This is a genomic window from Chryseobacterium sp. 22543, assembly GCF_052044565.1.
Lineage (GTDB): Bacteria > Bacteroidota > Bacteroidia > Flavobacteriales > Weeksellaceae > Chryseobacterium.
On sequence record NZ_JBQENH010000002.1, the window covers coordinates 57,672 to 288,357 of the forward strand.

General features: G+C 36.1%; 203 protein-coding genes and 2 tRNA genes (2 of these 205 only partly in view). 102 read left to right on the plus strand and 103 right to left on the minus strand.

The features are described from left to right. The 3 genes from ACTJIP_RS06130 to ACTJIP_RS06140 all read left to right on the plus strand — a co-directional run. Positions 1-3,062: the 3' portion of a polysaccharide deacetylase family protein gene (locus tag ACTJIP_RS06130; protein WP_440704248.1), read on the plus strand. 337 nt of this gene lie to the left of the window's left edge; only the last 3,062 of its 3,399 coding nucleotides appear in the window; its start codon lies beyond the left edge, outside the window; its stop codon occupies positions 3,060-3,062. Positions 3,063-3,249: 187 nt separating this feature from the next. Then, entirely contained in the window at positions 3,250-5,307 is a 2,058-nt protein-coding gene (locus ACTJIP_RS06135; protein WP_077415602.1) for a M13 family metallopeptidase, read from the plus strand. A 339-nt stretch (positions 5,308-5,646) separates the two neighbouring features. Further along, on the plus strand, positions 5,647-7,743 hold the full coding sequence (locus tag ACTJIP_RS06140; protein WP_077415601.1) for a M13 family metallopeptidase: 2,097 nt from the start codon (positions 5,647-5,649) through the stop codon (positions 7,741-7,743). Positions 7,744-7,806: 63 nt separating this feature from the next. Here the strand turns inward: ACTJIP_RS06140 and ACTJIP_RS06145 are convergent, their stop codons facing one another. Continuing rightward, entirely contained in the window at positions 7,807-8,853 is a 1,047-nt protein-coding gene (locus tag ACTJIP_RS06145) for a hypothetical protein (RefSeq protein ID WP_219072341.1), read from the minus strand. A 353-nt stretch (positions 8,854-9,206) separates the two neighbouring features. On the opposite strand from ACTJIP_RS06145, the gene ACTJIP_RS06150 reads away from it, so the two are divergent. The 17 genes from ACTJIP_RS06150 (at position 9,207) to ACTJIP_RS06230 (ending at position 26,370) form a co-directional block, all read left to right on the plus strand. Next, positions 9,207-9,653: a type VI secretion system contractile sheath small subunit gene (locus ACTJIP_RS06150; RefSeq protein ID WP_047381441.1), complete on the plus strand. Its 447-nt coding sequence runs from the start codon at positions 9,207-9,209 to the stop codon at positions 9,651-9,653. A 20-nt stretch (positions 9,654-9,673) separates the two neighbouring features. Next, the gene (locus ACTJIP_RS06155; RefSeq protein WP_077415595.1) at positions 9,674-11,035 is read left to right on the plus strand and encodes a DUF5458 family protein; all 1,362 of its coding nucleotides are present in this window, start codon (positions 9,674-9,676) and stop codon (positions 11,033-11,035) included. A 78-nt stretch (positions 11,036-11,113) separates the two neighbouring features. Next, positions 11,114-11,572 carry a hypothetical protein gene (locus ACTJIP_RS06160; RefSeq protein WP_228408734.1) on the plus strand — a complete coding sequence of 153 codons (459 nt, stop codon included), beginning with the start codon at positions 11,114-11,116 and terminating at the stop codon, positions 11,570-11,572. A 199-nt stretch (positions 11,573-11,771) separates the two neighbouring features. Next, positions 11,772-14,561: a hypothetical protein gene (locus ACTJIP_RS06165; protein WP_440704249.1), complete on the plus strand. Its 2,790-nt coding sequence runs from the start codon at positions 11,772-11,774 to the stop codon at positions 14,559-14,561. Continuing rightward, positions 14,558-15,232, plus strand: a complete 675-nt coding sequence (locus ACTJIP_RS06170) for a hypothetical protein (protein ID WP_219072345.1) — start codon at positions 14,558-14,560, stop codon at positions 15,230-15,232. Before ACTJIP_RS06165 ends, ACTJIP_RS06170 begins: the two co-directional genes overlap by 4 nt. Further along, entirely contained in the window at positions 15,229-15,840 is a 612-nt protein-coding gene (locus ACTJIP_RS06175; protein WP_139348496.1) for a hypothetical protein, read from the plus strand. The genes ACTJIP_RS06170 and ACTJIP_RS06175 overlap by 4 nt, the downstream gene beginning before the upstream one ends. A gap of 212 nt (positions 15,841-16,052) precedes the next feature. Continuing rightward, the gene (locus ACTJIP_RS06180; RefSeq protein ID WP_077415585.1) at positions 16,053-17,180 is read left to right on the plus strand and encodes an SH3 domain-containing protein; all 1,128 of its coding nucleotides are present in this window, start codon (positions 16,053-16,055) and stop codon (positions 17,178-17,180) included. Positions 17,181-17,196: 16 nt separating this feature from the next. After that, entirely contained in the window at positions 17,197-18,048 is an 852-nt protein-coding gene (locus ACTJIP_RS06185) for a hypothetical protein (protein ID WP_077415583.1), read from the plus strand. Between the two features lie 384 nt (positions 18,049-18,432). Beyond that, positions 18,433-18,672 (plus strand): hypothetical protein, encoded by a 240-nt coding sequence (locus ACTJIP_RS06190; RefSeq protein ID WP_440704250.1) that lies wholly within the window; start codon positions 18,433-18,435, stop codon positions 18,670-18,672. Positions 18,673-18,693: 21 nt separating this feature from the next. Further along, positions 18,694-19,353 carry a hypothetical protein gene (locus ACTJIP_RS06195; RefSeq protein ID WP_077415581.1) on the plus strand — a complete coding sequence of 220 codons (660 nt, stop codon included), beginning with the start codon at positions 18,694-18,696 and terminating at the stop codon, positions 19,351-19,353. 569 nt (positions 19,354-19,922) lie between these two features. Further along, positions 19,923-20,957 (plus strand): A/G-specific adenine glycosylase, encoded by a 1,035-nt coding sequence (gene mutY / locus ACTJIP_RS06200; RefSeq protein WP_219072347.1) that lies wholly within the window; start codon positions 19,923-19,925, stop codon positions 20,955-20,957. Between the two features lie 44 nt (positions 20,958-21,001). Further along, entirely contained in the window at positions 21,002-21,559 is a 558-nt protein-coding gene (gldD, locus tag ACTJIP_RS06205; RefSeq protein WP_047381079.1) for a gliding motility lipoprotein GldD, read from the plus strand. A 27-nt stretch (positions 21,560-21,586) separates the two neighbouring features. Then, the gene (locus ACTJIP_RS06210; RefSeq protein ID WP_077415577.1) at positions 21,587-22,510 is read left to right on the plus strand and encodes a PfkB family carbohydrate kinase; all 924 of its coding nucleotides are present in this window, start codon (positions 21,587-21,589) and stop codon (positions 22,508-22,510) included. Between the two features lie 86 nt (positions 22,511-22,596). Next, complete coding sequence (locus ACTJIP_RS06215) at positions 22,597-23,964, plus strand: peptidylprolyl isomerase (protein ID WP_077415575.1); 1,368 nt, start codon at positions 22,597-22,599, stop codon at positions 23,962-23,964. 61 nt (positions 23,965-24,025) lie between these two features. Continuing rightward, on the plus strand, positions 24,026-24,523 hold the full coding sequence (locus ACTJIP_RS06220; protein WP_440704251.1) for a hypothetical protein: 498 nt from the start codon (positions 24,026-24,028) through the stop codon (positions 24,521-24,523). 71 nt (positions 24,524-24,594) lie between these two features. Beyond that, a complete protein-coding gene (locus ACTJIP_RS06225; RefSeq protein ID WP_228408733.1) occupies positions 24,595-25,584 on the plus strand; it encodes an NAD(P)H-dependent flavin oxidoreductase in 990 nt (329 codons plus the stop codon). Positions 25,585-25,599: 15 nt separating this feature from the next. Beyond that, positions 25,600-26,370, plus strand: a complete 771-nt coding sequence (locus tag ACTJIP_RS06230) for an alpha/beta fold hydrolase (RefSeq protein ID WP_440704252.1) — start codon at positions 25,600-25,602, stop codon at positions 26,368-26,370. 73 nt (positions 26,371-26,443) lie between these two features. Here the strand turns inward: ACTJIP_RS06230 and ACTJIP_RS06235 are convergent, their stop codons facing one another. Together ACTJIP_RS06235 and ACTJIP_RS06240 are read right to left on the minus strand one after the other, a co-directional pair. Further along, positions 26,444-27,061: an HD domain-containing protein gene (locus ACTJIP_RS06235; protein WP_440704253.1), complete on the minus strand. Its 618-nt coding sequence runs from the start codon at positions 27,059-27,061 to the stop codon at positions 26,444-26,446. Between the two features lie 27 nt (positions 27,062-27,088). After that, positions 27,089-27,388, minus strand: coding sequence for a rhodanese-like domain-containing protein (locus tag ACTJIP_RS06240; RefSeq protein WP_077415567.1), 300 nt, complete (start codon positions 27,386-27,388; stop codon positions 27,089-27,091). Between the two features lie 175 nt (positions 27,389-27,563). On the opposite strand from ACTJIP_RS06240, the gene queG reads away from it, so the two are divergent. The 8 genes from queG to ACTJIP_RS06280 all read left to right on the plus strand — a co-directional run bounded on the left by queG (position 27,564) and on the right by ACTJIP_RS06280 (position 37,061). Beyond that, positions 27,564-28,502, plus strand: coding sequence for a tRNA epoxyqueuosine(34) reductase QueG (gene queG / locus ACTJIP_RS06245; protein WP_077415900.1), 939 nt, complete (start codon positions 27,564-27,566; stop codon positions 28,500-28,502). A gap of 358 nt (positions 28,503-28,860) precedes the next feature. Beyond that, entirely contained in the window at positions 28,861-29,544 is a 684-nt protein-coding gene (locus tag ACTJIP_RS06250; RefSeq protein WP_077415565.1) for a TIGR02117 family protein, read from the plus strand. A gap of 3 nt (positions 29,545-29,547) precedes the next feature. Further along, complete coding sequence (locus tag ACTJIP_RS06255) at positions 29,548-30,195, plus strand: murein L,D-transpeptidase catalytic domain-containing protein (RefSeq protein WP_077415563.1); 648 nt, start codon at positions 29,548-29,550, stop codon at positions 30,193-30,195. 51 nt (positions 30,196-30,246) lie between these two features. Then, entirely contained in the window at positions 30,247-30,699 is a 453-nt protein-coding gene (locus ACTJIP_RS06260; protein ID WP_440704254.1) for an SRPBCC family protein, read from the plus strand. A gap of 297 nt (positions 30,700-30,996) precedes the next feature. After that, positions 30,997-31,329, plus strand: a complete 333-nt coding sequence (locus tag ACTJIP_RS06265; protein WP_440704255.1) for a hypothetical protein — start codon at positions 30,997-30,999, stop codon at positions 31,327-31,329. Between the two features lie 60 nt (positions 31,330-31,389). After that, the gene (locus ACTJIP_RS06270; protein ID WP_440704256.1) at positions 31,390-32,478 is read left to right on the plus strand and encodes an efflux RND transporter periplasmic adaptor subunit; all 1,089 of its coding nucleotides are present in this window, start codon (positions 31,390-31,392) and stop codon (positions 32,476-32,478) included. Between the two features lie 28 nt (positions 32,479-32,506). Then, positions 32,507-35,626 (plus strand): efflux RND transporter permease subunit, encoded by a 3,120-nt coding sequence (locus ACTJIP_RS06275; protein ID WP_440704257.1) that lies wholly within the window; start codon positions 32,507-32,509, stop codon positions 35,624-35,626. Further along, positions 35,610-37,061 carry a TolC family protein gene (locus ACTJIP_RS06280; RefSeq protein WP_440704258.1) on the plus strand — a complete coding sequence of 484 codons (1,452 nt, stop codon included), beginning with the start codon at positions 35,610-35,612 and terminating at the stop codon, positions 37,059-37,061. The genes ACTJIP_RS06275 and ACTJIP_RS06280 overlap by 17 nt, the downstream gene beginning before the upstream one ends. A gap of 261 nt (positions 37,062-37,322) precedes the next feature. Here the strand turns inward: ACTJIP_RS06280 and ACTJIP_RS06285 are convergent, their stop codons facing one another. Beyond that, on the minus strand, positions 37,323-37,745 hold the full coding sequence (locus ACTJIP_RS06285) for a cold shock domain-containing protein (protein WP_077415551.1): 423 nt from the start codon (positions 37,743-37,745) through the stop codon (positions 37,323-37,325). A 733-nt stretch (positions 37,746-38,478) separates the two neighbouring features. Here ACTJIP_RS06285 and ACTJIP_RS06290 point away from each other — a divergent pair. Then, positions 38,479-39,234 (plus strand): SDR family oxidoreductase, encoded by a 756-nt coding sequence (locus ACTJIP_RS06290; protein WP_077415549.1) that lies wholly within the window; start codon positions 38,479-38,481, stop codon positions 39,232-39,234. A gap of 78 nt (positions 39,235-39,312) precedes the next feature. On the opposite strand, the gene lgt is transcribed toward ACTJIP_RS06290, so the two are convergent. Beyond that, positions 39,313-40,149, minus strand: a complete 837-nt coding sequence (lgt, locus tag ACTJIP_RS06295) for a prolipoprotein diacylglyceryl transferase (protein ID WP_077415547.1) — start codon at positions 40,147-40,149, stop codon at positions 39,313-39,315. 217 nt (positions 40,150-40,366) lie between these two features. On the opposite strand from lgt, the gene ACTJIP_RS06300 reads away from it, so the two are divergent. Together ACTJIP_RS06300 and ACTJIP_RS06305 are read left to right on the plus strand one after the other, a co-directional pair. Then, positions 40,367-41,062 carry a VIT1/CCC1 transporter family protein gene (locus ACTJIP_RS06300; RefSeq protein WP_077415545.1) on the plus strand — a complete coding sequence of 232 codons (696 nt, stop codon included), beginning with the start codon at positions 40,367-40,369 and terminating at the stop codon, positions 41,060-41,062. Positions 41,063-41,129: 67 nt separating this feature from the next. Beyond that, positions 41,130-42,848, plus strand: coding sequence for a S41 family peptidase (locus tag ACTJIP_RS06305; protein WP_440704259.1), 1,719 nt, complete (start codon positions 41,130-41,132; stop codon positions 42,846-42,848). A 105-nt stretch (positions 42,849-42,953) separates the two neighbouring features. Here the strand turns inward: ACTJIP_RS06305 and ACTJIP_RS06310 are convergent, their stop codons facing one another. The 6 genes from ACTJIP_RS06310 to ACTJIP_RS06335 form a co-directional block, all read right to left on the minus strand. Beyond that, positions 42,954-44,024: an acyltransferase family protein gene (locus ACTJIP_RS06310; protein ID WP_440704260.1), complete on the minus strand. Its 1,071-nt coding sequence runs from the start codon at positions 44,022-44,024 to the stop codon at positions 42,954-42,956. A 383-nt stretch (positions 44,025-44,407) separates the two neighbouring features. Continuing rightward, positions 44,408-44,671 carry a heme oxygenase gene (locus tag ACTJIP_RS06315; RefSeq protein ID WP_077415539.1) on the minus strand — a complete coding sequence of 88 codons (264 nt, stop codon included), beginning with the start codon at positions 44,669-44,671 and terminating at the stop codon, positions 44,408-44,410. A gap of 43 nt (positions 44,672-44,714) precedes the next feature. Beyond that, the gene (locus tag ACTJIP_RS06320) at positions 44,715-45,512 is read right to left on the minus strand and encodes a hypothetical protein (protein WP_077415537.1); all 798 of its coding nucleotides are present in this window, start codon (positions 45,510-45,512) and stop codon (positions 44,715-44,717) included. Further along, a complete protein-coding gene (locus ACTJIP_RS06325) occupies positions 45,509-45,748 on the minus strand; it encodes a hypothetical protein (RefSeq protein WP_077415535.1) in 240 nt (79 codons plus the stop codon). The genes ACTJIP_RS06320 and ACTJIP_RS06325 overlap by 4 nt, the downstream gene beginning before the upstream one ends. Continuing rightward, positions 45,741-46,079, minus strand: coding sequence for a cupin domain-containing protein (locus tag ACTJIP_RS06330; RefSeq protein ID WP_175627219.1), 339 nt, complete (start codon positions 46,077-46,079; stop codon positions 45,741-45,743). Before ACTJIP_RS06330 ends, ACTJIP_RS06325 begins: the two co-directional genes overlap by 8 nt. Positions 46,080-46,217: 138 nt before the next feature. Further along, complete coding sequence (locus ACTJIP_RS06335) at positions 46,218-46,436, minus strand: hypothetical protein (RefSeq protein ID WP_077415531.1); 219 nt, start codon at positions 46,434-46,436, stop codon at positions 46,218-46,220. Positions 46,437-46,901: 465 nt separating this feature from the next. Between ACTJIP_RS06335 and ACTJIP_RS06340 the strand changes: the two genes are divergently transcribed. Then, complete coding sequence (locus ACTJIP_RS06340; RefSeq protein ID WP_077415529.1) at positions 46,902-47,999, plus strand: calcium:proton antiporter; 1,098 nt, start codon at positions 46,902-46,904, stop codon at positions 47,997-47,999. Positions 48,000-48,021: 22 nt separating this feature from the next. Here ACTJIP_RS06340 and ACTJIP_RS06345 read toward each other — a convergent pair whose 3' ends face one another. Genes ACTJIP_RS06345 through ACTJIP_RS06355 form a run of 3 tightly spaced genes read right to left on the minus strand, consistent with a single transcriptional unit; the run spans position 48,022 to position 51,495 of the window. Then, positions 48,022-50,289, minus strand: coding sequence for a glycosyltransferase (locus ACTJIP_RS06345; RefSeq protein ID WP_410493596.1), 2,268 nt, complete (start codon positions 50,287-50,289; stop codon positions 48,022-48,024). A 45-nt stretch (positions 50,290-50,334) separates the two neighbouring features. Next, positions 50,335-51,363, minus strand: a complete 1,029-nt coding sequence (locus tag ACTJIP_RS06350; RefSeq protein ID WP_440704261.1) for a pesticidal protein Cry7Aa — start codon at positions 51,361-51,363, stop codon at positions 50,335-50,337. Next, positions 51,364-51,495, minus strand: a complete 132-nt coding sequence (locus tag ACTJIP_RS06355) for a hypothetical protein (RefSeq protein WP_440704262.1) — start codon at positions 51,493-51,495, stop codon at positions 51,364-51,366. Positions 51,496-51,660: 165 nt separating this feature from the next. On the opposite strand from ACTJIP_RS06355, the gene ACTJIP_RS06360 reads away from it, so the two are divergent. The 3 genes from ACTJIP_RS06360 (at position 51,661) to ACTJIP_RS06370 (ending at position 53,326) form a co-directional block, all read left to right on the plus strand. Further along, positions 51,661-52,221, plus strand: coding sequence for a helix-turn-helix domain-containing protein (locus ACTJIP_RS06360; protein WP_198424141.1), 561 nt, complete (start codon positions 51,661-51,663; stop codon positions 52,219-52,221). A 507-nt stretch (positions 52,222-52,728) separates the two neighbouring features. Beyond that, complete coding sequence (locus ACTJIP_RS06365; protein WP_077415898.1) at positions 52,729-52,998, plus strand: heme oxygenase; 270 nt, start codon at positions 52,729-52,731, stop codon at positions 52,996-52,998. Between the two features lie 172 nt (positions 52,999-53,170). Continuing rightward, the gene (locus ACTJIP_RS06370) at positions 53,171-53,326 is read left to right on the plus strand and encodes a hypothetical protein (protein ID WP_175627218.1); all 156 of its coding nucleotides are present in this window, start codon (positions 53,171-53,173) and stop codon (positions 53,324-53,326) included. Positions 53,327-53,418: 92 nt separating this feature from the next. On the opposite strand, the gene ACTJIP_RS06375 is transcribed toward ACTJIP_RS06370, so the two are convergent. Next, a tRNA-Leu gene (locus ACTJIP_RS06375) sits at positions 53,419-53,498 on the minus strand. 93 nt (positions 53,499-53,591) lie between these two features. Then, positions 53,592-54,359 carry an MBL fold metallo-hydrolase gene (locus ACTJIP_RS06380; RefSeq protein ID WP_440704263.1) on the minus strand — a complete coding sequence of 256 codons (768 nt, stop codon included), beginning with the start codon at positions 54,357-54,359 and terminating at the stop codon, positions 53,592-53,594. Between the two features lie 54 nt (positions 54,360-54,413). Here ACTJIP_RS06380 and ACTJIP_RS06385 point away from each other — a divergent pair, with 54 nt between their 5' ends. Further along, positions 54,414-55,841, plus strand: coding sequence for a nicotinate-nucleotide adenylyltransferase (locus tag ACTJIP_RS06385; RefSeq protein WP_077415524.1), 1,428 nt, complete (start codon positions 54,414-54,416; stop codon positions 55,839-55,841). Between the two features lie 13 nt (positions 55,842-55,854). Beyond that, positions 55,855-56,304, plus strand: coding sequence for a GAF domain-containing protein (locus tag ACTJIP_RS06390; protein WP_047381126.1), 450 nt, complete (start codon positions 55,855-55,857; stop codon positions 56,302-56,304). 94 nt (positions 56,305-56,398) lie between these two features. Here the strand turns inward: ACTJIP_RS06390 and ACTJIP_RS06395 are convergent, their stop codons facing one another. The 8 genes from ACTJIP_RS06395 to ACTJIP_RS06430 form a co-directional block, all read right to left on the minus strand. Then, positions 56,399-56,866: a cupin domain-containing protein gene (locus ACTJIP_RS06395; RefSeq protein WP_077415522.1), complete on the minus strand. Its 468-nt coding sequence runs from the start codon at positions 56,864-56,866 to the stop codon at positions 56,399-56,401. 50 nt (positions 56,867-56,916) lie between these two features. Then, a complete protein-coding gene (locus tag ACTJIP_RS06400) occupies positions 56,917-57,657 on the minus strand; it encodes an ABC transporter substrate-binding protein (protein ID WP_077415521.1) in 741 nt (246 codons plus the stop codon). Positions 57,658-57,683: 26 nt separating this feature from the next. Next, complete coding sequence (gene mgtE, locus ACTJIP_RS06405) at positions 57,684-59,006, minus strand: magnesium transporter (RefSeq protein ID WP_077415519.1); 1,323 nt, start codon at positions 59,004-59,006, stop codon at positions 57,684-57,686. Between the two features lie 346 nt (positions 59,007-59,352). Next, positions 59,353-59,502, minus strand: a complete 150-nt coding sequence (locus ACTJIP_RS06410; protein ID WP_156121080.1) for a bacteriocin-like protein — start codon at positions 59,500-59,502, stop codon at positions 59,353-59,355. 146 nt (positions 59,503-59,648) lie between these two features. Continuing rightward, the gene (locus tag ACTJIP_RS06415) at positions 59,649-59,795 is read right to left on the minus strand and encodes a bacteriocin-like protein (RefSeq protein WP_172625734.1); all 147 of its coding nucleotides are present in this window, start codon (positions 59,793-59,795) and stop codon (positions 59,649-59,651) included. A gap of 40 nt (positions 59,796-59,835) precedes the next feature. Beyond that, on the minus strand, positions 59,836-59,976 hold the full coding sequence (locus tag ACTJIP_RS06420; protein WP_175627217.1) for a bacteriocin-like protein: 141 nt from the start codon (positions 59,974-59,976) through the stop codon (positions 59,836-59,838). 161 nt (positions 59,977-60,137) lie between these two features. Further along, the gene (locus ACTJIP_RS06425; RefSeq protein WP_180565413.1) at positions 60,138-60,293 is read right to left on the minus strand and encodes a hypothetical protein; all 156 of its coding nucleotides are present in this window, start codon (positions 60,291-60,293) and stop codon (positions 60,138-60,140) included. Positions 60,294-60,519: 226 nt separating this feature from the next. After that, complete coding sequence (locus tag ACTJIP_RS06430) at positions 60,520-61,068, minus strand: pyruvate decarboxylase (protein WP_077415517.1); 549 nt, start codon at positions 61,066-61,068, stop codon at positions 60,520-60,522. Between the two features lie 173 nt (positions 61,069-61,241). Here ACTJIP_RS06430 and rpsO point away from each other — a divergent pair, with 173 nt between their 5' ends. Further along, positions 61,242-61,511, plus strand: a complete 270-nt coding sequence (gene rpsO, locus ACTJIP_RS06435) for a 30S ribosomal protein S15 (RefSeq protein WP_034692246.1) — start codon at positions 61,242-61,244, stop codon at positions 61,509-61,511. 359 nt (positions 61,512-61,870) lie between these two features. Here rpsO and ACTJIP_RS06440 read toward each other — a convergent pair whose 3' ends face one another. Both ACTJIP_RS06440 and ACTJIP_RS06445 read right to left on the minus strand, forming a co-directional pair. After that, positions 61,871-62,230 carry a DUF4260 domain-containing protein gene (locus tag ACTJIP_RS06440; RefSeq protein ID WP_077415515.1) on the minus strand — a complete coding sequence of 120 codons (360 nt, stop codon included), beginning with the start codon at positions 62,228-62,230 and terminating at the stop codon, positions 61,871-61,873. A 121-nt stretch (positions 62,231-62,351) separates the two neighbouring features. After that, the gene (locus ACTJIP_RS06445) at positions 62,352-63,773 is read right to left on the minus strand and encodes a sugar MFS transporter (RefSeq protein WP_077415513.1); all 1,422 of its coding nucleotides are present in this window, start codon (positions 63,771-63,773) and stop codon (positions 62,352-62,354) included. A gap of 431 nt (positions 63,774-64,204) precedes the next feature. Between ACTJIP_RS06445 and ACTJIP_RS06450 the strand changes: the two genes are divergently transcribed. Next, positions 64,205-66,463, plus strand: coding sequence for a polyribonucleotide nucleotidyltransferase (locus ACTJIP_RS06450; protein ID WP_077415511.1), 2,259 nt, complete (start codon positions 64,205-64,207; stop codon positions 66,461-66,463). 138 nt (positions 66,464-66,601) lie between these two features. Here ACTJIP_RS06450 and ACTJIP_RS06455 read toward each other — a convergent pair whose 3' ends face one another. The 6 genes from ACTJIP_RS06455 to ACTJIP_RS06480 form a co-directional block, all read right to left on the minus strand. Beyond that, positions 66,602-69,019 (minus strand): TonB-dependent receptor domain-containing protein, encoded by a 2,418-nt coding sequence (locus ACTJIP_RS06455; RefSeq protein WP_440704264.1) that lies wholly within the window; start codon positions 69,017-69,019, stop codon positions 66,602-66,604. Between the two features lie 6 nt (positions 69,020-69,025). Continuing rightward, entirely contained in the window at positions 69,026-69,466 is a 441-nt protein-coding gene (locus tag ACTJIP_RS06460) for a MarR family winged helix-turn-helix transcriptional regulator (RefSeq protein WP_047381143.1), read from the minus strand. A gap of 119 nt (positions 69,467-69,585) precedes the next feature. Next, positions 69,586-72,810, minus strand: coding sequence for a M1 family aminopeptidase (locus tag ACTJIP_RS06465; RefSeq protein ID WP_440704265.1), 3,225 nt, complete (start codon positions 72,808-72,810; stop codon positions 69,586-69,588). A 2-nt stretch (positions 72,811-72,812) separates the two neighbouring features. Continuing rightward, complete coding sequence (locus tag ACTJIP_RS06470; RefSeq protein ID WP_077415505.1) at positions 72,813-73,685, minus strand: ABC transporter ATP-binding protein; 873 nt, start codon at positions 73,683-73,685, stop codon at positions 72,813-72,815. Between the two features lie 171 nt (positions 73,686-73,856). Further along, positions 73,857-74,060, minus strand: coding sequence for a helix-turn-helix domain-containing protein (locus tag ACTJIP_RS06475; protein ID WP_002980904.1), 204 nt, complete (start codon positions 74,058-74,060; stop codon positions 73,857-73,859). A gap of 1 nt (position 74,061) precedes the next feature. Beyond that, the gene (locus ACTJIP_RS06480; protein WP_219072356.1) at positions 74,062-74,577 is read right to left on the minus strand and encodes a DUF2975 domain-containing protein; all 516 of its coding nucleotides are present in this window, start codon (positions 74,575-74,577) and stop codon (positions 74,062-74,064) included. Between the two features lie 168 nt (positions 74,578-74,745). Between ACTJIP_RS06480 and ACTJIP_RS06485 the strand changes: the two genes are divergently transcribed. Continuing rightward, positions 74,746-75,087: a TfoX/Sxy family protein gene (locus ACTJIP_RS06485; protein WP_219072357.1), complete on the plus strand. Its 342-nt coding sequence runs from the start codon at positions 74,746-74,748 to the stop codon at positions 75,085-75,087. Between the two features lie 79 nt (positions 75,088-75,166). Here the strand turns inward: ACTJIP_RS06485 and ACTJIP_RS06490 are convergent, their stop codons facing one another. The 3 genes from ACTJIP_RS06490 to ACTJIP_RS06500 form a co-directional block, all read right to left on the minus strand. Further along, positions 75,167-76,273, minus strand: coding sequence for a nucleotidyltransferase domain-containing protein (locus ACTJIP_RS06490; RefSeq protein WP_440704266.1), 1,107 nt, complete (start codon positions 76,271-76,273; stop codon positions 75,167-75,169). Positions 76,274-76,278: 5 nt separating this feature from the next. Continuing rightward, positions 76,279-76,806, minus strand: a complete 528-nt coding sequence (locus ACTJIP_RS06495; protein ID WP_077415497.1) for a hypothetical protein — start codon at positions 76,804-76,806, stop codon at positions 76,279-76,281. A gap of 61 nt (positions 76,807-76,867) precedes the next feature. Then, positions 76,868-77,617, minus strand: coding sequence for a nucleotidyltransferase domain-containing protein (locus ACTJIP_RS06500; RefSeq protein ID WP_440704267.1), 750 nt, complete (start codon positions 77,615-77,617; stop codon positions 76,868-76,870). A 211-nt stretch (positions 77,618-77,828) separates the two neighbouring features. Between ACTJIP_RS06500 and cobT the strand changes: the two genes are divergently transcribed. After that, positions 77,829-78,836 carry a nicotinate-nucleotide--dimethylbenzimidazole phosphoribosyltransferase gene (cobT, locus tag ACTJIP_RS06505; protein ID WP_428167926.1) on the plus strand — a complete coding sequence of 336 codons (1,008 nt, stop codon included), beginning with the start codon at positions 77,829-77,831 and terminating at the stop codon, positions 78,834-78,836. Between the two features lie 56 nt (positions 78,837-78,892). Here cobT and ACTJIP_RS06510 read toward each other — a convergent pair whose 3' ends face one another. Beyond that, positions 78,893-79,909, minus strand: coding sequence for a hypothetical protein (locus tag ACTJIP_RS06510; RefSeq protein ID WP_219072361.1), 1,017 nt, complete (start codon positions 79,907-79,909; stop codon positions 78,893-78,895). Between the two features lie 178 nt (positions 79,910-80,087). Here ACTJIP_RS06510 and ACTJIP_RS06515 point away from each other — a divergent pair, with 178 nt between their 5' ends. Next, a complete protein-coding gene (locus ACTJIP_RS06515) occupies positions 80,088-80,870 on the plus strand; it encodes an adenosylcobinamide-GDP ribazoletransferase (protein ID WP_180565422.1) in 783 nt (260 codons plus the stop codon). Then, positions 80,855-81,409: a histidine phosphatase family protein gene (locus tag ACTJIP_RS06520; protein WP_180565423.1), complete on the plus strand. Its 555-nt coding sequence runs from the start codon at positions 80,855-80,857 to the stop codon at positions 81,407-81,409. Before ACTJIP_RS06515 ends, ACTJIP_RS06520 begins: the two co-directional genes overlap by 16 nt. Before the next feature lie 163 nt (positions 81,410-81,572). Here the strand turns inward: ACTJIP_RS06520 and ACTJIP_RS06525 are convergent, their stop codons facing one another. The 3 genes from ACTJIP_RS06525 to ACTJIP_RS06535 form a co-directional block, all read right to left on the minus strand. Then, a complete protein-coding gene (locus ACTJIP_RS06525; RefSeq protein ID WP_077415485.1) occupies positions 81,573-83,327 on the minus strand; it encodes a hypothetical protein in 1,755 nt (584 codons plus the stop codon). Between the two features lie 245 nt (positions 83,328-83,572). After that, a tRNA-OTHER gene (locus ACTJIP_RS06530) sits at positions 83,573-83,685 on the minus strand. Between the two features lie 102 nt (positions 83,686-83,787). After that, complete coding sequence (locus tag ACTJIP_RS06535; protein WP_411267053.1) at positions 83,788-84,588, minus strand: RtcB family protein; 801 nt, start codon at positions 84,586-84,588, stop codon at positions 83,788-83,790. A 750-nt stretch (positions 84,589-85,338) separates the two neighbouring features. Here ACTJIP_RS06535 and ACTJIP_RS06540 point away from each other — a divergent pair. The 3 genes from ACTJIP_RS06540 (at position 85,339) to ACTJIP_RS06550 (ending at position 86,967) form a co-directional block, all read left to right on the plus strand. Further along, positions 85,339-85,674 (plus strand): HopJ type III effector protein, encoded by a 336-nt coding sequence (locus ACTJIP_RS06540; RefSeq protein ID WP_077415481.1) that lies wholly within the window; start codon positions 85,339-85,341, stop codon positions 85,672-85,674. 70 nt (positions 85,675-85,744) lie between these two features. Then, entirely contained in the window at positions 85,745-86,764 is a 1,020-nt protein-coding gene (locus ACTJIP_RS06545) for a helix-turn-helix transcriptional regulator (RefSeq protein WP_180565425.1), read from the plus strand. Positions 86,765-86,829: 65 nt separating this feature from the next. Continuing rightward, complete coding sequence (locus tag ACTJIP_RS06550) at positions 86,830-86,967, plus strand: hypothetical protein (protein WP_164723343.1); 138 nt, start codon at positions 86,830-86,832, stop codon at positions 86,965-86,967. Between the two features lie 306 nt (positions 86,968-87,273). Here ACTJIP_RS06550 and ACTJIP_RS06555 read toward each other — a convergent pair whose 3' ends face one another. Both ACTJIP_RS06555 and ACTJIP_RS06560 read right to left on the minus strand, forming a co-directional pair. Further along, positions 87,274-88,458 carry a DUF1501 domain-containing protein gene (locus ACTJIP_RS06555; protein ID WP_440704268.1) on the minus strand — a complete coding sequence of 395 codons (1,185 nt, stop codon included), beginning with the start codon at positions 88,456-88,458 and terminating at the stop codon, positions 87,274-87,276. A 193-nt stretch (positions 88,459-88,651) separates the two neighbouring features. Beyond that, positions 88,652-90,034 (minus strand): DUF1800 domain-containing protein, encoded by a 1,383-nt coding sequence (locus ACTJIP_RS06560; protein WP_180565427.1) that lies wholly within the window; start codon positions 90,032-90,034, stop codon positions 88,652-88,654. Between the two features lie 331 nt (positions 90,035-90,365). Here ACTJIP_RS06560 and ACTJIP_RS06565 point away from each other — a divergent pair, with 331 nt between their 5' ends. The 6 genes from ACTJIP_RS06565 (at position 90,366) to ACTJIP_RS06590 (ending at position 95,727) form a co-directional block, all read left to right on the plus strand. Beyond that, positions 90,366-90,929, plus strand: coding sequence for a membrane protein (locus ACTJIP_RS06565; RefSeq protein WP_047377098.1), 564 nt, complete (start codon positions 90,366-90,368; stop codon positions 90,927-90,929). A gap of 116 nt (positions 90,930-91,045) precedes the next feature. Continuing rightward, on the plus strand, positions 91,046-92,095 hold the full coding sequence (locus ACTJIP_RS06570) for a glucokinase (RefSeq protein WP_077415471.1): 1,050 nt from the start codon (positions 91,046-91,048) through the stop codon (positions 92,093-92,095). Between the two features lie 144 nt (positions 92,096-92,239). Further along, a complete protein-coding gene (locus tag ACTJIP_RS06575) occupies positions 92,240-92,806 on the plus strand; it encodes a YceI family protein (protein WP_077415469.1) in 567 nt (188 codons plus the stop codon). Positions 92,807-92,884: 78 nt separating this feature from the next. Beyond that, on the plus strand, positions 92,885-93,511 hold the full coding sequence (locus ACTJIP_RS06580) for a YceI family protein (RefSeq protein ID WP_047381173.1): 627 nt from the start codon (positions 92,885-92,887) through the stop codon (positions 93,509-93,511). A 123-nt stretch (positions 93,512-93,634) separates the two neighbouring features. After that, entirely contained in the window at positions 93,635-94,282 is a 648-nt protein-coding gene (locus ACTJIP_RS06585) for an alpha/beta hydrolase (protein WP_180565428.1), read from the plus strand. Positions 94,283-94,383: 101 nt separating this feature from the next. Beyond that, the gene (locus tag ACTJIP_RS06590) at positions 94,384-95,727 is read left to right on the plus strand and encodes an ammonium transporter (protein WP_077415466.1); all 1,344 of its coding nucleotides are present in this window, start codon (positions 94,384-94,386) and stop codon (positions 95,725-95,727) included. A 69-nt stretch (positions 95,728-95,796) separates the two neighbouring features. Here ACTJIP_RS06590 and ACTJIP_RS06595 read toward each other — a convergent pair whose 3' ends face one another. Both ACTJIP_RS06595 and ACTJIP_RS06600 read right to left on the minus strand, forming a co-directional pair. Then, positions 95,797-96,420 (minus strand): FMN-dependent NADH-azoreductase, encoded by a 624-nt coding sequence (locus ACTJIP_RS06595; protein WP_440704269.1) that lies wholly within the window; start codon positions 96,418-96,420, stop codon positions 95,797-95,799. A gap of 59 nt (positions 96,421-96,479) precedes the next feature. Then, positions 96,480-97,058 (minus strand): Crp/Fnr family transcriptional regulator, encoded by a 579-nt coding sequence (locus ACTJIP_RS06600; protein WP_426480436.1) that lies wholly within the window; start codon positions 97,056-97,058, stop codon positions 96,480-96,482. Positions 97,059-97,234: 176 nt separating this feature from the next. Here ACTJIP_RS06600 and ACTJIP_RS06605 point away from each other — a divergent pair, with 176 nt between their 5' ends. Further along, positions 97,235-98,653 (plus strand): L-serine ammonia-lyase, encoded by a 1,419-nt coding sequence (locus tag ACTJIP_RS06605; RefSeq protein WP_077415460.1) that lies wholly within the window; start codon positions 97,235-97,237, stop codon positions 98,651-98,653. Between the two features lie 111 nt (positions 98,654-98,764). Here the strand turns inward: ACTJIP_RS06605 and ACTJIP_RS06610 are convergent, their stop codons facing one another. The 12 genes from ACTJIP_RS06610 to ACTJIP_RS06665 form a co-directional block, all read right to left on the minus strand. Next, positions 98,765-99,607 (minus strand): prephenate dehydrogenase, encoded by an 843-nt coding sequence (locus ACTJIP_RS06610; RefSeq protein ID WP_077415458.1) that lies wholly within the window; start codon positions 99,605-99,607, stop codon positions 98,765-98,767. Between the two features lie 194 nt (positions 99,608-99,801). Then, a complete protein-coding gene (locus ACTJIP_RS06615; protein WP_180565431.1) occupies positions 99,802-100,272 on the minus strand; it encodes a hypothetical protein in 471 nt (156 codons plus the stop codon). 10 nt (positions 100,273-100,282) lie between these two features. Beyond that, entirely contained in the window at positions 100,283-100,693 is a 411-nt protein-coding gene (locus ACTJIP_RS06620; protein WP_180565432.1) for a hypothetical protein, read from the minus strand. Positions 100,694-101,094: 401 nt separating this feature from the next. Then, positions 101,095-101,430: a hypothetical protein gene (locus tag ACTJIP_RS06625; RefSeq protein WP_180565433.1), complete on the minus strand. Its 336-nt coding sequence runs from the start codon at positions 101,428-101,430 to the stop codon at positions 101,095-101,097. A 2-nt stretch (positions 101,431-101,432) separates the two neighbouring features. Next, entirely contained in the window at positions 101,433-102,128 is a 696-nt protein-coding gene (locus ACTJIP_RS06630) for a hypothetical protein (RefSeq protein ID WP_440704270.1), read from the minus strand. Positions 102,129-102,348: 220 nt separating this feature from the next. Further along, positions 102,349-102,786 carry a hypothetical protein gene (locus ACTJIP_RS06635; protein WP_440704271.1) on the minus strand — a complete coding sequence of 146 codons (438 nt, stop codon included), beginning with the start codon at positions 102,784-102,786 and terminating at the stop codon, positions 102,349-102,351. 13 nt (positions 102,787-102,799) lie between these two features. Beyond that, a complete protein-coding gene (locus tag ACTJIP_RS06640) occupies positions 102,800-103,903 on the minus strand; it encodes an SH3 domain-containing protein (protein ID WP_180565437.1) in 1,104 nt (367 codons plus the stop codon). A 47-nt stretch (positions 103,904-103,950) separates the two neighbouring features. After that, positions 103,951-104,442, minus strand: a complete 492-nt coding sequence (locus ACTJIP_RS06645) for a hypothetical protein (protein WP_180565438.1) — start codon at positions 104,440-104,442, stop codon at positions 103,951-103,953. Between the two features lie 31 nt (positions 104,443-104,473). Next, positions 104,474-105,406 (minus strand): hypothetical protein, encoded by a 933-nt coding sequence (locus ACTJIP_RS06650; RefSeq protein WP_077415454.1) that lies wholly within the window; start codon positions 105,404-105,406, stop codon positions 104,474-104,476. 5 nt (positions 105,407-105,411) lie between these two features. After that, positions 105,412-107,943, minus strand: coding sequence for a M23 family metallopeptidase (locus tag ACTJIP_RS06655; protein ID WP_440704272.1), 2,532 nt, complete (start codon positions 107,941-107,943; stop codon positions 105,412-105,414). A 3-nt stretch (positions 107,944-107,946) separates the two neighbouring features. Continuing rightward, a complete protein-coding gene (locus ACTJIP_RS06660; RefSeq protein WP_180565440.1) occupies positions 107,947-108,798 on the minus strand; it encodes a DUF4280 and LysM peptidoglycan-binding domain-containing protein in 852 nt (283 codons plus the stop codon). Between the two features lies 1 nt (position 108,799). After that, positions 108,800-109,822 (minus strand): LysM peptidoglycan-binding domain-containing protein, encoded by a 1,023-nt coding sequence (locus tag ACTJIP_RS06665; protein WP_440704273.1) that lies wholly within the window; start codon positions 109,820-109,822, stop codon positions 108,800-108,802. 457 nt (positions 109,823-110,279) lie between these two features. On the opposite strand from ACTJIP_RS06665, the gene ACTJIP_RS06670 reads away from it, so the two are divergent. Then, a complete protein-coding gene (locus tag ACTJIP_RS06670) occupies positions 110,280-110,909 on the plus strand; it encodes a hypothetical protein (protein ID WP_428169113.1) in 630 nt (209 codons plus the stop codon). A 7-nt stretch (positions 110,910-110,916) separates the two neighbouring features. On the opposite strand, the gene ACTJIP_RS06675 is transcribed toward ACTJIP_RS06670, so the two are convergent. The 9 genes from ACTJIP_RS06675 to tsaE form a co-directional block, all read right to left on the minus strand. Then, positions 110,917-111,441, minus strand: coding sequence for a hypothetical protein (locus ACTJIP_RS06675; protein WP_317043601.1), 525 nt, complete (start codon positions 111,439-111,441; stop codon positions 110,917-110,919). Positions 111,442-111,527: 86 nt separating this feature from the next. Beyond that, entirely contained in the window at positions 111,528-111,974 is a 447-nt protein-coding gene (locus ACTJIP_RS06680) for a hypothetical protein (protein ID WP_440704274.1), read from the minus strand. A 104-nt stretch (positions 111,975-112,078) separates the two neighbouring features. Next, on the minus strand, positions 112,079-114,367 hold the full coding sequence (locus ACTJIP_RS06685) for a cation:proton antiporter (RefSeq protein ID WP_228408727.1): 2,289 nt from the start codon (positions 114,365-114,367) through the stop codon (positions 112,079-112,081). Positions 114,368-114,464: 97 nt separating this feature from the next. Next, positions 114,465-114,854, minus strand: a complete 390-nt coding sequence (locus tag ACTJIP_RS06690) for a hypothetical protein (RefSeq protein WP_180565444.1) — start codon at positions 114,852-114,854, stop codon at positions 114,465-114,467. Between the two features lie 110 nt (positions 114,855-114,964). Further along, on the minus strand, positions 114,965-115,675 hold the full coding sequence (locus ACTJIP_RS06695) for a LytR/AlgR family response regulator transcription factor (RefSeq protein ID WP_077415440.1): 711 nt from the start codon (positions 115,673-115,675) through the stop codon (positions 114,965-114,967). After that, positions 115,650-116,423: a histidine kinase gene (locus ACTJIP_RS06700; RefSeq protein ID WP_077415438.1), complete on the minus strand. Its 774-nt coding sequence runs from the start codon at positions 116,421-116,423 to the stop codon at positions 115,650-115,652. The genes ACTJIP_RS06695 and ACTJIP_RS06700 overlap by 26 nt, the downstream gene beginning before the upstream one ends. 15 nt (positions 116,424-116,438) lie before the next feature. Beyond that, on the minus strand, positions 116,439-116,810 hold the full coding sequence (locus tag ACTJIP_RS06705; protein WP_077415436.1) for a DUF4258 domain-containing protein: 372 nt from the start codon (positions 116,808-116,810) through the stop codon (positions 116,439-116,441). After that, on the minus strand, positions 116,810-118,000 hold the full coding sequence (locus ACTJIP_RS06710; protein WP_180565445.1) for an alanine dehydrogenase: 1,191 nt from the start codon (positions 117,998-118,000) through the stop codon (positions 116,810-116,812). Before ACTJIP_RS06710 ends, ACTJIP_RS06705 begins: the two co-directional genes overlap by 1 nt. 67 nt (positions 118,001-118,067) lie before the next feature. Next, a complete protein-coding gene (gene tsaE, locus ACTJIP_RS06715) occupies positions 118,068-118,475 on the minus strand; it encodes a tRNA (adenosine(37)-N6)-threonylcarbamoyltransferase complex ATPase subunit type 1 TsaE (RefSeq protein WP_077415432.1) in 408 nt (135 codons plus the stop codon). 99 nt (positions 118,476-118,574) lie between these two features. Here tsaE and dnaG point away from each other — a divergent pair, with 99 nt between their 5' ends. From dnaG to ACTJIP_RS06730, 3 genes are all read left to right on the plus strand, one after another. Further along, complete coding sequence (gene dnaG, locus ACTJIP_RS06720; protein ID WP_077415431.1) at positions 118,575-120,560, plus strand: DNA primase; 1,986 nt, start codon at positions 118,575-118,577, stop codon at positions 120,558-120,560. Positions 120,561-120,672: 112 nt separating this feature from the next. Beyond that, a complete protein-coding gene (gene clpP / locus ACTJIP_RS06725) occupies positions 120,673-121,359 on the plus strand; it encodes an ATP-dependent Clp endopeptidase proteolytic subunit ClpP (RefSeq protein WP_034726592.1) in 687 nt (228 codons plus the stop codon). A gap of 435 nt (positions 121,360-121,794) precedes the next feature. Continuing rightward, positions 121,795-123,063 carry an esterase-like activity of phytase family protein gene (locus tag ACTJIP_RS06730; protein ID WP_440704275.1) on the plus strand — a complete coding sequence of 423 codons (1,269 nt, stop codon included), beginning with the start codon at positions 121,795-121,797 and terminating at the stop codon, positions 123,061-123,063. Positions 123,064-123,159: 96 nt separating this feature from the next. Here the strand turns inward: ACTJIP_RS06730 and tpiA are convergent, their stop codons facing one another. From tpiA to ACTJIP_RS06750, 4 genes are all read right to left on the minus strand, one after another. After that, complete coding sequence (tpiA, locus tag ACTJIP_RS06735) at positions 123,160-123,918, minus strand: triose-phosphate isomerase (protein WP_077415427.1); 759 nt, start codon at positions 123,916-123,918, stop codon at positions 123,160-123,162. A 46-nt stretch (positions 123,919-123,964) separates the two neighbouring features. After that, the gene (locus ACTJIP_RS06740; protein ID WP_077415425.1) at positions 123,965-124,312 is read right to left on the minus strand and encodes a TerB family tellurite resistance protein; all 348 of its coding nucleotides are present in this window, start codon (positions 124,310-124,312) and stop codon (positions 123,965-123,967) included. A gap of 95 nt (positions 124,313-124,407) precedes the next feature. Further along, positions 124,408-125,517, minus strand: a complete 1,110-nt coding sequence (locus ACTJIP_RS06745; RefSeq protein ID WP_219072376.1) for a BT_3928 family protein — start codon at positions 125,515-125,517, stop codon at positions 124,408-124,410. 1 nt (position 125,518) lies between these two features. Beyond that, on the minus strand, positions 125,519-126,085 hold the full coding sequence (locus tag ACTJIP_RS06750; RefSeq protein ID WP_219072377.1) for a DUF1599 domain-containing protein: 567 nt from the start codon (positions 126,083-126,085) through the stop codon (positions 125,519-125,521). A gap of 206 nt (positions 126,086-126,291) precedes the next feature. Here ACTJIP_RS06750 and folP point away from each other — a divergent pair, with 206 nt between their 5' ends. From folP to ilvA, 7 genes are all read left to right on the plus strand, one after another. Further along, positions 126,292-127,158, plus strand: coding sequence for a dihydropteroate synthase (gene folP, locus ACTJIP_RS06755; protein WP_077415419.1), 867 nt, complete (start codon positions 126,292-126,294; stop codon positions 127,156-127,158). A gap of 368 nt (positions 127,159-127,526) precedes the next feature. Beyond that, positions 127,527-128,399 (plus strand): branched-chain-amino-acid transaminase, encoded by an 873-nt coding sequence (gene ilvE, locus ACTJIP_RS06760; RefSeq protein ID WP_077415417.1) that lies wholly within the window; start codon positions 127,527-127,529, stop codon positions 128,397-128,399. A gap of 180 nt (positions 128,400-128,579) precedes the next feature. Then, the gene (gene ilvD / locus ACTJIP_RS06765; protein WP_428169110.1) at positions 128,580-130,262 is read left to right on the plus strand and encodes a dihydroxy-acid dehydratase; all 1,683 of its coding nucleotides are present in this window, start codon (positions 128,580-128,582) and stop codon (positions 130,260-130,262) included. Positions 130,263-130,268: 6 nt separating this feature from the next. After that, positions 130,269-131,993, plus strand: a complete 1,725-nt coding sequence (ilvB, locus tag ACTJIP_RS06770; protein WP_440704276.1) for a biosynthetic-type acetolactate synthase large subunit — start codon at positions 130,269-130,271, stop codon at positions 131,991-131,993. 11 nt (positions 131,994-132,004) lie between these two features. Then, on the plus strand, positions 132,005-132,286 hold the full coding sequence (locus ACTJIP_RS06775) for a hypothetical protein (protein ID WP_052184688.1): 282 nt from the start codon (positions 132,005-132,007) through the stop codon (positions 132,284-132,286). Positions 132,287-132,331: 45 nt separating this feature from the next. Then, positions 132,332-133,378, plus strand: a complete 1,047-nt coding sequence (gene ilvC, locus ACTJIP_RS06780; RefSeq protein WP_180565450.1) for a ketol-acid reductoisomerase — start codon at positions 132,332-132,334, stop codon at positions 133,376-133,378. Positions 133,379-133,389: 11 nt separating this feature from the next. Continuing rightward, entirely contained in the window at positions 133,390-134,652 is a 1,263-nt protein-coding gene (gene ilvA, locus ACTJIP_RS06785; protein WP_180565812.1) for a threonine ammonia-lyase, read from the plus strand. Positions 134,653-134,883: 231 nt separating this feature from the next. Here ilvA and ACTJIP_RS06790 read toward each other — a convergent pair whose 3' ends face one another. The 6 genes from ACTJIP_RS06790 to alaS all read right to left on the minus strand — a co-directional run bounded on the left by ACTJIP_RS06790 (position 134,884) and on the right by alaS (position 145,680). Further along, positions 134,884-136,353, minus strand: coding sequence for a M20/M25/M40 family metallo-hydrolase (locus ACTJIP_RS06790; RefSeq protein WP_077415409.1), 1,470 nt, complete (start codon positions 136,351-136,353; stop codon positions 134,884-134,886). Between the two features lie 8 nt (positions 136,354-136,361). Then, a complete protein-coding gene (locus tag ACTJIP_RS06795; RefSeq protein ID WP_077415407.1) occupies positions 136,362-136,598 on the minus strand; it encodes a hypothetical protein in 237 nt (78 codons plus the stop codon). 75 nt (positions 136,599-136,673) lie between these two features. Next, on the minus strand, positions 136,674-139,001 hold the full coding sequence (locus ACTJIP_RS06800) for a DUF5686 family protein (protein WP_228408724.1): 2,328 nt from the start codon (positions 138,999-139,001) through the stop codon (positions 136,674-136,676). 297 nt (positions 139,002-139,298) lie between these two features. Next, a complete protein-coding gene (locus ACTJIP_RS06805; protein WP_440704277.1) occupies positions 139,299-141,113 on the minus strand; it encodes a cytochrome-c peroxidase in 1,815 nt (604 codons plus the stop codon). Positions 141,114-141,178: 65 nt separating this feature from the next. After that, on the minus strand, positions 141,179-142,657 hold the full coding sequence (locus tag ACTJIP_RS06810; protein ID WP_077415401.1) for an alkaline phosphatase PhoX: 1,479 nt from the start codon (positions 142,655-142,657) through the stop codon (positions 141,179-141,181). A gap of 419 nt (positions 142,658-143,076) precedes the next feature. Continuing rightward, positions 143,077-145,680, minus strand: a complete 2,604-nt coding sequence (alaS, locus tag ACTJIP_RS06815) for an alanine--tRNA ligase (protein WP_440704278.1) — start codon at positions 145,678-145,680, stop codon at positions 143,077-143,079. A 244-nt stretch (positions 145,681-145,924) separates the two neighbouring features. On the opposite strand from alaS, the gene ACTJIP_RS06820 reads away from it, so the two are divergent. The 5 genes from ACTJIP_RS06820 to msrB all read left to right on the plus strand — a co-directional run bounded on the left by ACTJIP_RS06820 (position 145,925) and on the right by msrB (position 149,412). Beyond that, positions 145,925-146,839 carry a DUF2268 domain-containing putative Zn-dependent protease gene (locus tag ACTJIP_RS06820; RefSeq protein ID WP_440704279.1) on the plus strand — a complete coding sequence of 305 codons (915 nt, stop codon included), beginning with the start codon at positions 145,925-145,927 and terminating at the stop codon, positions 146,837-146,839. A 104-nt stretch (positions 146,840-146,943) separates the two neighbouring features. Next, positions 146,944-147,498 carry a sigma-70 family RNA polymerase sigma factor gene (locus ACTJIP_RS06825; RefSeq protein WP_219072382.1) on the plus strand — a complete coding sequence of 185 codons (555 nt, stop codon included), beginning with the start codon at positions 146,944-146,946 and terminating at the stop codon, positions 147,496-147,498. Positions 147,499-147,504: 6 nt separating this feature from the next. After that, positions 147,505-147,774: a hypothetical protein gene (locus ACTJIP_RS06830; protein WP_426480406.1), complete on the plus strand. Its 270-nt coding sequence runs from the start codon at positions 147,505-147,507 to the stop codon at positions 147,772-147,774. A gap of 79 nt (positions 147,775-147,853) precedes the next feature. After that, complete coding sequence (locus tag ACTJIP_RS06835) at positions 147,854-148,297, plus strand: DUF417 family protein (RefSeq protein ID WP_180565454.1); 444 nt, start codon at positions 147,854-147,856, stop codon at positions 148,295-148,297. 17 nt (positions 148,298-148,314) lie between these two features. Further along, positions 148,315-149,412, plus strand: a complete 1,098-nt coding sequence (gene msrB, locus ACTJIP_RS06840; protein ID WP_440704280.1) for a peptide-methionine (R)-S-oxide reductase MsrB — start codon at positions 148,315-148,317, stop codon at positions 149,410-149,412. A 43-nt stretch (positions 149,413-149,455) separates the two neighbouring features. Here the strand turns inward: msrB and ACTJIP_RS06845 are convergent, their stop codons facing one another. The 3 genes from ACTJIP_RS06845 to ACTJIP_RS06855 all read right to left on the minus strand — a co-directional run bounded on the left by ACTJIP_RS06845 (position 149,456) and on the right by ACTJIP_RS06855 (position 151,957). After that, a complete protein-coding gene (locus ACTJIP_RS06845; RefSeq protein ID WP_440704281.1) occupies positions 149,456-150,082 on the minus strand; it encodes a hypothetical protein in 627 nt (208 codons plus the stop codon). A gap of 124 nt (positions 150,083-150,206) precedes the next feature. Then, entirely contained in the window at positions 150,207-151,052 is an 846-nt protein-coding gene (locus ACTJIP_RS06850) for an ABC transporter permease (protein WP_440704282.1), read from the minus strand. Positions 151,053-151,054: 2 nt separating this feature from the next. Further along, positions 151,055-151,957: an ABC transporter ATP-binding protein gene (locus tag ACTJIP_RS06855; RefSeq protein WP_077415385.1), complete on the minus strand. Its 903-nt coding sequence runs from the start codon at positions 151,955-151,957 to the stop codon at positions 151,055-151,057. Positions 151,958-152,073: 116 nt separating this feature from the next. Here ACTJIP_RS06855 and ACTJIP_RS06860 point away from each other — a divergent pair, with 116 nt between their 5' ends. The 4 genes from ACTJIP_RS06860 to ACTJIP_RS06875 all read left to right on the plus strand — a co-directional run bounded on the left by ACTJIP_RS06860 (position 152,074) and on the right by ACTJIP_RS06875 (position 156,637). Next, entirely contained in the window at positions 152,074-153,429 is a 1,356-nt protein-coding gene (locus tag ACTJIP_RS06860) for an ATP-binding protein (protein ID WP_077415383.1), read from the plus strand. Between the two features lie 91 nt (positions 153,430-153,520). Then, positions 153,521-154,627, plus strand: a complete 1,107-nt coding sequence (locus ACTJIP_RS06865; RefSeq protein WP_180565457.1) for an NAD(P)/FAD-dependent oxidoreductase — start codon at positions 153,521-153,523, stop codon at positions 154,625-154,627. Between the two features lie 112 nt (positions 154,628-154,739). Further along, positions 154,740-155,852, plus strand: a complete 1,113-nt coding sequence (gene prfB / locus ACTJIP_RS06870; RefSeq protein WP_047381300.1) for a peptide chain release factor 2 — start codon at positions 154,740-154,742, stop codon at positions 155,850-155,852. Between the two features lie 86 nt (positions 155,853-155,938). Further along, complete coding sequence (locus ACTJIP_RS06875; protein WP_077415379.1) at positions 155,939-156,637, plus strand: DedA family protein; 699 nt, start codon at positions 155,939-155,941, stop codon at positions 156,635-156,637. 299 nt (positions 156,638-156,936) lie between these two features. Here ACTJIP_RS06875 and ACTJIP_RS06880 read toward each other — a convergent pair whose 3' ends face one another. The 3 genes from ACTJIP_RS06880 to ACTJIP_RS06890 form a co-directional block, all read right to left on the minus strand. Next, positions 156,937-157,806 (minus strand): alpha/beta hydrolase, encoded by an 870-nt coding sequence (locus tag ACTJIP_RS06880; RefSeq protein WP_077415377.1) that lies wholly within the window; start codon positions 157,804-157,806, stop codon positions 156,937-156,939. Positions 157,807-157,856: 50 nt separating this feature from the next. Then, positions 157,857-159,248: a serine hydrolase gene (locus ACTJIP_RS06885; protein ID WP_440704283.1), complete on the minus strand. Its 1,392-nt coding sequence runs from the start codon at positions 159,246-159,248 to the stop codon at positions 157,857-157,859. 125 nt (positions 159,249-159,373) lie between these two features. Next, positions 159,374-159,850: a tetratricopeptide repeat protein gene (locus ACTJIP_RS06890; protein WP_440704284.1), complete on the minus strand. Its 477-nt coding sequence runs from the start codon at positions 159,848-159,850 to the stop codon at positions 159,374-159,376. Positions 159,851-160,005: 155 nt separating this feature from the next. Here ACTJIP_RS06890 and ACTJIP_RS06895 point away from each other — a divergent pair, with 155 nt between their 5' ends. Beyond that, complete coding sequence (locus ACTJIP_RS06895; protein WP_428169106.1) at positions 160,006-160,890, plus strand: DUF808 family protein; 885 nt, start codon at positions 160,006-160,008, stop codon at positions 160,888-160,890. Positions 160,891-161,064: 174 nt separating this feature from the next. Here ACTJIP_RS06895 and ACTJIP_RS06900 read toward each other — a convergent pair whose 3' ends face one another. From ACTJIP_RS06900 to proS, 6 genes are all read right to left on the minus strand, one after another. After that, a complete protein-coding gene (locus tag ACTJIP_RS06900; protein ID WP_440704285.1) occupies positions 161,065-161,745 on the minus strand; it encodes a DUF4304 domain-containing protein in 681 nt (226 codons plus the stop codon). A 98-nt stretch (positions 161,746-161,843) separates the two neighbouring features. Beyond that, on the minus strand, positions 161,844-162,962 hold the full coding sequence (gene dnaJ / locus ACTJIP_RS06905) for a molecular chaperone DnaJ (protein ID WP_077415369.1): 1,119 nt from the start codon (positions 162,960-162,962) through the stop codon (positions 161,844-161,846). Positions 162,963-163,063: 101 nt separating this feature from the next. Beyond that, positions 163,064-163,603 (minus strand): nucleotide exchange factor GrpE, encoded by a 540-nt coding sequence (locus ACTJIP_RS06910; protein WP_374200551.1) that lies wholly within the window; start codon positions 163,601-163,603, stop codon positions 163,064-163,066. Between the two features lie 218 nt (positions 163,604-163,821). Further along, positions 163,822-165,156, minus strand: a complete 1,335-nt coding sequence (locus ACTJIP_RS06915) for an Nramp family divalent metal transporter (protein WP_077415368.1) — start codon at positions 165,154-165,156, stop codon at positions 163,822-163,824. A gap of 113 nt (positions 165,157-165,269) precedes the next feature. After that, a complete protein-coding gene (locus ACTJIP_RS06920; protein ID WP_077415367.1) occupies positions 165,270-166,598 on the minus strand; it encodes an OmpA family protein in 1,329 nt (442 codons plus the stop codon). Positions 166,599-166,716: 118 nt separating this feature from the next. Next, on the minus strand, positions 166,717-168,192 hold the full coding sequence (proS, locus tag ACTJIP_RS06925) for a proline--tRNA ligase (RefSeq protein WP_077415886.1): 1,476 nt from the start codon (positions 168,190-168,192) through the stop codon (positions 166,717-166,719). Positions 168,193-168,336: 144 nt separating this feature from the next. Here proS and ACTJIP_RS06930 point away from each other — a divergent pair, with 144 nt between their 5' ends. Beyond that, positions 168,337-169,437 carry a prolyl-tRNA synthetase gene (locus tag ACTJIP_RS06930; RefSeq protein ID WP_428169103.1) on the plus strand — a complete coding sequence of 367 codons (1,101 nt, stop codon included), beginning with the start codon at positions 168,337-168,339 and terminating at the stop codon, positions 169,435-169,437. A gap of 29 nt (positions 169,438-169,466) precedes the next feature. Continuing rightward, on the plus strand, positions 169,467-170,876 hold the full coding sequence (locus ACTJIP_RS06935) for an OmpP1/FadL family transporter (RefSeq protein ID WP_180565464.1): 1,410 nt from the start codon (positions 169,467-169,469) through the stop codon (positions 170,874-170,876). 57 nt (positions 170,877-170,933) lie between these two features. Here ACTJIP_RS06935 and ACTJIP_RS06940 read toward each other — a convergent pair whose 3' ends face one another. Continuing rightward, on the minus strand, positions 170,934-171,662 hold the full coding sequence (locus tag ACTJIP_RS06940; RefSeq protein WP_077415361.1) for a ZIP family metal transporter: 729 nt from the start codon (positions 171,660-171,662) through the stop codon (positions 170,934-170,936). After that, positions 171,662-172,387, minus strand: a complete 726-nt coding sequence (locus ACTJIP_RS06945) for a class I SAM-dependent DNA methyltransferase (RefSeq protein ID WP_077415359.1) — start codon at positions 172,385-172,387, stop codon at positions 171,662-171,664. The genes ACTJIP_RS06940 and ACTJIP_RS06945 overlap by 1 nt, the downstream gene beginning before the upstream one ends. A 137-nt stretch (positions 172,388-172,524) precedes the next feature. On the opposite strand from ACTJIP_RS06945, the gene ACTJIP_RS06950 reads away from it, so the two are divergent. Further along, positions 172,525-173,691, plus strand: coding sequence for a THUMP domain-containing class I SAM-dependent RNA methyltransferase (locus ACTJIP_RS06950; RefSeq protein WP_180565465.1), 1,167 nt, complete (start codon positions 172,525-172,527; stop codon positions 173,689-173,691). A 29-nt stretch (positions 173,692-173,720) separates the two neighbouring features. Continuing rightward, entirely contained in the window at positions 173,721-174,149 is a 429-nt protein-coding gene (locus ACTJIP_RS06955) for a branched-chain amino acid ABC transporter substrate-binding protein (RefSeq protein ID WP_440704286.1), read from the plus strand. Between the two features lie 281 nt (positions 174,150-174,430). Here the strand turns inward: ACTJIP_RS06955 and ACTJIP_RS06960 are convergent, their stop codons facing one another. Continuing rightward, positions 174,431-175,237 (minus strand): helix-turn-helix domain-containing protein, encoded by an 807-nt coding sequence (locus tag ACTJIP_RS06960; RefSeq protein ID WP_077415354.1) that lies wholly within the window; start codon positions 175,235-175,237, stop codon positions 174,431-174,433. Between the two features lie 39 nt (positions 175,238-175,276). Beyond that, the gene (locus tag ACTJIP_RS06965; RefSeq protein ID WP_440704287.1) at positions 175,277-176,290 is read right to left on the minus strand and encodes an SDR family NAD(P)-dependent oxidoreductase; all 1,014 of its coding nucleotides are present in this window, start codon (positions 176,288-176,290) and stop codon (positions 175,277-175,279) included. A gap of 207 nt (positions 176,291-176,497) precedes the next feature. Between ACTJIP_RS06965 and ACTJIP_RS06970 the strand changes: the two genes are divergently transcribed. Further along, positions 176,498-177,502 carry a glycosyltransferase gene (locus tag ACTJIP_RS06970; RefSeq protein ID WP_077415350.1) on the plus strand — a complete coding sequence of 335 codons (1,005 nt, stop codon included), beginning with the start codon at positions 176,498-176,500 and terminating at the stop codon, positions 177,500-177,502. 238 nt (positions 177,503-177,740) lie between these two features. On the opposite strand, the gene ACTJIP_RS06975 is transcribed toward ACTJIP_RS06970, so the two are convergent. Together ACTJIP_RS06975 and ACTJIP_RS06980 are read right to left on the minus strand one after the other, a co-directional pair. Continuing rightward, positions 177,741-177,902 carry a hypothetical protein gene (locus ACTJIP_RS06975; RefSeq protein ID WP_440704288.1) on the minus strand — a complete coding sequence of 54 codons (162 nt, stop codon included), beginning with the start codon at positions 177,900-177,902 and terminating at the stop codon, positions 177,741-177,743. 349 nt (positions 177,903-178,251) lie between these two features. Continuing rightward, the gene (locus ACTJIP_RS06980) at positions 178,252-179,481 is read right to left on the minus strand and encodes an aminotransferase class I/II-fold pyridoxal phosphate-dependent enzyme (protein WP_077415348.1); all 1,230 of its coding nucleotides are present in this window, start codon (positions 179,479-179,481) and stop codon (positions 178,252-178,254) included. 157 nt (positions 179,482-179,638) lie between these two features. Here ACTJIP_RS06980 and ACTJIP_RS06985 point away from each other — a divergent pair, with 157 nt between their 5' ends. Further along, the gene (locus tag ACTJIP_RS06985) at positions 179,639-180,097 is read left to right on the plus strand and encodes an Lrp/AsnC family transcriptional regulator (protein ID WP_105684683.1); all 459 of its coding nucleotides are present in this window, start codon (positions 179,639-179,641) and stop codon (positions 180,095-180,097) included. A gap of 14 nt (positions 180,098-180,111) precedes the next feature. Here ACTJIP_RS06985 and ACTJIP_RS06990 read toward each other — a convergent pair whose 3' ends face one another. From ACTJIP_RS06990 to ACTJIP_RS07010, 5 genes are all read right to left on the minus strand, one after another. Then, entirely contained in the window at positions 180,112-180,843 is a 732-nt protein-coding gene (locus ACTJIP_RS06990; RefSeq protein ID WP_219072393.1) for a hypothetical protein, read from the minus strand. Between the two features lie 18 nt (positions 180,844-180,861). After that, positions 180,862-181,965: a serine hydrolase domain-containing protein gene (locus ACTJIP_RS06995; protein ID WP_077415342.1), complete on the minus strand. Its 1,104-nt coding sequence runs from the start codon at positions 181,963-181,965 to the stop codon at positions 180,862-180,864. Positions 181,966-182,183: 218 nt separating this feature from the next. After that, positions 182,184-183,212, minus strand: a complete 1,029-nt coding sequence (locus tag ACTJIP_RS07000) for a bestrophin family protein (RefSeq protein ID WP_077415340.1) — start codon at positions 183,210-183,212, stop codon at positions 182,184-182,186. A gap of 207 nt (positions 183,213-183,419) precedes the next feature. After that, positions 183,420-185,492, minus strand: a complete 2,073-nt coding sequence (locus tag ACTJIP_RS07005) for an alpha-ketoacid dehydrogenase subunit alpha/beta (protein WP_077415338.1) — start codon at positions 185,490-185,492, stop codon at positions 183,420-183,422. Between the two features lie 75 nt (positions 185,493-185,567). Continuing rightward, positions 185,568-187,709, minus strand: a complete 2,142-nt coding sequence (locus ACTJIP_RS07010; protein WP_440704289.1) for a S8 family peptidase — start codon at positions 187,707-187,709, stop codon at positions 185,568-185,570. 262 nt (positions 187,710-187,971) lie between these two features. Between ACTJIP_RS07010 and dnaE the strand changes: the two genes are divergently transcribed. The 4 genes from dnaE (at position 187,972) to ACTJIP_RS07030 (ending at position 201,718) form a co-directional block, all read left to right on the plus strand. Then, complete coding sequence (gene dnaE / locus ACTJIP_RS07015; RefSeq protein WP_077415334.1) at positions 187,972-192,639, plus strand: DNA polymerase III subunit alpha; 4,668 nt, start codon at positions 187,972-187,974, stop codon at positions 192,637-192,639. 346 nt (positions 192,640-192,985) lie between these two features. Continuing rightward, positions 192,986-196,264: a fibronectin type III domain-containing protein gene (locus ACTJIP_RS07020; protein WP_077415332.1), complete on the plus strand. Its 3,279-nt coding sequence runs from the start codon at positions 192,986-192,988 to the stop codon at positions 196,262-196,264. A 127-nt stretch (positions 196,265-196,391) separates the two neighbouring features. After that, entirely contained in the window at positions 196,392-199,220 is a 2,829-nt protein-coding gene (locus tag ACTJIP_RS07025) for a T9SS type A sorting domain-containing protein (RefSeq protein WP_440704290.1), read from the plus strand. Between the two features lie 173 nt (positions 199,221-199,393). Then, positions 199,394-201,718, plus strand: coding sequence for a GEVED domain-containing protein (locus ACTJIP_RS07030; RefSeq protein WP_440704291.1), 2,325 nt, complete (start codon positions 199,394-199,396; stop codon positions 201,716-201,718). 166 nt (positions 201,719-201,884) lie between these two features. On the opposite strand, the gene ACTJIP_RS07035 is transcribed toward ACTJIP_RS07030, so the two are convergent. Together ACTJIP_RS07035 and ACTJIP_RS07040 are read right to left on the minus strand one after the other, a co-directional pair. Next, positions 201,885-202,043: a hypothetical protein gene (locus tag ACTJIP_RS07035; protein ID WP_175627214.1), complete on the minus strand. Its 159-nt coding sequence runs from the start codon at positions 202,041-202,043 to the stop codon at positions 201,885-201,887. A 43-nt stretch (positions 202,044-202,086) separates the two neighbouring features. Beyond that, on the minus strand, positions 202,087-202,914 hold the full coding sequence (locus tag ACTJIP_RS07040) for an ion transporter (RefSeq protein WP_077415326.1): 828 nt from the start codon (positions 202,912-202,914) through the stop codon (positions 202,087-202,089). A gap of 249 nt (positions 202,915-203,163) precedes the next feature. Between ACTJIP_RS07040 and ACTJIP_RS07045 the strand changes: the two genes are divergently transcribed. The 3 genes from ACTJIP_RS07045 (at position 203,164) to ACTJIP_RS07055 (ending at position 206,018) form a co-directional block, all read left to right on the plus strand. Further along, the gene (locus ACTJIP_RS07045; protein WP_257468862.1) at positions 203,164-204,012 is read left to right on the plus strand and encodes a hypothetical protein; all 849 of its coding nucleotides are present in this window, start codon (positions 203,164-203,166) and stop codon (positions 204,010-204,012) included. A 129-nt stretch (positions 204,013-204,141) separates the two neighbouring features. Continuing rightward, positions 204,142-205,239 carry a Nif3-like dinuclear metal center hexameric protein gene (locus tag ACTJIP_RS07050; protein ID WP_077415322.1) on the plus strand — a complete coding sequence of 366 codons (1,098 nt, stop codon included), beginning with the start codon at positions 204,142-204,144 and terminating at the stop codon, positions 205,237-205,239. 2 nt (positions 205,240-205,241) lie between these two features. Then, the gene (locus tag ACTJIP_RS07055) at positions 205,242-206,018 is read left to right on the plus strand and encodes a zinc ribbon domain-containing protein (protein ID WP_077415320.1); all 777 of its coding nucleotides are present in this window, start codon (positions 205,242-205,244) and stop codon (positions 206,016-206,018) included. Between the two features lie 323 nt (positions 206,019-206,341). Here ACTJIP_RS07055 and ACTJIP_RS07060 read toward each other — a convergent pair whose 3' ends face one another. After that, positions 206,342-208,120: an AMP-dependent synthetase/ligase gene (locus ACTJIP_RS07060; RefSeq protein ID WP_077415318.1), complete on the minus strand. Its 1,779-nt coding sequence runs from the start codon at positions 208,118-208,120 to the stop codon at positions 206,342-206,344. 357 nt (positions 208,121-208,477) lie between these two features. Here ACTJIP_RS07060 and ACTJIP_RS07065 point away from each other — a divergent pair, with 357 nt between their 5' ends. Continuing rightward, the gene (locus ACTJIP_RS07065; RefSeq protein ID WP_440704292.1) at positions 208,478-209,617 is read left to right on the plus strand and encodes an acyl-CoA dehydrogenase; all 1,140 of its coding nucleotides are present in this window, start codon (positions 208,478-208,480) and stop codon (positions 209,615-209,617) included. 22 nt (positions 209,618-209,639) lie between these two features. Further along, entirely contained in the window at positions 209,640-210,005 is a 366-nt protein-coding gene (locus ACTJIP_RS07070; RefSeq protein ID WP_077415314.1) for a hypothetical protein, read from the plus strand. A 263-nt stretch (positions 210,006-210,268) separates the two neighbouring features. Here ACTJIP_RS07070 and ACTJIP_RS07075 read toward each other — a convergent pair whose 3' ends face one another. Then, positions 210,269-211,213 (minus strand): DUF4349 domain-containing protein, encoded by a 945-nt coding sequence (locus ACTJIP_RS07075; protein ID WP_440704293.1) that lies wholly within the window; start codon positions 211,211-211,213, stop codon positions 210,269-210,271. Between the two features lie 392 nt (positions 211,214-211,605). Continuing rightward, positions 211,606-213,201, minus strand: a complete 1,596-nt coding sequence (locus ACTJIP_RS07080) for a peptide chain release factor 3 (RefSeq protein WP_077415310.1) — start codon at positions 213,199-213,201, stop codon at positions 211,606-211,608. 290 nt (positions 213,202-213,491) lie between these two features. Between ACTJIP_RS07080 and ACTJIP_RS07085 the strand changes: the two genes are divergently transcribed. The 8 genes from ACTJIP_RS07085 (at position 213,492) to ACTJIP_RS07120 (ending at position 226,218) form a co-directional block, all read left to right on the plus strand. Next, positions 213,492-214,322: a CPBP family intramembrane glutamic endopeptidase gene (locus ACTJIP_RS07085; protein ID WP_077415304.1), complete on the plus strand. Its 831-nt coding sequence runs from the start codon at positions 213,492-213,494 to the stop codon at positions 214,320-214,322. Between the two features lie 41 nt (positions 214,323-214,363). After that, positions 214,364-214,939 (plus strand): RdgB/HAM1 family non-canonical purine NTP pyrophosphatase, encoded by a 576-nt coding sequence (gene rdgB, locus ACTJIP_RS07090; RefSeq protein WP_440704294.1) that lies wholly within the window; start codon positions 214,364-214,366, stop codon positions 214,937-214,939. Positions 214,940-215,007: 68 nt separating this feature from the next. Beyond that, on the plus strand, positions 215,008-215,922 hold the full coding sequence (locus tag ACTJIP_RS07095) for a ribonuclease Z (RefSeq protein ID WP_077415302.1): 915 nt from the start codon (positions 215,008-215,010) through the stop codon (positions 215,920-215,922). Between the two features lie 7 nt (positions 215,923-215,929). Then, a complete protein-coding gene (locus ACTJIP_RS07100; RefSeq protein WP_410500282.1) occupies positions 215,930-216,700 on the plus strand; it encodes a TIGR02757 family protein in 771 nt (256 codons plus the stop codon). Positions 216,701-216,711: 11 nt separating this feature from the next. After that, a complete protein-coding gene (locus tag ACTJIP_RS07105; RefSeq protein WP_077415300.1) occupies positions 216,712-217,266 on the plus strand; it encodes a DUF1003 domain-containing protein in 555 nt (184 codons plus the stop codon). A gap of 204 nt (positions 217,267-217,470) precedes the next feature. Further along, the gene (locus ACTJIP_RS07110; protein WP_180565478.1) at positions 217,471-219,831 is read left to right on the plus strand and encodes a choice-of-anchor L domain-containing protein; all 2,361 of its coding nucleotides are present in this window, start codon (positions 217,471-217,473) and stop codon (positions 219,829-219,831) included. Between the two features lie 168 nt (positions 219,832-219,999). Beyond that, positions 220,000-223,584: a choice-of-anchor L domain-containing protein gene (locus ACTJIP_RS07115; RefSeq protein ID WP_428169096.1), complete on the plus strand. Its 3,585-nt coding sequence runs from the start codon at positions 220,000-220,002 to the stop codon at positions 223,582-223,584. A gap of 276 nt (positions 223,585-223,860) precedes the next feature. Further along, the gene (locus tag ACTJIP_RS07120; protein ID WP_077415294.1) at positions 223,861-226,218 is read left to right on the plus strand and encodes a choice-of-anchor L domain-containing protein; all 2,358 of its coding nucleotides are present in this window, start codon (positions 223,861-223,863) and stop codon (positions 226,216-226,218) included. 132 nt (positions 226,219-226,350) lie between these two features. On the opposite strand, the gene rsmA is transcribed toward ACTJIP_RS07120, so the two are convergent. After that, positions 226,351-227,121 carry a 16S rRNA (adenine(1518)-N(6)/adenine(1519)-N(6))-dimethyltransferase RsmA gene (gene rsmA / locus ACTJIP_RS07125; protein WP_180565480.1) on the minus strand — a complete coding sequence of 257 codons (771 nt, stop codon included), beginning with the start codon at positions 227,119-227,121 and terminating at the stop codon, positions 226,351-226,353. A 91-nt stretch (positions 227,122-227,212) separates the two neighbouring features. On the opposite strand from rsmA, the gene ACTJIP_RS07130 reads away from it, so the two are divergent. From ACTJIP_RS07130 to rluF, 5 genes are all read left to right on the plus strand, one after another. Beyond that, positions 227,213-228,112 carry a cell division protein FtsX gene (locus tag ACTJIP_RS07130; RefSeq protein WP_077415290.1) on the plus strand — a complete coding sequence of 300 codons (900 nt, stop codon included), beginning with the start codon at positions 227,213-227,215 and terminating at the stop codon, positions 228,110-228,112. 2 nt (positions 228,113-228,114) lie between these two features. Next, positions 228,115-228,411, plus strand: a complete 297-nt coding sequence (locus ACTJIP_RS07135) for a DUF3098 domain-containing protein (protein ID WP_180565481.1) — start codon at positions 228,115-228,117, stop codon at positions 228,409-228,411. Between the two features lie 109 nt (positions 228,412-228,520). Further along, positions 228,521-229,339, plus strand: a complete 819-nt coding sequence (locus tag ACTJIP_RS07140) for an undecaprenyl-diphosphate phosphatase (protein ID WP_077415286.1) — start codon at positions 228,521-228,523, stop codon at positions 229,337-229,339. A gap of 24 nt (positions 229,340-229,363) precedes the next feature. Further along, the gene (gene truB / locus ACTJIP_RS07145) at positions 229,364-230,062 is read left to right on the plus strand and encodes a tRNA pseudouridine(55) synthase TruB (RefSeq protein WP_077415284.1); all 699 of its coding nucleotides are present in this window, start codon (positions 229,364-229,366) and stop codon (positions 230,060-230,062) included. 387 nt (positions 230,063-230,449) lie between these two features. Beyond that, positions 230,450-230,686, plus strand: partial view of a 23S rRNA pseudouridine(2604) synthase RluF gene (rluF, locus tag ACTJIP_RS07150; RefSeq protein WP_077415282.1) — the 5' portion only. 486 nt of this gene lie beyond the right edge of the window; the window shows 237 of its 723 coding nt (coding positions 1-237); it begins with the start codon at positions 230,450-230,452; its stop codon lies beyond the right edge, outside the window.

Consider the following 230,686-nt stretch of genomic DNA (forward strand, 5'->3'; position numbering starts at 1 on the left):
CAGGCGGAATCCGGTCTGCATTCTATGTAGCATGGGATCCTCAGTCTCTGATGTCTCTGAAACGAAATATCAGACACGTTAATCTGGTTTTTCCGGAATGGTTTTTCCTTGATCCTAAAACAGGTGATCTGAAAACCAATGTGGATCCGGAAGGGTACAAAGTGATTAAAAGAACGGGAGTTGCTGCAATGCCAATGTTGAGCAACAACTCTGATCAGGAATTTCATTCAGAAGGAATTGTAAAAGTTCTTAATGATCCTCAGAAAAGATCACATTTGATTCAAAAACTTACCCAGCAATGTAAAAAATACCATTTCAAAGGCATTAATATTGACTTTGAGGATATGAATCTGGATTCTGATGAAAATCTGATTGCTTTTATGAAAGAGCTTTCAGAAACTTTCAAAAAGAACCAGCTGCTGGTGACTATGGATATCATGACAGACAATGATGATTACAACATCCCGAGATTGAATCCCTATGTAGATTACTTTGTATTGATGGCTTACGATGAATATTCTGCAGGAAGTGATGCAGGGCCGGTTTCCTCTCAAAAATGGATCGAAGAACAGACAGGAAAAATCGTAAAACAAACCTCTCCACAAAAAATCATTCTGGGCTTGGGAGCTTATGGCTATGATTGGAGTTCCAATAAAGATGATAATACCTCTGTAACCTATATGCAGGCAATTACCAAAGCCAGCGCCAGTAAAGCAGTAATTGATTTTAATGACAATACTTTTAATTTAAATTATTCCTATACTGATTCTAAAAACCTCACCCACACGGTGTTTTTCAATGATGCGGCTTCTATTTTCAATACGATGCGTTTCTCCTCAGAATATCCATTGGCAGGAACAGCACTCTGGAGACTGGGAAGTGAGGACAGCAGAGTCTGGAATTTCTATGATAAAGATCTTACGTTTGCCGGCCTTTCCAAGCTGAATTTAAAAAACCTTGAAAATGTAAAAGGGCAGACCATGGTGGATTATATTGGTGATGGAGAAGTATTGGATGTTCTGAATACGCCTCATGACGGAAAAATTGCACTTGAAATTGACCCGAAAGAAAAAATAATCACGGATGAAAATTATATTACCTATCCAAGCTCTTATGAGGTGAAAAAATATGGAAGTGCCCCACAAAAAGAATTGGTGCTTACTTTTGATGACGGTCCGGACGAAACATATACTCCGCAGATATTAGATGTACTGTCCAAATATCATGTTCCGGCAGCATTCTTTTTAGTAGGATTAAATGCAGAAAAGAACCTTCCACTCGTTAAAAGAATTTACAGAGAAGGACACGAGATAGGAAATCACACATTTACCCACGAGAATGTAGCGAAAGTAAGTCCGGAAAGAGCTTTGCTGGAACTGAAACTAACAAGATTGTTGATAGAATGCGTGACAGGACACAGTACAATTCTGTTCAGAGCTCCGTATAATGCAGACTCTGAGCCTACTACTTCGGAAGAAATTATTCCGGTAGCACTGGCAAGACAGCAAAACTATCTGGATATCGGGGAAAATATAGATCCTGAAGACTGGCAGCCGGGAATAAAAGCAGATGAGATTGTAAAACGTGTGATGGCCGGGCTCAAACTACAGAGAGGAAATATCATCCTTCTTCATGATGCAGGCGGAGACACCAGAGAAGAAACAGTGAAAGCTTTAAAAATCCTGATCCCTACACTTCAGAAACAGGGCTATCATTTTACCAACCTTACCAGTATTCTGCATAAAACCAGAAGTGAACTGATGCCTGAAGTTCCGAAAACGAAATCATATTATATCATGCAGCTCAACCTTGTTTTGGCCACTGTAATTTATGGAATAAGCCATTTTCTGGTTGCATTATTTACCATTTTCATTGTATTGGGTTTGATCAGACTATTGCTGATGGCATATTGGGCTTTTAAAGAACGAAAAAAAGAAAAAAAACTTGGTGGGTTTCCGGTTTTGGAATCTTATCCGAAAGTTTCTATTATTGTGCCTGCTTATAATGAAGAAGTGAATATTGTTTCTTCTCTGCAGAATCTGCTGAAGCAAACCTATCCAAATTTTAACATTATTATGGTAGATGACGGAAGTAAGGATTCTACTTATGAAAAGGTATTAGAAGCATTCCCTGGGCATCCGAAAATGAAAATTTTCACCAAAACAAATGGCGGAAAAGCAACGGCCCTGAACTTCGGAATATCACAGACAGATGCAGAATACGTAGTCTGCATTGATGCAGACACCAAACTGCAGCAGGATGCCGTAAAATATCTGGTTGCAAGATTTTTGAACTCAAATCCGGAAGAGAAAATTGCAGCCGTAGCAGGAAATGTGAAAGTTGGAAACAGAGTCAATTGGCTTACCAGATGGCAGGCTATAGAATATACAACAAGTCAGAATTTTGACAGGCTTGCATATGCGAATATCAATGCGATTACCGTAATTCCGGGTGCTATCGGGGCATTCAGAAGAGCTGTGATCCTTGAGGCCGGAGGTTATTCATCCGACACTTTAGCAGAAGATTGTGATATTACCGTGAAAATTTTAAAAGCAGGGTATACCGTCGCCAATGAAAACAGAGCGGTTGCTGTTACGGAAGCTCCGGAGACTGCGAGCCAGTTTTTGAAACAGCGTTTCCGCTGGACTTACGGAATCATGCAGATGTTCTGGAAACAGAGACAGACTTTCCTTAACCCCAAATATAAAGGATTAGGACTTTGGGCAATGCCGAATATTTTATTATTCCAATATATTATTCCATTTTTCTCACCGCTGGCAGATGTGATTATGTTCTTTGGAATTTTGTCCGGTAACGGAGATAAAATATTTACCTATTATCTGATCTTCCTTTTGGTGGATGCTTCCTTAGCTTTAGTGGCATTCATTATGCAGCGTGAAAAACTGATCAATCTGCTGTATATTATTCCGCAGAGATTCGGATATAGATGGCTGATGTATATTGTTTTGTTTAAAAGTTTAAGAAAGGCATTGAAAGGCGAAATGCAGTCCTGGGGATTCCTGAAAAGAACCGGAAATGTAAAAGAGATAGCAACTTCTTAAGAAGCCGGGAAGCCGGAAGAATGAGGCTGGAAGTTATTGTATGATTTTCATAACTTCCAGCTTCCTTCTCCCAGCTTCCATCTTTTATAAATTTTTATAATGCTGTAATGTTATTTGTTTAAATTTGTTTTCATAAAAAGTAACAAATACGAAATAAATCATACCTATTCTAAAAATTGTTATCATAATGAAAAAAATAACGCTTTCTTTGTTTTTAATAGCAGGGATTTGTACTCAGACTACCATGAGCGCACAAGCTAAAGCTGCTAAAGTAGCAGTGAACAATACAGACAAAGGTTTAGACCTTAGCTTGATGGACACTTCGGTGCGTCCTCAAGATGATTTTTACAACTATGTGAGTGGAACCTGGATGAAAACTGCCAAAATTCCATCTGATAAACCAACTTGGGGAAGCTTCAACAAACTGGCTGAGGACACGGATAACAATTCCATGACAATCCTGAACTCTCTTCTGAAAGATAAATTTGCTGACGGAAGTGAAGGTAAAAAAATCCAGGATCTCTATGCTACTTACATGAACATGGAGAAGAGAAATGCAGACGGAATCAAACCTATCCAGGAAAATCTGAATAAGATTGATGCTATTAAAAACATGGCTGATCTTCAGAACTACCTTACTTCTGTAACGAAAGAAGGAGAAAATGTTTTTTACGGATGGGGAGTAGATGCAGACCTTAAAGATTCTAAAATGAACGCGGTTTATTTAGGAAATGCTTCTTTAGGTTTAGGAAGAGATTACTATCAGAAGGTAAACGAAAAAAATACAGAAGCAATTGCTGAATATCAGAAATATGTAGCTTCAATGCTAAAAGAATTAGGGTACAAAAATGCTGATGAAGCAGCAAAAGGTATCGTAAATTATGAAAAAAGCATCGCACAGACTTATCTGACAAACGAGCAGAGCCGTGATAACACACTTCAGTACAATCCTAAGACGATGGCTGAACTTTCTGCTCTGGTAAAAAATGTAGATCTTCCAGGATATCTTAAAAAAGTTGGAGTAAATTCTGACAAAGTAATTATCAGTGAATTAGGATTCTATAAAAACTTCGATAAATTAGTGAATGCTCAGAATCTTTCTGTAATCAAAGATTATCTGAAATTCCACATGATCCACGGAAGTGCTTCTTACTTAAGTGAAAACTTAGGGAACATGAAATTTGCTTTCTATGGTAAATATCTTAGAGGACAGCAGGAACAAAGAGCTCTTAACAAAAGAGGTTTTGAATTGATCAACGGTTCTTTAGGAGAAGCTTTCGGAAAATTATATGTTGAGAAATATTTCCCTGCTGAAGCTAAAGCTCAGATGGTAGAATTGATCGATTATTTAAAGAAAAGTTTCGCAGTTCATATCAACAACTTAGCTTGGATGTCTTCTACAACTAAGGAAAAAGCAATGCAGAAACTGAATAAGTTTACGGTAAAAGTTGCTTATCCGGACAAATGGAAAGACTATTCAAAATTAAATATCCTTTCTGAAGCAAATGGTGGAAACCTGTATAAAAATCTTCAGAACATCGGTGAATGGCAGTACAATAAAGACTTAGCTAAAATCGGTAAGCCAGTGGATAAAACAGAATGGGGAATGACTCCACAGACTGTAAATGCATATTACAACCCGGTAAACAACGAGATTGTATTCCCTGCTGCTATCCTTCAGCCGCCATTCTTTAACCCTAAAGCTGATGCTGCTGTAAACTTCGGAGGTATTGGTGCCGTTATTGGTCACGAAATGAGCCACGGATTTGATGATTCAGGAGCACAGTTCGATGCTGATGGTAACTTAGTAGACTGGTGGACTCCGGAAGATAAAGCGAACTTTGAAAAGGCAACAAAAGCTCTTGCTTCTCAGTATGACAAATACGAGCCTGTAAAAGGAACTTTTGTAAATGGTACTTTCACAAACGGTGAAAATATCGCTGACTTAGGAGGAGTGAATATCGCTTATGATGCTCTTCAGATGTATTTAAAAGACAAAGGAAACCCAGGAAAAATCAGTGGATTCTCTCAGGATCAGAGATTCTTCCTAAGCTGGGCAACGGTTTGGAGAACATTATCTAGTGAGAAATATATGGTAAATCAGGTGAAAACTGATCCGCACTCTCCGGGATACTTCAGAAGTTTTGGTCCGCTTATCAACGTTGATGCCTTCTATAAAGCATTCGACGTGAAAAAAGGAGACAAATTATACAAAACTCCGGAAGAAAGAATCAAAATCTGGTAAAAATAACAACCGCTCAGCAATGGGCGGTTTTGTTTTTTAGGTAGCAGGTGAATAGGGTTTAGGGATTAGGGAATCGGATGAGTTATATTTGTCGTAGTATCTTCCATCATTCCCATCCTTTGGAGGGGTGTCAAAAATCCCTTGAATTTTTGACGGGGTGGTCTACAACAATGTCATTTTCCACCCACATTTCAAAAGAACACCCAAAAACTTCAAACCTTAAACTCAAAACTTTAAATTTTTAACCTTAAATCTCCATTCAGATATAAATATCACTCATCACATATCATTAAAGTTTGTATATTTGATAAGTTTGTGTAAAATCAAAAATAATCTTTAATGAAAAAGCTAAATATTGGAATACTTGCCCTTTCAGGTATTGTATTTCTTAATTCGTGTGGTGCAGCAAAGACTGCAGGGACAGAGAATAAAACAGAAGCTGCAGCAAAAGTGGCTGAACCGGTAAAAGAAGAAGCAAAAGAAGAGGGAATCAATTTATCGTATATGGATACCAGTGTCCGTCCACAGGATGACTTTTTTAGCTATGTAAACGGAAATTGGGTGAAAACTACTCAGATTCCTTCTGATAAAGCAAACTGGGGTTCTTTCAATGCTTTGAGAGAAAACGTAGATGATGCTTCATTAGATATATTAAACAAAATCCTTACAGAATCATATCCGGCCGGATCAGAAGGACAGAAAATCCAGAATTTGTATGCCTCTTTTATGGATACCAATAAGAGAAATGCAGAAGGACTCGCTCCTATCAAAGCTGATCTTGCCAAAGTAGATGCCATTAAAAGCCTTAATGATCTTCAGAAATACCTGTTGGATGCTACAAAATTGGGAGACAACTCTTTCTATGGATGGAGAGTAGGTGCTGATATGAAGAACTCCAATATGAATGCAGTATATCTTGGCGGTCCGGATTTAGGTTTGGGAAGAGATTATTATCAGAAAGTAAACGAGGCCAATACCAAAACACTGGCAGAATATCAGGCATACGTTGGAAAGCTATTCGGAGTTTTAGGATATAAAAATTCTCCACAGGCTGCACAGAATGTGGTAGATTTTGAAAAACAGCTTGCTAATTATCTATTGACTCTTGAGCAAAACAGAGATGCCAATTTAAGATACAACCCTAAAAATGTATCAGAATTGTCTGGTCTGGTTAAAAATGTTGACCTTGCAAAATATCTTAAGGATGCCGGAGTAAATACAGACAGAGTAATCATTGGTGAACTGAAGTACTACCAGAATATGGATCAGTTTGTAACGCAGAAAAACCTTCCTTTACTGAAAGACTATCTGAAATATCATATCATCAATGGAAATGCAAGCAACCTGAATGACAGCCTGGAGCAGATCAGATTTGACTTCTATGCTAAATATTTGCAGGGTCAGAAAGAACAGCGTCCAATGAACAAAAGAGGTCTTACGCTTGTAAACGGAGTTCTTGGAGAAGCTTTCGGAAAATTATATGTTGACAAATATTTCACTCCTGAAGCTAAAAAGCAGATGGAAACGTATATTGATTACCTTTTAAAATCATTCAAAACACATATCGCCAATATAGACTGGATGTCTCCTGAAACCAAAGTGAAAGCTCAGGAAAAACTATCCAAGTTTACCGTGAAAATTGCTTACCCTGATAAATGGAAAGATTATACACAGTTAAAAGTAGAATCTCCAAAAGAGGGAGCAACATTATATTCTAACCTTCAGAATGTAGCAGCATGGCAGTATCAGAGAAGTTTAGATAAAGTAGGAAAACCTGTGGACAAAACAGAATGGGGAATGTCTCCACAAACGGTAAATGCATACTACAGTGGATCAAACAACGAAATTGTATTCCCTGCAGCTATTCTTCAACCGCCTTTCTACAATCCTAAAGCTGATGCAGCAGTGAATTTCGGAGGTATTGGTGCCGTTATCGGTCACGAAATTTCTCACGGATTTGACGACAGCGGTTCCCGTTTCGATGGAGATGGTAACCTTAATAACTGGTGGAGTGATGCAGATCGTAAAAACTTTGATGCAAAAGTAGGTCAGCTGGCAGCTCAGTACAGCGCTTATGAGCCTGTAAAAGGAAGTTTCGTAAACGGTAAATTTACAAGCGGTGAAAACATCGGTGACTTAGGTGGAGTAGCGGTGGCTTATGACGCGCTGCAGATGTATTTAAAAGATAAAGGAAATCCAGGTAAGATCAGCGGGTTCACTCAGGATCAGAGATTCTTTATGAGCTGGGCAACCGTCTGGAGAACAAAAGCTACTGATCAGTATATGATCAATCAGGTGAAAACAGACCCGCACTCTCCGGGAATGTTCAGAGCTTTCGGGCCACTGGTAAACCAGGATTCATTCATCAAAGCATTTGATATCAAACCGGGAGACAAATTATATAAAGCTCCTCAGGACAGAATAAAAATCTGGTAATTTTACCTTAAATTGTTAGAAAAGAAAGAATCCGTCTCACATTGGTTGGGGCGGATTCTCTTTTTAATATTCTTTCTTATAATTCCGGAGAACAAATTTTATTCCTGTTTCTATAATATCTCCCATTGTTTTACAATACTTGAAATTGATATCATAAGTGAGTTTTTGTAAAGCAGTCTTTAGTTCTTTAACATTGGCTTCCGGTGCAATATTATCTTTTTTCATAATAGAAATGAGCTCATCGAATCTGTTTTGGCTGCTCGTCACTCTTTTTACGATTTGTGAACGGACCTCCTTACGGTATTGCTCTATAGAACTGGGCTTCAGTTTTTCCAGTACCATATTCACCATTTGACTGTTTTCTTTGAAATACTGTGGAAGATAAACTTTCAGATTTCCCTCATAAGACTGCTGGTCAAAATCAATGGGGCGGATTCTGTAAATGACCTGGTCAAAATCATGTATGGGAATCACAACATAATTATAAGACCTCATATCACCAAGAAGCCCAATAAGACAGCGCTCATTGAATTTCACAAATTCCTTGGAAATCTGTGCCTTTTCCAATTCCGTACAGTTGAACATATGCTTCTGAATAAAAACATCCCCTGGAATTCCCAAAATATGCTCTTCAATCAAAGTGTTTTTATACACCAGAAAATTAATTCGGTTGGGAGAAAGCAGGTCTTCAAGTTCCAGTCCGAATATTCGGGAAGCATCCGCCTGTTTAATATAAAAATAAGTATAATTATCATTAAGGATATTTCTCACCCGAACCCGGAAAGGCTTAGAATTTCCGAAAGTACAAAAGTCAATGGTATCCACTTTCAGATAAGGTAAAGTAGCGATGTCTCCATCAGAATGAAGAAGGGTATAAATCTTATTTAAATTAGCCTCTATTTCTTTAAACTCAAATTCAGGATATAATACCCCAAGCCACAAAGTATCTTTTCCGTCTTTATCCAGAATACTCACGCTGTCACTGAACCTTAGAAGATCTTCATACAAAAACTTAATCTTAGTAGTTCTGTTATATTTTTCCAGGTATTGCTGTAATGCTTCTGAAACTGGAAATATCGGTTTTCTAAACGCTATTTTTACATCTTTCATACACTGTTCACTTTGATTAAATATAAAGAATATTTTTTGTGTAATAACTGGGAATCCTTATTTTAACATTCATTGGATGCTTTTGTATAAGAATAAAGTGAACAAAAATTTTATTTATTTTTTCTTGAATTTTTTTATTTATTTTTTCATAGCTTAGTGATATCGTAATATGGTGATTTTATGTTGAATAAATGTAGATAAAATTAGATGATTCAAGAAAAATCTTAGTAAAGTTTTTTATGTTACAGTTTTTTTTTAAATTTAAACACTGGATTGGTAATTTATTTGATTCATCTGTAAATTACTCAAAGACAGATCCAAACCAAAATAAGAAATCTCAAAATAACAATAATATGGCAATGTTTAATTATGGTGTTGGCGGAAACGAAGTAAAAGTAGACGCTAATGAAGCTATTCAGGAAATACAGGAAAATAAATCACTGATAGTAAGCCAACTTACAACAGAAGAGTCTTATACACCTGAAATCGTAACAGGATTAAAAACAGTGGAAGACGTTTTCAAACATTTTCAGCCTTCAATATCGGTACAACACGAAACAGAAGACGGAGGAGTGGTAGAAGAAGAATTCCGTTTTCAAAACCTTGGAGACTTTACCCCTAAAAGCCTTACTCAGAAGTCAGATTATCTGCAGCAGCTGAGCATGGAGCAGGAGCAGTACAATAAAATCGTACGTCAGCTGAAAACAAACAAAATTCTACGCAATATGCTGGAGAACGATCAGACAAGAGCAGCGTTCATAGAAGTATTGAAAGAAGTGGCACAAGAACTTGAAAAATAATTAAAGACTTACATTAAATCATGGATAGCAAATTACAGGCACAAGAAAGCCAGCAGCAGGGTCAGCAGCAGCACTCGGGACAACCGAAAGGCAACCCGCTTGCAGAGCTCAATAAAATGGGAGGATTTGGCTTTGTTGAATCCGTTGTAGACGGTATTGCCAATATGAACCCAACAAGAAAGGCAAGAAAAGAAATCTTCCTGAATGACAGCAATAAAGCAGATGAAAGAAAAGAACTTCTTCAGAAGATCAATCTTTGGGTAAACCTCTTAGAAGGTAGCGAATCTGCAGATAAAATGGCTGATACGTGCAAAACTAAAGCGCAACAGGCCGACCAAAACTTAAAGACAAACTTAAAAAATACACTGGATACTGTTCGTCTGTTGGAAACCAATTACAGAACAGTAGCTCAATTCTACAAAAACACAGAATTGGATAAAGTGGACAACGTAAGTATTGTAAACGCAAGCATCGAACAGGTTTCAGATTTGGATAATCCTTTGTTCATTGATGCAATCTCAGAAGAATTTAAAAATTACTATGACCGTCTTGACCTTAGAGATAACTACTCAATCCTTGCAATACCAGGATATTTAGGATCCAACAAGGTAATCGAGAAATGGGCAAAAATCTGTAACGAAAACAAAGTAATGATGGTTACAGACTTTGCTAACCTTGATAAGCCGGATGACGTGGTAGACTTATTCCACTCAGCCAATCTTACAGGAGGAGAACTTCACAGAAGTAACGTTATTATGACGTGTAACTGGCTGGTAGGACGTGGTAAAGCTGAAGAAGTAGGGGAAGAAGAAAATGTAGAACTTCCACCTTCCACTTCATTAGCAGGAAAAATCCATAAAACCCTGATGTCTCAGGTTGCAGCAGGTAAAAAACATGGTAATATCAATGAAGTAGACGCTGTAAAATTTGAATTGAAGAAAAGTGAAATTTCTCAGTTGGAAAAAATGGGTCTTGTACCAATGGTAAACGAATACGGAAAAATTATGGCCTTCTCTGCGAAGACATTATTTACAGGAGACAATATCGGTCTTCAGACGTATTCCGTAGTTCGTGTATTCGACTACGTAACCAAAGTACTTCTGGACTTCCTGAACAGAAGAGCTTTTGAAAACTGGAATGCTAAAAACGAGGACGATTTGAGAAGACAGATCGTAACCTTCCTTGATAACATTAAAGGGCCGGACAAATTGATCGAAAAATTCAAAATTGTTCGTTTCGAGCAGGATAGAGTAAACAAAGACAGAGTGTGGCTGGATATCCGTATGACCCCTTATTTCCCTACGAAGAGTTTCGTTATTAAACTTGACGGACACAAAGGAGATGATGGCAACGAATGGGATGCAGAATATACTCAGGAGTAACATCAACGTACTTTATATAACAAAAACCGATGCAATTTTACATCGGTTTTTTTTCAACCAACACCTATGAAATTTAATATGAATAAGAAACTTATTATTAGCTTACCCGCTATATTGATGGTGCTTTTGATAAGCTGTGAGAAAAAATACCAAAGTCCCGGACAATACGAGAATGATCTTTTTGCAGATGAACATCAGGAAGGGAAGGCATATATCATGAGTAAGGATGAATGTTTTGATGGCAGTGAGCTGGTAATTGCAAGTTCAGAAGTAAAACTGGCAGACAGTTCAAAAGGCCGTGGAAAATCATTCTTCCTTTACAAAGTAAGATCTGGAAAAGTATTAAAAACAGTAAGAGATTCTACTGTAGAAATGCCGATGCTGTTTTTATCCCAGTATAAATTAAAGATAAAAAATACGGATTCTATGTATGTTTATCTGAAAAAACTGGAAGGATACCGTTTTTTAAAGAAAGACAGAAACCTTAATTATCAGTGGTTAAAAGCGGCTCCTGTTTACAATGTAGATAAGAAATAACTTTGAATCCGATAATTTTTTATATCACGATATAATGATTTTTTGTATTTTTGTTTTTGAACAAACACAAAAACAAAATGAAAAAAAATGTTATCCTAATTGATGATATTATCCATCATCGTTTCTTACAATTTGATCCGAAAATCAATACTTGTCTAAATAACTGTCAGCTAAAAGTTAGTAATACATTATATTACCCATGACAGGAACTATTATCGGGAATCAAAATCCAATGGTGGGAAAAGCCTATCCTTACGAAATACAACCTTCCGGCCTCTCGTTCGGGTTGAAAGGCGAATATGAATGGCATCTTTATAAGAAACAGAAAAACGGAATCTGGAAAGATATTACCTCCCAACCTAAAAAAGGTGAAAAGGTAACGTACAGATTTGGAGAAATAGGCTTGGGAATAGAATTTCAAATGAAAGTCTACGAAACTAAAAAAGGTATTTTCCCGGGGCTTCCTGCTACCAAAGAATTGGCTGCCACTTTCATACTGATTCCTACCAGTAACAAGGTTCCAAAAATAGATAAAGTAATCCTTTTCAACAGAGGAGCAAAGGATGTTAATAAAGCCAGCTATCACGGTACTCTTATTGCGCAGGCTCACTGCATCGCCATGTTCAATAAGGAAATAGAATTTCACCTTTGGGAAGATGATGCTCCGGGCAAAGGCCATGATCCCAACATTAATAAAAACAACCGTCATACAAGAAGTTACAAGGCTCTTGTTAATGAAAAAGGGATTGCGGAAGTACCAATCCCCCTGATGTCTGATGAAAAAATTCTTCGTCAGGTAGCCAATCAGTTTATGATGAGAGGTGATAAAAATGAAGGAGCCAATCATGAATATTATGTTACGGCAACTTACTCCGGGAAGATTCAGGGAGCCAGCCAGATGAATGTAGATGTAGCCAATCCGGATTATAAAGGACAGCCTCAAAATCAGCCCAAGCCACAACCTAAGCCTCAAAATCAAAATCAACCTCAGCAACACACACCAAAATTCACGCCTGGACAAGGAGGTGGTCCCAAACAGCCCGATCCTAAGGGTAATATTATAGAAGCTCTTTTCATTGATGATACAGGAAATGAACTTTCCAAAGTAGCTGTAGGAGATAAAGTAAGAATAAGAATCCACTCCAAAAATATGGTGGGGAAACACATTCAATATGTAGTTTGGGAATATGACACAACTTCCAATGATGAAGTTTACAGAAGCGGAAATATTAAAATTCCTGCCGATGTATGTGACACTTCAGGATTTGTCATTAGTAAAGAGATTTTTGGAAAAGGAATAGACTCTCGTATTGGTGATCCTGACTCCGATACACAAAATTATTTTATAGAAATTATCTCCAAAGAACTATCCGCAGAATCTCAGAAATTTGGGGTAAATTCGGAGGGCTTGATGGAAGTGGAGAAGGTGAAGAGTGCGGCGGGGGTGCAGAAACAAAACAAAAACCAGACTGGAGAAAAATGTTTTTGTAATAGAGATTTTGAAGAAAAAGATGTAAAGCAACTTGTTAAGTTACTAAAAGGAACTGAAACAATTTGGGAAGGACAAGCATTAAAAGGAGGTAAAAGAGCTCCTTGCAATATCAGTGACAAGTCTTTTGCCACCCTTACAAAAGGATTAAACTCTGCATTCAAAAAGTATAATATTAATACCTGTATTCAAAAGATCCATTTCCTCGCCCAAGCTTGTGAAGAGACTGGTACCTTTGCCCTATCAGAAGAAACTAAAAGTGATTACTTATCAAGTCAAAGTATTTATAAAGGTCGCGGATTACTACAACTAACTGGTGTTAGAACAGATGAGAAAGATTTAACAACTTTATTTAATAAACCTGGGCCTTATAAGGATTATGCTGATTATAAAAATGATCAAAATATTGTAAAAAATCCGAGTATTCTTGCTAACAATGCAGATTATTGTATTGATAGTGGGGCTTGGATTTGGAGCGTTAATAAAAAAATGACCAGTAATCCTAAATCTGATGCAATAACCAAATGGGGTAAAGAAACTTTAGGAAAATCTCTGAATGAGTTAGCATTATATGGTGATAAATATTTAGAATTAATTTCTGTTTTATTAAATGGACGTAATTCAGAAACAGAAATGCCAAATGGATGGCAAATAAGAAAAAATAATTACGATCTATTAAAAACAGGTTTTTTCATATGTAACAAATTTCATGGAAATACTTCTCCTTCTACACCTGTTAATGCTAAAGATATTGTCACATATCATATATTTGCTAATGGAGATATCGAAAAACATATTCCTAAAAATATAAAATTAGAAAACCAATACCTATACCAATATATTTATCATGACAAGAATAATAAGGAGCATGTTATATGTAAAGCAGAATGGCATATAACGCAGGAAAAATTAAATGGACAAAAACCAGGAATAAAACCAACACACAGCAAAATACTTTCAGATATTCCAGTATCGGATGGACAAACTAAAAGAAGAGTAAAATATCAAAATGGTGATATTGCCGAATATGGGACAAATGAAGGAAAATCATTTTGGGTTCTTTATAAAGTAACTGGAAGAAAAATAGAACTAGTTAAAATGCCTGATTCTTTAAATTATAATAATTCAGGAATTTCAATTAAATACTCTTTTACCAATACTAAAAGGAGATACACAGAGCCTGGGCACCTTGCTGTATTTATAGGTGTCTTAGCAGAATGTGGATATTCTGATGTTCAAACAACAGGAAGCTGTTTTAGTGAAGCATCTTGTTTTCCAAGTGTTGAACATGTAAATGGGAAAAGCATTGACACATTATATTTAGATGACATTAGGGAACAGAAATTAATTAATGCTTTTCATAAATTTGGTATCACTAAGCAATTAAGAGGTAGCAAAAAGAAAGCTTTCACTCATACTACTGACGGTAAAAAATTACATAACAGTCACTTACATTCAGGAATTATCGCTCCTGGTAAAATAAAAATTATAAAAGAATGAAAAATAATATAATTTTCTTATTATCTCTAATTATTATAAGCTGCAAAAAAAGCAACACTATTCAGGATAATAATTCTCAACTAACATTAGGTAAAACTGATACAACTTTTCAATTTAAACCGATAGGTTTAGAGTCTATAAAAGTTTATTCCTTTCCAAAAGAATGGAAAGTTAATACATATATGGAAGAAAATGTATCACTTAACAAAGATGATATCACTTCTCAGACTAAACTTGAAAAAATTGATTATTTTAATACAATCAAGGGAACAAAAAATGAATACACGAATCCAAATTATTTCAATTTCATTAAGCAAGACAGCATATTAAAGATCTCAAAAATAGATTCTTTATTTATTACTGATTCTACAAATTTACATGATGGTAGAAAATTATTAGCATTTAAAACTGTAGCAACTTTAGATAGTGATGAATACGAATTCCCTGTAAAGATTTTTAAAGTAGATGTTGCTATTTTTAAAGGTAAGAATGTCCTTAAGAGTGAAAATATCTTTTCTGAAATTGATTATCCATACGCAACAAAACAAAATATATGTTATTTAGATAAAAATGGAAATTTAGAGTGTAAAAAATTTAGTATTGAAGAAGACAAAGTTTATTTTGAAGGATCCCATAAAAAAAATTTAAAAAAAATATTTAATATCAAATGACAACCATAAAAAAAGTATATAGTTACTTCGCTTTGTTATTGACAATATTGATAAGTATTTGTTGTAAACAAGCAGTGGATACTTCATCAAAAAACATCGCACACAATGAAAATTATTTTATTGGAGATTCTATTCTTGCAAGTGCAAACTATTTCAATTCTCTAAAGAACGGAAAAGGGTATTTAGTATTAAAAAAACAAAATGAAGAATATTTGAAAAAATACTCTTTAACTGAAAACAATGAGCTTTATTTGCCGCTAGAGAATAATATTTCAATTAAACTTATAAAAGAAAAGCTAGAAGGTAAAAATACAATAAAAGTAAACCTCTTTACTTTTATCAACAATAAAAAAACTGACTCAATACAATTTTACAGAAATATTCCTCAGTCGGAATTAGGTATGTATAATTGTTTATCATATTTTAACTCTAAAACAGGGAAAATATGGCAAATCAAATATTTTCACTCAGACAATAATAAAGGTCTTAATATAATTTCCTATACAGAGAGAAATATATCTTCTGATGGTTCTATTAAATCGGATTCGATACAATATTTAGATGAATCTTTGGATCTGAAATTAGATGAGCTTAATTTATATTATTAAATATTTTTAATAGTATAAAACATAAAAAGAAACTTTGATAAAACAAATATAAAATCATAGTTTTTTGTACACTGCACAGTACGATCAAATGTGAAATAAACTCTCAAGCTATTTTAATTATAATTTACCTTATTTAGAATATATGATTTGGCACAGAGACGATTTTGATAAGATTGGGACCCTATAATAGGGGTGTAAAATAACCACAAATAATGAAAAACATTTCTTTAGCTCTTATATATTCACTGCTACTATCTTGCACCGGACAACTTCACTTGCAGAATATCAAAGAAATAATTTCATTAAAAGACGCACCTTATAATATTACAGATGAAGGAGACGGCACAAAATCAAACTGTGGTGACCTGTCTCCTGAATTTATCAATAAAGCGAAAAAAGTATTAGAGCAAAGAAAATTTCAATTTCCTGACGAAAATACATTTAGTCAAAAAATTTTGGATATATTTTCTTTCAATTTAAAAGATTATAAAAATTCCATAATTGCTTTACGTCCAGCAATGTTTCCAGAGGTAGTTATTAAAGAAAATAAATTTATTTTCATTCAGGATGCCGATGCTGAAGAACCAGAGTTTATAAATCCTGACTTATTATATCATTTTAATTCTTACGTATTTTATAATACTCCCGTATCTTATGTTTGGCTGCAAACAAACAATTCAAATCTTTTATACGATTTAGTTGTTTACTATGGATACAATAAGGATAAAAAGCTTGTAGAATCAGTATTTAAAAAATTCGATTTTAATAGCCTTTCCGATATGGAACAGTTAATTTTTATAGATTCTGGTGGCTATAAAAAATTGAAAAAACAAATATTTGACGACATAGAAACCATTATTTACAAAGGTAAAGTTGAAGACTTTTCTTATGCTAAAGAGGGTAATAGTTATTTAAGAATAGGTGATATTATAAGTAAAATATCATCATCTCCAAAAGAATATTTTGAACCTGAAAAAACAATATCTTATTTATTTGAGAGAGAATTAAGAGTTGGAATACAAGGTGATATTGAAAGCTATTTAAATAAAAATCCAAAATATAAATCAAATCTGGAAAAAAACAATTTTTATGATTTAGCTACTTTAAAAAGTTATGTAAAATATATCTACCAAAAAGAAAACAATACCAATTTTATCATTCAAGATTCTGACGGCTATACTAATTTAAGAAAGGATAAAAATTCGTCTTCTCAAATTCTCCAAAAGATAAATACAGGTGAAAAAATTGAAGTTTTAGATCAAAATGGTGATTGGTGGTTAGTAGTTTCTAAAGAAGGTAAAAAGGGATATGTTCACAAAAGCAGAATAAAAGCAGAATAAATAACTTAACCAAATAATGAAAAACTTTACTACTTTACTACTTCTTATATTCTTATTCTACAATTGCAAAGGCCAGGATAAGGATGAAAAAAAGAAAATAGATACAAAAGTTTACATTGCCAACTGTAAAGGTGAATATTCTACAAAAGAAAAATTAACTAAAAAAGATAAAGGATGGTCTCTCAATAATAGTGATATTGAAAAAATCATGAATTTATCAGTTCCTCTTACCGAAGAAGAATGGCATTTTTCATATCCAATTACACCATGTAATATTAATATAAAAGGTTATTCATATAAAGGAAAAAAATATGACTTACAGATTAATGGAGGTTCATACATTTCTTTTTTTGATGGAAAAAAAACACAAATCTTAGGATGTGAACTACCGGAATGTAAAAAGTATTTTCTCAAATCTAAAGAAAATATGGAAGAAGAAGATCTATCCTCTTCTTCTAATTCAGAATCTACACAAACTAAAAATTATAGAGTTAACTTTAATAAAAGTGATAAAAATGATATCGTTTTTATAGAAAAAAATATAAATGACTATACTTTAAAAGCACAAACTGATAATAAAGTATTTTTTACCAAAAATATTAGCTGTGATTTTATAGAAATAGATACTAATACAAAAAACAAACAAGCTTTCAATTTAATTTTAGGTTACACTGATCAATATCAAAACACATCTCGGAAAATTGTTATACCAGTATTTTTCAAAAATAATGATTTACTTATTGAAAAATTATTTATTGCAACTTTGGGAACGAGTGCGAAAACAGGTAAGGAAGAATGGATGCAAAAAGAGATTTCTGAAAAAACATCCCTTAAACAACTTGATTTGGATAAAATCCTATTAGAATAAATGAAAAAAATAATTCTATTATCCTTACTTTTCTTTATTAACTGCAAAGAGGATAATACAAAAGCTATTGATAGTATAGAATAACAATATGAAACATTATACTTTGATGATGATAATGTTGGGGACAAAGCGGAAGTTAGGGCGAAACAAAATGCAGAACTCTCAAGTTTTATTTTATCCATCTATTTATCTTCTTTGAACAAAACGGTTGAAATCCCCATTATAAATAATAGTATTCTATATAACAATGCTGAATCAGATTATTATTTAAGTGATCCTATTATTAAAAATAAAATCATTATCATTCGAGTAGATTATGCCGATCAAATTACAAAACCAAATATTTCCGGAGAAAGAATCTGATTGAAAAAATAAAATTTAGGTTTGATCCTAAAAACAAAAAAAATACAAGTTATTGGGTATGATCTAAGTTATACAAAAGCTCAAAAGAATTATTCAAAATCATTTAATTTTATTACAGGTAAGTTTTATTCTTCATCATACTTTGATGGTAAAAAAGAAGAGACATCTGGTTGGGCTTCAGAACTTCAAAACATATATATAGAAAATTGGAATAGTGATTTTATCGGTAAACTTTTACTATATGGAAATGAAATTGAATAAAATTTTATAAAAAAAAGGACAATGATGAAACCCTTTTTAATTTTATTACTTCTTATTTTTTTCTTTTACGACTGTAAAGGTCAAAAAGAGAAAAATGATAACATAAATTTTCTAGATACAAAATACCAAACAACTGGTTTTTTTATTCCAGATATCTCCAATCCTTATCCAAAATACACTTATTCGGATAAAAAAATGGGTGTTTTCAGTGTTGACTTTATTGGAAAAAAAGACATAGAACAATATTTCTGGAACCCCAACAATTCAAAAGGTTTTTTTTCAAAGTCCATCAATAAAGAAAATGATTCTCAAGATTCAAAATTGATAAAAAACTATATTAAAGAAAACGATTATTATATAGTTGCTTCTTATCTACCAAATAAATTCATCTCTTATACAGGAGGGAAAGATGGAGAATTTGAACCAAAGCAAAATGCAAAAACAACTTTCTATTTATATGAAAACAATAAATGGAAAAAAATAGGAGAAATAGAGCCTTCAAAGATTCCAGAAGATATTTTAGCATTTGAAACAAACCTTATTCAGAAAGAGCTTTTTAAAAATCTTAAAAGCAACTCATCAACTTATGATGGTACTCATTCTACTTCAGTAAAAACAGAGCCTACAACAACAGGTATGGCTTCTATTTCATATAAATTTGATATAAAAAAAATAATGTAATCTTATCATTAAATACATATAAAGAGTCAAATCTTTGTGAAGGCAAATAGGTATCGAAAAAGGCAATCAATTAGAAATATATTATAATGGTGATCAATTAAATTGTGTAGGTATTGATCCGAAATTTATAATTAAAAAAGATAAAACTCAATTTTATATAAAAGGAGTTGGAGGAGAATCTACTAATAATGAATGGATATTGATGCAATAAGTCAATTTTTACCCTATTTATAAACCAAATGATGAAAAAAAAATTGATTTTAGTTATTCGCACTTCTCCCATACTCTTGTAAACAGTCTAAAGAAGAAAAACAAACGAATGATGAAATTCATTCGGAAAATATTGCCAGTAATTTATTTAAAGGTAAATGGCATCTCATTAATAAAGAAAACAATAAATATTATTATTGCTTTCATATTTCAAAAAATTCTGGAGCATCTGTTTAAACTCTTTCTAAAAATTTTAAACAGGTCTAAAAAATAAAATAAACCTATCTTTGCAGCATTGAAAATAATGTTAAAGAGAAAGAGAAAATCATCTCTTCAATGATTTAAAACAAGATTGGTTTTTGGAAAAAAATAAAACAGCCTCAGAATTTCTATACGTTGGCAACAAAATCCTGGAATGGTATAGAAATAATGCAAGAGATTTACCTTTCAGACAGACAAAGGATCCGTATAAAATCTGGATCTGTGAAATCGTATTTCAGCAGACAAGGATCAATCAGGGATTGAATCATTATAATAATTTCATTAAAAGATTTCCCGATGTAAAAACGTTGGCGCAAGCTGAGGAAAATGAAGTTTTATTATATTGGAAAGGATTGGGCTATTATTCAAGGGCCATCAATATTCATAAAGCTGCCCAACAGATCATGGATGATTACCAGGGTGTCTTTCCTCATCAATATGAAGAAATTCTAAAATTAAAAGGAGTAGGGAAATATACCGCTGCAGCTGTGTCAAGTATCTGTTTCTGTGGAAAAATGCCTGCTGTTGACGGGAATTTCTACCGTGTTCTGAGCCGCCTTTTTGCTGATGATTTTGATATTTCGAATTCCAGAGCTTTTACCTATTTCTCTGAGCTGGCTGCTTTGGTGATGCCGGAAAATGTTGGGGACTTTAATCAGGCGATGATGGATATAGGTTCAGAGATCTGTAAACCCAAAAATCCACTTTGTGGAGAATGTCCCATCAATGAAGACTGTCTGGCATTTTCTATGCAAAAGACTTCAGATTATCCTGTAAAAACAAAAAAAATAAAAGCCGAAGATCTTGCTTTGACTTATTATTTTGTCCACAGAAACGGCCAATTTCTGATCCGTCAGAGAACAGACGATTTCATATGGAAAAAGTTATTTGAGTTTCCAGCAGGTATTTCATTGGATATGGAACCATTTATTACAGGTTCAAAAACGGTTGCTCATAAACTTACTCATAAGAATTTAAGTATTGAAATATTGAATGTTGAGGTCACTTCACAAAAGATATGGAATGATTTTATAGCTGAAAATCAATACCTGATTACAGATGTTGAAGGCTCTCACGAAAAATCGTTTCCGAAGCCTTTGGAAAATTACATTCAAAACTCTCTGAAAGACTGAAATTTGTCTTCCGAAATCTGAAATCTAATTTGTACTTTTGCAAAATGATTAAAAAAGTCATTTTTATTTTTGTATCACTGCTTTTAATTTCATGTGGAAAAGACCCTTCACCCAAACCTTATGGAGAACTGCGTCTTGAATATCCAACACCGAAATACCAAAAGTTTGAAAACGATTGTGCCTATACCTTTGAGTACTCGGACTTTGCTACTATTGCTCCTGCTAAAAAACCTTGCTGGTTCTATGTGAACTATCCTAAAATGAAGGCAAAGCTTTTCGTTACCTATTACCCGATACAAAATGACTTTGCAGACCATATCAAAGAAGCTGAAAAAATGGTATATGAGCATACCATCAAAGCCAGTTCTATAGATACGAAATCCTTTGAATACCCTGAAAAAAAAGTATACGGGAACTTCTATGAGCTGAAAGGGCAGAGTGCTTCCAACCTTCAGTTTTACATTACAGACAGTACGAAACACTTCGTTACTGCTTACTTATACTTTAATACGAGACCGAAACCGGATTCTCTTGCACCTGCAGTGAACTATATCAAAAACGATATGAAACACATGCTGGACTCTTTTGAATGGAAAAAATAATTACTTTTAATATACATTGAAAAATATATGAAACTTTTAGTTGTAGGAAGTGTTGCATTTGATGCAATTGAAACACCATTTGGTAAAACGGATAAAATTTTAGGAGGTGCAGCCACTTATATCGGAATCACTTCATCAATTTTAGGCGTTAAATCCGGAATTGTTTCTGTAGTAGGAGGAGACTTTCCACAAGAACATCTTGATATGTTCACAGACAGAGATATAAATATCGAAGGAATTGAAATCGTAAAAGAAGGAAAAACATTCTTCTGGTCTGGAAAATACCACAATGATCTGAACACAAGAGATACTTTGGCTACAGAAGTAAATGTGCTGGAGAATTTTGATCCGAAAATCCCGGATTCAATGCAGGATGCCGAAATTTTGTTACTTGGAAACCTACACCCTGGAGTTCAGTTATCAGTACTTGAAAAAATGAACAACCGTCCGAAATTGGTTATCCTTGATACCATGAACTTCTGGATGGATTCTGCATGGGATATCTTAATGGATATGATTGCGAAAACAGACGTAATTACTATTAATGATGAAGAAGCAAGACAGCTTTCTGGAGAATATTCTTTAGTAAAAGCAGCTAAAAAGATTCATACAATGGGACCTGAGTATGTGATCATCAAAAAAGGAGAGCACGGAGCTTTACTTTTCCATGACAATAAAGTATTTGCTATCCCGGCACTTCCGTTAGAAGATGTTTTCGATCCAACAGGAGCTGGAGATACTTTCGCAGGAGGTTTTGCAGCTTATCTTGCTAAAAAAGAGAAAATAGATTTCGAAACAATGAAATCAGCTCTTATCGTAGGATCTGCTATGGCTTCATTCACTGTAGAGAAGTTCGGAACAGAAAGAATAGAGGAAGTAAGCGAGGCAGATATGTTCAGCAGATTGAGACAATTCAAAGAATTAACGACTTTTGATGTTGAACTGCAGTAAATAAGTCTTTTTAAGAAATATTTATAATAAAAAATTGAGTGAAATTCGTTAAGAATTCTAAATTTGCAACTTGTTAAAATAGTAAAATGACAAATAAACTAAAAATCACTTTTCTTCTTGGGATTTTCATCATGATATTCTCTTCAAATATGATGAATGCCCAGCTAAAACAAGGAGATTTGGTGGATGGTATTGCAGCTGTTATCGGAGATGAGATTGTTTTGGAATCTGATGTTCTTGAGCAAATGAATTATGGGAAACAGCAGGGAGCTGCCAACACAGACAAATGTGAGTTCCTGGAAAACCTTATCAGCAACAAGCTTCTTGTATATGAAGCAAAAAAAGATACCTTAATTGAAAACCGTTCTGCAGCAATCAAAGAACAGGCTAATGCAAAATACCGTCAGTTGCTTTCTCAATTTCCGGATGAAAAAACTTTGCTTACCGCTTATAAGTTCAGAAATGCTTATGAAATGAAAAATGCTATCGAAAAGATAGATACTGACCAGTATTACGGACAGGCAAAATACCAGAGAGTTACTGAGAAGGCTGACGTAACTCCAAATGAGGTAACTGACTTTTATAATATGTATAAAACACAGCTGCCACAGATAAAAGATGAAGTTACTTTAGCTCAGATTATGATCTATCCTACATTAACGGAAGCACACAAACAAGACCTTATCAACAGATTGAAAAAAATCAAGCAGGATATTCTTGGGGGAGAAACTTTTGAGAGCCAGGCCAGAATTTATTCTGAAGATGAAGGATCAGCTGCTAACGGAGGATTATATAAAAATATCAATAAAGGGCAGATGGTGAAGCCATTCGAGGCTGCTGCACTGAACCTTCAGGAAAATGATATCTCAGATCCTATTGAATCAGAATTCGGATTCCACATTATCCAGTTGCTGAAAAGATCAGGTAAAGTGTATGATGCAAGACATATCTTGCTAAAAGGAGTACCTACTGATGATGAACTTAAAACTGCAAAAGCAAAACTAGACAGTATCAGAGGTCTTATCGTGAGTGGTAAAATGACATTTAAAGATGCTGCTTTTAAATTCTCAGATGATAAAAGAACAAAATTCAACGCAGGGATAATTCCTGGAGCAGATGGTTCTGATAAAATTGAGAGAGAAAGTATTCCGGGAACAATCAGCTACGAATTAGCAGGATTGAACAAAGGAGATATCACTACAGCTTTTGAAGATGAAGAAAACAAGAGAAAGGAAATCAAAATCATCAAAGTGGAAGATGTGATTCCTTCTCACCAGATTACACTGGAAACAGATTTCAGCAGAATCAAGCAGATGGCGCTGAATAAAAAGAAAAGTGAAATGGTTGAAAAGTTTGTCAACTCTAAGTTACCTACAACTTTTATCTCTATTGACGGACGTTACGACAGTTGTAGCTTTAAGTCAAACTGGAAGAAACAATCCATGACAAAATAAAATCAAAACCTTCAGAACTTCTGAAGGTTTTTTTTATTAATATATTTATAAAAATAAGAGTATGGATTATACTTTTTATCTTAGAAAATTTCAATTTGCAACATCCGGAATTCCTGAAGAAATACTCTGTAATAATGGGTTGAAATTGTCTGTTGATATAGTTTTGGAATCTGTTGCACTTAAAGTCTACAATCCGGAATGGAGTGGGGACCCTCAGTCACCTTTGGATGCCGAGGGGCGGATTTTCTTTTCTGTTTGGTTAAATGATGAAACGATTCGTGAAAAAAAGATCTATTATAACATCCATGCCCTAAAACTAAGAACATTGAAAGCCTACAAAATATCCAGCAGAGATTTTGCTCAGAATTTCAGGAAAGAGTTTTTAGAATACCAGAAAGAATGGCCTAATGTGAGTGTAAATTATGGCCCTCTGACATTAATGCAAGGTTGGGTAGAGCTACAAGAAGATAGTATAGAGAAAGATATATGTGAGCTTGCTCAGCTTTTTTTGAAAATAACTCCAGTTATTGACCGTATTTTGGAACTTTATAAAAGATGATAATATGAGTTTTCTGTATATTTTTAGCGAACAGAAGACCCTTGGAATCGTTGTTTTTAGTATTTTTACGCATGAGCAATTTTATAGATTTTAACGCTGCAAAAAAACTTCATGATATGGAGGCTTCCCAAAATAGAATTTCACACCTTTTTAATATTAAATATCCCATTATCCAGGCAGGTATGATCTGGCATTCCGGATGGAGACTCGCTTCTGCGGTTTCCAATTGTGGAGGATTGGGCTTAATTGGAGCAGGAAGTATGTATCCTGACATCCTGAGAGAAAATATCCAGAAATGCAAACAGGCTACAGATAAACCTTTCGGGGTAAATGTACCGATGTTATATCCTAATATTGAAGAGATCATTCAGATCATTCTTGAAGAAGGAGTCAAAATTGTATTCACATCAGCAGGTAACCCGAAGACTTATACAGAAACCCTGCAGAAAGAAGGAATAAAAGTAGCTCACGTAGTTTCCTCCACCAAATTTGCTGTAAAGTGTGAAGACGCAGGAGTAGATGCTATCGTTGCAGAAGGTTTCGAAGCAGGAGGTCACAATGGAAGAGATGAAACAACAACGTTCTGCCTTATTCCAAACGTTAAAAAACATATTTCTAAGCCGTTAATTGCTGCAGGAGGAATTGCTTTAGGGTCACAGATCAAAGCGGCAATGATTCTGGGGGCAGATGGTGTACAGATCGGATCCCGTTTTGCCGCTACTACAGAAGCCAGCGCTCATGAAAACTGGAAAAAGAAAATCACAGAACTGCAGGAAGGAGATACCCATCTTACTTTGAAGGAACTGGCACCTGTAAGAATGGTTAAAAATAAATTTTTCAGTGAACTGGAAGGCATCTATCAGATCGGAAGAGATAAAGATGCATTAATTGCTTCATTAGGAAGAGCCAGAGCAAAACGCGGAATGTTTGAAGGAGATATGGAAGATGGAGAGTTGGAAATAGGCCAGGTTTCTGCCCTGATTGATGAAGTTCTCCCGGTGGAAACTGTTTTCAGTCACTTATTAAAAGAATTTGAAGAAACGAAAATGCCTGTATTTTAAAATATAATTGATTTAATGGAAGGAAGAATAATTGATGTAAAGGGTAAAAAATTATATATAGAACACTATAATCCGTTTGAAGGCAGACCTACCATTATTTTTCTGCATGATTCACTCGGTTCAGTACAGCTTTGGAGAGACTTTCCAACTAAATTATCTGAAGCTGCACAGTGCAATACTCTTGCTTACGACCGTTTAGGGTATGGAAAATCACATCCGATGCCTACTCATGAAAGACCGGTAAATTATATGGAGCTGGAAGCAGATCTCTTGAATGATTTATTGGTTGAAATGAATATTGATATCGCTATTCTTTTCGGGCACAGTGATGGAGGAACCATTGCTTTGATCACCGCTGCAAAATATCCGGAAAGAGTAAATGCCGTTGTTTGTGAAGCAGGACATATATTTGTGGAAGATGTAACGTTGAAAGGAGTTTATGATGCCTGGGAAGCCTACAAAACAAACAATCTTGCAGAACGTTTGCAGAAATACCACGGTGATAAAGTCGAAATGCTTTTCAGAGCATGGACGGAAACATGGACACGGGACGATTACAGAACTTGGAATATTGAACATCTCTTGAAGCATATCATTTGCCCATTGTTATTTATCCAGGGAGAAGCTGATGAATATGGCACATTGGATCAGGTAGAGAAAACTGTTACCCAGGTAAGCGGAAGTGCTGAGAAATATATTATTCCAGCTACAGGGCATACGCCACACAAAGAAGTTCCTGAACTAGTATTGGAAAGAGCAACAGAATTTATAAGTAAGTATTCTTAATCTGGAATTACGATAAACAATATGAATTAAGACACCTTTTAACGGGTGTCTTTTTATATTAAATGAATTCCGGTTACAGTAACTCCAGTTCAGCGGCAATGTTTTCCTTTGCCTGCATCTCATATTTTTCCTTAAAATACTCTGTTTTAAAGATACTTTCAAGTTCCAGAAAATGTCTGAGTACTTTTTTTCGTCCTGGCTTATAAAGAAAATCAGGGTAAATGGAATATTCTTTTCTGATATTTTGAGTATATTCCAAATAAGTTGTAAAATCTTTTCCCAACACGGAAAGATCAGCATCTAAAAGATAATTGGTATCCTCATGATCAGACTTCTGATGCGATTTTGTGGCAAGAATCTGCTCCGAAATGATAGTGATTTTGTCGTTATTTATATGAAGTTCAGCAAGTCTTTTCTCAACTTTAGCAGCACTTTTTTCCTCATTAGACTTGGAAGTGGCATCATAAATAATATCATGGTAGAATACTGAGAAAGCAATAGCTTTAAAATCTGAAATATTAACTTTCACCGCTTCAAGTTCATGAAACATATTTTCCAGATGAAAAAGATTGTGGTAATATCTGCCTTTTTCAGAATATCTGGTCTCAAGTTCGTTCCACAGGCTGTTGATCAGCTGTTTGTTTTCGGTGAAAGGAGAACAAAGCGTTTCAAAATAATTTTTCAGATCCATAGAAATAAGATATAAAAAAAGGAACTTTTAAAAAGTTCCCTGATTTGATTCCAGAACAGCCTTCAGCTCGGCCCAGCCTCCGCCGTTATAACCGTCCTTTAATCCTTGATTGTTAAGATAATCCAATGCCTTTCCGCTTCTGTTTCCGCTTCTGCAGAATAAGATCACCGGCTTTTCAATAGATAGAATCTCATCCTGTCTATCTTCTACTTCACCTAAAGGAATATTCTTAGCACCATCTATATTGCCGTCCATTTCAAGCTCCATTGGCTCACGAACGTCAATTAATTCATAGTTTCCGGATTGTATTACTTCTATTAAAGACATAGTTGTTGGGTTTAAACATTAAATTAGAAACGAAATTACGTAATTTTTTTTTGAAAAAAATCCTAATTAAAACATAATTTTTCAGAAAAGAAGCAGGATAGGAACAGGAGTTCAGATGAACCTCCACAGAAATCAGAAGATTGATAAAATAATCTTAATTTTGCAGTGTGAAATTATGAATGCAGGCGCTGAAAAATATTCCCAACTGATAAAGTCCAAGGCAAAAAGTTTTGGATTCCAGAGTTGTGGCATTTCTAAAGCTGATTTTTTGGAAGAAGATGCTCCCCATCTTGAAAAATGGCTGAAGAACAATTATAACGGCGAAATGAAGTACATGGAAAATCATTTCGACAAAAGACTTGATCCCCGGCTTTTGGTAGAGGGTTCCAAATCTGTTATTTCACTTTCATACAATTACTTTCCCGAGGAAAAAATTTCAATATTAGAAAATTACAAGATCTCAAAATATGCTTATGCAGAAGATTATCATGAAGTAATCAAAGAAATCCTTCGTGAGATGGTTGCAGAGCTGCAGGAGGAAATAGGAGAGTTCGGATTTCGGGTTTTTGTAGATTCTGCACCCATTATGGAAAGAAGCTGGGCCCGAAAATCTGGAATCGGCTGGGTAGGAAAAAATGCAAACCTCATTACCAAACAGAACGGATCTTTTTACTTTCTGGCTGAAATTATCTGCGATTTGGAACTGATTGCCGATCATGCCACTACAGACCATTGCGGAAGCTGCAGAAAATGTATTGATGCTTGTCCCACGGATGCTATTGTTTCGGAGAAAATTATTGACGGAAGCCGTTGTATTTCTTATGCAACCATAGAACTCAAAAATGAAATTCCGGATTATTTTAAAGATAAAATGGAAGACTGGATGTTTGGCTGTGACATCTGCCAGGATGTTTGCCCATGGAACCGTTTTTCAGCCCCCAACAAACAAAGCCGTTTCAAACCCAATGAAGCCCTGAAAAATTTTAAAAAAGGAGAATGGAAAGAAATTACCCAGGAAATTTTCTCTGAAATCTTCAGGAAATCCCCCGTGAAAAGAACCAAATTTGTAGGTTTGAAGCGAAATATTGAGTTTTTACAGAAGTCTTCTGATTGATTTTTCCCTGAACTTTCGGTGACAATCCCTCCTTCGGAATTTTTTATAGTTCCAAACCAGAGCTGATAATCGACCATTCCTTAAATTTTTGGCTTTAAGGAGGTAAAGATTTGTATCAATAAGTTAATTGAAAACCGTTTCCTATAAAGAAAAAATGACTTTCAGGAGATCAGAATCTCACCGAAAATCAACGTTTTTTTTGTATTCTTTTAGGAGCAGTTTTTACTCTTACTTTAAACCTTTTTTGGGATTTGATAGTTTTACGCATATTTGTGAATATTTCGTAACTAAATATAGCTAATTTTTCGATTAAAACAAATACTTTTACTAAAAATTAAAGATTAAATTTTATTAAAACATGACTGTGAAAACTATATTAATGTATCTCCTGAAAGTGGTAGGAATTATTTTAGGAATTGTGGTGATTTATGTAATCCTGGGGTTACTGATTCCCTATATTCCGGTTTCGGCTAAAAATGATGGACAGAAAAAAGAAATTCCGATTTATATTTATACCAACGGAGTACATACTGATATAGTAATGCCTGTAAAAAATGATCTGCAGGACTGGAGCATGAAAATTCCTTTCGCCAATACAAAATCAAAAAAAACAGATTATCAGTATATCGGAATAGGCTGGGGAGACAAAGGATTCTATCTTGATACGCCTACATGGGCAGACCTGAAGTTTTCAACAGCTGTAAAAGCAGCATTCTGGCTTAGTGATTCCGCTATGCACTGTACTTATTATAATACAATGAAAGAAGGAGACGACTGTAAAATGATTATGATCAGCAGAAACCAGTATGAGAATCTGGTAAAATTTGTAGAAGATAAATTTGACAGAGATCAGAACGGTAATTTCATGTTAATTCCTACAAATGCAGTGTATAGTGATAATGATGCCTTTTATGATGCCAAAGGAACCTACAGTTTTCTTTACACCTGCAATACATGGTCAAATAATGCTTTAAAGGCTGCAGGACAGAAAGCAGCACTTTGGACTCCATCAGATTTCGGAATTTTTCAGCACTATAAATAATTCATGAAGGGAATTTATCTGTTTTTCATCGCATTTTGGTTGTGTTCATGTTCTCAGGAGAAAAAAAGCAGTACCATACATACTGCTGAAATACCTGCTACTATTGAAAAGAAGCCTGCAGCAGACTTATCCGGGATAAAAATGAAAGCCGAAGAAGCGTTGAAGTTCTGTAATTCAAAGAACCTTAATAATGATTTCTGTATTCTTATTGATATGAGTCTCCATTCCGGAGTGAACCGGTTTTTTGTCTGGGATTTTAAAAATAATAAGATCTCCAAAAAATACCTGGTAGGCCATGGTTGTGGTTCCAATTCATGGAGTAAAGACGATTCTAAAGCAAATCCGGGATTCAGTAATGAAGATGGAAGCCACCTTTCCTCTTTAGGAAAATATAAGCTTGAAGGAAGAGGGTACAGCGACTGGGGAATTAATATCAAATACCTGATGCACGGACTTGAGGAAACAAACGGCAATGCTTTAAAAAGATTTATTGTCTTTCATTCCTGGGACATGATGAGTGATGATGAAGTCTTTCCCAAAGGATCTCCCGAAGGATGGGGTTGTCCTACTGTTTCCAACAATGCTATGAAGGAAATTGATCCGATGATTCAGTACTCGAAGAAACCCGTTCTGATGTGGATATATAATTAAATCTTTGTTATACATTTGTTTCATAACAATCATGTAAATTGATTCCGTCTTATGAAACATACGCTTTTCCGCGAACAACAGCTCAATTGTGATATAGAAACCGCCTGGAAATTCTTTTCTTCAGCCAATAACCTTTCAGAAATTACCCCGAAAGATATGGGCTTTATTGTATTGACGGAAATGGATGACGATGAAATCTATGAAGGAATGCTCATCGACTATTATGTTTCTCCATTGTTTGGTATTAAAATGAAATGGCAGACAGAAATCACCCACGTCGATTTTCAAAAAAGCTTTATTGATTTCCAGAAAAAAGGCCCATACAAACTATGGAACCACCATCATGAATTTATTCCCAATGAAGAAGGCGTACTGATGAGAGATGCCATAGATTATGAACTTCCTATGGGATTTCTAGGCGAAATTGCTCACCGTCTTTTCGTTAAAAAGAAACTGGAACATATTTTTGATTACCGTTTCAGAGTGCTCAGGAAATTGTTCTAGCTATTAATTTTAATTATTCAATAGGAATGGGCTTTAGCCCGTTAAAAATAAAAGCAAAATCAATTGGCTTTAGCCAAAACCTTTAATGATTTTATGTAAATTCCTATGGAATAACAGAGGCTATGAATAAATATAACGTTCTGTTTGTCATTCCGCAAGAATCTAAATTTCAATAATTGGAATTTATTCATCCATTGTTTAAGTTTTTTTAACAGTTCAATGATCGGATTTCCCAGTAGAAATCACTACTTTTGCACCATATCGTTTTTACTAAAAAACTAATGTGTTCTGGTTGACATGGCAGGTCTGAGGTCATTTATCTTATTTTATATCATGCTGGTTTTTACCCTTTTCAATTCGAATTGGGCAGAAAAATCATTGCAGAATATTCCTCATGTTCCCCATGTAACCAATATTCATCTTCTGGATGTGTACGAAGAGGCAGATATGAACACGCATGCATTGCCTGCAGCTGCCAAAATTGTAAAACATTCCGTCAAAAAAAGTGATCCCGCAATTGCGGATTTTTCAGGAATTTTAAAAGTTATTTCGAAAATCATCCTTCCGGAGATTGCTGTATCTACTATTTGTGGAGTTAAATCCTTTCTCCATCTTCTCCAGTTGTACTAGGTTTAAGTTATTGAATATCAAATTGCTTTAACGAAAATTTTATAACTTAAACATTTAAAAATGTATTTTAAAACTGTGATAATTTGCTTTATGGCAACATTATTCGCTGTGTCATGCAGTAAAGACAAGGAGAAAAATAATAAAAAAGACAAAGAAGTTCCCGTACTGGAAATCAAAGAAAAAGATACACTGGTAAGCAACCAGTTTGTCACCGATATCCAGGCTAAAAAAAATGTTGAAATGCGGTCCAGAATCGGAGGTATTATACAGCATATTTATGTAAACGAGGGACAATTTGTACATCAGGGGCAGGCTTTATTTAAAATCAATGATGCTGAGCTGCAGATGGAACTTCTGAAAGCTAATGCGACATTAAAGCAGACTGAAGCTGATGTTCGTATAGCAGAAGTAGAACTGAAGCAGATTCAGAGTCTTCATGCTAAAAAATTTGTAGCCAATAACGAATTGGAAATGGTGAAAGCAAAACTGTCCTCTGCCAAAGCAAAACATGCTTTTGCCGATGCAGAAAAGAGAACGGTTCTTCAGAAAATAAGCTTTACAAAGATCACGGCACCTTTTGATGGGGTAATTGACGTGATTCCTCATAAAGACGGAAGTCTGGTAGAAAATGGGACGTTATTGACTACGCTGTCTCAATTGAATGAAGTATATGCGTATTTTTCCATTCCTGAAAATCTGTATTTTGAGCTTTTGGCCAACGATAAGATCGGAAGTCATCAAAAGATAGAGCTGACGCTGCCCAATGGAGTCAATTATCAGTTCAACGGCGCTTTAAAAACCGCTGAAGGGGAAATCGACAGAGCCACGGGTTCCATTCGTTATAAAGTACTTTTCCCGAATCCGGACCGTCTGATTAAACACGGGACTTCCGGGAAACTTATTATTTCTGAACAACAGAATAATGCGATTCTTATTCCACAAAAATCTACCTTCTCCATCCAGGATAAGACCTATGTTTTTGTTGTGGATAAACAGAATAAAGTGAAAATGACCAGTATTAAGATCGGAAATACCTTAAGGGATTCTTATATGGTAGAAAGCGGCCTTAAAAAAGGAGATTTAATCATTTATGAAGGGACTCAGTCTTTGAAAGATGGTGATATCATCAAAATCAAAAAGAAATATTAACCTTTCATAATCTTTAAATCTATTGACTATGGTAGAAATGTTTATAAGACGAAAGGTTCTTTCGTTGGTTATTTCCATATTATTTGTATTACTGGGAATTATGGCATTGCTGAAGATGCCGATCACCCAGTTTCCGGACATCGTACCGCCCTCAGTAACCGTTACGGCAAAATATACAGGAGCTAATGCGGAAGTATCTGCCAATGCTGTAGCTCTTCCACTGGAACGTGCTATCAATGGAGTGCCGGGAATGACATATATGTCTACGGTTACTTCCAATGACGGACTTACCCTTATTCAGGTGTTCTTTGAAGTGGGAATAGATCCTGATGTAGCAGCGGTAAACGTCCAGAACAGGGTGACAACCATTCTTGACGAACTTCCTGAAGAGGTAATCAGAGCCGGAGTTACCACTGAAAAAGAGGTAAACAGTATGCTGATGTACCTCAATATCACAAGTACAGATCCGAGCCAGGATGAACAGTTCATCTATAATTTTACGGATATTAATGTCCTTCAGGAATTGAAACGTATTGATGGAGTTGGCCGTGCCGAGATTATGGGGCAGAAAGAATATTCGATGAGAGTATGGCTGGATCCACAGAAAATGGCGGCTTACAATATTTCTGCGGATGAAGTGATCACTTCATTACAAAAACAGAATATTTCTGCAGCGCCCGGAAAAGTTGGAGAAACGTCAGGGAAGACTTCCAGTCAGCTTCAATATGTGATCAAATATAAAGGGAAGTTTTTTGAGCCTAAACAATATGAAGAAGTTCCCATCAGATCTGATGTTGACGGAACAATTTTAAAGCTTAAAGACATTGCTAAAGTTGAATTCGGAGCGATGAACTACGGAATGGTTTCCAAAACAGACGGAAGACCATCCGCATCCATCATGATGAAACAACGTCCCGGTTCCAATGCTTCCGAGGTTATTGAAAGTGTAAAAGCAAAAATGGAAGAATTAAAAGTCACATCTTTCCCACCCGGAATGGAGTACAATATGGCGTATGATGTTTCCAGATTCCTGGATGCTTCCATCAGTGCGGTACTGACAACTCTTATTGAAGCCTTTATTCTGGTAGGAATTGTGGTGTTTATCTTCCTTCAGGACTGGCGTTCCACTTTGATTCCTGTGTTGGCTGTTCCGGTAGCATTGGTAGGAACTTTTGCCTTCATGAATATGCTTGATTTCTCTGTTAACCTTTTAACATTGTTTGCATTGGTTCTTGCCATCGGAATTGTGGTTGATAATGCCATTGTCGTCGTTGAAGCCGTCCATGTGAAAATGGAAGAAGGAATGAATGCAATGGATGCAACCATCAGTGCAACCAAAGAAATTGCAGGAGCGGTAGTGGCTATTACCATCGTAATGTCAGCAGTATTTATTCCTGTAGCATTTCTTGATGGTCCGGTAGGAGTATTCTATCGTCAGTTCTCACTGACATTGGCAATCAGTATTGTGATTTCCGGAGTGAATGCATTGACTCTTACGCCAGCGCTTTGTGCGATTATTTTAAAACCTCACAATCATGATAAAAAGAAAACAATCATTGACAGAGCTTTCCAGAGTTTCAATACAGGTTTTGAAAGGCTGACCAATGGATATGTAAGTATTCTATCAAAATTTGCGACGAGAACTATGGTTACTTTTGGACTGTTATTTTTATTCGTTGGATTGACTTTTGTGACCAGCAAATTCCTGCCAACCGGATTTATTCCAATGGAAGATCAGGGAATGGTGTATGTAAGTGTCACTACTCCGCAGGGAGCAACGGTAGAAAGAACTGAAAAAGTGCTGGATGAAGTGACTGTTATTGCCAAGAAAATTAATGGAGTAGAAAACGTGACCACTCTTGCAGGGTACAGTATTGTAACGGAAATCGCAGGTTCATCCTACGGAATGGCGATGATCAATCTTAAAGACTGGAAAGAAAGAAATATTTCAGTGAACAATCTGATCACGGAGCTTTCTGATAAAACTAAAAGCATTGCAGATGCCCAGATTGAGATCTTTGCCCCGCCCACAGTTCCGGGATTCGGTAATACCAGTGGTTTTGAACTGCGTTTGCTGGACAGAACCGGAGGAACCATTGAGAACACAGATAAAATCACCAAGGACTTTGTTAAAAAACTAAATGAAGCTCCGGAGCTGCAGAACAGTTTTACCAGTTTTGATGCCACTTTCCCGCAATATATGATCAATGTGGATTATGATATGGCAGCGAAGAAAGGAGTTTCGGTAGACAATGCGATGTCCACATTACAGACCATGCTGGGATCCTATTATGCCACGAATTTTATCCGTTTCAGTCAGATGTATAAAGTGATGGTACAGGCAAGTCCGGAGCATCGGGATACCCCTGAAAGTATTCTGAATTTATATTTAAAGAATGATAAAGGTGAAATGATTCCCTTCTCTACCTTCATCACCATTGAAAAAGTATACGGACCTGAAGTACTGACGAGATACAATATGTATATGTCTGCGATGATCAATGGAGAACCTGCGGACGGATACAGCTCCGGGGATGCTATTGCTGCTGTAGAACGTGTTGCCAAAGAAACTCTGCCAAGAGGATTTGATGTTGAGTGGTCCGGGATGACAAGAGAAGAAATCTTATCAGGAAACCAGACTGTTTATATTTTCGCGATCTGCCTTTTATTCGTCTATCTTTTACTGGCGGCACAATATGAAAGCTTCCTTCTTCCTATGCCGGTATTATTAAGCCTTCCAACGGGAATCTTTGGTTCCTATATCGCATTGGTACTTATGGGATTGGATAATAATATTTATGCACAGGTAGCATTGGTGATGCTGATTGGACTTTTGGCTAAAAATGCTATCCTGATCGTAGAATTTGCGGTGGCAAGAAATAAACAGGGATACGATATCATTCCTGCAGCAATTGAAGGAGCCAGACAGCGTCTGAGACCTATTCTGATGACCTCTTTTGCATTCGTAGCAGGGCTTATTCCATTATGTATTGCATCAGGAGCAGGAGCAATAGGTAACCGTTCCATTGGTACAGCAGCAGCAGGAGGAATGCTGATAGGAACCATCTTCGGATTGGTAGTGATTCCGGGACTGTATATATTCTTTGCAAAACTTGAAAATAAGAAGAAAGATGAAAAGATTAAATAATAGAAATATAATATACGGAATTGCTTCACTAAGCCTGGTTTCATGTGCTGTTCCAAAAGTAACCGAATTGAAAAAAGCTCAGGAATTGCCAGAGGAAATTATCAAAGCTGATAACAATAAATCTCCGGATGAATTCCAGCAGATCAACTTAAAGGCTTATTTTACAGATCCGCAGCTGCTCGAACTTTTTGATAAAGTGGTTCAGGCCAATCCGGATTTCCAGATTGCGCAGCAAAGAGTGGAGATTGCCAACAGTTTCCTTCAAAGATCAAAAATGGATTTACTGCCTTCCCTTGAAGTAGGAGTAGAGGCTTCCGGCAACCGGTATGGAAAATATACCATGGAAGGAGTCGGGAACTATGATACCAATCTTTCTCCCAATATTACGGAAGATCAGAAGATCAATAGAAATTTTACGCCTAATTACGGGCTTGGAGCAAGGAGCAGCTGGGAAATTGATGCGTGGGGCAAACTGAAAAACAAAAAGATTGCTGCCCAGAAGAAATATCTGGCTTCCACAGAAGGGCTGAGACTGCTGCAGGTAGAACTTTTTACAGATATTGCCAATTTATATTATCAGCTGGTGGCTTTAGACAATCGTCTTGCTATTTACCAGAAGAATTACAACCTCCAGCAGAGAGCATTTGAAATTGTTCTGGCGCAGCGTGAAGTGGGAAAAGCTACAGAATTAGCTGTACAGCAGTTCAAAGCGCAGAATAACAACTGGCTGGCAGAGATTGAACACATAAGGGTAGAAATTGTTACTGTAGAACAGGCTATTACTACACTCACGGGAAGTTATGGCGGAGATGTAAAACGCGGAAAAATATTGATGCCTACCAATATGGAAGTCTTAAATAAAACAATTAATGTAGAAGGAGTTATTCATTCCCGACCGGATGTAGCCGCAAACTATTATGTTTTAGAGGCTTCTCAGGCTGATGCAAAAGCTGCAAGGGCTGCATTTTATCCTAAAATTGATCTTGGAGCCGGCTTCGGACTGAATTCTTTCTCTATAGAGACATTTTTTAAACCAAGTTCACTGGCAGGGCAATTGTTGGGTGGATTGATGGTGCCTGTTTTTAATAAAGGACAACTGAAATATGAATTCAAGGTAGCGAGTAAGGAGCAGGAAATTGCTTTTTTAAACTACCAGAAAAGTATTACGACTGCTTTTAATGAGCTTCAGTCGATCCTGAAACAGACTAAGATCTATGAACGTGTTCTGAAACTGAAATCAGAGGAAGTAGGTTTTCTTGATCGTGGGGTGGAGGTTTCCAACGATCTCTATCTGACAGGATATGCCAATTATTTTGAACTGATCAACTCTCAGAAGAGCAAACTGACTGCTGAACTGGATTTATTACAGTTCCAGCACCAGAATACCAGAAATAACGTCCTGCTGTTTAAAGCGCTGGGTGGGAAACTGGATTAATTTTTACTTTTTTTTATGATGAAATAAGCTGTCCAAAAAGACAGCTTATTTTATATTTTTAAACTTTAACTATGTTCTGCGGGTTCCCGTAATGGTAATTAAAATAATTCAAGGATATTGCGTTAGAATCTAACTTTTTTATAAGTTGAGTTAACTTTTTTTTATATGTCCAAAAAAAGAGACTGTCTCATTGAGACAGTCCCTTTCTATATTTCTTAAAACAAACCTGCTTTACAGGCAGAATCATTTTATGTGTAAGTATTATTTAACAATCTGGATTTCAACAGCTGAAAATCCTTTAGGAGACTTCTCTTTTTCGAAAGATACTTTGTTTCCTTTTTTTACCGGCTCCACACAGTTGTTGTTGTGGAAGAAGATATTTTCTTTGTTATTATCTTCGGTGATGAAGCCATACCCTTTTTCACTAAGGAAAGTAACAATTCCAGTTTTTCTTGGATCTTCCTCAATAATAGGAGCTGCTCCCAATTGAATATCATCAAGGTTTACTTCCTGTCTTTGTTCAGGTGGAGTAGATGTTAATCTTCCGAATTCATCTACATACATGTAGACGTCCTCCGCTCCTTTGTTGTTGTTCGTCTTACGATCTTCGCGTCTTAGCGCCTTTTCTTTTTGCTTTTGAATTTTTTTCTTGAAATTTTCCTTTTTAGAAAAAGAATCTGCCATAAATTATTTTTAGTATTTAGTTTCTATAAATTAATTGGTTCAATCTGGTCCGTTTTAGACCTTATAAAGCCTGGCTATGTTTTCTGTTTTGGATAATCCCAATCATACAGAGCTTTAAAATTCCGACAAGTATTGTTCTTAGTAGAAGAATAAAAGTTTAAAATATGGCTGCTCAAAAAGCAAAGACTGAATAAAAAATATTCGGGTCGTTACAGAAAACAAAGTATAGACTTGGTTATTTAATGTACAAATATACAACAATAAAATGAATTATCAGGTTTTAAATGATTGATTATCAGAAATGGTTTTACGGCAGATCTGCCGGGATACCTTTATAGTCTGAATGTAAGACGATAATGAGAGCCAGAACAAGGGCATAAAAAAATCCTCAGAAGACTGAGGATTATAAAAAAATATATTATAAAAATGAAGTGGTGTATAATACGGCTGGAAAAGCATCAAATGTTATGCCTAAAATTGATGCGTAATAGTGAATTATATAACTTTGTTTAATATGAAAGGGGTGTTTTGGGTCATATCTGGCTGGTAAATAGCATTCTATTAAAAAATGTTGTTTATAAAAAAAATAAATGTTTCTGTCTTAGTTTACATTGAGAATCATAATATCAGCTGATAATCACTTTGCAGTTTTCTAAAATTCCCGAAAACTTCACCATGTTGAGACCATTTTTATTATTCATCTTTGTCTCATTAACATTTAAAAATAAAATCGATGTCAACACAAAATGTAAAAGGAAAAGTTGTTTTAATTGCCGGAGGAGGTAAAAACCTTGGAGGACTTTTAAGTAGAGATTTTGCTGCGAAAGGAGCAAAACTGGCAATACATTATAACAGTGAAAGTTCAAAAGCAGATAGCGAAAAAACACTTGCTGAGGTACAGGCATTAGGAGCAGAAGCATTTTTGTTCCAAGGAGATCTTACCAAAGTAGACAATATTACAAAATTCTTTGATGAAACAATTTCCCGTTTCGGAGGGATTGATATTGCAATCAATACCGTAGGAATGGTACTGAAAAAACCATTTTCAGAGACTACAGAAGCGGAATATGATACCATGTTCAATGTCAATTCAAAATCAGCTTACTTCTTTTTGCAGGAAGCAGGTAAAAAACTGAACGATCACGGGAAGATCTGTACCATTGTTACTTCACTGCTGGCTGCTTACACAGGACTGTATTCTACTTATGCCGGAGCAAAGGCACCTGTAGAGCATTTTACAAGAGCTGCTTCTAAAGAATTCGGAGCAAGAGGAATTTCTGTAACGGCTGTAGCCCCTGGACCAATGGATACTCCTTTCTTCTATGGACAGGAAACAGATGATGCCGTTGCTTATCATAAATCAGCATCAGCATTGGGAGGACTTACAAATATAAAAGATATCGCTCCGCTGGTAGAATTTCTGGTAACAGAAGGCTGGTGGATTACCGGGCAGACCATTTTTGCTAACGGAGGATATACCACAAGATAATCTATCAGATAATCATAAAAAAGAAACTCACTGAAAACTGTTTTCAGTGAGTTTTTATTTTAGAAGAAAATCAGAAAATTAAGTGGTTTTTACCTTTCCTTTTTCCAATATACTTTTGATGATAAAGAATAAACCGAGAAGAATAAAAGGAATACTTAGCAGCTGTCCCATATTCAGAATCATTCCGTGCTCAAATTCTACCTGGTCTACCTTGATGAACTCAATCAGAATTCTCATAATGAAGATCAGCAGAATACTGATTCCGAAATAAAACCCTTTTCCGATTTTAAATATGTTTTTCTTATAAATAAAATACACAGAAAGGAAAATAATAAAATAAGAGATCGCTTCATAAAGTTGGGCAGGGTGTCTCGGAAGATTATCTACCTGATGGAAAATAAAAGCCCATGGAACGTCCGTAGGAACTCCTATGATCTCAGAATTCATAAGATTGGCAAGCCTTATAAAAGTACCACCCAACGGAAGTACAATCGCTATAGCATCTAAAACCGTCATGAACGGGATAGAAAATTTTCTCGCATAGATGAGAAGCATGATCACCAATCCGATACCACCACCATGGCTGGCAAGTCCTGCAAATCCTGTAAAGTGATAGGTTCCGTCTACTCCTTTCTGAATTGGCAGCAATATTTCAAGCGGATGCTGGGAATAATAATCAAAATCATAAAAAAGACAGTGCCCCAATCTGGCACCCACCAAAATTCCTATAAGTGCATAAGAGAATAAAGCTTCATGAGCCTGCGAACTAAGGCCTTCTTTTTTATAAATACGTTTTAAAATATTTAAACATAAAACCAGTCCTGCAAGAAATAGCAGCCCGTAATATTTTAAAGGAAATCCTAAGATATTGACGATTTCGGGATTCACATCCCAGTTGATATATAATAAATTCATTCCTGCAAAGATAAGAAAATAGGAATTTCTGAACTGAATGGAAGTATTTTACTGTTTTTCAATTTGATTTTCAGAATGCTAAGGGTTCGTTTGTACATCAGATAGAATTCTGTTTCTGAGCATACGAGATCTTTATCCGGGGTAAGAATGAACATAATTTAAAATGATTCTTGATGAAACATTTGGTAACTTTAGGGGACCGCCAAAATAAAAAGCTATGCATCATCAGTTGGAGAAACATTATGTAAACAGGGTAGGCTGGCTTCGTGCAGCTGTATTGGGAGCGAATGACGGTTTGTTGTCCACCACAAGTATTGTCATTGGGGTTGCAGCCGCAGAACCAGACCGGCATATTATTATTCTTGCGGCACTGGCAGGTATGATTGCCGGAGCGATGTCTATGGCAGCGGGGGAATATGTTTCCGTGAGTTCGCAGGAAGATACCGAGAAAGCAGATTTACTTCGTGAAAAACGTGAGCTTGAAGAAATGCCTGAAATAGAACTTAGAGAGCTTGCCAAAGTGTATGAGAAACGAGGATGTACCAAAGAGACAGCAATGCAGGTAGCAGTTGAACTTACGGAACACGATGCATTGGGAGCACATGCCCGTGATGAATTAGGTATTAATGAAATAACGCAGGCGAAACCATTGCAGGCAGCGATGGCTTCATTCAGTTCATTTGCTGTGGGGGCTTTATTGCCGTTTAGCGTTTCTCTTTTAGCACCACTTAAACAAATGGTGTATTTCCAATATGGATTTTCAATTATATTTTTAATGCTTTTGGGAGCAATCTCTGCCAAAGCGGGAGGTTCCAGTATTAAAGTAGCCGTATTGAGGATCTGTTTCTGGGGAACTGTTGCAATGGGAATTACAGCATTTGTAGGGCACATTTTTGGAGTTAATGTAGCGTAAAGTCTGTAAAAATTATTTACATTTTATATGCCTTAAAAAGTGTATTTTACATCACAAATTCAGATAAATGAAGAATATTTTTATTTTGTTTTTTGTGGTTGTTATTAATGCAACTGTTTGCGCTCAAAAAAATAGCTACGCCTATTTTATGAAGACCTGGAATTTCATAAAATATTATCATCCTGATGTTGCCAGCGGAAAAAAAGATGCCGACAGCCTGTTTTTGGAGACTATTGGGAGAGTGAATGAAAAATCAGATGAAAATGCAGTTATTACCTTTTTATCAGCAAATCTGAATCATAAATTTTCCGGTGCTCCGGTTATTGATACTCCGAAAGATGTACTCTCTGTCAATCAAGACTTCAGATGGTATCAGAACAATAAAAAAGTCAGTTCAGAAAACAAAATAGTACTGAATGATATCTACAGCCATAGATTCATTGCTGATGCTGATCAGAAAGAAAAAATACTTGCTTCTGAGACAAACGAATTTAAAAAAGATGAGAATCTGCCGCTTGCCTACCGTTTGCTGACATTGGCCAAATTGCAGGGTGCGATTGATTATCTTTATCCACATAAATATCTGATGGATAAAAATACTGAAGCCTATTTCTCGGATTTAACAGACCAAACTGTTCACTGTACTTCAAGAAAAGAGTTTGAGATTATTCTGGCAAAAGTAGTTTCCTCAATGGAAGATACCCATTCTTTCAGGTTTTATGATCAGCTTAATTATAAAAATGAAATTTTCTACAGATCATATTTTCCTCCCTTTAATTATGTGATATTGAAAGATCATATATTGGTGACCCAGCTTCTTGTACCTGAAATCTGTTCCAAAGCTAATATTCATATTGGAGATAGAATAACGGAGGTTGGAGGTAAAAGTATCCGTCAGATTATTAAAGAAAAGAAAGAATTACTTTCCACCTCTAATCCTGAAACGTTGTTGTATCTGATGTCAGATTACCAGAGAAATCTGATCTGGCCTGATGATCAGCCTCGTAAAGACTTAAAAGTAGTGTCAAAGGATAATAAAGCCTATCACGCAGATACAGAGTTTATTAATTTCACAGACAAACAACAACGAGCAATAGTAACAGAGTACATCCAAAATAAAACCCGCCTTAAGCAGCAGTACAAAATTGATCATAAAGATATTGCCTATTTTAAAATCAATGATGCTTTTGCTTTTACAAACAATATAGCTGATGATAAGCTGGATGATCATATGGATTCTATTTTCCAAGAAGCATCATCAAAAAAGGCTATTGTCTTTGATATGAGAGGATATCCGGATTGGGGTGGATTTGTATTCTATTATGTCTACAAATACTTCTCGCCCGTAGAGAACCATTTTGGAAAATACTATAAACCCAACGTGAAAAATATCGGGACCTATATTCCAATCAGTTATAAAGATTTTGGGACTTATTATTCTGATATTAAAAATAAAACCATCCATCCATACACGGGAAAGGTATTTATGATTGTCAATCCGGAGACCTTAAGTATGAGTGAATGGAATACAATGAATCTTCAGAATATTTTTCCTCAGTCCAAAACCATCGGCCAAAGAACAGCAGGTGCAGATGGTGACATCAGAACATTGAAACTGCCTGCCGGATATAACTTGGAATTTACCGGAAATGGTATTTTTTATTATGACAATTCCCAGACTCAAAAAGTAGGTGTGAGGATCAATGAATTCATTGAGTATTCTGATGATGATATTATTCAGAAACGGGATCTGGAGCTTGAAGCAGTTTTAAAAGGATTGAATTAGTTAAAAAAAGATGAGTTAGATAAAAGAAAAAGACCACCTGCAAAACGCAGGTGGTCTTTTGTATTAATAAACTATTCTCATATTTTATTTCATGAGAGGTAATTATTACTTATTTAGAAATCTCTTTTCAACCAGGTGATAAAAAATAGTGGTTATAGGGATAATAAAAATAAAAATAAATGCAAAGATCACCCATTGCCGGATATCATCTGTGAGTTCAAAGTTTTTTAATAAATAAAGATTTATTAATGCAAGGAACGGACCGTGTATAAGATATAAACTGTATGATATTTTTCCTAAAAATTCTAATGGTTTGCTTTCAAGAATAATGATTGATTTTCCTGTTGCTTTTTTGTATGTGACTAATGAATACAATAAAAAAGAGAAAGTTACCCCTGTAATTAATATCATTAAAAAACTGTTAATATCTAATAATGCGAATAGTGATAAACTTCCTATGAAAAGAATTACAGCTAAAGGAATTAAAAATTTATTGATTGTTGTCTTTTTAAATGATAAATAACAACAGATAACTCCCATGAAAAATAGAATTATAAATTCAGGTTTTGCCATTGGAATCAGCTTTTTTAATAATAATGCCAATAAAGCGAATGTAATAAATGAGACATATTTATTAGTTTTTTTCCAAAGTATAAGCATGAGAGGAAAAAGCCAATAAATCTGCCATTCTGTAGCTATGGACCAATGTGCTCCATTGATCTTATAAACCCATGAAGAATTTAAATTATGAAATAATCCAATATGACTGATAACAGACCAAAAAGTGACAGGTATTTTGCTATCCCAAGCTGTATTTTGTGCTGTTTGTAATAAGGGGAAACATAAAATCATTAATACTGATAACAATAATGCAATATAATAGGGCGGAATTAACCTTTTGGCTCTTCTGCTAATATATCTTTTAAACCCTCCCTTTATTTCCATATTATTGTTAACCACTGGAATCGCAAGGCAAAAACCGGAAAGAACTATAAATATAGATACTGCCAAATGACCAATTGACGTAGCTTTTTGTATAAAATAGAGAACAAGGTCATTAGACCATTTAATATCATGAGCTGCAGAATAGCCATTAAATAATAAAGAATGATACAAAACTACCCATAACGCAGAAATTCCTCTTATTCCATCAAGAAACTCAAATCTTATCTTCATAAAAAAATTTTCCGCAAAAGTAAAGAAAATTAAAATCTGAATGTGTTAAAAAATAATATTACTAATACTTTATTAATGAATCTGTTTAGGCTTAGATTATTATATTAATATTTGAAAAATAAGAGTTATAACAACAAGAGTAAAAGTGAAATTATTTATTGTATGAACTTTAATTGGCTTTATTTGTCTGGTTTGTTCTACAAATTATTTTAATAAGATATTTAGTAAAGACTTCAATTTTATAGCAACTTAACAATTTTTATTGACACTACAGTAACATGAAAACGAGAGCGTTTTTTTTATTTATCAGAGAAACTGTAAGGTATAATTATCATCAACAGTTTTATTGAGTATGAAGCTCTTGAGGACAATAAATAATAATTTCATATAAAATCATATTGATCTAATTTTATCACAAAGTAATGTTCAATTGTTTTTTGAGCTTTTTTGCACATTGATAGAAGATCATTTCTTGATGTGTTGTCGAAGCTAAAATCATCATCTGTTTTTACGATATATTCGGTTACTATTTCAATATCCATTAAATCAAGTTCTGTTACATCGGTTTTCAGTCTGTGTTCTTCCTTAAAAAAAGGAATTTTACGGAAAATATAATCGTTAAATCGAAAGAAATGTATTGTTTTCATTGCAAAAATATTTAATAAGATGAAAAATGTAGGGTGAGGTTCATTAAGAAAGTTTATCTTTCATTTTTCTATTGATCCATTTTTTGGATAGAGTATGCTCTGACGGCAATGCGTACATGCCTCCTGAAAGTATATATAGTAAGCTGTTCCAAAAATTATTTTTTCTATAGAATTCATGACTGTAGTTAGTTAATACTTTTAAGTATTCGTGTTCATATTTCTTTGCTTCCTGTAATGTGTAATTTTTTGGAATATCTTTAATAATATCCATAGTGGTTTGGTTAAAGATTTTAGGCGAATATTTTTCTATAAAGTCAGATTCAAGCCTGCACATACCAATAAGTGGAATGAATAAAGAAAAAATTTCATCATAAAAGTTACAAATACCTGTTTTCCATGATAACCTTTCTTCTTCCGGTAAAATTTGGATAGCCAAATGGATGAGTTTTTTATGGCTTGCTTCCAGCTCATCTGTATAGGTTTTGTTTTGCTTCCAGAATATGAGTGAATTGATTTTATTTCTTTTAATAATATTCTCCAATAAATATTCAAACTGTATTCTAATGTATTTTATACTGTCGCTTAGATCTTCTAAAACAGACTGCCACAGATTATGCTGGCTTAAACTGCAATGAGTACTAAATACCAATCTTGATTTGTTATTGAGAATCTGTAATTCCTTTAACATGCGAAGAACTTCCTTCGTGTCTCTTTCTAAGGTGATGTTGGTATTTCTGATGTAAAATAAAGAAACAAATTGTGAGTAATAGGCCCTTCTTGAAATATTTTTTTTATTTCTGAGTCCCAATTTGTTCTTTGGATGATTAGTCAGCTTTTTCATTGGGAGTTATTGTATATTATTTTTTTTGATGTCCCTTTTTCAAAGGATTTTTGCTGTCTTATAAGGGAAATAAGATATTGTCTTAAATCTTTGATCGTAATATTTTTCTCTGCAAAAGAAAAAAATAATGGAGTTTCGTCTAAAAGGTCATACAGTTCAGGAAATTCTTTTTGAATCTCAACTGTTTTTTTTAATATCTTTTTTGTTAAAACTGATATGGTATCTACATTATTCATAGCCACTTTTTATTATTGTTACGATCATCTTAAAGCGTTTATTTCCTTTTATCGAATGAGATATATGGCCAGGAATAATTATGCATTCACCTTCTTCCATAAAATAAGTAGCTCCGTCTATAATAATTTCTGCTTTACCTTCAATAATTTGTGCAACAGTGTCAAAAGGAGAAATCTTTTCAGATAACCCTTCTTTGTCATCAAAAGATAAAATACTGATATTGCCGGTCAGTTTTTCCATTATTTTTTTGCTGACTACAGAATTTGGAATGTAATCTACAATCTGGCTGGTAATATATACTTTCGATTTTTCAAGTTCTCTATGATTCATCACATTGGGTTTAAACATAAAAAGAGTAGATGGTATTGTAAATAAAAGGGACAGAACTGTCTAATATTCCATCCCTTTTCCAGTAAAACTTTTGATAAATATATCTTTTCATTGGCTTTAACTGTCCTTGAAAACAATTTATGAAAGATTGATTTCTTTGATAATATTGAGAACTTCTTCACGGTTTTTTCTTAATCTGTTTCCGATTCTTTCCAGCATTTCCTTTTCTTTACCTTCTTCAAATTTCAGATCGTGATCCGTTAATGTTGAGAATTTTTCTTTCAATTGTTTTGACTGTTCAATCCAGTCTCCAGGAGTTTTGAAAAATTTGTCGCCTTTGTTGTGGTTTGTGTCCATAAGGTGGATTTTAGTGTAACTTCATTGCTACAGTACAAAGTTGGGTATTTAATAATCTATTGTATTACAGATTGTTTCTTTTATGTTGCAGATATCACACTTTTACGAAATTTCGGATTGTTTTGAGCATCTGAAATCCGGTCGTTTATAAGCTGTAAAAAGTTGGTGACTCTGATGAAGTGACGAACATTATTGAGCCTTAGGAAATGATTACAAACTTAAAATATTACTATATAATTTCAAATAAGTGATTGATTATTCGTATCTTGCTGAATAACTACATTGAACTGATGATCTAGACTCTTAGTTCCGGCATATTCTCTTCTTTTCATCATTTAATATTTCCGGTATATCGTCATCTCTAGTCTGCTTCAAATCATTAATAAAACTGTTTTGAAAAGGAAAATATAAATCTATTGAATTTTTCCAAAAGACCATTCAACTGTAAAAAATATTAGTGTTTTTATGAATATTAAAAAATATTTATGGATGTGGACTTTTTTAGTTCCTATCTTGGCGTGGCTTTCGTATGTTGGAAATTCTGTTTTTTCTTCAGGGTATTATTCTGTGATTCTTACTTTATTTCTGATAGGAAGTGTTTTGGCTGCAGTGTATCATTCTGAAGTTATTGCCCATCGTTTGGGGGAGCCATTCGGAACTTTACTTCTGGCATTTGCCATCACGGTCATAGAAGTAGGACTTATTATTTCTATCATGATGGGAGCAAAAGGTTTAGAAACCATTACCCTTGCCAGAGATACGGTTTTTGCAGCAGTGATGATAATCCTTACCGGAATTATTGGGAGCTGTATTGTCATAGGTTCATTAAGATACAGAGAACAGAGCTTTACATTGCAGGGGGTAAGTACGGCACTCATTACGCTTACCTCCGTGATTATTTTTGTGCTTATTCTGCCTAATTATACGATAAGTCATCTCGGAGGCGAATATACATCCTTTCAATTGCTTTTTATTGCCTTGATTTCTTTAGGGCTTTATCTCGGATTTACTATGATCCAGACGTTTAGACACCGAAGCTTTTTTATTTCTCCGCAAAATAAACTATCCAAAAATGAGCCTGTACAAAGTAGTCATGAAATGATTTCCCGAAAACAATTGTATATCAGTTGTATATTATTGATCTTATCCCTGGGAATAGTCGTTTTTCTGGCAAAGCTTCTTTCAAAGGATGTTGAGCATATAGTTGTTTCAGTGGGTGCTCCAAGATCTCTTGTAGGTATCATTATTGCTGGTATTGTTCTCCTTCCTGAAGGTCTGGCTGCGTTTAGGGCTGCAAAAAGTGATGAAATTCAAACTTCATTAAATCTGGCTTTTGGTTCTGCTTTAGCAAGTATAGGACTGAGTATTCCTGCCATTGCCATTATATCTGTAATGACTGGTATACGAATGACATTGGGAATAGATATCAAATCAACAATACTTTTAGGACTATCGCTTTTTATTATTACTGTTTCACTGGCAACGGGTAGAACCAATATTATGCAGGGAATTGTACTGATTGCGATCTTTTTAATTTACCTTTTTATTACTATAGTTCCATAAAGCACCGAGTAATTAGGGGTTGTTATTTTGGAAAACAGAGTCTTGCCATTAGATAGCTTACTGTTGATTCCGCTCCCTGATTGAGATTAACGTTTTTCTCTTCAAGGCCGTCATAACATCCACCTGTTGCAGGGTTATAAATAATCTGATGTAAGTGATTTTTTCCTAAAAACCAACTAAAAGCATTCCTCATCATCTGCAGGTATTTTTCATCCTTAAAAACCTTATAGAATGTAGATAAGGCCAGTATGGTATAAGCAACATCAATAGGCTGTTCACCACCAATTGATTCATGGCTTTTAACCGTTTCTTTCTGAAGCCATCCTTTGTTGGATATTACTTTGATGCCTCCTTTAATAAATATTTTCGAAAGCAAAAATTTGAATGATTCATTAGCAACTTGCTTATACATTTCGTCTTTGGTCGTAATCCATGCATACAATAAAGCCTCAGGGAGAACACTGTTTCCATAGGTAAGATAGCTTTCAAACCAATGCCAGTCTCTGTGTTTTTCATGCTGATACATTTTTACCAGTCGATTGGCCAGTTTTTTCAATAATGGAATATTGTTTTCAGAGTTTTGATAATGCAATCCTTTTATGATAAAAGCCATTGCTCGGGTAGAATGGATGTTCTCAATAGGTGAAAGACTTTTTTCAATGATAGACTCTGCTTCATCTGAAAACTGTTGCGGTAAGATTGTTTTTATTGAAAGAAGATACCCTAGTGCCCAGATAGCTCTTCCATTGGAATCTTCAAGATTGGTCTCATAATTCTGCTGTATAAATTCCTTATGTTGGTTTATATAATTGAGGAAGCTTCCATCCGGCTGCTGGCAAAACTTAATAAGCCTTAGATAAGTTAAGATTAAATCAAGGTCAGATTCATCTCTGCTCAGTTCATAATGTCTGCAGGCTACAATCATAGCACGGGCATTATCGTCCAAAGTATACCCGGAATTGATATCAGGTTTGTTGATTTTAGAAAACTGGATCATTCCAAAATCTGTTGTCATATTTTTGATATGGCTAAGATTGATGATGGGGAATGTATAATGTAATATCATGTTGTCTTTGCTGTATTGTTGAAATAATAGGGCGTGTGAAATAGATGAATTCTCCCAGGCTGTGGGAGCCATTTTTTCCAAACTATTTGAACGTAATTTTTCCTGTGTGTTTTCATTTTTCAGTAATGTATTCACAGCAGTAGCGAGTTGTTTCGGAGTTTCAAAATCAATAATAATTCCCAGATCTTCATTTAATACTTCTAGGGCATGTGGAATAGGAGTAGAAACAATAGGACATCCACAACTAATAGCATAGGAAAAGGTGCCACTCACCGCCTGGTGTCTGTCTTTTGAAGTGAAAAGATAGATATTGGTAAGCTGAAGATATTCTAACAACTCATCTAAAGGCAGATATTGATTGATAAAGTAAGTATGCTTTTCCAAATGGAGTCTTTTAATTGTGTCCTGCAAAAAATCACGGTATTTTTCACCTTCATACTTAATGACACCAGGGTGCGTTTTTCCAATAATCAAAAATATTACATCCGGATTTTGAGCAATGATTTCAGGTAGAGCTTCTAAAGTGGTTTCAATATTTTTACCAGAACCCAATAAGCCAAATGTTGAAAGTACCTTTTTATCTTTAAATCCGTATTTCGTTTTCAGTGAAATTTTATCGATAAATGGTAACAGGTGAGTACCATGGGGGATTACTTTAATTTTATCAGATGGAATATCATAATCAGTAGAAAGGATGTCCGCAGAAATACCTGTCATCACAATAATAGATTTGCAGAAACTGCTGATTTCTTTTACTTTTTCTTTTAACTCCCAGTCCGGTTTTGGCAAAACGGTGTGAAAAGTAATGATGACGTCTTTCTCTAAGTTTTGAAGAAAAAGCAGCAATCCGTTTTTGGCCTCAGTGAAAAATCCAAACTCATGCTGAAGCATAACCAGTTGAATCCTTTCATTTTTGTTAATTTTATCAGCCAGCTCCAAATAAGAAATAGCATCGGATGTATTTAAGCGATATTCAGGATTTTCTTCATATAGATGATGCTCCTCTTCAGTTTCCATTGGACAGATGATTATGTTAAATGATTCATTGAACTTGATCTGAAGAGATTTTACTAAATCCTGACAATAAGTTGCAATACCACACACCTTTGGAGGAAAAGTACTTATAAAGATAATTTCTGGTTTATGATTAATTGTGTTTTTTCTATTTTGGACAGATCGTCTTTTTGTCTTTTCCTCCACGTCTGATTTTATATTTTTATTCATGTTGATATCTATTTTAAAGTATGATATTCTCTATAGAATAGTCAGTTATGATGTATACTGTAGTAATTCCTTCAGTAATTCCGGGATATTTAAAGAAGCAACAGCAATTCTTTTATCTGCAGCTCCGTAGTAAATATGGAGTGTATCTCCTTCTGCAATGGCTCCGGTAGGGAAACAGACATTGTTCACTTCTCCCTTCTGTTCCCATTCTTCTTCGGGTTTGAAAAGAGGGTAAGGAAGCCTTGAAATTTCTTTTTCGGGAGTATTAAGATCCAGTAAAGCAGCACATGCACTGTAAACATATCCTTCAATAGTATCATGTACGCCATGGTATATCAAAAGCCACCCATGCTCGGTTTCTATAGGGGGACATCCTCCGCCAATGTAGCTTACTTCATGCTCATACAGGGGAGATAATATAATATGATCTTTAAAGTAAAGGAAATAATCTTTCCAGAAATCAGGATTCAGATCTTCAATGTTTTTTATACCTACAATTTGAATATCGGGTCTTATGCGATGAAGAAAATAAAGCTTACCGTTAATCCTTCTTGGGAAAAATATCACATTTTTATCCCACAGGAAGACATCTTTATCCTTTGTAAGAGTAGGGGGGAGTTTGTTGAAACGTCTGTACTTTTCTGCTATTTCACCTTGGGATTCTGATAAAAATCTAAACTTGTTGTATGGAATTTTGGGAACAATTATGCCCTTTTTTTGCCATGACGTAAGATCCTCCGATACAGCAAGTGTTCCCAGTGCATTAATCCCGTCATAACTGGTATAGGTAAGATAAAACAAATGATCGATTTTTACGATTCTTGGATCTTCAACACCATGTTTTTCGTATTCAAACTCGGGGATGATAACCGGCTTGCTCAACCGGGTTTCTATTGTCTTATAATCTGATAGTATACAGTATCCGATACTGGAGAAATTATTCTTTGCAAGAGCCCTGTAAAATAAATGTATTTTTCCGTTATCCTTAACAACTGCGGGGTTTAAAACACCTTCACTCTCAAAGTCTAAAGTCGTTTTTCTGAGTATAATTCCGTCTTTTTTCAGGGATACCATTTAGTTGCCGGTATTTTGGGCTTCGTTTTCCCTGTCTCTTCGTTTATTCATTTTTTCCTCCCGTTTCTCTTTTGCGGATTTTGCGGGTGGAGTTTTATCTGACTTCTTTCTTCCGTCTTTTTCTTTTGACATTGTGAAATATTTTTTGTTACCTGTAAATTTCAATCATTAAAAAAGGAAAGCTTTGCAATTGTCTTTCAATTTGTTGTATAAATCATAGATATTTCCGATTTAATAGAGTAACTTTGAGTAAATATCTGTTAATGAAATGATTGGCAGTATAAATAGTAAGGGGGGATGAAGTTGTATATAAAATATATGGTAAGTTTGCGCTGCAAAATGGTTGTTCATCAGGAATTGGAAAGGCTGGGCATTAAAAATGCTATTGTAGATTTGGGAACTGTAGAATTATTGGATGATATCAGCGTTGAACTAAGACAAATTCTAAAAGAAAACTTACTTAAAACAGGGCTTGAGATATTAGATGACAAAAAAAGCATCCTGATAGAGAAAATAAAAAATGTAGTCATAGAAATGATTCATTATTCAGATGCACTCCCAAAAGAAAACTTCTCAGATTATATAAGTGAAAAATTAGGATATGATTATACCTACCTTGCGAACACCTTTTCTGAAGTGAAAGGAATGACCCTGCAACATTTTATCATTATTAACAAAGTAGAAAAGGTGAAAGAATTATTGTTGTATGATGAACTCAATCTTACAGAAATCTCCTATAAACTCAATTACAGTAGTGTGGCCCATCTCTCTAACCAGTTTAAAAAGATTACAGGTCTTTCCCCTTCATTTTATAAACAGTTGAAACAAAGACGTCTTGGAAACCTGGAAGACTTATAAAAGGTGTGATATATGTAAGATTATCCCGGATATATACAGTATAATATATTCTTAAACAGTCATCTTTGTATCATAATAATCAGGAATTTATCAGATCCATTAAAGTTTATATCATCATAAATAGTACAATTTTTGACAGGAAAATATAGTGCGCAGTTGGAAATATTCATTATGCAAAATGCTGTTCTCCGATATTTTATAACATCGCAGTAGTAAATAAAGACTAGGAAAAGCGAATTATACACCATGATAAAATTAATAGGCTTAAGGATTCTCAATTTTAATAATGAGCATATTAAAATCCCGATAAAACAGTAGATCTGTTTTCAGAAGGTTTTAATTAATTAAGGATAGGAACCTATGGTTTCTGTCCTTTTTAACCATATTGATGTACAATAAATTTCATCAACTGAATCCACAAAAAGAAATCTGTTTGAATATTAATGAGTAAACAGCGTTTTTATATATAAACAGACTTTTCTTATTATTACCCTAATGCCAGAAATAATGAAAACAATACATCTTTTTCAGTTTAAGAATTCCATTTCCCGAAAGCTTCCTTTTTTTAAGGAAGAATGTAGATTAGATAATTTAAATGATTTAATGGTCTATGACCTAATGAACACCGAAAAAGTGACCGAGTTCATTATTGAGGTTCATGATGATTTTATTTTTGAAGATATGACCAGAGAAAATCTTTTGTCAATGTGCGGAAATGCAAAGGAAATGATTGAGCATTATTTTGTAACAACAATGAATGATTATGACGTTATCTGAACATTAGCTTCAGTAGTGTAAAAAGCTTTTTAGATTAACATTAAACATTAGATGCCATGAATTTTCAGCAAAGTTTACTTGATTATATCACTCATTACAATGAATGAAACAGTATCTATAGCAGAAGCGTAATTTCGGGATTGTGTGTAGTAGATGTGAGAAAAAAGTTGATATGTCTAAATTGATTGATCAGCCGATGGAGAGCATTGGAAATATTGCCAAACTCTATACAGAAGAAAATAGTATAACAAAAAGGAAAATAATGGATTCGACTTTTCCTGAAAAATTTGAATTTGGCGGAGATATTAGTCAAATAATTAGAGGTTAATATTTTATTATCATATATCTTGCAGATAAACAGTAATTTAGGAGCATGAAAAAACCGGAGAAAAAGTGAATTATCACCTTTCTCCGGTCTTGTACCCAGGACCGGGATCGAACCGGTACTCCTAAGAACTGGTGTTTGAGACCAGCGCGTCTACCAATTCCGCCACCTGGGCTTGATGTTGAGTTCAAACATGATGTTTGTTTCAAATTGGTGTGCAAATATAGGAACTTTTTTCAATGTTCAAAAGCTTTTTGAAGAAAAATTTTTAAAAGCTGAGTTCCAAACCATCGTAGGCAAGGTGTATTCCGGCTGGAAGCTGCTTGTCTTCAATATTATGCAGCCCTAAATGATGGCTGATATGTGTTAAAAATAATTTTTTCGGTTTTAGCTCTTCAAACAGTTTGATGACGTCCGGAAGAATAAAATGGGCAGGATGGGGGTCAAATTTTCTGATACAGTTTAATATCAGGACATCCAGATTCTTCAGCTTTTCCTTTTCTGTTTCAGAAATGAATCCGGCATCTGTAATGTAGGCAAGGTTTTTAAATTTGTATCCAAATACGGTAATTTTATAGTGGATCACTTCTACGGGAGTGATTTCTGTGTCCAGTACGTGAAAAGGTTTGTTTTCAATTTCATGAAGTTCAAAAGCGGGCGCACCGGGATACCTTACATCTGCAAAAGCGTAAGGAAACCTGTTTTTAATTTCGTGAGCGACTCTTGAATAGCAGTAGAGAGGAACATCTTTTCCACTCTTAAAAATCAATGGCCGCATATCATCAAGCCCGATTACGTGGTCATTATGCTCATGAGTAATCAACGCAATATCTACGGTATGTTCTTGGTTGGTAAGCATTTGCTGCCTGAAGTCCGGACCGCAGTCGATCAATATTTTTTTATTTTCCTCCGTAGTCACCATCACGGAAGAACGTAAACGTTTGTCTTTGGTATTTTCAGAAGTACACACTTCACATGTACAGCCTATAACGGGTACACCTTGAGAAGTACCGGTTCCTAAAAATTTCAACTTCATTTTGTTTTGAGGTTGGTTTAATTTTGGTAAATTTACAAAAAATTTCATGTCCTAATGTATCAGAAACTAACTCCTAAACAAAAAGCATTAACAATTAATCTAGATCCTACTATTTATGGTACTTTCGCAGAAATTGGAGCAGGGCAGGAGACTGTTCGCCACTTTTTTAGAGCAGGAGGAGCTTCCGGTACGATTGCTAAAGCGATGTCTGCGTATGACAAAGATTTTAGTGATGCCATCTACGGAAAGGAAGTAAAAAATAGATACGTTACCCAAAACAGGCTTCGCAAAATGCTTCGATATGAAGTAGCTTTGATTGAAGAAAGAATTTCAAGAGATAATAATCCTGATAGAAAATTTTTTTCTTATGCCAATACGGTAACAACCATCAATTTTGACAAGACTGTAAAAGGCCATGGCTGGGTAGGAATTCGTTTTCAGACCAAAGAAAATGAAGATTACAATGAAATCGTGATTCACGTAAAATTCAAAGAAAATGATGCTACCCTTCAGCAGGAAACCTTAGGGAATCTTGGGGTAAATCTTATTTTCGGGGCTTTCAATTACTTTGACAACCCAAGAACTTTAGTAGAATCTTTATACGATGATGTTGCAAAAGACAACCTGGAAATTGATATGATTGATTTCAGCGGACCTGCTTTTGCCTATGTTGATAACAGACTGATGTCTCTTCAGCTGGTGAAAAATGGAATGACCGATGCGGTGATTTTCAATTCTCAGGGCAGTAATATGCTTCCGGCAGATGTATTGTACAAAAAAAATATTTTCGCAGTAAGAGGAAGTTTCAGACCGGTAACGAAAGTAAACATTGATATGCTTAAAAATGGGATGGATATGTTTTTCAAAGACGCTATCTGCACCCATGAAGAAACAGAAGTTCTAATCGAAATCACTATTTCCAATCTGAGAGCAGATGGAGATATTGACGAAAGAGATTTCCTTGATAGAGTAGATATTCTTGGTAAACTGGGCTATACTGTTATTATTTCAAACTTCTCTGAATATTACAGACTGATCGATTATTTCGCATCTTATACAAGTGGAGATATTGGTGTAGCGATGGGAGTAAACAACCTTTTGATGGTATTTGATGAAAAATACTATAAAGATATGTCAGGAGGAATCCTTGAAGCATTCGGGAAATTTTTCAGAAACGGAATGAGAGTATATCTTTATCCATATAAAGATCCTGAAACTCACCAGTTGCTGGATTCTTCAAACCTGAAAGTAGAAGAAAACCTGAAAGAACTCTATAAATATTTCAAACACAACAATCGTATTGTAGATATTACGAACTATAATCCGGAGTTTCTGGAAATCTACTCAAGAGAAATTTTGAGAAAAATAGCATGTTGTGTGAAAGGCTGGGAAAGCCAGGTTCCGGAAGGTGTAGCAGAAATGATTAAAGAGCGTGGAATGTTCGGATATAAAGAAGAACTTTCCCTAAAACAATTCTCTTAAAAAAATATATACAATGTCAGAATTAAAGAAAAGACTTTCCTCAATTCTTGAAAGTCCTAAACATAATACAGAAGAAAAACTTGAAAAAGTTTGCCACTTGTTGGATCAGGAAATTTCTTATTTCAACTGGACGGGTTTCTATTTCAAAAACGGAGATAAGGAAGAATTGATTTTAGGTCCTTATGTAGGAGCACCAACAGATCATACCATTATTCCTTACGGTAAAGGAATTTGCGGACAGGTTGCGGTTTCCAATGAAACATTTGTAGTTCCTGATGTAAATGAAGAAAGCAATTATTTAAGCTGCTCTATTGATACAAAAGCAGAAATTGTAGTTCCTATCTTTAAAGACGGAAAAAACATCGGCCAGATTGATATTGATTCTCATAAGGTAGACCCTTTCACTAATGAAGACCGTGAATTATTAGAATGGCTTTGTAACGAAGTTTCTAAGGTTTTATAGTAGAATTTCAATACGAATACAATATAGACTCCGGCTTTTATAGTTGGAGTTTTTTATGAGTATAACCGGAAATTCCTAGTTTATTATTCAGAAATTATGGATTATAAGTGGTAATGACAAACATGATTAAAGGTCCGTCTCCTGTATTTTCAATAGAATGATAACCTATAGAACTGATGGCTGTAATATCTCCTTTCTTAATAACTTTCTTTCGTATGGATCCCTCAAGTCCGGTTCTTTCACGGTATTCTCCGGTTCCGTGAATGACCACGTACAGTTCCTGCTCATTTCTTTGGTTGTGCGTATGAAACCCGGATTCATCACCTTTATTCAGTAAAACCATATACGCTGCAAGGCGATTATTAGCTAATTCCTTCTGATCAAACATCTGTAGCATATATACAGTTCCTTTTCCACCGTACATATTCTCACGTTTATCCATTTGTGTGATGGCTCGTTCATTCTTTTCAAAAGCCATTACATAAAGATTGATGTATTTTGAAACTTCCTGAATAACGTGATCAAATTCTGCTCCTTCAGATAATATAAATGTATCAGACATGTGAGTTTAAAGTTTAATGTTTTAGAGTTTAAAGTTAATGGTCAAAAAAATTAGCTTTGCTGCATCAGGTGAATTTCAGCCAATAATTCTTTAAAGTAATTCTCACATTTTGCAATATGAGTTCCATACCAGGAAAATGCTTCACCATCTACAATCATGATTTTTTTATCAGGGTAAAAAGCCTGCAGTTCTTCAATATGTTTTTCTTTAAAGGGAAATGGTTCGGAAGAAAGCATGATGACCTCTGCATCTGCAAGATCTTCAGTAGTAATCTGAGGATAGCGGGTTTTATCTTTGAAAATATTCTCAAAGCCAATTTCTGATAAAATCCTATGAATAAATGTATCTGAACCAATGGTCATATAAGGATTCTTCCAGATAAGATAAGCCGCTTTCAGAGGTGTTTCCAGCTTGGCCTGATTTAGTATTTCATATATTTTAAGATTAAAAAGCTGGGCTCTCTCTTCCTTTCCGAAAAGTTGTCCGAGATTTTTAAGCAGATAATAATTGTCCTCAATCGTTTCAACATTCGTCACCGTTACTTTAAAGTCATCCATTAAAGCTTCTACCTGGTCTTTTACATTCTCTTCCTTATTGGCAAGAATAAGATCCGGCTGTAATGCTTTTATTTTCTCGATATTGATATTCTTGGTTCCACCGATTATGGGTACATTTTTTATTTTATCCTGAGGATGAATGCAGAATTTTGTTCTCCCGATAACTTCATTTTCGGTGAGTCCAAGGTCAAATAAAGCCTCAGTAATTGAAGGTACAAGTGAAACGATTTTCATATTGGCATGTTAGATGATGCCTAAAATTACAAAAGTTTTCCGGTTAAGAAAAGTCCGGCTACGGTAAAATAGATAATAAGTCCCGTCACATCTACCAATGTTGCTACAAACGGAGCCGAAGAAGTAGCTGGGTCAAGGTTTAATTTCTTTAAGACAAACGGGATCATAGAACCGGATAGCGTTCCCCACAACACAATGGCAATTAATGAAACTGAAACACTTAATCCAACGTAAGCCCAGTACTGACCATAATCAAAAAGACCAATCTGCTGCCAAAGCATGATTCTTATAAATCCTATAACTCCCAAAATTGCCCCAAGACATAATCCGGAGATAATTTCTTTTTTCATGACATACCACCAGTCTTTAAGACTGATCTCCTGAAGCGCCATTGCACGGATAATTAATGTTGCTGCCTGCGATCCGGAGTTTCCTCCACTGGAAATAATCAACGGAACAAATAGAGCAAGAACAACAGCTTTTTCAATTTCTTTATCAAAATATCCCATTGCAGAAGCTGTCAGCATTTCCGAAACAAATAAAATGATCAGCCAGGTTGCTCTTTTTTTGATCATTTCAGTCCAGGAGGTCTGGATGTAAGGAAGATCCAATGCTTCCAATCCCCCGAATTTCTGAATATCTTCCGTATTCTGCTGTTCAATCTGATCGAGAATATCGTCAATTGTTACAATTCCTACCAGAACACCGGCTTCTGTAATGATTGGAAGAGCACCACGGTCATACTTTTCAAAATAAGTTACTGCATCTTCTTTGGAAGTTGTAGTGGTAATCGCCACGAAATGATTGTCTGTGATATCAGAAACCAGTGTATCTTCCTCTTCCAACAGCAAAGTTCCGATAGCAAGGTCATCAATCAGGCGGTTTCTTTCATCCACCACATACAGGTAGTTCATGGTTTCCACTCTTTTTCCTACCTTTTTGATCTGCTGAAGACATCTCTTTACTGTCCATTCCTTACGGATCTGAATATAATAAGGCGTCATCAGACGGGCAATAGAGTCTGAATTGTATCCAAGAAGTTTTAAAGCAATTCTTCTTTCCTGAGGGTTAAGATGATTGATAGAATATTTGATAAGCTCATCCGGAAAATCCTCGAAAAGAGCAGTTCTGTCATCCGGAGTCATTGCATTCAGGATCTCAGAAACTTCATCGCTTCCGATACTTCTGATGGTATCTTCCTGAAAATCAGGATCAAGGTGTGAAAAAACCTCTGCTTTGTATTCTTTCGGAACCTTCAGGAACGCGAGCAGTCTCTCATCAGCAGGAAGTTCGCTGAGAGTTTCGGCAATATCGGCAGGGTTGAAGATAAGTTCGTCTCTAGAATTCAAAACGTGAAATTTTTTGGATATGCAAAAATAATTCAAATTTTTAAGACTGAGCAATAAAGTGGCAAAATTAAGGATTAATTAAAGTTTATCACTTCAGTATAAGGCCAAAAAAAAACACCCGCCGAAGCGAATGTTAAAAAATTAAATTTAAATTCCAATATTCTTTAAATTGGTTCACATTCCGAGGTAGGGATGTATGTGCAGACAGCATTTGTACAGCACTGGTAGGGGCCGCAATCTGAGTTGTCCCCACACTTTTTTATTCCGCTTCCTTTAATATTTTTTTGCTGCAGCCTGTTGAGCTTCTTAAGATTTGAATTTTTCATGGTAATCAAATATAGTAAGATTAAGGCTCTATCGGACAGTCATGATCCCAACATTCTCCGTTACAGCAATATCCCACAGAACATGGTCTTGTTATACTGCATCTGAAGGGGCCGATGCCGCCGTTGATCTCTTTAGCAGCTTGTCTGCTGAGTTTCTTTAAGTTTTTCATATGGTTTAGATTTAATGTTAAACTAAAATAGTAAATATTTTCATATTATTCATTTGGTGGTGAAAATATTTTACTATAAATCAAGATTTTGTTTAATTTTTAAATAAAAAACACCTACAAGTGCAGGTGTCTGTAATGATCATATATTATTCCAGGGGACATGGATTCACAACACAGATGTTATGACAGCACGAACCGCCCGGACATTCGTAATGTTCTGTACATTTTTTGAAAGGTCCGCTCCCTTTGATTTCCTTTTGTACTTGTCTGCTGAGTTTTTTTAGATTTTTCATGATATTTTATTTTATGTGAGTTAGTTAAGTTTTTTATATTCTATTCAAGACAGATGAACGGTGAACAAATGCCATAGCAGCAATATCCTACAGTACACGGGTTACTGTCACTGCATCTTTCAATAGATCCTCCATTGATTTGCTTTGCTTTTTCTCTACTGAGTTTCTTTAGATTTTTCATAGGGTTTAGATTTTAATATTGAACTAAAATAGTAAAAAATATTTAATAATTCCTTATTTGGTGAAAATATTTAATTGTTAATCAGTTATTTATGATGTGTTTAAACTAAAAAGCACCTGTTTCATAGGCGTGAACAAGTGCTTTATTTAACATGAAAATATTTATAATTCAGGGCATGGATACACTACACATACTCTGTGACAGCATGATCCACCCGGACATTCAAAAGAATATTGACATTTCTGAAGACGTATGATACTTCCTGAGATTTCTTTCTGACTGTTTCTGTTCAGTCTTTTTAAATTTAAATTTTTCATAATAATTTAGATTTAAGATCAAACTAAACTAATGAAAGCATTCAAAGTATTGATATACATGTAGACATTCTGCAGGATAAAGGCTATGAAAGAATTATGAATTATGAATTATGAATTATGAATTATTCTGATACGGCTAATTGATCTGAAGTGTAAAAATTCACGATTGACTTGCGAAGCAAAATTGACCATTGATTATCAAAGGTCTTATATTCCAACTTTAAACTCAAAGCACTGCTTCCGTTGACTTCAGCTTTCTCAGCTTTTTTATGATTCCTTTTATAGCTCCTTCGGTTCCTATTTTAACAGAGTTTACTGTTGAACCCAGCAGGCGCATATTTTTTCGGTAAGTATCATAGTCTGTTTCCGTGACAAGATTTCCGTCAGAACCAAAAAGTTTCATGCTGACAACTACCTGATTGGAGAAAACATATTTTCCTAAGCCTACTTTGAAATACCGTACTTTGGAAACAATCGCAAAATCAGCATCGTTATTGAGGCAGTAATCTGCGATGGTCTGTTTATCTATGCTGTCAAAGGGAACCTGAACTTCCGCCCGGAGCATTTTATTTCTTCTGCTGCTGAAATTATCGGAAACAGCGTCAAAGAATGCATTGTTGGTGGGATCTTTTATCTCATCAACATCAGGCTCTACTTCAGGATTGAAGTACAGAACTTTTTTTATTTTGTCATCAGCCGTTTTCTGAGCTTTTACCGAAGTAATGCCGATGAATAAAAAAGTTGTAATTGCCGTAAAGAATATAATTTTTTTCATTTGTAATTCGAATGCAAAATTACTGCCTTTTCGTTGGATTGCATAAAATTTATTAAGAAATTTTTAACATTTTTTTCTATCAAATTTGATTTATGAAATCAATAATGTTTGCAGAATCAAAAAATAGTCGTAATTTTGCACCCGTTACATAATAATCATTAAACAATATTGGAATGTACTTAACAACAGACAAAAAGCAGGAAATTTTCGCAAAACACGGAAAATCTGCACAAGACACAGGAAGTGCTGAAGGACAAATCGCTCTTTTCACTTTCAGAATCAACCACTTATCTCAGCACTTAAAGGCTAACCGTCATGATTTCAACACAGAGAGATCTCTAGTGAAATTGGTAGGTAAGAGAAAAAGTTTACTAGATTACCTTAAAAACAAAGATATCGCAAGATATAGAGCAATTATTGCTGAACTAGGTTTAAGAAAATAATCTATAAAGATTTTCAAAATAAAAAGCAACTTCGAAAGAGGTTGCTTTTTTATTTTATATTACTGTGACTCTTTAACCACAAAAGGGACAAAGCTTTTTAGAAACTATTAAATGTTTGAGAAGAGCACTTAAGTTTTTTTAAAGTCTTTGATTTTCATGTGATATAAAGAGTATTTAGATTCCTACGGAATGACACAATTCAAATGGAGTTGTATTCATGCAATTTGTCATTCCGTAGGAATCCAGCTTTTATTATTCATAAAAAAGATGACAACTTAAGCCAATAGCACAACTGAAGGTGCACTAATTCCCATCCTCCGGAGGGGTGGCGAAAATTCAAAGAATTTTTGAAGGGGTGGTTAATTGCTATCTTTTCCAATCTTCCCCAAATGCGTATTCTGAAAACTGTCCGAATACTTCAATCCATAGCCCATAATTCTGTCAAAAGCTGAATGAGAAAATAAAATGGCTCCGGCCATTTGCAGATAGGGTAGAGATAGAGCTGTTCCGGCAAAATAAACAAGGATCGCTACTCCAAAGTGATGGAAGAGATTATAGAAAAATGCTCCAACTTTGGTATTCACCGTATACCCCAGCATTGAAATGTCCGGAGCAAGAAATAGCCCTGCAAACCACCACCATGAATATCCCGTTAGGGCAAAAGCATAGATTCCTAATAACAGAAATGCTGCGTATTCAAGCTTTAATTGTATTTTCATATCATATTGTTAATCTATTAGATAAGTTCCTGTTTATTACAAAAAGTTACATTTTAAGATCAAAAAAAGAAAGCGGAACACCTTTGAGATATTCCGCTTATACATTTTGATATGATTGATTTTAATGACCGGATTTAGCTTCGGTATTCTCTACATGACCAAGATACTTGGTACAGTAAGCCCCGAAGATAAGAATAACCAGATAACAGAATACAGGAATGATGAATGAATGCTGTACGCCAAACTGATCTGCAAGATATCCCTGGAAAATAGGAACTATAGCCCCACCTAAAATAGCCATTACAACCAGTGAAGATCCCTGGCTGGTATATTTCCCCAGTCCTGAGATTGCCAGTGTATAAATATTCGAGAACATAATAGAGTTGAAAATTCCGATTCCTAGAATACTGTACATTGCCAGTTCTCCATGATTGACCATAGCAGAAATCAGTAATACAACATTGATCGCTGCAAAGATGGATAATGTTCTTGCCGGAGCCGATTTACCCACGAAAAAGGCAATGAAATTAAGAACGATAAATACAAGGAAAAAGCTGATCTGAGAGAAGGTAAGGTTCACAATACTAAAGATAACAAGGAAAACTGCTCCTGCTGCCCCAAGCATATAAACAGCCTTTTTACTCTGGCTTAAAGATTGGTTCAAAGAAATAGCCCCAAGAAAACGGCCGATCATGGCTCCGCCCCAATACAGGGAAAGGTAGTTTTTGCTGATAATTTCATTAAATCCCATAATCTGTGGCTGCTCAAGGAAACTGATAATAAAACTTCCTACAGCAACTTCTCCGCCTACATAGCAGAACATTGCAAATACTCCGAATTTCAGGTGGCTGAATTCAAGAGCTCCCCAGCCTTTTATCACTTCTTCTTCACCCATCTGGAATGAAGGAAGTTTAACTCTTGAAATCAACAGAGCTACCAATAAAAGAATTCCTGCGAAAATAAGGTAAGGGATTCTCGTTGCTACCGCACTGAATGACCCATCCGGAGAAGAGAAAAATTCAAAAATAAGATGGCCTCCAAGCACAGGAGCAATCGTAGTTCCGAATGCATTGAATGCCTGTGTCATATTCAGCCGGCTGGAAGCAGATTCTTCACTCCCCAGTAACGAAACATACGCATTGGCAGTAATCTGCAGTACCGTAAAACCAAGTCCCAAAATAAACAAAGCTCCCAAAAACAATGGATAATACGAGAAAGTAGCTGCCGGATAAAACAGGACACAGCCAAAAGCTGCCAGAAAAATTCCGAACAGAATTCCTTTTTTGTACCCTAATTTATTGATAGGATCTCCTTTTGTGATCGAGATCAGGAAATAAATCAGCGATCCGATAAAGTAAGCCCCGAAAAAACAGAACTGTACCAGCATGGATTCGAAAAAGGTAAGATTGAAAAGTTGCTTCAGATAAGGGATCAGGATGTCATTCATACAGGTGATGAATCCCCACATAAAAAACAACAGGGTGATGGTAATCAACGGAACCGTATAATTCCTGCTTTGCGATTGTACTTCTTTATTAATCATAAACATTTATTTATCTGTATAAGGATAAGTCCTTAACTTTTTTTTGCCTACAGCATTGCATTTTTTGAAGTAAGGCAAATATAGGGATCAACCTATGTTTCTGCAATAATTTTAATGGTTTTTATAATGAAATGTATACTTCTTTTCAATTTAGAATATTATTTCCATTTTTTGAGACAATAATACAAAAACAACAGCATTTTTCAATGCATTATCTTCAGAAAAATGCATTGAAATAATGAATAAGTTGAGATTACAGCTATAAATTTTGAATCTTTCATCAACTGATAGCCAATTTTTTGTATTTTGACAGCCTATTTATGCAATTGAAAAATTTAATATTTCATTATTATATAGTACCTTTGCACACGAAATTTAAAGAGTTTAAATATTAATTCATACTCAATACGGAGTATTAAGAAGACAAATTTATGAGTATACCTCAAGCGTTTACAGAAATGATTACTCTTGCAGATGGCAGAGAAATCACTATTGAAACAGGGAAATTGGCCAAGCAGGCTGATGGATCTGTGGTAGTAAAAATGGGTGGAACAATGCTTTTAGCAACTGTTGTAGCCAATAAAGAAGCAAATCCTGGTGTAGATTTTTTACCATTAACAGTTGATTATAGAGAAAAATTCTATGCAGGTGGAAGAATTCCTGGAAATTTCTTCCGTAGAGAAGCAAGACCTTCTGATCAGGAAATTTTAACGATGCGTTTGGTGGACAGAGTTTTACGTCCGCTTTTCCCTGAAGATTTCCACGCTGAAGTTCAGGTGATGATTTCATTAATTTCTTATGACGGAAAAACAATTCCTGATGATTTAGCAGGTTTGGCAGCTTCTGCAGCGATTGCTATTACAGATATTCCTTTCAACGGACCAATGTCTGAAGTAAGAGTTGTAAGATTTGATGGAGTGCTTTCTGTTAACCCAAGTTATGAAGAACTGAAAAATTCTGAGCTTGATATCATGGTGGGAGCTACTAAAGATTCCATCGTAATGGTAGAAGGTGAAATGAAAGAAATTTCTGAGCAGGAAATGTTGGAAGCTATTAATTTTGGTCATGCTGAAATTAAAAAACAAATCGAAGCTCAGGAGAGATTAGCAGAAAAAGTAGGAAAAGCTTTCCCTAAGAGAGAATATTCTCACGAAAATCACGACGAAGAAATTCGTGAAAAAGTATGGAAAGAAACTTATGATAAAGTATATGAAGTAGCAAGAACTCCATCTGGAAAAGAGGAGAGAGGAGAGAAATTCAAAGCAGTTCGTGAAGAATTTTTAGCTCAATATGCTGAAAATGCAGAAGAATTGGAAAGAGTAACACCTTTCGTAAAAGTATATTATCATGATGTAGAGAAAGAAGCAATGCGTCAGATGATCCTTGAAGACAATATCCGTCTTGATGGTCGTGATCCTCAAACGATCCGTCCTATCTGGTCAGAAATTGACTACCTTCCGGGAGCTCACGGTTCTGCAGTGTTTACAAGAGGTGAAACTCAGTCTTTAACAGCCGTAACTTTAGGTTCTGTGAAAGATGCAAACATGGTAGATAGTGTTATTTCTCAGCACGACGAAAAATTCTTCTTACATTATAACTTCCCTCCGTTTTCTACAGGTGAAGCAAGACCTTTAAGAGGAACTTCAAGAAGAGAAGTAGGACACGGAAACCTTGCTCAAAGAGCATTACAGGCAGTTATTCCTGAAGAAAATCCATATACCATCAGAATTGTTTCTGATATCTTAGAATCAAACGGTTCATCTTCAATGGCAACAGTTTGTGCAGGAACACTGGCACTAATGGATGCCGGGGTAAAGATTACAAAACCTGTTTCAGGTATTGCAATGGGATTGATCACGGATGCAAAATCAGGTAAATTCACTGTACTTTCTGATATCTTAGGAGATGAAGATCACCTTGGAGATATGGACTTCAAAGTAACAGGTACTGCAGACGGTATCACTGCTTGTCAGATGGATATCAAAATTCAGGGACTTTCTATGGATATCATGGAAAAAGCTTTGATGCAGGCAAGAGACGGAAGATTACACATCTTAAATAAAATCACTGAAACAATCTCTGAACCAAGAGCAGACGTGAAGCCTCACGCTCCGAAAATGGTAGTAATGGAAATCTCTAAAGACTTCATTGGTGCTGTAATCGGGCCTGGAGGAAAGATCATTCAGCAGATGCAGAAAGATACGGATACCGTTATTGCTATTGAAGAAGTAGGGGAGATTGGACGTATCGAAATTGCAGGAACAGACAGAGAGAAAATCAATGCTGCTGTTGCTAAGATCAATGAAATTACTTTCGTACCGGTTGTAGGAGAAGTTTACAATGGTAAAGTAGTGAAAGTAATGGACTTCGGTGCATTTGTGGCGATTGCTAAAGGAACAGAAGGACTTCTTCACATTTCTGAAATTGAATGGGCTCGTCTTGACAAAGTTCCTTATGCTGAAGGTGATGAAGTAGAAGTGAAGTTCATGGGTTACGATGACCGTAAGAAAATGAAACTTTCAAGAAAAGTTCTTTTACCAAGACCTCCAAGACCTGAAGGACAGGGGAGACCAGAAGGGCAAAGAAGACCGGAAGGACAAGGAAGACCTGAGGGACAAAGAAGACCAGAAGGACAAAAGCCACAAGGTGAAAGACCAGTGGAAAACGAAACTCCTTCTAACGAAGCTTAATAAGATTCATTCTTACATATAAAAAATCCCTCAATTTTGAGGGATTTTTGCTTTTTATGTCATTGCGAAATGCAAAGCATTGAAGCAATCTCACTTTTTAAAATTCAGAGATTGTTTAGCTTGCAATGACTGTGGTTATTAACTTCCAATTCTCTGTTTCAAATCCTCAGCGCCTCCTGTTTTTCTGGGCTGCCCGTTTTTGGAAGATCCGAAATTGTAGGCGTAAGAAAGTGTCACCACACGGGTATCTCTTTTTACTGCGAAGTTTTCGAGATAATCATTATAAACAGTTTGCCCTTTTATATTGCTTGTAAAGAACATATCGGTGAAGGCCAGCTTCAGGGTGCTATTGTTTTTGAATTTCTTTTGCGCTCCGATATTCAGATACCAGTTAGGACTCACATTCAGATAAGCGTAAATTTCTCTTGCTTTGTAATTTCCGGTAAGTTCGGCAGTGAAACCATTGCCTAATTTGAAGGAATTAATACTGTTGATGCTAAACGTGAAATTTCCTTTGTTATTGATCTGTGTTCCTGAAACATTCCCGGTATATGATCCATAGTAGAAATTAGCACTGTTGTTCATATCCCACCATTTGGTCACCTTTACAGGAGCAATAAGATTTAATCCGAAATAAGATACAGAACTCAGGTTTTCAATGGTCTGTACCGTTACCACCTGTCCGTTTTCTACCACAGGTTTAAGGATATCTGTGATATTATTAGAGGTCTTACTATAGCTTAATGTTGCAAAATATTTGTTGCTCAAGCTGTAAGTCAGTTCATAATTCATCGTGGTCTGTGCATTCAGATCAGGATTTCCTGCCTTAAGCGTGGTGGGATCAAGATAAAACTTAAACGGATTCAGCTGGTTGTAGCTCGGTCTTGTGATTCTTCTGCTGAAATTAACTTCAAGGTTACTTTTATCTGTCAGATCATAAGAAAAGACGGCACTTGGAAACAATTGTGTGTAATTTCTTTTGTTAATTTGATTCGTGGTAAGCTGGGTTCCTTTTACATTGGTGTTTTCCATTCTTAGTCCGGCAGTCGCTTTGAACTTTTCCCATTTTTTAGAGACATTTCCATAGACCGCATTAATATTTTCTTCGTAAATAAAATGATTGGTTTTGGAAAGATCAGGGATCAGAATTCCGGAACTCGCATTGAAAAACTTCAGATCATTGTCTGTTTTTACAAAGCTGGTTTTAATTCCCGTTTCCAGCTTCCATTCATGGTTAAAATTCTTGGTAAGATCAGACTTTAAAGAATAAATGTTCAGTTTTCCATCCATATCACCTTTTATAATATCCAGATTATCTGTTCCGCTGGCTATTTCATGTGTTTGGGTATCAAAACTTTGCAGCGAAGAATTTGCATAATTAATGTAATCGAAATCAGTAGAGATTTCAGAGCCTAAAGAATCAATCGTGTATTTATGGTTAAGATTGAATGAAAGATTGGTCCAGCGGTCATTCGATCTGTTGACGGTGGTGAATGAGCTTTCAGGAAGATGATTGCTGCCCAGTGTCACATTGGAATTATCTCCATTCACATTGAATTTGTTTGAAACCAGCCCTACAGAAAAGCCAAGCACATTTTTATCATTCAGATAGTAATCCATTCCCGCTTTGGCAACATGGCTGTTGAATTTGAATTTCAGATAATTATCCTGTACATATGCTTTTTTGAAATTGTTGGCTTCATAGAAATTCCTGTCCAGGACCAGACCGTTGTAAGCTTCCCTGTAGGCAAAGCTGTAATTTCCGAAAATATTGATTTTCTTATTTCGGTGGTTAATACTGAAACTGTTATTATTCTTCACATATTTACCCGTTCCCAATGACGTGGAAACACTTCCGTTGGTTCCTTTTCTCTGTTCCTTTTTAAGCTTAATATTAATGATTGCAGATCCTGCTGCATCATATTTGGAAGATGGGTTGGTAATGAATTCTATCTTTTCAATCGTAGAGGATGGAATTCCCTTAAGGTAATTGGCAAGGTCACTTCCCGTCATTGGTGTATTTTTGCCGTCAATCTGAATCAGAAGATTTCCTTTTCCGCGAAGGCTTATATTATCATTATTGTCAATACTCACTCCCGGAGCTTTTTCCAATACTTCAAAAGCGGAATTTCCGGTGCTGGCAATGCTGTTTTCAACATTCATAATCATCTTTCCGTCCTGTCTTTCAATAAGAGGTTTGGTTTTGGTGATCGTTACACCTTCAATAGATTTTATATTCAGGTCTATGGAAGGTAGAGTCGTATTTTCGGCCAATGAAATATTTTCTGAATGATAGACTTCAGTACCGTTTCTATTGATCTTTACCTGATAAGTTCCTTGTTTTAAATCATTAAAATTAAACTTACCATTACCATCAGCAATTTCTGTTTTGATTAACTGATGATCTGCATTAAAGAGATTGATCTCCATCTGCTCAGCTTTGCCGGATTGTATATTTCCGGACAATGAAAAACTCTGTGCAGCCTGTTGGGCAGAATATCTGCTGCTGAACAAGATCAGTATACAGATAAATATAAATGAGAGTATTCTGGTCATAGTGTTTTACTTTTTAGGGTTAAGACAGTTTTCTGAAATTTTCAGTAAAGCTGAATACATGACTTCCAGTTCCTCATTTTTAATACCCTTCAAAGCCGTTTTACGGTTCTTCTCCACGATATTCTGAACCTCTCTGATCACTTTTACTCCGGAATCTGTTACTTCCAGATTGGTTTTTCGGCGGTCTTCAGGATGAACATGTCTTGTAATGTATTCGGATTTTACCATTAAATCAATAATCCTCGTGACAGAAGCATTATCTTTGAAAACAAGATCACCAATCTCATTCTGGGTAATTCCCGGGTTTTCCAGAATCGCTTTGATGATAAGCCACTGATCAATCGTGATCGTATAGCCATGCGCTTTCAGCTGCCGCTGTGCATAGTTTCTGTAGGCTCTGATTGCTTTGTCTATGTTGTAGAATATAATTGAATTTAACTTTTCCATATTTCAGAATTTAAAATGACTTATCAATTATTGATATATCAACTAATTGGTAGAATCCCTTTTTATTTTGTTACAATTCCTGAAAAATATTTTTTAAAAAATTAAAAACGGTTTGTAAATTATTTCTGATTTGTCTTTGTAGAAGCATTTTTCGACTCTGAAGTAAACGTTATATTTTCTGTGGTTTTGAATAATCTGTCGATCTGTTTTCTGACTGAGGCATTCGGAGCAGCTTTGTAAAATTCATTAATCAGATCCAGTGAAGAGGGTTTCTTGGGATATTGATTATTGTTCAGAAAGCTTTTTAAAGCCGTGTTCACGTTCTCTTCACCAATTAAATTGCTCAATTCTACCATGGCTGCAGCACCTTTGGAATAAGAAATATGAGGAACATCTCCTGTAGTTTTATAGATCGGAACATTTTCAGACAATCCTTTTTCATTGTCATAAATCTGCTCATGCACCTGGATTCTTTCCATCATTTTTTCTCTTCCGTGCATTTTTTTGTAAAGCATCATTTCCGTATACATAGCCAGTGTTTCGGTTAGCATTACAGAACCCTCTCTATTGTCAGGATTGATCTGGCTGTTTCCCCACCAGAGATGGGAAAGCTCATGACCAGCCAATTCATTGATGACATCCTGTTTTTTATCCGCCTGTATATTGGCATGGAAAACCATATCTTCAGGCATAAAGACTGCAGAAGGATAAGCTGTTGCAGCAAAGCCTCTGGTGAAAGAAGAAATCTCTGCAAAATTAATGGTTGCAAAAGGATATTTCCCGAAATTCTGCTGGCAGTAATCCAAAGTAAGCTTTGCGTTTTCCAGAAGATGATCTACGTTTTCAAAATGTTTTTGATGATAAAAGATATTGATGGTGATTCCTTTATAGCGCTCACTTTTTATTTCATAGTTAGCTGAAGAAACGGCAAACCGGAAAGGAATCTGATCTGCTTTATACCGGAAATAATGACGGCCGGATTTTGTCCATTTCTTTACTAGGTCTCCTGTGCCTATGGCTGTCTGATTCTCTTCAGTAGAAACAGTCATATTGAGATTAATGAAATCCTTTTTTACTACTTCAGGAGCTTCCGGCTTCTTCAGTTCCGTAAGTTTTCCCAATCTGAATTGGCTGCGTTGTTTTTCATCCTGAATTTCATAATCCTTTTGATAACCGATGGTGGGATAATATCTGCTGATCCTCATAAAAGAACCGTTTTCAATAACGGAATTAAAGGATTGATGGCCATTGACCGCAAACCATTGGTAAAACAGGTTGAAATTCAGGGAAGCTGTCTCGCCCGATTGAATAGCCTGTTTTAATACAACTTCTTTAGTGTTTTTGTTAATTTTCATGGTTTCCCGACCCGATATCAATACGGCAGATTCAAGTTTCAGATCCTCATTAAAGTTGATGAGTATTTTATTGATGGGCCGACCGGTTTGATTGGTAAGAGTATATTTCCCTATAATCTGATAGGCGTTTTCTGAAGGATAAAGATTGATTTCTGTGGTAATATCAGTAATATCAGGCTGTGGCAGATTTTCATACTTCCGGAAGTTTTTTTCATATTCTACTGAGCTTAAGATAGCCAGGTCTTCATTTTTAGGAACATATCCTTTCATAAAAAATACTCCGGCAAAAATTCCTGAAATCAGCAGAAGAATACTGAGACCAGAAGGAATGACAGAGATTTTTTTAATCCTTATAAAATGATTAAACATCCATAAAGTACAGATGATACCCGTTCCGAACAGAAGTCTTTGTGCAAAAGCCTTTTCATAGATCCCATAGCCGTTAAAATCACTGTAAGTGCCTTTAAAATCTGAAAATATTCTGAAAAGAGGGTAGGAGATGATTTTCCCGGAAACAGGACCGGACAATACAAAAACTGCGGGAATGGAAACTGCGAGTGCAATGAACTTATTAGGAATTCTGTCATTAATCAGAAGGATCAATCCGGAAAAAAGGATCAAGGGGAAAGTGTTGAAAAGGAAAACACCCAGATAAGCCCTCCAGTCGATATAAAAATACTGATAGGCAGCCTGGAAAACAATTCCCTCAGCAATTAAAATTCCTGTAAAGAAAAACAGCAGGAGGCTGATTGAAATAAAATGCCCGGTTACTCTGTTTTTGGAGAAATAAGTACTGTTTTCAATGAGGAAAAATCCGGAAGACCGGCTTCTCCATAAGATATCGTTCAGAAAATACACTGAAATAAGAAGGCCAAGCAGATGGAAATTCTCTGAAATAGTTGTCGCCATAAGTCCAGAACCGGCATATTTCTGCGGAAGGCGAATTCCTTTTTCAATCTCGGCATACATTTCCATGCCGACACAAAATAAAAGGAGGATAGAAACAGCAGGAACAGCAATGCTTTTGAACAGATACGTAAGGTCGATTTTTACAAAAGAAAATACAGCCCGAGAAGAAGCCGATCCGCCAAAGTTTGCTGAAACAGTTGAATATTCTGATCTATCCGTTTCAGATAATAACTGAATAGGTCCCGATGTTTTTACTTTCTTTCCGGATACATTGGAGAATGAAAATAACCTGAATGAAAGAAGAAGAAATCCAACTGATATCAGGATAAATAAGAGTCTGTTGAACAGCAGATAACCTGTAAAAGGAACCATCTGAATATTTTTCTGATATGAACTCAGATCACGGGCCTGCATGAAATAAGCAGACAGTCCAAAAGGGTCAATCAAAGCCGAAAGCTGTTGTGTCTCTAAAGACTGGGGCAAACTTCCCGCCATAAAAGGAGAGTTGGAAAACAGTAAAACAATCATATATAACACATACAGAAGCAGCCCGCCCACTACAACCAGTAGTTTTTTCTTAACAATAAATGAAATAAGAAACAGGAAACTGCAGACAAAAAAGCTGTTGATAAGGCCGAAGATCAATAGTGGATAGATGTAATGAATGATATTAAAACCTTCCTGCATTTCACTGCCGGTACGCATGATTTGTCCTATGAGAAATCCTGTCATCAGAAATGAAAAACTTACAAAGGTCTGGAGGAAATAAGTGGTGAATTTCCCTTTCAGGTAAGTGGACTTTGAAAAAGGAAATGAAAACAGAATATGGTCAAATTTTGAATCCTGATCTTTAAACAACAGCTGTAAGGTATACACGCTGGCAAAAAAAATAACGGTAAGACTCAGCATTCCGGTCATAAAACCGATGGTATAGGGTGAGTTTAAATAAATTCCTTCTCCTACTGAAAGATTAAACTGGCTCCCGCAAAAAATACCGAGAGCTGCTAAAAGTAAGGCCACAAGATAGGTGAGCCAGTGCTTGCTAGTGCGTCTGGCTTCAAATAAAAATATAGTGTTCATGATTAAGGTTTTTGAGTGAGTGTATGGAAATAAACGTGTTCCAATAAAGGAGTTACGGAACTGAAATTTTTGGGAGATTCTTCAGAAAATACGGTAATATGAAGTTCTCTTTCGAGAAGCTGTCTGCTGATGATCTCATAGTTGGAACTATAAGTATCCAGTTCGGTTTTGTCAATAGGTTTTGACCAGATTTTGTTGTCCAGCGCTGCAATTAATTTTCCGGGATTCCCTTTTCTGAGAATCTGTCCGTGGTTCATCACTGCCATTTCTGAGCAAAGATTTCTGACATCTTCAACGAGATGAGTTGACAAAATAACGATAACCTCCTGGCTGATATCATTGAGCAATGTATTGAATCGGTTGCGTTCTTCAGGATCCAATCCGGCAGTAGGCTCATCCACAATGATAATTTTCGGATCTCCCAATAATGCCTGAGCTACACCAAAACGCTGTTTCATCCCTCCTGAGAAGGTGTGTACTTCTTTTTTAGCAAAATCAGAAAGGTTGACCTTTTCAAGCAGACCCAGAATTTGATTTTTACGTTGGTTTTTATCGGTGATACCTTTTAATACAGCAATATGTTCCAATAGGTCGTAGGCTGATACTTTCGGATAAACTCCAAAATCCTGAGGAAGAAATCCAAGATTCTGTTTGATATAATCGGGATTCTTGATAATATCTACTTCATTGAAAAGAATCGTTCCCGATGTTGGTTTCTGAAGCCCCACAATGGTTTTCATCAGAGATGATTTTCCGGCTCCGTTGGGTCCCAGCAGTCCGAACATTCCGTTTTTGATGTCGAGAGAAATGTCCTTAATGGCTTGAAAACCATTTTTATAGGTAAGACTTAAGTTGTTGATGGATAATGTATTCATAATGTTGTGTTTGGGGAATAGAAGGACAGGCGGCCTTTCGGCAGCGATTTTAGAGGTTTAAAGTTTAAAGTTTAGGGTTTGGAGGTTAGCTGGAAGTTAAAAGTTAGATGCGGAATTTTTACACATTCATCTTCAAACTCACCAACCCGAAACTCGTACCTCGAATCCCGTTTACTCTTTAAATTCAAGAATATCGCCGGGCTGGCATTCCAGGATTTTACAGATGGCTTCAAGCGTATCGAAGCGGACCCCTTTGGCTTTTCCGGTTTTAAGGATAGAGAGGTTGACGGGCGTGATACCCAGTTTTTCTGCCAATTCTTTACTCTGCATTTTTCGTTTGGCAAGCATCACATCTAAGTTGACTATAATTGGCATTTTAAATAAATAGGTCTTGTTCGTTTTGCAAATGTAGTCCTTGCTTAAAGATATTCGCAAGAAACAGACAGAAAATTCCAAGCATAAAGTGAATAAACACCAGTCCCCATATCATACTTTCTACTTCCACAAAGAAACTCGCGATAATCACCAGCGGAAGGGGAATAAAAATATTGTACAGGTAAAATTTCTTAAGCTGATTGATATTTTCCTGCGTAAACAGTTTCTGCTGGAAAAATACTTTGAAAACCCTGGCAGATAACCAGAAAAAGATTCCATACGTGATGAGTACAGCCAGAAATGAAAAAATCATATAGGAGTAATTGTTTTCGATATTCAGAAATGGCTGTTCTGTAAACGGATAATTGATGTGGAGAAACTTTCCCTCTTTGTAAGGTGTAACCGCAAATCCGGTGATAAGACAGAATATAGAGTACACAAAAGTGATTAAATATCCAGCTGACAATACAGAGCAGATATAAAATAAAATCCTTGAAATAATTTTGGTCTGGTTCATGGCACGAACATTAATTACTATTGCAAATGTATAATTAATTATCGTAAAACAATAATTAATTTAAATAAAATTTTATTTTTTTAAATTTGATGCTTCTCAAAAAAACCGATAGAATAATGTGATAATCAAAGTTTTTAATTAATTTTAAATAACAAAAAGATAGAAATCATGGCTTACAGTACTGAACTTGCCGAGCGGGTACGTGAACGGCTTTCAATGGTAGAAAATATTGAGGTTGAAGAGAAGAAAATGTTCAGCGGACTGTCTTTTCTGGTGAACGGGAAGATGTGCATCAATATCAGTCATGACAACCTGATGTGCCGTTATGATCCTGAGCTGGAAGATGAGGTTTCGGAGAAAAAAGGTTTTCTGCCGATGATTATGAAAGGGAAGCAGCTCAATGGGTATTGCTATGTAGAACCCATTGGTTTTAAAAAAGCAGATGATTTTGAATACTGGATCAAAATCTGTCTGGATTATAATCCGATAGCAAAGGCTTCGAAGAAGTGAGTTTTGGAGAGTGAGAATGTTTGAGAGTAAGAGAGTGGGAATGCCGGAATTCAGCAGTCCCACATTCATCATTCATCATTTATAATTCATCATTATCTCCGTACAGTTTTTCTCTGATCTGAATTAATATTTTTGTTGTTTTTTCCAGATCCGGCCCGTCAGGAAGACTGGAGGCAGAATAATGATTTTCTATTGATTCTATAAGGTTTTCTGCCTTTTGCATTACGTTTTCATACGATTGATTGCCTACTTTGATATCTAACAGTTCGTCACGGTTTTCTACGAGGATCGTCAGTGAGCTGGTTTTAAAAATCTGCTCACAGGACTGCAGCAGCCGGATCGTGTGCATCATGTTCTTGCTGTCGTAATTCTGTCCGTGATTCTGATTGACATTATAGCGGTCTTCATTGCGCTCAGCCACCCATTTCCAGTATTCCCTGTAGTCTTTGCAGTACACAGAGTAGGCATCGAGGTTGCAGAACATATAAGCAACAGGTTTTTCATCTTTAGGAATGGATGAGACAGAAACCTGGTTTGCCTCTTCATTTTGGATAACACCTTTATATCCCAATGTTTCAGTGTCATCATAAAATAAAGCATACGTTCCTTTTGTATGGTCAATGCTTATTAATCCGCATTTCTCTTGTGATAAACCACCCCGTCCTACGGACACCCCTCCAGAGGATGGGAATTCAAGAAGCCATTTTTTCAAGGGTACAGAACCTTGTCCTTCAAGAATAAAACAGAAATCCAGAACAGATTTTCTCTCTTTATCGATAGGATTTAAAATCTTTTTGTTGAGACCTTTTGCTTTTTTAATCTGTGAAACAGCATAGCCAGCAAAGGTATCTTTACATAGTCTTGATAGAAAATCTTCAGTTTTCAACAAATCCATCAACGGATGTTTATATTGGATACAATCCTCCGGACTGGCCAGAATTTCAAGAATATTGGGATTGTTTTTCTGCAGCAGTTCAACAAATCTCCCGATTTCATAATACGTAATGTCATTTGTCTCATTGGAAATCTGCGGAATATAGTTCAGGCCAAAGAAATCTTCCTTCGGCAAGTAATACACACCACGGATATCCGTATCAGAATTCTCCGTTGCCAGCCCGAAAGCCCGGCTTCCGGAAATGGCTTCGAAGAGGAGAAGGTTGTTATTTTTTAGGTCTTGGATGGTCATTTTAATTATTTAAATTGTAGCTTTTTGATGAAGTCAATTTTTTGATATTTAATGGAACTCGCATTAATTTCAATTTTTTCAAAATCATAGTGAGAACGCCCTGCAATATACCCGGTTTTATCATCATTAATGATTAGGAATTCTTCACCTCCACAGGTTTCAAATGTGTAAATTCCAATATAAAAAGGAATTGAATCATATTCCTGAAGACATGTATTCAAAAAAGAAAAATCAATATTTTCAGAGACAAATTTTTTTTCAAGCAATGAATATTCATAATTCCCCTCATCAATCATATTTTGAAGAAATTCAAAATCTATAGCAGAATCTGCATATTTCCCGATAATAAACTCAACAAATTCTTTAGTGTAAAATATTTTATAATCATCGGCTTTTTTAAGTACCTGATAATAAAAATTGTCGGAATCTTCTGAAAATTTGGCAAAATAAGTCTGTATATTTTCTGGTATTACAATTCCATACTTTGACTGTATGATATTACAATGTTTAATAAAAGAGTTTTCTTTTTCCATGGATATTAATTTTTACTACAGCTGTTCACAATTACTTCCAAAGCACTTCAAATGGTTTAAATTATAGCGCTAATATTTCCCTAAAAACCCTCTCCATCTCACCCTTATCCGCTTTTCCTCCTGACAGACTTTTCGATTTTTCTTCATTCTCAGCGATTGTTTTCTCCAGAAATTCAAACAGTTCCCAATCATTCGGGTGATAATAAGATTCTCCTTTGGTTGCTTTTAAGGTGATAAGATCTTCTATTTTTCGTCTGGTTTCTACATCGGTTAAAACAAGCAGTTCACTGAACAATACAGGAGGAACTGTTCCTTTTTCTACGATCCATTTTCCTGTTAATGTGGTTCGTAAGCAATAAAAGTAACTTTTTAATTTTACTTTATCACTTCTGCAGGCTTCCAGATATTTCTTGCTCATACTTAAATAATGATAAGAAACCGCAACCGGAGAAAAACAGGTGTCTGCCAACGGGCTGAACAGTTCTACAAACTTTTCATTTGCTTTATATACTATTGGAGAATAAAACCAGCTTAGTAAAGCCGCATTCGATTTCAGCAAAAGATGAAAGGTTTTTCGCAGATCCCACCCGGAGCCGTCCAGGTCGTCTTCCGTCATAAATTCTATCGTTTCATCTTTATCCCATGGAGAAAGATACCAGTCTTTTTCATGACGGTATATGAAACGTATATCATAATCACTGTCAGGAGAGGCAAAACCCCAGGCTCTGCTTCCTGATTCTACTGCAAGAAGGACTTCTACACCCCGGCTTGCCTCAACTTCTTTTATTTTTTCAAGTATTTTTGGTGTCATTGTTTTTGATTTATAATGCAAAGGAAAGAATGGTGTGCGCAATGTTCTTACGTAGAATTTTTGTGTTTGAAAGTTTTAGTGTGAGAGAGTTTGAGGGTGTGTATCTAACTTGCAGCCCTAAGCTTATAAAAACTACTGAAAAAGGTACAAATTCTTCCTCATTTCACTAATATTGCACTTTCTCAATTTAACATAACTACATTTAATATCCATGTTATCATCAGAATTACAGCATAAAATTGATTTTAAGACAAAACCGTTAGGTGCATTAGGACATTTGGAACACCTTGCTCACAAAATCGGAATGGTTCAGAAGACCACTTCACCACAGTTATTGAATCCTCATATGGTGGTTTTTGCTGCCGATCACGGAATTGCTGCTGCAGGCGTAAGTGCTTACCCACAGGAAGTAACCTATCAGATGGTCATGAATTTTCTGGGTGGTGGTGCAGCCATCAATGTTTTTTGCAGACAGCATGGTATTAAGATTAAAATTGTAGATGCCGGAGTGAATTTTGATTTTCCTGAAGGGCTGAATCTGATTTATAAAAAAGTCAGAAAATCCAGCCGTAATATCCTGGAAGAACCAGCCATGACTTTTGAAGAATACCAGCTGGCACTTAAAAATGGAAAGGCTGTAGTTGCTGAAATTGCTGGAAAGGACTGTAATATCATTGGTTTCGGTGAAATGGGAATCGGGAATACTTCAGCTTCTTCATTGATGATGAGCAAACTGTTTGACATTCCGATTACCAATTGTATAGGACGCGGAACAGGTTTGAATGACCACCAGTTACAAAATAAGATCAGTATCTTAACAGAAGCGATAGAGAAATATCCGTCTGAAATGACTGAGGATGAAATTGCTCAAATCTTTGGCGGATTAGAAATTGCACAAATGATCGGAGCCATTGAAGAAGCTTATCATCATAATATGCTGATTATGGTAGATGGATTTATTGCAACGGTAGCAGTAGCAACGGTATGGAAAAAGAATCCTGAAATCCTGAACAATTGCATTTTCTGTCATGTAAGCAATGAAAATGCCCACCCTCAATTGTTGGGACTGATGAGGGAGAAAGCTATTTTAAATCTGAATCTGCGACTTGGTGAAGGAACAGGCTGTGCATTGGCCTATCCAATTATTCAAAGTGCGGTTAATTTCCTGAATGAAATGTCAAGTTTTGAAGATGCTCACATTTCCAATAAATCGTCTTAAGCTTTATAAAATAATAAAGGGGCAATGAAGCCCCTTTTATGTATCAATGCAATCTGTTAGTAAGTCTTGGCAACATCTTTACCAGTAAACATCATTCTTATAGGTTTCTTTTGGATCGCATCCTCATTAAAATTATAGATTTTAAAAATCAGTTCAGTAGGAATGTATCTGTATAAACCGTCATCCACTAAATATATTTTGCCGTCATTGGTGTTTTGTACCAGTTGATTGGCTGAGGTAATATCAGGTCCTCTCTCTCCGGTATAGTCGTTGATATTGTTAACTTTTAAAAGTTTCCACTCTTTAGATTTTCCGGTTCTTGGATCTGGTTTAAAATCAAACAATCCATTCACAACAGACCAGGAATCAATACGTCTTAAAGTACTTTCAAAGACAAGATAAACTGCTCCTGTGCTGGTATCCTGGAAAAATTCTCCGTCACGAATTCTGAAAGCTTTAGGCTCTGATTCTTTCAGGTAGAAGGAAATACCTTCATAAACAAATCCATCTTTTCCATCCCCCAATTCATTCTTATCTCTCGTATAGAAGTGGGTCTTTTTATCACCATTAAAATACCTGTAAATAGGAAAGCTTCCTGGCTCATCACCGTTATAACTGGTACCGAGATCTCTTTTTTCCCAGTAACTTTGACCTGTAAGCTCATTAGGGTTAGTCGTTAATACCAGATCATTAGTTCCTGTATGAAACCATCTTGTAATTACCGGACCGGGGCCATCTGCAGAACCTAATAATCTCTCCTGAAAATAATAGCTTAATCCGGGATAGGATTTAGGAAGTTCGGATGGTAAAGGGGAGGTATTGTATAGATATTTTTTAGTAAGATCACTGTAGAAACCGTAAATAGGATTAGTTAAATAAAAAGATTTAGACCAGATTCCTGCAGGAGGAGGAGTGGGTGTATCAGGGTTATCTCTGAAGCCTCCTTTTGCCAGCATGTTTTTTCCGGATGAATTTAAGGCTTGTGATTCATTTACATTTTCCAGTTCATCACCGGGAGCTGAACAGCTTACTATGGATATAAGACATAATCCAACGAAATACGCTTTTTTCATTTGTTTTTTTTCATGGTTATTAATGGTGCAAAAGTAAAAAAACACTGTATTTAAAGTGAAAATAGTAAGGTGATAACATTCATGTTTTTCATTTTTCCCATTTATCTTTTGATCATATCTGAAAGCTTTCCTAATTTTACTGAAATTGATTAATCCCGGTTTTTATATCTAAAAAACAATGAAAGTCCTCAAGAATGAACTGATCTACTTTGCAACAGCGCTGATGTTTTTCACAAGAATCCCGGTTCCGTTTACCATTCCATATTCCAGTGAGATTATGAACAGATCCCAAAAATATTTTGCCTGGGTTGGGTTGTTAATAGGACTCATCAATGCGGTAATCCTTTATCTTTCCACGGTACTTTTTAATTTGGAAATTGGAATTGTTTTAATGATGATTTCCAGTGTTTTGCTTACCGGAGCTTTTCATGAAGATGGTTTTACAGATATGTGCGACAGTTTCGGTGGCGGCTATGGAAAGGAAAAAATACTGACTATTATGAAAGACAGCCGGGTAGGAGCGTATGGAACGATTGGTATTATCCTGCTTTTTGCTCTGAAATTCTACGGTATTCAGGCTTTGGGGGCCGTTGCGCCATTGAGAGTTTTAGGCATTATCGTTTTAGCTCATACAACAAGCCGGTTTATTTCAGGAACTATGATTTATACCCACCAATATGTTACTGATATTGATGTCAGTAAATCGAAACCTTTGGCCAATAAACCATTGGATAAAATGGCATTGCTGGTAGGATTCGTCAGTGTTTTAATTGCTTTTGCCCTGATTCCGGACTGGCGGTTGATTTTCGCTTTTGCGCTGGCTTATTTGGGGAAAATATATATGGGTTGGTATTTTAAAAAGCATATCGGCGGCTATACAGGCGATTGTCTGGGATCTGTGCAGCAGGTTTGTGAAGTTTTATTTTACTTAGGAACAATGATCGTATGGAAATTCATTTAATCCGTCATACTGCCGTAGAAAATCCGGAAAATCTATGTTATGGTTTTGCTGAAATGCCTTTAAGAAAAGAGTATCCTGAAGATTTTAAAAAGTTGGAGATAGATGATGATTATGATATGATAATCTCCAGTCCTTCCCAACGCTGCTGTCTTTTAGCTGATTATTTTAAATTCGATTATCGGACAGATGAAAGACTTCGGGAAATGAATTTCGGGAACTGGGAACTGAAAAAATGGACTGATATTCCGGAAGAAGAAATCAATCCCTGGTACAAAGATTTTGTCAATATCAAAGCTTCTGGCGGAGAAAATCTCCTTGAAATGCAGACCCGTGTTCTCAATTTTTGGAATGCATTAATTCAGAAAAAAGATATACATAAAGTTCTCATTGCCACGCATGCCGGAGTCATTCGTCTGATTGTTCAGACTGTGCTTCAGTTTCCGCTGGAAAATATGTTCAGTATTCAGATTGATTATGGAAAGAAAGTGATCATTAATGTAGATGCAGGCATCTTTTCTGTTAAAAAGATAAATGTATAGACACTGTAAAGTTCTTTACTAACTAGAATATGATGTTTAGATTCCTACGGAATGACACAATTGTAATGATGGTCTTACCCATATAGTTTGTCATTCCGAAGGAATCCAGCCACTTTTATCCACAAAAAACGCCACCTGATACCATCAGATGACGTGAAAGAATTTATTTAAAAATTCTGATAAAACTATCTTTTTCCAGGCTTTCCAGAGAAAAATCAAAGTCAGCTTCTGCTTTTTCTGTTGTAATCTCTGCTCCCAGTTCTTTAATAAGATCATTGAAAGACATCGCTTCAAACCATTGCTGGTATAATGCACTTGTTGCCATAGTGGAAACTTCACTATTTCCTGAAACATGAGAATGTCCGGCTCCGAAATTCAATAGCACAAAACATTGCTTTTCGTTTTTTGTGACCAGCATTCCCAGAATCATTTGCTTCTGAACCGAGTTACATCTGGCTTCAGCAAAAAGATGGTTAGGGTTCATCATATAGTCGTAGGAAATATCATCTCCCTTTCCGATCACGATTTTATATCCACAATTTGCCTCTCCGCTGAAAACGTTATTCATAACAAGTGTTGGTGCACAGTGTCCTTTATTGGCGTAAAGATATTCAACGGCACCATTGGGAGCAGAAGTCATATCTCCTGAATACATCAATTGTCCGTCACCATGATTATAAGCAGCGTTCCAACCTATTTTTCCTGCGATATTCAATCCCGAAAGGTCAAGATCACTGGCTCCCCACTGATCTTCCCAATAAATACCTACTGCCAGTCTTTCACTATAAAAACGGGTTCCGGTAGGAATATTTCCAACAAACATTTTTTCAGAAGTTGGTAATGCAAATTCTACATTCTCAGGAAAATAGAATTTCTTTCCGGAAATATTTTCATACTTCAGTTTCAGGAAATCTAAAATAAATTCATAGTTGAATTGATTCACGTAAGTTTCCTTACCTTTTTTCACCCATGATTTTCCGTTTCTGACTCTGTAGACAAAAGTATCCTGACCATACATTCTTGAGTAACACGCTGACAGTGCTTTAAATAATGCAAATGGTGTTGCATTTTCAAGCCAATGCCAATCACTGTTTTCCAGTAATGTATTGGTAGCATCATTCAACGGGTTTGAGACTAATGGCTTATGATTTACTTTAGAGAGCTTTGAAATTTTATTAATGGCTTTGGGAGCTCTGTTTTTATAAGCAAGGAATAAAGGCTTAAATCTGTTGAAAATTTCTGCCAGTTTTTTCTGCCCAAAACTTTCAAACAGATAGGTTGGATTAAAATTACTTTGCTTAATTAAAGTAATCAATTCATCGTTTTTGATTAAAAGCGTTGTATTCGTCGTTTTATAAATGACATAACGGAAAAACTCAACAGGATTTTCAGGATAAATATCGTACAGATCAGCTATTTTTATAATGGCTTCTTTATTTCTGATATTTTCTTTTCCTGTGAAATCATATTCCAGTTCCGTATGCAGCATATACAGCAAATCATCAATGGTTTCTTCTTTCAAAGCGATTCCGGACTTTAGGAGAGAAAGGCATTTTTCCTGCATTTCTTCTACTGTATAAGCCTTGATTACTTTAAAAATCAACTTTGCATCAGGAACATTCAATAGTTCTTCAGGAATATAAATTTCACTCTGAAAATTACTTCCATAGGTTGAAATATAATGTCTGATTTGTTCAAAAAACAATTCTATTCTGGAAGTATTTTTTATTTTCTCCCAGGATTTATGAAATGTTTTATTCAAATCATTCCCATTCAGTTTTTCCTTGGCATAATAAGAGATGATTTCATTCTTTGCCCAAACTGCATTTGGTTCAATAATAAAACCGTCATTAGAAATAAATGGCTCTGCATTTGATTCTCTGGCCAATACCGCATTGAATAATTGTAGTGTTTTCATTGTTTTAAGTTAAAAAAATAAGTGAGGAGTATATTCATTAAAAGTGAAGGGTATAGGAACTCCTTTTACCTATAGTTTATAAAAAGCGGGGAGTAATTTATCCAAAAAATATAGGAACTCCCTCTGCCTTATAATGTGTAAAAAAGCGGAAAGTAAATCTGGAAATATAGGAACTTTCTTTGCCTTTAATTTTTTTAACATATGAAAATGACTGATAAGTGAATATAAGCATTTTCATTGTTTTGAGGAGCAGACAGGACTCGAACCTGTGACCCACAATCTTGGCGATTTATAGGAACTTTAGTTGCCTGCAGCGAAAAGTAATTTTTGTTGCTCTAACCATCTGAGCTACTGCCCCTGCCGTTATGAAAAAAGTTTTCATTAACCTTACAGGCTTTTATACCTGTAAGGTTGGTCATTAGTTTTTTTCAACCTTTATGGTTTGTATTTAAATTAAGAATTATGCTTTTCTATATTTCTTCTTTCTCTTCCATGGTGCATTCTTCTCAACATCTCCGGCCATAATACACCCGTAAGGCATTACTTCATCCAAAACTTCGCAAAGTCCGTATTCTTCAATCTGTGCTCTTACGTTCTTAGCACTTTTATAAGCGCTCGGAAGCTCAGAAATATCAACTTCATTGGAATAGAAACGGATATCTAATCCTTCTGTTTCCTCATTGAAAATTTCTTCAGTTGTTTTATGAGCCAAAGATCTTTTATGCTGGCTTCTGCTGAAATTTCTTCCGGCTCCATGCGGGGCAAAACCTAAGTTTCTTTCATTTGTTTTTCCCTGAACAATCAGTACCGGTTCTGCCATATTCAACGGAATCAGTCTTGGTCCCGTGATATCAGGCATGAATTTATCATCCAGTGGAGTTGCCCCTTTTGCATGATAGAACAGATCTCCATCTTTGAAAACGAAGTTATGCTCATTCCAATATCTGTTTTCCTTCTCCATTTCCAGCTTATTCAAAACTGCATCATGAAGGGAAGTATGGTTTTCTTTTGTCCATTGTCTGATCAGCTGAAGGGCTTCCCAATAGGATTTACCTTCTTCAGTATCATAAGGAATCCAGGCGTTTTCTCTCAATGTTTCAGGAGAAAGTTCCTGTCTGAAACGGTTGGCTGTCTTCATTCCTTTATCATATAAAGCCGCTCCCGGTGCTCTTGAACCGTGATGAGTTACCATCATAGTATTTCCGGTATTTTTAGAAATTCCTACAAAAAGGAAGTGGTTTCCGTCTCCCTGAGTCCCCATATGAGAACGGGCAATGCTGATCAGTTTTTCATCATTTAAGAATTTATTTTCTCTGAAAGCATCCATCAGTTCCTGAGACATCGGCATCTGCTCACCTCTTGGTCTTCCTCCATATCCGAAGTGTGTTACAGAATGTGCAGCATCCAGTACCTCTTTAGGATTTATTTTTCCAAAATCCGTCAGCATCACTGAACAACAGATATCAGCGCTATGGAATCCCGGATGAATCGCATTCTTGGCAATTACCACACCTCCTACTGGAATATGACCTTCAGGACCTGTAGGACAGGCATCAGGCATAATAGCTCCACCAATTAGTGTGGGCGTTTTCATCAGAACTTTCATCGTTCTGATTACTTTTTCCACATTATCGTTTTCACTTTCGTCTTCAGCTCGTATGTTGATCATAAAATCTTTAGCTGTTTCGTGAAGCGGAATAATATCCGGCTGTTTGAATTGTACCAGATACTCTGTGATCTGATGTTCATCCAGATTATTCTCGTTGATATAGCTAATGGCATCTTTAAACCATTTTGCTGGTCTGTATCCTAATTCGATTAAATGATTTCCATTAAATTCCATGTTGTTTCATTTTGATGATGCAAAGTAATATCATTATTGCGCAATAGTTTTGCGTAGATAAAGAAATTTTAATTATTTTTACAAAAAGTTATAAAAAGGCCAGAAAGCTGATCCGTGAATTGGTACATAAGCCTGAAATAATATAAAACAAAATTAAAATCTGCAGTTATGGTACTATTAGAACAATTAAAACATTTTCCGGAAACGATTCAGTTTGGTGATGTTATCGCTTACATTGATGAAAATTATGAGTTTACTCCTACAGCTTTTCAAAACGGGGATACAACAAATCAGGCAGGACAGAACAATGGTTCGTGTAAGCTTTTCAGCTTTGCAAGCATTCAGGACCTGACCAAAGAAGAGACACTTTGGCTTTTTGGTGAATTCTACAGGGAAGATGTATTGAAAAATCCTGAGGGAAGTGATCACCAGAATATCCGGAACTTTATGAAGTTTGGCTGGGAAGGAGTTACTTTTGACGAAAATGCCTTAAAGGAAAAATAACTTTTAGAAAAGAGCAAAACTGAATAAGCGAACAGCTTATTTAACAACACCAATCATTAAACACTAAGGTATGTCATCCAATAAAAACGCTCTGATCCGGTATAAAACATTAGATAAATGTCTTAAAAACAAATACAGGAAATATACGCTGGAAGATCTCATTGACGAATGTTCAGAAGCATTATTTGAATTTGAAGGAAAAGAATCTTATGTAAGTAAACGGACGGTTCAGCTCGATCTTCAGAATATGCGGAGTGAGAAATTCGGGTATGAAGCTCCTATTGAAGTCTACGAAAGAAAATACTACCGCTACAGTGATCCGGAATATAGTATTCATAATATCTCTGTGAATGAAAGTGATCTGAAGGCCATGAACAATGCGGTCCAGATTTTAAAACAGTTCAAGGACTTTTCCATGTTCAAAGAGATGAATGGGGTTATTCAGAAACTGGAAGACTCAATTCATGCCACCAATCAGAAATCAATTATTCACCTGGATAAAAATGAGCAGCTGAAAGGACTGGAGCATATTGATATCCTATATGAAAGTATTGCCAATAAAAAAGTACTGAAGATTCTTTACAAAAGCTTTACGGCAAGAGAATCCAATGTATTTACCGTACACCCGCAGCTGTTGAAGGAATTCAACAACCGCTGGTTTCTGATCTGTCTTTATAAGCAGAAAATGTACAATCTGGCTCTGGATAGGATGGAAAGTATTGAAACAGATGAAAGTCTTCCCTATATTGATAAAGATCTGGATGGCGATGAATACTTCAAAGATATTGTAGGAGTTACCGTTTCAGAGTCAATGGATCCGAGAAATGTGATTTTCTGGGTAGATGCAGGAAATGCTCCTTACGTGAAGACCAAACCACTGCATAAAAGTCAGGAAATCATCAGAGAAGATCATGAAGGAACACTCTTTAAAATTTGTGTTCAGATCAATTTTGAATTAGAAAGATTGCTGCTTGGGTTTGGGGACAGTTTGATTGTTCATAAACCCCGAAAATTAAGAGTGAAAATGGAAGAAAAGTTCAATGCTGGTCGTAAAAACTATCAAAGTCTGATTGTTCCTGATGAAAACTAAATTTTTTGTCCATTTTATCTTGGCTTGGAAATTGTATTAATAACTTAACAATACCATATTATATTATGAAATCAAGAATATTTAAAGCATTAATTGCGATCCTGGCACCCATAGCGATAGAATATATTGTTAAAAAAATATCTGAGAAACTTGATAAAAAGGAAGATCAGAAAGAAAAAGAACCAAAGCAGATTACGGCTTAAACGTACAAGTAGTTAAAATTTAAAATTATTGAAAAGAGACTGTCAGAGTTATGTACAGTCTCTTTTTTTGTTGTAATGGATATTTTTGATGAATGCTGAGAACCACCCCGTCAAAAATTCTTTGAATTTTCGACACCCTTCCGAAGGAGGGGAATTCCTAAGTCTTCAACTCAAATATTTCTTATGGAATAGCTTTCTCCAATGCTGTTTTCTGACAGATAACATCGGCTGGATTCTTACGGAATGACAAACTGTACGGATAAACTATCATTACAATTGTGTCATTCCGTAGGAATTTCGGTTTTTCTACACAAAATCATAAATCCCATCCTTCCATCCCAATACTTTAGAAGAATCTGCTTTAAGCCAGTTTTTCAGGATGGTAGCATATACTTTTCTGAAATCTTCTTTGTAGATTAGGTCGCCGTCATTCAGATTCTGTAAATCGGGAAGAGCATTCAGAATGCCTTTCTTTTTAAGGTTTCCGCTGATAAAAAACATTTGATTAGCTGTCCCGTGGTCTGTTCCGTTGCTGGCATTCTGAGCCACACGGCGCCCAAATTCTGAGAATGTCATCAGCAGGATATTATTGAAAAGTCCGTTACTTTTCATATCGGCAACAAATGATTTTACAGCTTCATTGATATCATTGAATAACTTTTTCTGTCGGTCATTCTGATTGACATGGGTATCAAAACTTCCGATCGAAAGATAATAAACCTGTGTATTGATATCAGATTTTATTAAAGAAGCAACGGTCTTAAAGTCTTTTCCCAACTGGGAATTTGGATAAACCTGTTCTGTTTTTTTTGTTTTACTTTTTTCAAAGATATAATCGGCATTATTGATGGTTGAGCCTAGAGTCTGATAAAGATAAGACACAGTTTCATCATCGTGATGATGGTCGTAGAGAGATTTAAAATACTTTTCCTGACTGGTTTGGTAGAGTCTTTTAGGATCTTTAAAGGCAAAAGCCTTATTATTTTCTCCTTTTAAGGCAAGACTCAACATATCATCTACTTCCAGTGCCTGGGTAGGGTGGTCGCATCGGTAGCATTCTTCGTCAAGAAAACGTCCCAGCCAGCCTGTTTCCAGAAACTGATCACTTCTGCTTGCTGACTGCCAGATATCCATACTTCGGAAATGGGATTTGTCAGGGTTGGGATACCCTACATTATTCATTACAGAAAGTTCTCCATTGTCAAAGAGTTCTTTAAAATAGGATAGTGACGTATTGATTCCTGCTTCATCAGTCAGCGGTATTGAATCCTGAATAGCCAGTGTTTTTCTTTCTCTGAAATAAATATCATTTTTAGCTGGAATAATCGTATTCAGACCATCATTTCCTCCTGTAAACTGAAGAACTACTAGAATGTTCTGATTGGGATTCAGAGCCTCATCCAGCGTCATGGCTTTTAAGAAATTAGGCATTAGCATAGAAGCGGTAGCCAGTGAACTTATTTTGAGGAATTCTCTTCTTTTGATTAACATAATTTTGTTTTTAGGGTAAAGGAGATAATAGGTAGCAGATGACAGGTGGCAGGTTTTAGGTTGGAGGACTGTGCTATATTTTTACTACTATTTTTTTATAAAACTTTTATGAAAAATTATATAGTAAATAAAAGGTTGTAAAGTCAAACGACAGTTCACTATTACCTGCTGCCTGGAACCTAAAACCTGGAACCTACATTAACTGGTATTCCGGGGTAGACATCAGGTTGATGACATTCATTTTTATACTCTTGTCAGAAAAATTCTTTACAGAGTTCATATCGAGACTTTGAGTATTCTGCAGAAGATAATCTTCACAGTTTTTATTAGCGAAGAGCTTTTCAATACGATCCCAGTCTATGGTGATATTTGGATTTTTAAAGCTTTTGTTTAAAGCTGTTTCCCGGGATTTCATTCCCATATCGATATCATCATCCTGTCGCGGACTGTATTCCAATGGGCGAAGCCCTGACCATATCTGTGGAATCTGAAGTCTTACCATCAGGGTAGAACTGTCTATCCATGCTTTTCCGTTCGGCCATCCTGCTACATTAGGCGGATAAAGCAGCATCTGTCCCAATAATTTCTGGTACACGATGAGGTTTTCAGGATTCTGAATATGCATAGGAAGTATTCTCATCATACCGGCCATCAGTTCTATGGGTGATTTTATACGGTTGCCGATATTCTTTTGCTCATAAAACCAGGTGCTTGAAAATATTTCAGTCATCAGTTTTTTGATGTCATATCCTGAATTATAGAAATTTGTACTCAGTTTGTTGACAATATCCTGATCGGGTTTTTCATTAACGAAGAATTTATAGATTTTCGTTGTTATAAACTGTGCTGTTGCCTTCTGTTCCAAAATAATATTGAGCACATCGCTTCCATCAAAGTTGCCCGTTTTACCTAAAAAAGTCTTTGCGCCTTCATCATGGAGGTTTTTCCTTTCTCTGAAATTTCCTTCCTTATCATAACTCCATCCCGTAAAAGCTCTGGCACCTTCTCTTACGTCTTTTTCAGTATAATTGCCCCTTCCCATAGTAAACAGTTCCATCACCTCACGGGCGAAATTCTCATTAGGATGATCCTTTTTATTCTGTTGATTATTAAGAAAATTAAGCATGGCTGTCGACTGGCTTACTTCAAAAAGCAGATCTTTAAAATTTCCCAATGCATTCTTTCGGAGAGTATTTAAAAGTTGTTTGTTGAACCTTGGGTTGACCACTCTTGAAGCAAAATGCCCATGCCAGAAGAACGCCATCTTTTCCCTCATCTGTTCTCTGCTGTTTACAATTGTATTCAGAAAATTGAGATTCAGTTCATTGTTTTGCTCCCTGTTGAGTCGCTGCATTTCTTTTTTCTTTTCTGCGGGAGCTGTACTGTTCATGTAATCCACTGCCGAATCCGGATCAGGAGTGTCATAGGTGATCTCACTGAAACTGTCCTCTTTCAATAATTCAGCCACTAAGGTTTTAATGCTTTTGTTTTTCAAATCATCAATTTGATGAATGCCTACACCAAAACCTGCCCGCCAAAGAAGATGCTTGTTTTTTAATAATGAATCAGCTGTCATGAGGAATTTATTTTTTTGATACGCTTTGAAGAAAAAGGTTAAAATAATAACGGGTTAAGGATTGTTAATATTGTTGTTAGAGCTGGAAGCTAGAAGATGGAGGCTGGAAGTAATATGCTGCTATATAATAGCTCCCGACCTTTTTTCTTTAATTCACTTTTTAAGAGTACTTTTTTGATAATTTTTGTTAAACAAATATTTAAATTTTGTTAAAAATAAGATATTGATATTCATTATTTTATGATTTTCAATGGTGTTAAAACAAGAAAAAAAACCTTGCTTGGCATGATTTTTACATCCTATTGTTTAGTAAAATTTAAAAAATAGAGTTATGAAAATGTTTAAACAAGCAATAGTACTAGCTGGTATTTTAACAGCAGGTATAGCAAGCGCCCAAAGTTCACAGATGAATAATATGATCAAAGTAGGTGCAAATGTTGGTTTAGCAGTTCCCGCTGATAATCTTTCCGCTGCAGTAGGAGTGGATGTAGCTTACCAGAACCTTATTACACCAGGATTTGGATTAGGTATTGCATCAGGATATACTCACTACTTTGGAAAAGAGAACAACGGATATAAAAATAATGATGTAGGAGTAGTTCCTGTAGCCGCTTTAATCAGAATTTATCCAAAACAAACAGGTTTCTATTTCGGAACAGATTTAGGATATGGTTTCCTGGTAGGAGATAAAACAGTGGCATCCAACACCAATGTTGAAAGAGCAAGCGGAGGTTTCTACCTTAAACCGGAGATCGGTTACCACAACAGAGACTGGAATTTCTTCGTACAATACCAAAAGGTTTTTGTAGGAACAAAAGGAGATTTGCCAGGTCAGGACTATAATGTGGGGAATATCGGTGTAGGATTCGGTTACAATATTCCATTAGGAAAGTAGTTAGATTTAATATATAAACAATTATTAACCAAAACCTTTTCACGAAAGTGGAAAGGTTTTTTTGTTCTGTGCAGGATTTACAAAAACAATTATTATATTTGGTAAAATTTGAGGTTATGATTCTGAATCCAAAATTTCCACTTTATTTACCAGGAGTAGAGAACAGTAATAATGATAATGTTTCTATCATTGGGGCAAGTCTCCGTGAAGATATAACGATCTTAGGCTATTTTGTTTCCGGGAACGGAGGTCTTGAGATAAAAGTACAAAATAAATATGCAACCAAAGAATACACTTCTTTTTCAGATATTTTAAAGAAGTTTATTCAGGATAACCAGTTGCAAAATGTAAAACGTCTGGGAATGGCAGTGCCAGGTCCTGTACTTGACGGAAAAAGCAGTCCTGCAAGATTGGGCTGGAATTTAGATGTTGAAGAATATGCCCGTGATTTCGGGTTCGAAAAAGTAGACATGCTGAATGACCTTGAGGCTTCTGCCTACGGAATGGCTCTTCTTGAAGATAACGACCTTGAAGCTATTTATACAAGCGGACATCTTGAAAAAGGAAATGTAGCGGTTCTTGCTCCCGGAAACGGATTGGGTGAAGCCGGATATTTCTTTGACGGAAAATACCTGAGACCTTTCGCTACAGAAGGAGGACATTCAGAATTTTCACCAAGAACCAATGTAGAGGTTGAATTTTACCAGTTCCTAAACAATATCTATGGTATTGTAAGCTGGGAAAATGTACTTTCAAAGTCAGGGTTATTCAATATCTATAGATTTTTAAGGGATGTAAAAAGGCATCCTGAACCGGAATGGTTGGGAGAGCGCCTTGCACAAGGGAATTTTGTGGAAGAACTTTATAAAGCGGCAATCGAGGAGAATGTATTGATCTGCAAAATCGCTTTAGACACTTTCCTTGAGTTTCTGGCAAGAGAAGCAAATAACCTGACATTAAAAGTAAAAGCTACCGGAGGATTACTGATTTCGGGAGATATTCCTCAGATGGTCAGAGAATATATAGATAAGGCAAAATTCTATGAAAAATTCAAGATCAGTGATAAAATGGAAGGAATGCTTAAAAATATTCCGATCTATTTGGTCAAGCAAAATCATACAGCATTAAATGGTATAGCACTTTATACAGCTTACTATCAGGTATAAAACAGAGCTCCGAAGAAATTCGGAGTTTTTTTTATGAGATGATATTATTCATGAAAATAATAATTTTTATTGATGTACATCAATGAAATCTATTGAATAAGATACCTACCTTTGTGTTATTAAATAAGTAAATAACTCTATTCAATGAAAAAAATATTTTTATTAGCAGTTTTAGCTGGTGGTTTAGCTTTCGGACAGTCAAAAAAAGTAGTAGCGTCTGATGTACACTGGTGGGGATATAAAGTAGCAAAATCTGAAGCAAGTTCTCACGACGGGACAGTGAAAGTAAAGTCTGGAGATATGATCATGAAAGGAAACCAATTGGTAGGTGGAAGCTTCGTATTGGATATGACTTCTATCAGCTCAACTGACCTTACAGGAGAATATCAGCAAAAATTAAACGGACATCTTAAGAATGGTGATTTCTTTGAAGTTGAAAAATTCCCTACTGCAAGCTTTAAAATCACTGGAATCAAGAAAAACAGCGATAAAATTTACAGTTCTCTTGTAACAGGAAACCTTACTGTAAAAGGAAAAACAAACCCAATTACTTTCCCTGCTAAGATTTCTTACAGCAAAGGAGTAGTAAGCCTGGTTTCAAATAAATTCGCTTTCGACAGACAAAAATTTGATGTAGCTTACAAGTCTACAATGCAGGATGTTTTTGTGAAAGATGATATTGAAATGCTTGTAAAAGTAACTGCTCAATAAATTAATCAAAAAAAGATTATTAAAAGTGTAGAAGTTCTACACTTTTTTTTATTTTTGTTGAATTGTAAATAAAAAAGAATGAAAAGATTACTATTGTTTGCTATGGTGTGCGCAAGTATATCATTTGTTTCTGCCCAAAAGAAATTTGATAAGGTTGCAAAAGTGACTTCATCAGAGATCAGATGGTGGGGGTATAAAGTGGTGAAAACCGAAGCATCTTCCCACTCAGGAACAGTAAAGCTAAAGAGCGGAAAATTCAACTTTGACCACACGGTTCTGGTAGATGGAGAATTTGTAATAGATATGAGAAGTATGATGGCGGGAGATGTTTCTGATGAAGATCAAATCAAACTTACTAATGATCTGAAAAGCACAAATTTCTTTGAAGTAAAAAAATTCCCTATTGCAAAATTCCATTTGACTAAAATTATTCCTTTAGCAAACAGTGAATACAATTCTACAGTATACGGAGACCTTACCCTTAAAGGAGTAAGAAAAACAATTTCTTTCCCTGCGAATGTATATGTTACTCAGTTTACAACCTCTATTGAATCTGCGAAGTTCTCTCTGAACAGAAGAGACTTTAAAGTATTCTATCAGTCTTCACTGAAAGATTATTTCATTAAGAACGAAATGGATATCCAATTCAAAGTTACTACAGAAATGCTGGATAACGAGAATAGAGCTCCGAAAAAGAAAAAATAAGATTAATATACAATCAATATAAAAATGAGCAGTTCATCAGAGCTGCTCATTTTTTATGCCCTTGTTGCATCAAAGATTGACTTAATCATTCACTGTTCCCTGTATTTTTTATAAATTCGTAGTATGAAAATTTATATCGTCAGTGGTCTGGGAGCAGACTTTAAAGTCCTTGAGAGAATAGAGTTTCCCAAACACTATGAATTGATTTTTATAGATTGGCTTATCCCTGAAAAAAATGAACCTTTTGATGCCTATGTTAAGAGAATGGCAGATAAAGTAGATGATTCTGAGCCGTTCTGCCTGTTGGGATATTCTTTTGGAGGAATTATTGTGCAGGAGATTAACCAATTGAAACCTGCGGAGAAAGTTGTGATCCTAGGAAGCATAAAATCTGATAAAGAAAAATCAAAATTCATCAGGACTGGTGAGATGACCAAAATCCCCAGAATATTACCGGTAGGTTTGTTCAACGATAAAGCTGCCAATGTATATGCTGTTATCCGAAAGCTTTTTGATCCTAAAAACCCTAAACTTCTGCAATATTTTAAAGTAAGAGACCCTTATTATCTGAAATGGTCTGTAGAAAAAGTTTCCGAGTGGAAGTTTAAAGAAAATCCAAATGTGATTCAGATCTTAGGGGATAAAGACATTGTTTTCCCAATCCGTTATTCCAATCCGGATTATATAATAAAAGGAGGGACTCATCTTTTTCCTGCTACGAAATCCAAGGAAGTTTCAAAAATATTGAATGAAGTATTTTGTGAAAAATAGAAATATTATTGCTTGAATATTTTTTTTAAGGGGTATTTGTTTTAAAAATGTATTTTTTATAGAATTTATATTTAAATTTGATAGGGTTAAATATAAATTTTATGAAAATAGGATTAAAATGGATCGTTTCATTCTCAGTGATTACACTTGTTGCCATTGGTGGTTTATTCTGGAGTCCGGATACCGATATTCCTGATACCGGAGAATTTTTAAGTGAAGATAAAATTGTAGGCGCGGATGTTGCCTGGATTCTGGCTGCCGCTGGGCTTGTCCTGTTGATGACACCCGGACTGTCTTTCTTTTACGGAGGAATGGTTGGCAGAAAAAACGTGATTTCTACCATGCTACAGAGTTTTATTGCCTTAGGAGTTATCTCTATGGTCTGGGTAGTAGTAGGTTTTTCTTTGTCTTTCGGTGAATCTTTGGGGATTACCATTGCCGGAAAACATTACGGAATCATTGGAAATCCGCTCAGTTATCCATTTTTTAGCGGAGTTGGAAATCTTCCTCATAAAATGATGGCTCCTACGATACCTTTTATTCTTTTTGCTTTATTTCAAATGAAATTTGCAGTTATTACCCCTGCAATTATTACCGGATCATTTGCCGAAAGGGTTCGTTTTATTTCTTATTTATTATTCATTGTCCTTTTCAGTATTTTTATTTATACACCACTTTGTCATATGGTATGGCATCCTGACGGTCTTTTAAACAAATATTTTGGAGTGAAAGACTTTGCAGGCGGAACCGTTGTACACATGAGTGCCGGTTTTGCAGCACTTGCCGGAGCTTTGGTAGTAGGAAACAGAAAAAATCCCCATCATGAGCCTTCCAATATTCCCTATGTACTTCTAGGGACAGGAATGTTGTGGTTTGGATGGTTCGGATTTAATGCAGGATCTGCGTTGAGTGCTTCTGCTTCTGCAGCTACTGCTTTTGGAACAACTACAATAGCCTCCGCTTCCGCGATGATGACCTGGATCTTTTTCGATAGAATCAATGGGAGAAGTGTTTCTGCTTTGGGAGCCTGTATCGGTGCTGTAGTAGGGCTGGTGGCCATTACTCCCGGATGTGGTTTTGTGAGTATTCAGGAAAGTCTTTTTATAGGATTTATTACAGCTATAGTTTCAAATATAATGGTCAACTGGAAAGGGTTAAAGAAAATAGATGATACTTTGGATGTTTTTGCCTGCCATGGAGTAGGAGGAATTATGGGAATGATCCTTACCGCTGTCTTTGCTCATGGTGAAAAAGCGAGCCTGCTTCATGGAGGAATTGATGTTTTTCTTCATCATATGGCTGCTTTGGTTCTGGTTTCTGTTTTTACATTTTTGGGTTCATTCATTTTATATAAACTTACAGATTCAATGATCACCTTAAGAGTTTCCGAAGAGTCTGAAAACAAAGGGCTTGATCTGTCTCAGCATGAGGAAAGTTTCAGTTGATAAAAAACAGGGCATATTGATAACCTAATGCCCTGAAAACCTGTAAAAGTTTAAAGATCTTTCATCATCTTAATGAATAGAATGAATAGTTTCGAAGATTTTATTTTTAGAATTTTCAAAGACTTCACCTCCAAATTCCTCATTATCTAAGGAATGAATGGTGACATCGTTTACACCCATGATTCCGAAAATATGTTTAAGATAAGTCGTTTGAAAATTAACGTGTCCGTTCTTTTCATTTTCTCCATATCCGGTATCACCGCGGGTTGATAGAATAAAGAGCTTTTTGTTTTCAAGAAGCCCCACGTAATCACCATCTGGCACTCCGGATCTGAATTTCCAGGTTTTATTAATCCGCATTACCTGGTCAATATAAGCTTTCAATCCGGAAGGAATAGACCAGTTATACATTGGCGTTCCAACTACATAGACATCATGTTCTCTGAGTTCTTTGACCAATTCATCACTGAGCTGCAAAGGTTTTTGATTTTCTTCAGTTTTGTCTGCCGGTTTTTTGAATGCCCCTGCAATCCAGGATTCATTAATGTTGGGAATAGTGTCAATTCCGGCTTCCCGCCAGGTAAATGTATCCTGAGGGTATTTGGTCTTCCAGTTTTCAACGAAGAGTTTGGTTAGTTTTCTGCTGTAAGATCTTTCGTTTCTTACACTTGCATTGATAATCAGTATTTTCATTTGCTATAATTTATAACAGCAAAATTCCTGATTATTTATGCCAAAGAAATTGATCTAGTTCAAGAGGATTTATTTTTTTTCCGAATTCTGCTTATAAATTCAGCAGATACTCCCAGGTAAGAAGCAATGAGATATTGAGGAACTCTGGATGCAATACTGGGATAAGTTTCCAGAAAATCATAATACTTTTGTTCAGCTTTGTGCATATGATTAAATACCACTCTTTTTTCGAGTGTTCCAAGATAACCTTCTAAAATAATCCTGAAGTATTTTTCTAAAGAGGGAATTTCTTCCAGCATTTTTTGAAAAGACGGATGGCTGATCTGTAAAAGGCGGGTTTTTTCAACAGCCTGTATATTATAGATGGATGCTTTTTGTTTTGAAAAACTGGCAATATCTGTTGCCCACCAATGGTCAATCGCTAAAAAAAGGATTTCTTCATTTCCATTGTCAGCATTGATGCAGAAAGCTTTCAATACGCCCGAAATAATATAGCTGTCATGGCGGCATATTTCCCCGTTTCTTAAAAGGAATTCTCCTTTTTCCAATGTTTTTTCCGTCCAGAAACTTTTAAAAATAGAAATTTCTTCCGGGCTTAATTTGATGTGTTGTGAAATATTTTTAATTAATGTTTCCATTCAAAATGATTAAAAGACACTTAAATAATAGATTCAACAGTATAGGCTAATGTACAAAAATACTTGTCATAAATTCATTTCATGGCTTATGAAAACCGAATAAATCTGGGATTTTGCTATGCATATATTAGGATTTATCATGTATCTTTGTTTTTGAGGAAAATGACGAATCATTTATGGAATCAATATCGGTTTTTGAGATTATTAAAGTAGGAATAGGCCCGTCCAGTTCGCATACGATGGGACCTTGGAATGCAGCTGCTGCATTTATCAGGATTATTAAAAGAGAAAGATCAATCGAAGAAGTTAAAGAGGTTTTTCTTGAATTTTTTGGCTCGCTCGCAAAAACGGGGATTGGGCACGGAACTGATATTGCAGGAATGCTTGGTTTGAATGGGGAAGATTTTAAGACGATCAATACTTCAAAAATTGATGAGAAAATAGAGTACATCAAAAGTACTCAAACCATTCATCTGGGAGGGGAGAAGGTGATTCCATTTGTTTATGGACATCATTTGATTTTGAATATGAAAAAAAGCCTTGATTTTCACCCGAATGGAATGATCTTCAGAGCTGTTTTTGAAGATGGAACCGAGCTTGTACAGGATTTTTATTCTGTAGGAGGAGGTTTTATTGCCAGCCAGGAAAAAAACTCTATTCAGAAACAATGCGTACGTACATTATATCCTTGTCATAAAGCTTCTGATATTGCAAAATATTGCGAGAAACTTGGGCTTAATAAGATTTCAGATTTAATTTTCATGAATGAAGAAAGCTGGAGAACTCAGGAAGAAACGAGACAGGAGGCGCTTTACATCTGGCAGCAGATTAAAGAATGTATTTATAAAGGCGTAAATAAAGAAGGAATTCTTCCTGGCGGACTGAATGTTTCCCGAAGAGCAGCAGGAATCAACAGAAAACTGTTAGGAGACAAAATTTATAAAAATAAGGATGAATGGTTCCAGCAGGTTGTAGATGCTGAAGAAAACTTTACGAATATCAACAAATGGATCGCCTGTTTTGCACTGGCTGTGAATGAAGAGAATGCAAGTTTCGGAAGAATTATCACCGCACCTACTAATGGCGCAAGTGGAGTAATTCCGGCAGTATTGATGTATGCTCAGGCATTTACACCGTTTATCAGTGAAGATGATATTGTAAGATTCCTGCTCGTGGCAGGAGAAATAGGGACGTTATTCAAGAAAAACGCAACCATTTCTGCAGCGATGGGAGGATGTCAGGCCGAAATTGGGGTTTCTTCCGCAATGGCAGCTGCCGGGCTTACGGAGATTTTGGGTGGAAGTGTCGGACAGGTATTGATGGCAGCAGAAATTGCAATGGAACATCACCTTGGATTAACCTGTGACCCAATCAAAGGACTGGTACAGATTCCGTGTATTGAAAGAAATACAATGGGAGCGATGAAAGCGATTACAGCAGCGAATATCGCATTGGAAAGTGATCCTACCAAAGCCAAAGTAACATTGGATGAGGTGATCCAGACGATGTGGGAAACCGCTCAGTCCATGAGTGACCGTTTTAAAGAAACTTCAGAAGGTGGATTAGCCATCGCGGTAAACGTTCCGGAATGTTAATAGAAATAAAGCTGTTTTAACAATATAAAACCCTTAGACATTACTGACTAAGGGTTTCTTAATAAAATAAAAGTAAAAACCATTGGGCTTTTAGTATTGTATAAAGAGATTTTATCTTAAAATTCCTCTAATCCTGTTGGCATTGGTAATCAGTTCTTCAAGGTATTCATAGTTCTCTTTTTCAAGGGCAGATTTGAATTTTCTAAGCTGAGAGATATGTTCGTTCAGTACATCCAGCACATTTTCTTTGTTTTGTTTAAAGATGGGAACCCACATTTCAGGATGCGACTTGGCAAGACGTACCGTACTTGAGAAACCGGAACTGGCAAGCTGAAAAATAGTTTCCTCCTCACGTTCTTTTTCCAATACAGTATTGGCAAGGGCATAAGAAGTAATATGGGAAATATGAGAGATGTAAGCAGTGTGAACATCGTGATCTTTTGCATCCATGTAAATCATGTGCATATCAAGGGCATTGACCACCTTTTCAACGGTGCTCAATGCATCATCTGCCGATTCTTCTTTGTTACATATCACTCCTGCTTTTCCGGAGAAACTTTCAGCAATGGCAGATTTCGGACCATTGTTTTCTGTTCCCCACATCGGGTGGAACGCTACAAATCTTGAACGTTTCGGATGGTTTTTTACACCATTTACGATTCCAGCTTTGGTAGAGCCTGCATCCATTACCGTCTGCTGATCAGACACAAGGTCAAGAACAGAAGGCAACAGTTTTCTGGCAGCATCTACAGGAATGGCAAGAATAATCAGATCCGAATTTTTAATCCCATGCTCCAGATCTACACCGGCATCAATTATTTTCAGATCTAATGCGTCACTGATATGCTGTGTATTGTTATCGATTCCGTAGATGAAGCTGGCCACGTTTTTCTCTCTTAATTTCAAAGCCATTGAACCTCCAATCAATCCTACTCCAATAATACTTATTTTCATCTTTTTACATTTTTTAAAATAAAAAAACCTCGTCCCTAGGACGAGGTTTTAAATTATATTCATAAGAATCCCTATCCCAGAGCTGAGGTAAAAATTCTATAATAATATGTTCCGTTGTTAAAAATCACAGAGCAAAGGTATAAATATTTTTCAAATGAAGCGAAATTTCTTTTCTAAATTGTATATAGATTATATTAATTGGTGGTCTTTTTTAATTGTATCCATTCATTGAATGTTGCCTCACCTCCAACTCCCTGAATAAAATAAGTGTTTTTTTCTTTTTTAATTTTAAAATTGCAGTTATCATGATTTTCATTTATCAAATTGATTTCATTATTTTGAATCTGCTCAATTTTATAATTTCCTTTACACAATGACGTATTAGCATCAATAAAAGCTAAATCTGATTTAATTGTTATTTCGTAACATGTTTCAGATTTAATAGAATCCTTTCTCTCATTTGCTGTGCAAATGTTATAAAAGCCTTTGAAATCAATTAAGTTTTTATTCAAATTTACATTTGTTGTCATTGCGGGTTGAAATTGCTCTTCAATCAAAGTTGAGTTTTGTTCTTTTTTAACATTTTCCCATTCCTTTTTGTTCCTTTCTTTACAACTCCAAAAGACGAAGGATAATATTAAAGGGATTAAAAAGTTTTTCATCATTTGGTTTTAGTTATTGTTTTTCTAATTCCTGCCAATCTTTGTTTATAAATCTCTTACTTTTTATAAAATATTTTTTATTCTCATTTTTTAAGTAAAAATCATCGATATCATCTTGATCACATTTTCCTTTTGCATGTAAAATATTATCCTCCTTAATTAAACGATATTCTCCTTCACACCAATAATCTTCCACATTTTCTGCACTAATACTTAAAATTGCTTTCTGGTTTGATTCTACTGTTATTGAATAAAATATATTTGTTTCATTATTGTCAAATTGACTAATGGCTTTTGTTGAAATTTTATAAGAACCTATCCAATCGTTATTGTTGATTGTAACTTCTGTATTTTTAATTCTTTGATTGTCATCTATATTGCTATCAATATTTCTTATTTCAGTTTCTTTTTCTGCTATTTTCACCTGAACATGAAAAGAATACAAATGATAATAGAATTAAAAAGGATTTCATCAATGCGTGTTTATATAATTGTTTAAAAAGAACTATGCTTTCTGCATAGTTATAAATTTTAAAGAGATAATATAGAGACTGAAAATTTATTATTGCTAATAATAGACTTTATTGTTACTTAATTCTGTTTCTAATGCTTCATCTAAATAAGGAATAGAATCAAATTTAGTTATTGTACCATCTTTATTAATTTTACTCGTTGAATAAGATATTATATCAAGAGATTGGTTGGGAGAGGAAAAATATGAAACTTGCCATATTTTTTTATTTTTTAAGTCTAAATATGATAGGCAAGTATAGCGATCAGATTTATATCTTACATCATTAACTTTTCTATAAAATTGAATAGAGTCTATTTTTTTTTATTTCTTAAAGTGTATAATACTAATTTATAATTCTTTTCATTAGAAATACTTTTATTTAGTATTATTGATAGCGATTCTTCTTTTGATACTTCTGTATTATGAATATTCGAATAATTTTTTTCATATATAGAGTTTTGGTTTTTTAAAATAGAATATCCTTTAGAACTAGTTAACAATTCAAAATATTTCTTTTCTGAAATTTTTTTATCTCCTAAAAAAAAATCTATATTTTTTTCTCTTATGTAAGTTTTATTATCCTTACAACAAATACTAAGAGTTATAAAAATTAGAAGAAACGAGAAAGTATAAATAGTCTTACTCATGGTTAATAACAGAAATTAAATTTGATTAATTTACATGAACCTTTCTTCCATTGGATCCATTTTGTGACATTCTTATATTCTTCTATATAATCACAATCAGCTTTGGGGATTGATTTTATTTGCATTGAATCACCTTTTATTTTTAGTGATTTATACCAGTATAATTGTTCTTCTTTTGATGTGTTTGAAATCTCCGGAGTTAATTGTATAAAAGCTGTTTTAATATAATTCTCCCATGAATTAAAAGCATAATCATTGTTTTTCTTTTCAATCAACTTTTTTTGTTTATTGATGTAAATGATGAGGAAATCCCTATCTGATCCTGGTTCTTCAGCATCGAAACTAAATATTCTATGTTCACTATCAGGAATTATTTCCCGGGCAATTACAACTTTAGGAAGCTTAACGTCATATACATTTTCATCATCATTATTAACAACTATTTTACCATAAGGAGTTTTATCCATATTGAAGATTTCTGTATTTTTATTGATTGATAAATTTATGACTCCGCTTCCCCTCAGATTATTTTCAGTATAAAATGTAATTCCATTATATTCTGTAGTCTGCATTGAGGTAGAGTCTATAGGGCATTCAAATGTTTGATTATTTTGTTCTTTTTCTACTATCCTTTCTTTCTTTTTACCTGAACATGAGAAGAGTATAAGTGATAATAAAATTAAAAGAGGTTTTATCATTGTGCTTTTGTTTATAAATTTTTATTCAATTTCATTTCCGTGTAATAAAAGTTTACTGATAAAACCACTATTCCAATTTTCTATATATATGTTTTGAAGTTCTGAAGCCCAACCAGATGATTCTTCTTTTTTGCCATCAAAGGATGAAGTAGAATAAAACTTACCTGTAATAAAATTAAATGATTTTGAATAATTCTTTTGAGCTTTTGTATAACTTAGATCATACCCAATAACTTGTATTTTTTTTGTTTTTAGGATCAAACCTAAATTTTATTTTTTCAATCAGATTCTTTCTTTCTCCGGAAATATTAGGTTTTGTAACTTGATCTGCATAATCTACTCGAATGGTAATTATTTTATTTTTAATAATAGGATCACTTAAATAATAATCTGCTTCAGTATTGTTATATAGAATACTATTGTTGATAATGGGGATTTCAACCGTTTTGTTCAATGAAGACAAGTAGATGAATAGTATAAAACTAGAGAGTTCCGTATTTTGTTTTGCCTTAATTACAGCTTTATCTTTAATATGATCATCATCAAAGTATGGTGTTTCATATTGTGATTCATTGGCGTCCATAGCCCTCACATTATTTTCTTTACAGCTTAAAAAGAAAGATATGAGAGATAATAAAATTAAAACGGGTTTCATCATTTGGTTAAGTTATTTATTCTGCTTTTATTCTGCTTTTGTGAACATATCCCTTTTTACCTTCTTTAGAAACTACCAACCACCAATCACCATTTTGGTCTAAAACCTCGACTTGTTCGCCTGTGTTTATTTTTTGTAGAATTTGAGATGATGTATTTTTATCTTTTCTTAGATTGGTAAATCCATCGGGGTCTACTATTCTTGAATATACTTTTTCTTGATTATCTTCTTGAATAAGTCCATAATCTTTTGAGTACTTTTCAAGAGAAGGATAACCATAATATTTATTTTTTTGAAAAGAGTCCTTTAATTCCGGGTGAGAAACATAGACGTTGTTTAATAATAAATATGTTTTATCTGATTGTATATCAATGCTTTCTTTGCCTTCGAATCCAAGTTGTAAAAGATAAGCAATAGCTTTTTGTAATGTTGAATCTGGAATATCATTCTTTTTGATGATATTGTCTTTATTATCGGCAAAATAAGTTGTTAGTGCATATAAAAACGAATCTTTTGATTTTAGTTTTTGCAATAGCTTTTCTCTAATTTTAAATACATTCGTTGTACTATTGTAGAATACAAATGATAGTCTCGAACTTTGCTCAATATCATCCCAATTCTGAATATTTCTAATTGCAGAATTAAAAAGAGTTTCATTCTTTTCATAATTAAATAGAACTACCAAATCAATTGCAAGATCAGTATTTTTAGATGCTACGCTCAAAATGGATATTAAATCATTTTGGTAAATAATTTTGTTCAGGGATAATAATTCTTCGAAATAAGGATAGTCTTTATTACTTTTTATATCTGCCTTGACATTATCTAAATCAGGTAAAATATCATTACCTATTTTAATATATTTTCCATCCTTTGATATCTGATAATTGGTAGTTTCATTGAATATTAAGACATTATTATATCCGTTTTGAAGTTTATCAGGTTTAATACCAAGCAGATCTTTGTTGATTTTATCAAAATTTTCCTCAGTATCATTGAATTTATGATTGGTGAAATAACTTTCGATTATTTCAGTTTCTTTTTCTATTATTTTCTCTTCCTGCTTGCCTGAACATGAAATGAATATGAGTGATAATAAAATTAAAAAGGATTTCATCATTGTGGATTTATCTTAATTTTCAAACATTTCGAAACAGTAAGGATTATTTATTTTTTTAATATTACATTTTTTAATCCATATCTTTTTTCTGTGTATTCGCTCTCAAATAATAACTTACCTTTATCATATCGAAGAGTACCGAAATAATGTGGTTTATCTGCATCACCTGTATATCCGTTAATTACCTGTGAATATTTTAAAAATATTCTTCCATCAACAGTCTTATCTTCTTTAAGTAGGTATTGATTATACATTTTTCCCATATTTCCAGATTCTGTATAAATAATAGAATCTTTCTCAATTTTCAACGAAACTCCATAATCATCCAACTTCTCGTTGGTTGCAAAATATTCTCCTGATGGGATAGAAATCTGTTGTTTTGATGATGAAATACTTCCTCCAATTTTCTGTAAATCAGATTCAATAACTTGAGTATTAAGATCATATTTTTTTTCTTTCTTCAATACACAACTTTTTCCTTTTTGATTATCTGTGCACGAAATGGATATGAATGATAATAAAATTAAAAAGTTTTTCATGATTTGGTTTATGGGATTGTGTCAACTAGATTTATTGCATCAATATCCATTCATTATTAGTAGATTCTCCTCCAACTCCTTTTATATAAAATTGAGTTTTATCTTTTTTAATTATAAATTTCGGATCAATATCTACACAATTTAATTGATCACCACTATAATATATTTCTAATTGATTGTCTTTTTCGATACCTATATATTTACCTTCACACAGGTTGGACTCCTTATATGTGTTTAGTGATAAGAATATATTACTCTTTTTAATGTCAAATTCATATGAAATAGAAGCCATACCTGTTGTTGTAGCTTCTGTTTCTACTGAAGTAGAATGAGTACCATCATAAGTTGATGAATGGTTTTTAAGATTTTTAAGAACCTCTTTCTGAATAAGACTGGTTTCAAATGCTAAAATATCTTCTGGAATCTTTGAAGTCTCAATTTCTCCTATTTGTTTCCATTTATTCTTTTCATATAAATAAAACGTTGTTTTTGCATTTTGTTTTGGTTCAAACTCTCCATCTTCTCCACCTGTATAAGTGATGAATTCACTAGGTAAATAAGAAGCAACTACATAATAATTATTTTCTTTAATGAGGTTTTTTATAGCTTTTGAATTTTGGGCATCATTTTCAGGATTATTAGATTTCGAAAAAAAACCTTTCGAATTATTAGGGCTCCAAAAATATTGAGTTTCATTACTTTTCCCGATAAAATCTACACTGAAAACACCCATTTTTTTATCTGAATAAGTGTATGTTGGATAGGGATTGGAGATATCTGGAATGAAAAAACCGGTTGCTTGGTATTTTGTATCTAGAAAATTGATAGAGTTCTCATCTAGGTTTGTAATTTGAACTTTTTGAGAATTATCGATTTTTTTAGAATTTTGAACCTTGTTTTTTTCTTGTCCATTACAACTTTGTAAGGTAACAAATGCAATTACTATTAAAAATATTTTATTCATTCTTATTATTTAATATGATTTCCTTTTACAGTTTCATCAAATTTTGTTTTCATAAATTGTTCTGGATCTACACGTGTATTTCCACCATAAAAAACGCCATTCGTTGATGCTTCAATGTGAACATGATAGTATTGAGGTAAAATATCTTTTGCATTCCCTGTATTTCCAGATTTACCGAAAACTTTTCCATGTTTTATCTTTTGTCCTTTTGATACAGAATATGAGTTTAAATGACAATATCTTATCCAGATAAATTTACCATTTTTATCTTTAGATTTAATAGTAACAATCATTCCTAAATCTCCTTTTGTGTCTAGGGCTTCTACAACTTCTCCACAAAGCATTGATTTTAATTCCTTGTCTAAATTTGCTAAGATATCGGTACCTGTGTGATAATATCCTTTAGGATGTTTGTTATTGTACCTAGGAGTTCTATGAAATCTATTTTTGTTTACGTTGTTACTTTGGTCATTTAATTTTGGATTGTCTATTACATCATCATATTCAAAGCATTGGGAACAATCTTCTGGGCATTTTGATGTTTGCTTTTCATCTGATTTTTCAGGTGAACTATTACAATTAAATTTTTGTGTTTTATGAGTACTTCCTTCGTCATAGCTATCATGATATCTTTCTAAAATTTCTGAACGTTGAATCTTACCATCTCCTTTATTTATTCCTTTACTTTTTTTATCAACACTTTCATTTTGAGTATATTCAATAGTCCCTTTCTCATATAAAACATAATTATCTGATTGATTTACACCTTTAGGAGCAAATACATGTAAATAAATGTCTTCTGAGGTTTTAATTTTACTTTTTGAAGGTTCAAAATATTTTTTAACATAATCAAGTTGTTTAATTTCTCCCATTGTTGCAAAACGTAATTTTACTTCATGTAATTTATCGAAGCCGCTACCAGATTTAAATTCTCCAATTGCTTGTAATGCAGATTGTGTAAATTGAATTAACCCAACTGCTCGTGAAGTACGAACTTCTTTTCCCGTTTTTTTATCTTTTTGAATAAGCCAGAAATCATCTTTTGTTATGGCCTTGACATTCTTTAAAGTTTGACCCATTATTTGGTGAGCTTTAAATGAACTTGCTGTTTCTACATTCATTACAGCCATTAACCCACTTGCCATCTCCATTTTTCTATTTTCTCCCCACAATTCAGCGCATATTTGCACTACTTTCTTTCTAAACTCACAACTCACTTTCTCCCCCCAAATTAAATCTTTATATTGTTCTTGGCATATACAACTTCCTTGTTTCTCAGGTTTTTCTGTTTTCTGCACTCCCGCCGCACTCTTCACCTTCTCCACTTCCATCAAGCCCTCCGAATTTACCCCAAATTTCTGAGATTCTGCGGAAAGATCTTTGGAGATAATTTCGATAAAATAATTTTGTTTATCGGAGTCCGGATCGCCAATAGGGGAGTCTATTCCTTTTTCAAAAATAGCTTTTGTAATGATAAATCCTGAAGTGTCATAGATATCCGCTGTAATTTTAATATTTCCACTTCTAAACACTTCATCATTGGAAGCGGTGTCATATTCCCAAACTACATATTGAATATGTTTTTCCACCATATTTTTGGAGTGGATTCTTATCCTCACTTTATCTCCTACAGCTACTTTGGAAAGCTCTTTTCCTGTATCATCAATGAAAACAGCTTCTATGATATTACCCTTAGGGTCGGGCTGCTTGGGGCCTCCTCCTTGTCCGGGCGTGAATTTTGGTGTGTGTTGCTGAGGTTGATTTTGAGGTTTAGGTTGTGGCTTGGGCTGATTTTGAGGCTGTCCTTTATAATCAGGATTGGCCACATCTACATTCACCTGGCTGGCTCCCTGAATTTTCCCGGAGTAAGTTGCCGTAACATAGTATTCATGATTAGCTCCTTCATTCTTATCACCTTTCATCATAAACTGATTGGCTACCTGACGAAGAATTTTTTCATCAGACATCAGGGGGATTGGTACTTCCGCAATCCCTTTTTCATTGACAAGAGCCTTGTAACTTCTTGTGTGACGGTTGTTTTTATTAATGTTGGGATCATGGCCTTTGCCGGGAGCATCATCTTCCCAAAGATGAAATTCTATTTCCTTATTGAACATTGCAATGCAATGGGCCTGCGCGATAAGAGTATCACGATAGCTGGCTTTATTGACATCTTTTGCTCCTCTGTTGAAAAGGATTACTTTATCTATTTTTGAAACCTTATCACTGGTAGGAATCAATATAAAAGTGGCAGCCAATTCTTTGGTATCAGGAAGTCCCGGGAAAATACCTTTTTTAGTTTCGTAGACTTTCATTTGAAATTCTATTCCCAGGCCTATTTCTCCAAATCTGTATGTTACCTTTTCACCTTTTTTAGGTTGGGAGGTAATGTCTTTCCAGATTCCGTTTTTCTGTTTCTTGTATAGATACCATTCATACTCGCCCTTCAGCCCGAATGACAGTCCCGAAGGTTTTATTTCGTAGGTGTAGGTTTTTCCTACCATAGGATTCTGATTCCCAATAATATTTCCTGTCATGGCTTAGCTGTAATAAAGTTCGTCTGTACCTTTTGTATCTTCCTTGAATTCATCAAAATCTACAACAGGATTGTAGACCTGCTGTTCCTGCGTATTGGCTTTTCCAACCTGGCTTTTGCTGGTTTCACTTTGCTGGCCATGTTTGAGGATGGTGATTTTTCCTCCTGTGCTGCACATCAGTTCTGATATCTCTGTAAGGCAGCTTTTTCCCATGACTTTTACTTTCTCATAAGTTTTCTGCCATTTTCCGGCGGGAGCATAGGCGCAGGGAAGATATCCTCCTGAACTCGGCTTAAGTTTGCATTGTCCAAACGGTTGTGCCGCCGGATCAAGCTGAAGATCATCTTCTGTTACTGCCAGATAATCGGCATTTCCTTCTTCATCATTCCAGTAATGCTTTTGATGGCTGGTTACTTTAAATTTTGGAAATTTAAACCCCTGATTACACTGTACAGTTCCTTTCTGCACAATGAAATATTTTCCTTCATGAGGACTGGAACTGCTGTCCTCTTTTTTATCTTTTTTTTCCTCTTTATTGGATTGCTGATCTGTTTTTTCAGATGATGGCTCTTCATTTTTTGCCTGCTGTTCTGAAGTGTCTTCCTCGCCGGAACTCATTTCATCTGTAGATTCTTCCTGGGAAGAGTCTGAAATATCCTGAGACTGAGTTTCGTGAGCCATAAGCTGTGGATCTTCCGGAATAAAAATGGTTTTTCCGGGAACAGGTTCCTGCATGACATCTTCCTGCGGACAATGGAGATTGTGATAGGTTTTTAAAATGCCTTCATCTTTCAGCTTAAACTGCCGGGCCAGCGAACTGAATGTGTCGCCTTTTTGTGTGACATAATTTTTCATATTATCCTTGTGTTATATTGATATGGTGTTGATGTATCAATACCTCTTCATGGCTGAGTAAAACCGAAGCTTTAGCCTGAAGAAGATTCTTATTTTTTGTGTGGGTGGTGTATTCTAATATAATATTTCCTTGTGCAGGTTCAGAAGCAGGTTCCTGAAGTTTAATGCCGCGCATGATCTCCTGTGAGGTACATAATTCGGTGATTTTACCCTTTAAAATGGTTAAAACAGAGTGGTCATCTTTATTTTCCTGTTCAATATTGATTTCACATTGTACCGGAAATGAATTCTGTAAAAGATAAAAAGATTCTGCCCATTTTGTTTTCCTTTGGAACCAATCAATTTTGGGAAACAATGTCTGAAACAGAAGCGTACTCTGAAATTGCTGTAATAAAAATAATTCATCCTGAATACCTTTTTCAAACGTATCCATGTAATTTTGAGCAACTTCACCTACATAAAACTCTTCAAGTTCTTTGCGCTGACGGGTAAAAGTGTCTGTGATTTTTTTGTGGTCTGCAAAGCCTGTAATTTGGCCCTTGTCATTCATGATAAATTCAAGAGGCATAATACTTTTCATACAGGCAATAGATAAACTGCTTACCTTATCATCAGGTGTATTTCCATTGGATTTAAAATCATTTTGACTGTAGCTCAGGATATGTTGGCCTGTATTTCTGTCTTTGTGAAGATCAAGCTCAATGATGTAATCAATAGTAACCGAAGGTTCAAACGGACTTTCAAAGGTTTCATTCACGGAATAGGATTTAGCAAAAAAAGACTCAGAAAATTTTGAAGGAAAACTGTTTTTTCTTTCCTGTTCTTTTTGTTTCTCCGTTTTAAAATTGGTAGGAACAAAGATATTTTTGACGTCATTAAGATTTTCAAACCAAACTTTATCCATTCTTTGGCAATGGGAATTGTGAAACAGCTTTAGTTCCTCGCCGGTCATACCCAGCCGGGAAGCAATAGAGCTCAATGTATCTCCATTTCGTACCTGATATTGTAAGAAATCAATTTCCATCCAATGTGAATTATAGGATAAAGCTATTAAAAAACTCTATTTGAAATTAATTTTTAGGGTTAAATTTCAAAAATTGTAGTAGAATTACGACACGAGATTGATGCTGTACAGAAAACCACCCCGTCAAAAATTCTTTGAATTTTTGCCACCCCTCCGGAGGAGGGGAATGTTGCGTCTTCAGTTGTGATGCCAGTCAGGATTGGAGTTTTTGTTGAGGCTTTTCTTATTGTTTTAATATGGTTGGATTCCTACGGAATGACAAACTGTATGGGTAAGACTATCATTCCAATTATGTCATTCCGTAGGAATCTAAGCTGCTATATTTTAAAACTTATGTGCTTTTAAAACAGTTCGTTGTAACTTACAATAAGCAGATAAGAAACTTTTGTGACTTTTGTGGTTTCATTATATACACAACCAAAAGTTATGATTACTTTTAAAGCTATAAACAACAGCCATGAAGAATAGATTTTTATACGGAGTTTTCATTGTATTGATCAGTATGTATTCATATGCTCAGTCATCTGTTTTTTTCACCACCAAAGCAAAGGATACTGTAAGGATTAACGAAACATTCAACGAAAAGGATACAACAAGCAGTAAGAGCCTACAAAACCGGCTGAAACCTATTCAGGCTAATTTTAAAAGGATTAATTCAATGACAAAATGGACTTCTGTCCAAAAGAAAAATATTGAAGGAGAATCGGCAGAAGGTGGAGAAGCAACATTTTATTATACGGATAAACGTCTGGAAAAAGTCATCGCCAGGCATTATGGAGAAATGGGGCAGGTCTTGATAGAATATTATCTACTGAACGGACAATTGTCTTTTGTTTTCGAGAAAGAATACAGATATAACCGTCCGCTTTTCTATGATGCTAAAGCAATGAAAGAAAATAATGATACAGAAGCATTTGATTTGAAAAAATCAAAAATTACAATGACCCGTAATTATTTTGAAAAAGGAAATATTATTTTAATCAATACTACTACAGGACGCGAATCTAACATCAGTGCGGATTATCCGGCTGAACAGGAGAAGAGCATAACAGAGGATTTTAAAAGGCTTCTGAAATTAGCTGATTAAATGGTTGTTATTGGTGATCTGCTTTGATGATATTCAGTCTTTCTTCAACTTCATTGATTCTCTTGAGCCAATAGTTGATTCCTTCCTGATTGGTTACTGTTTCTTTAAAAGCATTCCGGTTCACAGCCCATAGGTGTGAGCTGTTTTTTTGATAATCCAGTTCGCGTTCCTTTTTATTCTCAGGTTCTATCCGGTATCTCCAGAATACCAGAGAATGCATATATTCTGAGCGGATTTTTTCCAGATAGGCAATAATAGCTTTTCGGTCCTGAGGAATATATCCGGGACCAGAGCATCCACATGAATGAAAAGTGATTCCTACCGTATACAAATCGCGGATATGAGCCCATTGTTTGTCGTCATTTTTTGGAGGGGATTTAAAATCAAGTCCCATATTGGCCATCAGATTTCCACATTCGGGGCATTTGGCTTCCACTGAAGTCTGAGCATCCCGGTCCACATCTTTTAAATGACGGCGTTTGAAAGTTTTCTGGCAGTTGAAACAGGCATAATGTCCTTTGTAAACCATCATGGAGTATCGGCACATATTAAAGTCTTATTCTTTGGTTATAAGTTATTTTTTATTTGTTTTTTCCTCTTCATTACAATTGATTCCCATCAGGCTGCTGGCGCATCTCGGATCGTAGACCGACCATACATCTCCCCAGGGAAATTTGAAGGTACAGCTTGGGTAAGGGTTTTTCTTTTTTTGGGTTGGAGGCCTGTCAAGGATCTTGGTGAGAAAGGTGTTGTTTCTGTGAAAAACTTCATTTCTTTTTCCTCTGTCCATTCATTCCAGTCTTTGGCATCACCATTTTCCCATGTGTTCATATGGATAATGTCCAGCTGATTTCCGAAAAAGCACAGACTGAAAGATATCTGATACCCTTTTATTTCTATAGGCTGAAAATAATACCAAAAATACCCGGTTTTTACATCCCACATATTATGATATTGTTCTTTATAAAAATCAGTCTGTTTCAGCTGCTCAAGACTCATTCCCCGATAAAGCTGTATATTGAAGGTTTCAAGCTCTATAACTCCATTTTCACTGTTAATCAGCATGTCCCAAAAAATTGAAGCTATAAATATACCCGTTTTTTCTTTACAGTCAACGAATAATATTTACAGCTTCTGGTAGAAATAGAAATATCGGTGTGTTATTTGGGTTATGGGTTTGAGATTATTAAGGTAGAAGGGATATCAGAAAGCCAAAGACTTTTTGTATCAATGAGATTTTTCCAGCTTTTACTGCTGATCAGCATCAGATCCTGAGAGTTCAGAAATTCTTTCTCAATCTTTTTCTCATTATACAGCGTAATATGATTAGGAGCTACCTGTTCAATACTTCGGATAAGCTCTTTCACCTCAATATTATTTCGGATCTGTCCTGCTGCATCAAGAATGATAACCTGTGAATTGTTGTTATTGATAAGCCTTTTCGCATATTCAAGAAGGTAAAAATCACTCAGGTTAAAGATCGGAACAAAGATCTTGTCCGCTGTTTTAAATTCTTTATCAACAAGGATTCCTACAGGAATAGTCGATTTATCCAAAACCTGAAGCGTCAGATCATCGAAAGGAGAGGTATTGAAAATATTTCCTTTTCCTTTTACGGTGTTCAATAATTTTTCAGGATTAATGATTTTGGTGGTAAATCCTAATAATCTTCCCAGTAAACTTCCCTCATACATGGATTTCCCAAGCATGATCAAAAGAAGATCATAGTTTCCTTTATTGGTAATATTCGTCAGGTCACTTTCAACATCTGTAGAAGCTTTGAAAAGAGTAGTTACTTCAAGCTGAAGCTCATGAGAGGTTTCAATGACATTTTTAAACTGTTCTTTTTCAAAATTTTCAATGTCGAAGGCGTGAAGTTCATCTACAGGAGCAATATTCATCGCAGTTACGCTTTTGTTCCCGTTCATTTTATGGGTAAAGTTATCTGCCAGTTTCAACAGTTTGCTTCCTGCTTTTGCCGTCTCAAAAGAGAGAAGAACTCTGTATTTTGTATCATTATCCTCTTGTTCATCTTCTTCAATCATTGATTTTTTTCCTTTGAAAAGGTAATTGATAAAATCCAGGCATGGCCCTGTCATAAATGTTGTAAATAACGCCATGATAACCAGCATTGCGAAAAGCTCAGGTCCCAGCACTCCTAAATCATAACCGATATTAAGAACGATAAGCTCTGTAAGCCCCCGGGTATTCATCAAGGCGCCTATTGTGAGACTGTCTTTCCAGCTTATTCTTAAAAACCTTGCGGTAAGGGCGCTTCCTACGAATTTCCCGGTAACAGCTGTTAAAATAATCAATCCGCCGATTTTCCAAAGATGAGGATCATTCAATAGCCCGATCTGGGTTCTTAATCCCGTAAATACAAAGAAAAGAGGCAGTAGTAAAACCAGGGCAACATCTTCTATTTTTTCTATGAAAAGATTCCTGAATTTTATGTTTTCCGGCATAATGGCTCCGGCCATAAATGCTCCGAAAAGTGCGTGAATCCCAATAACTTCTGTGGCATATGACGAGATGATAAGAATTAAGAAAAATACAGCAACCAGTGATTTGCTGATGAAACCTTTTCCTTTCTGTGATTCAGCAATTCTATTCAGAAACGGTCTTACCGCCTTTATCATAATGAAAACATAGAGAATAGCCATTAAGATAACGAATACTGATCCTGAGAAAGAGCCTGCTTTTACCACAGCAATTACCGCTGCTAAAATACACCATGCTGTAATATCGTCAGCTGCCGCACAGGTGATTACTACGGTTCCTATCTTGGTTTTGTGAAGGTTTCTTTCCTGAACGATTCTTGCCAAAACCGGAAACGCTGTGATACTCATCGCAATAGCTATAAACAAGGCAAATGAGCTGAACTGAATACCTTCCGGTGCAAATTCTTTATAAATAAAATAAGAAAGTCCCACTCCTAATGCAAAAGGAAAAATAATACTTGCGTGGCTGATCACTACGGCATCATGTGCCTTTTTTCTCAGAACACTAAGGTCAAGCTCCATTCCGACAATATACATGAAGAGAATAAGACCAATCTGACTTAAAAATTGTAGATTAGGAAGAGATTCTTTCGGAAAGATAAAGGCAGAAAGTTCCGGGAAATACAATCCGAAAAGTGACGGCCCCAAAACAATACCTGCAATCATCTCACCAATTACGGAAGGCTGTTTCAGCTTTATACAGATCCATCCGAAAAGTTTGGCTACCAGAATAATGGTCACGATTTGGGTAAGAAGAAGTGCCAAAGGATGATGAAGATTCGCTAGAAAAGAATCTGCGAAATTTTCCCACATCGTAGCCCCTGTAGCTTTGCTCGGAGTAATATTTTCTCCGATTTCCAGTGTTTTGCCCTGGATAAAAAACCAGTACATAAGGCAAGAAAAGAATGCAATGGTACTGATATAAAAGATAATATTTTTGTATTTCCCCAAATTCATGATTCCAATATTTTGATGCAAAGTTGATAAGAATATATTGAGATTAAAATACTCTTGTTTTTAAATGTAATGAATGTTCTAAAAAATGTAATAAAATCTATTTGAATGAATAGCCCAATCCGACTCCTATTTTCCAGCTGCCATTCTGATCCGTCGTTTTGGAATTATAATAAGCAGGAATCTGAAAGGCAATTCTTTTGTAAACTATCGTAAGACCTGCTCCCAATGTAGGCATAATAGGACTGTTTTTGGTTCCTGATGACCTGTCTTCTTTAATCCTTAATGAAGGAAGCATTCCCAATATAAATTTTATATGTTTGTGATTAATACTTACATTTGGCCCTGTAAAGTTAATAAAAGCACCATGATCTACATATCCGGCCACTGCAATCCCGTTAAAAAGAGAAACCTTAATTTTTGAAGGGATTTCCTGAGAAAAACACAAGCCGGATATGAGAAGCCCTGCAGCATAGAAAAAGTTTTTCATTATAAAATCAATTAATTCTATGCAAAAATAAATCGATTTCACACTGAAAAAGGAGTGCTGTAATAAAGGCGGGATATTCTGTAACGAAACCGTAAATATTTGAAGAAGGATTATTTCCCGAATAACTCCATCAAGGAATTTTTATAGGTATCTCCAATCTGAAGTTTCAGAAAGGTATGGTCCTCAGTGGCGATTGTTGTAATAATTTCATTCGTTGAAAATACCTTAATGGAGGAAAGTGCAATGATCTCTTTTTTGTTGATCTGAGCAAAATCTTTGGCTGGAAGCATTTCCAGAAGATTTTTAAAATTCAGGTTTTTTAATACGATGGTGGTTCCATCACTGAGAATGATATCTTTATCCCTGCTGTCAATTTCAGAGGTTTTGATATACGAGATCTGTTCTGTGAATATGACGGTTTTGCCGATATTGGTATTCCATTCTATAAAGTCTTTTTTAGGAAGATTTTCCACCAGTTCTTTAGCTTTTTCGAAGGCCTGGATCAGTCTTTCTTTTTTGATAGGTTTTCTTACGTAATCTACCACATTCAGATCGAAAGCTTCAGCTGCATATTCTTTATAAGCGGTTGTAAAGATAATTTTTTTTGACCCTGAAATAATTTCAGCCACCTGAAGTCCGGTCATTCCGGGCATTTCAATATCCAGAATACACAGATTACAGTCAAGGTTATCTATTTCATTCAAAAAGATTTTAGGATCATTGAATGCTTTTACCACTTCTACATTGTCGATCTGTTCACATAGAAGTTTTAAATAGCTGATGGCTAATAACTCATCATCCAGAATAACGCATTTTATCATAGAATTCTCCTAAATTGATTTTTAATTCTGCAGTAAAGACTCCATTTTTTGAACTTCTTTCCAGGTGGTAGTACGTGCTGTAGATCATTTTAAGCCTTTGATCAAAAGACTGACTTCCGAAACCGCTTTTTTCCTTTTCCAGAATATTCTTTAACGAAGCTTTATTGCTTACTTTCATTGTGAAAATACCATTTTCAAGCTCCATATAAATGGAAATAAAAGAATCCTGAGCCAGGAAATCCGTATGTTTAAAGGCATTTTCAATAAGATCCACAGAAATCAGCGGAGCAAATACCTTTTCTTCATACAAAGGATCAGATTTATTAATCCTTGATTTGATTCTGAAGTCAAAAAGTGGGTTGATCTTGATCTTATTAATTTCAATAAGGCTTAAAGCAAAATTGAGTTCCTCTTTCGGGCTTACATACTTATTATTGCTTTCATATAAAATATAATCCAGTACATTGGCCAGTTTATCCAGTGACATATACGTCTGATAAGCATGAGACTGAACTGAATTAAGAATATTTTTAAACAAATGCGGATTCAGCTTTGTACCGATATGTTCCAGACGGACTTCATTCAGGCGCTGTTCAATAAGTTTGTTGGTTTCCGATAATTTGGTATTTCTCTGCTTCAGTTTCTGATTCTGGCTGAAAAGGTAAATACTGGTCGTAAGAAACAGGAAAATGGCAAAAACTCCGATGAATATCAGATAATCATGAATCATGTAGTAATTGCCGTCCATACTGTGGTATTAAAACTATTTAAGTTTTTTAAGACCGTTTACCATCACTGTTTCTTCACATTTTTCATACGTGATTTCGTAAGACGGATTTTTTTCAGGATAGGTTAAAAGATAGCTCGGACAAGGTTTCTTTTGTGCATGACTGCGGTCAAAATCTACTTTTCCTTTGGTAATGATACTGTCTTTTATAAATTTTTCATCAATCTTGTAGGCTGCCATTGCACTTTTGGCCTCGTCAGAATATTTGAATTCTTTAGAAAGACTTTCAGCAATAACACGGCTGTTCGGTAAATAGCCACTGCAGCTTGCCCCTTTTTTGTTTAAAATAAAAAATACGAGTAAAAGCCCCGGAATGAAGCCTATTGCATAAAATTTCAGTTTTTTCATTAGAAAATTAAAAGATTGATATCGTGGTACGTAAGTCCGAAACGGTCGCAGATGATCTTCTTGGTATGTCTTCCTTTGTACATATATAAGCTCTGCTTCATTTCGTTTTTGCGGATCAGCATGTTTTCAAAGCCGCCCTCTTCGTCATAATTTAAAATATAGGAAAGGAAGAAATTCGAGATAGCCTTAGTGGTAGTTCTCGGCATTCTTGAGGTAAGGTTCGGAAGTCCGCAGTGGATAACACCGTGTTTTATGACATAAGGATCTTCCATGTTAGTTAGTTCTGAGGTTTCAATAACTTTACCGTTGTCTATAGTGATATCAATAATGACACTTCCTTTTTTCATTTTCATCACCATATCTTCAGTGACGATAGGAGTCATATTCAATCTTGGCAGCGCTCCTATCACTACATCAGCACGTCTTAAACTTTTGCTGAGTTCTTTAGGATCAATAATGGAAGTCGGTACTCGGCTGTCAACAATGGTATGAAGTCTTCTCAGTTTAGATAGAGAGTTGTCGAAAACTTTCACACTGGCTCCTAAACCTATTGCTGCTTTTGTAGCAAATTCACCTACAATTCCGGCTCCAAGAATCACTACTTCTGCAGGTCTTACTCCTGTAATGCCTCCCAACATTAAGCCGTTGGATAAAGCTAATAATTCTGAAGCATATAAAATGGAAACAGTTCCTGCAATTTCACCGATTAATCTCACCAGTGCCAGCTGTTTGTATTCATCAACGATAAATTCAAAGGCAATGGCATTTATTTTTTTCTCTGCAAGCTTTAAGAAATATTCCTTGTCTCTGAGATTGATCTGAAGTGCCGAAACCAGATAAGTATTAGGTTTCATGTACTCAATTTCGTCTTCGGTAGGAGGGTTTACCTTCAGAATAAGATCCTGCCCGAAAGCTTCTTTAGGATCATTCGTGATCTTTGCTCCTGATTCGGAATATTGTAAATCTGTAAAAAACGAACCTTCCCCAGACCCGGATTCTATAATAATCTCATGGCCATGCTCTACCAACACCTGTACGGCATCAGGAGTAATGCAGGTTCTCCTCTCGTTGAGACAGGTCTCTTTAGGAATTCCAATACTGAACTGTTTTCCCTTTTTAATAACCTCCAATTTTTCCTCTTTCGGCATCAATTCTTCTTCTGTGAAAGGAGTAAAAATATTTGTACTCATCCTTAAATTAAATTATGTCTTACAGATTGTTATTTACACTCAATTTATGAGCAAAGATACATAATATTTAATCGAATGAAACTTCTCTGTTTTCACCCGTGTTCACAATACTCATTGTGTGATAGTTGAGACCGTAAAGCTCCTCTTCATACACTTCCGGCCACTCGATAATGCATAAAAAAGAGTTGTCCAGATATTCTTCAATTCCGATATCATAGACTTCTTCAATGTTTTTTAAACGGTAAAGATCAAAATGATATACCTTTCCTTTTTCCGTATTATATTCATTGACAATAGAGTAGGTAGGGGAGTTTACCTCATCCTTGCTGCCCATATTTTTAAGCAGAAATTGGGTGAAAGTGGTTTTTCCTGCTCCCAGATTTCCCTTTAGTAACAGGATATTATGTTTTAATTCCGGAATGATGCTATCAACAACTTTCTGCCAGTCTTCGATTGTATGTATAGTGAATTGCATATGCTAATTTATTTTGCAAAAATAATGATAAAACCTACTAAATATAATGCACATGTATTATATAATTGTAAGGTTTTTTTTTATGTGTATTTTTGTACTATGATTTCCAAACAGACCATTGATAAGATATTCTCCACAATCCGGGTTGAAGAGATTGTGGGCGAGTATGTGCAGTTGAAAAGAGCAGGGTCTAACTTTAAAGGGCTCAGTCCTTTTCATGAAGAAAAATCTCCGAGTTTTGTTGTTTCACCAAGCAAACAGATCTGGAAAGATTTCTCAACCGGAAAGGGAGGAACCGCCATCTCTTTCCTTATGGAAATTGAGAATTTTACCTATCCTGAAGCCCTTCGCCATGCGGCAAAAAAGTACGGAATTGAAATTGAAGAAGATCTGCGTGAAATTTCCGAAGAAGCAAAACATGCACAGACTGAAAAAGATCTTTTATATAAAATTCATGAAGTTGCCAATACGTATTTCCAAGAAATTCTTTGGGATGAAGAAGAGGGAAGAAGTATCGGATTGGCTTATTTTAAAGAAAGAGAGCTAAAGGACGATATTATCAGAAAATTCCAGCTGGGATATTCTCCTGAAAAGAAGAATGCCTTTACTGCTTATGCACTGGAAAAAGGATATACCAAGGAAATTCTTGAAAGATCCGGACTTTCTATTTTCCCGGAAAATACTCCTGCAGGAGTAGACCGTTTCAGGGAACGTGTGATTTTTCCTATTCACAGTTTTTCAGGAAGGGTTCTGGGTTTTGGGGCAAGGATTCTTAAGAATAACGTTAAAACTGCAAAATATCTTAATTCGCCGGAAACGGAGATTTATCATAAATCCAATGTTCTTTACGGATTAAATCAAAGTAAACAGGCGATTTCAAGAAAGAACGGCTGTCTTTTGGTGGAAGGATATATGGATGTGATTTCACTTCATATGTCCGGAATTGAAAATGTAGTGGCCAGTTCCGGAACGTCTTTAACAACGGAGCAGATCAAACTGATCAAAAGGCTTACAGAAAACGTAACGATTCTTTTTGATGGTGATAATGCCGGTATCAAAGCCAGTTTCCGAAGTATCGATATGCTGTTGACAGAAGGAATGAACATCCGTGTCTTGCTTTTCCCTGATGGAGATGACCCGGATTCATTTGCCAGAAAACATCCGCAGGAATACGTAGAAAAGTATATTGAAAACGAAGCGATGGATTTCATCGACTTCAAAGCGGAAATTCTGTTGAGGGATGTTGGTAATGACCCTATTAAAAAAGCAGAAGCGATAAGGGATATCGTGAAATCTGTTTCTTTTGTACAGAATGCATTGAAAAGGGAAGTTTACCTTAAAGAGGTTTCCAATAAATTCGGACTTTCTGAGCAGAGTCTTTTCAATGAGCTTGATGTTCAGAAGCAGATCACACAGAATCAGACCCATCATGTTCAGCAGCAACAGAAGGAAAAGGCAGCTCCAAAGATGGAGATTGTTCCTCTGGAAAAGGAAAAAGAAGATCCTTTCCTGTTTGATGTACTGTTTATGGAGAATAAGCTGGTAGATCACATGCTGATGTTTGGAGATATTATTTTGAAAAGGAAAAATGAGCAGAATGAAGAATATCAGATTACGGTTATTGAAGAAATTCTCCATCATTTTGAAGAAGAACAGTATATATTTTTAGTCAAAGAAAATGAGATTATTATCAACCAGGTGAGAGAGGGAATTCAGAAAGATGAACTTAGAAGTGGAAACTTTTTTGTATCTTTTATGGATGAAGAGATTACCACAAAGGTTGTGGATGCTTTGATTCCGCTGGATGATCTTGAAAACTGGGCTTCCAGAAATATTTATCCTCCCAATTATGGAGATAAAGTGGCAGATCAGATCCAGGGAGATGTTTTATTGCATAAATACAGATATATTGATTATTTAATTACAGAAACAGCTAAAGAACTTGATCAGTACAGTACTACAGATGAAGGGAAATATTATGAGCTTATCAAGAAAATTACCTTATTGAAACAGGCTTCGATGCGATTGAGCAATATCATCGAATATTCGCCTATCAAAGGAATCTATGGAGATCGAAAAAGATAGTTTTTAAGTCAGTTTTTTTGGTATTCTATGACAAAAAGTCCTATAAAATTTTAGGAATAAATATTGTAATTTAAACATCGAGAATAATATAAAAATAATACATAATAGAAATATGGACATTAAAAAGGATTTCAGAGACTTCTCTGTAAAACATTTAGGAAACAACGGTTTGGTTACCGATCAGTATATGGGAATGTATGGCCCAACGAATCTTACTCCGTACATCATGGAAGAAAGAAGATTAAACGTTGCTCAGATGGACGTTTTCTCCCGTTTGATGATGGACAGAATTATCTTCCTGGGAACAGGTATTGATGATCAGGTGGCAAACATCGTTACGGCACAGCTTTTATTCTTAGAAAGTGCTGACCCATCAAAAGATATTCAGATCTATATCAACTCTCCCGGCGGAAGTGTTTATGCAGGTTTAGGTATTTATGACACCATGCAGATCATTAAGCCAGATGTAGCTACTATCTGTACAGGGATGGCTGCTTCAATGGGAGCTGTATTATTGGTTGCCGGAGAAAAAGGAAAACGTTCTGCGCTTAAGCACTCAAGAGTAATGATTCACCAGCCTTCAGGAGGTGCTCAGGGAGTTGCTTCTGATATGGAGATCAACTTGAGAGAGATGCTGAAATTGAAGCAGGAACTTTATGAAATTATCGGTCACCATTCAGGACAAACTTACGAGTGGGTAGAAAAATCTTCTGACAGAGATTACTGGATGACTTCTGAGGAAGCTAAAGGCTACGGAATGGTAGATGAGGTTCTTCAAAGATCTACAGAGAAAAAATAATTGATTGTAAAATCATAAGAAACCGCACCGATTTGGTGCGGTTTTTTTTGTTGGATTAATTATGAATTTTAAACTGTATTGACTGTTTAGATTCCTGCGGAATGACACAATTGAAATGATGGTTTATACATACAGTTTGTCATTCCGTAGGAATCCAGCCGCAATCATTCAAGAAGAAATACTTCAGACGGAATCTCAATCCAGACCAAATTCCAATTGAAGACGTAAAAATTCCCATCCTTTGGAGGGTGGTTTTGCATATCCACTTTAACTATTTCTTAACAACCTTAGGATAAATACTGAATTTTTTCTTCGCAACGGAAAACGCCTAAAGTTAGCTGTGCTTCACTTTGGTTCTATTGTTAAAATACAATTATCATTATATTCAAGATCAGTTTATAATCAATTTCTATTTTCGCAGCCATAAAAGTGAATATGAAAAAATTACTATTGTCTGTTGTAGTGCTGGCAGTATTGGCTTCATGTAAAAGTGATGATGATACCACAATGATTAATCAGGATATTAATTATTCCAAACTCCCTCAGGAATTTCCGTTTACAAAACTGGCTACGATAAACGGAGTAGATGTCATTAATGGCGGATTTGGTTCCGGAGCAGCAGCTCATCCTACAAGAAAAGGAGAATTCTATGTCATTACAGACAGAGGACCAAATACTGACTTTCAGAATGGTAAAAAGTTTCTAGCTCCTAACTTTACTCCAACGATTATGCATTTTAAAATTAATGCTGACGGAAATGTAGAGGTAGTCAAATATATTAAACTTAAAAATCCATCCGGGCAACCTATTACGGGATTACCAAATCCGGTAGGGATGGGAAGTACGGGGGAAATTGCTTATGATGCTTCCGGAAATGTTTTAGGTACTGATCAGTATGGACTGGACAGTGAAAGTATTGTAGCAGCAGCAGACGGTACATTCTGGGTTTCTGATGAATATGGACCGCATATTGTGCATTACAGTGCAGACGGAGTAGAAATGGAAAGAATAAGCCCGATAGGTGTAAATACCGGAACAAGAAAATTACCTGCTGTGTTAGCAAAGAGAAGAGCCAACAGAGGAATGGAAGGACTGTGTATTACTCCAGACGGAAGAACGCTGGTAGGAACGATACAGTCGATGATGCTTGTACCCAGCAAAGCATTGGCAACCAATACCAATTTAACGAGAATTGTCACCTTTGATATTATTACAGGGCAGACCAAACAGTTTTTGTATAAACAGGATGGAGGCGCTTCAGATTCAGTATGTGATATTACTGCATTAAGTAACAATGAATTCCTGGTGATTGAAAGAGATGGGAATTTCGGATCTCAGGGAGGAATTAAAAAAGTATACAGGATTAACCTGAGCAATGCTTCCGATGTGAACGGAACTGATATTGCTGCCGTAGATGGTATGAAAGTGAATGGAAAAGCCTTAGAGCAATGCTCATGGGATGAAATTACGAATGCCGGGATAAAAACTGTTACCAAAACATTAGCTGTAGATCTGGTTGCAAAACTGGGCTATGAACATGATAAGTTTGAGGGAATTGTTTATTTAGGAAATAATAAACTGGCTGTTTTCAATGATGATGATTTTGGAGTAGTGGATGATGGAAATGGTAACCCAAAAGCTAAGATTCTTCCTAAAACAGGGAAGGTAGATAAAGGAACTATGTATGTAGTCGATATTCAATAATTAGATTTTTTTAACGGAAAACGGCGGCATCTTCGATGCCGCCGTTTTTATTTATCAATAGGAGCGGACTTTATCCAGAGCCTATTTTTTTGAATATTAGTTAAAACCCTCAATGATCTTAGAGAAATCCTCTAATTTCAAAGCAGCTCCTCCAATAAGACCTCCGTCGATATCCGGCTGAGAGAAAATTTCTTTTGCATTGTCTGGCTTTACAGATCCTCCATAAAGGATTGAAATTTCATCAGCAACTTCCTGTCCATATTTTGCAGCGATGATACTTCTGATGTGTGCATGAATTTCCTGAGCCTGCTCCGGACTTGCCGTTTCTCCTGTTCCGATAGCCCAAACCGGTTCGTAAGCAATCACTACCTTCTTGATTTCTTCAGCAGAAAGTGTAAAAAGAGCGACTTCAGTCTGATTTTTTACCACTTCCAGATGTTGTCCTGCTTTTCTCTGCTCAAGAGTTTCTCCGTTACAGTAAACAGGAATAAGACCTTTGTCAAGTGCTAATTTGATTTTTCTGTTACAGTGAGAATCTGTTTCTCCGTGATACTGTCTTCTTTCAGAGTGTCCGATCAATGAACCGGTAGCATCGATAGATTCCAGCATATCTGCAGAAATTTCTCCTGTGTAAGCTCCGCTTTCATACTCGCTCATATCCTGAGAAAATACTCCGATTTCATCCTTTTCAAAGATGTCTTTTGCCATCATCAAATATAATGCTGGTGGAGCGATCCAAACCTCACAGTGGGTAGCATTGTTGTTTTTATAGCTTAGTAACTGAATCATCAATTGTTGTGCATCAATTACATTTTTGTTCATTTTCCAGTTTCCTGCAACTATTTTTCTTCTCATAACATTTATTATATTTATTTACTTCATTTATTTATTTATTTCGTGATTATAATCCCCAAAGGTTTTTCAGCAGAACGTAGAAAGTATGCTCCTCTTCAGTTACTTTATTATCCGCTTTGATCAATGATTTTGCAAACTGAACAAACTTTACACGTTCATCTTCTGTAGAATCATCATGGAAACATCTTGCATGAAATTCAAAATGATCTTTCCATTCTTCGGGCTGTAAAAGAGCCAGTGTTTCCAATTCGTTGTCAAGATTCATTCTGAACGGAAATTCATCCGCCATATATTGCTGAACCAGCATTCCTTCCTCAGGAGCAAACTCTCCGTCTACAGAAGAAAGAATCATTAATAAGTGATATCCGGCGATTGATTTATTTGATTTTTGCATGAGCTGTTGTATGTTTAAGTTTAGTGTTTAAATTTGATAGTTGATCTACGATTATTTCTCGTAAAGACCTATCATTCATCATTCATCATTTATAATTATTTAACGTAGTCCTTTGCAGGCTGTTTGTCTATAATTTTTCCATTCTCAAGAATCAGTACAAACGGGTTGCTTCTTGCTATGGTTTTGATGGCAGTTCCGTCCATCATTGCGTTTTTAATGGTTTTAAAAGTATTGGGATAGGTAGAAACTCCATAGATAAGAGCTCCTTTTTGTGTATTTACTTTAGCTTCCACCTTCTGAAGCAGATCAGCAGAAATATCTTTTGGATGATAAGAGAATACCAAAACGGCTTTTGGAGCGTTGATGATCTCGTTCGTAACCTCCATTCCTGTAGGATCTTCAATCTTAAATTTCACAATTTCAGATTTGTAACCTTCTTTGATCAGTACAGATTCATTTTTTCCTTCCTCAATTTTCCAGGGAGAACCTTCTGCCCAGTATTCTGTTTTTTTGATATAAGCATCCTGATTTACCTTTATAACAACCCCTGTTTTCTGGTTTTTCAGAGAATAAAAAGTCTTATATTCAGAAGGATTTTTTTCAATTTTTCCTTTTTCACCTTTAATGTCCGTTCCTATTTTATAATCACGGAAATCAATGATCGGTTCATGCATAATCCCTTGTGCCATCACATAAATCATTCCCAGTGAAAAAACTGTTAAAAGGATATATTTAAATGTATTGGAAGACTCTTTCTTGGTCACTCCATACTCATCTTTTTTACGGAAATCTTTTCTGTACAAGACAAATAATATGATCAATCCTACCAGAAGCACAATATCCTTAAGAAAGCTCTGCCAAGGTGTAAATTTGAGGGCATCTCCAAAACATCCACAGTCTGTTACCACATTGAAATAGGCTGAATAAAACGTAAGGAATCCAAAGAAAATACAAAGCGCAATTAATATGGATAAGGTAAACTTAAGCTTTAATTTAAGCAGTAACATAAATCCTAAGAAAAGCTCCAGTACCACTACGATAATGGAAAAAAGCAGGGCAAACTTTTCTAAAAACGGCATGTTGAAAACAGGAGGAGCAAAATATTCTTCCATTTTGAAAGAAAAACCTACCAGATCCACGGCTTTCACAAAGCCTGAAAGGATAAAAATAACAGCAATAATAAAGCGTAATAAACCTTTGAGCATATTAAATATTTTTGGGTTCGAATTGATTTTCTTTTTCTGAGAACTTGATCAGGCAGAAGACAGCATAATTCAGCATATCGAAATAGTTGGCGTCAAGCCCTTCTGAGACGATCGTTTTTCCCTGATTATCCTCAATCTGTTTAGTTCTTAATACTTTCTGATAAATAAGATCTGTGATCGAAGAAATTCTCATATCTCTCCATGCCTCACCATAATCATGATTTTTTCTCTCCATTAAAGCTTTCGCTTCGTTGGAATATTGGTCATACAGACCTAAAATTTCTTCTTTATTTTCATTGAAATCATTGGAAAGACCCTTCTCCAGCTGAATAAGTCCAATGATAGAGTAATTGACAATTGCGATAAATTCATCTTCTTCACTCTCATCCACCATTTTTTTATCAGTCATCTGCAGCGTACGGATTCTGTTCACTTTGATATAAATCTGATCCGTAATAGAGCTTGGTCTTAAAACCCTCCATGCTGCACCGTAATCCTGTAATTTTTTACCGAAAAGATCACGACACTGACTGATAACTTTCTCGAACTGTACTGATGTTTTTAACATAAATTTTCTTAATCTTCCAAATATACGAATTCGGTTTTAGATTTTTGAATTTGATGAGCTGAGTTTGTGAGTGAGAGGGTTTGAGAGGGTGTCTCCAGCTTCTGGCTTCCAGACAATAATTTCTAATTTCTAGCTTCCTACCTCTTATTAAAACATCATAAATCACTAATTTTGCAGTACAAAAATCATGATCAATTATAAAATCCATGCTCTCTAAGTCTCCAATTCTCCAGCCCTCCAACGCTCCAACCTACTCAATCAATTGTAATGGTCGTTTAGTACAGCTTGATACTCCAAAAATCATGGGAATCCTCAATCTGACTCCGGATTCATTTTCTGATGGCGGGAAATTCAATGAGGAAAAATCAGCTTTGAAACATGCAGAAAAACTGTTGAAAGATGGCGCAGAAATACTGGATATCGGACCTCAGTCTACACGCCCCAATGCAGAATTTTTAAGTGCTGCAGAAGAAATAAACCGAATCGGAAATATCATTTCTCTGATCAAAAAAGAATTTCCGGAAGTCTTGATTTCTCTTGATACTTTTTATGCAGCAACAGTAAAATTTGGTTTCAATGAAGGAATTGATCTGATCAATGATATCTCAGGCGGTCAGTATGATGTAGAAATGTTTGATACAGCTGCTGAAACGAAACTTCCCTACATTTTGATGCATGTAAATCCTTCCTACAAAACTATGCACGATAAAATAAAGTTTGAAGATATTACACTGGAAGTGAACCAATATTTTGCTAAAAAGACAAAAGAACTTTTAGAAAAAGGAGTGAATGACATCATTCTTGATCCTGGTTTTGGTTTCGGAAAAACAGGAGAAGATCAGATGAAAATGATCCATGAAGTTGAATATCTCGGATTTGGAAAATTTCCCCTTTTAATAGGTATTTCCAGAAAGTCATTTATCTACAAACCTCTTGGGAAATCACCTTTGGATATCAATGAAGAAACGCAAAAACTTCATATGAAAGTACTAGAACAGGGAGCAAAGATTGTAAGGGTTCATGATGTGGCTGAAGCAAAGGAAACGCTTACCCAGTTTTTACGGAAAAAATAAAAAGTGTAAAAAAACTTGTGAGTAATTAAAAAGTTTATACATTTGCAGTATGAATTTTACAAATCAGAAAAATATTATTGTCATTTCTATTATTGCTGCTGTCATTAACAGCAGGAAGGAAACGGCATTTTAGATAGATTTAAATTTAAATTATATATAGAACCGTTTCAAATTATGAAACGGTTTTTTTTGTTTTATTTTTTTACAATAAAAAGTATGTATCAGTTATTATCAGTAATTATTATCGTCATTATTATTCCCTTGCGTCTGTGAGAAGGAAGATGTATGACTGTACATATATTGAGCCCTCTCACAGCGTGAGAGGGCTTTTTTTATTCCCTTTTGTTAATTTTTTAAACCTCTATAACATGTATTACAACGACGACACGACCATCTACTTTGACGGAAAATTTATGAAAGCGAAAGATGCCGGAACAGATCTGTATGGACAATCACTTCACTATGGTTACTCAGTTTTTGAAGGAATTAAATCTTACAGCACCGATCATGGAGCCAGGATTTTCAAAGCACAAGAACATTATGAAAGGCTAAAAAGATCAGCTGAATTAATGCATATTCCCTTCGATTATTCCGTGAACCAGCTTACAGAACTTACATATGAACTTCTGGATCGTAATGGTTTTACTGATGCTTATATCCGTCCGTTGGTCACGTGTTCACCCAATATGTCCCTTTCAAAAGGACAAAAATCTTATCTGTCACTTCTTGCCTGGGAATGGAATAACGGCTATCTGGCAGATAAAATGAAAATTATGACTTCCCCTTTTCAACGTCCTAATCCTAAAGCTTTCAAGGTTGAAGCCAAAGTAGGAGGACATTATGTAAACTCAATATTGGCCTGTCAGGATGCCAAAGACAAAGGTTACGATGAAGCGCTGGTATTGGATGAAAACGGAAATGTTGCCGAAAGCTCTGGTGCCAATGTGTTCTACGAAAAAGACGGGGTTTTATTTACTCCGGCCAAAGGAAGCATCCTTCCGGGAATCACCAGACAAACCGTTATGGAGATTTGTAATGAGCTTGATATCCCTGTAGAAGAAACATTTTTTAAACCGGAAGAAATGCGTGGTGCAGATGCTGGCTTTTTCTGTGGTACAGCAGCAGAAATTGTTGCCCTGGATTCTCTTGATGATGTTCCTTTCACCAGAAATTGGGAAGAGACTTCAAGTGGAAGAGTACAGCAGGCATATTTGAAATTGGTAAGAGTTCTGTCATTGTAGATTTTAAGAATTTAAATATTTGATTATCAGGTGAATATGTCTGTTTTTTAAACGATTGAATATTGTAATTTTTATAAAAATTGAAAATGAAAAGAATATTACAAAATGTAGTTTTGGATCAAAATTTAGTAAAGAACTCCATTTTAAAGAAAGGAAAATAATAGAAAATGCAGGAAAGATATGTTAAATAAATATTCGAAAACATTCACGCAAAACAGTGAACAACCCGCAGCCAAAGCAATGTTGTACGGGATAGGATTTACAGAAGAAGATATGCACAAGGCTCAGGTCGGAATTGCCAGTATGGGTTATGACGGAAATACCTGCAATATGCATTTGAATGATTTGGCTCAGGTTGTAAAAAAGGGAACATGGAATCATGGGTTAGCCGGATTAATTTTTAACACAATTGGAGTTAGTGACGGGATGAGCAACGGAACAGATGGAATGCGCTATTCTCTGGTAAGCCGTGATGTAATTGCAGACAGTATAGAAGCCATCTGCGGAGCACAGTACTATGACGGACTGATTGCATTGCCGGGCTGCGACAAAAATATGCCGGGAACTATTATTGCAATGGGAAGGCTGAACAGACCATCCATCATGGTTTACGGAGGAACTATTGCGCCCGGTTGCTACAAAGGTGAACAGCTTAACATTGTTTCTGCTTTTGAGGCTTTGGGAAAAAAGATTGCAGGAGAAATAACAGAAGAAGATTTTGATGGGGTTGTAAAGAATTCCTGTCCGGGAGCAGGCGCATGTGGTGGAATGTATACCGCCAATACAATGGCCTCAGCGATAGAAGCATTAGGAATGAGTCTTCCGTATTCCTCTTCTAACCCTGCTCTGAGTAAAGAAAAACAGGAAGAATGTCATGAAGCAGGAAAATATCTGAAAATATTATTGGAAAAAGACATCAAACCATCAGATATCATGACCCGTAAAGCTTTTGAAAATGCTTTGCGCATGATTGTTATTCTTGGAGGAAGTACCAATGCTGTTTTACATTTCATAGCCATGGCAAAAAGTGTAGGAGTGCCTCTTACTCAGGATGATTTCCAGAAGATGAGTGATGTAACTCCGGTATTGGCAGACCTAAAGCCAAGCGGAAAATATCTGATGCAGGATCTGTATGAACACGGAGGAATACCATCAGTAATGAAATACCTTTTAAACCAAGGATTATTACACGGTGATTGTGTAACGGTAACCGGAAAAACATTAGCCGAAAATTTAGAAAATGTTCCGGATCTGGATTTCAATACACAGAAAATCATAAAACCATTGTCAGAACCTGTAAAAGCTACCGGACATTTGAGAATACTGTACGGAAATCTTGCTGAAAAAGGAAGTGTGGCAAAGATCACAGGGAAAGAAGGAGAACGTTTTGTAGGAAAAGCCCGCGTATTTGATGGCGAAAAGAACCTGATCAGAGGAATTCAGGATGGAACCGTACAGCATGGTGACGTTATCGTCATCCGAAATGAAGGTCCGAAAGGTGCTCCCGGAATGCCCGAAATGCTTAAACCCACGAGTGCACTGATTGGTGCAGGTCTGGGAAGCAGTGTCGCCTTGATTACAGACGGAAGATTTAGCGGAGGAACCCATGGATTTGTAGTAGGGCATATCACTCCGGAAGCTCACGAAGGAGGCCTGATCGCCTTTGTAAACGATGATGACCTGATTGAAATTGATGCTGTAAACAACACGATACAGCTCAAAGTTTCAGAAGAAGAAATAAAAAGAAGAAAGGAAGGATGGCAAAAACCACCTCTTAAAGTACAGAAAGGATTGCTTTATAAATATGCATTAACAGTATCATCAGCGGCAGAAGGCTGTGTAACGGACGAAATCACTCAATAAAAGTATATGGAAAACCTGAATTTATCAACAGAAATACAACTTAGCGGAAGCCGGATCATTCTTGAAGCTTTTCTTCAGGAAGGGGTGAAAACCGTTTTCGGATATCCGGGAGGGGCTATTATTCCTATTTATGATGCCCTTTACGACTATCAGGAGAACCTGAAACATGTGCTTGTACGTCACGAACAGGCTGCCGTACATGCGGCGCAGGGTCTGGCAAGAGTTTCAGGAGAAGCCGGTGTCGTATTGGCAACCAGTGGTCCCGGAGCAACCAATCTTGTAACAGGACTGGCTGATGCTCTACTGGATAATACTCCTCTGGTATGCATTACAGGGCAGGTTTTTGAACACCTTCTCGGAACCGATGCCTTTCAGGAAATAGATGTGATGAACGTTACAAGTCCGGTTACCAAATGGAATTATCAGGTGACCGATGCCAATGAGCTTCCTGAAGTATTGGCAAAAGCATTCTACATAGCAAAATCAGGTCGCCCTGGTCCTGTCCTGATTGATGTTACCAAAAATGCCCAGCTGCAACCTGTTGATTATAAAGGATATTCTCCATGTTATTCATTGAGAAGTTATAAACCCAATCCTGATCCATGTTTTGAAAGTATTGAAAAAGCGGCTTTGCTGATCAATGAGGCAGAAAAACCATTCATTATCGCCGGACAGGGGATTATGTTGGGGAATGCTGAAAAAGAGTTTTTAGAGTTTGCCGAAAAATCTGGAATTCCGGTGGCATGGACGGTTTTAGGAATGAGTGCTATTCCTACCGATCATCCACAAGCCGTTGGAATGGTAGGAATGCATGGAAACTATGGACCGAATATATTAACCAATGAATGTGATGTTTTGATTGCTGTCGGAATGCGCTTCGATGACCGCGTAACAGGAAGACTGGATCAGTATGCGAAACAGGCAAAAATCATTCATCTGGATATAGATAAAGCAGAGATCAATAAAAATGTAAAAGTAGATATTCCGGTTCTTGGAAACTGTAAACATACCCTTCCATTTCTTACAAAATGGATTGCAAAAAGAGAATACCCGGAATGGCATGAAAGATTTAAAAACTGTCATGAAATTGAAAATAACAGTCTCATCAATACAGAGCTTTATCCTGAAGAAGGAGAAATTACTATGGGAGAAGTCATCCGTTATCTGAACGAGATGACTGAAGGAGAGGCGGTCATTGTAACAGACGTGGGACAGCATCAGATGGCAACATGCCGTTATTCTAAATTTAAGAATTCCCGTACCAATGTAACGAGTGGCGGATTGGGAACCATGGGGTTTTGTCTTCCTGCTGCAATAGGAGCATCTTATGCAGGGACTGGCCGTCCTGTAATTGCTGTCATGGGAGATGGAGGTGCTCAAATGAATATTCAGGAATTGGGAACCATTATGCAGTATCATCCGGAGGTCAAAATATTAATTCTTAATAACTGTTATCTGGGAATGGTAAGGCAATGGCAGGAATTGTTTCACGAAGAAAGATATTCCTCAGTGGATATTCAGAGTCCCGACTTTGTTCAGGTGGCAAAAGGATATAATATCCCGGGAAATAAAGTGTCTGAAAGAAAAGATCTGGAATGGGCACTTCGCCAGATGCTTGATCACAACGGCGCTTTTCTTCTTGAGGTCATGACGGGAAAAGAACATAATGTATTTCCAATGATTCCTCAGGGAAAAAGTGTTTCAGAAATCGTACTGAATAATAAATTTTAAAAATAAAAAAGATGAAAACAGATCATAAAGAATATACCATTACAGCGTATACAGAAGATTATTTAGGATTGATCGGCCGGATCAATGCTATTTTTTCAAGAAGAAGAATTTCTATGGTGACCTTCAATGTAGGTCCTTCAGAAATAGAAAAAGTAAAAAAGTTTGTCATCGTGATCAGAGAAACAGAAGATTCTGTTCAGAAAATAAGCAGACAAATGGAAAAACAGGTAGACGTTCTGGAAGTACATTATCACAGAAATCCATACCTGACAGCTGTAGAATATGCAAGCTAAACATAAAATTAAACATCATAATCAATAATTATAAAATCAAAAAAAATGGCAAAATTGAATTTTGGAGGAGTAGAAGAGAACGTAGTAACGAGAAATGAATTTCCGTTGGAAAAAGCTCAGGAAGTATTAAAAAATGAAGTAGTAGCGGTAATTGGATACGGAGTACAGGGACCCGGACAGGCTTTGAATCAGAAAGATAACGGAATTAATGTTATTGTAGGACAGAGGAAAAACTCCAAATCATGGGATAAAGCAGTTACAGACGGATTTGTACCGGGAGAAACTTTATTTGAAATTGAAGAAGCTTTAGAAAAAGGAACCATAATCTGCTACCTTCTGAGCGATGCTGCACAGATTGAATACTGGCCAAAAGTAAAACAACACCTTACCCCAGGAAAAGCATTATATTTTTCTCATGGTTTTGGAATTACTTTCAGCGAACGTACGGGAATTGTTCCTCCAGCTGATGTAGATGTATTTCTGGTAGCACCAAAAGGCTCAGGAACTTCGTTGAGAAGAATGTTTCTCCAGAACAGAGGTCTGAACAGCAGTTTTGCCGTTTATCAGGATGCTACAGGAAAAGCAAGAGAAAGAGTAACTGCATTGGGTATCGCGATAGGAAGCGGATATCTGTTTGAAACTGATTTTAAAAAAGAAGTATACAGCGATCTTGCCGGAGAACGTGGAACATTAATGGGAGCTGTACAGGGAATATTTGCTGCTCAGTATGATGTATTGAGAAAAAACGGACACAGCCCTTCTGAAGCCTTTAATGAAACAGTGGAAGAACTCACTCAGTCATTAATGCCTTTAGTGGCAGAAAACGGGATGGACTGGATGTATGCCAATTGCAGCACAACCGCTCAGAGAGGAGCTTTAGATTGGTGGAAACGTTTCAGAGATGCTACTTCGCCTTTATTTGAAGAATTGTATGACAACGTAGCCAAAGGAAATGAAGCACAACGTTCGATTGACAGTAACAGCAAGCCGGATTATCGTGAAAAACTGGAAGTTGAACTTACAGAGTTAAGAGAAAGCGAAATGTGGAAAGCTGGCAAGACTGTACGAAGCCTCAGACCCGAAAACAATTAATTATCAAACAGATGATGAAAGAGGAAATAAGTTCCTTCGTTTTAGAGAATGTCTATAAAGCGGAGGAACGATTAAAAAATGTAGTGGTAAAAACACCTTTAGCTGTCAATAATAATCTGTCAGCTATTTATGAGGCGAATGTCCGTTTCAAAAGAGAAGACCTTCAAAGAGTAAGATCCTATAAGATCAGAGGAGCATACAATAAGATGGCAACAATGTCACCGGAAGAACTTTTAAAAGGAGTGGTGTGTGCCAGTGCCGGAAATCATGCGCAGGGAGTGGCGTTTGCATGTCAGACAATGAAGGTGAAAGGAACTATTTTCATGCCTTTGCCAACACCCGGGCAAAAGCTTGAGCAGGTGAAAATGTTCGGTGGAGAATACATAGACGTTATTTTGTACGGAGATACTTTCGATGCTGCAAAAGATGCTGCGATGAGGTTTTGTAAAGACCATAACAGTGTATTTATTCATCCTTTTGACGATCCGGCAATTATTGAAGGGCAGGCAACAACAGCGCTGGAAATTCTGGAGCAGGCTGAGGGTGTTATTGATTATATTTTTGTTCCGATTGGAGGAGGTGGGCTGGCAGCAGGAATCTGTTCTGTATTCCAACATCTGTCACCACACACAAAAATCATTGGAGTAGAACCTTCAGCGGCAGCAAGTATGAAAAAAGCGCTGGAAAAAGGGAAACCTGTTCTTCTTGAAAAGATAAGCAGGTTTGTAGATGGAGCAGCAGTACAGCAAGTGGGAGATATTACTTTTGAACGCTGCAAAAATATCCTGCATGATATGGCTACGGTGGAGGAGGGACTTGTATGTGAGACCATTTTGTCATTGTATAATAAAGATGCTATTGTTGTAGAACCTGCGGGAGCTCTTTCAGTAGCCGCATTGGAAAAATACAGGGATGAAATAAAAGGTAAAAATGTAGTCTGTATCATCAGCGGAAGTAATAACGATATTACCCGTATGGAAGAAATCAAGGAAAAAGCGTTGCTTTATGCAGGGTTAAAGCATTATTTCCTGGTCAGGTTTCCACAGCGTCCGGGAGCATTGAAAACTTTTGTAATGGATGTGCTGGGACCTGATGATGATATTACCTATTTTGAGTACACCCAGAAAAACTCAAAAGAAAAAGGAATTGCAGTGGTAGGAATTGCTCTGAAACAAAACAAAGATTTCAACCCTTTAATCGATAAGATGAAACAATATGATTTTTTTGTCAACTATCTGAACAATGACCCTTCGCTGATGAATTTACTTATTTAATGAACCATTAAGATTGATAAAGCTTTTAAGAATAATGAAAAAAATATCTTCAGATATTTAGTAAGCAGATTGCTTTGTTCAAATTCATTTGAATCTTAACTTTCCTTACAATCTAAATTTTACTTAATGGTTAAATACATATTCAATATTAAATTATTTCGTAATCAATCAGATTCTAAAAACACAATGATGAAAAATAAAAAGCTTCACAATCAGTGAAGCTTTTTATTTTTATCTTTCAAGCGAAAAATTTGAAATTATTTTTGGACGTTCAGCTTCATTCGCTGCTTTCCAGGATGTTCTGTACATCCATTCCGTCATTTTATAAAGCTTTTTGTAATTGATATTTTCTGATTCATCCTGTGGCGTATGATACTGATCATGCAGTACACTGGTGAAAAATATAGCAGGAATGCCGATTTTAGCATAAGGAAGATGATCACTTCTGAAATAGAAATATTCAGCGTGGCTTGGAGAATCCCAATCTTTCAGGTATTTGAATTTTGTACTCTCGTTATTGGCTTCTTCAGCCATTTTTACAAGCTCTTCAGAATTTTTATGAGGAGCATTTCCTCCTAATAAAGCTGCCTCATTATTATCATTTCTTCCAATCATATCACCATTCAATACAGCTACGATTTTCTCTTTTGGAACAACCGGATGTGCTGCGTGCCATCTGGAGCCCAACAATCCTCTTTCTTCAGCTCCATGGAAAACAAACAGGATACTTCTTTTTCCCGGCTGTTTTTTGTAAGCTCTTGCCATCGCCAGCATTGCAACACAGGTGCTTGCATTATCATCGGCACCATTGTAGATGGTATCATTTTTTACAGGATGCCTGATTCCGTCATGATCCTGATGTCCGCTTAGCAAAACATATTCATTTTTAAGAACCGGATCAGTACCTTCTATTTTTCCGATGATATTCACTGATGGATATTTGTAGGTTTCAGTGATCAGGTTCAGAGAAGCTTTAGGATTGTTTTTTACCCATCCTGTATTTTCTCTTTTAATCCATAAAACAGGAATATTATTCGTGATCTTTTCTCTCAATCCTTCTACACCATAGCTTCCTCTTGTCATTTGAGGAAGTACTTCCACCCAGCTTTGTTCTGAGGTATCATCGGTAATGAAGATAATGGCTTTCGCTCCCAGTTCAGAAGCTTTATTGTAGTATTTATTTCTTACAAATCCAGGATATCTTCTTACAAAAAGAGTCATATCTTTTGAGATATTTTTGTCTGAAGCGTTTACAGCAAGTACTTTTCCTTGAATATTTAATTTAGCAAGATCTTCAGGTTCTGCGTTTCCGGCATATACAATTTCGGCATCTATAGAAGCATTCACAGGCTCAGCAACAAGGAAATCTTTCCATAGTTTCAAACTGTTGTCTCCAATTTTCAGGCTGCTTTGAGGGATAACCTGATGTCTGTACATATCAAAAAACTGGAAAAAAGTTCCGTTATCACCTGCGGGTTTCATTCCGGCTTCTTTTGCTTTGTCAGCAAGCCACATAGAAACTTTTAATTCATCCAGCGTTCCTGCTTCACGACCCCAGAACTGATCTGCAGCAAGCTGATACATATCGGTACGAAGATCAGCTTCTTTGATGGCAGAAACCAAAGGTTTTTTATAATTCTGAGCATTTCCAATGGTAAACAGGAAAAGACTTAGCAGAGAAAAAACATAATTTTTATTCATAGAAACTTTTAATCAAAGTTAGCTAATTTCTCTGAAAACTGTTTTGAAAATTCCTTTCTGTCTTCTTCCAGTTTTTCCTTTGTAGAAGCTAAAATGTAAGTGAAAAGGATCTTGTCTTCATTGTCTAAAAAGATAATTTCCTTTTCATTCCCATCGATCATCTGTGAGAAAATTTCCCACATCGGAGTGTCTTTTAATTTTAATAATTCAAAAAACTGTTCTGCTTTGATTTCGATTTTCTGCATGCTCTTTTTTATATATTATCGTTGAATATTTCTGAATTCTGGTTCAAAAATAAAGATTTTGTATTTTATGGGGTATTAAAACTCGAGAAACTTCAGTTTAAACTGGATAGCAAAATTTTCTCTGAAATGTGGTGTTGCATAATAACCCACTCTGTAGAATAAACCTAGATTAAAATAACTGGAAAGGAAATTATTCCATTCCAAGCCTACTTCCTGATACAGATGATCCAGCTTTCTGAACTTAAACTGATGGTATTCCGGATGTTTCATATCTCCGATAGTTCCTCTCAGAACAAAATCAAAGCTGGAAACATTGTGTCCGAAACTCTTGAAATACAAGGGAAGCTTGTGAGTGAAGTAATATGCAATAAACCTATCATTATAATATTTTCCTCCCTCCAAGGTAGCAAATCCAAGGTAAGAGGTAAGGTTGAAATTGAAATCTTTACCAGGGGAAGCAAGTCCGTTCATCGTAAAGTTTTTCCAGATTGGCGCTTCACCCAAAACGGCACCTCCGTACAGTCTGAAACCAGTAGTCCCGATGGGAGTCTTAAAATTATGAACAAAAAGAGCATCAAAACGGGAATAATTAAAGTTCCCCTGCAGCAGTTTGTAGCTCTGCTCATAATTAAAATACAACTCAGGATATTTCTGGTCGATCAGAGATTTTCCCTGAGGAGTCATAATATTGGTAGAATTCGGAGAATATTTTAAGGTAAAAAGTGTATTGAAATTTCTGTATGAAGTCCCTCTGTCTCTGAACTGGTAATCAAATTCTGCAGCTTCCGTATTTCGTCTTACAGCAAGAGCAAGGGTAAGACCGTTGGTCACGTCATTCATATACGATAAAGAGGCTCCTTTGAAATGGAAATATTTATCATTATTCAGGTTATTTCCAAAATTCATCGTTCTCATTTTGAAATTCCAGAGCTTTCTGTTGAACTCTCCTGATGCTGTTACGTCATCATATACCTCAAATCGGAAAATTGAATTTTTTTCCAGCGAGGTTTTCATATCAAGACCCATTCCGTATTTCCACCTTCTGTCTTTTACCCCGTATGCAAAATAATAGTCTGGTGAAAAATAAGGGTTGAAATTTTCATTAAGTTTGGCCTTTAAACCTAATCTGAAGCCTTCATAAGAGTTATAATTGACAATTTCATCCACCGCGAAATCTACAGAGCCTACTCTGATTTGCCCGTTCAGTAATCCGGATAAGATCTGCGCCTTTCTGTCAATTTTATATTTTTTACCTAAACTATCAATGGTCTTATAGGTATTTTGTTCTCTTTCAGTAAGAGGCTCTGTTCTGTACCGGTCCAGAGAATGGCCGTCAATATTTTTTACAGAGAAGGTATAGCCTTTGAAATCTTTGGGATTCTCTTCGATAGGAGCTTCGAAATCAAAATATTTTGAGGTAAGAAAAGCGTAGGTTCCAAAACTTTTTTTTGTTTTCTTATCGTCAGCATGCTCTTTGTCGTCCATCGCCATTTTACCCATTTTAAGCTTGGTTTTTTCATGGGCAAGGAACCATTTGTTATTATAGAATACCCATGTGCTGGTGATGATCCCGTCGTTTTTATTTTTACTGAAATTTTCTATCTTTTTGATTCCGTAGGTTTCCGTATCTACATAAATAGCACCGTTATACTTTCGCTTTCTGTCCGGCTTTTTGTAATTGACTTCACGGAAACGGATCACAAAGTTTTTTCTCCCGTCAAGAGTAACGGTATCCGAAAGAAAGAATCTGTACAATCCTCTGTTCTCCGGCTTCACCTGCTCAGGAACAATATCCCTGTTACTTTGCTGGAGCGCAATCATTTCATAAATAGGCTGCTTCAGACCGGAAATTCTGTTGTCCAGAATATTGATCTTTTCACCATATTTTTTGGAATATAAAAACTCCTGTGCCCTTTCCCAGAGAAAGAGTTTGCTTTTTGAAAATACTTTTCTTGCGGAAATATTATTCAGTGAGTCTTTTTCTCTTTTTTTCTTGAAAATGTTTAAATCATTGAAATACTGATTAAACTGTGAAAGGCTGTCCTCATCAATATCCAGAGATATTTTTTCATAGGATTTATAAGAATAGGAACCTAAGCTTTTTGGAGAGTTTTCGTTAAAAAGTTTATTCACTTTTTTCAGAATTTCCAGAGCCCGGGGATCACTTTTATCTTCAATAACTACAGCTTCAATGCTGGTGGTTTTTGAAGATTTTTTGATGAGGGAAATTTCCATACTGCTCTCCACTGATATCGTTTCTTTCTGGTAAGAATCGGCGTCAATATCAATGTTTTTGCATTCTGTTTTAAATTCCAAAACGCCCTGTTGATTGGTGTATCCAATGATTGTGTTATCACATGACACTTTTGCATTAAAAACAGGCTTTTGACTGGCGTCATCCACAATCTTAATTTTTGATTGTGAATACCCCAAAAAGCTGAGTAAAAAAAATAATAACAGTAAAGCCCTTTTCATGTATAAAAACTAGTTCAAAATTAATGATATTTATTGTTCTGGAAAAGTTTTTAACATAGTATAACATTGATTTAATCTAATGTTTTTATGGACTTTGCGCCTTATAAAATTAAATGATGAGGACGCTTAGATAGTCTTTCTGCATTTCCTGGAAATTTCCAATAAAAAAACTCCTGAATCTGGTTTGTTCAAGAATTTTTTGATCAGTTGTTATTTTATGATGGCTTATTGATCATCTAAAGTCTTCATAAATTCAATAATATCATTTATTTCCTTATCGGTAAGCTGCAACGGAGTATCAGAAAGTGTTTGGTTTTCTACTTTGAATCCAAAAGCCTTTCCACCGCCTTTGTTATAGAAATTCATTACTTCTTTCAATGTTTTGTATCCTCCGTTGTGCATATAAGGAGCTGTTTTATTGATGTTTCTAAGGGTTGGTGTTTTGAAGGAATGTTGTAATGAAGGTACTGTTTCATGAAACTTTCCTCTTCCCGGATCATTGTCAAATGTTTTATTTTCTCCATTGATTGCAGCTCCTAAAACCTCCTGTTCGGTTTTCTTGAAATTGGGAGGAACTGTACCATTAAATAAAGGAACAAAATGGCATATTGCACATTGGGCTTTTCCAACAAAAAGATTGAAACCTCGCTTCTGGCTTTCCGTCATTGCTGACTTATTTCCTCTCATATAATCATCAAAAGCAGAATTGAATGTTGACAAAGAACGAATATAACTTGCCAGTACGTTCTGAAGCTGCCATACCTCTGTTTTTGGAGAATGATAAATCTTTTTAAAGGACGCCTGATAGTTTTTATCCTGATTTATTTTTGCCAGAATCACATTCAGGTCACCATGCATTTCTTCTTTATTGGAGATCACATCTGAACTCTGCCCTTCAAGATCATCCTTTCTCATATCCCAAAACTGGCCATGCTGGTATCCTGCATAGTTGAGAGAAGGCGCATTTCTTGCCAGTTCTGAGTTTTCAAGGGACATCGACCTGGCAAGCCCGTCAGTAAATGCTTTCTCAGGAATATGACAGGTGGAACAGCTTCTGTTGTTGCTGTTGGAAAGAATTTTATCATTAAAAAGCTGATGACCAAGAGCTGCCTTTTCTTCGGAGAATGCATATTCTTTCCCAGGAGTAAAGGCATTGGGATTGAAGGCATTTTTAGCAAAAAAAGTAGCCGTATTTTTGTTCAGAGCAGTGGTTACCTCAACATCCGGAATCTTCTCCTGATTTTTAAAATCCAGCATCAAAGCAGTAATCTTATTAAGATGATCAGAGATAAAGCTCACATAATCAAACGTATTTTTGTCTGTGTTTCTTTTCAGGATTCCAATGGCTGAATTGATTTCTGCAATGATTCTTTTTAATGCTTTGTCTTTCGAACGTTCCGTGGAAATTTGTTCCAATGTCTCCTTGATACCTTCCAGCGAAGAAGGCATTTCCTGTAAAAATATTCCGGAAACAGGAGTGTCAAAACCTGCAATTCCTAAGCTGGAAATTCTGAAAGCTTCCTGTCTTAACGCATCAAAAACCTGATCTTTACTGATGGTAATTACCTGAAAGTTGGTGGCTATCGTATTGCTTTTATTGATAAGTTTATTGAGCATTCTGATCACTTCATCTTTATTCCCCTTATCATACGGATAGAACATCTCTTCCAAAACCTGCAGTCCTTCGGGTTCTATTTCTGTATGCTCATCCATTTCTATTTCAGGAAGGGCAGGACCGTTGATAAACCTAGCAGAGTGGGGTAGGAAGTATTCTACAGCCCATTCCATTTTTTTGTATGTTTTTCTGATGTCCTGAAATTTTTCCTGAAGAAGTTTTTCATCAGAATTTGCAGCAACAAGGGTTTTCAGTTCACTGATCTGTTTTTCAAAATCATTGTTGGTTTTGATAATCCTGTTTTTTACAGAACCAAGATCTTGGTATACAGGCTGCTGCTTATCATTTTTACAGTAATAGAGCGTAAAAAGTGCTGCTGCACAGTATAAGAAAAGAAGAATCGGGTATTTTGAAAGTTTATTCATAGGTATGAAAAAGTATCAACAGAAATTTTCTATTGATACTTTAATTTGATATGAAGGAATTAAAACTATTTTTCTACGTTTCTGATGATTACAATCTGTCCACCTTCTTTATTGGTGTTGATTCCGGAACCGTCAGGGTTTTTAAATTTGTCCAGCTGCCATGTGTGTGAGTGGATATTGACAGAGAAGGTATTAGGAACTCCGATGATATCAGAAATATCAACCATTGCTCCGAATTCCCAAGAACCGAATTTCTGCAGATCCCCTGATTGGTTGTAAGCAGTCTGCCATGCAGAATCACTTCTGTTATGTTTCATGTTCAACCATGGTTTATATTGCTTTGTAGCAATATTTAGTTGCCAGATATAAGAATCGTGGTTTGCATTTTTATAGTAAGAATCTCCGTCTTCCTGGATGTATACAAAGTTCTCAGTAACACATAAGTTATCAGGATTGATCAGATTATTTCCTGGGTTAGAATCTCCTTCAGCAACAACTTCTAATTTTCCTGTCATCATATTGTTGGAGTTCAGAACAAGCTTGTAAACTCTCCCCCACATTGTTAATCCTGCTTTCGGATTCACACCGTCAGAAGATTCTCCGGTAGCGGTAAAGTAAATTTCTCTTCCTTTTCCAGCTCCTTTTCTATAATCCACATCTTCCACTCTTGAAAAACGGATGGCGTTATTATCAATGTTTTTCTGATTTATCTGAGCGCCTGTAAGATTTTTGGCGTTAGGAATTTCTACAAATTCTACATCGTAGCTGCTTCCTTTCGTCATATCCGTTTCAGTATAGTTGTTGTTTGTTCTTTTTAAAGAATACAACTTACCATTATCCAAATCACCCTGAGTATCGGCTACATACATGATCAATTGTCCTGCAGACTGATGAGAAGATGAATAAGACTGGTCTTCCCCGATGATGATATAAGATTTTCCATTAGAAACATCTTTTGGAAGTGGAACTGCATTTTCCATTGAAGCTTTTCCTAAAGCTGGTTTTACTCTTGTTTTATCTGCTGCCTGAGATACCGGCGCCAGAGGGTTTAAAGCATGAACCATACTTTCTTCACCAGATTCTCCGGCAGTAAGAAAGGCACTGAAACCATGAGTTTCAGGAGTTGCCAGTGTAGCGGAACATAATCTCGTCATTCCTCCGGTTCCGTTTAAAATATACTCTCCTTTTACAGGCTTAAATGTTTTATCCAGATATACTCTTGATACAGACTGTTTGATCTCATGATTGGTGATCATCAGGTAGCCGTCAGAGTTGGGATCTTTCATAATTCCCATTCCATCCGGCTGACCTCCAAAAACAAAGTCAGGAGAACCTGGAAGTACATCAGAGCTGGAAATAAGGGTGGTAATATTTAAATTTTCAAAACCTTGCATTCCATAAACGAAAGCAGGCTCTTTAGAAAAATTTTCAATCTTTATTTTGTCATTGGCTGGGGTGTTGGAATCCCCGTTATTGTCATCATTACAGCCTTGAAAAACAATAGCTGCAAGGAATAGGGCTCCAATAGTTTTGTTAATTTTCATAATTATATTTTTTGAATTTCGATTACGACAAAACTAGAGGTCTAGTGTTAACTAAGTTTTAAGAAGACAAAACAAATAGTTTAAGATTAGGTAATGATTTGTTAAGGTAAGGTCAATAATTAGAACGGATATAAATAGAGAGATTTTGATGAATATCTGATTAATAAGGAATGGAATATTATAACGCAGAGACTCTAAGACTTTTAGATACCTACTTTTTTCGTTTGCAAAGGTATTCTATTTAGCAAAAAACGCAATCATTTCATGGCTGAGTGTAACGGCCTTTGCAATCGGAAATATTTATGATAGCATGAGTCTTTTTGCGATCCTTAGCGTTAAAAAAATAATGATTAAAACAGAAACAGGCTGTCTCAAAAATGAAACAGCCTGTTCTAAAATTTATAATAGGTATTCTATTCTTATATATTCAAAGCTTTCTGGTAAGCATTTTCCAGACCTTCAAGGTTTTTACCACCTGCTGTTGCAAAACCCGGGTTTCCGCCGCCACCGCCTTGGATTTCTTTTGCAAGATCTTTTACGATAGCTCCTGCCTGATAATCTGCAGCCAGATCATCAGAAACTCCAACGGTGATCATTGGTTTGCCGTCTGCATCAGAAAGGATAATCGTTACCGAAGTAGGAATTTCTCTCTTCAACTGGAATACGATGTCTTTTACAGAACCTGCATCCAGAGAAGTTTTCTTTACTAAAAGCTGCTTGTTGCCTTTTTGCTCATAAGCATTCTTCCATTCACCGATTTCTCCTTTTGCTTTTTCCTTTTTAAGAGCATCTACTTCAGCTTTCAATGAAGCATTTTCTTCGATGAGTTTTTCGATAGATCTTACAACATCTTTGGACTTTAGCAATTGAGAAAGTTCAGTGATCTGTTTTTCAAGATTGTTGAAATATTCTTCTGATTTATCTCCTGAAATAGCCTCAATTCTTCTGATTCCTGCAGCAGCAGAACCTTCAGAAGTGATTTTGAAATGACCGATTTCGCTGGTGTTTTTCACGTGAGTTCCTCCACAAAGTTCTTTTGAACTTCCGAATTGAATCATTCTCACACTGTCACCATATTTTTCACCAAATAAAGCCATTGCTCCTTTCTCCAAAGCTTCCTGAATCGGAATATTTCTGAATTCCTGTAACGCAATACTTTCTTTGATCTTTTTGTTTACTTTTTCTTCAATTAATGCCAATTCTTCCTCAGTCATTTTGTTGAAATGAGAGAAGTCGAAACGAAGATAATCAGGACCTACATAAGAACCTTTCTGTTCTACGTGAGTTCCTAAAACATCTCTTAAAGCCTCATGCAGAAGGTGAGTCACAGAGTGGTTTGCCTGAGAATTTTTTCTGTCAGAAGCATTTACTTTAGCATAGAAAACAGCACCGGCATCTTTCGGAAGTCCACTGATCAACGAAATAATCAATCCGTTTTCTTTTTTGGTTTCCAATACTTCAAAGCTTTCAACAGCATTCTCAAGAACACCTTTATCTCCAACCTGTCCACCTCCTTCAGGGTAGAAAGGAGAGTTACTCAATACCACCTGGTAAAATTCCCCGTCTTTGTTTTCTACCTTTCTGTATCTTGTAATATACGTTTCAGATTCAGTCTGATCGTATCCTACAAATGTTTCAGGTTTTGATTCAAGGTTTACCCAGTCATATACTTTCTGAGCAGAATCTTGCTGAGAACGCTTTCTTTGCTTTTCTCTTTCAGCTTCGAACCCTTCCTCATCAATGGTTAATCCTTTTTCTTCTGCAATGATTCTTGTTAAATCATCTGGGAATCCATAAGTGTCATACAATTCGAAAACCTCAAGAGTAGGTAAAACTTTTTGATTGTCTGCAATAGTTTGCTGAATTAATTTTTCAACTCGGATTAATCCTGTTTCAATCGTATTTAAGAATGAATCTTCTTCACTTTTGATGACTTCAGTAACCAGTTTTCCCTGCTTTTCAAGCTCTGGGAAGAAAGGCCCCATTTGTTCCTGAAGAACTGCTACAAGTTTATAAAGGAAAGGTTCTTTCATCCCTAAAAATCTGTAAGAATAAGAAATTCCTCTTCTTAAGATCCTTCTGATTACATAACCCGCACCTCCGCTTGAAGGAAGCTGTCCGTCTGCAATAGAAAAAGAAACCGCTCTGATGTGGTCTACCACAACACGGATGGCAATATCTTTTTCGTCTTCTAAAATTCCCGTATATTTTTTACCTGAAAGTTCTTCAACTTTAGAAATAAGCGGTGTGAAAACGTCTGTATCATAGTTGGAAGACTTCCCTTGAAGCGCCATACAAAGACGTTCAAAGCCCATTCCTGTATCTACATGCTGAGCTGGAAGTTTTTCTAACGATTTGTCAGCTTTTCTGTTGAATTCCATGAAAACCAGGTTCCATACTTCTACAACTTGAGGGTGGTCATTATTTACCAGTTCAAGTCCTGAAACCTTAGCTTTTTCCTCTGGTGTTCTCAAGTCAACATGGATTTCTGAACACGGTCCGCATGGTCCGCTTTCACCCATTTCCCAGAAGTTATCTTTTTTATTTCCGTTGATGATTCGGTCTTCTGAAATGTGAGATTTCCAGAAATCATAAGCATCCTGGTCTCTGTCCAGATTTTCAGAAGCATCACCTTCAAAAATCGTTACGTATAAATTTTCTTTTGGAATTCCGTATACTTCAGTCAGTAATTCCCAGGCAAAAGCAATAGCCTCTTTTTTGAAGTAATCCCCGAAAGACCAGTTTCCTAGCATCTCAAACATGGTGTGGTGGTAAGTATCTCTACCTACGTCATCCAGGTCATTGTGCTTCCCTGAAACTCTCAGACACTTTTGTGTATCGGCAATTCTAGGGGCGGTAGGCGTTTTGTAGCCAAGGAAAAAATCCTTGAACTGCGTCATTCCGGAGTTGGAAAACATAAGGGTAGGGTCGTCTTTCAGCACAATAGGAGCTGAAGGAACAATAAGATGCCCTTTACTTTTAAAATAATCTAAAAATTTTTGACGTATCTCTTGTGATGTCATAGTATTGCTTTTGCTTTTTTTAATATCAAATTTGATAAGATGCAAATTTACTATTTTTAAGCGATTTGTAATAATTTTATGCTATGTTTTGAATGGTGCCCGACTGAGTTTGCCGGATATTTGTTTCTTTTATTACAGACCCTGAGTAAAGCTGTAAGGTTTGTATAGCTAAGAGAAAAGATTCTTATAAGATATCTTCTTGGGAATCAATTTAAATGTTTTATTTTGGAGTAAAGAATTTCCTATGAAATACGGTGTCATATTTTTATTCTTAACCACATTCGTTTATTCCCAAAAAAGAGTGTCAAATACGGATGTCACCAACTTCTGGAAAGCCTATGACCTGGCACAGAAATCTAATGACTCGCTGAAACAGATGGAAATCATGAATTCAGAGTATTTGGAGAAAGCAAGCCCGGCACTTAAAGCATTGATAAAAATGGACACAATGAGTGTTTCAGATTATGTCAAGAGCATTAATAAAATACCAAAGCGTTGGAATAAAGTACGTACACGAACGTTGGAGATAGCGCAGCAGGATTATGATATAGAAAAGCTGTACACGTCTTTTAAAAAGATCTATCCATCATTTCACAGCCCTCAGATTAGCTTTGTGATAGGTACTTTTAACAGAGGTGGAACGACAACCCGTGAATTTATTTTAATAGGAACAGAAGTTACCGCATTGACCTCACTTTCAGATCCGAAAATCAAGCAGTCTATAGAATATAACATTGCTCATGAACTGGTTCATGTACAGCAGGATTATATCAACGGAGTGAATAATGAAGAAGAATATCGTAATCTCGATTTATTAGGCTGGGCTTTAATGGAAGGCTCCTGCGACTTTATTGCTGAAAAGCTTTTGGGAAATCTTCCTCATATTGCATACATAGATTATGGCAGGAATCATGAAGAACAGCTTTGGTCGGAATTTAAAAAGGATATGTACCAATATGATACGGATCAATGGATGTACAATGGAAGTTCTTCTAAGGATAAACCCGCTGATCTTGCCTATTTTGTAGGCTACACAATTTGTAAGAGCTATTATGAAAAGGCTGCAGATAAAAAAGCAGCATTAAAGGAAATCATCAGCATCAATTATTCAAAAAACGAGCATCACGCATTTTTTAAAAAGGCAGGTTATATGAAATAATATACTAAATAAGGTTGGCAATAGAGAAAACGTGAAAATTTTGCAATTTCCCGCTTAACTTATTACCTTCGCTGTGATCTGAGATAAGACAAAAAATCCTTCCCATGACAAAAGATGAAGAATTGAAAAGCTGGATAGAGCAATATTCCGGACCGCTTTTGAAGCGGGCACTGTATGTACTTTCTAATAAAGAAGATGCACAGGATGTTGTTCAGGAAGTTTTTCTTGCGGCATATTCAGCCCATGATTCTTTTGAAGGAAAAAGCAATCCTCTCACCTGGCTGATGGCAATTCTGAACAGGAAAGTTGCAGATTTTTACCGGAAAAAGTATAAATCTGAACCTGATATCAGACTTGATCATTTTTTTGATGGAACAGGCTCATGGAAACAAAATGATGTTTTAAATGACTGGAATGTATCAGGTGGCGGAGATGAACTTTTAGACAGTGCAGACTTTAATAAAACATTGGAGGAATGTATCGAAGAATTGCCCGCCAGATGGAAGATCCTGGTTAAAATGTATTATATCGAAGAAAAAAAAGCACCGGAAGTAAGTCAGGAATTAAATGTTTCTACGACTAATCTTTGGAAGATTTTGCAAAGAAGCCGCATGCAGCTGAGAGAATGTCTGGAGTTTAACTGGTTTTCAAAATCATAAGAAAAAATGATAAGAAGAATACTACATATATTATTTTTACCATGCAGTGAAGCTACTTTACTGATGGAAAAAAGGAATGCCCAATCCATTTCTGCCAGAGAAAACAGGATGCTCAGCATGCATCTGATGATCTGCAAATGGTGCAGAATGTACAATGAAAAGCTGGCACTTCTGGATAAAGTTTTTAAAAAGAAATTTTCTGAACAGGAAACTGAAATTAATGAGTCTGAAATTCAGGATTTTAAAAATAAAATGATCGATAAATTAAATTTCTAAGAAAATTTCTGTCAGGATTTTAAAAAGGCTCCGACTATACTATTGAAAACAATAAAGTATTCAATTAAAATCTTAAAACATGGTCGGAACAGTACAGGAATCTAAAAATCAATTAACCCGGGCCGGGTATTATATCTCCCTCTTCGGAGCAGCTCTTATTTTGCTGTGGATAGGTATTTTCAAATTTACCCCTACAGAAGCAGCCGCCATAAAACCTTTGGTGGAAAACCATTTCTTAACTTTTTTCGTATATAAGATTATGAGCGCCCAGGCAGTGTCAAATCTTATCGGAGTGATAGAAATTATCATTGCATTACTCCTGATATTTAGTGCGAAATTTGCTGTACTGAAGAAGTATGCAGGAATAGGAATGATTGTCACTTTTCTGGTAACCTTAAGCTATTTGTTTACAACACCGGGAATCTGGAAAATAGTGGATGGAGTGCCTGTGACGGATTTCTTTATTTTAAAAGACCTTATGCTTTTAGGATTTGGCTTAATGATCGTTCAAAATAATAAGTAATGAATAAAAAGGTAAAAATGAAAAATATATTAATCGTACTCGGAATCATTCTGGGTATAGCAGTTTTTGCTGCAGGATCCGGGCTTTTTAAGAACACGAAGCCCAATGAAGTGGAAGTAAAAAAAGAAAATGAGAAAATTATGGATAGTAAAAACGTTAAAGAGATTTATTTTGCAGGGGGATGTTTCTGGGGAACAGAGCATTTTTTTCAACAGATTCGTGGAGTTGTAGGAACAGATGTAGGCTATGCCAACGGAAATACCCAAAACCCTACTTATGAAGAAGTAGTAAGCCATACAACAGGTTTTGCTGAAACAGTGAAAGTGAAGTATGACCCTGAGCAGGTAGATCTGAAACTGTTAATTGACCTTTATTTTAAAACCATTGACCCTACCAGCAAAGATCAACAGGGAAATGACAGAGGAAACCAGTACAGAACAGGAATCTATTTCACCAACAAAACAGATGAAGCTATTGTAAAAGATGAAGTTCAGAAACTGGCAAAAAATTATAATAAGCCTTTATTGGTAGAAACTATTCCACTAAAAAACTTCTACAGAGCAGAAGATTATCACCAGGACTATCTGGATAAAAATCCGGGAGGCTACTGCCACATTGAACCGGGACTTTTTGAAATGGCCAAAAAAGCCAACCCGCTTCCAAAGCCAACGTATCAAAAACAGGATAAAAAAGTTTTAAAAGAAAAATTATCCGCAGAACAGTATAATGTTACCCAGGAAAACGGTACAGAAAGACCTTTTCAGAATGAATACTGGAACGAAACCCGCGAAGGAATTTATGTAGACATTACCACAGGAGAACCTTTGTTTATCTCTACCGATAAATTTGAATCCGGCTGTGGATGGCCAAGTTTCTCAAAACCTATTACAAAGGCTTTGATTGATGAAAAGCTGGATCGTACCCATGGTATGGATAGAGTAGAAGTAAGAAGTAAAACCGGTGATGCCCATTTGGGACATGTCTTTACAGATGGACCACAGGATAAAGGAGGACTTCGTTACTGTATCAACAGTGCTTCTCTGAAATTTATTCCAAAAGCTGAAATGGAAACAAAAGGATACGGAAAATATCTTCCGTTGTTAGATAAAAAGTAATGTGAAAGGAAGGCTGCCAAATGGCAGCCTTTTTATTTTTGAATTAATGATGTAATTGAAATCTTTCTTTGATGCTGAGCATAGAGATATTTAGAAATATTAGAAATCCGAAAATGATATAAAAAGATTGTTGGGGAACATAATTGATAAAACTTTCAGGTTGTATTAAATTCAAGGTTTGCTTCTTTTTGTAATCGCTCATACCACCTACTGTTCCGCCACAAATAGGACGAATTTCTTTTTGCAGATATTTATATTCATGAAGAGCAAAAAAATGCTCTGTCTTTTCCATATCGAGACAAAAGACTTCCTGCTTGGAAAGTGTCATCGCATCCATTAAAGCAATAAAATCCTGATAACTATTATCATCATTGATGATAAATTCTATTCCGGATTCTTTCTCATTTCTTGCCTGAAGCTTTTTAAGTTCTGAGACATACAATTTTTGATTTTGCAGAGCCATATTAGGGGAGACAATTATCTTTTTATAATTCCAATTTCTGTAAGGCTCAAAAGTATTATTAAAAGTTCTATTGGGTCTGACTTTCGACGGAAGTCCAAGATCCATTACGCTATATGGTAGATGAACCCTCTGATTTCCAAAATACCAGAATAGAACAGGAATCAGTAGGGCACTGATCAATCCCGGAAAATAGTATATCTTTTTCATGGCTGGTTTTTGACAATACTGAATGAAAATATTAAGCCAAAAAAAGTGATCCGAAAACGAACCACTTAAAAATAATCTTTAAATATTTTTAATTATTCAATCTTTAAATTCTAAACATTAAGATCTACCAATCCCTTTTTCTCAAAATCCAGTACGATCCAAATATGAATAGGACAGACCAAACCAGACAAGCAATAAGGCTTTCAGTAGGGTAGTGGAATTCATATTTTACGCCCATCATTTTCACCATATTTAATCTCATCATCGGATTAGGAATAAGGCTGGACATGCTTTCTAACGGTAAAAGATGCGTTATAAAAAAGTCATTCTGAAGAACTTCATTTCTTTGCGGCCCCTGCATTCCTCTTACTTTAGAGAAAACTTCAACAGCTGTTAAAATTCCTTCCCCAATCCAGAAGACAAAAAGGGCAAGAAATACAAACACCGATTTTCTCAGTAAAATGGAAAGAAACATTAAGAAACAGAAGAACGTAAACAGTTTTACAAAGTAATTTCCAATGAAGAAGATCTCAGCAAAAACTTTTGCTGATTCTTTTGTATTTGAATATTGATAACCAAGAAATATAGTGATACCAAATACAATCACCGTAGAAACAATGGTGAAAATACTTATCGTCAGCAGTTTTGAAGTGATAAATTCTTTTCTGCTCAATCCATCAATCGTATTCTGCTTGAACATTCTGTTGCTGAATTCCTGTGAAATAGAGAAGACAATAATCAGTCCCAGAAAAATTTTCAGTAAAGCGACAATCCATGTGGTGAAGTTCCAGATTTCCGGAAAATTATAAATTCCCTGCTCTTTTAAATTAATGGTTCCTCCAAAAATATCAAAATCAACCAATCCGATGAAAAGCAAAGCAATAAGAATGGCGAAATAAAGTATCGTAAAAACCTTAAACGGCTTATAGTTCAGATTTTTGTAGTATTCCAGTTTTAATAATTTTATCATGACTAATTGGTGTTTTTTACAAGTTCAAGGAATTGTGATTCAAGAGATAGTTTTTTCTTGGCCAAATGAGATAAGAAAATCCCTTTTTCCGCCAGCTTCTGATTCAGTGCTGAAGCTGAAATTGACACATCATCACGGATCTGGGCTTTAATATAATCCCTGTCCTGATTGACGAAGCTAAACCACGGTAATTCGTTCAATGTATTGAAAAGTAATATGTTATTATCAGCTTTCAGTTCAAAATATCCGTTGTTGGAAGTCATTTCATCTACTCTTCCACAGTAGATGGAGTTTCCTTCTTTCAATACAATGACATGGCTGCAGATTTTTTCAATTTCATCCAAAAGGTGGCTGGCAATAATAATCGTGATTCCCTGCTTGGCAATATCGCTGATGATCTCTCTGATCTGAATAATTCCTTCCGGATCCAGTCCGTTGGTCGGTTCATCCAATATCATTACTTCAGGGTTGTTCAGCATAGCTGAAGCGATGGCAAGACGTTGTTTCATTCCCAGAGAAAAGGTTTTGAAGGTATCTTTTCTTCTTTCATACAGATTCACGGTTTTCAAAACTTCATCAATCCTTGAATAGGGAGCATTTTTAATTTCTGCTACAATTTTAAGATTGGTTTCTGCACTTAGATAAGGATAAAAGTTGGGCTGTTCGATAATCGCTCCTATCTTTTTTAAAGTTTCTGGATTTGTTCCTTTTTTGCCGAACCAGAACCAGTCTCCGCTGGTAGGATTGATGGTGGAAAGCAGCATTCCGAAAGTGGTGGATTTTCCACTTCCATTGGGACCCAAAAGCCCATACACGTTTCCTTTTTCAACATCAAAAGAAATATTGTTGACGACAACTCTTTTGAATTTCTTTGTCAAATTTTTTACTGATAAAATCTTTTCCATGTAATTTGTTTTACATAGTAGTAGTCTATATAAATTAGATAATGTTACAGAATTATCATAAATCAATGTCAATTTATTTGTAAATACATTAAATTTGATAGAATTAATCAATACTTATGAAGCTAATTGAACTGGCAGAAGAACTGAATGTTTCTGCAGAAGCCATAAAACAGTTTATACAGGATTTCGATCTTGAATTGGTAGACTGTGTCAGTACGAATTTTGAAGTAAAAGAAGATTTTGAAAAATTTGCCCGCGAAAACGTAGACTTTTTAAGATTATACGAAAAAGATCTGGACAAAAATAAAACGCTGGAGCAGATTGCCAAAGTTATCAATCAGCCTAAAGACAAGGTAGAAAAGGTGATTAAAGATAACAACCTCAATATTTTTGATAATGGTTTTTTCAAATCTTCCATATCAAGTTATGGAATTGATAACAAATTAGGCGGAAACTATAAGTTTGTCTATGATTATTTCGGGAGTAAAACCAGCCTTCAGCAAAGAGATTTCATAGGATACAGAGATCTGTTTTTTTATACATCTACTGTTCTGGAACCCTTCCTGAACCCACAGCAGATCAAAGATTGGGGGATCAACAAGCCTGCAGGAATTATTTTGTATGGCCCTCCGGGAAGCGGTAAGATATTTTGGGCGAATAAGATTGCTGAAATTATTGGCTATCAGTTTAAAGAAGTCAAAAAACACTATTTGGGAACTTCGCTGATTGACGGAAATGAAATCAACTTCAGTGATTTTCTATTAAATATGATGAAGGAAAACAAAATGCTGCTCTTTATGGATGATTTTGATGAAATTATGATGCAGAGAAGAGCAGAAACAGATGTTGCTTCCTGTAATCTTGAAGCTCAGGAGCTTATCCTTCATTATATCGGAAAATTTGAAAAAGAAGGTGTTCTGATGGTGGGTTCTGCCAATTCAGTTTCAGAAATTGACGAAGAAATTCTTGCTCCGGGAAGATTTGATGTTATGATCCCGATTTTTCCTCCCAATGCTTCAGAACGATCAGAAATCATTTTATATGCCATGACCAGAGGATTGGAAGAAGATTCTTTGCTTTATAAAATACTTAAAAACAACAAAGCAGATAAAATCCCTTTCTGGCATGAAATATCTTCAAAGATGAAAGCCTTCAGCAATACGATGCTGATAGATTTTACCCAAAGTTTAAAGAAAAGAATTAAAAATCTTTATCAAAGAACCAGAAATGAGAAGCTGAAAATTGATCAGAATCTTTTGAGTGGAGCGTTAAGGGATGCAGGTTCCAAGCTTACTGAAGAATATCTTGATCAGGTGGCCCGGTTCTTAGCCGATGCCATTATCAATAATTTTGATGATTTTAAATTTAGGATTCAGGCATTGAAGAGCGAACTGGAAACCTACAGAGTTGTTGAAGAGCCACAAAGAGCTATCGGATTTCAGCATAATGACGAGGAGAAAGACAAAGGGTAAGGGAATTCAAAGTTTAAGGTTCAAGGTTTAGAGTTTAAAGTTTTGCATTCATAAATATATTTTACATTTTACAAAAAATTACTCATCACTCATGAACAGCATCTGGGAACTGGACACTTTCTACAGGAAAAGAGATATCATTATCATTGGTTCCGGGTTTTCCGGGCTCTGGACAGCTATATCCATTAAGGAGAAGTATCCTGAAAAATCTGTTCTTATCATTGAACGGAATGCTATTCCACTGGGTGCTTCAACGAGGAATGCCGGGTTTGCCTGTTTCGGAAGCTTTACCGAAGTCATTGCAGATTCACAGAAAATGGGTTGGGAAAAAACTCTGGAGCTTGTTAAAATGAGATTTGAGGGTCTTCAGAAAATTCAACATTATTTCAAAAATGATGAAATTGATTTTGAACGTAATGGAGGCTATGAAGTTTTAAATAGCGAAGAACCTTTATCCCATATGGATTCCATCAATGAAAAGCTGAAAGTAATAACTGGTCTGGATCAAACATATAGTCTGAAACAGGATAAAATACAGCAATTCGGGTTGGGGAAATCTGCATTTCTGATTGAAAATCCTTGTGAAGGAAGTCTGCATTCGGGAAAGCTGTTGCAGAAGCTTTTGGAAAAATGTCATGAGCTGAAGGTAGAATTCTTATTCGGAAAAGAGGTTGAAAATATTGAAGAAAGACCCCTTGAGGTTGAGATTCGTCTTTCCGGTGATATTTCTGTAAAAGCAGATAAAATGATCTATTGCACCAATGCATTCACCTCCAGATTCCTGGGAAAAGAAAATATCATTCCAGCCCGTGGACAAATTCTTCTGACAGAGCCCATAGAAAGATTGAAGTTGAAAGGAACTTTTCACTATGATGAAGGGTATTATTATTTCAGGAATGTAGGAAACCGGGTTCTGTTGGGTGGTGGAAGAAATCAGGATTTTAAGACAGAAGAAACAACGGCTTTTGAAACGACAGAATTTCTGCAAAATCATTTGGAAAACTTTTTAAAAGAAGTCATACTTCCTTATACAGATTTTAAAATAGCACTTCGCTGGTCAGGAATCATGGCCATGGGTTCGGAAAAGACTCCTATTGTAAAACAGCTTTCAGAAAGACAGTTTTGTGCAGTAAGACTTTCAGGAATGGGAGTTGCCCTGGCTCCTAAGATTGGTGAGATAATGGCTGATATTATTTAAAATAAAGAGGTGTATCAATCTCCAATCCGAACTCAAAACTTGAAACCCGGAACTTTAAACTCAAAACGCTCCACTCTAAAAGAATTCCTTATTTTTGCAAAAAGAAAAATTCGTGATTAACAACGACCAGATAAAAGAAGTTCAATCCAGGATTGAAGACTTACACAGATACCTTCAGATTGAAAAAAAGAAGATAGAAATTGCCAATGATGATGAGAAAACAGCAGCACCTGAATTTTGGGACAACCCGAAAACTGCTGAAGCATTCTTAAAGCAGCTTCGTTCCAAGAAAAAATGGGTGGAAGGTTATGATGAAATTCAGACACAGTTTGAAGATATACAGGTCTTAGTGGATTTTGCTAAGGAAGATCCGGATTCTGAAAAGGAACTGGATGAGACATTTCCGCAATTGGTTGAAAAAATTGAGGACCTTGAATTCAAAAATATGCTTTCCAACGAAGGGGATGAGCTTTCTGCTGTTCTTCAGATCACAGCTGGAGCTGGAGGTACAGAAAGCTGCGACTGGGCAGCTATGCTGATGAGAATGTATACAATGTGGGCAGAAAAACAAGGATATAAAATCCGTGAGCTGAACTTTCAGGAGGGTGATGTAGCCGGTGTGAAGACGGTTACCCTGGAAATTGAAGGAGAATTTGCTTTTGGATATTTAAGAGGTGAAAATGGAGTACACCGTTTGGTAAGAATTTCGCCCTTTGACAGTAATGCGAAACGTCATACCAGCTTTGTTTCCGTATATGTTTATCCTTTAGTAGATGATACGATCGAAATTAATATTAACCCTGCCGATATATCTTTTGAAACGATGAGGTCTTCCGGAGCAGGAGGGCAGAACGTAAACAAGGTAGAAACCGCTGTACGTCTTCGTCACGCACCAACCGGAATTATCATTGAAAACTCAGAATCCCGTTCCCAGCTTCAGAATAAAGAAAAAGCCATGCAGCTCCTTCGTTCAAGACTCTATGAGATGGAATTGGAAGAGCGTATGAAGGCAAGAAATGAGATAGAAGCCAACAAAATGAAAATCGAGTGGGGAAGCCAGATCCGAAATTACGTAATGCATCCTTACAAACTCGTGAAAGATGTACGCTCAGGTCATGAAACTTCAGATGTGGATGCCGTAATGAATGGGAATCTTACCCCATTCTTAAAAGCATTTCTAATGGCCGATGGGACGGCCGTTTCAGATGATGACCTCGACTTATAAAAATCATGTCTGAATTTTAGTTAAAATCTTATAATTAATTTTTGTTTCAGACATTTTAGACCTATTTTTGTTGTTCATCGATATTTATGGAAGATTTCAATAGCTGGAAGGATTTATTAAACCCGGAGTTTTATATTAAAATGGGAGGGTTTTGGCTTATTTTGTTTATTGTATTTGCTGAAACAGGACTTTTTGTAGGGTTTTTCCTGCCAGGAGATTCACTTTTGTTCGTTTCAGGGATTTATGCCGTTGAAATCATCAAAGAGACTTTTGGCTCTACGGGCAGTGATTTCTTAGATACTACATTATTGGCTTCAGGAGTAGCTCTTGCTGCTATTATTGGAAATGAGGTAGGATATTATTTTGGAAGGAAGGCAGGACCAGCTTTATATAAAAGACCGGATTCAATGCTTTTCAAGAAAAAATACCTTTACCAGGCTCATGATTTCTTTGAAAAACATGGGGCACTAGCAATTATTATGGCTAGATTCTTACCTGTCGTAAGAACTTTTACCCCAATTGTAGCAGGGATTGTAAAGATGGACAAAAAGGAATTTTTAAGAGATAATGTTATTGGTGCCGTGTTATGGTCATTTATTTTGATCTTTGCCGGACATTATCTGGATAAACTTTTTATGGAACAGTTTGGAATCAACTTAAAAGAAAAACTTGAATATATCATCATCGTAATTGTATTGGTAACAACACTTCCGGTAATCTTCAAGTTTGTTTTCGGAAAAAAAGAAGATCTTTCTAAAAAATACGAGGACCAGGACTTTAAATAATAAATAATTCAATCAAAAAATATCAAGCCATCTCAGAAATGAGGTGGCTTTTATGTATCTAGTAATGTTTTTTTAACACGCAAAGCTCACAATGTTATTATCATGCTCTGCTACTTTTCGCTCGTAAGGGCGTTTCACTTAGCTAAGTAATCTGCCTCGCTGAACGAAGCGTCTTTGCGAACAATAAAATAATGAGCTTCAAGATTCCTTTGCATTCATAGCGTCTTTGTTAAATACATCTACTATTCAAAGATTAATTTTTTGTACTGGGTATTTAAAGATTCTTTGCATTAAAGAGATTATTTTTTGATCCATTCCAGAATGTTGGGATAGATAATGCTGTCTCTTTTTCTTTTACTGAATAATCTTGGTACATGGCCTGCTCCTTTCATGAAGATAAACTTGTGTGGAATATTCATTTGGGTAAGAGCTGAGTCCATCGCAATTCCCTGATGCTGATTGACCAGAAAATCATTGTTACCCTGAAATAACAGAGTAGGAACATTGGTAATATTGGCTATAGGGCTGGCTTCCTTAAAGGCTTCAGACACATTTTTCCGGTCAAATTTACTGCCTACCACCTTTTGAATAGTTGGAGAAGCATATTTGGAATAGAAAGATTTAAGATATCCAGAACTGTAGAAATCTGTAGGTCCGCTTAGAGAAATAATTTTTTTGATCTGATCAGAATGCTGATATCCGTAAAGCAGCGCCAAATGTCCACCGGCACTTTCTCCCAGAAGAATATAATTGTTGGGCAGAAGTTCTGCTTTTTCTGTTAAAGAATTGAATTTTTCAATCACCAGACCAATATCCTCAACCTGCTGTTTGTAAGTGATTTTTTTCTTTTCAGAAACCAATCTGTAATTCATGCTGATACTCGGAATTCTGTTTTCAAAAAGCATTTTCTGAATCTGTATCATATGCTCTTTTTTGCCTAAAGTCCAGGCCCCGCCATGAATGATAAGAACTACAGGAGAATCTTCAGCATAATCTTTGGGAAGAAAGATATCCATTTTCTGCCTTTTATGTTCACCATATTTCAAATTGTAAATTTTCTGCTGGCCTCCCGGGCCTACCCAGACTCTGAACCTTGTATTGCAGGACTGCAGCAGAAAACCGAAGCATCCCATCACAAAAAAATGATACCTGAGAATGAGCTTTTTCATACTTAAATTTACAAAAAAAATCTATGGATTATGACACAATCAATGCGTGATTATAACTTTTCTGCTGTTTTTGACGAAAGTCCTTTTTTAATTGTAATAACATCTTTTTCTCCCTTTTTTAAAATAAAAGAAATTTCGGTATCATCATCCTGCAGGAAAAATAGATCCTCTTTTTCAGCCAGCATTTTTACTTTAGGATCTTTATTGTTTTGTATAAAAAGCTGACCGTTTTCGTACAAAATATGAATCACGCTGTTATCGGCAAGCTGATAATCACCAACGTATTTTTTAAGTATATCAGCACTTAACACAGCTTCCTTCTTTGGTTGTGGAAGAGTGTAAGGTTGTTCTAAAAGAGCTGCTAAAATAATGTTGCCTGCTTTCTCCAGTTTTTTACTTGTGATATTGTTCAAAAGAATAATGCATAGATCATCTTCAGGAAGCATAGCAAAATAACTTGTAGAACCCTCTATATTTCCACCATGGTTAATGAGTTTTTTCCCATAAAGATTATCAATAAACCAACCGTAGCCATAGCCGCTCAAAAAAGGTGTTGTCGCTTTTTTAAATGCTTCTTTAGAAACAATTTTATAATCTCTCAATCCCATATAGTAATTGTACAGGTCTTCAACGGTACTGTAGATCTGCCCTGCAGGACCGGTTAATGTGGAATTCCATACTTCAGTTTTTTCCTGTCTTGTTTTTGAAATATAAGAATAGGGAACCGTTTTGTATGGACTTTTCAAAGCTAAATAGTTAAAGCCTGTGTGACTCATCTTTAGAGGATTCAAGATGATTTTTCTTACTGCATCTTCATAAGAAAGCCCTGTTATTTTCTCAATAATAATTCCAAGGAGAATATATCCTGAATTGGTATACGAGAATTGAGTTCCGGGTTCAAAATCCAAGGGCTCATTTTTAAAAAAAGAAAGCTCTTTATTTTTGGCTATAGATTTTCCGGTGTGAAGCAGGCTGAAATATTCTTTATTTCGTAATACTTCATAAATTCCCGAGGTGTGGGTAAGGAGATGTTCAATCGTGATTTCATTTCCTCTTGGATAATCGGGAATAAACTTTGAAACAGGATCTTTAACAGAAAGTTTGCCCTCTTCACTTAGTTTTACAATGATTAAGGCAGTGAAAGATTTGGTTAAAGAAGCAATCTGATAAACACTTTGGTCCTGATTGAGTATCTTTTTTTCTGCATCCTGCCAACCGTAAGATTTTTCGAAAATGTTTTTATTCTGATAATGGATCAACGCAGTTCCATTAAATTTATTAATTGCAGCATAGGCTTTTATAATGCTGTCTATTTCTTCTTTTTTCTTTTCCTGATTAAAACCGCTTAGATGAGCTTGTGTCTGGGCTTCTGAAGTGGAACAGAATGTACTGAACAGATAAAACAAACATCCTAAGGCTAAAATATGAAATTGACGTTGCATAGATATCAGGTTTTAAAAACGGTTAAAATAAGCTTAATATTGATAGTGTACAATTTTGTGTCTGTTAAGGATTTGAAATCAGATCTCGCAGAAATGTCAGAGATTATTTCGGCTATTGTCTAGGGTTATAAGTTTTCAGCATAGCGGCTCAGAGAATTATTGTATCTGGGCAAATGTTTTGAAATTGCTTTCAATACTATAGACAGTGCTTCTTTGGGCTCTCCTGCTGAAGAAAGGGACAGCGCTAAAAAAGAGTCTACAGCATCATTCAGTTCATCAGAATAATTAGCTTTTTCTTCCCTTAAAATATGAATACTTTCTTCCAGTTTTCCATTATTTCTTAGAGTACTTGCCAGCTGGATTCTTGCTCTTCTTCTTCGTAAACCGGTGAGTCCTTTATCTAATGCAGATCTGTATAAAGGTTCCGCTTCCTTTTCATGTCCGGTGGAGTCAAAAGCGCAGGCTCTTTCAAAATCAGCAATAGCCTGGGAATCCGTTAGTAATTCTACATGATTTTTAATTTGGAGAATAAACTCTTCACTGCTTATTGTTCCAAGTTTTAGCCATATACTTTGTAATTGGGTTTCCCAGTTTTCATCCATTGGATAGATTTTAAACAAAGATATAAAATATTGAAAGTAGAGCATTACTTAATCATTCTTATAATTTTCAAAATTATTGTCAGATTATGAATCCAAAAACGGAATTAAATATTTATTTTTGCTGAACTTAACAAAGATTAAAAAATTATTAAAATATGGCATCAGGCTTTTTTGCAATTTTAGATGATATTGCAGCATTGATGGATGATGTAGCAGTTACCAGTAAAATTGCTACTCAAAAGACAGCAGGGATTTTAGGAGATGACCTTGCTGTAAATGCAGAAAAAGCCACCGGCTTTCTTTCTTCAAGAGAACTTCCAGTTTTATGGGCAATTACAAAAGGTTCTTTTATTAACAAACTGATCATTCTGCCTATTGTTTTTTTACTCAATTGGTTGTATGCTCCGGCTATTAATTATGTATTGATCCTTGGAGGATTATATTTGGCTTTTGAAGGCGTTGAAAAAGTAATAGAATTTCTTTTTCACCGTGACAAAAAGGGTCATGAAGTTATAGAGGAAATTGTAGAAGATGAAAAGAGTTCTGAAGAAATAGAAAAAGAGAAAGTAAAATCGGCAATTACAACGGATTTTATTTTATCAATCGAGATCGTTATTATTGCTTTAGGAACCGTATTGGAAGAAAGTCATCCTTTTATTACGCAGATTTTAGTAACGAGCCTGGTTGCATTTATTGCGACGGTTGGAGTTTATGGAATTGTAGCTTTGATCGTAAGAATGGATGATGCAGGGTTTAAATTAATAAAGAAAAGTAATGATAAAGGCTTTTTTGGGAGGCTTGGGCATGTATTAGTGAAGGCTTTACCTATTGTTATTAAAATATTAGGAGTTGTCGGAACAATTGCTTTAATAATGGTTGCTGGTGGAATTTTTCTACATAGGATTGAATTTTTTCATGGCGTACTTCCAACCTGGCCAGATGTTTTGAAAGAACTTATGCTTGGACTTGTTGGTGGGTTAGCAGCGGTTGCCATATTTACTTTAGGAAAAGGGATTTACTCTCTGGCAATAAAAAAATAAAACAGAATTAGAATTAAATAACCAAAAAATCCTGTGCTTGAGAGAGTGCAGGATTTTTTATTAATAGATGTGGAGAATTTATCGTTTGATATATTAAAAATTATACTCGCATTTTTTGTATAGGCATTTGCTGAGATTCTTATCCTTTATTAAGTTATAGTTTTTGCAGCAACCTTATTTTATTTTCAACCCATTTATATAGGCTAATTTAATTGTATCAGCTCCGAGAAATTCAGAATAATTGAGATCAATTTCATTTTCTGTTTTTAGTTTCTCGTAAAGTTTAAGAATATTTCCTTTATATGGGCAATTGTTTACAAAATTATTTAGAAAAACTTCAGCAGTATCTTTTTCAGAAAAACATAAAAGGAAGTCTAAAGGAGAAATAGAATTCTCTGACCATTGATTAAACTTTGTTCCATTGTTTTTTAGAAATTCGACAGCAATTTCCTTAGAATTAAAAATTTTGAAAATTGGGAGGATGTATTTTTCTATATTTTCTGTAATTTCAATAATTGATTTTTCATAAGATAACCCTGCTAAATTCCATTGTTTCCAATTATTATACGGAGTTAAATAACCTATCTGATTTCCAAAAATTAATCCCTGAGAATATTCATTTTTAGTTTGCTCTGTCTGCCATTTCTTTAAAATTTTAGAATAGATAGCAATATGGGGAAGGGACTGAACGGATGAAGAATCATTCCTAAAACTGGACTGAAAATAAATCTCAAAATAGATATCTTTATCAAGGGAAACTTTTTTAAGCCTTTGTCCTTTTTCAAGTGTTTTGAAACCATCCAGCTGAGTGGCAATTTCATTGCAGGCATTTAAAAATATTGTTCTTGTATCCATTTGTTTCTGATAGTATTTTGAATAAATCCAATTGAGGAGCAAAAATAAAAAAATAAAAGAGCATAAAAAAAGAGACTTAAAAAAGTCTCTTTTATATATTAATTGAATAAATCTTTTACTTTATCAAAAAAAGTTTTTTCCTTTCCGGATGGTTCTGCAACCATTTCTCCGCTGGACATCTGCTTTTCAAAGAAATCTTTCTGTTCTTTAGTAAGCTTTTGTGGCGTCCATACATTGATGTGGATAAACATGTCTCCTTTTCCGTAGCTGTCGATACTTGGAAGTCCTTTTCCAGCCAATCTTAAGATCTTTCCGGATTGAGTTCCCGGATCAACGGTAATTTTTACTTTTCCTCCAACAGTAGGAATTTCTTTTTTAGTTCCTAAAGCAGCCTCAGCAAAAGAAACATACAGTTCCTGGTGAAGATTATCGCCTTCTCTTTTGATGATTTGATCTACTTCCTCTTCAATGATTACCAATAAGTCTCCCGGAATTCCACCAAATGGTGCGTCATTTCCTTTTCCTCTTACATTAAGCTGGATACCGTCTCTCGCTCCTGCAGGGATATTGATCGTGATTTCCTCTTCATCTTTGATAAGACCTTGTGCATTGGCTCCTGCAGGAATCTTGTCAGCAACTTTTCCAATTCCCTGGCAAGTACTACACGTTGTTTGAGTCTGCATTTGACCGAACATGGTATTCATTACTTTTAACTGAACACCGGAACCGTTACAGGTAGGACATGTTTTTGAAGTGGCACCTTCTGCCATCTTCATTTTTTTTACTTTAATGGTTTTCTGAGTTCCGTTTACCATTTCCTCAAGGTTCAGCTTGATTCTGATTCTTAAATTAGAACCTTTCACCTGCTGACGGCCTCCACCGCCGCCACCGAATCCTCCGAAACCACCACCGAAAATATCTCCAAACTGACTGAAAATATCCTCCATGTTCATTCCGCCTCCGAAGCCTCCGCCTCCAAATCCGCCGTTTCCTCCTACTCCGGCATGACCGAACTGGTCGTATCTTGCACGTTTCTGATCGTCGCTTAGAACCTCGTAAGCTTCAGCGGCTTCTTTAAACTTTTCTTCAGCCTCCTTATCACCAGGATTTTTATCCGGGTGAAATTTGATAGCCATTTTACGGTATGCTTTTTTTATTTCATCGGCCGATGCAGATTTGCTGATCTCAAGAACCTCGTAATAATCTCTTTTTGACATGACAATTTTATAATTGATTGTTGATAAATGATAAAAGATATTGTAAAGCTAATAAGTGAAACATTCATCAATTATCACTCACCATTTATCATTTATTAATTTTAATTTCCTGTTACTACTTTTGCAAAACGGATTACTTTATCACCTAAAGTATATCCCGTTTCAATAACGTCTACGATTTTTCCTTTCAAATCTTCTGATGGAGCAGGGATCTGAGTAATCGCTTCATGGAAATCAACATTAAAGCTGTCACCAGCTCTTACTTCCATTGTTTGTAAGCCTTTTTCGGTAAGTTTATTTTTGAATTTCTGATAGATCAGTTCCACCCCTTGAAGGTCAGCCGGATTTCCGTTTTTAGCGATTTCCTTTAATGCTCTTTCAAAATCATCTAAAACCCCTAACATTGAAACCATCATCTCCTGATTAGCATACTGGAAGAATTCCATCTTCTCTTTGCTTGTTCTTTTTTTATAGTTTTCGAATTCAGCATACAATCTGATGTAACGGTCTTTTTCTTCTGCCAAAAGTTCCTCCGGCGAAGGTGCTGCTGTCACATTGTCCTGAGATGTTGCGTCATTCTGAACATTGTTTTCTTCCTGATTATTGATGCTTTCTTCGTTAATATCCTGGTTTTCCATAATTCAATATTTATTTACTGATTGTTTGACAAAGAGCCTGCCAAATCCAAAATCTGGACATTAAGGCAGAAAAATGCATGATGATGAATAGTGAATAAATCAATCCGCTTCGCTTGTGAATTTGTTGTAGTGTGAAATTAAAAATTGACCATTGACCATTGACCATTGACCATTCACTTAATAATGCCCAATAGTCAATTTAAAAACTATCGTTGTATTTTTTATTCTCCCATAAACGTTTGATACAAAAGGTACAGGTTTAAAACAATGATAATAATGGAAATGGCCCACACGCAGATTTTAAGAAACGGGTTGTTGACAAATTCTCCCATTTTCGCTTTATCATTGGTAAACATAACCAAAGGGACAACAGCAAAACTCAGCTGCATAGATAGAATTACCTGGCTTAAAACCAATAACTCCGTTGTTCCCTGTTCACCATAAAGAATAGCAACAATAAGAGCCGGAATGACGGCAATAAGTCTTGTGATTAGCCTTCTTAGCCACGGTTTTAATCTGATATTTAAAAAACCTTCCATTACGATCTGTCCCGCAAGAGTTCCTGTTAATGTAGAGTTTTGTCCTGATGCTAATAAAGCAATAGCAAACGCAATACTTGCCATAGAAGCTCCTAGAATAGGGGTCAGCATTTTATAGGCATCATGGATATCTGCAACATGTTCGTTTCCTGTTGTATGGAATGTGGCTGCTGCCAGAATAAGTATTGCGGCATTAATGAAGAATGCCAGCATCAATGAAACCGTGCTGTCCAGGGTCGCAAACTTTATGGCCTCTTTTTTTCCTTCTGTATCCCGGGTATAATCTCTGGTCTGTACAATACTGCTGTGCAGATACAGGTTGTGGGGCATTACTGTAGCTCCTAAGATCCCGATGGCAATATAAAGCATTGCGGGACTCTGAATGATTTCTTTTTGAGGAACCAATCCTCCCAGAATTTCATTGAAAGCAGGCTTAGAAATAACAATTTCATAGACAAAACAGGCCAGGATAATGAATATAAGACCTCCTACAATACTTTCAATCCATCGGAAACCTTTGGCCTGAAGTAAGAGAATAATTAAAACATCCACTGTGGTAATGACAATTCCCCAGGTCAGCGGAATATGAAATAACAGGTTTAATGCTATGGCGGAACCAATGACCTCGGCGAGATCACAGGCCGCAATGGCTATTTCACAAAATACCCAGAGAATAAAATTGGTGGTAGGGCTGAAGTGATCCCTGCAGGCCTGTGCAAGATCTCTTTCAGCAACAACTCCGAGTTTCACGGATAGATGCTGTAGAACCATCGCAAAAATGTTGGAAATAAGAATTACGGATAGCAGGGTATACCCAAACTGAGCTCCTCCGGCGATATCCGTAGCCCAGTTTCCCGGATCCATATATCCTACGGCAATCATCAGTCCCGGTCCTGCAAATGCAAGATATTTCCTCCAAAAATTTGCATTTTTAGGAACTTTGATCGATGAATAAACCTCTGATAAGGAATGAGATGTTTTATCTTTTCGCCAGGCGTTTTTTATATTGAAATTCATAAATGTTAGAAATGACTAACAAATTTAATTAAATAAATGTAAACAGAGAAATCATGGCATAAAAAAATCCCGGAAATTGCTTTCCGGGATCTAATTTTTATTGAATCTAAAGATTATTTTGCAAATCTTACAGACATTTTTCTATCAGCAGCTCTTTCTGCGTCAGAAGCTTTTGCGTCTACTTTAGCAAATTTGCTTCCATAACCTTCTGCTTCTAAAACCTGAGCTCCAACTCCAGCTTTTGCTAAAGCTGCTTTAATAAATTCAGCTCTGGCTTTTGATAATTTTACGTTTGAAGCTTCGTTTCCTGTTTTATCAGTGTAACCACCGATTTTGATTTTTGCATCAGGGAAAGCTTTAAGAATAGCCACTAAGTTATCCAACTGTCCTTGTGAACCTGCTTCAAGTTCAGTAGAACTTCCCATTTTGAAATTAACATGGTCGAAATCGTACCATTTATCTTTCAATGCTGAATCATCAGCTGCATTTTTGTAAGCTCCGGATTTCAGGAAAGTAATCATCTGATCCTCCATACCGCCTTTATAACCTTTTAACATCACACCATTAAGATCAATGTTTTCATCGGTTTTAGCAGTAGCCGGAACAGGTGTTGCAGTTCCTGTTGTAGCTGTATCTGCAGTAGAACTTGTTGTTGCTGAGTCAGACGTACTGGTAGTTGTGGTAGTCGTCTGTTTTTTCTCGCACTGTTTCCATAAGAAATATCCGGCTGCCAATAACAGTAAAAGCGGAAGCAGCCATTTCCAGATGGAGCCTCCGCCTTGATTATTGTTATTATTATCGTTAAATTGTTCTCTTATTTCTCTTGCTCCTTCAGAAACATTTTCTCTTGCTGTAGCAACACCTTCTGCGATGTTATCTTTAGCAGTAGAAGTTACCGAAGAAACTGTTTCCTTCGCCTGGCCAAACCAATTTTCAGCTCCTAATCCAAAGGAAGCCAAAGAAAGACCTGCTGGCAATAAGGAAGAAATAATGCCTTTCTGATCGTTCAGCAAGCTGGAAATACCTGAAGCACCTAAATTATTGTCTGCCGCATATTTTCCAACCGTGCCTACCGTAGCTCCAGTCACCAGGTTTAACAAAGAACCTGCAGAGGTATTGCTTACTCCTGAAAAACTGGCAATGGAATTTACCAATCCGCTTATTTTATCTCCAAAAATTGAAGACAACAAGTTAGAAATAATAGGGTTGCTAGATGAACCACCTAATAAATTTCCTAAAATTCCACTTGAAGAGGCTTGTGTAATAGCTTCCACAACGCCAGGCTTATCTGCACTATTGGCTAATCCACCTACTACAGCAGGTAATAATCCACCAATTGCTTTAGAAATACCGGATTCACTTTCTCCAAACTGCGAAGCAGCCTGTGAAACTAAAGCGGGACCTAATTGTCCTTTAATTAAATCAATGACATTTAAAGACATAATAATAAATTTTTTTGATTAATGTTGAGATAAATTTAAACAAAAATCCGTCCAAATGTCACTTTTTTTTGAATATTTCTTTAAAAATTAACGATTTTTTTCTAAATCATTAAAATTTTTAATAAGCTTTTGCGAATAATACACGTCTCTTAGAAGGTTTTCCTGAAATCAAAGACATTCCTTCTTCTATATCATCATCTAAAGGAATACATCTGATTGTTGCCTTTGTTTCATCCTTGATCTGTTCCTCTTCTTCAGCCGTACCATCCCAGTGAGCATAGATGAAACCTCCTTTCTCTTCCAGAACTGTTTTGAACTCTTCATAAGTATCAACTTTCGTCATATTATTTTTTCTGAATTCAAATGCTTTATTATAAAGGTCCTGCTGAATAGTTTTTAATAACTCTTCAATATAAGAATCCAGACCTTCAATAGAACGAACTTCTTTCGTCAGATTATCTCTTCTCGCGATTTCCACAGATTTATTTTCCAGATCTCTTGGTCCCATTGCGATTCTAACAGGAACTCCTTTCAATTCATATTCTGCAAATTTCCATCCTGGTTTGTTCTGAGTATCATTATCAAATTTCACAGAAATACCTTTAGCTCTCAGTTTAGCCTGAATATCCAAAGCTACTTCACTGATTTGCTCTAGCTGCTCTTCTCCTTTAAAGATCGGAACAATCACTACCTGAATCGGTGCCAGAGTAGGTGGCAATACCAATCCGAAATCATCAGAGTGCGTCATAATCAAAGCTCCCATCAAACGAGTTGATGTTCCCCATGATGTAGCCCATGCATGTTCTATTTTTCCTTCTTTATTAGTGAATTTTACGTCAAATGCTTTTGCAAAATTCTGCCCTAAGAAGTGAGATGTTCCTGCCTGTAAAGCTTTTCCATCCTGCATTAAAGCTTCAATACAATAGGTTTCATCAGCTCCTGCAAATCTTTCAGATGGAGTTTTCAACCCTTGAATTACCGGCATTGCCATAAAGTTTTCTGCAAAATCTGCATATACTTTATTCATCTTTTCTGCTTCTTCAACAGCTTCATCTTTCGTAGCGTGAGCGGTGTGGCCTTCCTGCCATAAGAATTCTGCCGTTCTTAAGAAAAGACGTGTTCTCATTTCCCAGCGAACAACATTCGCCCATTGGTTGATCAATATCGGTAAGTCTCTGTAAGACTGAATCCAGTTTTTGTAGGTATTCCAGATAATTGCTTCCGAAGTAGGACGAACGATAAGTTCTTCTTCCAATTTTGCATCCGGATCCACGATCAGTTTAGATGGATTGTCCGGATCTGTTTTTAATCTGTAGTGAGTAACAACAGCACATTCTTTTGCAAAACCTTCTGCATTTTTTTCCTCAGCCTCAAACAAGCTCTTGGGCACAAAAAGCGGGAAGTATGCGTTAACGTGACCTGTTTCTTTGAATTTTCTATCCATTTCATCACGCATTTTTTCCCAGATCGCATAGCCATACGGTTTGATCACCATACATCCACGCACGCCTGAGTTTTCAGCTAAATCAGCTTTTACAACCAGCTCATTATACCATTTGCTGTAATCTTCGCTTCTTGAGGTTAATTTTGCCATTATTTTTTTTAATTTTTTTAACTTTTGTACATTATTGTTATCTAAAAATAAAAATCTATTTTTGATAGATTTTTTTACCAGTATTTTGGTACATTTTTGGTACAGATTGCAAATATAATTTAAATTAAAAATTTTTACGTTATCATGAAAAGAAATATACATAAAAATTTGCTTGGTCTGCTAAGATCCAAAGGGGTGTTGGCTATATCAGGCGGATTATTACTTGTGTCTTGTGGTGCTCAGATGGGAGGGTATAGCGAGACGGATGGGGTGTATTACGACCCCAATAAGGATACGCTACCTGAAGGAGTTATCATCAATGATAGCGGAAACAGAGTAGGAGAATACTATGACTATTATCAGGATTCCAATGTTATTCAAAATGCACAGACGAATTCCCGAGAACAGCAAAACAGATATAATGACTGGAGCAATACCAATCCGAATTGGAACTCCAACGCTACAGATTCAGACTGGGGACTTTATGCAGGTTCTCAAACCAACTATTATGACAACTCATGGGGATCTCCTTGGGGATGGTATGGTGGTTATAGCCCGTATTGGGGTTGGGGTATGAACCGTGGCTGGGGCTGGGGTGCTAGTATGTCCTGGGGGTGGGGCGGATCATTCGGCTGGGGCTGGGGAGGCTCTTACGGATGGGGAAGCCCATACTGGGGATATGGTGGATATTACGATCCATTCTGGGGCGGTTACGGAAACCCTTACTGGGGATACGGAGGCGGTTACTGGGGTGGTGGCTACTACAACAGACCAGTGTATAGAAGAAGCGGTGCTAGTGGAGGAGGATTCCAGAATACAGGTGTAGCAAACGCAGTATACAGAACCAATACGGCTAATTCAGGCTTCAGAAATACTAATGGCGGTTTCAGAAACGGAAATAATGGCGGTTTCAGAGATTCTAATTCAAATGGCGGTTTCAGAAATAGTAATGGAGGATTTAGAAACACAGATAATGGTGGCTTCAGAAATTCCAACTCAAATGGCGGTTTCAGAAATACACAGTCCAATGGTGGATTCCGTAATACAGCACCACAGACAAGACCTAACTATAATTATCAGCAACCACAGCCTAGAAACAACAATAGTGGAGGCTTCAGATCTAATGATTCAGGAGGTTTCAGATCTAGTGGCGGCTTCAACTCCGGTGGCGGCTTCAGAGGCGGTTCTTCTGGCGGCGGTGGCGGAATGAGATCCGGAGGCGGAGGAAGAGGTGGATTCAGATAATTTTCAAACGAATAAACTATTAAAAAATAATGTTAAAAAAATCTTTAGTATTAATGAGTATTTCTGCTGCATTTTATGCACAGGCTCAGGATGTTTCTGTGATAAGAAATACCGTGGATGTTTACTCAAGTACTCCTATGGTGGGATCGGCTAAGTTCAATGCAATGGCTGGATCTAATGGTGCGCTAGGTGGTGATGCAAACTCTTTGCTTACCAACCCGGCAGGTTTAGGGGTAGCTATTTCAGGAGAGGTTTCAGGAACTTTATCTATTTTAGGCAATAAAAACAGCAGCTCTTTAGCTGGATCTACCATAGACTATAGCAAAACTAAGGGAGACCTTGGAAATGCAGGCGGGATCATTGCTTTCCCACTGATGACAGAAACCGGATGGAAGTTTATTAATATCGGTATTAATTTCTCCAATCAGTCTCTTGATAATGTCATTCAGTCACCGGGTAATAACAATGTTGTCTACGCCTTTGATAAAGATGATATAACCAAGGATGCTGCATTGGCAGGACATATATATGAAAGATATGGTAATCTGTCAAAGATGAGCTTTGGGGTAGGAGCCAATTATAATCATAATTTATATTTAGGGGCGGGTTTCAATTTTTTCAATGCTTCAGTTGATCAATATGATACTTTATTTTACCGAAATCTTGCCAATAATTCTACGGAAGGATTCAGTAAGCAGGATACTCCTTATACAGAAAGATCTTCAGGTTTTTCTGCTTCATTAGGGGTGATCGGAAAACTAAGTCCTAATTTCAGAGTGGGAGCATCCCTTGAGACTCCTACATTCTGGACAATAGACAGAAATTATTATTTCTATAACGATCCTGTTTACGGGGACGATATGGGTGCTGAAAACAGAAAGTTTACTTCACCGCTTAAAGCAACAGTGAGTGCTGCATTTGTAGCAAGTAAAAACTTCTCTTTGAACGTAGATTATACCCTTGGACTTACAAAGCCTGATTATAAAGTATACGGCGGTGCAGAAAGATCATTAAATGATTTCTTTAAAGAGAATTACAAAAACCTTTCTGAAGTAAGAGTAGGAGCTGAGTACAGAGTACAGCAGTTCAGACTGAGAGGAGGTTATGCTTACCAGTCAAGTCCTTTTGATGCACTTACGATCAGTAGATTTAATGATGCAGGAAGCGTAGGAGATCAATCATACAGCAACATGATGCTAAGCGATAGAAATACGCTTTCTTTCGGTATCGGGTATGATTTCAAATCTTTCTATGTAGATGCATCTTATCAGAATATCTCATCTAAGTATACTAACCCTTTTATGAGAGGATATATGGACGGAAATTCTGATTCATCTTATTATTCTGCTAACAACATTTTTGAAAGTGATGCATATGCAGCAAGTGAGGTTAAAAATAACAGAAATAATTTCTTCCTTACAGTAGGATGGAAGTTCTAAGCTTTACATAAGCTATATACAATAAAAAAGCTCCGGATTCCGGAGCTTTTTTATTTTTTAATGAGAATGGGCAACAGGATGTTGGTGGAAGAGATGCATCATTAATGCAAGTGAAACTCCTAAAACAACCAGTCCGATCTTTACCCAGTCAATATTGTGATTTTTATTGCTTTCAAAAATGATCACTGATGAAATATGAAGGAAAATTCCCCCTACGATAGCCAGAAAATAGGGCTGAAGATCAGGATTGAAATAGTTTCCTAGCAACATTCCCATTGGAGAAGCCAGGGCAAATAAGGCTACAATGAGAATAGAGGGGTACGATGAAGAACTTTTTGATTCTCCTTTTCTGTTAAATAAAAATGCTCCCAGAATAAATGAAATAGGGAGATTGTGAAACACAATTCCCCAAAGATAAGGAGACATCTCGTGTTTTTCATTGGCAAGAGGAATTCCTTCAATGAAAGCATGAATAAACAATCCTACCATTAAAGCAGCAGGAAGAATATTGTGTTCACTATGATGATGGAAATGCCCATGTTCAAAACCTTTGGTAAGAGCCTCCAGAATCATCTGCAGAAGAACTCCTGCGATTACAAATATCCCAAGATTGCTGCTCCCTGCAGAAGTGTAAACCTGCGGGAAAACTTCATTGAGGCAGATTGTAATCAAAAAACCGGCACTCAATATCAAAAGATTTTTAGCCAGTTTTTCTTTTTTACCAAAGTGTTTTCCCAGAAATACGCCTGTTACGACACTTAAAATCAGTAAAAGTACTGTTGTCATTATTTTTTCTTAAATAAATTGATACAACGTGGGGAATTTTCTTTATTAAATTCATTCAGCTGATAATCTCCCCAGATTTTTATTCTTTCAAAGCCACATTCCGAAGCATAGTTGTGAATAGCTTCCAATGTATGAAGCTTTACCTTTTCAAAAAAATGAAACGGCTTACCGTCAGCTTCAAAACGGATATCTTTGATGACATGTCTGCCTTCGATTTTTTTCAGGATTTTAAAGTCTATATTATCGCGGGTGATTGCTGTTTCCGGTACTAAAGTATTTCTTACATATTCTTCATTCAGATAATCCAGTACAAAATATCCTCCGGGCTTCAATGCATTGTAAACAGACTGAAATACCTTTTTATCATCATTTTCATTGTCAAAATACCCAAAACTTGTAAATAAATTGAATACAGCATCCATAGGATCAGCATCAATTGGGTTTCTCATATCATGAACTTCAAAAATCAAGGTTTGATTTTCATACTGTTTGTCAGACTCAATGCTTTGTCTAGAAAGGTCAAGACCCAAAACATCATACCCTAATTTATTAAGAAAAACAGAGTGTCTTCCCTTTCCGCAGGCAAGATCTATGATTTTCGACTGAGGCGGCAACTGAAGGTCCGCTGTGAGCTTTTTAATGAAGTTTTCAGCTTCAGTATAGTCTCTGTTGCTATAAAGCAAATGATAATAAGGGGTATCAAACCAAGATTCAAACCATTCCATAATGCAAAAATAACTAAATTTGTGCGGTTAAAAGCAAAGTATTTTACAACATTAAGAGATTGAAAATTTCAATTGGACAAGGAATTGGATGGCTAATCTTTTAATTATTAAAGCTTTAAATCTTTTAATTCATACTTATGGATACAGAAAATATTAAAATACAGATAAAGACATTCTTCGGATTGGAGCAGATTCTGGCAGAAGAAATCAAAAAATTGGGTGGTAGGAATGTTGAAATTAAAAACAGGGCAGTAAATTGTGAAGGAGATCTTGGTTTTCTTTACAAGATCAATTACTCTGCGAGAACAGCATTGAAAATACTGGTTCCGATTCATGAGTTCAAAGCTTTTAATCAGCATCAGTTCTACGATAGATTGTTCAAATTTGAATGGGAAAACTTCATGAATGTTGATCAGTCTTTCTCTATTGATGCTACAGTAAACTCTGAAACATTCAAGCATTCTCAGTTTGTGACTTTAAAAATGAAGGATGCGATCGTGGATTATTTCCAGGAAAAATTCAAAAGACGTCCGAATGTAGAAACCAGAAATCCGGATATCAAATTTCACCTTCATATAGACAGAGAGCTGGTGATGATCTCTATGGATTCTTCTGGAGATCCTTTATTTAAGAGAGGGTACAGAAGAGAGCAGGGAGAAGCGCCTATCAATGAGGTTCTTGCAAGCGGAATGCTTCAGCTGGCAGGCTGGGACGGAAAAGGAAATTTCCTTGATCCTATGTGCGGTTCAGGAACATTATTGATTGAAGCAGCAATGATTGCGATGGATCTTCCGGCTCAGATCTTCAGAAAGAGATTCGGCTTCCAGAACTGGAATAACTATGATGCAGAATTGTTTTCGAAAATCAAAGAATTCAGAATTAACAGAGTAAGACAGTTTGATGGAAAAATTGTAGGGTATGACATTGATGGAAAAATGCTGAATGCTGCAGAAATGAATGTAGAAGCAGCAGAAATGGAAGATGTAATTGAGATCAAAAAACAGGATTTCTTTGATTCTAAGAAAGAATTGTTCCCTTTATTAATGGTATTCAATCCACCTTACGACGAGAGAATTTCTATCAATGATGATGATTTCTACAAGAAAATAGGAGATACTTTCAAGACCCATTATCCGAATACCTTAGCGTGGCTGATCTCTTCAGACCTTGAAGCGGTAAAGAAAATTGGTCTTCGTCCTTCAAGAAAGATTAAACTTTTCAACGGAAAACTGGAAACGAGATTTTTACAGTACGAAATGTATGAGGGAACGAAGAAGATACATAAGCTGGAAGATAATAAGTAACAGTTTGTATCGTTTAAAATAATAAACTGATGGCTTGGAATTTTCTTGATGGACTTGATATAATTGTAGATGTATTGGAACTATTTGGTTCTGGTTCTGGTTCACGTTCAACTTCTGATAGAAAAAGCCTGAACTATGATGAGAAGCCACAAAAAAAGAGTTCAAAGAGATACAAATATTTCACAGAGAAAGTAAGTGCAGTATTTATCATATTGGCTGCATTTTCTTTTTTTATTGTTTTTAAAGATCCTTTACCTGCGCAAAATTATACACAAACTTTGGTGGTAACTTCCTTAATAGGAGTTGGAATTTCGTTTGTACTATTTTTTATCCTGCATGTGATAGAGTTTTATTATTTTAAAAATATTTCTAAACTGCTTCTGTTCAGCTGTTCGGTAATTGTTTTCTTTATTTCTGTGGTCATGTATATCTATTTCAGATCTGGTTGGTTTATATAACACAATTGGTTATAAACTAAAAATTAATAAACTTTGAGATTAAAATGTCCTGAAATTTTTTTGAAATATTTGATGTAGTTTAGATGTATTCGGTCTGTTTAGCTCTGGATCAAAATCATCACGTTCAAAACCTAAAAGAAAGGCTTTAAATCATAATGTAATAGCTCAAAAGAAAGAGTTAAAAGATCCAGATATTTCACAGGAAAAATAATATCAGTAGATTATTAATTTAATTAAATAATAAAAACAGGTTGTACTTATATGGTACAACCTATTTTATTTTATCGTGCCAGTGAAGGTGCAAACCCATACTGTTTTTTAAAGGCGTGCGAAAAATGCGACAGATCTTCAAAGCCTACTTCCATGAAAATGTCAGAAGGTTTTTTATTCTTTTCAGACAAATGATAATAGGCGAGTTCAAGACGCTTTTGAGTAAGCCATCGCTGCGGTGTCGTTTGAAAAATCTTTCTGAAATCACGGTTGAAAGTAGATAAACTCCTTCCCGTAAGATATCCGAACCGTTCCAAAGGCATATTAAACATATAATTCTTTTCCATAAAATGAATAAGATCCACTTTTCCAGGCTCATCGAAATCGGCGAGTATAGAATCTATATCCGGATCAATTTCCCTTACAATACTGATCGCCTCGGTAATCTTTAAATGAGCAATGTTTTCAGGAAATGGCCCTTCCATCTCAAAATAGGGTATTAGAGAAGCAAGACAGCTGTTCAAAAGCGGATGACTGTCAAAGCTGTGAATGCTGGATTCACGATATCCGGTCTTCCTCTGAAAATCAACAGAACTGTAAAAATCTTTCAGACGTTCTGTGGTAAGATGCATGGCTACTGCTTTATGAGGAAGCCCGTCTTTGGGATAATTAATGATTGTTGCCAGATGATTTCTTGGGATCAGAAATAGATCTCCCGCTTTGAAAACATAGGTTTTATCTGCCTGAATAATTTTCGTTTCTCCGGATATAAACCAGACCAGCATATGATATTCAAAAACCGTTTCCGTTTTGAACAGCTTATCATCATAACTGGAAAGCTTGATATCCGGTGTGAGGTATTGTATCTGGAAATCCATTGTCAGAAGTTTTTCATTACAAATGTATTTAAAAAACAATTATTTGGCATCAAAGCGGAATCCCAACATCTCTTCACTCAGTTTCCACAACTCTTCTGCATTTTTTTTGTCAATAGAATAGGGCTGTACTCCGCGGATGGTAGCCGGTTCATCAAACCTGTGCTCAATCTGTCCTCTGTCGATCTCCGCAATATCACAGTTTTCACAATACACTCCACCTATTTCATTAAGCTGAGGACTTACAGCACACCAGATTGTCGTAGCAGCCCCTTGTGAAACCGTTTTTAAACGGGCTTCAACCTCCGGTTTGATATTTCCGTTTTCATCATGCGTTCCAAGTTGTTTAAAAAGCTCAACAGGCTCTTCTCTGCCCAGATCAGTACCATATACAGAACCGGGATGAAGGGAATAGGCTCTGATGTTAAATTCTTTTCCTCTTTCATCAAGTTCTACGGCAAATAGATTGCAGGCTGTTTTGGATTGTCCGTATCCGGATAAGGTATCATAGTCTCTTTTCTCAAAATTAGGATCTTCAAAATCAAAAGGAGACATCTGATGTCCATAAGAAGAAACACTGATCACCCTTGCACCGTTAGCTTTTTTCAGAGCCGGCCATAATTTTGCAGTAAGGTGAAACTGCCCAAGGTAATTGGTCGCCAGCTGAGATTCAAGACCTCTGCTGTCTCTGCGGAGAGGAACCCACATGATTCCTGCATTATTAATAAGCAGATCCAGGCTTTTTCCTGATGCTGTAAATCGTTTTGCAAAAGCATCAATAGAAGATGGATTCATCAGGTTCATTTCTTCAAGTTCAAAATTTTCAATTCCCGATAGATTTTTTCGTGCCTTTTCAATATCTCTTGCCGGAATAATTACCTGTGCTCCGGCTGAGATCAATACTTTTGTGGTTTCAAGACCAATTCCTGCATAACCGCCGGTGATGATCACCGTTTTTCCGGTAAGATCGATTCCTTTAATAACTTCCTGAGCTGTTGAATACGCATTGAACCCTGATTGAACAGGCTGTTGCAATGCATTGATAGTTGATTCCATTTTTTATTGTTTTAAATTTCTATAGCAAAATTAGAGTAGATTCCCCGTGTTTATTTTGTTTAAAATGTCAAATTTGTTGGCTCAGAATTTCATTTGTAAAATCTATACAGTAAAAAGGATGAATGGAACTTCGTTAATTTCTCTGAATAAGCTGTTAAACTGTTTGTAGGTTGTTCTGTGAATAAGTAATTTTGAAAAATTTTCAATTTGAAGCCTACTATTTCCATTGTCGTTGCCATTTACAACCGAAAAGATGAACTTTTTGAGCTGCTGACTTCTCTTACCCAACAGACGGATAAGGAGTTTGAGATCATTATTGTAGATGACGGTTCTCTGATCGACCTGAAACCTACTATCGAAAACTTTGAGCAGGGGCTGGATATTAAATATTTCAGAAAAGATAATTCAGGACCTGGATTGACAAGAAATTACGGAGCAGCAAGAGCAGCCAATGAATGGCTGGTGTTTGTAGACAGTGATGTCATTGTTGAAAAAGATTATATTGAACATATTAAAAATGATATCCTTACAATTCCCTGTGATGCATTTGGAGGTGCAGATAAGGCTCATAAAGGATTCAATCTTATGCAGAAGGCTATTTCCTATTCCATGACCTCTGTTTTTACTACCGGAGGAATCAGGGGAAGTAAAAAAGCTGTTTCTAAATTTCAGCCCAGAAGTTTTAATATGGGAGTGAAGAAGGCTGTTTTTGAAAAGGTAGGTGGATTTTCAGAAATGAGAATAGGAGAGGATCCGGATCTGTCTATGACACTTTGGGAAAATGGATTTACGACTGCTTTTTTTGACGATATTGCTGTTTATCACAAGCGTAGAGTTGATTTTGGAAAATTTTCCAAGCAGGTCTATCAGTTTGGCTGTGCAAGACCAATTCTTAATCAGAGACATCCTAATTATGTAAAGATCTCGTTTGCATTTCCTACTTTATTTATGTTAGGATATGCAATGGGCTTTCTGGAGTATTTTATTATGCATAGAGGGATAATCCTTTCTTTTTATGGATTGTACACCTTTTTGGTGTTGTTTCACGCTTTATTACTGACTAAAAATATCAGTATTGCCGGTATGGCGGTTATTTCCACTTATATTCAGATGTTTTCTTACGGTTATGGATTCCTGAAATCCTGGATTCTGCTGAATGTTTTCAGAATGAAACCGGAGGAGGCTTTTCCGCATCATTATTATAAGAAATAGCAGGGTATTGTCTGCAAAAGAAAATTCAATAGAAATGGACTGTTATCCTGAGCGTAGTCGAAGGAAGCCCATTTGTCAAGTAATAACCTCTTCCAATGGCTTTAGCCAAAACCTAAAAGATTATACAACATTTGCTACTCAATTAATTACTGAAACAATATACTTTATTGATCATTAATACAAAAAATGGGATATAAGTTTATAATTTGGGGTTCCGGAATACTATTTTGCGGTCTTCTTACCTTCCGTTAAAATAGATACTGAGAAGTTCAGAACCGTGGCGGAGTATTTCCCAACCGTAAACGACAGGTGATATACTTCTTTGGCAGAAATAAAAAGATCCGGAGCGATGTTCCGGATCTTTCGTTATTTTATTTACTCTCTTTCGGAAGGGTTTCATCCGTTTTTAAGACTCTTGGCAAAAAACTGTTTCAGTTCGTTCTGTTTTACCTCAAACCCAGGTGATGTGGTTCCTGCTTTATAGACTGTGTAGGCATAATCTGTAAGCGTAACCTGGTAATTGTCATAGTCATGTATTCAATAAGTGAAAAGTATTTAATTGATAAACTATCTGAAGAGTATCGGCAAGCTCCCATTATTTGTAAGGGTACTTTACCTTATTAGATCTGCATGCTTAGGTGAGCCATCTTGGTCGTACCCATAGAAAATGAACCACGTTTCAGACATGTTGATTCTTTAAAATAAAAAAGGCTGTTTCAAATTGAAACAGCCTTTTTACAATAATAAATTTAGGATATAGAAATGTTTTCATGGTGGTTAAGAACACCTACTTTCAGCATACACTCCTTCATTTTATGGTACGTTCTTTTAATATCGTGGTCAAGACCGATGGAAAATCTGATCAGTCCGTCTGAAATACCTATGGAAGCTCGTTCTTCTTCCGGAATTTCAGATGAGGTAGATTTTCCTGAGCATGAGAATAAGGTTTTATAGAACCCTAAGCTTACTGCAAGATAACCCAGGTTTTCTGTCTGCATCAGTTCCATCAGTTCATTGGCTTTTTCTGTGGTTCCGGCATCCAGCGTCAGTAATCCGCCGTATCCGTATTCTTCATGAAGCATGCTCTTCATTAATTCATGATTTTTATGGGATGGTAATCCAGGGTAAGATACCTTTAAGCCGTCTTTTTCAAATCTTTCAGCAAGATACATGGCATTGTGGCTATGCTGTTTGATTCTGATGTGCAATGTTCTCAGGTTTTTTAAAATGCTTGATGATCTTAAGCTGTCCATGGTAGGTCCCAGAAGCATACAAGCCCCGGAATTGACATTTTTGGTATCATCAATAAATGCCTGCGTTGCACAATATACACCTCCTACGGTATCACTGCTTCCGTTGATAAACTTCGTCAGACTATGAATCACAACATCTGCCCCGAATAATGTCGGAGAGATAGAAAGGGGAGAGAAGGTATTGTCTACAATCAGTTTCAGGTTGTGTTTTTTACAGATTTCAGAAAGTTTTCTAAGGTCTGCCACTTCAAGAAGCGGATTGCTCACACTTTCGCAGTAAATAACTTTAGTATTGGGAGTAATTGCTTTTTCTATAGACTCAAAATTATTAATATCAACAAAACTGGTTGCTACATTAAACTGAGGCATGAAGTTTTTAAGAAAAGCATAAGTTCCTCCGTAGATGGTTCTGCTTGAAATAATATGGTCTCCACTTTTGCATACCTGCATCAGAACGGAAGTGATAGCTCCCATTCCGGATGCTGTAACGTTGGCAGATTCCGTGTTTTCCATCTTGGCAAGAGCCTGAGCCAGATAAAGGTTCATAGGGGATGAATGTCTGGAATATAAATAGCATCCCTCCGCATTTCCTTCAAAAGTATCAAACATGGTCTTTGCAGAAAGGAATGTATACGTAGAGCTATCTGAGATAGAAGGATTTACTCCTCCGAATTCACCAAAATACTGAAGATCCTGGATCTCGTTGGCTGCGTTAAAGTCTTCCATAAATATTGTTTTTATTTTATTGTTCCAATTTGCATTAATTTGCTAATTATTACAACATAAATTTAAATTTATAGAATATAAAACTGTAAAATATTGTTTATTTAGAAAAAATATTTAGTATCTTCGATATTATTAAACTTTTACCAAAAAAATATCTATGGAACTTGACGAAACCGACAAGAAACTCCTGTTTTTTCTACAGGAAGACTGCAAACAAACCACCAAAGAACTGTCCGGGAAGCTTGGATTATCTGTTACAGCTGTTTATGAACGTGTGAAAAAGCTTGAAAATGCAGGCGTCATTTCAAAATATGTAGCCTTGCTGGACAAAAGCAAAGTTAAGAAAAATTTTATCGTCCTGTGTCATGTCAAATTAAGCCAGCATAAAAAAGAATTTGTATTGCAGTTTGAAAAGGAGGTGATGGATCTGCAGGAGGTTACAGAATGTTTTCATGTAAGTGGAGATTATGATTATATCCTTAAAATAGGGGTGAAAGATATTGAAGATTACCGCAGCTTTATGCTGACGAAACTGACAACGCTTCAGCACATCGCAAGCACGCACAGTTCATTTATGATTTCCGAAGTAAAAAACACAACGGCGATCGTATTGTAGATTCTTAAGCCGGCTCAGATTGTTTTTTCATTAATAAAAAAATTAACTGTTTCCGGCTGCTGTATAAGTTGATCAACGTAAGTTTTCAGTGTTTCAGAAGTCAGATCGGTTGTATTGTTGATCTGCATGCTTCGTAAACTTCCGTCTTTCTGAGGGGCAATCAAAATGATATTGCCGTATTTCAGATGATAAAGTTTCATATTCACAATCGCAAAATCTTCCTTTTCAAGGGTGGTGAAGGCAGAGAAATCGATTCTGTTATTGGAAGTCTTTACAAATCCCTGTCCGATCACATCCGGAAAATTCCTGGAAACAATATTCATTTTACTTGAGTTATATTCTTTATCATCAATAAAATCTGTAAGAACCAGTATGGTGAAAAAGACTCTGTCCTTACTCTTAACCTTATGAGAATTTAAAGCACTCCAATTGTTTTCTACAAAGCTTGTATATACAATTCTTTTGTTCTGTAGTTTTAAGCCGAAAAAATTCCCCAGTGTTCCCACTCCTTTAAAACCGCCTTTCTGAATGCTGTCATAGATTGGATAGGGAAAAACACCATATGTAAAAGGTCCTGAATCTTTACCGGTTACTTTCAGTTCTTCTTCCATTCTTTTAAAATCCAAATCTTGATTCTGATTCTGAACTTTCAGCTGTTTATCTCTTACCTTTTGAATGTTTTCACTGGATTGTGCGAATGACAGGCTTGCAATGAAGGCCAAAGTAAGGGTTAAATGGAGTTTCATATTAATAGCTATTGGTTTTTATAAGTTCTTATTGGTTTCGGTTTCTTTTTGTGTTATTTTATCAATGAAATAATGAAGTCTTTTAATATCAGATCTGCCTTTGTTTTTATCATTCAAAAAACAAGTGGTTACGATCACCATTTTTAAATCAGGAATAACACAGATAAGCTGGCCGCCATAACCTGTTGCTACGAATGCCTGGTGGCCGTTGGTTTTTCTCCGCCACCAGTAATAACCATATCCGTTGGCATTGGGCATTACATCCCATGAATCCAGCTTTACCTGTTCAGAAGTAGATTCCTGAATCCATTTTTGAGAGACAATTTGTTTGCCGCCAAGCTTTCCGTTGTTAAGGATCATGGATCCAAACTTCAGCATATCATCTGGTTTCATAAAAAGTTCTGAGCCTGCCAAATTTCTGTTCATTGAATCTGTGTCCCATCGGGTAACATTCATTTTTAAAGGTCTGAAAAGATTTTCAGTCGCGAATTGTTTCAGGTTGGTCTTTACAATTTTTGCCAATGCAGCTCCAAAAAGATGAGATTCACCACTATTGTAGTTGAATACAGTACCCGGATATTCTTCGAAAGGCAGATCCAGAACAAACTTTACAGGATCACCGGAAAATGACATGGCCGTTGAAATTTTTGAATTTTCAATCCAGTCGAAACCACCCTGCATGGTCAGGATATTCTTTAATGTTAACATATTTCTGATAGAATCATGAAGAACTTTCCCTTCAATATTGGAAATGTTTTTAAAACTGCTTCTTGAAACATTGTATTCCGGAAGGATTTTTAAAACCGGAGTATTGAGATTGGGCAGTAAGTTTTTATCTTTTGCGATACCTGACAGAACAGATACGATGCTTTTGGTAACAGATTTTACGCTGAAGACAGTTTCTTTATTGGCTCCGTGAAAATACTGTTCATACATGATCCTGCTGTCCTGAGAAACGATAAAAGATCCCAAAGACGGAATACTGTCATTGATTTCCTTGGTGAATTTGTCTGTAAATTCTTTAGGTAATTCTTTGTTGAAAGCTGCCTGTGATTTTACTTTAGAACAGAATAAGGTAAGACATAAAATTGCCAAAACCTGCAGTACTTGCTTGGATCTCATTGATTAAAAAGAAGGGATAAATTATTAGCTGGTGAAAGTATAAGTTAAAATCTGTCCGAAACAGAACCGTGATTCAATTTTGGACAGATTTCAGCTGATGTTTTCAATTCCTCTAAATTATGAAAAACAATGATCTTTTAAATATGTTTTAAAGAATATTTTTAATTTTTTTTTGAATGATTTTCAGGGTCTGACAGATGGCTCTTTTAAGAAAGAAATTAAACCAACACTCCGTTTTTAGAAGAAATAGGATCAGGGAGATCTGTTTCTCCGCTCATCTGAAGAAGGTCTATTTCAATCGTTCTGCAGATAGAAAGCATAGGTACATCAAACATCAATCCTGCAAATGGGTTTTCAGAATAGTCTCCCACCAGTTCCATAATGATGTAGATCCATCCGATAATGATACAGAACGGAATAGAAGTCCAGATTCCCCAATCGCCAAGTTTCGCAAACTCATTTACTAATCCTAGCGGAAGAAGCATGATAAAAAGAATATTAAAAACAAAGGCTGTGCTGGCAAATTGTCTTGGAGAAGGAAATTTTTTGATTCTTTCTGCCTGTCCCTGAAAATTATAGAATTCATTCAGGGCGTTCTGCAGCTGAGTTTGGTTGAATTCTGTAATAGCACCCATATTTTTAAGTTCATTGATGTCTTTTGCCTGTTGAGCAGTCAGGTAGGTAGCAAAGTTTTTATAATCATTCTTAAGATCATATTCTTCCTCCGAAAGGTATTTGTGGAGGAAAATAGGGGCTCTTCCGTAATCAGGGAATCCAGCTTTGATCAATCTGTTTCTTCTCAGATTGATATTCCCAAATTTCTTTTCTGTACTGATATGTTCCCATTCTGTAGGAACCAAAAGTTGTTCACGGAAAGTATACAACCATGCAATATGACGATAAACAATTCTTTTTTTACGGTCTTCAAGATCAAAAACGCCAATTCCTTCATTTTTGGTATCAAAAGCATACACCATAGAAGCAAATGAACGGCTTGAATTCACAATACCACCCCAGATTTTTCTGGCTTCCCAAAGTCTGTCATAAGCCTGGTTATTTTTAAAACCCACAAGAAATGCCTCTGCTGTACCAATCAGTGCTACAGGAACCCAGGGAATTGTCATCCAGTGCCAGTTGAAGAAGTAAAAGAAAACAGCAATCAATGTACACCAGATAGAGATTAAGATAAGATGTATACCGGCCAGATTGAGAACCTGTTTATAATTGACGTATTTGGTTGTGATCATAAAGATAGATGTGTTTTGCGTGTAGAGACAAAATAAATACCAAACTATGATGTGTTTTGTTTTGTAATGCCTGTCAGGTAATGGATAATCAGGTTTTCTTGGTTTATAATAGTCTAGGGTTGAGAATGATAATCTTAAATAAATGTAGTGAAAAAATTGCATAAAAAAACCTCTAAAAATTTTTAGAGGTTTTAAGTTGATATAAAATTAATATTTCAGCATTTCTTCAATCTTATTGCTGAGCTTTTCAGCATTGGGAAGCATTTCTTTTTCCAGGATCAGATTGATTGGTACAGCAGGTACATCCAGTGATCCCATGGTTTCTACCGGTGCATCAAGATATTTGAAGCAGTTTTTGGAAATACGGTGGGCAAAAGCTTCTGCAAAAGAGTTATTAAGCTGTTCTTCAGTGAGAACGATACATTTTCCATGCGCTTTTACTCTTTCAAAAACAAGTTCTTCATCAAGAGGAATTAATGTTCTTAAATCAATCACCTCAATTCTTCCATTGAAATTCTTAGCGGCTTCTTTAGCCCAGTAAACACCCATTCCGTAAGTAACCACTAATAAAGTTCTGCCTTTTTCAGTTTCATCTTTATCTGCTTCGATGATTACTTTTCCTTTTCCAAACGGAAGTACATAGTCTTCAGCAGGTTCTATTGTTTTCGCATCTTCAGTTCCCGGAACTTTACTCCAGTATAATCCTTTGTGCTCCAGCATTACTACCGGATTCGGATCGTAATAAGCTGCTTTTAACAGACCTTTAAAGTCTGCTGCATTACTTGGATATGCTATTTTGATTCCTTTGATATTGGCTAAAATACTTTCAACACTTCCACTGTGATAGGGACCACCACCTCCGTATGCTCCGATAGGAACACGGATGATATTGCTTACAGGGAATTTTCCACCACTTAAATAGTTGGATTTTGAAATCTCTGTAATTAGCTGGTTGATTCCCGGATAAATATAATCTGCAAACTGAACCTCAACGATTGGTTTTAGTCCTACAGCACTCATTCCGGCTGTAGATCCAATGATATAAGCTTCCTGAATTGCTGTATTAAATACCCTTTTGCTTCCGAATTTCTTTCCTAAAGTTACTGTTTCACGGAAAACCCCACCAATTCTTTCTCCAACATCCTGTCCGTAAAGAAGAGCTTCAGGGTGTTTCCACATCAATTCCTGTATCGCGTGGATGGCAGCATCTACCATCACAATTTTTTCTCCGTTGGCAGGTTCACGTGTTCCTGTTTCCTCTGTAATCGGAGTAGGGGCAAAAACATGCTGCATTACAGATTCTGGCTTCGGGTCTTCAGCGTTTTTAGCTCTTTCAAAAGCTTCTTCAGCTTCCAGGCGGGCCTTTTTTGTGATCTGCTTTAAAAGATCTTCATCAGTACCTGTTTCCAGTAAATGTTTTCTAAGGATTTCTCCCGGATCTTTAGCTCTGTGTTTAGTTAAATCTTCTTCGTCTCTATAGAATTCTCTTCTTACTCCGGAAGTATGATGCCCGATTAAAACAGTTTTTGCACAAACGACTAAAGGTTTTCTTTCCGTTCTTACAAAATCTACAGCTTTTTTCATCGCTTCGAAACTTTCCACGAAATCTGTTCCGTCTACTCTCATTCTGCTTAATCCGGTGAATCCGGCAACAAAATCATAGGCATCGCAGGTTCTCGCTTCATCCTTCGTTACAGAAATTCCCCATTCATTATCCTGTACAAGGAAAATAATAGGAAGCTGATGTAAAGCGGCAAACTGTAAAGCCTCACTCACTTCACCTTCTGTAACAGAATTGTCTCCAAGGCTGCAGACAACAACAGGGTTATTTTCGAACTCCTGAAGATTGAAATCCTGTATGTATTTGATTCCCTGAGCTACTCCTGTAGTAGGAATGGTTTGCATTCCGGTTGCGGAACTCTGGTGAACAATTTTGGGTTTGTTTTCATCCCTGCTTGAAGGATGGGAATAATAAGATCTTCCTCCTGAAAAAGGATCATCAGCTTTAGCCAGTAATTGAAGCATCAATTGATAAGGCTCAAAACCAATTCCCAAAAGAATACTTTCGTCTCTGTAATAAGGAGAAACCCAGTCTTCTTTCTTTAGCTGATAAGCTGTTGCAAGCTGGATGGCTTCATGGCCTCTTGAAGTACTATGAACATATTTACAGATATTTCTGTTTTCTTCGTAAATATCGGCCATTGCTTTGGCCAGCATCATATGATTATACGCTTTGAGCAATATATCCTGAGAAACTTTTTCGTGAAGTGCATTTTCCATAGGAAGCAAATATACACAAAAAAACAAAATACTAACAACTGTTAGTATTTTGTATAAAATCTTTGTAGATATAGGTTATTCCTTGATCACTTTTTTAGAAATAACATCTTTGTCTGTTTTTACTTCAATGATGTAAATTCCTTTTGTATATGTGGATAAATCTATCTGTTCTTTATCATTGTTGATGATTCCGTTTTGTAGTTTTTTACCTGTAAGATCATATACATTGAAAGTAGATTTTTTAGGTGCTTTCAGGATGTTTGTAAAGTCCTTTGTAACTGTAGGTGCTATTGCCAGATTATTAAGAGGATTTGCAGCTTCTCTGGTTCCTAATAACTCGGTAAACCCTGTTGTGATAATAGAGTAGTTTTGAGGAGCATTTCCGCCTGCATTGTTTTTAAGTATTCCTTTATTTGTGATCTCTATTTTATAAGTTCTTCCAGCAACCGGAGTATCAATCACAACCTGTTCAACATTATCTACGGTATTATCTCCTTTAGTAGCCGGAGTCATTGGGTTGTTGGCATCCAGTTTCCATGGGTAATAAACAGTATTGGTAGTAGTGTCTGTGATTTTTAGATCCAGGTCATTAATCAGTTTGGAACCTCTGTTATTGTAAATATTATTCCATTGATTGGTAAAGTTGGTGAACTCAGGATCTACCCATGATATGGTAACTTTTAACGGCTCTGAACCTGATGCTTTTACTGTTTTTACATTGGCAACTCCGCTGTTTAATGTTTCATCATTAAAGATAATACTGTTGTTGGATTTCCCTACAAGAAGTTCTGCTCCTTTTTTTGCATCAATAAATCCCCAGCCAAATTGTGGGTCAGGGCCTATATTTCCTGCTTCTTTTGCTGAGTGTACCATTAAGGTTTTTGCCGATGCAGCATGTAATAAACTTCCGGAAAATAGTTGTTTGTTAATCTGTATCCAAAGTCCAATAATACCTGTCACAACAGGTGCAGAATAAGAAGTTCCGTCTCCTATATCGATCTTGCTGCCTCCTGTAGCATTATTGTCTGTCCATGCACTGGCAACACTTGTTCCTACAGCGGTAATATCCGGTTTGATACCTCCGTCGTCTCTTGGTCCGGCACTGCTGTAAGAGGAATGAATAACATCTGAAGAACTTGTGTATCTTCCGTCATTAGTTGTAATTCTATCTGCTGCTGCTACAACGATAATGTTTTTTCCGAGAGACCCAATCCCTATACAGTCATATCCCTGTGCACAATTGTTTTGAGGTAATGTATCAGTTGCTGTGAATTCAACTAAATTTCCCGAATTATCTTTATAATACTTTTTATAAGTGCTTGTATCAGCGCTAGGCCCTTCACCAAATGAGTTTCCTGCAGATTTTACGATGATATATGAGGGGTTGTTGTATACAATCTGGTCATAGTCACGATCATTCGTATGATAAGTTCCCTGAGCATCAAAGGTATTATTTGGGCTTGAAAACGCCCCATTCCATACCCATGAAGGTTCATTATTAATCAGCTGGGGGTCAGCCCATCCCTGATTGGTTCCGTAAGAATGATTGGAAATGTTAGGTTGAGCCGTTGTAATTTTTTGAAATACTGTTTTTGGGGTAGTTTCGCCGTCCAGAACAGAAGTTCCAAAAGCATAGGCATCTATAGTAGAATTAGGTGCAATTCCTTTGAAATTAACCTGTCTTGTTGTACCATTCGTAAATGTTACGGTATATGGGTAATCTTTTGCTCCTATAAAACTGGAAACAGCTGTTGCGTGGTCGCCATAATTGACAGTGCTGCTTTCTTTATTCGTTATTCTATTCGGTAAATTGTTAAAAAAAACGTGACCAGCAAATACTCTTGCTACACCGGATGAGGTACTTCCGTCGAAAATAGTGAACTTAATACCTTCGCCGTTAAAAGATCCCGTTAAACCTGTAATAGTTCCTCCCTGTAAAAAATCAGAATTGGAGTTTTTAATCTGATCCATGTCATGAGCTTGAAAAAAATAGGGTCTGTTATCAGGTAAAAACCCTGCCAGATTGGTTCTTTGCTGCTCAATCTCTTTTAAAACTTCAGGAGTTTTGTTAGAGCCATATCGTTTAGATACATAAGAATCAAACCTTTCATTGTTGTCTATTCTTTGGCGTTCTAATTGACTGTTTAATTCTTCATTGTTTTGCGCACTTGCTAATGTAATAATCAATGTGCTGATTAAAAGTAATTGTTTCTTCATTTTTGAGTAATAAATTGTAAAAATTATAGTTAATCAAATTTATAGCAAAAAACTGATAACTAGTTAGTTTTGGTAGATAATTCTAATTTTTTTAATAATATTTTAATATTTTATTTCATTCTTGTTTGAGTTGTTTATTTTTTTAATAAAATGTAATGATTTTGTTATTGTGAATAGGGTTTATTCTTTATGTTTAGTATAAACTAATTGGAAAAAATGGAGTAACTTTACATTCTCTTTTATAAAAAAGTTAGAACATTATATGTATTTAATTTTTGACACAGAAACAACAGGTTTACCAAAAAATTTCAACGCTCCGCTTTCAGATTCGGAAAACTGGCCAAGAATGGTTCAGATAGCATGGCAGGTACACGATGATGACGGAAATTTAGTTGAAAACCAGGATTATATAATAAAACCTGAAGGATATGATATTCCCTTCAATGCAGCCCGTATTCACGGAATTACAACGAAAATTGCCAATGAAGAAGGCCGTGACCTTGAAGAAGTTTTAAATGAATTTGCTGAAGTCTTAGATAGAGTAAGAGTCGTTTCCGGACACAATGTGGAATTCGATTACAATATCGTTGGAGCAGAATTTTACAGAAAAAATCTTAAAGATAATCTACAGGAAAAACCCAAAGCGGATACCATGATTTTGGGAACCGACTTCTGTCAGCTAGGCGGAGGAAGGGGAGGGAGATATAAATCTCCGAAACTTGAAGAACTTTATGAAAAGCTTTATGGAAGCAAATTTGATGAGGCACATAATGCTGCTGCCGACGTAAATGCTACGGCAAGAGCTTTTTTTGAAATGATAAGAATTGGAGTTGTTCCCGCGGAAACATTAAAGATTTCTGAGGATCAGCTGGCGTATTTCAAGAGCCTTTATCCCGATCCGATAAAACCTTTCAATATTGTTATCAGAAGGCAGGTTGCAGATTTTCATAATAAGAAAAAGCAGCAGGATTTCGGAAGTGTTGATGAAATTGATCTGGGTAAATATTTCAATTTTGACAATCACAGTGTTTTCTCAACATTAATGGCGACTTCCAGCATTAATGATTTAATTAAAAAAGCTACGGATGACAATTTCCCTGCCGTTGGAATGGTGGATTTGGGAAATATGATGGGTGCCTTTAAATTTGTTTCAGCAATTGAAGGTGCAAATAGTGACCGCGCAAAAAAACATAAAGAATATTTAGCAAAAAAACAGGAAGCAGAAGAAAACGGAGAAGAATTTAATGAGGCTGAGCCTGTTTCAGAGCCTTTAGTTCCTGTTGTAGGCTGTGAATTTTATATTTCAGACCGTTACGAACAGAAGCAGTTTACCAAAGATGATCCTGACAGAAGAACGCAGGTGGTTTTATTAGCGAAAGATTTTGAAGGATATAAAAACCTGGCAAAACTTTCAAGTATCGGATTCTTAAAAGGATTTTATTTTGGAGTTCCAAGGATCAGCCGTGAATTGATTGCTGAATATAAAAAGGGTTTAATTGCTCTGACTTCCGGAATTCTGGGAGATATTCCGGATGCTATTTTAAATACCGGTGAGCAAAAAGGGGAGGAGCTTTTCAAATGGTGGAAAGATACTTTTGAAGATGACTTTTATGTTCAGATTCAAAATCATAAACTGCCTGAAGAAGAGCATTTAAATGATGTTTTACTGCATTTTGCAGATAAATATAATGTTAAGATTTTAGCCCAGAACGAAACTTTTTATACCAATAAAGACGATTCTAATATTCAGGATATTGTAAGCTGTATTAAAGACGGAGAAAAATTGACAACTCCTGTTGGAAAAGGCTTTGGAAAGAGAAGAGGATTAGCTACAGGAGAATATTACATCAAAAATTCTGATGAAATAAAAGAAACTTTTTTAGCGTATCCTGATGCTTTTGATGCTTATGAAGAATTCACTGCGAAATTTAAGCCTTATACATTAAAAAGAGATGTTTTACTTCCAAAATTCGATATTCCGGAAGAATTTATTCATGCTGAAGATGATATTGATGGAGGGAAACGTGGTGAAATGGCATATTTGACGCATTTAACATATGAAGGAGCGAAAAAAAGATATGCAGATACCGGAATCACAGCCGAAATTAAAGAACGTTTAGATTTTGAACTGGAAGTAGTTGCTAACACAGGATATCCAGGTTATTTCCTGATTGTGCAGGATTTTTGTAATGAAGCAAGAAAAATGGGGGTTTGGGTTGGTCCCGGCCGTGGTTCTGCTGCAGGTTCTGCCGTAGCATATTGTACAGGAATTACCAATGTGGATCCTATTAAATATGATTTGCTTTTTGAAAGATTTTTGAATCCGGAAAGGGTTTCCATGCCGGATATTGATATTGACTTTGATGATGAAGGCCGTGATAAAATTATCAAATGGGTAGTTGAAAAATACGGTAAAAATCAGGTCGCACAGATTATTACGTACTCTGTTTTAGGAGGAAAATCTGCGATTAAAGATGCGGGAAGAGTGCTTGATGTTCCGATTCCGGATACAAATAATATTGCAAAATTAATTCCGCCAAGCCCGGGAATGAATATTGCAAAAGCTTTATCTAAATATGATAAATTAAAACCGGAAGAACAGATGCTTGTTGATGAAATGAGATATGTTCTGAATAGCCCGGATGATGCCCGTCATGACGTACTTTCGAGTGCGAAAAAAATGGAAGGCTGTATCAGGAATACAGGTATTCATGCCTGTGGGGTGATTATTACCCCGGAAGATGTAAGTAATCTTGTACCCGTAACTATTGCTGCAAAAGATGCGGATATTCTGGTTTCACAGTTTGATAACTCCGTGGCGGAAAGTGCAGGTCTTCTGAAAATGGACTTCCTTGGGTTGAGGACGTTGACGATCATTAAAGATGCATTGAAACTGGTAAAAGCAAGACATGGCTTAGACATTGATCCGGATCTTATTCCGCTTGATGATACGAAGACCTATCAATTATTTAAAGAAGGAAGGACAGTAGGGATTTTCCAGTACGAAAGTCCCGGAATGCAAAAATACATGAGGGAGCTTAAACCAACGGTTTTTGCTGACCTTATTGCAATGAATGCCCTGTATCGTCCGGGGCCGATTAAATATATTCCAAATTTCATTAATAGAAAGCACGGAATTGAAGAGATCGTTTATGACCTACCAGAAACAGAAGAATATTTAAGAGAAACATACGGGATTACCGTTTATCAGGAGCAGGTAATGCTTTTGTCCCAGAAGCTGGCTAATTTTACAAAAGGTGAAGCTGATACTTTGAGAAAAGCGATGGGTAAAAAGCAGATCGATGTCCTTAATAAAATGTACCCGAAATTCATTGAAGGAGGTAGAAAAAATAACCTGAATGAAGAAAGGCTGGAGAAAATCTGGAATGACTGGAAAGCCTTTGCGGAATATGCCTTCAATAAATCTCACTCCACTTGTTACGCATTTATTGCTTACCAGACAGCCTATCTGAAAGCCAATTATCCTGCAGAATATATGGCGAGTGTGATGAGTAATAACATTAACAATACGGATTCAATTACCATGTTTATGGAGGATTGCAAAAGTATGGGAGTAGATGTATTAGGACCGGATGTGAATGAATCTCAATATAAATTCTCTGTAAACGAAAAAGGACAGATCCGTTTTGGGTTAGGAGCAATCAAAGGGATTGGAGAAGGGCCGAGTGAAGGAATTACACGGGAAAGAACGAACGGAAGATTCAAAAATATTTATGATTTTTTTGAAAGAATTCTGCCTTCGCAAATGAATAAAAGAGTAGCGGAAAGTTTGGTGCTTGCAGGAGCTTTTGATGAATTGGATTCTTTCCACAGAGGTCAATATTTTGATATTGATATGGCCGGAAGAACGAATCTTGAAAGATTGATCAGATACGGACAAAGTTTCCAGGAGAGTAAAAATGAGATGGAACATTCTCTTTTTGCGGATTTTGCAGAGGAAGTTCAGATTGAGCAGCCGAAACTGGCACCCTGCCCGGAATGGCCAAACATGCATAAACTTAATAAAGAAAAAGAAACGATCGGATTTTATCTTTCTGCACATCCGCTGGATGAATTTAAATACCAATATCAGTTTATGCAGGGGCAGCTTTCCAAAAAGTCAGTGTTGGAGAAGGATGAGGAAAAAGCAGTTATAGATGAAGCTCCTATTCTTGAAAAAGACTCTATTGATGAGGTTGCGGATCTTGTGGAAATTGTTTCTGATGACATCGTTGCCGGTGAAGAGGAAGAAGTTATAGAAGAAGTTACAAAAAAAGCTGAACCGAAAGGAGTTTTTCATTTTTTGAATCTTGATGAAGTGGATGCCTATAAAGAGCAGGCTTTTGCAAATAAACAGGAAGAACTTTTTGAAGAAAAGAAAAAAGACTGGAAAACCTTACAAAAAGAAAGAGAAAACGGCGGTGGTGGAAAAGAATATACTGTTGCCGGTCTGATTACGGAATATGTGGTGAAAGATGGTTTCAGGAGCGGCGAAAAAGTAGCTTTTGTTACCCTGGAAGATTATTCGGGATCGTATTCATTCAGATTGGGAGACAGGGATTATATGAGGCTGAAGGAAAAGCTGGAGGTACAGAGGTTTGTTATTTTCAAAATAAAATTTGCTCAGGTGAAGGATGGAAGAGTCTTTGTTAATGTAAATGATGTGATAGAACTGCAGGAAGCATTTGAAAGGTTTGCTAAGAGTATATCTCTGGTCATGGATGTTATGGATGTAAGAGCTGAAGATCTGGACTTTTTCAGAACAGTACTTGATAGAAATAAAGGAAATCAAAAGCTGAAGTTCTTTATCAAAAATCTTGAGGATGATTCCCATATCGAAGTACAGTCTATGAAGCATTCGGTAGATCTGAATGGAGACTTGATTAAAGAAATCCAGCTTCTTAATAAATATGAATTTTATTTAAATTAGAAAAAAATATATAATAATATAGAGAGTGGTCAAAAGCCACTCTTTTTTTGTTTACATATTGAGAGTATTGATGAAAATTTATAAATAGTTTTTTGTGTTAAATAGAAAAATTTTCTGAAGTCTATTTTAATGATATAGTAATTTAAATAATTGATTGTTAGTGTTTTGGTATTTTTCAACATATTGCGAAATAATTATTAAATTAAATAAACGTTTGATTTTATTGTATTTTAATGATGTTTTTTATGTGTTTTTGTTTAATGTTTTGTGATAATTTTTGATTTTTAATTTAAAATATAAATTAATATTTATACATTTACCGTCCTAACTTTTATTATTACTATTTATGAAGAGATTACTACTTTCGTGTTTAGCCTTCCTGAGTATGGGAGTCTATGCACAAACTAATGTCGCCAACTATACTTTTTCAAAAAGTAGCGGGATGACGTACACCTCAATCACGGGGGGAACAAAATTATTTCCTACCGGAACTAATACAACTTATGATAATGAGGTGTCGGCAGCAATTCCTTTATCTTCTCCCTTTACTTTCGGTGGTGTTGCAATGACAACATGTTACGTGAGTGCAAATGGGTTTATAGCTTTTGGAGCTGCACCTTCGGGGACAAACTATACACCGATGTCGAGTCTGGGATCAACGACAGGGGCGATTTCTGCTTTTGGGCAGGATGGAGGTTTTTCATCATCAGATGCAACACAGCCGATTGGAAATCATGAAGTTCGATATGAAGATCTCGGAACTGAATTTGTTGTACAATGGCAGGATCATGCTAATTACAGCAATAGATCTACTGAAAGATTAAATTTTCAGATTCGTTTGGTGTATGCTACCGGTGAAATCAAAATTATATATGGAAACTGTACGGATCCAGGAACCAGTACCTCAAATAGCACTCCTCATGTAGGAATAAGAGGAAATAGTACTACCTATGCATCCAATGTAAATTCTCTGATGATTGGCAATGTGCCGTCTGGAACTACTTGTGATTGGTCTAAAGCCGTTACGGGTAGTGCTAATAACAGTACTATGCTTTTTTCCAGTACAACAAATGCAAGTGTTAAAATCCCGGCTGGTCTGCAGTATACATGGGTACCTGGTACGCAGGCACCGGTAAGAACTTTTGCTGCTGCAACTGCAATTACCAATAATGCTGCAACGGTAAATTGGACTGCTCCAACGGGCGCAACAGCCTACAATGTTCAGTACAGAGCAGTTGGAAGCTGTGATTGGACTAATCTTGTTGGTAATCCTGTTTCTGCTGCTACTGCTACCATTACGGGGCTTACTCAGAATACAACCTATCAGGTGCAGGTACAGGCTTTAAATGGCGCAGTACAATCTGTATACTCCCATATTCCAAATGCAGCCGGAACGGGAAGTGGGTATGCATCTACAGGATCTTTTACAACTACACCTAACTGTGTAAGTACAGTAACCGGCCTTTCTTCTTCTTCCTTAACTCCTGAATCTGCAACCATAAGCTGGACAGCTTCAACAACGCCTCCAGGTAATGGATATGAATATTATTATTCTACATCTTCAACTACGCCAATTTCAACAGTTACTCCATCAGGTTCTGTTGGTGCCGGGGTTTTAACAGCAGATTTATCAGGTTTAACTCCTTCAACTCAGTATTATTATTGGGTGAGAGGAAACTGTAATGGAACTGATAAAGGGGTGTGGTCAAGTTCAGCCAACTTCACAACTTTAGGTCTTTGTCCGACAGTTACAGCTCCGGCATCTAGTGCTACAGGAGTAAGTGTAACGCCTACAATAACATGGAATGCAATAAATGGAGCAACTGGTTACAAACTAAAAGTTGGAACAACTTCAGGAGGAAACGATATTTTAGACATAGATATCGCTGGCGGTACTAATAGTTCTTATACATTAGCTACACCTTTAAATTTTGCTACCACTTACTATTACTCTGTTACTGCGTATACAGCGAATATTACAGGGCCGGCTACAGCATGTACAGTAAGATCTTTCCAAACAGTATGTAATTCAGTAAACCTGCCATATACTTTAGATTTTGAAAGTGTTACAACACCTGCTTTACCAATGTGTACAACTGTTATTAATAGTGGTTCAGGAAATTTATGGAAAACAGCTACAGCTCCAACTGGGTTTACCGGGAAAGTGCTTAACTATTCATATAACAGCAGTAATGCTGCCAATACGTGGTTCTTTACACAAGGGTTAAATCTTACAGCCGGAGTTAGCTATAGAATCAAATATAAATATGCAAATGCAACCGGAACAACACAATATCCTGAAAAAGTAAAAGTTGCTTACGGATCTTCGGCTACAAGTGCAGCGATGACAAATACTTTAGCTGATCATGCAAATATTACCGGTGGAACTGCTACAAATACTTTTGTAGATTTTACGCCAAATGCAACAGGGGTTTATTATTTTGGATTCCAGGCTTATTCTCTTGCTGATATGAATCAAATCTATGTGGATGATATCAATATAGATGTTACACCTACTTGTTCAGAGCCATCAGCAGTTGCTGTTTCAGCAATTACAACAAACGGAGCAAGTATTTCATGGACTGCACCAGCTACAGCTCCTGGAAGTGGTTATGAATATTATTATTCAACAAACAGTACAGCTCCTACAGCCTCTACTACAGCTTTAGGAAACAGTACTACAACTTCAGCTCCTTTATCCGGATTGTCTCCTTCTACTACTTATTATGTATGGGTGAGATCTGTTTGTAGTTCTTCTGATAAGAGTGTATGGAGTATTGTTGCTACATTTAATACTCTTTGTGGAACTGTTATGGCACCTTTTACTCAAAACTTTGATAGTGGAGCAGCGCCAAACTGTTGGAATAATGTAAACCCTACAGCAACAGGTACAGATGCAAACCTTTTCTGGAAGTTCTCAGGAAATGGAGATTATGGTGCAAGTCCGGCTAATAACGGAAAAGCTGCAGGAACATATGCATGGGTAGATGCAAGCTCACCATATGCGGGAGCGGGTACAAATACTGTACAATTGGTTACTCCTTCTGTAAATTTAACAGGATTAACGGCTCCTCTTGTTTCTTTTGATTGGTTTAAAAACCATTCTATGTCAACCAGTACTACAGTTTCACCTTCTAGTTATGATAATAATAAACTTACTGTAGAGGTAAACGATGGAAATGGCTGGGTAGTGATTTTTAGTGATAATACCAACTTAAATCAATGGAGAACAGTTGCTGTTCCTTTAGCGGCTTCCTATATTGGAGCAACTATTCAGGTGAGATTTACTGTAGATAAAAACGTAAATGGTAACGGATATTTCTATGATGATCTTCTTTTAGATAATGTTGAAGTAAAACAAAATCCTAATTTGGCAACTTCTGAAACTGTCGCAAAAGACCATAAGATTAATGTATATCCTAATCCGTTTACTGAGACCTTAACAATTTCTGATGTATCCAAGGTACAATCTGTTTCAATCGTTGATGTTTCCGGAAGATTGATTAAAACAATTGAGAAACCATCTTCTGAACTTCAATTGAGAGATCTGAAAGAAGGATTGTATTTAGTAGTCTTGAATATGAAAGACGGATCTAAACAAACCGTTAAAGCAATTAAAAGATAAAATGTATTAATTATATAATATAAAACGACAGCTGTTTGGCTGTCGTTTTTTTTTATTTTAAATGTTTTAAAAGAACGTTTAAAATTATTGTAAATTCGTAGACGTATTAATAACCAAAAACTTATACATGAAGAAAATCTTATTTGTATGCTTACTGATGATAAGCATCGTATTAAGTGCTCAAATCAAGCTGGGTGGAAATAGTACGGCTACCGGGAATGCTCCGGTCAATAGTGGCTATAGCTATTCCTATTCTCAGCAGATTTATAAAAAACAGGAAATCAATGCTGATACAGCAGGTAATATTACAGGGCTTAAGTTTTACTTAGCACCTTCTGCAAATCCCTCTTATTTATCAAATTGGGTGGTTTATTTGGGACATACCACAAAAAACTCTTTAAATTATCAAATTGGGTGGATTCCTGTTGGGGAAATGACTCAGGTTTATTCAGGTACAGTTACTAATGTGAATGGAGTTTTAGAAGTGACATTTACCACTCCTTTTCCATATGATAATGTGAGGAATTTAGTTGTTGCAGTAGATGAAAACGGATTTAATTCCAATGCTGCAAATCCTTTTTTTGTATATAATTCTACAGAGCAGGCTCTTTATACAGAGAGTAATACGGTCAATCCGGATCCGGCAAATCCTCCAAATGGACATTTTTTACCTTATAGACCTGTGGTCAGTCTTATGGGGTTAGTTCCTAATCCATTACCGGATTGCCCAATAATAAATTATCCTTCAGACAATGCTTCGTCTGTACCGGTTTCACCAAATATTACGTGGGCTGCTGTACAGGGAGCGACAGGTTATAAGGTTTCTATAGGGACTACTCCGGGAGGCACAGACGTGGTTAATCAGCAATCGGTTGCTACAACAAATTTTACTCCCTCATCTCCACTTTTAACAAGTACAGTTTATTATCTTAAAGTAACAGCAGTGGCATCAGCAGGAGAATCCTCCGGTTGTGTTAATCAGAAATTTACGACAGTACCAGCTATACCCTCCAATGATGAGTGTATCAATGCTATAAATCTTACTGTAAATCCAGATACGAATTGTGTGAGTTTTACCTCTGGGACTACTGTGATGTCAACTGTATCGTCTCCTGCATCATCATGTGGTACGAGTACTGGTGACGTATGGTATAAGTTTACAGCTACTTCTTCTACACATACAGTTAATCTGAAGGAGGTAACCTCTGTACCATTAGGAGGTGGGTATGTTTATTTTCAGGTTTTAAAAGGTGATTGCGGTAATCTGACAAGTATATTATGTTCAGGTTCTGGATGTGGTTATGTGACAAGTGCATCATGTCCTGCTTCTGTTGTTAATAACCTTACAGTAGGAGAAACCTATTATATAAAAGTATTTAGTGGATCAGGCTATTCATCTCATAAATTTGATATATGTGTAGGAACGCTGCCGCCATCGCCATCCAATGATAATTGTATTGATGCTATAAATGTTCCTGTGAATTCTGGGGCGGATTGTACAATTGTTACTTCCGGAACGACTTTATTATCAAATACTTCTCCAACACCAGGTTGTGCCTCTGGGCTTGGATATGATGTATGGTATAAATTTACAGCTACCGGAACTAGGCATCGAATTAAATTAATTAATAAAGTTCCTGTAGGATTACCAAATCCTTCTGGAGGGTTACAGATTAGAGTTTTTAAAGGTAATTGTAATAATTTTGTATGTAGTGCAGCAGGTGGTTCTTTGGTGCTTGTTAATAATCTTACAGTAGGAGAAACTTATTATGTAAGAGTGGTAGATTATAATCAGATACAGGGATCGGGTTTTAACTTTCAGATATGTATACAAACAGATTTGACACCAGCTCCTGCAAATGATGAATGCGTAAATGCCGTAACTTTGAACGTTAATCCTGATTTGAACTGTACGGCTGTAACTTCTGGGACAACTTTAGGAGCTTCTGCTTCCAATGTGCCGGGGTCAGTATGTAATGGAGCTCCTGATGATGATGTGTGGTTTAAATTTACCGCGACAGCAACCGTTCATCAGATAAGTTTGAGAAATGTTGTAGGAGATGGGATAAATGGTAATGGAGATGCATCTGGTCTTTTTGAGGTTTTTAGAGGTAGCTGCGGAAACTTAACAAAAATTGTTTGTAGTAATGCTTTTACAGGTAATAATAATATTTATAATGTTTCAGATCTTACAATAGGCGAAACTTATTATGTAAGAGTATTCAGTCTTTTGGACTTTGGCTACGCTATAAACTTTGATATATGCGTAGGAATAGTATCTCCTCCTGCGAATGATGATTGTTCAGGCGCTTTGCCGGTGTCCGTATATCCTTATAGTTATACACAGGCTGATGCCCAGCATACTACTAATAATAACGGATTTACTATACCTTGTTATAATGTTGGAAAAATGAATAATGGAACATGGTTTACTTTTATAGGCGATGGTAGTAATTATAGGATTAATGTTGCAGTACCTGTGGGAAGTCAATTTAGATTTCCAGGAATTGCATTATATACGGGAAGTTGTGGAAATTTAACTTGTCTGAAGTCTAAAATTGCAGATTCTGCTAATCTTCCGTTGACAATAGAATTTTCTACTGTTGCAGGAACTGTATATTATGTGAATGTTGGAAGTGGATCGCGGGATACTGATTTTGTAGAAGATGTTTTTACTATTAATATTAAAAATGATGTTGTTCTTAGTACTTATGACATTTCCAAAACTGAAGAAAGTATTGGGGCATACCCAAATCCATTTACAGGTGTTCTGAATATTTCAAAAGCAGATAAGGTAAAATCAGTTTCCATTCTGGATTCTTCCGGAAGGTTGGTTAAAACTATCGATACTCCTTCTTCTTCACTTCACTTAGAAGATCTGAAAGAAGGATTGTATTTAGTAGTCTTGAATATGAAAGACGGATCTAAACAAACCGTTAAAGCAATTAAAAGATAAATAATTTCTTAAAGAAATAAGAAAAAGAGGCTGCTCAATTTGAGTAGCCTCTCTTTTTATAAGTGGAATTATCTTTTATAAAAGGAAAACTTTAATTCATTGTGATATAATTAAAAAAATATTTTTTTTATTGTTGATTTTCACTAGATTTGAGTAACTAATACTGTTTTTATATGAGAAATTTTTTACTTGTTGGTTTCTTAATGGCCGGCTTTTTATCCTCCGCACAGACTTACTGTACGCCTGCGTTTGCAAGCGGGTGTAGCGGAGGAGATGTGATAGATTCCTTTGCAATTCCAGGCGCTGGATTTGATCATCCTAATACAGGTTGTTCTACTGATGCGTATGGAGATTACACTTCTATGACGATCAACCTTAGTGCAGGTTTGAGTTATGACTTTAGTGTTAAACATGGGTACAGTGATCAGAATGTACGTGTTTGGATAGACTTTAATAACGATGGTACTTTTGATGATGCAGCTCCGGAACTTGTAGCTTCTGCGAGTAGTACTCAAGTAGGAGCGGACAATATTACCTCAGGGCTTATCGCAATTCCTTCTACCGTTACTCCTGGTACTTACAGAATGAGAGTGGGTGACAGGTTCTCCAGTGACCCTATTCCTTGTAATACAGACGGCTATGGAGAAGCTCATGATTATACGGTAGTAATTGGTGCAGTTCCAACTTGTTTTGCTCCTTCTGCTTTAACGGTATCTGCCGTTACAGCAAATTCAGCTCAGGTGGGATGGACCGCTCCGGCTTCTGCTCCAGGCAGCGGTTATGAATATTATTATTCAACTTCCAGTACATATCCTACTGCTGCTACAGTGGTTTCCGGAACAAGCAGTGGATTAAGTACTGGTCTTTCTTCACTGGCACCGGCTACAACTTATCATGTATGGGTACGTTCTGTATGCAGTACTTCAAATAAGAGTGCATGGTCTCAAATGGCAACATTTATGACATCCTGTGTTTCTGTAGGAGTACCATATGCGTTGGACTTCGAAAGCATAACCCCACCTGATCTTCCAAATTGTACCTCAGTAGTCAATGACGGTTCAGGAAATATGTGGGAGACCGGTGATCTGGATGCTCAAGGATTTACAGGAAATGTTCTTCAGTATTCTTATGACTATGCCAATAATGCTGATACCTGGTTTTTCACCAACGGTATTAACCTTACTGCAGGAGTTACCTACAGAATTAAATATAAATATGCAAATGCAGAAGGAACTGTATATGCTGAAAAATTGAAAATAGCTTACGGAACTTCAGCTACCGGTGCGGGAATGACCAATACATTAGCAGATCACTCAAATATTGTTACCAGTACAGCAACCAGTGCATTTGTGAATTTCACACCAACAGCCACAGGAGTTTATTATTTTGGGTTCCAGGCATATTCTGACGCTAATATGAACCAGTTGTATGTGGATGATATTAATATAGATGTAGCGCCAGCTTGTAGTGAGCCTAATGCATTAGTTATGTCTAATATTACTGCCGGAGGAGCTACGGTTTCCTGGACGGCAGCTACTCCTGTACCTGCAAGCGGATATGACATTTATTACAGCACAACCAATACAGCGCCTACAGCTACAAGTACACCTAATTTTACAGGAGTTACAACAACTACTTATAATATTCCAAGTTTGGCTCCTTCCACTGTTTATTATGTATGGGTAAGATCTGCATGTAGTGCTGCAAGCAAAAGTATATGGAGTGATTCTGCTACATTTACAACATTGTGCTCAAGTGCGAACCTTCCTTATGCTATAGACTTTGAAAGTGTTACTGTTCCTGAACTTCCAGGCTGTACAATGAATGTTAACGCAGGAGCTGGGAATAATTGGGAAACAGTAGATCCGCCTTCTGATAGCCAGGGATTTACTACCAATGTATTAAGTTATCATTATAACTCTTCCAATCCTGGCAATACGTGGTTCTTTACCCAAGGTTTGAACCTGACAGCGGGAACACAATATACAATTGGCTATAAGTACGGTAATAACTCATCTACATATGTTGAAAAATTGAAAGTTGCTTATGGAACTTCACCTGACGCATCGGCTATGACAGGCTCTATAGCAGATTATCCTTCAATTAATGATGAAATGGCCCATACAGAATCTATAACGTTTACAGTTCCTGCAACAGGTGTGTATTACTTTGGATTTAATGCTTATTCAGATCCGGATCAGTATAATCTGTATATAGATGATATTAGTATTAACAATGCGAACCTGGCAACAGCTGAAGTTGCTCTGGCAAAAAATACTATTCAGGTTTATCCTAATCCATTTACAGATGTATTGAACATTTCTGATGTGAAAAACGTGAAAAATGTATCTGTAACGGATGCAACAGGAAGATTATTGAAAACTATTGCAAACCCTGAATCTGTGATTCATTTAAGAGATTTAATGCAAGGTGTTTATTTAATTACAATGGAAATGAAAGATGGATTTAAACAGACTATCAAGGCCATTAAAAAATAATTTATCATTTAAATAAAAAGAAAGGGATGGGTCATTGATGATCCGTCCTTTTTATTGTATTTACTTTGAAAATTAATAGATCAAAAGAAAGATGAGCGAAATATTTCACTCATCTTTTTATTTTGTCATATGACTCGATGTTATATAAATCATTATGAATTACTCATTATTTATTAGGCACCGGCTGAATCTCTCCCTTATTCATAAGGTCAAAAATAGTAGGGAAGAACATTGCTAATATAAAGTAGACGATGATCATCAGCACCACCAGTGCAAAAAGAATGATCACTAAACTATTCGGTTTGTTTTTCTTTTTTGGTTCCATGATTTTGTGGTATTTGGTGAATAAATTATGTTGATATCCAATATCAAGCTAATTTCTTGCCACATTTCTTACAATACCTCGCATCATCATCAATATCTTCGTTACCGCATCGTTCACAGATCAGTTCCAGGTTTTGTCTCTTGTTTCTCATTTCTGCCGTTACAATACCGGTAGGAACAGCAATAATAGAATAACCGGCCAGCATCAGAACAACCGCAAAAAACTTTCCTAAAGGCGTGATTGGGGATACATCACCATATCCTACAGTAGTTACAGTAACTACTGCCCAATAGATAGACTGCGGTATGGTTTCAAATCCCTGCCTTCCGCCTTCCACCATAAACATCAGTGATCCTACAATAACTGAGAATATAATCAGGAATAAAAGGAAAATGTAAATCTTTCTCGAGCTGTTTTTCAGAGCCCGTACAATAAGGTAGCCGTCATTCATAAAATCCAGCAAATTGAAAATCCTGAAAATTCTCAACATTCTAAGCATTCTGAAAATCAGAAAATATTTAGTGATGGGAAAGAAAAAGCTGAGGAAAAAAGGAACCAGCGCGAGAAAATCTATAACTCCGAAAAAACTGAAAATATAACTTCGCTTATTCTTTACCACTGCAATACGCATAGAATACTCAAGAGTGAAAAAAATAGAAATCACCCACTCCAGAATCAGGAAGGTATAATGAAACTTTTTATCAAGCTTAGGTACACTTTCCATCATAATGATGGCTGTACTTGCAAGAATTAAAGATAATAAGATGATATCGAACAGTTTTCCGAGTCTGGTATCGGAACGATAAATTATCCGGTAAAGGAATCTTTTCCAAAGATTGTCTTCAGGAACAAGATTATGTTCTCTTTCCATTTATATAGGTTATTTCACAGCGAAGTTAGTAATTTCTATAGAGTATAGGGTAAAGATATGATTGTTAAAAGAATCTTGCAAATGTTAAAAATATTTTCATCATTAAAAAGTGAATTATATGCACTTAATTTAATGATTTCCAATACATTATATTAAACAAAATACGAATAAAATATGACATATAAAAATTTATTTTTTAACATAATATTAATCCAAGTTTGTAATTTTATTCAACAAAAGCTTTATATCATGAGAAAAAATTTAACCTTATTTATTCTGTTTTTCATAAGCAGTTTTATACATGCTCAGGTTGGGATTAATACTTCAACACCAAATGGTGCTTCAGTACTGGATATAGTCTCCAACCAGAAAGGGATTCTCATTCCTCGTCTTACAGATACTGACCGGGATACATACCTGGCTGATAATAATGCTTCTACAGTGCCCCCTGCAGGTGTTGTAAATGCTAACCTTACTGCAGGAACCCTTATTTTTAATACGACAACAAATAACTTCCAGTATTGGGATGGTACCCTCTGGAGACAGCTTTTTGTTCCTACATCTTCTCAGGCTGGTAACGATGGTGTCGTTAAAATAAATTCTGGAAACGCAAATGTAAAACCCTCATTCAGTTTAAGTGCAGCAGGGAGCGGGTATGGGCCAAGACAACAGGTGCTTTATGCCACACCGCTGGTCTTTGCGGCAAGTCCTACTACAAGCTGGCCGGAAACCACAGTTCCATTTCCGGGAGTTACCTCGAATATCTATATTTCAGCTACTGGTAAATGGAGGGAAAACGAAATTAACGGACAGGTCCATGTCTGGAGAGCTATCGCGACTATTACTCCCGGGTCCAACTCTTCAGGATCTGTAAAGGCTACTTTTAAAAATCCTGACTCCGGTTTTGAAATTAACTCTATCCAGTTGGTACCAAGTGGTTCCAGTGGAACAGGTAACATTCTTACATTTTATTTCTATACTATTGCCGATCCTGCGAGTCTTGATCCGGGAAGAGGCTATCAGCTTTTTATGGAGGCCGATTTAAGTTGTAGCGTGGTCATAGAATCCTTTACAAGAGTATCTCTCTTCAAAGATTAACAGTCTTATTTAATTTTTTTTATATCAAATTCAACCGGCCCATGAAAGCCGGTTTTTTATTGCAGCAGAAATATTCTTTGGAATTTTAGTAAAATTAATATCTTCGCTGTAACCGTAAAATATAAATTAATGAAGCTAAAAACTGTAATAGCAAAGATTGAAGAGGAAATAAGTATCAGACAGGCAGAAGATTTTGATAATGTAGGCTTGTTGTGTGGTGTTTATGATCGTGATGTATCTGGGATTCTGGTTTGTCATGATGCTCTGGAAAATGTTGTAGACGAGGCAGTTGAGAGAAACTGCAATCTGATAGTATGCTTTCACCCCATTATATTTTCCGGACTCAAATCTTTAACAGGGAAAAACTATGTAGAAAGAGCCGTTTTAAAGGCTATTGAAAATAAAGTGGCTATCTATGCCATTCATACGGCATTTGATAATGATTTCTTTGGGGTCAATTATGGAATTTGCAGACAGTTGGGATTAAAGAATATGAAAATCCTTCAGCCGAAAGAAAATAATTTAAAACAACTGACGGTTTTTGTTCCGAAAGAGTATTCCGAAAAAGTAAGAGAAGCTATGTTCTCAGCGGGAGCAGGAAATATCGGTTTCTATGATGAATGCAGCTTTACGGTGAATGGTAACGGAACATTCAGGCCGGTAGAAGGAGCAAACCCTTTTTCAGGACAGAAGGGTGTTCGTGAAAATGCAGATGAAGATATGATCTCTGTAATTTTTGAAGGCTTTAAACAAGGTCAGATTGTGAGCGCTATGAAAGCCGCACATCCTTACGAAGAAGTGGCTCATCAGATCTACAGTCTGGATAATAAAAACCAACATGCCGGACTGGGAATGTATGGTGACCTGGAAGAAGAAATGGATGAAAAAGATTTCCTGGGGTTTGTAAAAGAAAAGTTTGGTCTTGAAGTGATAAAACATTCCTCTTTCAACAATAAAAAAATCAAAAGGGTAGGGGTTCTGGGTGGTTCCGGAGCAAGTGGAATAAGATCTGCTGCTTCCAGAAAATGTGATGCTTATCTTACCGGAGATCTTAAATATCACGACTATTTTTTAGCAGAGTCTAAAATGCTGATTTGCGATATTGGGCATTATGAGTCAGAACAATTTGTTGCTCAACAATTATTTGAAATTTTATCACAAAAATTTAGTACATTTGCAATTTCAAAATCTATTGAAAAAACAAACCCAGTAAATTATTTCATTTAAATATGGCAAAAACCAACGATATTTCAGTTGAAGAAAAATTAAGAGCTTTATACGATTTACAGATCATTGATTCAAGATTGGATGAAATCCGAAATACTAGAGGAGAATTGCCAATTGAAGTTGAAGATCTTGAAATCGAGATTGAAGGTCTTGAAAAAAGAGCTGAAAAATTTCATGCTGACATCAAAGATCAGGACGATCAGATCAAAACAAAGCATGAAGTTATTAACCATGCTAAAACTTTAATTGAGAAGTACAAATCTCAGCAGGATAATGTAAGAAACAACAAAGAGTTTGAAGCATTAGGAAAGGAAATGGAATTCCAGGATCTGGAAATTCAGCTTGCTGAAAAAAGAATTAAAGAATTTGGAGTTAAAATTGCTCACAAAAACGAAACTTTAAGTGAACTGAATACTAAGATCGACGATTTGAAAAACCACTTGAAATTCAAGAAAGAAGAATTAGAAGGTCTTATCTCTGAAACTCAGAAAGAAGAAGAATATCTTTTAGAGCAATCTAAAGAATTTGCAGGTAAAATCGATGAGAGACTATTGGCTTCTTACAACAGAATCAGAACAAATTCTATCAACGGTCTTGCTGTAGTAGGATTAGAAAGAGGAGCTCCAAAAGGATCTTTCTTTACAATCCCTCCTCAAAAGCAAATGGAAATTGCTCAGAGAAAGAAAATTATTATTGATGAGCATTCAGGGAAAATCCTTGTTGATGACGAATTGGTAATGGAAGAAAACGAAAGAATGAAATCTGTAATTAAATTCTAATTATTGATTTTAAATCATACAAAAGCTGTTTCAGAAATGAAACAGCTTTTTTTATACATTCAACAGCTAATGCGTTTTTAAGATGGTGTAATTTTTTACGGTGTCTTTGTCATTCCGCAGGAATCTAGACATGCAATGAGTCTCAATAAAGCTTAGATTCCACGCTTCACTCTGAATGACAACTCTAACTCTAATAAAAAGAATTCTAATGAGACAGTCAATAGGAACGGGCTTTAGCCCGTTTAATTAAAAAAATAGATCTTCCTATTGGCTTTAGCCAAAACATAAAAAAAACCGCTTCAAAATGAAGCGGTTGATATTATTTATTCCTGATGATCATACATCTTATTATATAAGGCTATAAACTTCTCTTTTACTGCTTTTCTTTTCAGCTTCAATGTCGGAGTAAGCAATCCGCTTTCAATGCTCCATACTTCAGGAGTAAGTTCAATCTTTTTGATTTTCTCCCAGTTTCCAAGATGTTCGTTGATTCCTTCGATTTCCTTTTCAATTCTTTGCTTCAGCTCAGCACTTTTTGCAATCTCTTCCGGGGTAGAACCAATATTCAGATTGTTTCTCATAGCCCAGCTTTTTGCAAATTCAAAATCAGGCTGTACCAAAGCACATGGCATTTTTTCACCATCACCTACCACCATGATCTGCTCTATAAATTTAGAAGCCTTTGCTAAATTTTCAATCGTCTGAGGGGCAATATATTTTCCGCCGGATGTCTTGAACATTTCTTTCTTACGGTCAGTGATCTGTAAAAATCCGTCACTATCAATATGTCCGATATCTCCGGTCTTGAAAAACCCGTCTTCTGTAAAAGCTTCTTTGGTCATTTCTTCGTTTTGGAAATATCCTTTGAAAACAGAAGGCCCTTTTACTGTAATTTCACCATCTTCCTGGATTTTTACTTTTAAATTATCCAATGGAATACCTACTGTTCCCACTCTCATTTTCTCAAAGCTGTTTACAGAAATTACAGGTGAAGTTTCCGTTAAACCATAACCTTCCAAAATTGGAATTCCCGCATTTTGAAACATTAAGTTAAGTCTTGTAGACAATGCCGCAGATCCTGAAACCAACGTCACAATTTCACCACCTAAACCTTCTCTCCATTTAGAAAATACCAGTTTGTCTGCGATGATTTCCTGAAGTCCGGATGGTTTTGAGATTACTTTCTTCTTGCTGATCAGGTTCAAAGCCCAGAAGAAAATTTTTGATTTCAATCCTCCGGCAGAAGACCCTGTATTGTAAATTTTATCATATACCTTTTCTACCAGTCTTGGAACGACAGTCATATAATGAGGCTTCACTTCTTTTACGTTTTCACCCATTTTCTCGATGCTTTCAGCAAAATAAAGAGAAAAACCGTTGTATTGATAGAGATAGAACAGCATTCTTTCAAAGATATGGCAGATGGGCAGGAAGCTTAATGCCCTTGTTTCCTTATAATCTAAGCTCTTTTTCTTTGGAATTCTTGGAATAGATCCCAATACGTTTGAAACAATATTGTTGTGGGTAAGCATTACTCCTTTAGGTCTCCCGGTAGTTCCGGAAGTATAAATAATAGTGGCAAGATCCTCTGTATTGATGGCATTGGAAAGGTCATCCACTTCAATTTGTGTAGATTCATCTTTACCCAGATCAAGGATTTCTCTCCAGTTGGCAGCGCCACTGATGTTGTCAAAAGTAAATATTCCCTGTAGGCTTGGGATATTATGTTTTACTTTCATTACCTTAGTCAACAGTTCTTTATCAGAAACAAAACAGTATTGAATTTCGGCATTGTTGAAGATAAATTCGTAATCTTCAGGTGAAATACTTGGATAAACAGGTACAGAAACAACTCCGATCTGAGAAAGCCCAAAGTCCATAATAGCCCATTCTGTACGGGAATTGGTTGTAATCAAAGCGATTTTATCACCCGGTTTTATACCAAGCTTCAATAATCCTCTGGATATCTTATTTCCCTCATTAATAAACTCCTGAGTAGAAGTTTTTTTCCACTCACCCTGATATTTCGTTACAAACATATCCGTTTTAGGATATTTTTCTAAAGCGTAGTGTGGAATATCGAATAATCTCTTGATCGTCATGATTTTTTACGTAATTTATAAAGAAATTTAAATATAAGCATTTTTTTTAATTGAAAACATTTGAATGTAATAATTAGAAACTAGTTAAATGCTTACCATAATATATTGAATCAAAAAGGAGGCCGGAAGCCCTGAAAAGGGGATTTTATATTTTGAACTGATCATTTGTGAATGTTTACGGTTCTGAACGTATCCGGTATTGTTTTTATCTTTAATCATTTTGAATCCCAAAACACGCATTCACTGGCCTTAAACTCGCTCTAACTTCCATTTTCTGTGCCTTTTTCCTGCTTTCAATTTAATTTTTTCAGATTTGCTTAAAAAGTGTAAATTTACGGCTATCTAATTATTTTTTTTATGGACTTTAATTTATCGGAAGAACAGCTGATGATTCAGCAGGCAGCAAGAGATTTTGCACAAAATGAACTATTACCTGGAGTGATTGAAAGAGACCGTGACCAAAAATTTCCTGCAGAACAGGTGAAGAAAATGGGAGAAATGGGACTTTTAGGAATGATGGTAGATCCACAATACGGTGGTGCAGGTATGGACAGCGTTTCTTATGTGCTGGCAATGGAGGAGATTGCAAAAGTGGATGCTTCTGCGGCTGTTGTAATGTCCGTAAACAACTCATTGGTTTGTGCCGGTCTTGAAAAATTTGCTTCGGAAGAACAGAAAGTAAAATATCTTACTCCATTGGCTAGCGGACAGGTAATAGGTGCTTTTGCATTATCTGAGCCTGAAGCGGGTTCTGATGCAACTTCTCAGAAAACAACTGCTGAAGACAAAGGAGATTACTATCTTTTAAATGGTATCAAAAACTGGATCACCAATGGTGGAACGGCTACATATTATATCGTAATTGCGCAGACAGATCCTGAGAAAAAGCACAAAGGAATCAATGCTTTCATCGTAGAAAGAGGATGGGAAGGATTTGAAATCGGACCAAAAGAAGACAAATTAGGAATCAGAGGAAGTGATACACACTCTTTGATCTTTAACAATGTAAAAGTTCCAAAAGAAAACAGAATTGGTGTTGACGGATTCGGGTTCAACTTTGCTATGGCTGTGTTGAACGGAGGAAGAATCGGTATTGCTTCTCAGGCTTTAGGTATTGCTTCAGGAGCTTATGAGCTGGCATTGAAGTATGCTAAAACAAGAAAAGCTTTCAAAACTGAAATCATCAACCACCAGGCTATTGCATTCAAATTAGCTGATATGGCTACGCAGATCACAGCAGCAAGAATGTTATGTTTCAAAGCAGCATGTGAAAAAGATGCAGGAAAAGATATCTCTGAAAGTGGAGCTATGGCAAAATTATACTCTTCTCAGGTAGCAATGGATACTACTATTGAAGCAGTACAGATCCACGGTGGATACGGATACGTGAAAGAATACCACGTAGAAAGATTCATGAGAGATGCTAAAATCACTCAGATCTACGAAGGAACTTCTGAAATTCAGAAAATCGTGATCTCAAGAAGCATTGCAAAATAACATTTTATAAAACACACTACCTATGAAAAAATCTTTGTGGATTACCCTCGGTGTTGTACTGTTGTTACTAGGCGTATTTGTCTGGTATAAGTACTATTTTGTTTTCGGAGAAGGAGTAAAATCCGGATACCTGAACTATGCCATGAAAAAAGGCTATGTCTTCAAAACCTATGAAGGTAAACTTATTCAGGAAGGCTTTGGGAGAGGAAAAACAGGAACAATTACAAGCTACGAGTTTGAGTTTTCTGTAGATGATCCTGAGATTTTCAAACAATTGGAAACCAATAGCGGTAAAAGCTTTGATCTGCATTACAAAGAATACAACGGTGCTCTCCCATGGAGAGGAAATACAAAGTTTGTCGTAGACAAAGTAGTGAACATGAAATAAAAACAAATAAGGCTCTCAATTGAGGGCCTTATTTTACACCAAATCACAAAATATTAATATATGAAATAAAAATTTCCGGTTTTGTGTGGAATCCTGTATAATAACGAAGATTCACTATTTTTATTTACTTAAAGTTAAGAGGAATTTTCCTAATAAACAAGCTGTTTTTATTAATGTTATAAATTTAAGCATAAGAATTAATTTTACCTTCTAAACTTCATTAAAAAAACATTAAAAATCCATCATGAAGATGGATTTCAAATCTAGTGAAGGTCGTTATGAGGAACGTTTTTATTCTTCTTTTTGTAAAAGTAATATCCAATACTGGCAATAAGGAATAAAGGCCACAACGGAAGAATAAACAGGAAAATAGAAGTGATCACCTCCCAGCCTGATTCAATGGCTGCCAATGATTTTCCACCGAAAGTTTTAGGTTCTTTTTCTGTTTGGGCTTTATCACTGATATTTATATTGATCGTACAGATCGTATTGTCTGCATAATTACGCCCTGAAACCTGAATATCCTTAGTGTCTATGTCTCCAACATTGCTGTTGATAGCATCCATTAAACCATCAAAATGCTGGATCGGAACTTTGATATCAAGACTGTATATTTTTTGATTTTCTCCATAAGGACTGGCAGATTCCACGTAAGAAAGATTTTCGCTTTTGATGTAGCCGTTATTTTTATGGGCTTCTTCTCTGATGATTTCCTTCACCGTTTCTGCATTCTCTGCTTTTATGACAAGATATCCTGATTTTACCATTTTATCTTTTGGCATATACAGTTCATAACTGTCATTTTTAGGCTTGTCTTTATAAATGATTTTGGTTTCTTTAATAACCTTTGGAGCCGGAGCTTTTACAGCAATTTTTTCAGACTTTTTCTCCGTTGAATCATTTTTCTCTATTTTGGATTCCAGTTTTGTATTGGCAATTTTATCAGATAAAGAATCTACCATTTTGGAGGTCTTTTCTATTTTTTGATGAATATCGTTCTTGGTATCCTCAAAATCTTTTATTTTAATACTGGCAGAATCCATTACCTGGTCGGCTGCTTTACTGGCATTGTCAATGGTTTCTGCAGTTACTGTAGCTGCGCTGTCTGCTGAATGAATTGCTTCGTGAAGGCTCTCCTGAGTAGTTTCTCCTTTTTTACACATAATGAAAGTGCCTGATACAGCAACGAGTAATATGAACTTTTTCATAACATTAATTTTTTTGATGAAGTAAAATTATGAGGGAAGTTCTTGTAAAGATTGTAAATAGAATGTATTGTGCTGGTAAAATTATAACTGTTATATTTTCAGGGGTTTGTGTTTGTTTTACAAAAGATTTACAAAGCGTTTCTGAGTTTTAATAGTATAAGAAGCTGAGATATGCTCTCTAAAGAAGTATTTAATAATACAACTTTATTACTTATGAATTAGATTCCTACGGAATGACAAAATGCATGGATAAATTTAGCGTTCTGTTTGTCATTCCGTAGGAATCCAGATATAATAATCTCACCCCCTTCATAAAAATGATTATATAGTAAGAAATAAAAAATCCGTAGAAAATTTCTACGGATCTATATTGTAAGCGATTTGTCTTTTAATTAATGTTCCTGAAATTCACTAATGAAATGTAATTTCACATTTGGGAATTTCTCCTGCGTCATATGAATTGTGAAAGAAGAATCTGCCAAGAATACTAATTGATTGTATTTATCTCTTGCCAGGAATCTCTGCTTTAATCTTGCAAATTCTTTGAACTCTTCAGATTTTTCATCTGCTTCTACCCAGCATGCTTTGTGCATGGATAGAGGTTCATAAGTACATTTTGCACCATATTCATGTTCCAGACGGTATTGGATAACCTCATACTGAAGAGCTCCCACTGTTCCGATGATCTTTCTGTTATTCATCTCAAGTGTAAATAGCTGTGCAACCCCTTCATCCATCAGCTGATCAATACCTTTTGCCAGTTGTTTGGCTTTTAATGGGTCATTGTTGTTGATATAACGGAAATGTTCAGGAGAGAAGCTTGGAATTCCTTTGAAGCTTAATTTTTCTCCACCGGTTAATGTATCTCCGATTCTGAAACTTCCGGTATCATGTAAACCCACGATATCACCAGGGAAACTTTCTTCCACTACTTCTTTTTTATCAGCAAAGAATGCGTTGGGAGAAGAAAACTTCATTTTTTTACCTTCTCTTACCAACAAATAATTTTCGTTTCTCTTGAATGTTCCTGAAACAATCTTTACGAAGGCAAGTCTGTCTCTGTGCTTAGGATCCATATTCGCATGGATTTTGAAAACAAATCCTGTGAAAGTGCTTTCTTCAGGCTTTACCAGACGGGTATCACTTTCTTTTGGCTGTGGCATTGGTGCAATATCAATGAAAGCATCCAGTAATTCACGAACCCCAAAGTTATTTAAAGCTGAACCGAAGAATACAGGCTGAAGATCACCTTTCATATAATCATCACGGTTAAACTCTGGGTAAACAGACTGAATAAGGTCAAGTTCTTCTCTTAAAGTTTTTGCTGCTTTTTCACCAATTACCTCATCTATAGAAGTATCATTGATGTCATCAAACTTGATAGAATCTCCAACTTTCTGTTTTTTCTCTTCCAGAAATAACTGAATGTTGTCTTCCCAGATATTATAAATTCCCTGGAAGTCACTTCCCATACCAATTGGTAAAGAAAGCGGGCAAACCGTTAATCCTAATTTTTGTTCTACTTCATCCAATAAATCGAAAGCATCTTTACCCTCACGGTCTAGTTTATTGATGAAAACCAACATAGGAATGTTTCTCATTCTGCAAACCTTAACGAGTTTCTCAGTCTGTTCCTCAACCCCTTTTGCAACGTCGATCACAACGATTACTGAGTCTACAGCAGTTAATGTTCTGTAAGTATCCTCTGCGAAGTCTTTGTGACCGGGAGTATCGAGAATGTTGATTTTGTGGTCTCTATATTCAAAAGCCAATACGGAAGTCGCTACAGAGATCCCTCTCTGTCTTTCAATTTCCATAAAGTCGGAGGTAGCTCCTTTTTTTATTTTGTTGGATTTTACCGCACCCGCTTCCTGAATAGCACCCCCGAAAAGAAGTAGCTTTTCCGTAAGAGTTGTTTTTCCGGCATCCGGGTGGGAAATGATCCCGAAGGTCTTTCTTTTTTGTATTTCTTTGATTAAGTCTGACATATCGTATTTTGAAGTTGCAAAAATCGTGATTTTTTGCGAGGTTTTCAAATTATATTACGACAATGTTGGTTAGGTTGGAGAGAAGAGATTGAGAGTTTGGGGCAGTAAGTAATTTTATCATATGAGCTGCAAATTTGTTTATTGCAGTCTCAATCCCCTGGAATGGAGATTCTGTATTCGTTTTGTGAGGTTCATGGATAAAGGAACGAAAATAAGAAAATCCTTTTTTAGTTGCCTGTAGCAGTCAAAAAAATTATCTTTGTTTTTAATAAACTTTTTACAGAGAAAGGATGGAAAATAGCAAATATCCGAAGTTTACGTTCACATGGTTTGGCGGTGTTGTTTTGGTGGTTGGATTATTCGTAGGAACAATGGCTGTTTCTTTATTCAGTACTTTTTGGAAAGTTGTTTTCAGGGAAAATATTGAGCTTAAAGACTGGTTTCTTATGGTTGCGAATTCTGTAGGATTCCTTACGGCTATTGCCTTTTTTGATTTTTTCATTGTAAGACGTACCACCCAAAAGAAGCTTAACTTCAATTTATCATCCGTTAATTTCTCTACCTATCTTCTTATTTTTCCAATGATGGCGGGAATGATGTTTATTTCAGAATTTATTGCCGCTCAGATTCCTACTACAGGACCTTTTTTTGGTGATTTTTATGAATATTTTACTCAGTTGATGAGCCAGCTTACTGATAATCCTGTTGTAATGATTATCATGACGGTGATTATGGCTCCCATTTTTGAGGAAATTATATTCAGAGGAATTATCCAGAAAGGATTGGTTAATAAAGGAGTAGAACCATGGAAAGCAATTTTGTATGCTTCCATTATTTTTGGAGTGGTTCACGGAAATCCATGGCAGTTTATCAGCGCAGTGATGCTGGGCTGTGTGCTGGGATTGGTATACCATAAAACAAAATCTTTACTGATGCCCATACTGTTGCATGCGTTTAATAATTTAACCCTTTCGCTGTTGGTACTTTATGGTAAAGATGAAAGTTTTTCAAAAGTTCTTCATGTTTCAGAATGGCTTGTACTGGCCGTAGGAATTGTACTTTTCTCTTTATTCTATTATCTTTTTATGAAAAAGTATAAAGTACATTATGCTGAAATGTAATTAACCAAGCTAAAAAAGTAAAATTGAAAATGAATATAGAAATGGAATTATTAGTAGCCACACACAACGAACATAAAAAAGAAGAAATTCAACAGATCCTGGGAAGTGACTGCGTTGTGAAAAGTCTTACCGATTATAATATTAACGAAGAAATTGTGGAAGATGGAGATTCCTTTCATGCCAATGCCCTGATCAAGGCAAAATACTGCTTTGAAAAAACAGGTGTTCCAAGTTTAGGAGATGACAGCGGTCTGGTAGTGGAATCTTTGGATGGAAGACCGGGAATTTTCTCTGCCCGCTATGCCGGAGATCACGATTTTGCGAAAAATATTGAAAAGGTGCTGGAAGAAATGCAGGGAATAGAAAACAGAAAAGCTTATTTTGTTACCGTTCTGTGCTACTATGATGAAAAAGGAGCTCAGTATTTTGAAGGTAGAGTACATGGAAATTTACTGACAGAAAATAAAGGTTTTAAAGGCTTCGGATATGATCCTATTTTTGTTCCGGCGGGTCATGACAGAACCTTTGCAGAGATGAATCCGGAAGATAAAAACAAAATCAGCCACCGTAAGCAGGCCCTGGATTTATTTATGGATTTTTTAAAAGTGACTGATTAAGTTTAAATATCAGGGTGAACGACCCATTTAGATTTTCTGTCGTACATTTGTTATAATAAATTATTGGTTTGAGTACTTATTTAACAATATTAGGTTTCAATTCAGCGATTCCGACCATCAATACATCACCCACAGCCCAGCTGCTGGAAATGGAAGAAAGACTCTTCCTTATTGATTGTGGAGAAGGAACACAGGTACAGCTGAGAAAAGCAAAAGCAAGATTTTCAAAAATCAATCATATTTTTATCTCTCATCTTCATGGAGATCACTGTTTTGGGCTTCCGGGACTTATTGCCTCTTTCCGTCTTTTAGGAAGAGATACTCCGCTGCATGTCTATGGCCCGAAAGGGATTAAGAAGATGCTGGAAACTATTTTTCAGATTACGGAAACGCACCGCGGCTTTGAGGTAGTCTATCATGAACTGGATAAAGATTATTCTGAAAAAATATATGAAGACAACAGAGTAGAAGTATATACCATTCCATTGGATCACAGAATTTACTGTAATGGTTACCTTTTTAAGGAAAAGCCAAAAGACAGGCATCTTAATATGAAGGAAATTGCGAAATACAACGAGATTGAAACCTGTGATTATCATAATATAAAAGCAGGGAAAGATTTTGTACTGAGCGATGGATATGTGCTAAAAAACGAAATTCTGACTCTTGAGCCTGTTCCGCCGGTATCTTATGCATTTTGCAGTGATACCCGTTACCTTGAAAGTGTTATTCCGATTATTAAAAATGCAACGGTTCTCTACCATGAATCTACATTTTTACATGATTTGAAGGAAATGGCTGATTATACAGGGCATACTACGGCATTAGAAGCGGCAACGATTGCTCAGAAAGCGCAGGTTGAAAAATTGATCTTAGGACATTTTTCCAACAGATATGGTGATCTGACTGTATTTACCGATGAAGCAAGAAATATTTTCCCCAATACATTTTTACCAAAAGCATTGGAAAGTGTAAAGATTTAAAATGAATATGCTGAAATTTGAAGAACTCAGAGATTTTCTCAACGAAAAGGCAGATCAGTATAATACTCCCGATTTTATTGAAAATGATCCCATACAGATTCCTCATCGTTTTTCTTTAAAACAGGACATTGAAATTGCAGGATTTCTGGCAGCTACAATTTCCTGGGGGAACAGAAAGTCAATCATTAATTCTGCGGACAAGATGCTTGATATTATGGGAAATTCTCCCTATGATTTTGTGATGAATTATTCAGAAAAAGATCTGGAAGATATTCAGGATAAAAGCATTCACAGAACTTTCAATGGGCAGGATTTTTCCTATTTTATCAAACAGTTCAACAGGATTTATAAAGAAAATGAAAGCCTGGAAAATCTGTTTGAGGTAAAAGAACCGGAGAATAATTTTCTCCACGCCATAGAACGATTCAGGAGTGGATTTCTTGAAACAGAAAAACACAGAAGCCATAAACATATCAGCTCGCCTTACAAAAACTCTTCTGCCAAAAGGATTATTATGTTTTTAAGGTGGATGGTACGTAAAGATAAAAGAGGGGTAGATTTTGGAATCTGGGAAAATATAGATCAGAAATATCTTTCCATTCCTTTGGATGTGCATACCGGAAATATCTCCAGAAAACTGGGATTGGTTTCCAGAACACAAAATGACTGGAAAACAGTAGAAGAACTGGATGCTGCCATCAGGAAATTTGATGAAACAGATCCTGCAAAATATGATTTTGCCTTGTTTGGATTAGGCGTTACCAAAGAACTGTTGTAAAAATATAAAGGATGAAAAAATATAACGAAAAAACAGAAGTTCTTGAAAAAATAGCAGACAGTATTACATCATGGATAGGGTCTATTCAGTCTCTGATTGTACATACTCTATTGTTTCTTACTTCGTTTGTGCTTCCGATGCTGCATATCGTAGATTTTGATAAGATGCTTCTGATTCTTACTACAGTGCTTTCTCTGGAAGCTATTTATCTGGCTATTTTTATCCAGATGTCGGTTAATAAAAGTCACGAGAAAATTGAAGATATCCAAGTGGATATTGAAGAGATCAGTGAAGATATTGAAGACATTCAGGAGGATATCGAAGAAATCAGTGAGGATATTGAAGAGATCAGCGAAGACATTGAAGAGATTAATGAGGATATAGAAGATATTCAGGAAGATATTGAAGAGATTAATGAAGAAGAGGAAGAAGAAGATCACAATGAAAGAGCAAAAAATGTAATATTGAGGAGTAATGTCAACTCTAATAAGAATGAAATAAAAGCTTTAAAAGATATTATCTCTCAGTTGAAAAATGAAATTGAGCAATTGAAAAAAGAAGAATAGCTGCAACTGAATCATAGCAATGAAATATCAACAGATCAATACAATTGATCTGTTTTTTTGTGGATTTTTGTTATAAAATGATTTGCGAAAAACGTAATAATAAGAAAAAAATATTATGAATCTAGGTGTTTACTTGAAAAATAGTAACATTAAAGGCTGATTTGTTATTGATATTTTTGCTACATTTGAACAAATGAAAACAAAATGTTAATCTATAGACTAAAAAACTATTTTTTCCTTTTTTCTTTTTTATTGATTTCAGTTTCTGCATTTTCTCAATCGAGACCAGTCAGAAAATCAGAAAAGATAAAGCCTTCTGCTGCCAGTCTTAGGGCTGGAGCATTCATTGATGTGAATGTACCTCCTTACACCCCTTCAAACTATACACCCGAGCAATTGGTGAAGAATATTTTGATCAATGGTGGTACCAATTGTACAACAGCCAATGTGACCAATGTTACAGTATCTCCTAATCATGATGTGACTAATAACAACAGATTTTGGGGATATTTTCATAAAGGTACAACAAGTTTTCCTTTCACTGATGGTATTGTTCTGACTACAGGATATGCTTCGGAAGCAGGTAATAACTATGTGGCAGCTGTGGGACAATCAGTAGGAACAGGAAGTGATGCTGATCTTGTGGCAGCTACCGGAGCTAATGTTAGCTTAACGGATGCTGTAGCACTTGAATTTGATTTTGTACCCAATTCCAATCAGGTAAAATTTAATTATATATTCGTTTCTGATGAATATACTTCCAACTATCCTTGTACGGGATATTCTGATGCTTTTGCGCTATTATTAAAGAAAGTTGGAGATCCTACCTATACTAATCTTGCCATATTACCGGGAGGTGCAGGACCTGTAAGTGCAACCAATATTGTTCCTGCTGGAAATGGATTCAGTTGTGGTCCTATCAATGCAACTTATTTTGGAGCTTTGGCGAATCCGCATCTGGTTATTAATTATTTTGGGAGAACAACTCCTTTAACAGCCGTGGCAGATGTAATTCCTGGACAGACCTATCACTTTAAAATGGTATTGGCAGATGCAAAGGATCCTTCTCATGACTCTGCTGTTTTCTTGGAAGGTGGATCTTTTGATGTCGGAATTAAAATTGTAGATGAAGCCGGAGCAGTTTTGCCAGGCAGCATCAATATGTGTGACAATACACCAAAGCAACTGAAAGCTCAGGTAGCAGCCATTCCGGGAATGACGTATCAGTGGTATAAAGATGGAGTTGCCATTCCGGGAGCAACCAGCGCCATTTATATTGCTACCCAACCAGGAGTATATACTGTAAAAGTAATGGTTCCGGGCAATCAGTGTCCTAGTGAAGCAACTATTACCATTGTTGGAGGAACGAGCCCTACGGTACAGAATGCTGAACTTAAGCTTTGTACAACACCTTCGCTCAGTACCTTTAATTTAGAAACAGCAAAACCTCTCATCAGTACAACGCAGGGAGCGGTATTCCGTTTTTATGCCAATCAGGCTGATGCACAGGCTCAAAATAATAGTTACATTACCAATCTGACAACCTACAGCGGAACAGATGGACAGATATTATATGTACTGGTTTCCAATGGAGCTTTCTGTAGTAAAATTGCAACCTTAACCTTAAGAAAAGAAGAAACCCCAACAGCATTAATTACAGCTCCTAGATTAAAAATCTGTGCAGGTGAATCTGTATTATTAACAGCTACCGGTGGAGTGACCTACCAGTGGAGCGATTCTGCAGCTACTACTGGCGGAATAAGAACTGTAAGCCCTACCCAGACAACAACGTATACCGTATATGCTATAGGAGCACAGGGATGTAAATCTCTTCAGCCGGCACGTATTACAATAGAAGTAGTACCAGCTATTGTTTCAAACTTAAAAGGAGGACATATCTGCCAGGGAGATAAAATAATCCTGGATGCAGGTTCAGGACCTGGATACAGCTATCAGTGGAGTAATGGTGAAACAGGTCAGAGTATTACTGTATCTACTCCGGGAGAATATTCAGTAATGATAAGCAATGGGGTATGTTCAAAAGAATTTAAAACACAAGTTATTAAAGCAGTGATTCCTGAAGTAATAAAAGTGGATTATAATGATAATGGAACAATGATTGTTACAGCAAGTAATCCAAGTAATGGTATTCTGGAATATTCAGTGGATAACGGAGTTACATGGCAGGCTTCAAATGTATTTAACAATGTCCCTAAAAATAAAGTCATTTCAATCAGGGTGAGAGTTAAATTTACAAGCTGCGTAGGTTTCCTTGAATTCTTTACATTCGTTATGAAAAATGTAATTACTCCAAATGGGGATAATATTAATGATATTATAGATTTCAGCGGAGTGGTCAACTATAAAGATTTCAGCGGACAGGTTTTTGACCGATACGGAAGAGAAGTCTTCAAAGCAGCGAAGATCAATCCATATTGGGATGGATATTTCCAGGGGAAAAAGCTTCCTACCTCCACATACTGGTATCAGATAACCTTTGAAGATCCTGCGAGTAAAGAAGTTACGGTGAAAACAGGATGGATATTACTTAAAAATATAGAATAATTAAAATTATAATCGAAAGACTGACTATTTTGTCAGTCTTTTTTTATTATATTAAAATAAATAGAGTTGATATCTTAACATAAATAAATTTGCGTTAGTAATAATGTAAATTGTGTTAACATGAATTTCAATCAAAAAAAATAGTATTTTTGTTTAAAATAATATAAAATGTTAAATAGGAGGAGAGGAAATTTATTTTTAGCGTTATTTTTAGTTTTCATAGGCAACTTTATTTTGGCTCAAAATAGAGGAAGGGTAGAAATTGCGAGAAAGCCCAGTGCTGCTTCCTTGAGAGCAGGTGCTTTTATAGATGTAAATGCACCAAGTTATCCGGAATCAGGCTATCCTATAACCCAGCTAATAAATGATGTTCTTATATCAGGAGGTACTACCTGTACCAGTTCAAGTGTAAGCAACGTAACCGTGTCTCCAAATTTACCCGCTACCAATCAGAATAGAAGCTGGGGGTATTTTAATAAATCAAATACCAATTTTCCGTTCAGTAAAGGAATTATACTTTCTACCGGATATGCCAATAAAGCAGGGAATACTCTTCAGGGAACTTTAAGTGATGACCTTGGAACCGGAGGAGATGTAGATCTGGCGAACGCTTTGGGAATCGGTAATAACAACCTAACCAATGCTACCTCTATAGAATTTGACTTTGTGGCAGCTTCTACTGAAATTACTTTCAGATATTTATTTGCTTCGAAAGAATATCAACAAAACTTTCCATGTACCATTACAGATGGTTTCGCCCTATTATTAAAGAAAGCATCTGATCCTAATTATACCAACCTTGCAGTGCTTCCGGGAGGAGCAGGAGCTGTAAGTGTTACCAATATTCACCCGCAGTATCAAAACTGCGGACCTAAAAATGAAGCCTATTACGGAGGAACAAATACCGCTCAGATTGAAACCAATTTTAACGGACGTACCATTCCTCTTACAGCAAAGGCAACCGTAATTCCGGGGGAAACGTATCATTTTAAAATCGTTCTTGCCGACTATCAGGATCCCAATTTTGATTCTGCAGTATTTTTGGAAGCAGGATCTTTCGATATTGGAGTGAAAATTCTGGACCCGGCCGGAGTACAGCTGCCTGGATCTGTAAATATGTGTGACAATACACCACAAACGTTTACGGCTTCTGTTCAGGGACCCAATATAACCTATCAGTGGTATTTGGGAACAAACCCAATTGCCGGAGCTACTAATGCAAGTTATACGGCAACCCAACCAGGAGTATATACTGTTAAGGTTTTTATTCAGGGGAATACCTGCCCGGGAGAAGCTACTATTACAGTGGTAGGCGGAACATCCCCTACAGTACAGAATGCTACATTAACGGCCTGTTATGCTGCCGGAAATGCTACATTTAATTTAACATCAGCACAGGCTTCAATAAGTACGACTCCGGGAGCTGTGTTTTCTTATTATACCACATTAGCGGACGCTAATGCAGGAAATACAAATACAATTCCTAACCCAGCGGCTCATCAGAGTGCAGGCGGAACGGTGTATGTAAGAGTAGCAAACGGTTTCTGTGCAAAAGTAGCACAACTCCAATTGGTGAAAGCACCACAAATGATACCTACTATTGCTCCACCGGCAGTACTTACCTGTGCTAGCTCTCAAACTACACTGGATGCATCAGCTTCCGTTTATCCGGCAGGCGCTACATTCAACTGGACAACTACAGGAGGAAATATTGTTTCAGGGGGAACTACTCTAAATCCTGTTATCAATGCTGCAGGAACTTATACTTTAACGATAACAAAAATATATCAGCCAGGTAATATTAGCTGTACAGCAGTGGGCAATGTGACTGTAACGGGAAACAGTGCTCCACCGGTTACGGGACTTACCGCAAGCAAAATAAAAATCTGTAAAGGTCAATCAGCAACACTTACCGCTTCAGGTGGTGCTACCTATAACTGGGGTAACGGTCTTACCGGAAACGGAAGTACACAGATTGTTTCTCCTACGGTTACAACTACTTATACTGTAACAGCAGTAGGTGCTAATGGTTGTGTCTCTCAAAACCCAGCCACTATAACAATTGAAGTATCAGAACCTTTTACCGCACAAAATGCAATACTACATAAATGTTATCAGACAGGATTAACTTATAATCTTACCGAAGCACAGCCTCAGATCACAACTACTGCAGGAGTTACTTTTACTTATTACGTAAACCAGGCTGATGCCAATGCTGCTAACGGAAACTTTATTGTAACACCTACAACATATACACCACCGGGAGGAAGCCAGACTATTTATGTATTGGCAAGCAACGGAGGTTGTAGCTATGTAGTATCTCTGCAATTATTAAGCACAGCGCAGACTACCCTTACAATTGCAGCGCCACAAACAATTACCTGCACAACTCCTCAGATTACCATTAATGCTTCGGCATCTGTAGTACCTGCAGGATCTACTATTGCCTGGACAACAACCGGAGGAACCATTGTGTCCGGAGGGAATACACTTACCCCTGTTGTAAGTGCTGGTGGAACGTATACTCTAACGGTTACTAACGTGTCACAACCAGGAAACCTGAGCTGTACCTATACTTCAACAGTAACAGTACAGGAAGATAAAGTAAAACCGGTTGCTGCTCTTGTTTCGTCAGTACCTCGTATTTGTATAGGTGAATCTGTAACATTAACAGCTTCGGGAGGGGTAACCTATAATTGGGGCAATGGTCTTACCGGAAACGGAAGTACTCAGGTGGTTTCACCTACAACAACAACGGTATATACTGTTTTTGCTGTTGGAGCTAACGGATGTATTTCTGCAACACCAGCAACAGTAACTGTTCAGGTAGGCCCACCTATAGCGGGACTTACAGCATCAAAATTAAAAATTTGTGAAGGCGAATCTGTAACATTAACAGCTACGGGAGGTATTACTTATAACTGGATAGGACTTACCGGAAACGGAAATACTCAGGTCGTTACTCCTACCGTAACAACAGAATATTCAGTATTTGCATTGGGAGGAAACGGATGTAGCTCTGTGAATCCGGCTAAAGTTACTATTGAAGTAGTCCCTGCAATTGTTTCTACATTGAAGGATGTATTTGTTTGCGCCGGAGATAAAGGAACTCTTGATGCAGGTCCGGGACCAAATTATACTTATTTATGGAATACAGGAGCAACCACTCAAACGATAACAACTAATATTGCCGGCGCTTATTCTGTGATCATCAGTAATGGAGTTTGTTCCAAAACGTTCTCTGCTCAGTTGATTAATCCTGACCTGCCACAGTTTACCAATGTAGTATATGATAATCATATTCTTACCCTTACGGCAAGCAATCCCACAGGAGGTACTTTAGAATACTCAATAGATGGTGGGCTGACGTGGCAGCCGTCGAATATATTTACCGGTATCCTGAATAATACAATGTATTCTCTTATGGTAAGAGTAAAAGGTGCTAAATGCGGTACTTCACTGGACTATTTTACATTCGTTATCAGCAATGCCATTACCCCTAATATGGATGGTGTAAATGATACCATAGATTTCACAGGAATCAGTGGATATAAAGATTTTGGAGCTTCAATCTTTGACAGATATGGAGCCGAGGTATTCAAAGCCACGAAAGGAGATGTTATTTGGACAGGATCTTTAAAAGGAATCAACCTGTCTACAGGGACATATTGGTATAGAGTACAGTGGGAAAACCCGGCCAGTAAGAAAATGGAGCAACGCTCAGGCTGGATTCTCTTGAAAAACAGAAACTAGAATTTAATAAAATAAAAAATAGACAATAAAATCTTTCAGGAATGAAAGATTTTGTTGTTTTATGCCATAAACGTTATCGCGTTTTGTGAATTATTTTAATGAGAGAATAAATATGTTAAAACAATTTGTAAGACGATACTACCACATTCTTTATAGGAGGGCTAATTAACGAAAGTTTACTTTAAAAGGTTCATGTTTTGTTTTTTTATAGTAAAAAATATAAATATGTATGTGAGATATTTAAAAAAAAATTAAATTTGTTGAAACAAAAATATTATGAGAAGATATCTACCGCTTTGTTTATTTTTTTTAGTCATCTCGACTTTTTTATTTTCACAAGATCTGCCACCCAGGAAACACGTAAAGGAAACCCCTACGGCATTATCCAGAAGGGCAGGAGTTTTTATTGATGTAAATGCTCCACAGTATGCTGAAACAAGTTACACGATAGAGAAAATGGTAAAAGATGTATTGATCTCATCCGGGACCAATACCTGCCTTACTCCCAATGTAAGTAATGTGAAGATCACTCCTAATCATGCTGCAAGTGATGCAGACAGAGCTTGGGGGTACTTTCATAAAGCAACAACCAATTTCCCTTTTAAAGACGGGCTTATTCTTTCCACAGGTTATGCAAGAAGAGCTGGTAACAGTTTTGAAGGTGGACTGAGTGATGTCAATGGTGGGGGATCAGATGCTGATCTTGCACAGATAATTGGAGTAGTGGAAAGCAGATTGAACGATGCCGTTCTTCTGGAATTCGACTTCGTTCCCACTACATCGCAGATTAAATTTAACTATTTGATTGCCTCTGAAGAATATACAGGTTCATTCCCTTGTACTTTTGCTGATGCATTTGCCATCTTATTGAGACCTACCTCAGGAGGACCTTATGTAAATATGGCTGTGCTTCCCGGAGGTGCAGGACCTGTAAGTATTACGAATATCCACCCTGCAATAGCAGGTAGTTGTGGTGCCGTAAACGAACAATATTTTGCCGGATACAACACAGGTAACGTGGAAACCAACTTTAACGGAAGAACAATTCCATTGACTGCTACAGCAACCGTAGTAGCAGGACAGCAATACCACTTCAAAATGGTAATTGCCGATTATAGTGACCATAGTTATGACTCTGCAGTATTTTTGGAAGGAGGATCTTTCAATATCGGAGTAGACCTTTTGGATCCAGCAGGTACAAAACTACCTTCTGATATCAACGTGTGTGATAATGTACCTCAGGTAATCACCGCTTCTGTAAGTGATCCTAACCTTGTATATCAGTGGTATTATAATGGTACACCGGTACCCAATGCTACAACCAACACTATTACGGCTATACAGCCGGGTACTTATACTATCGAAGTAAGTGTTCCGGGAAATCCATGTCCGGGTAAAGCTACGATTCAGATTCATGGAGGAACAACTCCGCTGGCTCAGGATGCTACATTGCTGCTTTGTACCACACCGGATATTACTACTTTTGATTTAAGTACAATTACATCTACTATCAGCCCGACACCGGGAGCTATTTTTAAGTTCTACGTAAATCAGGCAGATGCAATAGCACAGAATGACAATTATATTCAGACTCCGTTAAACTATAACGGTAATGATGGCCAGATTCTCTATGTTGTGGTTTCCAATGGTAGTTTCTGTAGTAAAATGGTTGAATTGACATTGCATAAAGAAGTAACCCCAACTGCCAAAGTAAAAGCTTCCAGAATAAAAATCTGTCCGGGAGAATCTGTAACCCTTACTGCTGAAGGGGGAGATACTTACGAATGGAGCAACTTTATGGGAACAGGAAATATACAGACTGTTACTTTATATCAGACGACAACATTTACAGTATATGCAATTGGAGCAAAAGGCTGTAAATCTCTTAATCCGGCAACAATAAGAATCGAAGTTACTCCTGAAATCACTTCACCATTAAAAGATGTTGAAATGTGTATCGGTGATAAAGTAACTCTTGATGCAGGAGCAGGAGATGGCTTTAAATACCTTTGGAGTACAGGTGCTACAACACAGAAAATTGATGTAGACCAATGGGGAATCTATTCCGTAGAAATTGATAACGGAATTTGTAAGAAAGTTTTTGAAGCCAAAGTAATGGGTGCAGCTACTCCTTTTGTGACTGGATTAAACTATGAAAGCATCAAGAAAACAGTAACGATCACGGCTGAAAACCCTCCAATGAACAATATGCCAAGTACTTTGGAATATTCTATTGACAACGGAATCAGCTGGCAGGATTCAAACGTGTTTACTAATCTTTTAGACAATACAAATTATACCGTGTTGGTAAGAAGAGTAGGTACACATTGTGTAGGATCTCTTGAATTCTTTACATTGCAGATCAATAACATTATTACTCCAAACGAAGACGGAATCAATGATGTTCTGGATCTTAAAGCTCTTGGAGAGTTTAAAAACTTTACGGGTTCTGTGTATGACAGATATGGAGTAGAGATGTTCAGATTCTCAAAAGAAAATCCTATCTGGGACGGAACAGTTGGAGGTAAGAGACTTCCTACAGCAACCTACTGGTATAAGTTCAATTTTGAGTATCCAAAATCAAAAGCTCAGATGAACTGGTCAGGATGGATCATGCTGAAAAACAGAAACTAGAATTGAATTGATAATGTAATATAAAAGAAAGCCTTTCAGATTTATTTTGAAAGGCTTTCTGCTTTTTTAGGAATAAAGGTTGTTATTAATTCAACAGAAAAGCTCCTTTATCAGAAGCTTTATTATTGAAGTTTATTGATTTTCTTTCCAGAGATTGGCGAAGTGTATAAAATCTGATACACTAAGTTCTTCCGCTCTTTTATCCAAAAACTCATGGCCTTTTAAAGCTTCAGGAATAGTTAAGGATTTCAATGCATTAGATAATTTTTTTCTTCTCTGGTTGAATCCTGTTTTTACAATCTGCTTAAAGAGAATTTCGTTGCCCGCAAGACCATCCTTAGGATTTCTTGTAAGACGAATTACCCCTGATTTTACTTTCGGAGGTGGATTGAAGACGTTCTCATGTACCGTAAACATATAAGATACATCATAATAAGCCTGTATCAGGACAGAAAGAATACCGTAATCTTTAGTTCTCGGAACGGCGGCCGTTCTCTCAGCCACTTCTTTCTGGAACATTCCTACCATTTCCGGGATCAGCTGATAATGATCTACAATCTTAAATAAGATCTGTGATGAGATGTTATATGGGAAATTACCGATAATAGTAATCTGATCATCTTTGATAAAACTGAAGTCCTGTTTCAGGAAATCTCCCACAAAAGTCTCTTCAGTAACCTTTGTATAATTTTTTTTCAGGTATTCGATAGACTCAGTATCGATCTCTGCAAGGTAAATGTTCTGATCTTTTTCAAGAAGATATTTGGTAAGAACTCCCATTCCGGGACCTACTTCCATAATATTATTATAGTTCTCAAAACTAAGACCTTCTACGATTTTTCTTGCGATGTTTTCATCTGTCAGGAAGTGCTGTCCAAGATGTTTTTTTGCTTTTACACTCAAGGTTTTTTATGATTTTATTAACAATGATTTTCTTTATTTCGTCCCAAATTTCGGAAGTTTTTTTCTATTTTAGCCAAAAATTTTAATATTAATGGCTAAATCTGTAGATGAATTTAATAAGAAAAGGCTTCGGTCCAGCAATATTACAGTAGTGATAAGTATTGCCTTAGTGTTATTTTTGTTAGGATTAATGGGGCTTATTTTAATTAATGCCCAGAAGTATTCTGACTATATCAAAGAACAATTGGTGGTAAACGCCTACTTTGATGAAAATTATGATGCTAAAGATTCTGTAAAAATTGCAAAACTGGAGGAAGAAACTTTTAAAAAGGTACAGACTCTAGCTCCAGTAAAAAAAGCAACCTATATTTCAAGAGACATGGCTGCAAAAGAAGCCAAGAAAAGTATGGGAATTGACAGTGATGCATTGTTCGAAGAAAATATCTTCCCTTCTTCTATTGAAGTTGCTCTAAAACCGGAATTCGTAGATCCAGCAAAAATTGATGAGGCTATTAAAGAGATCAAATCAGTTCCCGGGATTAGCGATGTTAAAAATGACAGTACCTTGATGGTGGATGTTTACAATAACCTGAGCAGAATCTTAAAGTGGATCTTAGGATTTTCAATTTTGTTTCTGGTATTGGCTGTTGTATTGATTAACAACTCTATCCGTCTGAAAATATTCTCGAAGAGATTTATTATTAAAACAATGCAGTTGGTAGGAGCGAAAAGAAGATTTATTCTTAAACCTTTCATCATAGAAGCTATCATTTTAGGAGCTATTGGTTCTGTAATTGGTCTTATTGCTTTAGGTGGTGTCTGGTATTATTTCACAAGCCAGATTGGTTCTGCTTTCGTACAGGACAACAACCAGTATTTCTGGTTAGTGATCTTGGTACTGGGAGTAGGAGTTTTTATTTCTGTCTTAAGTACAGTTTTCGCTACATGGAGATTCTTAAAATCAAACGTTGACGATTTATATTACTCTTAACAATGAGCAAAAAAACAAATAAATTCTCCGCTTCAGACTTTGGACATGAAGCTGAAGTACCACAGGAAAACGCTTTCTATTTCGGACCGCAGAATTTCAAGTGGATGCTGATAGGACTGGCATTTATTGTCGTAGGATTTCTACTGATGATGGGCCCGGATGCCAATACGGTAGATGGTAAATTTGACCCGAACTCATGGAATGATGAGATATTTTCTATCAGAAGAATCAGGATAGCACCTCTGTTTGTTGTTATAGGATTTGTAATAGAAGTATACGCTATCTTAAAAAGAAAATAAATAAAATAATTTTTAAGGATTAAAAAATTTAAGAATTGAAAGATTTAAGCTAAAGAGCCAGTCTTTTTTAATTCTTAAATCTTTTAATCTTTTTAATTTTTAAAAGAATATGGATTTAATCAAAGCAATTATTATTGCCATTGTAGAGGGATTGACAGAATATCTTCCGATTTCTTCTACTGCACATATGGGATTTACGGCCAACCTTATGGGGCTTGAAGAAACAGAATTTTTAAAAATGTTTCAGGTGTCCATTCAGTTTGGAGCTATTTTATCAGTGGTAGTGGCATACTGGAAAAAGTTTTTTGACTTAAATAATATTCAGTTCTATTTTAAACTCGCTTTTGCTGTAGTTCCGGCTCTGGTTTTAGGATATTTATTCGATGATAAAATTGAAGCTATACTTGGAAATCAGATTGCTATTTCTTCAGTTTTGGTTGTAGGAGGGGTTATTTTACTGTTTGCTGACAAATGGTTTAAAAATCCTAAAATTGATGATGAAAAAGGAATTACCATAAGAAATGCAGTAACCATTGGTTTCTGGCAGTGTCTTGCAATGATGCCGGGTACAAGCCGTAGTGCGGCTTCTATCATTGGAGGTATGGCACAGGGACTTACCAGAAAAGCTGCTGCAGAATTTTCTTTCTTTCTTGCTGTACCTACGATGCTGGCAGTAACTATGTATTCAGTTTTTGTTAAAACATGGGGGAAAGAAACGGCAAATCCACAGAAAGGATATGAAATGATTATGGCTTCACAGGATCACATTATGATCTTTGTGATAGGAAATGTTGTTGCGTTTATTGTAGCACTTATCGCTATCAAGGCTTTCATCGGTGTGCTTAATAAATACGGATTTAAACCTTGGGGCTGGTACCGTATTTTTGTTGGAATTGCTCTGTTGATTTATTTTTATTTCTTTAAATAAGAAATCACTCATTTATACCCATTCATGACTGCTGAAGAACTGAAATCAGGATACATTTTTTTATTGGATAAGCCTTTGGACTGGACTTCCTTCCAGGCTGTCAATAAAATGAAATACAAACTTAAAAGGGAATTTAATCTTCCTAAAAATTTTAAAATCGGGCATGCAGGGACTTTAGATCCCAGAGCAACAGGACTTCTTATCGTATGCTGCGGAAAATTCACCAAGAAAATTCCGGAAATCCAGGATGCTCCCAAAGAATACTGGACGGAGATTAAGATCGGAGTGCAAACAGAATCCTACGATACTGAAAAGCCTGAAATCCTTCATCAGGACATTGCTCACATTTCTGAAGAACAGGTACAAGAAGTTCTTGAAAAGTTTGTGGGCGAAATTGAACAAAAACCACCCATTTATTCAGCCATTAAAATTGATGGTGCAAGAGCTTACAATCTTGCAAGAGCAGGTGAAGAAGTAGAAATGAAGGCCAGAAAAACGACCATTCATTACATTAAAGATATTAAAATAGATTTTCCTTTAGTAAGCTTCATGGTAGGCTGTTCAAAAGGAACCTACATCAGAAGTCTTGCACATGATATCGGGCAGGAATTGGGAGTGGGAGCCTATCTGACTCAATTAAGACGTACCAAAATCGGTGACTATACTATTGAAAGTGCTACAGATCAGTTTTTAAATAATGAGTACAGGTTTGAAAATCTGTAAAAATAAAAGAATTTTTATCTCTTCATTCAGTATTTACACAATAAAGTTAACTGCGGAATTACAGTAGTAGGCAAATGTATTTTTTTGCCTAATTTTGCATTGGAAATTGGATTGAAATATTGTTTTAGATAATAATGATGATCTGTTGTATTGGGTAATACAGCTCAAATTTTATTTTTTGTTCTGATGAAAGACCCTTTTACAAGTTCCAACTATAACTTTTGAAGAATAAGACTAAGAAATTAGTTTTGTTCGAAAGAATCAGTCAGGAAAGCAGAATTATGTTAGAAGTTCACAATTTCCCAAAATCTAGTGCTGCCTTTATAGGCTAAAGCTATAAAATTACATTTTCAGTAATAAAAATTATACCGGTTACGGAGAAAAATAATGGAAAAAACACGTATCAATAAATATTTATCAGAAGTAGGGTACTGTTCAAGAAGAGCGGCAGATAAGCTTTTAGAAGAAGGCAGGATCAAAATAAACGGGAGAATTCCAGAGATGGGAACAAAAGTTTCCGATGAAGATCTTGTGGAGGTAGATGGAAAGCCAATCAGAGAACCCCAGGAAAAGCCGGTATATATTGCTTTTAATAAACCGGTGGGAATTGTATGTACTACGGAT

Bases quoted from the DNA above. Each gene is read 5' to 3' on its own strand.
- ACTJIP_RS06940 (WP_077415361.1), bottom strand. From the start codon at position 171,662: ATGACAACAGTACTTTTACTGATTTTAAGTGTCGTAACAGGCGTATTT.
- ACTJIP_RS06365 (WP_077415898.1), top strand. From the start codon at position 52,729: ATGAAAACAATACATCTTTTTCAGTTTAAGAATTCCATTTCCCGAAAG.
- dnaJ (WP_077415369.1), bottom strand. From the start codon at position 162,962: ATGTCAAAAAGAGATTATTACGAGGTTCTTGAGATCAGCAAATCTGCA.
- ACTJIP_RS06145 (WP_219072341.1), bottom strand. From the start codon at position 8,853: ATGAAAGATGTAAAAATAGCGTTTAGAAAACCGATATTTCCAGTTTCA.
- ACTJIP_RS07130 (WP_077415290.1), top strand. From the start codon at position 227,213: ATGGCTAAATCTGTAGATGAATTTAATAAGAAAAGGCTTCGGTCCAGC.
- ACTJIP_RS06445 (WP_077415513.1), bottom strand. From the start codon at position 63,773: ATGATTAATAAAGAAGTACAATCGCAAAGCAGGAATTATACGGTTCCG.
- ACTJIP_RS06155 (WP_077415595.1), top strand. From the start codon at position 9,674: ATGGATAGCAAATTACAGGCACAAGAAAGCCAGCAGCAGGGTCAGCAG.
- lgt (WP_077415547.1), bottom strand. From the start codon at position 40,149: ATGAATTTATTATATATCAACTGGGATGTGAATCCCGAAATCGTCAAT.
- ACTJIP_RS06710 (WP_180565445.1), bottom strand. From the start codon at position 118,000: ATGAGTACAAATATTTTTACTCCTTTCACAGAAGAAGAATTGATGCCG.
- ACTJIP_RS06335 (WP_077415531.1), bottom strand. From the start codon at position 46,436: ATGGACACAAACCACAACAAAGGCGACAAATTTTTCAAAACTCCTGGA.
- ACTJIP_RS06555 (WP_440704268.1), bottom strand. From the start codon at position 88,458: ATGTTAATCAAAAGAAGAGAATTCCTCAAAATAAGTTCACTGGCTACC.
- ACTJIP_RS06545 (WP_180565425.1), top strand. From the start codon at position 85,745: ATGTCATCCAATAAAAACGCTCTGATCCGGTATAAAACATTAGATAAA.
- ACTJIP_RS06860 (WP_077415383.1), top strand. From the start codon at position 152,074: ATGAAGCTAATTGAACTGGCAGAAGAACTGAATGTTTCTGCAGAAGCC.
- ACTJIP_RS06160 (WP_228408734.1), top strand. From the start codon at position 11,114: ATGAATAAGAAACTTATTATTAGCTTACCCGCTATATTGATGGTGCTT.
- ACTJIP_RS06410 (WP_156121080.1), bottom strand. From the start codon at position 59,502: ATGAAAAACTTAAAGAAACTCAGCAGACAAGCTGCTAAAGAGATCAAC.
- ACTJIP_RS06900 (WP_440704285.1), bottom strand. From the start codon at position 161,745: ATGGATACAAGAACAATATTTTTAAATGCCTGCAATGAAATTGCCACT.
- ACTJIP_RS07135 (WP_180565481.1), top strand. From the start codon at position 228,115: ATGAGCAAAAAAACAAATAAATTCTCCGCTTCAGACTTTGGACATGAA.
- ACTJIP_RS06450 (WP_077415511.1), top strand. From the start codon at position 64,205: ATGAGTATACCTCAAGCGTTTACAGAAATGATTACTCTTGCAGATGGC.
- ACTJIP_RS06960 (WP_077415354.1), bottom strand. From the start codon at position 175,237: ATGGATTTCCAGATACAATACCTCACACCGGATATCAAGCTTTCCAGT.
- dnaG (WP_077415431.1), top strand. From the start codon at position 118,575: ATGATTTCCAAACAGACCATTGATAAGATATTCTCCACAATCCGGGTT.
- ACTJIP_RS06235 (WP_440704253.1), bottom strand. From the start codon at position 27,061: ATGGATCTGAAAAATTATTTTGAAACGCTTTGTTCTCCTTTCACCGAA.
- ACTJIP_RS06455 (WP_440704264.1), bottom strand. From the start codon at position 69,019: ATGACCAGAATACTCTCATTTATATTTATCTGTATACTGATCTTGTTC.
- ACTJIP_RS06260 (WP_440704254.1), top strand. From the start codon at position 30,247: ATGAAACATACGCTTTTCCGCGAACAACAGCTCAATTGTGATATAGAA.
- ACTJIP_RS06525 (WP_077415485.1), bottom strand. From the start codon at position 83,327: ATGAAAACACTACAATTATTCAATGCGGTATTGGCCAGAGAATCAAAT.
- tpiA (WP_077415427.1), bottom strand. From the start codon at position 123,918: ATGAGAAGAAAAATAGTTGCAGGAAACTGGAAAATGAACAAAAATGTA.
- dnaE (WP_077415334.1), top strand. From the start codon at position 187,972: ATGTATTTAATTTTTGACACAGAAACAACAGGTTTACCAAAAAATTTC.
- ACTJIP_RS06775 (WP_052184688.1), top strand. From the start codon at position 132,005: ATGAAAACAGATCATAAAGAATATACCATTACAGCGTATACAGAAGAT.
- ACTJIP_RS06560 (WP_180565427.1), bottom strand. From the start codon at position 90,034: ATGACAGCTGATTCATTATTAAAAAACAAGCATCTTCTTTGGCGGGCA.
- ACTJIP_RS06550 (WP_164723343.1), top strand. From the start codon at position 86,830: ATGAAATCAAGAATATTTAAAGCATTAATTGCGATCCTGGCACCCATA.
- ACTJIP_RS07110 (WP_180565478.1), top strand. From the start codon at position 217,471: ATGTTAATCTATAGACTAAAAAACTATTTTTTCCTTTTTTCTTTTTTA.
- ACTJIP_RS06615 (WP_180565431.1), bottom strand. From the start codon at position 100,272: ATGATGAAAAACTTTTTAATCCCTTTAATATTATCCTTCGTCTTTTGG.
- ACTJIP_RS06685 (WP_228408727.1), bottom strand. From the start codon at position 114,367: ATGAATTTGGGGAAATACAAAAATATTATCTTTTATATCAGTACCATT.
- ACTJIP_RS06915 (WP_077415368.1), bottom strand. From the start codon at position 165,156: ATGAATTTCAATATAAAAAACGCCTGGCGAAAAGATAAAACATCTCAT.
- ACTJIP_RS06885 (WP_440704283.1), bottom strand. From the start codon at position 159,248: ATGCAACGTCAATTTCATATTTTAGCCTTAGGATGTTTGTTTTATCTG.
- ilvB (WP_440704276.1), top strand. From the start codon at position 130,269: ATGGAAAACCTGAATTTATCAACAGAAATACAACTTAGCGGAAGCCGG.
- ACTJIP_RS07045 (WP_257468862.1), top strand. From the start codon at position 203,164: ATGAGAAAAAATTTAACCTTATTTATTCTGTTTTTCATAAGCAGTTTT.
- ilvE (WP_077415417.1), top strand. From the start codon at position 127,527: ATGTATTACAACGACGACACGACCATCTACTTTGACGGAAAATTTATG.
- ACTJIP_RS06170 (WP_219072345.1), top strand. From the start codon at position 14,558: ATGAAAAATAATATAATTTTCTTATTATCTCTAATTATTATAAGCTGC.
- cobT (WP_428167926.1), top strand. From the start codon at position 77,829: ATGTTATCATCAGAATTACAGCATAAAATTGATTTTAAGACAAAACCG.
- ACTJIP_RS06625 (WP_180565433.1), bottom strand. From the start codon at position 101,430: ATGAGTAAGACTATTTATACTTTCTCGTTTCTTCTAATTTTTATAACT.
- ACTJIP_RS06310 (WP_440704260.1), bottom strand. From the start codon at position 44,024: ATGAAGATAAGATTTGAGTTTCTTGATGGAATAAGAGGAATTTCTGCG.
- ACTJIP_RS06680 (WP_440704274.1), bottom strand. From the start codon at position 111,974: ATGCTGATTAACAGTGAAAATGGAGTTATAGAGCTTGAAACCTTCAAT.
- ACTJIP_RS06395 (WP_077415522.1), bottom strand. From the start codon at position 56,866: ATGTCTGATACATTTATATTATCTGAAGGAGCAGAATTTGATCACGTT.
- ACTJIP_RS07035 (WP_175627214.1), bottom strand. From the start codon at position 202,043: ATGGAACCAAAAAAGAAAAACAAACCGAATAGTTTAGTGATCATTCTT.
- ACTJIP_RS06535 (WP_411267053.1), bottom strand. From the start codon at position 84,588: ATGGGGACTCAGGGAGACGGAAACCACTTCCTTTTTGTAGGAATTTCT.
- ACTJIP_RS06945 (WP_077415359.1), bottom strand. From the start codon at position 172,387: ATGGAATGGTTTGAATCTTGGTTTGATACCCCTTATTATCATTTGCTT.
- rpsO (WP_034692246.1), top strand. From the start codon at position 61,242: ATGTACTTAACAACAGACAAAAAGCAGGAAATTTTCGCAAAACACGGA.
- ACTJIP_RS06385 (WP_077415524.1), top strand. From the start codon at position 54,414: ATGTATCAGAAACTAACTCCTAAACAAAAAGCATTAACAATTAATCTA.
- ACTJIP_RS06280 (WP_440704258.1), top strand. From the start codon at position 35,610: ATGAAAAGATTAAATAATAGAAATATAATATACGGAATTGCTTCACTA.
- ACTJIP_RS06140 (WP_077415601.1), top strand. From the start codon at position 5,647: ATGAAAAAGCTAAATATTGGAATACTTGCCCTTTCAGGTATTGTATTT.
- ACTJIP_RS06380 (WP_440704263.1), bottom strand. From the start codon at position 54,359: ATGAAGTTGAAATTTTTAGGAACCGGTACTTCTCAAGGTGTACCCGTT.
- ACTJIP_RS06275 (WP_440704257.1), top strand. From the start codon at position 32,507: ATGGTAGAAATGTTTATAAGACGAAAGGTTCTTTCGTTGGTTATTTCC.
- ACTJIP_RS06965 (WP_440704287.1), bottom strand. From the start codon at position 176,290: ATGGAATCAACTATCAATGCATTGCAACAGCCTGTTCAATCAGGGTTC.
- ACTJIP_RS06400 (WP_077415521.1), bottom strand. From the start codon at position 57,657: ATGAAAATCGTTTCACTTGTACCTTCAATTACTGAGGCTTTATTTGAC.
- ACTJIP_RS06390 (WP_047381126.1), top strand. From the start codon at position 55,855: ATGTCAGAATTAAAGAAAAGACTTTCCTCAATTCTTGAAAGTCCTAAA.
- ACTJIP_RS06430 (WP_077415517.1), bottom strand. From the start codon at position 61,068: ATGAAAAAAATTATATTCTTTACGGCAATTACAACTTTTTTATTCATC.
- ACTJIP_RS06320 (WP_077415537.1), bottom strand. From the start codon at position 45,512: ATGAAAAAGCTGACTAATCATCCAAAGAACAAATTGGGACTCAGAAAT.
- ACTJIP_RS06705 (WP_077415436.1), bottom strand. From the start codon at position 116,810: ATGAAAAAACTGAAATTTTATGCAATAGGCTTCATTCCGGGGCTTTTA.
- ACTJIP_RS06600 (WP_426480436.1), bottom strand. From the start codon at position 97,058: ATGGAAACATTAATTAAAAATATTTCACAACACATCAAATTAAGCCCG.
- ACTJIP_RS06630 (WP_440704270.1), bottom strand. From the start codon at position 102,128: ATGATAAAACCTCTTTTAATTTTATTATCACTTATACTCTTCTCATGT.
- ACTJIP_RS06195 (WP_077415581.1), top strand. From the start codon at position 18,694: ATGATGAAACCCTTTTTAATTTTATTACTTCTTATTTTTTTCTTTTAC.
- ACTJIP_RS06415 (WP_172625734.1), bottom strand. From the start codon at position 59,795: ATGAAAAATCTAAAAAAACTCAGCAGACAAGTACAAAAGGAAATCAAA.
- ACTJIP_RS06510 (WP_219072361.1), bottom strand. From the start codon at position 79,909: ATGAAAAAAGCGTATTTCGTTGGATTATGTCTTATATCCATAGTAAGC.
- ACTJIP_RS06180 (WP_077415585.1), top strand. From the start codon at position 16,053: ATGAAAAACATTTCTTTAGCTCTTATATATTCACTGCTACTATCTTGC.
- ACTJIP_RS06730 (WP_440704275.1), top strand. From the start codon at position 121,795: ATGAAAAAATTACTATTGTCTGTTGTAGTGCTGGCAGTATTGGCTTCA.
- ACTJIP_RS07080 (WP_077415310.1), bottom strand. From the start codon at position 213,201: ATGTCAGACTTAATCAAAGAAATACAAAAAAGAAAGACCTTCGGGATC.
- ACTJIP_RS06340 (WP_077415529.1), top strand. From the start codon at position 46,902: ATGAATATTAAAAAATATTTATGGATGTGGACTTTTTTAGTTCCTATC.
- ACTJIP_RS06220 (WP_440704251.1), top strand. From the start codon at position 24,026: ATGGATTATACTTTTTATCTTAGAAAATTTCAATTTGCAACATCCGGA.
- ACTJIP_RS06995 (WP_077415342.1), bottom strand. From the start codon at position 181,965: ATGAGATCCAAGCAAGTACTGCAGGTTTTGGCAATTTTATGTCTTACC.
- ACTJIP_RS06515 (WP_180565422.1), top strand. From the start codon at position 80,088: ATGAAAGTCCTCAAGAATGAACTGATCTACTTTGCAACAGCGCTGATG.
- ACTJIP_RS07050 (WP_077415322.1), top strand. From the start codon at position 204,142: ATGAAGCTAAAAACTGTAATAGCAAAGATTGAAGAGGAAATAAGTATC.
- ACTJIP_RS07065 (WP_440704292.1), top strand. From the start codon at position 208,478: ATGGACTTTAATTTATCGGAAGAACAGCTGATGATTCAGCAGGCAGCA.
- tsaE (WP_077415432.1), bottom strand. From the start codon at position 118,475: ATGCAATTCACTATACATACAATCGAAGACTGGCAGAAAGTTGTTGAT.
- ACTJIP_RS06590 (WP_077415466.1), top strand. From the start codon at position 94,384: ATGAAAATAGGATTAAAATGGATCGTTTCATTCTCAGTGATTACACTT.
- ACTJIP_RS06990 (WP_219072393.1), bottom strand. From the start codon at position 180,843: ATGAAACTCCATTTAACCCTTACTTTGGCCTTCATTGCAAGCCTGTCA.
- ACTJIP_RS07140 (WP_077415286.1), top strand. From the start codon at position 228,521: ATGGATTTAATCAAAGCAATTATTATTGCCATTGTAGAGGGATTGACA.
- ACTJIP_RS06305 (WP_440704259.1), top strand. From the start codon at position 41,130: ATGAAGAATATTTTTATTTTGTTTTTTGTGGTTGTTATTAATGCAACT.
- ACTJIP_RS06210 (WP_077415577.1), top strand. From the start codon at position 21,587: ATGAAACTTTTAGTTGTAGGAAGTGTTGCATTTGATGCAATTGAAACA.
- ACTJIP_RS06175 (WP_139348496.1), top strand. From the start codon at position 15,229: ATGACAACCATAAAAAAAGTATATAGTTACTTCGCTTTGTTATTGACA.
- proS (WP_077415886.1), bottom strand. From the start codon at position 168,192: ATGGCAAAATTAACCTCAAGAAGCGAAGATTACAGCAAATGGTATAAT.
- ACTJIP_RS06270 (WP_440704256.1), top strand. From the start codon at position 31,390: ATGTATTTTAAAACTGTGATAATTTGCTTTATGGCAACATTATTCGCT.
- ACTJIP_RS06520 (WP_180565423.1), top strand. From the start codon at position 80,855: ATGGAAATTCATTTAATCCGTCATACTGCCGTAGAAAATCCGGAAAAT.
- ACTJIP_RS06805 (WP_440704277.1), bottom strand. From the start codon at position 141,113: ATGAATAAACTTTCAAAATACCCGATTCTTCTTTTCTTATACTGTGCA.
- ACTJIP_RS06255 (WP_077415563.1), top strand. From the start codon at position 29,548: ATGAAGGGAATTTATCTGTTTTTCATCGCATTTTGGTTGTGTTCATGT.
- ACTJIP_RS07120 (WP_077415294.1), top strand. From the start codon at position 223,861: ATGAGAAGATATCTACCGCTTTGTTTATTTTTTTTAGTCATCTCGACT.
- ACTJIP_RS06670 (WP_428169113.1), top strand. From the start codon at position 110,280: ATGAAGAATAGATTTTTATACGGAGTTTTCATTGTATTGATCAGTATG.
- ACTJIP_RS07085 (WP_077415304.1), top strand. From the start codon at position 213,492: ATGGAAAATAGCAAATATCCGAAGTTTACGTTCACATGGTTTGGCGGT.
- ACTJIP_RS06795 (WP_077415407.1), bottom strand. From the start codon at position 136,598: ATGCAGAAAATCGAAATCAAAGCAGAACAGTTTTTTGAATTATTAAAA.
- ACTJIP_RS06935 (WP_180565464.1), top strand. From the start codon at position 169,467: ATGTTAAAAAAATCTTTAGTATTAATGAGTATTTCTGCTGCATTTTAT.
- ACTJIP_RS07010 (WP_440704289.1), bottom strand. From the start codon at position 187,709: ATGAAGAAACAATTACTTTTAATCAGCACATTGATTATTACATTAGCA.
- ACTJIP_RS06835 (WP_180565454.1), top strand. From the start codon at position 147,854: ATGGTCGGAACAGTACAGGAATCTAAAAATCAATTAACCCGGGCCGGG.
- ACTJIP_RS06855 (WP_077415385.1), bottom strand. From the start codon at position 151,957: ATGGAAAAGATTTTATCAGTAAAAAATTTGACAAAGAAATTCAAAAGA.
- ilvC (WP_180565450.1), top strand. From the start codon at position 132,332: ATGGCAAAATTGAATTTTGGAGGAGTAGAAGAGAACGTAGTAACGAGA.
- ACTJIP_RS06315 (WP_077415539.1), bottom strand. From the start codon at position 44,671: ATGAAAACAATACATTTCTTTCGATTTAACGATTATATTTTCCGTAAA.
- ACTJIP_RS06790 (WP_077415409.1), bottom strand. From the start codon at position 136,353: ATGAATAAAAATTATGTTTTTTCTCTGCTAAGTCTTTTCCTGTTTACC.
- ACTJIP_RS06695 (WP_077415440.1), bottom strand. From the start codon at position 115,675: ATGATAAAATGCGTTATTCTGGATGATGAGTTATTAGCCATCAGCTAT.
- ACTJIP_RS06810 (WP_077415401.1), bottom strand. From the start codon at position 142,657: ATGAAAATTAACAAAACTATTGGAGCCCTATTCCTTGCAGCTATTGTT.
- clpP (WP_034726592.1), top strand. From the start codon at position 120,673: ATGGACATTAAAAAGGATTTCAGAGACTTCTCTGTAAAACATTTAGGA.
- ACTJIP_RS06290 (WP_077415549.1), top strand. From the start codon at position 38,479: ATGTCAACACAAAATGTAAAAGGAAAAGTTGTTTTAATTGCCGGAGGA.
- ACTJIP_RS07060 (WP_077415318.1), bottom strand. From the start codon at position 208,120: ATGACGATCAAGAGATTATTCGATATTCCACACTACGCTTTAGAAAAA.
- ACTJIP_RS07020 (WP_077415332.1), top strand. From the start codon at position 192,986: ATGAAGAGATTACTACTTTCGTGTTTAGCCTTCCTGAGTATGGGAGTC.
- ACTJIP_RS06495 (WP_077415497.1), bottom strand. From the start codon at position 76,806: ATGGAAAAAGAAAACTCTTTTATTAAACATTGTAATATCATACAGTCA.
- ACTJIP_RS06930 (WP_428169103.1), top strand. From the start codon at position 168,337: ATGAAAAGAAATATACATAAAAATTTGCTTGGTCTGCTAAGATCCAAA.
- ACTJIP_RS06350 (WP_440704261.1), bottom strand. From the start codon at position 51,363: ATGGTATCCCTGAAAAAAGACGGAATTATACTCAGAAAAACGACTTTA.
- ACTJIP_RS06825 (WP_219072382.1), top strand. From the start codon at position 146,944: ATGACAAAAGATGAAGAATTGAAAAGCTGGATAGAGCAATATTCCGGA.
- ACTJIP_RS06830 (WP_426480406.1), top strand. From the start codon at position 147,505: ATGATAAGAAGAATACTACATATATTATTTTTACCATGCAGTGAAGCT.
- ACTJIP_RS06605 (WP_077415460.1), top strand. From the start codon at position 97,235: ATGGAATCAATATCGGTTTTTGAGATTATTAAAGTAGGAATAGGCCCG.
- ACTJIP_RS06635 (WP_440704271.1), bottom strand. From the start codon at position 102,786: ATGATGAAACCCGTTTTAATTTTATTATCTCTCATATCTTTCTTTTTA.
- ACTJIP_RS06740 (WP_077415425.1), bottom strand. From the start codon at position 124,312: ATGCAAAAATCAAATAAATCAATCGCCGGATATCACTTATTAATGATT.
- ACTJIP_RS06675 (WP_317043601.1), bottom strand. From the start codon at position 111,441: ATGATGGTTTACAAAGGACATTATGCCTGTTTCAACTGCCAGAAAACT.
- ACTJIP_RS06690 (WP_180565444.1), bottom strand. From the start codon at position 114,854: ATGAAAAACTTTTTCTATGCTGCAGGGCTTCTCATATCCGGCTTGTGT.
- ACTJIP_RS06460 (WP_047381143.1), bottom strand. From the start codon at position 69,466: ATGGAAAAGTTAAATTCAATTATATTCTACAACATAGACAAAGCAATC.
- ACTJIP_RS06465 (WP_440704265.1), bottom strand. From the start codon at position 72,810: ATGAACACTATATTTTTATTTGAAGCCAGACGCACTAGCAAGCACTGG.
- ACTJIP_RS06640 (WP_180565437.1), bottom strand. From the start codon at position 103,903: ATGATGAAATCCTTTTTAATTTTATTATCACTCATATTCATTTCATGT.
- ACTJIP_RS06485 (WP_219072357.1), top strand. From the start codon at position 74,746: ATGGCTTACAGTACTGAACTTGCCGAGCGGGTACGTGAACGGCTTTCA.
- ACTJIP_RS06650 (WP_077415454.1), bottom strand. From the start codon at position 105,406: ATGAATAAAATATTTTTAATAGTAATTGCATTTGTTACCTTACAAAGT.
- ACTJIP_RS06665 (WP_440704273.1), bottom strand. From the start codon at position 109,822: ATGGAAATTGATTTCTTACAATATCAGGTACGAAATGGAGATACATTG.
- ACTJIP_RS06540 (WP_077415481.1), top strand. From the start codon at position 85,339: ATGGTACTATTAGAACAATTAAAACATTTTCCGGAAACGATTCAGTTT.
- ACTJIP_RS07115 (WP_428169096.1), top strand. From the start codon at position 220,000: ATGTTAAATAGGAGGAGAGGAAATTTATTTTTAGCGTTATTTTTAGTT.
- ACTJIP_RS06845 (WP_440704281.1), bottom strand. From the start codon at position 150,082: ATGAAAAAGATATACTATTTTCCGGGATTGATCAGTGCCCTACTGATT.
- ACTJIP_RS06865 (WP_180565457.1), top strand. From the start codon at position 153,521: ATGAACAGCATCTGGGAACTGGACACTTTCTACAGGAAAAGAGATATC.
- ACTJIP_RS06185 (WP_077415583.1), top strand. From the start codon at position 17,197: ATGAAAAACTTTACTACTTTACTACTTCTTATATTCTTATTCTACAAT.
- msrB (WP_440704280.1), top strand. From the start codon at position 148,315: ATGAAAAATATATTAATCGTACTCGGAATCATTCTGGGTATAGCAGTT.
- folP (WP_077415419.1), top strand. From the start codon at position 126,292: ATGCTCTCTAAGTCTCCAATTCTCCAGCCCTCCAACGCTCCAACCTAC.
- ACTJIP_RS06920 (WP_077415367.1), bottom strand. From the start codon at position 166,598: ATGTCTTTAAATGTCATTGATTTAATTAAAGGACAATTAGGTCCCGCT.
- ACTJIP_RS06345 (WP_410493596.1), bottom strand. From the start codon at position 50,289: ATGAATAAAAATATAAAATCAGACGTGGAGGAAAAGACAAAAAGACGA.
- ACTJIP_RS06425 (WP_180565413.1), bottom strand. From the start codon at position 60,293: ATGAAAAATTTAAATTTAAAAAGACTGAACAGAAACAGTCAGAAAGAA.
- ACTJIP_RS07040 (WP_077415326.1), bottom strand. From the start codon at position 202,914: ATGGAAAGAGAACATAATCTTGTTCCTGAAGACAATCTTTGGAAAAGA.
- ACTJIP_RS06575 (WP_077415469.1), top strand. From the start codon at position 92,240: ATGAAAAAAATATTTTTATTAGCAGTTTTAGCTGGTGGTTTAGCTTTC.
- ACTJIP_RS06500 (WP_440704267.1), bottom strand. From the start codon at position 77,617: ATGACACCAAAAATACTTGAAAAAATAAAAGAAGTTGAGGCAAGCCGG.
- ACTJIP_RS06750 (WP_219072377.1), bottom strand. From the start codon at position 126,085: ATGTTAAAAACATCAGTACAGTTCGAGAAAGTTATCAGTCAGTGTCGT.
- ACTJIP_RS06285 (WP_077415551.1), bottom strand. From the start codon at position 37,745: ATGGCAGATTCTTTTTCTAAAAAGGAAAATTTCAAGAAAAAAATTCAA.
- ACTJIP_RS06745 (WP_219072376.1), bottom strand. From the start codon at position 125,517: ATGCTCAAAGGTTTATTACGCTTTATTATTGCTGTTATTTTTATCCTT.
- ACTJIP_RS06250 (WP_077415565.1), top strand. From the start codon at position 28,861: ATGACTGTGAAAACTATATTAATGTATCTCCTGAAAGTGGTAGGAATT.
- ACTJIP_RS06610 (WP_077415458.1), bottom strand. From the start codon at position 99,607: ATGAAAATAAGTATTATTGGAGTAGGATTGATTGGAGGTTCAATGGCT.
- ACTJIP_RS06475 (WP_002980904.1), bottom strand. From the start codon at position 74,060: ATGCCAATTATAGTCAACTTAGATGTGATGCTTGCCAAACGAAAAATG.
- ACTJIP_RS06470 (WP_077415505.1), bottom strand. From the start codon at position 73,685: ATGAATACATTATCCATCAACAACTTAAGTCTTACCTATAAAAATGGT.
- ACTJIP_RS06985 (WP_105684683.1), top strand. From the start codon at position 179,639: ATGGAACTTGACGAAACCGACAAGAAACTCCTGTTTTTTCTACAGGAA.
- ilvA (WP_180565812.1), top strand. From the start codon at position 133,390: ATGATGAAAGAGGAAATAAGTTCCTTCGTTTTAGAGAATGTCTATAAA.
- ACTJIP_RS06660 (WP_180565440.1), bottom strand. From the start codon at position 108,798: ATGAAAAATTATGTCACACAAAAAGGCGACACATTCAGTTCGCTGGCC.
- ACTJIP_RS06240 (WP_077415567.1), bottom strand. From the start codon at position 27,388: ATGTCTTTAATAGAAGTAATACAATCCGGAAACTATGAATTAATTGAC.
- ACTJIP_RS06225 (WP_228408733.1), top strand. From the start codon at position 24,595: ATGAGCAATTTTATAGATTTTAACGCTGCAAAAAAACTTCATGATATG.
- rdgB (WP_440704294.1), top strand. From the start codon at position 214,364: ATGGAATTATTAGTAGCCACACACAACGAACATAAAAAAGAAGAAATT.
- ACTJIP_RS06700 (WP_077415438.1), bottom strand. From the start codon at position 116,423: ATGGACGGCAATTACTACATGATTCATGATTATCTGATATTCATCGGA.
- ACTJIP_RS06875 (WP_077415379.1), top strand. From the start codon at position 155,939: ATGGAAGATTTCAATAGCTGGAAGGATTTATTAAACCCGGAGTTTTAT.
- ACTJIP_RS07075 (WP_440704293.1), bottom strand. From the start codon at position 211,213: ATGAAAAAGTTCATATTACTCGTTGCTGTATCAGGCACTTTCATTATG.
- ACTJIP_RS06980 (WP_077415348.1), bottom strand. From the start codon at position 179,481: ATGGAAGACTTTAACGCAGCCAACGAGATCCAGGATCTTCAGTATTTT.
- ACTJIP_RS06300 (WP_077415545.1), top strand. From the start codon at position 40,367: ATGCATCATCAGTTGGAGAAACATTATGTAAACAGGGTAGGCTGGCTT.
- ACTJIP_RS06230 (WP_440704252.1), top strand. From the start codon at position 25,600: ATGGAAGGAAGAATAATTGATGTAAAGGGTAAAAAATTATATATAGAA.
- ACTJIP_RS06480 (WP_219072356.1), bottom strand. From the start codon at position 74,577: ATGAACCAGACCAAAATTATTTCAAGGATTTTATTTTATATCTGCTCT.
- ACTJIP_RS07100 (WP_410500282.1), top strand. From the start codon at position 215,930: ATGCTGAAATTTGAAGAACTCAGAGATTTTCTCAACGAAAAGGCAGAT.
- ACTJIP_RS06645 (WP_180565438.1), bottom strand. From the start codon at position 104,442: ATGAAAAACTTTTTAATTTTATTATCATTCATATCCATTTCGTGCACA.
- ACTJIP_RS06820 (WP_440704279.1), top strand. From the start codon at position 145,925: ATGAAATACGGTGTCATATTTTTATTCTTAACCACATTCGTTTATTCC.
- ACTJIP_RS06330 (WP_175627219.1), bottom strand. From the start codon at position 46,079: ATGAATCATAGAGAACTTGAAAAATCGAAAGTATATATTACCAGCCAG.
- ACTJIP_RS06585 (WP_180565428.1), top strand. From the start codon at position 93,635: ATGAAAATTTATATCGTCAGTGGTCTGGGAGCAGACTTTAAAGTCCTT.
- ACTJIP_RS06215 (WP_077415575.1), top strand. From the start codon at position 22,597: ATGACAAATAAACTAAAAATCACTTTTCTTCTTGGGATTTTCATCATG.
- ACTJIP_RS06165 (WP_440704249.1), top strand. From the start codon at position 11,772: ATGACAGGAACTATTATCGGGAATCAAAATCCAATGGTGGGAAAAGCC.
- ACTJIP_RS06565 (WP_047377098.1), top strand. From the start codon at position 90,366: ATGAAAATGTTTAAACAAGCAATAGTACTAGCTGGTATTTTAACAGCA.
- ACTJIP_RS07005 (WP_077415338.1), bottom strand. From the start codon at position 185,492: ATGGAAAATGCACTTCACGAAAAAGTTTCTCAGGATATATTGCTCAAA.
- ACTJIP_RS06150 (WP_047381441.1), top strand. From the start codon at position 9,207: ATGGCAATGTTTAATTATGGTGTTGGCGGAAACGAAGTAAAAGTAGAC.
- ilvD (WP_428169110.1), top strand. From the start codon at position 128,580: ATGTTAAATAAATATTCGAAAACATTCACGCAAAACAGTGAACAACCC.
- alaS (WP_440704278.1), bottom strand. From the start codon at position 145,680: ATGACATCACAAGAGATACGTCAAAAATTTTTAGATTATTTTAAAAGT.
- ACTJIP_RS06955 (WP_440704286.1), top strand. From the start codon at position 173,721: ATGGCTTGGAATTTTCTTGATGGACTTGATATAATTGTAGATGTATTG.
- ACTJIP_RS06880 (WP_077415377.1), bottom strand. From the start codon at position 157,806: ATGAAAAAGCTCATTCTCAGGTATCATTTTTTTGTGATGGGATGCTTC.
- ACTJIP_RS06135 (WP_077415602.1), top strand. From the start codon at position 3,250: ATGAAAAAAATAACGCTTTCTTTGTTTTTAATAGCAGGGATTTGTACT.
- ACTJIP_RS06890 (WP_440704284.1), bottom strand. From the start codon at position 159,850: ATGGATGAAAACTGGGAAACCCAATTACAAAGTATATGGCTAAAACTT.
- ACTJIP_RS06370 (WP_175627218.1), top strand. From the start codon at position 53,171: ATGTCTAAATTGATTGATCAGCCGATGGAGAGCATTGGAAATATTGCC.
- truB (WP_077415284.1), top strand. From the start codon at position 229,364: ATGACTGCTGAAGAACTGAAATCAGGATACATTTTTTTATTGGATAAG.
- ACTJIP_RS06570 (WP_077415471.1), top strand. From the start codon at position 91,046: ATGATTCTGAATCCAAAATTTCCACTTTATTTACCAGGAGTAGAGAAC.
- ACTJIP_RS07055 (WP_077415320.1), top strand. From the start codon at position 205,242: ATGGCAAAAACCAACGATATTTCAGTTGAAGAAAAATTAAGAGCTTTA.
- ACTJIP_RS06580 (WP_047381173.1), top strand. From the start codon at position 92,885: ATGAAAAGATTACTATTGTTTGCTATGGTGTGCGCAAGTATATCATTT.
- ACTJIP_RS07025 (WP_440704290.1), top strand. From the start codon at position 196,392: ATGAAGAAAATCTTATTTGTATGCTTACTGATGATAAGCATCGTATTA.
- ACTJIP_RS06420 (WP_175627217.1), bottom strand. From the start codon at position 59,976: ATGAAAAATCTAAAGAAACTCAGTAGAGAAAAAGCAAAGCAAATCAAT.
- gldD (WP_047381079.1), top strand. From the start codon at position 21,002: ATGATTAAAAAAGTCATTTTTATTTTTGTATCACTGCTTTTAATTTCA.
- ACTJIP_RS06850 (WP_440704282.1), bottom strand. From the start codon at position 151,052: ATGATAAAATTATTAAAACTGGAATACTACAAAAATCTGAACTATAAG.
- ACTJIP_RS07000 (WP_077415340.1), bottom strand. From the start codon at position 183,212: ATGATCACAACCAAATACGTCAATTATAAACAGGTTCTCAATCTGGCC.
- ACTJIP_RS07105 (WP_077415300.1), top strand. From the start codon at position 216,712: ATGAAAAAATATAACGAAAAAACAGAAGTTCTTGAAAAAATAGCAGAC.
- ACTJIP_RS06440 (WP_077415515.1), bottom strand. From the start codon at position 62,230: ATGAAAATACAATTAAAGCTTGAATACGCAGCATTTCTGTTATTAGGA.
- ACTJIP_RS07030 (WP_440704291.1), top strand. From the start codon at position 199,394: ATGAGAAATTTTTTACTTGTTGGTTTCTTAATGGCCGGCTTTTTATCC.
- ACTJIP_RS06490 (WP_440704266.1), bottom strand. From the start codon at position 76,273: ATGACCATCCAAGACCTAAAAAATAACAACCTTCTCCTCTTCGAAGCC.
- ACTJIP_RS06950 (WP_180565465.1), top strand. From the start codon at position 172,525: ATGGATACAGAAAATATTAAAATACAGATAAAGACATTCTTCGGATTG.
- ACTJIP_RS06975 (WP_440704288.1), bottom strand. From the start codon at position 177,902: ATGAAACCCTTCCGAAAGAGAGTAAATAAAATAACGAAAGATCCGGAA.
- queG (WP_077415900.1), top strand. From the start codon at position 27,564: ATGAATGCAGGCGCTGAAAAATATTCCCAACTGATAAAGTCCAAGGCA.
- ACTJIP_RS06265 (WP_440704255.1), top strand. From the start codon at position 30,997: ATGGCAGGTCTGAGGTCATTTATCTTATTTTATATCATGCTGGTTTTT.
- ACTJIP_RS06355 (WP_440704262.1), bottom strand. From the start codon at position 51,495: ATGTCAAAAGAAAAAGACGGAAGAAAGAAGTCAGATAAAACTCCACCC.
- ACTJIP_RS06895 (WP_428169106.1), top strand. From the start codon at position 160,006: ATGGCATCAGGCTTTTTTGCAATTTTAGATGATATTGCAGCATTGATG.
- ACTJIP_RS06655 (WP_440704272.1), bottom strand. From the start codon at position 107,943: ATGACAGGAAATATTATTGGGAATCAGAATCCTATGGTAGGAAAAACC.
- ACTJIP_RS07070 (WP_077415314.1), top strand. From the start codon at position 209,640: ATGAAAAAATCTTTGTGGATTACCCTCGGTGTTGTACTGTTGTTACTA.
- ACTJIP_RS06360 (WP_198424141.1), top strand. From the start codon at position 51,661: ATGAAGTTGTATATAAAATATATGGTAAGTTTGCGCTGCAAAATGGTT.
- ACTJIP_RS06595 (WP_440704269.1), bottom strand. From the start codon at position 96,420: ATGAAAATACTGATTATCAATGCAAGTGTAAGAAACGAAAGATCTTAC.
- ACTJIP_RS06325 (WP_077415535.1), bottom strand. From the start codon at position 45,748: ATGAATAATGTAGATACCATATCAGTTTTAACAAAAAAGATATTAAAA.